Origin of the sequence: Streptomyces flavofungini (assembly GCF_030388665.1) — a bacterium.
GTDB lineage: Bacteria > Actinomycetota > Actinomycetes > Streptomycetales > Streptomycetaceae > Streptomyces > Streptomyces flavofungini_A.
The window spans coordinates 4,554,307-4,781,609 of the sequence record NZ_CP128846.1; the positions used below are offsets into that span (position 1 = coordinate 4,554,307).

Sequence of the window (227,303 nt, forward strand, 5' to 3'; positions counted from 1 at the left end):
GCGGGGAGGGGGTGTTCGTGGTGATGGGTGTCCGCGCGGCGGGGGTGTCGGGGCGGGGCTTCGGGGTGGCGCGGTGGCCGCCTGCGGCTGGGGGGCCGCCTGGACCGGCTTGGCGGGCTCCCGAGCCGGTGTGGTGGGCGCCGGAGGTGTTGGCGCGGGCGCCGGACGGAGTGGCAGGGGGGCCGGAGTCGTCTGGCCATGCCCCGGTGCCGGTGGGGTGGTCAGCGGGGGCGGGAGGCCAGCCGCCGGGTGGGGTGAGGGGGTCGTCCGTGGTGTGGGGCGGGGTGGGCTGGCCGGGGTGTGCGGGTTGGGCGGATTGCGCGGCGGGGCCGGTGCGTTGGGTTCCGGGGGTACGGGGGTTGGTGGCGGGTACGTCGGCGGGTTCCACGGTGTCCGGGTGGTCGGGGTGGACCGCGTGGGCCGCGTGGTCCGAATGACCCGAGCGGTCAGGGTGGGCCGCGTGGCGCGAGCGGTCCGGATGGTCCGGGCCGTCCGAGTGGGTCGGCTGCGCGGCGCCCGCCCCGGCCCTGGCCCGGTCCTCGTTCACCAGGGCGAGAGCCTCGTCGAACTCCGCGTCGGCCGCGTTCTGCCCGCTCATCGGGAGCCCGGCTCCGTGCCGGAGGGGGCCTGGTCGCCGGGACGGTCCTGGTCGCCGGGACGGTCCTGGTCGCCCGAGGCCGTCGGCGTACCGGAGGGCTTCGGCGTACCGGAAGCCGCCTGTGTGCCGGACGCCGCCCGTGTGCCGGAAGCCGTCGGCGTGCCCGCGCCAACCGCCCCGGACGCCGCCGTGCCGCCGGGCTCGTCCGGCTGGTCCTCGTCCGCCCACCGGACGGCGAGCGCGGCCGCCTTGCGCGCGGCCTCCGCCACGGCTTCCGGGCCGCCGCCGCCCGCTGTGGACAGGGCCGCCGCGTACCCGACGAGGAACGTGGTCAGGGGCGCCGCCGGCCGCGCCACACCGTGGGCCGCGTCGCGGGCGAGGTCGAGCAGGATGCCGGTGTCGACGTCGAGTTCGATGCCCAGTTCGTCCTTGACTGCGGAAATCCATTCATCCAACACATGCCCATGCTCCCTGATCCGCGCGCGGGCCGTGGCGATGGCGTCCCAGGTGTCGCAGTCGAACGCGGCGAGCGGGTCGGTGATGCGGACGAGGTCGAGGCGTGCGGTGAGCCGGCGCAGGGGCAGCCCGGTGAGCCCGCGCGGACTCCTGACCGCGTCGGCCGAGCGCGCACCGGGGCCGACCTGAACCCCTGCGGCACCAGCGGACCCAGCGGCCTCTGCGACCCCAACAGCCCCTGTCGCCCCATCAGCATCCGCCACCCCCACAGCCTCTGTGGTCCCATGAGTCTCCGCAACCCCAGCGCCACCTGTCGCTCCTACAGCCTGCGCGGCCCCTTCCGCACTGCTGAGCCCCGCCAGTTCCCTCCGCAACGCCCCGCTCCGGTAAGCCGCGACGAGCGGCTGGTCCCGCCCCTCGGGGTCGGTGAGCAGCACGCCGTCCGCGCCGTCGGCTGCGGCGAGGGTGGCGACGAGTCGGCGTACGGTCTCCGGCCGCAGGAACGGCAGGTCGGCGGAGAGCACCACGACCAGCTCGGCGTGCGTGCGGCGCAGCCCGGCGTCGAGGGCGGCGAGCGGGCCACCGCCCTGGGGCTCCTCGCGGGCCCACGTCACGGGCCGTCCGGTGGGCCGGGGCGCCGCGACGACGACGGTGGTCCCGGCGCCCGCGCACGCCGAGAGCACCCGGTCGAGCAGGGCCCTGCCGCCGACCCGCACGCCGGGCTTGTCCGCGCCGCCGAGCCGCGCGGCCCGCCCGCCCGCGAGCACGACGGCGTCGAACGCGGCGGTGTCCGAAGCTGTGCGCGAGGTCATCCCCCGAGTATGGGCGCACCCTCGTTCAACGCCACCCCTGCGGCCACGCCCCGGCCCTCACGACACTGCCGGTGCGCTCCAGGCCGCACCGCACTACCGGCGCCCCCGGCCCTCACCATGCTCCCCATGCGTCCCGCCCCTCACCGCACTACCGGTACATGCCGGACCTCACCGCACTTCCGCTGCGCGCCCAAGCGTGTGTCACACCGACCGCAGCAGCACCGCCGGCTGCTCCACACAGTCCGCGACGAACCGCAGGAATCCGCCCGCCGTGCCCCCGTCGCACACCCGGTGGTCGAAGGTGAGTGAGAGCTGGACGACCTGACGGACCGCCAGCTCGCCCTGGTGCACCCAGGGTTTGGGCACGATCCGGCCGACGCCGAGCATCGCGGCCTCGGGGTGGTTGATGATCGGCGTGGAGCCGTCGACCCCGAACACTCCGTAGTTGTTCAACGTGAACGTGGACCCGGTGAGTTCCCCCGGCGTCAGTGTCCCGGTCCGAGCCGCGTCCGACAGTCGGGCCAACTCCGCGCTCAGGGACTCCGTGTCGCGTGCGTGCGCGCCCTTCACGACGGGCACGACGAGCCCCCGGTCGGTCTGCGCGGCGAAGCCGAGGTGCACCTCGTCGAGCCGCACGATCTCACGGGCCTCCATGTCGACCGTGGAGTTGAGCTCCGGGTACCGGGCGAGCGCGGCCGTGCACACGCGGGCGAGGAGCGCGAGCAGGGAGACCTTCGGGCCGCCCGCCGCGTTCATCGCACGGCGCGCGGCCATCAGTTCCGTCGCGTCCGCGTCGACCCAGCACGTCGCGTCCGGTATCTCACGGCGGCTGCGCGCCAGCTTGTCGGCGACGGCGCCGCGAACGCCCCGCAGGGGAATCCGCGTACCGCCCCCGGAGGCCGCGGCCGACCGGGCACCGCCGACTGCCCCGCGCTCACCGCCGGCCGAGTGCGCACGCGCCCCCACGCCTTCGGTGACACCCGCCTCGGGGGTCCCGAAGGTGACCCCGATGCCCGACGCGGCGGCCCGTCCCGCCGCGGACGCCGACGCCGGGCCCGCGACCGGCGCGACCGCCGCCGCCGATGCCCGCATGGCGTACTCCACGTCGGCCCGCAGGATCAGCCCCTCCGGCCCGGATCCCACCAGCTCCCGCAGGTCCACGCCGTTCTCCCGGGCGAGCTTGCGGACGAGCGGGGAGATCACGGGGACCGGGCCGTCCTCACGCGCGGACGCCGCGCCGGGGCCGGACTCGGCCCTCGCCGCCGCCCCGGCCTCGACCGCGCCCGCCGTCCCCGCCGCCGCGGTCGCCGGTGAGCTCTCCGCACGGGAGGCGGCGCCAGAGCCCTCGCCCGCACCCCCGGAACCCGCGCCCGCTCCGGCGCTCGCGCCGGACGCCGGATCCGCACCGCTCGCCCCGGACTGCCCGGCACCCGGCGTGCCCCCGTGCGCGGGCCGCACCCGGCGCCGTCGCGCGGGCGCCGCCGCCGTGCCGTACCCGACGAGGACGTTCCCGGACGCCTCGTCGCCGCCCGCTTCAGGAGCGCCGTCGGCGGCCGCGCCCGACCGCGTACCGGAGTCGGCCGCACCGGCGTCCAGGTCCGCGACCGACGCGCCCACGGCGACCGTCAACAGCGGCGCGCCCACGGGCAGTTCCGTGCCTTCCTCGCCGAAGCGGGCCGTGACCACGCCCCCGTACGGACAGGGGACCTCGACCATCGCCTTGGCGGTCTCCACCTCCACGACCGGCTGGTCCACCTCGACGACGTCGCCGACCCGCACCAGCCAGCGGGTGATCTCCGCTTCCGTGAGGCCTTCGCCGAGGTCGGGCAGCTTGAACTCGAGGACCTGCGCCATCAGCTCTCCGCCTCCCACTGCAGCCGTGCCACCGCGTCCAGGATCCGGTCGACACCCGGCAGATGATGCCGCTCCAGCATGGGCGGCGGATAGGGGATGTCGAAACCGGCGACCCGGAGCACCGGCGCCTCCAGGTGGTGGAAGCAGCGCTCCGTGACGCGGGCGGCGATCTCCCCGCCGGGGCCGCCGAAGCCGCCCGACTCGTGCACGACGACCGCGCGCCCCGTGCGCCGCACGGACGCCGTCACCGTCTCGTCGTCGAACGGCACCAGGGAGCGCAGGTCGACGACTTCGAGGTCCCAGCCCTCGGCCCGCGCCGCCTCGGCGGCCTCCAGGCAGACGGGCACGGACGGGCCGTACGTGATCAGCGTGGCGCTGCGGCCCGCGCGCCGCACCACGGCCTTCCCGATGGGTTCAACGCTCGCGGGCGCGTCCGGGTTCCAGTCCGCCTTGGACCAGTAGAGCCGCTTCGGCTCCAGGAAGACGACCGGGTCGTCGGAGGCGATGGACGCGCGCAGCAGGCCGTAGGCGTCGGCGACCGTGGCGGGCGTGACGACGTGCAGCCCCGGCGTCGCCATGTAGTACGCCTCGGAGGAGTCGCTGTGGTGCTCGACGCCGCCGATCCCGCCGCCGTACGGCACCCGGATGGTGATCGGGAGCGACATGCCGCCCCGGGTGCGGTTGCGCATCCGTGCCACGTGCGAGATCAACTGCTCGAAGGCGGGGTACGCGAACGCGTCGAACTGCATCTCGACGACGGGCCGCAGCCCGTACATCGCCATGCCGACCGCCGTCCCGAGGATGCCCGCCTCGGCGAGCGGGGTGTCCGTGCAGCGGTCGTCGCCGAACTCCTTCGCGAGCCCGTCGGTGACCCGGAAGACCCCGCCGAGCGTGCCCACGTCCTCGCCGAGGACGTGCACGGACGGGTCGTCGGCCATCGCGTCGCGCAGCGCGCGCCCGAGGGCCTGGCCCATGGTGGCCGGTTTCACGGCGACAGTGGTCATCGTCCCGCTCCGTCCGGCTCGTTCTCAGCATCCAGCTCGGCTCGCAACTGGGCCGCCTGCTCCCGCAGTTGGCCGGTCTGCTCGGCGTACACGTGTGTGAACAGGTCCATGGGGTCGAGGGCCGGGTCCTCGTTCATCCGGGCCCTGAGGTCCGCGGCCATCGCCTCGGCGTCCTCGCGGACGGCGCGCCTGCGGTCGTCGTCGAGCAGGCCGCGTTCGGTGAGTTCGCGCTCCACGAGGAGGATCGGATCGTGGTCCTGCCAGGCCTCGACGTCCGCGTCCTTGCGGTAGCGGGTGGCGTCGTCGGCGTTGGTGTGCGCCTCCATCCGGTACGTGACGGCCTCGATGAGCGTGGGGCCGCCGCCCTCACGGGCGTGGCGCACCGCTTCGGAGAGGACCTCGTGCACCGCGACCGCGTCGTTGCCGTCGACCAGGCGGCCGGGCATGCCGTACCCGACGGCCTTGTGCGCCAGGGAGGGCGCGGCCGTCTGCTTGGCGAGCGGCACGGAGATCGCGAAGCCGTTGTTCTGTACGAGGAAGACCACGGGCGCCTGCCAGACCGCGGCGAAGTTCAGCGCCTCGTGGAAGTCGCCCTCGCTGGTGCCGCCGTCGCCGACCATGGCGAGCGCCACCACGTCGTCGCCCTTCAGGCGTGCCGCGTGGGCGAGGCCGACGGCGTGCGGGAGCTGGGTGGCCAAGGGGGTGCACAGGGGCGCTATGCGGTACTCCCGCGGGTCGTAACCGGTGTGCCAGTCGCCGCGCAGCAGCGTCAGCGCCGCCACGGGGTCGAGGCCGCGGGCGACCGCCGCGAGGGTGTCGCGATAGCTGGGAAACAGCCAATCCTGCTCGCGCAGGGCGAGCGCGGCGGCGATCTCGCACGCCTCCTGTCCGGTGCTCGACGGATAGACGGCGAGCCTGCCCTGCTTGGTCAGGGCCGTCGCCTGCGTGTTGTACCGCCTGCCGCGCACGAGTTCGCCATGGAGGCGGAGGAGCAGTTCCTGGTCGGCCTTGCGCGCGGCGTCCGTACCGAGGACGCGATACGGCTCGGCGTCCGGAAGCAGCGGCGCGGGGTCGGTCCTGAGCTGCCATGCGGGGGGCGGGGCGGGCCGGTAGGCGCCCCGCTGCTCCATGACCGTCATGACGGCACCTCCTGGTGGGAAGCGATCTCCTCGTGGGAGCGGCAACAGAGGCGCGACGATGTGATGCGCCTCACCTACCGATTGTTCGGTCGTCGGCACATTTTGGCTACAGGCACCTTCAGGCTGTGGACAAACGGTTCTCCACAGCCTGAGATGAACGCAGTACGTCCATGGTAGGGAGGCGGGGGGACATGGCACCTGAACGAATGGCCGACGGGAGCACCGCGGGGCGTCCGGAACCCCAGCCCCGCCCGCTCGACGCGATCGACCGCGACATCCTGCAGATCCTGCACACGGACGGTCGCGCTTCGATACGCTCCGTGGCCGAGCGGGTGCACGTCTCGCGGGCGAACGCCTACGCGCGCATCAACCGCCTCATCGAGGACGGCGTCATCCGCGGCTTCGGGGCCCGCATCAACCACGAACGGGCCGGTCAGGGCGCCTCCGCCTACATCACCCTGAAGATCGTCCAGAACACCTGGCGCACGGTGCGCGAGCAGCTGCGGACGCTACCGGGCGCCTCCCACATCGCGCTGGTCAGCGGGGACTTCGACGTACTGCTCCTGGTGCACACGCCGGACAACCGGGCGCTGCGCGAGCTGGTGCTCACGCGCCTGCAGGCCATGCCGGAGGTCCTCAGCACGCGCACGCTGCTGGTCTTCGAAGAGGACGACTTGGAGGCGGAGGGCTGACGCCGGGCGCCCGCGCGGTGCGGCCCCTGGTCGCCCTTGGCCCCGTCGCTCCCGTCAGCCGTCGGTGCGCAGGCCCGCGAAGGCCATCTGCACGACGGCGTCGGCGACTTCCTGGCCGCTCGCGGCGTTGTGGGCGTCCGGCCGGTACCACTCCACGATGGAGTTGATCATTCCGAAGAGCAGCCGGGTGGCGAGCCTCAGCTCGACGTCCGAGCGCAGGTCGCCGTCCGCGACGGCCTCCTTGAGGAGCCCGGCGACCTCGTGGTCGAACTCCCTGCGCCGCTCCAGGGCCCACCGCTCGGTGTCCGTGTTGCCGCGCACGCGCAGCAGCAGCGTCACGTAGGGCAGTTCGGCGACCAGGACCTCGACGGTGCGGCGCGTGACGTGCTCCAGGCGCTCGATGGCGCTGCCCTCGCGCGCGTGCTCCTCGGTGAGGATCCCGAAGAGCCCGTCGAGCGCCCGGCTCACCGCGCGGCGCAGCAGTTCCTCCTTGCCCGCCACGTGGTGGTAGATCGACGACTTGGAGATGCCGGCCGCCTTGGAGAGGTGCTCCATGGACGTGCCGTCGTAGCCGCGCTCGTTGAAGACCCGCACGGCGACCTCGAGAAGCGTCTCCGGGGTGTACGTGTCGCGCCGGGCCGTGGTCATGAGTGCTCCTCCCGCGCGGCCGCCTGGCGCAGCGCCTGTGAGGGGGCGTAGCGCCCCGTGGGGTACTCGCCGTGCATGTTGTCGAGGAAGTCCGCGACCCAGTACGTGCCGAGTGCGGTTCCCCAGGAGAGCGGTCCGCGCGGGTAGTTGACGCCCAGGCGCATGGCGGTGTCGACGTCGTCGGCGGCGGCCACACCCCGTGCCACGGCGTCGTGTGCGAAGTCCACGAGCAGGGCGACCGTACGGGCCACGATCAGCCCCGGGGCGGCGCCCACGACGCTGACCTCCTTGCCGAGCGCCTGGAAGAGCCCCACGGCCTCACCGAGGGCCCGCTCGCTCACGCGAGCGGCCGGGGCGAGGGCGATCCTGGTGGCCGAGGCGTAGTCGAGCGCCAGGTCGAAGTGGATGGTGGGCTCGGCGGCGGTGTCGGGGGACGAGCCGTCGGCCAGGCAGAGGCGGGCGCCGGCGGGCAGCTCGATCCAGCCGGGGAAGTCCGGGTACGTGGCGTCCTCGGACTCGACGCGGACCCCCGCGGCCTCGATGAGCGGGACCAGGGCGGCGGCCTGGAACAGCTCTCCGCACAGGGCGACGGACTCCGGCGCGGCGGCGGGCGCCGCGGTGTGCGGCGCGGTGTGCGGCGCGGTGTGCGGCGCGGTGTGCGGCGCGGCCTTCTCGGCACCGGCCCCGTACGCGAACCACCCCTGTCCCGACTTGCGTCCCAGGCGCCGTGACTCGACGAGGCGGCGCTGGGCGAGGGACGGGGTGAACTTGGGGTCCTGGAAGAACGACTCCCAGACCGAGCGGGTGACGGCTTCGTTGACGTCCTGGCCGATGAGGTCGGTGAGTTCGAAGGGGCCCATCTTGAAGCCGCCGCACTCCCGAAGGACCGCGTCGATGGTCGCGGGGTCGGCGGCCCGCTCCTCGTGGACGCGCAGTGCCTCCGCGTAGAAGGGCCTCGCGATGCGGTTCACGATGAATCCGGGGGTGTCGGCGCAGCGCACCGGCGTCTTGCCCCAGGCCTTGGCGGTGTCGTACGCGCGCGTGGCCGCCGCTTCGTCCGTGGCGTGGCCGCTGACGACCTCGACCAGGGGCAGCAGCGGGGCGGGGTTGAAGAAGTGCAGGCCGACGAAGCGTCCGGGGTGCTTCAGGGCGCCCGCGACGGCGGTCACGGACAGGGACGAGGTGTTCGTCGCGAGGAGGCAGTCCTCGGCGACGACCTCTTCCAGGTCCTGGAACAGCCGCTGCTTGACGTCCAGTTGCTCCAGGACGGCCTCGACGACGAGGTCGCAGCCCGCGAGGTCGGTGAGGTCGTCGACGGCGCTCAGGCGGCCGGTCGCGGCGTCGCGGGCGGCGGCGTCGACGCGGCCCTTCTCCACGAGCCGGTCGAGGCGGGCGGTGATCGCGGCGGCCGCCTTCTTCGCGAGGCCGGGCGCGGCGTCGTACAGCCGCACGGGATGGCCCGCCACCAGCGCGACCTGGGCGATGCCCTGGCCCATGGTGCCGGTGCCGACCACGGCGACGGGGGCGCTGAGATCGAGTGCTGTCATGCTCGCGATCCTCCCGCACGGGGGCGTTGGCCGGGAAACAGGGGTCTTGGCCAGGGTTTCGGGCCGGCCGGAGGGAGGTTTTCCACAGGTTCGACAGACCCCCTTGTACCGACCGATCGTTCGGTTACTCTAGCTCTGTCCAGCTGTTCCTGCCCACTGCCCCTGCCCAGCTCGCCAGCTCGAAGGAGAGCTGACTCGACGAGGAGTTGGTCCCTCATGGCCGCCGAACTCACCGCGCACCAGCTGATCGCCAAGCACCGGCCCACCCTCGACCAGGCGCTGGAGACGATCCGCACGCGCGCGTACTGGTCGCCGCACCCCGAACACCCCAAGGCCTACGGGGAGAACGGAAGCCTGAGCCTGCCCGAGGGCAAGGCGGCCTTCGAGGCACTCCTGAACAGCCGCTTCGACCTCGACCAGCCGGGCACCGACGACTGGACCGGCGCGGAGACCTCGCCGTTCGGCCCCGAGTTGGGCATCACGTATCCGCATCCGGACGTGGACGCCCTGCTGCCGGCCATGCGTGCCGGGATGCGCGCCTGGCGCGACGCGGGCGCCGAGACCCGCGCCATGGTCTGTCTGGAGATCCTGTCGCGCATCAGCGCCCGCACGCACGAGTTCGCGCACGCGGTCATGCACACCAGCGGCCAGGCCTTCATGATGGCGTTCCAGGCCGGCGGCCCGCACGCCCAGGACCGCGGCCTGGAAGCGGTGGCGTACGCCTTCGCGGAGCAGTCCCGCACCCCCGACAGCGCGGAGTGGACCAAGCCCCAGGGCAAGCGCGACCCGCTCGCCCTGACCAAGCGCTTCACGCCCGTCGGGCGCGGCGTCGCCCTCCTGATCGGCTGCAACACCTTCCCGACGTGGAACGGCTATCCCGGCCTGTTCGCCTCCCTGGCCACGGGCAACCCCGTCCTCGTAAAGCCGCACCCCCGCGCGGTGCTGCCCCTGGCCTTGACGGTGCGCGTCGCCCGCGAGGTCCTGACCGAGGCGGGCTTCGACCCGAACCTGGTCGCGCTCGCCGCCGAGCGGCCCGGAGAGGGCATCGCCAAGACCCTCGCCACCCGCCCCGAGATCAAGATCATCGACTACACGGGCTCGACGTCCTTCGGCGACTGGCTGGAGGCCAACGCCCGCCAGGCGCAGGTCTACACGGAGAAGGCGGGCGTCAACACGGTCGTCGTCGAGTCGACCGACAACTACAAGGGCATGCTGTCGAACCTGGCCTTCTCCCTCTCGCTGTACAGCGGCCAGATGTGCACGACTCCGCAGAACCTCCTCATCCCCCGCGAGGGCATCGCGACGGACGCGGGCGCGAAGTCCTACGACGAGGTTGTCTCGGACCTCGCGAGCGCGGTGGACGGCCTCCTCGGCGACGAGGCCCGGGCCAACGGCATCCTCGGCGCCCTGGTCAACCCGGACGTGAGGGCCCGCCTGGACGCGGCCCCCGGAATCGGTGAAGTCGCCCTCGCCTCACGGCAGATCAGCAACCCTGAGTTCCCCGACGCCGTGGTGCGCACACCGGTGATCGTCAAGCTCGACGGCGCCAAGCCGGACGCCGAGGCGGCGTACCTCAGCGAGTGCTTCGGCCCGGTCTCCTTCGCCGTGGCCGTCGACTCGGCGGCGGACGCGGTGGAGCTGCTGCGGCGCACGGTGCGCGAGAAGGGCGCGATGACGGTCGGGGCGTACACCACGTCCGCGGAGGTGTCATCGGCCGTCGAGGAGACCTGCCTGGAGGAGAGCGCCCAACTGTCGCTGAACCTCACGGGCGGCGTCTATGTGAACCAGACAGCGGCGTTCTCGGACTTCCACGGCTCCGGCGGCAACCCGGCGGCGAACGCCGCGCTGTGCGACAGCGCGTTCGTGGCCAACCGCTTCCGCGTGGTGGAGATCCGCAAGGAAGCGTGAGCCGGAGGCGCCACGGCCCCCGGGGGAGCAGGCTCAGGCCCGGTCCTTCGGGGGCGTGCCCGACGACCAGTGGAAGAGCGCCATCGCGACGCTCGTGGCGAGGTTGTAGCTCGACACCTGCGGCCGCATCGGCAGCGACACCAAGTGGTCGGTCCGGGCGCGCAGTTCGGCCGACAGGCCGCTGCGCTCGGACCCGAAGGCCAGTACGGCGTCATCCGGGATCTCGACGCCCCGGATGTCCTCGCCCTCCGCGTCGAGGGCGAACAGGGGCCCCTTGGGCAGTTCCCCGACGTCCACGCGCTCCACAGCCGTCGCGAAGTGCAGGCCCGCGCCGCCGCGCACGACGGTGGGGTGCCAGGGGTCGAGGGTGCCGGTCGTCACGACTCCCGTCGCGCCGAAGCCCGCCGCGAGCCGGATCACCGCCCCGGCGTTGCCGAGGTTGCGCGGGTCGTCGAGGACGACGACGGGCGCGGCCCTGGGGATGTGCTCCAGCGCCCGCAGGTTGGCGGCGCGTTCCGGACGTAGCGCCAAGGCGGCCACGGCTGTGGGGTGCAGCCGGGGCACGAGGGCGCGCAGCGTCGCGTCGTCGGTCTCGGCGAGCAGCGCGTCGAGCGCGTCCGACACATCCGGCGCCAGGTCCTGCGCGAGGGCGAGGACGGCTGCCTTGTCGCTGGTCAGGGCGACGGGGATGCGGGCCCCGAAGCGAAGCGCGTGCTTCAGGGCATGGAAGCCGTCGAGGAGTACGCAAGTGTCGGCGAGGCCGCGCCAGACACGCACCGGGTCAGTCGGCTGCCCGCCCGGATCGGCCGGCTGCCCGCGCCGCGGACTGCTGCCGCCCGCGCCGTCCGTACGACCACCGTTCATCGCCCCTGCCGCCCGCTACCGCCGCTCACGCTCACGCACCGAAGCCTACGCGCGCGTGCTCGGTGGCATCCCGGGTGTGCTCCGGCCCGGCCGGTTTCGGCGACGCCTCCGCGCGGGAGGGCCGCGGCACCCGTGAGAGCAGCCCCTTGCGCGCGCGGGTCACCCAGCCACCGAGGCGCCGCAGGAACGACGTCGGCAGGAACACCGCGTCGGCCGCGATCATCGCGAGCGAGAAGAACGGCAGCCCCAGGACGACGGCGATGACGGCGTGCTCGAAGATCATCACCGCGAGCAGCACGTTCTTGACGCGCCGGTTGAACAGCGTGAACGGGAAGGCGACCTGCACGGCGACCGTCCCGTACGTCACCAGCATCACCAGGACGCCGTGCGAGGTCAGCAGGTCGGCGAGCGCGGGCCAGGGCGAGAAGTAGTCGAGCTGGAGCGGGTAGTAGACGGCCGTCCCGTCCTGCCAGCGGCTGCCTTGGATCTTGTACCAGCCGGCCGTGGCGTAGATCAGGCACGCCTCGACCATGATCACCAACAGGGCGGCGTTGTGGGCGAGGTTGGCGACGACATCGAGCAGCACCCGCGCCTCGCCGTCCGGCGCGCGCCGTCCGGCGACCCACCACAGCCCGTGCGCGGCCCACAGCCCCCAGAACAGCAGCAGCCAGAACCAGCCGAGCTCCCCCATGAACGTCACGACGGACAGAGCGAGACCGAGCACCCACCACAGGGCGGGACCGACCCGGTCGCCCCCTCCCAGACGGCCTCCGCCGACCTCACGGCGGTCGTCGTCCCCAAGGCTGTCGTCGTCCCCGTAGTCGCGCCGTGCGGTACGCGCGCGTGCCGCGCGGCGCGCGTCCAGGGACCAGACCTGGCCGCACCGCGTGAACACGAGGTAGATCGCCATGAGGTGGATGACGTTGTCGCCGCCGTCCCCCATGAAGATGCTGCGGTTCTGCAGCGAAAGCACGCCGATCATGAACAGCACGGACATGGTGCGGGTGCGCCAGCCGACGAGCAGCAGGGCGCTCGCGGCGATCGCCACGAAGTAGACGATCTCGAACCACGCCCGGCCGTCGGACCACATCAGCGCCGTGAAGGCGTCGTTCGAGGAGATGAGCTGCTGGGCCATGTCCCAGCTCCAGGGGCCGTCGGGCCCGTACAGCTCACGCCGGTGCGGCAGCTCACGCAGCAGGAACAGCAGCCAGGTGGCGGCGAAGCCGATACGGACCACCGCGGTCTGGTAGGGGCCGAGGGCCTGGGCCGTGACACGCTGGACGCCCCGGGCGAGCGGGTCGAACCGGGTCACCGGACGCTCCCCTTCCGTTCCACGGCCACGTCCCCGCCTTGTTCCGCCACGCCCTGTTCCGCCACGCGCTCTTCCGCCCGGTCCTGTTCCACGGCCACGTCCCTGTGCGCACGGTCCTCACCGGCCAGCGGCAGGTCGCCGGGCGTGACCGACCACCAAGGAAGGACGCGCAGCACGGGCTTGGTGCTGATCTTCTCGTCGCTCCACTCCGGCGGCCGTACGGCCGTGGTCCGGGACCGCACCTGCACCTGGTCGAACGCCTCCCCGCGGGCGAGCGGCTCGTTCCGGTCCAGGCGCAGCAGCACGATGCGGCGGACGTACTGCTCCGACAGGTCGCCGCGCAGGCCGGTGGGACGATTCTGCGCGTCGTGCGTGGAGACGAAGAAGTCCCAGCCCCGGCGCAGTTCGTTCTGCTGCGTGTGGCTCGGCAGCAGGTTGTGGTCGATGGCGGCGCCGTCCTGGGCGGACAGGTCGAACCACCGCGTGGTCCGGCCGGCCCCGTCCGGGGTCCGGATCTGCGCGCGGGCCTGCACCGATACGTTCTGCTGCAGCGGGTTCGGCGCGAACAGCTTCCAGTTCTGCTCGAACTCCGGGTAGATCCAGTCGTCGACGGTCCGCCCGTGCTCCTTACTGACGGTGTTCGACGGCGCGACGTGCAGGAACACCATCCCGACGTGGACGCAGACGGTGGCGACGACCGCGGCGAGGACGAGGACGGCGACGACCTGCGAGCGGCGGCGGAGGGCGGCGATGCCGGTCCGGGCTGGCTGGTCTTCCGACGGCCCGGTCTCGGCGCCTGGTCCTGGCGCATCGGTGCCGGATCCAGGTGAATCGGCGCCGGATCCAGGTGGAGCGCCATCGGAGCCCGGGGGAGCGGCGTCGGAGTCCCCGGGCGCGGCATCGGACCCGGCGGATTCGCCGCCCACATCCTTGTCGTACCCGTCCATCTCGCCCCGTTCCTCGACCCCGTGACCGAACCCTGCCGCCGGAACGGTACTCAGGCCCGCCCGCCAGGCCCAGCGCCCCGGAGGTTATCCACAGGGTTGACACCTTATGGCGAGGCGCCGCACCATTGAATTACAACGAACCGAACGATCGGTCGGTCGGCGGGTTCGATGGAGTGCCGGACTGCCGGAACGCCATGCCGGAATGCTCAGCGTGAGGCACGCCGACGTGACGAAGACATGGTGAAGACGACGGCATGACGAGAGTTGCCGAGACACTGCCAGAGGTCGAGGGGGACCGAGATGGCGACAGCGCACCAGCCGCTCACCACGGCACCGCACAAGGCCGCGGACACAGCCGTGGACGGCATCGTGGACACCGCGGTGCTCGAGTCGGCCTTCGACGCGGCCGTCGCGGCGGACGAGCGCATCGAGCCGCGTGACTGGATGCCGGACGCCTATCGCGCCACGCTCGTGCGCCAGATAGCGCAGCACGCCCACTCCGAGATCATCGGCATGCAGCCCGAGGCCAACTGGATCACGCGCGCGCCGTCCCTGCGCCGCAAGGCGATCCTGATGGCCAAGGTCCAGGACGAGGCGGGCCACGGCCTGTATCTGTACAGCGCGGCGGAGACCCTCGGCGCGAGCCGCGACGACCTGCTCGACAAGCTCCACTCAGGCCGCCAGAAGTACTCCTCGATCTTCAACTACCCGACCCTGACCTGGGCCGACGTAGGCGCCATCGGATGGCTCGTGGACGGCGCGGCGATCACCAACCAGGTCCCGCTGTGCCGCTGTTCGTACGGCCCCTACGCCCGCGCGATGGTCCGCGTCTGCAAGGAGGAGTCTTTCCACCAGCGCCAGGGGTACGAGCTGCTGCTCGCTCTCAGCCGCGGCACCGAGGCGCAGCACGCGATGGCCCAGGACGCCGTGGACCGCTGGTGGTGGCCGTCGTTGATGATGTTCGGCCCGCCGGACGCGGAGTCGTCGCACTCCGAGCAGTCCATGACGTGGAAGATCAAGCGCCACTCGAACGACGAGCTGCGCCAGCGCTTCGTGGACATCTGCGTCCCCCAGGCCGAGTCGCTCGGCCTGACGCTCCCCGACCCGGACCTGAAGTGGAACGAGGAGCGGGGGCAGCACGACTTCGGCGCGATCGACTGGAGCGAGTTCTGGTCGGTCCTCAAGGGCAACGGCCCGTGCAACGACCAGCGCATCACACAGCGCAGACGAGCCCACGAAGAGGGCGCCTGGGTGCGCGAGGCAGCGGCCGCGTACGCCGCCAAGCGGAGCGAGCGCAAGGAGGCGACCGCATGACCGGCTCGACCGAATGGCCGCTGTGGGAAGTGTTCGTGCGCTCGCGCCGCGGCCTGTCCCACACGCACGCGGGCAGCCTGCACGCCCCGGACGCCGAGATGGCCCTGCGCAACGCCCGGGATCTGTACACCCGCAGGAACGAAGGCGTCTCCATCTGGGTCGTGCCGTCCGCGGAGATCACCGCCTCCTCGCCGGACGAGAAGGACTCCTTCTTCGAGCCCTCCGCCGACAAGCCCTACCGCCACCCGACGTTCTACGACATCCCGGAAGGAGTGAAGCACCTGTGACCCCCACGCCCGCGACCCCCACGCCCGCGACCCCCGCGCCGTCGTCCGCCGCGCCCCCGCCCGGCGCCTCCCCGGCCGCGGACGCCCCCGCCGTCCGCACCGCGGCCCTCGCCCTGGGCGACGACGCGCTGGTGCTCTCGCACCGCCTGGGTGAGTGGGCGGGCCACGCCCCCGTCCTGGAAGAAGAGGTGGCCCTGGCGAACATCGCCCTGGACCTGCTCGGCCAGGCCCGCGTGCTGCTCTCCCTGGTGGGCGACGAGGACGAGCTGGCGTATCTGCGCGAGGAGCGCTCCTTCCGCAACCTCCAGCTCGTCGAGCAGCCGAACGGCGACTTCGCCCACACCATCGCCCGCCAGCTGTACTTCTCCGTGTACCAGAACCTCATGTACGGCCAACTGGCGGCGGCCGACAGCCCGTTGGCGCCGCTCGCCGCGAAGGCCGTCAAGGAGGTGGCCTACCACCAGGACCACGCAGAGCAGTGGACGCTCCGGCTCGGCGACGGCACGTCCGAGAGCCACGAGCGGATGCAGCGCGGCGTGGACGCGCTCTGGCGCTTCACCGGCGAGATGTTCGCGCCCCTGGCCGGTCTCGACCTCGACCGGGAAGCGCTGCGGGAGCAGTGGACGGCCAGGGTCACCGAAGTGCTCCAGAAGGCCACGCTCACCGTGCCCGAGGACCCGCAGAGCGGGGCGTGGACGGCCGGCGCCGGACGCGAGGGACTGCACACCGAGTCGTTCGGCCGGATGCTCGCCGAGATGCAGCACCTGCACCGCAGCCACCCGGGGGCGTCATGGTGACCAGAACCCCGACGGCGCCCACCGCGACCGCCTCCCCCGCGGCCCCCGCCGCCGCACCCCCGGCGCCCACCGCACCCGCCGCCCCCACAACGGCTCCCGCGCCCACCGCCCTGGAGGCCCGGCTCCACGCCCTCGCGGGCTCCGTGCCCGACCCCGAGCTGCCCGTCCTCACCCTGGCCGAGCTGGGCGTGCTCCGCTCCGTCCGGGTCAGCGGCACCGGCCATGTGGACGTCGAGCTGACCCCGACGTACACGGGCTGCCCCGCCATCGAGGCCATGAGCGCGGACATAGAGCAGGTGCTGCGCGAGGACGGCCGGGACGACGTCACGGTGCGCACGGTGCTCTCCCCCGCCTGGTCGACGGACGACATCAGCGCCGAAGGCCGCCGCAAGCTCGCGGAGTTCGGCATCGCGCCGCCGCGCCCGCACGCCGCCGAGGGACCGGTCCCGCTCTCCCTCACGGTCCGCTGCCCGCACTGCGGCTCGACGGACACCGAACTGCTCAGCCGCTTCTCCTCCACCGCCTGCAAGGCGCTGCGTCGCTGCGTCACCTGCCGGGAGCCCTTCGACCACTTCAAGGAGCTGTGATGGCGCGCTTCCACCCGCTCCGCGTGGCGGCCGTCGAGGAGCTCACCGACGACTCCGTGACGCTGACGTTCGAAGTGCCCCCGCACCTCCGGGAGGAGTACCGGTACGCCCCCGGCCAGCACCTCGCCCTGCGCCGAGTCGTCGACGGCACGGAGATCCGGCGTACGTACTCGATCTGCTCCCCGGCCCCGCACCCCCAAGCCCTCGGTGAGCCGAGGCTGTTGCGGGTGGGCGTGCGTGTGGTGGAGGGCGGCGCCTTCTCGACGTACGCGCGCAAGGAGGTCGCCGTCGGGGACGAGCTGGACGTGATGACCCCGGCGGGCCGCTTCACGCTGGACCCGGCTCCGGGGCGGTATGCCGCGGTGGTCGGCGGCAGTGGGATCACGCCGGTGCTCTCCATCGTCACGACGCTCCTGGAGCGCGAGCCGGACGCCGAGTTCTGTCTGATACGCAGCGACCGCACGGCTGCGTCCACGATGTTCCTCGACGAGGTCGCCGACCTCAAGGACCGCTGGCCGGACCGCTTCCAGCTGGTGACGGTGCTCTCCCGCGAGGAGCAGCAGGCAGGGCTGAACTCGGGCCGCCTGGACGAGGAACGGCTTGCGCGGCTGCTGCCCGCGCTCCTGCCGGTCGAGGAGGTCGACGGCTGGTTCCTGTGCGGTCCGTACGGCCTGGTGCAGGGCGCGGAGCGGACCCTGCGGGTGCTGGGGGTGGCGCGGCGGCGCATCCACGAGGAGATATTCCACGTGGACGACGGCCTCACGGCGGCTCCGGCGGTGCCCGCCCCGGCGGACAGCACGGTCACGGTCACCCTCGACGGCCGCTCCGGCACCTGGCCGGTGCAGGCGGGGGAGTCCCTGCTCGACACGGTGCTGCGCAACCGCGCGGACGCGCCGTTCGCCTGCAAGGGCGGAGTGTGCGGCACCTGCCGGGCGTTCAAGGTGTCCGGCGAGGTCCGCATGGACCGGAACTTCGCACTGGAGCCGGAGGAGACCGAGGCCGGCTATGTGCTGGCGTGCCAGTCGCATCCGACCACGGACAAGGTGGAGTTGGACTTCGACCGCTGAGCGGCCCACCGGCGAGCGGCCCACCGGCGAGCGGCCCACCGGTGAGCACCCTCGCCGTTGAACGCCCTCGCCGTTGAACGCCCCACCGCGCGGGGCCGACGCCGGGACACCACTCACCGGACCACTCGCCACGGCTGTTCCCTTCCCATAGAACGTGTTCTATCTTGACGACCCGTCAGAACAGCGGCGGAGCCGACGAGACCGAACCCGGCCGGTGCGGAGGGACGAGCAGTGGACTTCACCTTCACCGAGGAACAGCAGGCGGCGCTCGAGGCGGCCAAGGCGGTCTTCGCCGGGGTCGCCCCGGACGGAGTGCCGAGCCCCGCCCTCACCCCCGGGGCCGTCGCCGAGGACTTCGACCGCGCGCTGTGGGCCAAGCTCGCCGAGGCCGACCTGCTGAGCCTGCTGACGGCACCCGAGTACGGCGGCTCGGGCCTGGACCCCATCGCCCTCTGCCTGGTGCTGCGCGAGTCGGCGAAGGTGCTGGCACGCGTGCCGCTGCTGGAGAGCTGTGCGGCCGCGTACGCCGTACAGACCTATGGCGGCGAGGAGTTGAAGGGTGCCGTCCTGGAGTCGGCCGCGCGCGGCGGCACCGTTCTGACCGTCGCCGCGAACGGCCGCACCGGTCACGACGGCGCCGAACTCGCCGTCAGCGCACGCCCCGACGGCGACGACTGGGTCCTGGACGGCCTCCAGACCGCCGTCCCCTGGGCCTACGACGCCGACATCACCGTCGTGCCCGCCACCACCCCCGACGGCCGCGCCGTCCTCGCCCTCGTCCCGCGCGGGCATTGCGGGCTCGCCCTCGCCGAGCAGTTCTCCACCAGCGGGGAGCGGCTCGGCGAACTGCGCCTGGACGCGGTTCGGGTCGGCGCCCGGGACGTGATCACCGCGGACGGGGCCTGGGACTTCCTCCGGGACCTGCTCGCGACCGGCACCTGCGCGCTCGCGCTCGGACTCGGTACGGGCGTGCTCGGCATGACGAGTGAATACACCGGCAAGCGCGAGCAGTTCGGGTTCCCGGTCGCCACCTTCCAGGCGGTCGCCGTGCAGGCCGCCGACCGTTACATCGACCTGCGCGCGATGGAGGTCACCCTCTGGCAGGCCGCCTGGCGCCTCAGCTCACCGGACCGTGCGGGCGCGGGCAGCGGCGGGCCGCTCCCGGCCTCCGGCGATGTGGCGGTGGCCAAGATCTGGGCGTCGGACGGCGTACGCCGGGTGGTGCAGACCGCGCAGCACCTGCACGGCGGCTTCGGCGCCGACACCGACTACCCCCTGCACCGCTACCACGCCTGGGCCAAGCACCTGGAGCTCGCGCTCGGCCCGGCCGCGGCGCACGAGGACGCCCTGGGCGACCTGCTGGCGGCGCACTCCCTGAGCTGAGCGGACGGGCCCTCGACCGGGGCGTCGGTCACACCACGCCCGAGCCGGACCGGATCGCCGTCACAGCAGCACACGCAGGACCGGATCGCCGTCACACCACGCCCACGGCGGACAGGCCCTAGATCACGGCGCCGGGCTGGCCCTTGTCGTCGACGACGGCCTTGCCCGAGGCCTCCCAGACCTGCATGCCGCCGTCGACGTTCACCGCGTCGATGCCCTGCTGCGCGAGGTACATGGTCACCTGGGCGGAACGGCCGCCGGACCGGCAGATGACGTTCACCTTGCCGTCCTGCGGCACCGCCTCCGTCAACTCCCCGAAGCGGGCCACGAAGTCACTCATCGGGATGTGCAGCGCGTCCGGCGCGTGACCTGCCTGCCATTCGTCGTCCTCACGGACGTCAAGGAGGAAGTCTCCGTCCGAGAGATCACTGACCGTGACCGTGGGCACACCAGATCCGAATTCCATGGGTCCGACGCTACCCGACCGCCACCACCCCGACGCCGCCCACCCATGGGGCGCAGCCCACCCCACAGCTCCGCACCGCCGACCCGCTCAGGCGGTCAGCCGCTCCAGCTCCGCCTCGCGCTCCGCGACCTGGGCGAGCAGTTGCTCGGCGATCTCCTCCAGGAGCCGGTCCGGGTCGTCGGGCGCCAGCTTCAGCATCGACCCGATCGCGCTCTCCTCCAGCTCCCGGGCCACGACCGAGAGCAGTTCCTTGCGCCGGGCGAGCCATTCGAGCCGAGCGTACAGCTCCTCGCTCGGCGTGGGCCGCAGCTCCTCGGGCATCGGGCCCGCGGCCCACTCGGCGAGCAGCTCCCGCAGCAGCGCCTCGTCGCCACGGCCGTACGCGGCGTTCACGCGGGTGATGAACTCGTCACGGCGTCCGCGCTCCTTCTCGTCCTGCGCGAGGTCGGGGTGGGCCTTGCGGACCAGTTCCCGGTAGAGCTTGCGGACCTCGTCGCTCGGCCGCACCCGCTGCGGCGGCCGCACCGGCTGCTCGGTGAGCATCGCGGCGGCCTCGGGGAACAGCCCGTCGCCGTCCATCCAGCCGTGGAACAGTTCCTCGACCGCCGGCATCGGAAGCACCCGCGCCCGCGCCTCGTCCGCCTTGCGCCGGTCCTCCGGGTCACCGGACCGCGCCGCCACGGCCTCCGCGATCAGGGCGTCCAGCTCGTCCAGGCGCGAGTACATCGGGCCGAGCTTCTGGTGATGCAGCCGGGAGAAGTTCTCCACCTCGACCCGGAACGTCTCCACGGCGATCTCGTACTCGATCAGCGCCTGCTCGGCGGCGCGCACCGCCTTCTCAAGCCGCTCCTCGGGCCGCGCGCCCTCGCCCGCCGGGGCGCTCCCCTCGATGCGGGCTGCGCCCTCGGGACCGTCCGCCTCAGTGCGGGCTGCGCCCTCGGGACCGCCCGCTTCGGGCCGCCCGCCCATCACGGACAGTGGCTCCTCGGGCGTCTCACGGCTCGTCGGCTCGGCTTCCGGGGTCGTCACCTGTCCAGCCTAGGCCACGGCTCCCTCCGACTCGGCCCGCAGCCGCCCTTCCCGCACCGCGGCGACGAGCAGGGCGTGGTCGGCCTCCGTGCGGTCCGCGTACGCCACCGCGAAGGCGGATATCGCCCCGTCCAGCTCGTCGTTCTTGCCGCAGTACCCGGAGATGAGGCGGGAGTCGACGCTGTGTGCGTGGGCGCGGGCGAGCAGGGCTCCGGTCATGCGGCCGTAGTCGTCGAGCTGGTCGGGGGCGAGGGCGGCCGGGTCGACGCTGCCCTTTCGGTTCCTGAACTGCCGTACCTGGAAAGGCCGTCCCGATATCGTCGTCCAGCCGAGCAGGAAGTCGCTCACCACCTGCATGCTCTTCTGGCCGAGGACCACCCGCCTGCCCTCGTGCCCGCTCGCGGGCTCCTTGAAGCCCGCCGTCGACAGGTGCGGCAGGAGCGCGGAGGGACAGGCCTCCTTGACCTGGAGGACCAGCGGCTCCCCGCGGTGGTCGAGGAGCAGCACCACATAGGAACGCAGTCCGACGCTGCCGGTGCCTACGACGCGGAAGGCGACGTCCTGGATCGAATACCGCGTGAGGAGGGGCAGACGGTCCTCCGGGAGGGTGGTTCGGTACTCACCGAGGGCGGTGGCGACCGCCGCGGCCTCCTCGTCCGGAACCCGCCGGAGCACCGGGGGCGCGTCCACGAAGCGGCGGGGCGCGGCGTGGCCGACGGGGGCCTCGGCGCCCGGCACCGGCTCGGTCGACTTGGCGGCGAAGCGGGCGCTCGTGTTCCGCCGGGCCTTCTCAGAGACGCGGTCGAGGGTGCCGAGCAGGTCCCGGGCGTCCGTGTGGGAGACCAGTTCCTCGTCGGCTATCGCGTTCCAGGCATCGAGGACGGGGAGCTTGGCGAGCAGGCGCATGGTGCGGCGGTACGCACCGACGGCGTCGTAGGCCGCTTCCCTGCACACGTCCTCCTTGGCACCCGCCTCGCGCCCCGCGAGGACCAGGGAGGTGGCGAGGCGCTTGAGGTCCCACTCCCAGGGGCCGTGAACCGTCTCGTCGAAGTCGTTCAGGTCGATGATGAGGGCGCCGCGCGCGTCCCCATAGAGCCCGAAGTTGGCCGCGTGGGCGTCGCCGCAGATCTGGGCGCCGATGCCGGTGAGCGAGGTGCGTGCGAGGTCGTGGGCCATGAGTCCGGCGGCGCCGCGCAGGAAGGAGAAGGGCGACGCGGCCATTCTGCCCACGCGCAGCGGTGTGAGCTCGGGGAGCCGCCCCCGGTTGGTCTCCTCGATGACGGAGACGGGATCAGGGCGGTCATCCGCCACCGTGAACCGCGCGTGTGCGGAGCGTGGGGTGCGGGCGCGGAGAGCCTTGCCCTCCTGCTTGGGGCCCTCCCACCGGAGGCCCTCCCTCTGGGGGCCCTCCCTCTGGGGGCCCTCCCTCTGGGGGCCCTCCCGCTGGGGCTGGGCATGCCCGGACCTCCCGTCCGCCGGCCAGTGCGCGAAGCCCTCCACGCGCGGCAGGCGAACAGTCCCCCTCCGCTCGCGGGGCCCCGGCAGGCCCGCCCCGGGCGCCTCGGCCCCCTCGGCCGCCTCGCCCCCCACGTCCCCTGCCCGGCTTCCGCTCCCACCCGAAGTGTGAGTGTTCTCAGTCACGCCCATCGCCCCCCGTCAACGGCTTTCAACTGCATCGACTGCGTCGACGGTACCTCCGCCCGCGAATCCCCGTCACAGCCTGTGGACAACTCCCCGCGAGACGAGCACACCGCCCCGGCACGGCCACCCCGCGCCGTTCGCGGGGCGCCTCGTGCGCGCAGTCACCTCGTACGCGAAGCCCACGCAGTCACCCCGTACGCGAAGCACGCGCAGTCACCACAGCCCGTCGGCCAGCGTCTTCCAGGGGTCCTTGACGGCGAGCCTGTTCACATGGCCCAGCCACGTCGTCGTCCCGGCCTCGGCCACAGCCACCCCTCGGGACGGGGCGCCGTCGCGGAGGGCGACCGATGAGAGGTGGTAGGAGCGGACGTCGAGTTCTCCGGGGACGCCCTCGAACGGTACGAAGCGGTCCAGCGGTGCCTTCTTCCGGCCGTCTTCCTGCCCTGTGGTCCCCGACCCCACCGTCCGGCGGCCCAGGATTCCTCCGTGCATGAGCTCGACGGATCCGCCGGACACCGGCGGGAGCACCCCCGGAGCGTCGGGGAAGGCGACCTCGACCCGCCCGCCCGCGGTCGTGTACGCGCCGTACGCCTTCTCCGTATGCGGCTGCGACTGCCCCAAGGCGATCAGCGCGGCGCCGAGAGCGGCGAGGGTGACCAGGCCGCGCAAGGGGTTGCGGGCGCCCGACGCGCGGTACATCCGGGCGAGCCGGTACAGCACGTAGCCGACCGTGCCCGCCAGCAGGGACAGCCAGCTCAGGGCACCCCACGCCCCGTACGCCATCAGTGAGCCGTGGGCGATGACCAGGAGGTTGAAGACAAGCACCCACGGATACAGCAGGCAGAAGGCGCCGAAGACGGCCCAGCCGTCGGGGAGCGTGCGCTCGGGGCGTGGGCCGCCGAAGACCGTCCAGTTCACGACCGCGCGGCAGTCGGCCATGCTCTTGTCCCGCAGGTTGGGGATGTTCACCCAGGCCATGAGGGCGATATAGCCGTCGAGCCGGATGAACGGCAGCAGGTTGAGGATGCCCGTGAACGCGGTCATCAGCGCGCACAGGCCCAGCAGTTCGGCGAGTTCGCCGTCGCACAGGGCCGAGCCCGCGGCGAGCAGTCCGGCGGCGGCGAGCTGGCAGATCACTCCGGCCAGGGCGACAAGGACCCGCTGGTGGCGGGTCCGCAGCCGCCACAGATCGGTCACGTCGCAGAACATGGCGGGGGCGCAGTAGAAGAGCATGGCCCCGATACGGTGGGGCCGGCCGCCGAAGCGGGCCAGGACGGCCCCGTGCGCGAGTTCGTGAACGGCGTTGACGGCGATGACGACGGCGGCGGCGATCAGCCAGTGCTGCCAGGGCATCGGATGCCAGGCGGCCTTGGCGATCTCGGCCGCGCCGAGGCTCACGGCGACGAGTCCGGCCAGGACCGCGAGCAGACAGCCCGCCGCCACCACACGGTTGGCCATCAGACGGGGCAGCAGGCGCCCCGGCGCCAGGAAGGCCGGCCGGTCGAGGACGGTGAACTGCAGGGAGGCGGGCGGCTGGAAGCGGAACCGGCTCTCTTTGACGGGCGGGGTGTCCGTTCCCACGAGCAGACCGAGCTCGGTGAACTTCCGCAGGGCTGCTTCTACTTGTTCCTGGGCGACACCCGGTCCGAGGTCATGCCTGACCTGCTGGAGGTCCCGGGTGCCGTCCAGACCGCGCAGCAGGGCGGCGGCCCCGCCGCCCAGGCGGGTGAAGCGGCGGTACCGCTCGTCCGCGATGGTCCAGGAGCGCTCGCCCTCCTCCGGCGGGAGGAACTCGATGTCCGGCCGCAGCTCGGGCCATGTGGGCACACCGCCCTCCGGTGCGCCGTCCTTCGGTACGCCGTCCTTCGGTACACCGCCCTCCGGTACGCCGCCTTCCCGTACACCAGCCGCCCCGGCGGACGTACCGACCGCCCCGGCCCCGGCGGACGTACCGACCGCCACGTCGCCAGATGTGCTGACCCTCATCTCAGAGTGCCTCCGCAGTTCTCTCCCGCCTCAGCGCGCACAGGAGCGCGACGGCGACATAGCCGAGCAGTACGGCCACGGCGGCCCATGCCTGCAGGGGCATGGTCAGTTCGGGGTCGTGCAGCAGGGACAGCTGGGCCCCACCGGGCAGGAATCGCCCGAAAGACGGGGCGGCGACGATCAGGACGGCCTCGATGCCGGACGTGTAGGCCACGATGGCGATGACGGTGGCCACTTGGTTGCGGATCAGATACCCCAGCGCCACGCCCCAGGGCCCGGCGAGGGCGCTGATCACGACGATCATCGCGTTGAGGCGGATCATGTCACCGGTGTACGTGGGCGCGTGGCCGCCGAGGACGGCGACCAGGGTGCTGGTGAGCACGGACAGGACGCCCACGGGGAGGCCCACCAGAAAGGCGACCAGGGCCTTGGCGGCGAGCACCCGCTCCCGGCGGGGGGTGATGAGATAGGTGCGGGTCCAGGTGCGGTGCCGGTATTCGCCGGTCACCAGGAGAGAGCCCGCGACGGTCGCGAAGAGCAGGCCCGCGAACCCCTGGCGGACGATCTGCTCGGCCGCGTCGGCGCCGGAGGTGCCCTGGTCGTTGACCGTCTGGATGGTTCCGTAGCCCGCCATCGCGATCAGGCCGAGGCCGATGGCCACGGTGTACAGCAGGCCGCGTCCTGCCCACAACTTGCGGAACTCGCTTGCCAGTTCGCTGCTCATACCGCTGCCGCCTCCCGGTCGAGAACGCTGTGGAACGCGTCTTCCAGGGACGCTTGGTGCTCATGGGCCATCAGTGCGCTGACGGTGCCCGCGTAACGCACGCGGTGACTGAGGACGACGACGTCGTCGGCGGTCTTCTCGATCTCGTCCAGGCTGTGGCTCGAGACCAGAACCGCGCCGCCGTCGTCGGCGAAGCCCCGCAGGAAGGCGCGCAGCCAGCGGATGCCGTCGGGGTCGAGGCCGTTGGCGGGCTCGTCGAGGACCAGGGCACCGGGGGAGCCGATGAGCGCGCAGCCGAGGGAGAGCCGCTGGCGCATGCCCAGCGACAGCGCGCTGATCTTGCGGTGTGCGGCGTCGGTGAGGTCCACCGTCTCCAGGACGTCGTCCGCCGCCGTGATCGGCATGCCCAGGGAGCGGGCGACCAGGCGGAGCTGGGCGCGGACGGTGAGGGCGGGGTGCCCGGGTACGTCGGTGGTGGCCGCGCCGACGACCCGGGCGGGCGCGGGAAGGTCCCGGTACGGGACGCCGTTGATCAATGCGGTTCCGGCGGTCGGGGCGGTGAGCCCCAGCAGCATGCGGAGGGTGGTCGATTTGCCTGAGCCGTTGCGGCCCACCAGGGCCGTGACGGAGCCGGCCGGGACTTGGAAGGACACGTCGTCGACGACTCGGCGCGAGCCGTAGACCTTGGTCAGGTCCTTGCAAACAATCGTTGGATCCACGCGGTTGACTTTCCGGTCTCGGGCATGTCAGCTCCTGCGCGCCAGGAGGCGCCAAATCGCGGCGACCTCCACCACGGCCAGTGCCCACAGGCCGATCTGCAGGGCTCCGTCGCTGTTCTTGGCGAGGGCCGCTGTGCCCAGCAGCGCGGCACTGAACAGGACGACGTAGGAATAGCGGTTATTCATGGACCAAATCCAATGGTGAGAAACGACTTGCTTCTCTTGGAGTCTATGAGGGGCGCCACTCGACGTGCGCGGCGGCCCAGCCGGCCCCGGGAGCGGAGTAGTGATACGCGCTCCCGGACGCCGACATGTGGCCGAGCTGCTCGCCGATCAGGTAATGCTGAGGCCGATGACGAACGCGGCACCACCGGCGGTCGTCACCTGGACGACGTCGTTCCAGCCGGGCGCGTCCAGAGAGTCGAGCTCCTCGACGGCGAAGTCAGTGGACTCCTGCGGCATTTCGATGGAACCGTGGTTCATCTTCCTTCTCCTTCATCAGGTATACGAGGCGATGCCTCGTGGATACGGGGTGGTACGAGGTTTTTGTCAGCGGGGGAGCAACCCGTCCGCCGCGCCAGGGGCGGGGCAGTACCCGCAGCGAGTGCGGGCGCTGCCCCAGGACCACTGGCCGACCTGGATCAGGTCAGGGCGACGGCGCCGGCGATGCCTCCGGCGATGCCCACGCCCGCGGCGAACCCGTCCATGAAGCCGGGTGCGGCCAGCTCCTCCATCTGCTCGACGGCGAAGTCACCGGCGGTGGCGAGGGGGGAGGTCAGCTGCTGCTCCATGTCGTTCTGCATGGTTGCTCCTTCGAGACGGCGGGCCGAGGCCCGCGAGGTGCGGTCCGGTTCGGAACGAGCCGGACCGGGGTGGGACGGCGGGCCGAGGCCCGTGTCCCGCGGTCCGGTTCAGAGAGAAGCAGAGTGAACCGGACCGAGTCTGTGGGTGTCTCAGGTGAGCGCGATACCGGCGGTCAGACCGCCGCCGATCGCCGCTCCGAGCCACGTCTCCTTGTCCCAGCCGAGGAAGCCCGGGGCGTCCAGCGCCTCCAGCTCCTCGACGGCGAAGTCCTGGGCGAAACCGGCGTTGCCCGGCAGGGAAAGGGATTCGGCGTGCATTTCGTTCCTCCTGGAGAACGTGGAGAGCGTTGAGAACCTTTAGAACGTTGAGAACGTCGAGAACGTTTTCGCGGTGCTGCCCACATCTTGCACACAGCGAAATCGCTCCGGGAAGCCGATTCCGCTCTCTCTGCGGCCGCAACTGCGTTGTACCGCAGGGGCCTTTACGGCTGGGTAAAGAAACCCCTACGGTCCACCGGACGGAGGCCTGCGGGCGCCGCAGTCAACCCAACTTCCGTACGCCACCGGGCTTATGGGAATTCTCTGCGGTTGTGCCCGCACTGTGGCCAGGTGTGTACTGATGAGCATCCAATTTCGTCGAGAAAGGCCGGGCCGTGGGGGACACAGCAGTAAAGGAATACGCGGAGCTCACGGAAGCCGGTGCCGCCGAGCAATTGAGCGCGTGGTTCACGGGTGAGGTCGCGGGTGCGCGTCCGGCCGCTCAATCGGTCCTGGTGCAGTCCGGGGGCGACGTCCGGGCCCTGGTGGACGGGGGCCTGCTCGCTCCCGACGCCTACGTGTTCGCGGCCCCCGCCGATCTGCCCGAGGCCGACGGCCTGCGGACCGTCGAGGTCGAGGGCGGCGTGGAGTACTCGGGTGACGAACTGGTCATGTCCGGCAACCTGTACGTACAGGTCTTCGACTACGGCTCACTGCCCTATCTGTCCGTGGCCGGACCGACGGTGGTCCGGGTGACGGGGCCGGAGGACCACCAGGCGTTCCTCGACGACGCCGACCGCGCCGTGCGCGACGGCGTCTGGTCCGAGGGGCTCGCCCATCCCTCGGTGCAGCTCGCGGACCTCGCCACCCTCGTCCGTCCGACGAAGGACACCGGCCTCGGCAGGCTCTACGTCACCACCGGCGGCCAGGTCCGCACCGGCGTGGGCGGCCAGGACCTGGGACATGTCACGGCCGGCGCCGAAGCCCTGCGAGCGGCCCTCGACGCGTGCGCGGGCGATCCGTCACTCGGCTCCGTCGTGCCGGGGGACGTGCTGCGGTCCGGTGCGGCCGAGCGGCCGTGGCTGGAGCGCTACGCGAAGGCGCTGGAGGTACGCCGCCGACTGGCACCGAAGTACGGGACGGACATACGCGTCTCGGGCTTCGGCGGCCGGTTCACCGACGAGCTCCCCGCGCATCCCGTCGAGTCCGCCCGCGAGGTGCTGCTCGTGGAGGCCCTCGGCGACTTCCTTGCGGTCCGCACGGACGACTACCGGCTCTTCAGGCTGGGCAAGGGCTCGGCCCGCCTGCTTGAGGTCTTCTGCGCGCTGGGCGCCGCGAGTTCACCGGACGCGGCCTCCCGCGCCGCGGCCACGGCCGGCCGCCTGCTCGGCATGACGGACGACCAGGCGCGCGACGCCCACGCCGCCATCACGGCCCGGCTCGACCTCACGGACGCGCCCGACGCCACGACGGGCGGTGCCTGACCATGCCCGCCACCGCGACCGGCCTACCCGTTCCGCCCGCCCCGCCCCACCTGCCCGACCCGACCGGACTCGCCGGCCAGATCGCCCAGACCCTGGGCGACTCCCTGACCGTCGCCGAGCTCTACGGCCCGCTCGGCGGCCCCGTCTACCACGAGCTCACCGCGGACGACACCCACGAGATCCGCGACGTACTGGCCCTGCTGCGCGGCGTACCGGGCCCTGTTCTCGAACTCGCCTGCGGCTCGGGCAGGTTGACGCTTCCGCTGCTGGCCGCCGGGCACCAGGTCACCGGCGTCGACACCTCCGGCAGCCTCCTCGCACAGCTGCGCGACCGGCTGTCCGAGCCCGCCGCCCAGCGCCTCGCCCGGCGGCTGACCCTGGTCGAGGCCGACATGTGCGCCCTGGATCTGCCCGAACGTTTCGGTGCCGCGCTCCTCGGCACCACCACCATCGGCCTGGTGCCGCCCGCCGCCCGACCCGACTTCTTCCGCACGGTCCGCGCACACCTCGCTCCCGGCGGCCTGTTCGTGCTCAGCGCCCACACGCCGTCCGCCGAGCACGCCGACCAGCCCACCGTCCGCCCGGTGGTCACCCCCCAGGGGGTCACCTTCGTCATCGACCAGGCCGAGCCCGGTCTCGGGCAGCGCCAGGTCGCCATCCTGCGGCTGCCCGCGCAGGGCGGTCCGCTGCTGCTGACGTCCACCGTCAACGTGCCGGACCCCGAGACCCTCGCCGAAGAACTCCGGAGCGCCGGGTTCGACCTCGCCGAGGTCCGCACGGCCCGCCCCGCCGCCGGTGTCCCCTCCGAACTGAGCATCCTGGTCGCAAGGAGCCCCCGATGAGCCCCGCAAGCTCCGCAGTCCCCACCGCCCCCACGGCCCCGGCCACCCCCGGCACCCACTACCCGCTGTGGGAGTCGCTGCTGCCCGCCGCCGAGCAGGGCCGCATCGAGCGTCGGGCGGTCGGCGCCAAGGGCTCCCGGCTGCGCTTCGCCGACGCCAGCGAGGTCCTGGACGCCACCAGCGGCCTGTGGAACGTCAACATCGGCTACGGCAACGCCGCCATCGCCGACGCCATCGCCCAGGCCTGCCGCGACGCCTCGTACCTGAACCTCTTCCGCAACTCCCACACCTACGCCCTCCAGGCCGCCCGCGACCTGGTGACCGCGGCGGGGCCCGCGGCGTATCGACGGGTGGTCTTCTCCACCTCCGGCGGCTCCGCGAACGACCTCGCCATGAAGATCGCCCGCCAGTACGCGGTGCTTCGCGCGCAGCCCGAACGGCGGCTGGTCGTCGGCCTCAAGGGCAGTTACCACGGGCTGACCTACGGCGCGCACTCGCTGACCGGTGAGGCGCTCGGCCAGCAGATGTACGGCGTCGACCTGCGCAACGTACGCCATGTGGACCCCTCCTCACCCGAGGAGCTGGAGCGGTTCATGAAGCGCCACGGTTCCCAGGTGGCCTCGCTGGTGTGCGAGCCCGTCCTCGGCTCGGGGGTGCACCCGCTGTCCGCCGACTTCGTCGACGCCGTGCTGAAGCTGCGGCGGGAGTACGGCTTCTTGCTGGTCGCCGACGAGGTGGCCACCGGATTCGGCCGTACGGGGCCGCTGTTCGCCAGCTCCGCGTGGGCCGAGTCACCGGATCTTCTGCTCACCTCCAAGGGGCTGACCAACGGCACCTGCGCCGCGTCGGCCGTCCTCGTCTCGCACCCGGTCTCCGAGGCCTTCGAGCAGCACGACGCCGTGCTGATGCACGCCGAGACGCAGGCGGGCACCCCGGCCTCCTGCGCGGCGATCACGACCACGCTGGAGCAGTTCGCCGAGCTGGACGTCCTCGCGGCGTCCGCGCGCACCGCGGAGCGCCTCGACGCGCTCCTGGCCGACCTCGCCGAGCGGATCCCGGCCGTGCACAGCACCAGCGGTCTCGGCTGCTTCCGCGCGGTGCACCTGCGCGACGCGGACGGCGACCGGTTCGACGGGCAGGCCGTACAGGACGTCATCGCGGCGGTACGCGGCCACGGCGCCCTGGTCTATCCCGGCCCCGGCTGCGTCCAGCTCGTCCCCATGCTGACCAGCAGCGAACAGGACCTCGACGATCTGGCCCACGCGCTGCTGCGGGGTCTGGCCGTGGCAGGCCGCCGATGACGACCGCCGCCGGCGCCGCGCCCGCCGCCGGGCCGCCGGCCATCTGGCAGCGGGCGACCCGGGTGCACGTGGGGCAGGGGGCGATCGTCGAGGCGCTGGCGGCGGAGCGGCCCGGCCGCGCGCTGCTCGTCGTGGACGCCCGGCAGCCCCGACTGCCGGACGTGATCGGCCGGTCGACGCGGGCCACGCACACCGAGCTGGTCAGCGTGGACCCCGCGGACTGCGACCTGGAGACCAGCGTGCGCCTGTCCGAGCGGCTCGTCGACGCCGACTGGGTGGTCGCGGCGGGGGGCGGGTCCGTGATGGACGCCGTGGCCCTGGCACGCCTGTTCACCGCGGCACCGGACACCGTGGCCCGGATCCGGCTCGGCGGCGGGCGTCCCGGTCTGGTGCGCGGACCGGCACCGAGCGAGCTGGGACCGCACCCCCGACTGATCGCCGTACCGACCACCGTGGGAACGGCCGCGGAGGTCAGCGCCGCGGCCACCGTGCTGGTCGGCGGCCACCGCAAACTGGTCATGCATCCCCAACTGGCGGCCGACGTCGCCTGCCTCGACCCGGCCGCGACCCGCACCCTGCCCCCCTCCGCCCTGCGCGAAGGCGCCCTGGAAGCGATCCTGCGCCTCTGCAACGGCTACCTGCCACGGCCGGGACAGCGGTTCCCGCCGACCGCCGACGCCGAAGCCCGCGACCTGCTGCGCGACCTGGCGCACACCACGGTGTCCGGCGGCAGCGCCCTGGATGTTGCCGTGCTCAGCGCCCGCACCGTGCTCGGCTTCGCGACCGTCGGCCGGGACTCCTTCGCGGGCAAGGTGTGGTACCTCGCCAATGAGCTGTCCACCGTGGCCGGCGTGCGCAAGATGTCGGCGACCGCGGCCCTCGTACCCGTTGTGTGGTCCCGGGTCATGCGGGGCGACACCCGCTTCGGGGACGCGGAACGGCTCCGGGCCGCCTGGGCCGCCTTGCGCGCCGGCCACCCCGAGCTGCCCCTCGACCCGGTCCAGGGTCTGCGGCACCTGAGCAGGGCCTGGGGCGTCGGCGGCCCGCTGCCCCCGGTCGACCCCGAAGCCCTGGCCGTCCGCGCGGTGCGCGCCTGGGGCGCGGGACTGCCCATGCTCGACGGCTTCAGCACCCACGACATCGCCGGCCTCTACGCCGATGCCCTCCAGGGAGCCCACCAGTGATCGACTTCTCCGCCACGCTCGCCCCCGAGAACGGCCTGGCCTCCGCGCACGCCATCCGCCCCCCGCGCCGGCCCGACGAACCCCTGTGGCAGGGCCTGGCGGAGCTGCACCGTGACCGCACCGGCGCCGGCGAACGGCAGGGCGAGGCCCTGAGCCCCACGGTGGTGGGCGCCTACGGCATCTCCCCCTCCGACACCCTGACCCGCGCGGCGGGCGAGGCCGTGGAACGGTTCGCGCTGCTTCCGGTCCCGGACCCGGGCTCCGGCCCGATCTCCGGCGAGGGCCGTCCCGCCCGCATCGAGGACCTCGGCCCCCAGGCCGCCCTCGACCCCACCGCCCCCCACGCAGGCCTCGCCGCCGCCGACACCCTGGACCGGCCGCTGCGCTGGTATCCGGCCCAGTGGCTGGACAGCGGCGCTCCCCTCCAGGTGCCTGCCGGGCTCGTCGACTATCCCGCCCGCGCCGAGGACTCCGACGGCTTCGACCCGTCGCCCTCCGGGGCGGCGTCGGGCGGCACACGGGAGCAGGCGCTGCGCTCGGCGCTGCTGGAAGTCATCGAGCGGGACGCCTTCTTGACCGCCTGGTTCCACCAACTGCCGCTGCGCCTGCTCGACGCGGACCACTTCGCGTCTCGCGCCCCTGATCCGGGCTCCCCCGGCGTGCGGCGCTTCCGGCAGGCCCTCCACGCCGCCCGCGCCCTCGGCCTGCATCCCGTCCTCGCCCGCGTCCCCACCCATGTGCCGGGCGTCGTCTGCACCGTGGGCGTCATCATCGACACCGCCGACGGCCGACCGCTGGCCGCGGTCGGGGCGAGCGCGTCCGACGACCCGGCGACCAGCGCCGTCAAGGCCCTCCAGGAAGCCCTGCAGATCCGCTCCGCCCTTCGGCTCGTACAGCGCGCGCACCCTGCCGAGCACCCGTCCCGCCGTCCTCCGGGCGACCTGGAGCGCGCGCAGTACTTCGCGTCGACCGCGGGCGTACGGGCCGTGGAGCGCTGGGTCGCCACCTTCACCCCGGCAGAAACCGCCGAGACCGCAGAGACCGCCGAGGCGATCGCGCCGGACGCGCCGGACGCCGTCACCGTGACCGATCTGCTCGACGCCCTGCACACGCAGGGAGTACGCCCCGTCGTCGTCGACCTGACCCACCGCCTGCCCGACCCGATCAGGGCCATGGGCTGGCACGCCGTCAAGGTGATCCCCGTCGGCATGCAACCTCTGCGCATGGACGACCGGCTGGAGTTCACCTGGCACCGGGAGCGTCTTGAGGCCGCGCGAGCACGGTTCGGTTGCGGTCGGCACCCCGCCGCAGCCGACCCCGAACCCCACCCGCTGATCTGAGGCCCTGGCGGCGAGCGCCGCCGTCGCCCGTCTCAGGCCGCCATGGCACTCCGCAGGGTGCGGGCCAGATCCGTACGCCCGGTGATGCCCAACTTCCGGTAGGCGTTGGTGAGATGGAACTCCACCGTCCGCTGCGTCACGTACAGCCGACCAGCGATGTCCTCGTTGCTCAGCCCCTGCACGGCGAGTTCGACGACGCGCCGCTGGCCCGCGGTCAGGGCGCGCGGGCCGACCTGGGAGTAGCGGCGCGGGCGCGCTCCGGTGGCGAGGAGCTTGTGGTACGCCTCCTGCGCCGCCCGCTGCGCCGAACCCGCCTGGGCCAGGCCGAGGGCCCGGCGCAGAACCTCCCGTGCGGACTCGGTCCGACCGGCCGCGTGCAGGGCGGTGCCCTGGGCGATCAGGGAGCGGACCAGTTCGAGCCCGCAGCCCGCGTCCTCCAGGAGGAGCACCGATTCCTCAAGGAGTTCCGGGCAGTCGGAGCGGGCATCGGCGAGGGCCGCGGCCCGCAGGCTCTTGGCGAGGGTGATCGGTGCGCCCCAGCGGCGGGCCAGGACGAGTTCCTCGTCGCTGAGGCGCTGCGCCTCCTGCGGCCGTCCTTCCTGACGGTGCAGTTGAGCGGCCTGTGACCGCCAGGCGATCCGCCCCGGATTGTCGCCCTCATATCGGGCCAAGAGGCGTCCGCACTGCTCCAGATCGTGCAGTGCGGCGTGGGGGTGGCCCTCGGCGGCGCGGAGTTGGGCCCGCGCGGCCAGGAAGTGGGGCCAGAGCCAGTTCTCGGGCACGGCGCGCCACCGCGGGTCGTCGGCGATGCGGCGCGCGTCCTGGGCCCGGCCGCTCTCGACCAGGGGCAGCATCGCGGCGGACGCCACGAGCGCCCCGTAGGGGTGCGGCTCGGGCAGCAGCCGCAGCGCCTCGTCGGCCGCCGTCAGGGCGCCGGGCAGGTCTCCCTGCTGGAAGCGGATCTGGGACTCCTGCGCGCGCAGCACCGCCCGCATGGCCGGGGGCCTGCCGCCGAGGTCGAAGGCGCTGATCGTCTCGTTCCAGCGGCTCGCGGATTCAAGCCGGTCGGCGTGGCGGAGCGCCTCGATCGCCACCACGGCGCACCACAGCGGCTCGCGCTCGGCGTCGAAGTGGTGCAGCGCTCCCTCGGCCGCGGTCATGGCCTCGGCCGCGCTCCCCATCCGCAACGAGGTGTACAGGGCGTGAGCGGCGAGCAGGGCCCGCTCACCGGGGGTCGTGCCGACCGGCACGCCGACAACCGGCACACCGTCCGACACCGCGTCCGGCACGGCGTCCGGCCGGCCGGTGAAGGGGCCGCTGCCGACGAGATCCGCCGCCGGTGCCGCCTCGTCGGCGATGCCCGCGGCGATGGCGGCGATGGCTCGCTGCCCGCGGATGCGGCGGAGCGCCTCGGCGTCGTCCGGTGCCGTCTCGGCGGCCTGTTCGTCGAGCAGTTCCATCGCGCGGTGGGCCTGCCCGCACTGGATGAGCCCGTCGGCGAGCAGCGGGATGCCGCGGGCGCGCAGGGCCGGATCCGCGGTGAGCTGTGTCCCCTCCTCCAGGTGCCGGACCGACGACATGACATCCGTACGCGACTCCAGGGCACCCAGTTCGAGCAGCAGAGAGGCCCGTTCGGGAAGGAAGGGGGTCGCCTGTGCCGCTCGGCGCAGATAGGTGATCGCCCGGTCGGTGGCCCCTCGCGCGGTCGCGTCGGTGGCCGCCGCCCTCAGGACCCCGACCTGCCAGCGTTCCTGCGTCGGCTCGCTGGTCAGGATCAGGTCTGCCACCCTTTCGTGCGGTACGCCCTGAGTGAAGAGCAGATGGGCTGCGCGGGCCTGGATGTCGGCGCGTTCGGCGAGCGAGAGGTGGCTGGACAGCGCGGCACGGACGACGGGGTGGAAGGACCGGTGCGAGCCGTCGGCGCGCAGCAGCCCGGTCCGCTCCAGGAGGGTGAGCGCGGAGGAGACGCTCCGGTGGCTCAGCCCCGTCAGCTGCTGCAGGAGGCCGACGTCGGCCTCGTCGCCGAGGAGGGCCGTCATGCCCGCCACGACGGTCAGGTCGTCGGGGTAGCGGGCCAGCCATTTCGGCACGATGACCTCCGTCACCCGGGAAGCGGCCTCGGCCGCTCTCGCGCGCTCGGCGGACAGCGGCGCGATGCCGCCGCGCGTGAACTCGCGGAGCAGGAGGGTCAGGAGTTTCGGGTTGCCCCCGCTCAGGTGCAGACACAGTCGCACGAAGTCGTCGTCGGCCGGTTCGCCCAGCGCAGCGACCGTCAGCTCCCCCACCGCCGCCGGTGGGAGCGGCCCGAGATCGATCGCGTGGCACAGCGGGCTCAGCGCGAGTTCCGCCGTCAGCTCCCGATGGGCGGCGGGCACGTCCCGGTCCGTGGCCAGGACGATGAGGACGGGCGCGTTGTGCAGACGCCGCGCCAGGAAGTCGATCCACTGGGCGGACTGGAGGTCGGCGTGGTGGAAGTCGTCCACGACCATGAGCACGGGAGCCCGCTCCGCCAGGTGCGTCATCTCCTGGAGCAGCCCTTCGAAGAGGCCGAACAGCCACTCGGTGGACGGTGGTTGACCGGTGAATCCGGCGTGGTCCACCGCCTTGAACAGCTGGCGGATCACACCGAAGGCGAAGGCCTGCTCCATGGCACCGCACTGCGCCCGCAGGACGGTCATGTCCCGGGCCCGGCCGTGCCGGGCGAGGCGCTCCAGGAGGGCGGTCCTGCCCGTTCCGGGAGCGCCCTCGATCAGCACGACCCCGGGCCTGCGCGCCTGCACGCCTTCCAGCATGAGCAGCAGCTCACCGACCTCACCGGCGCGGCCGACGAGCGCGGGGCCGGTGGCGTCGTGATCGGTGTGCGGTTCGTGTGACGCATGCGGGTACTGCGACGCATGCAGGCTCTGCGACGCAGATGGATCCTGCGAGACTCGTGAGGCGTGTGAGGCGTGTGAGGCGTCCTCGGCTCGATTCATGTTCGTCCCCCGTGTGTATTCATGCGGGCAGCGTTCCGGTGCTGCTCCGGGTCATCAGGTCGGCATCGCGTCCGGATCAGGTCCTGTTCAGGTCTGGATCAGGTCTGGATCAGGTCTGGATCAGGTCTGGATCAGGTCCGGATCAGGCCGGAATCAGATCGGGCAGGTCCCACTCACCGCCCAGTCGGCCATAGGCGTACGCCGCCGACGTCATCGTCATGTGATGGTGCCAGCCGGGATAGGACCGGCCGCCGAAGTCGGCGAGGCCGAACCCGCTCTCCAACTCCTCCAGGCTGTGCCGGGCCCGTACGGTCAGCTGTGCCAGAGCGAGGAGCCGGTCGGCGCGGGCGTGCGTCAGGTTGGTGAGCCACCACCGGGACGAGCCGCGCTCGTGCGGGAGGGCGAGGACCCGGTGGGTGCGGTGGGCGCCCCCGGCGTGGTGCGGTTCCCGCACGGTGCCGGGGACGGCGAGGAGAAAGCCGCGGCCGCACAGGTCGAGCCCGCGGGCGACGGCCGCGGTGTCGATGTCGTCCGGCAGGTCGGCGACGACCGGCAGGGTGCTGAGGCCGGTTGCCCGGACCTGGGAGTCGGCCAGGTCGAGGACCAGCTGCTCGACTGATGAGCCCGGCACATCATCGGGGATGCGGGCGCGCAGCCGGTGTGCGGGATCGCTGCCCCAGGGGCCGGGAAGCAGCAGCCGCCAGTCGACGGGAACGGCTTCCCCGGCGGTGGCGAGGAAGCCACCCAGGCCCACCTGGCAGATGGCGTGCCGTCCGGCCGAGGCGACGAAGCTGCTGTGCGCGCCGCACGAGTGCGGGCCGCGCTTGAGCAGGACGGCACGGTCGACGACGTACGCCCGCGGGCCCATCCGGTGGACGGTCCACCGGGCCAGTTCCGCCCGGACCGGGGCCCAGGCCCAGGGGCTCGCGTTGATGAACTGGTGCAGGGAGAGGAACGCGGTCGGCGAGTCCGACACGGTGGCCGCGAGTCGGCGCACCGACTTCTTCCCGGGCGTCGCCAGCACGCTCACCAGGAACGCGTGCGCCCACCGGCGCTGGTCGGCGCGGGGCAGCTCCGCGAAGACGCGTTGCGAGAACGCCGCCACTGCGGACCTGGGGCCGGCGGTGACGTGCGTGACCATGAACTCTCCACTGAGGCAGCTGAGACAGCGTGTGGACGGCGAACTCCGAAAACCATAACGAACATCTCTTTTTTTTCAAGACCCTTCCGACCGGCTCTCGCACCGCACACACCACCCGCCCTCAGTCCGGGCGCACCGACCCCCGTCGGGGCATACGCTCCCGCCCGGCCTCAGGACGGACCGAGTGGGCCATGGAAGTTTCGGATAGTCACGGAACTCTGCCGCATTTTCAGCAAGTCGGTATTGCGACACGGACCTTGGCACTGGAGACTCAGCCGTATCCCAGCAACGAGCCTGGCACGACCGGGACGTTGTGCCCCCGCCGGATGGGCTCTCCATGTCCGTCGGTGAGCCACCGTGGAGAGTGCAAGACCATGCAGGAAAGAGCGGCCCGCACTCGGGCTCTCGTCATCCGCGCCGCCGCGGAGCTCTTCGCGCGTGACGGGTACGGAGACGTCACCTACCGCCAGATCGCCGCCGCGGCGAAGGTCTCCGTGGGCTCTCTGACCTTTCACTTCGCGTCGAAGAGCGAGCTGGCGGACACCATCCAGACCGAGGGCGCGCAAGCAGCGCGGCTGGCCGTCGAACGCGTCACGGATGCGGGCGGGCCCGCCCTCGGGCAGGTCCTCGGCATCACCATCGAGCTCACACGGCTCCTTGAGGACGACGTCTGCGCGTGGGCCGCGCTGCGGCTGACGCGTGAGCGGCAGGGGGCGGGCCGGTGGTCCGAGCTGTGGCTCCCGACCGTGCGCGCGCTGCTCGTCCGGGCCCACAAGGAGGGGCAGCTGCGCGATTCGGCCCGCTCGGAAGACCTCTTGACGCTGGTGGAACACCTCGTGGGCGGGGCGGAGACATATCTGCGGGACCGGATCGGTACGCGGGAGACGTACGAGGACGCGGCGACGGGGCAGACGCACCAGGACGGGGCGACGGGGCAGACGTACGAGGACGCGGCCACGCGGGAGACGTACGAGGACGCGGCCACGCGGCTCGAACGGGTCTGGAACCTCGTCCTGGAAGGGGTCGCCCCCGTGACGGGTCCGCAGGGCGTTCCCGCTCCCCGGTGGGGGAGGTCGGCCGACGCCGTGCCGTAGCCCGGGCGGGGTCGCCCGGCACCACCTCAACGGGCGCCGTCGCCCACGTGGAGGCGGTACGTCAGGCCGTGGGGGAGGCTGAACCGGCCCCCCGATGCCCCGCGATCAGCGCGCGGTACCACCCGGCCGCCTCCCCGACGGCTTCCAGTGGACCGGGACCGGGCGCGCAGCCGGCCAGGCCCCAGATCCTGTCGCTGCGGTACCAGTGGTCGCGCGCCAGGAGCGCGAACTGCCGCTCGCTCACCCGGCCCGGCGTCGCCCGCAGCCGCTCGACGCACTCGTCCCAGGAGAGATCGCCGTCGGCCGCGGGCAGCACCCGGTGGGCGGCGAGCTCGGCCAACAGGTCCGCGCAGCGCACCGGTTCGGGGTGGCTGGCGTGGAATACGCCCGCCGGGACACCCCGGGCGCCGGGGGCGGCCAGGGCGAGGTGGGCGATCAGGCGGGCCAGGGCGGTCACGTCGACGGCGGACAGCAGGCCCCTGCCTCCGTCCCAGCGGGCGGGGACCCGGGCGCGGAGTTCGGCCAGCGCGGGCACCACCCAGCGGTCCCCCCGGCCGAGCACCAGGCCGGGCCGCAGCACGGTCGCCCCGGCCGCCAGCGCGGGCGCCTCACCGGCCAGGCGGGTGCGGCTCGCCGGTGAGACGGGAGCGGGCACGAGGTCGTGGACGTCGGCGCCCCGGTGCGGGCCGGGACCGTAGACCGCGGCGGTCGACAGATGCACGATGCGGGGCGTTCCGGCCCGGCGCGCCTGTCCCATCAGGGCCGCGGTGCCGTCCACGTTGACGACCGTGCACGTCGCGGCGTCCGGCCCCAGCGCACAGGCCAGGTGCAGCAGCACATCGGCGCCCTCGCACAGGCCGCGCAGGGTGTCGGGGCTGCCGAGGTCGGCGGTCACCCAGGTGTCGGCCGGGGTCCGGTGCGCCGGCGGGCGGCGGGCGACGGCCGTGATGTGCGGGCGGCCGTGCCCGTCGCCCGCCTCGCCGAGCAGGGCCAGTTCGCGCAGGACCGCGGACCCGATGAACCCCGTGGCGCCGGTGAGGACGACGCGCGTACCGCTCACGTGTCGGCGCCGGTGCCGGCCTCGGGCAGGCGCAGGGTCTCGCGGGCGGACGGCGTCGCGATGGCGCGCAGCAGGTAGCGCCAGAGGGTGCGGGTCCGTTCGGGCAGGTCGGCGCGCTTGCTGGCCATGGTCGAGAAGATCTGGGTGCCCGTGTACGCGGCCACCAGGACGTTCGAGAACTCCTGCTCGTCCACGTCGTCGAGGAGCTCACCACGCGCGCGGGCCGCGACGAGCTGGACGCGGAACCGCTCGGCCCACTCCTGGTACGCGGTGTCGTCGTTGCGGCCGAACTCCTCCTGCTCGACCGCGAGTCGCACGCTGGCGCGGAACAGGACGTTGTGCTGGAGCTCGTGGGTGATGTGGGCGGTGATGTCGATCAGCCGCTGCAGCCCGTCCTCGCCGGGAGGCAGCTCGATGAAGTCCTGCTGGCTGGCCATCACGGCCTCGGCCAGGCCCAGCTTGGACTTGAAGTGGAAGTACATGCCGCCCTGGGTCACCCCCGCGCGCTTCATGATCTTGCTGATGCTCGCGCCGCCGTAGCCGTACTCGTCGAACACCTCGGCGGCGGCGCGCATCACGATCTCCCGCGTCCGCACCGCCCGTTCCTGTTTCGGCTCCGCGAGCCCCGCCATGGAATCTCTCCCTGCTCTCCCTCGACAAAGAAAACGAACAACCATTATTTTACTACTGCCGCGTCAGCAGGGGAGCTGTCGCGGATTCGTTGTGCTCACACACAGGGGGGAACTCGTTGTGCTCACACACCAGGGGGAGCAGGACATGCGCGTGCAGGGGGCGGCGCGGGACACACCCGTCCCGGAGCGGCCCGTCCCCGCGCACCGGCCCCAGCGCCTGACCACCACCGTGCCCCGCGAGTACGTGCACCGGGCAGCACTGTCAGAGGTCTTCCTGACCGGCTGGGAAGCCGTCGGCGACGACACCTTCAAGGTCACCGCGCAGTGGCCGCGCTGCCACGGCTTCTACGAACTGCACGAGTCCGGGCAGGGGTCGTACGACCCGCTCATGCTCTGTGAGACCTTCCGCCAGACCTTTCCGCTGCTGAGCCACGCCGCCTACGGCGTACCGTTCGGCCACCAGCTCACCTGGCACCACCTTCGGTACACGCTCGACCCGCGGGCGATGGCCCTCGCGGCCGTGCCCGCCGAGATCGAGCTGCGCGTCCGCTGCTTCGACATCCGCTACCGGCGTGACCTGCCGATCGCGATGAGCATGTCCGTCGAAGTCCTGCGGGACGGCACTCCGTTCGCGACAGCCACCACCCGCTTCGGCGTCCTGGCGCCCGCTGTCTACCGAAGGCTGCGCGGCACGCGCGGCGACGCCCAGCGCGTCTTCGCCGCCGCCCCGCCCCCGCCGCCGCCCGTGACCCGCGCGAGCGCGGGCCGCAGCCGGCGCCAGGACATCGTCCTGGCGCACGCGCCGGGCCCCGGACGCTGGCGACTGCGCGCCGACACCACCCACCCCGTCCTGTTCGACCACGCCGTCGACCACGTGCCGGGGATGCTGCTCCTCGAAGCGGTGCGCCAAGCCGGCCACGCCCTGCGGCCCGGGGACGACAGCCGGATGCCCGTGTCCATGGAGGCGGTCTTCCACCACTACGTGGAATTCGACTCCCCCTGCTGGATCGAGGCCGAGCCGGTCCCCACCGACGCCCCCGGGGCGCGTGACGTGCGCGTCGACGCCGTCCAGCAGGGCCGGCTCATGTTCCGTGCCACCAGCACGCTGACCGGCCTCTGACGGTTCGCCGGGCGGGCCCCCGCGATCGGGGCCCGCCCGGCGCGCACCGCCTCCGCCGACCACCCGCCACGTCCGCCTGCCCACCGGCGCCGCCGTGCGCCCGCCCCGCGCTGCCCATGAAGTCGCTTTTGTACGCCTATGGAACCTCGGCCGATACGGCCTCCAGCGACCCGCCCTTAGCCGACGCGTCCTCGGCCGACGCACCGTCCGCACGGGCTCCCCCAGCGCGCGCAGCTCCCGCGGCTTCCCGCAGCAGAAACCCGAACCAGAAGAGGAGTCCCGTGATGCCTGTCCCGTCGCTCGGCGAGTTGGTGTCCTTCGCCCGAGAACGCTCGCCCTACTACCAGGAGCTGTACGCAGGCCTGCCCCGAGGAGTGGACGAGCTCACGGCCCTGCCCGTGGTGGACCACACCGCCTTCTGGGCGGCCAACACCCTGCGCGACAACCGCGTACTGACGGGGCCGCTGACCGACGCCTCGGTCTTCAAGACCGGCGGCACGACCGGAGCGCCGAAGTTCTCCTGCTACGCGCGAGCGGAGTGGCGGGAGTTCGTCACCGCGTACGGACGCGGCATGACCGCCGCGGGGCTGCGCCCGGACCACCGGGTCGTCAACGCGTTCTACGCGGGAGAGCTGTACTCCAGCTTCCTGTTCACGCACATGTCCCTGGAGCAGGCGCCGGTGAACAACGTGCGACTGCCCGTCAGCGGAAGCGCCTCGCCCGAGTACACCGCGGCGGTCGTCGAGGACTTCGGCGCCCAGGTCCTGGCCACCCTCCCGACCAAGCTGTGCCAACTGGCCGACCACCTGCTGTCCCGGGGCCGCACCCTGCCGGGCGTCGAGCTGCTGCTGTTCGCCGGCGAGGCCTTCTTCGACGACCAACGCCCGCTGCTGGCCAGGGCGTTCCCCCACGCCCGCATCCAGTCCCTCGGGTGCGCCAGCGTGGACGCGGGTCTGCTCGGCGAACCCGTCGTCGGCGACGACCCGCTGCTGCACCGCCCCTACCACCCCGAGACGCTCGTCGAGATCCTCGACGAGGACACCGACGAGCCGATCACTGAACCCGGCCGCGCGGGCCGTCTCGTCGTCACCGCCCTGACCCGCCGCCTCATGCCCGTCATCCGCTACCCGGTCGGCGACCGGGCCGCCTGGAGCGAGCGCGCGGACGGCACCTTCCGGCTCGCGGGCCGCTCCGGCGAAGGGGCCCGGGTCAGCGGCGTGACCCTGTACACCGCCGACGTGCGCCAGATCATCGCCGCCTGCGACACCGAGGGCCGGGTCACCGGAGCGCAGCTGGTCGCCCGCCGCCGCGACGGGCGCGACCTGCTGACGCTGCGCCTGGCCACGGCCCGGCACGAGCACCCCCCGGCGGCACTGGGCGAGGCCATCACCGCCGCAATCCGCGCGGACCGCCCGGAGTACGACCAGTTCGTCGCGGCCGATCAGCTGCACCCGCTGGAGGTGGAGTGGTGCGCCCACCGCGACCTCTTGGTCAACCCCCGCTCCGGCAAGCTCATCGGCGTCGTGGACGAGCGGGTGGCCTCGTGAACAACGGCCCTGTGAAGAACCGCCCTGCGAACGGCATACACACCCGCCCGAACGACGAACGCACCCGCCCGAACGACGTGCGCACCCGCCCGCTCCTGCTGCGCAACGGCGACTTCGCCAAGGTGTGGGCGGCGCAGGTCGCGGCCCAGGGCGCCTTCCGCATGCTCCAGGTCGGCCTGGTGTGGTGGATCGTCAGCCATGTGGCCGCCGAACGACGCGGTCTCGCCACCGGCCTGCTCATGGTCCTCGGCACCCTGCCGGCCGCACTGCTCGTCCCCGTCGTCGCCCGGGTCCTCGCCCGCCGCACCAGCCGCACCGTGCTGCGCGGCACCACCTGGATCGCCGCCACGGTGGCCGCCGCACTGGCCCTCTGGGCCGCGCTGGACACGGTGCCCCTGGCCGCCGTCTACCCCGTCGCGCTGGCGCTCGCCGTCTGTCAGGCCTTCTTCGACCCGTGCATCCCCACGTCGGTCACCGCGCTCGTCGAGGCCGACGACATCGAGAACGCCACGGCGGTGACCCTGGCCACCCTGTCCATGGCCGGTCTCGCCGGTGCGTTCACCGCGCCCCTCCTCGTGGAGCGCACCGGTCTGACCGGACTCGTCCTGGCCTGCGCCGCCGGCTACGCGCTCTCCGGGACCGCGGCGGGCCTGGCCCGCTTCCGACCACCGCAGGACCCGCAGGACCCACCCGCGCCCGCCTCGGCTCCCCCGAAGCGCCGACTGCGCGACATCCTGACCGGCCTGCCGCTGCTGCGCTCGATCCTGCTGTGCCTGGCCGCGGTGAACCTCTTCTCGACCGCCGTCTTCGTGATCTTCCCGCTGTACACCAAGTCGGTGCTGCACGCCGACGCCACCACCTTCGCCCTGCTTGAGGCCGGGCTCGGCGTGGGCACCCTGCTCGGCGCGCTGAGCGGCAAGTACCTGACGGGGCGCGCCACGAGCACCGGGGCGCTGTGCGTCACCGGGTTCGCGCTCGCCCTGGCCCTGCCCGGCGTGGTCGCCCACCAGCCGGTCGTCATCGGCTGCCTGGTCGTGGCCGGGTGGTGCGTCGGAGCCGTCGGGGTGCGCTTCGTGGCGCTCTTCCAGCGTGCCGTGCCCGCGGCGGACAAGCCGGGCTTCTTCGCCCTCATGCAGGCCATGATCGGCGCCACGTTCCCCGTCGCCTCCCTGGTCTTCGGACTGCTCGGCGACCACCTCTCACCCCAGACGCTCTGTCTGATCCAGGCCGTCGGCGTGCTGCCCGCCGCCTGCGCGCTGTACGCGCTGCGCGGTCGCGAGCACGCCCTGACCACGGCCCCGGCCCCGTCCACGGCCCCACCCGCCCGAACCGCGCTCCTGGAAGGCAAGGCGTGACCTCCCCCGCCCCCCTCATCACGCGTGCCACCGCTCACGACGTCGCCGAGCTGCGGCAGCTCTACTTCGCCGTCTACGGCTCCGACTACCGCATCAAGCTCGGCACCTGCCCCAAGACCATGGCCGACACCATCGCCGATCCGGCCGTGACCTGGCTGGTCGCGCGCCTGCCCGGCAGCGGCCAGGTCATCGCCTCCGCGCTGCTGCGCCGCGACCCGGCCGCCCGCATCGGCCGCCTGGAAGGGGTCGCCGTCCATCCCGACCACCGCGTCGCCGGGCTCGCCGCCCGGATGCTCGACCGGCTCTGCGCCGAGGCGCTGGGCCCCGCGGGCGAGTTGGACTCGGTCTACGCCGCGGCCCGCACCGCCACCCGCGGCCCCCAGCGGATGCTCCTGCGCACCGGTTTCCGGCCGATGGGCGTCCTGCCGAACGCGACGCTCTTCCGCCGCCGGGAACACATCGCGCTCATGGTCCGCCACCGCGACGGCGTGCTGGCCAGACGCGCGGCCCCGCCCCGGCTGAGCGCCGAGGTGCGGCCCCTGGCGCAGGCCGCCGAACGCGCCGCCGGCATCGGCGTGAGCCCCGCCGTGCCCACCGCGATGCCCGCCCCGCCGCCCGCCCCGCCGCGGGAGCGGCAGGTGGAGTTCGAGCGGATCGAGGCGGCCGATTTCGTACGCCGCCGCCACCAGGAGCTCCAGGGTGCGCGGGGGAACGTCTTCTACCCCTTCCACCAGCCGAACACGATGCTCACGCCGGTCGGCGGGGGCTTCGAGGTCTATGCCGCGCTCGACCCGGCCCTGCTCACCTGCGCGCTGGTGGACATCACCCCGGACGTACTCCTGACGGCCTCGCTCCTGGAGCAGATCGTCGAGTCGGTCGAGGCGGCCGGCGCCCGCTATGTCGAGGCGCTGCTGCCGCTGCGCGACCAGGACGCCCTGCGGGCCTTCCACGCCCAGGGGTTCGTGCCCAGCGCCCTCTACCCGGCCATGCGCCGCGTCGGCGACAGCTTCGAGGACTACGTGGTCGTCTCCCGCGCCCCGCACCACCTCGACTTCCGCACGGCGGACATCGATCCGAGCCTGCGGCCCTACATCGACCACTACTGCACCGCCTGGACCTCCACCTACCTGACCACCACGGACCGCAAGGAATCAGCGTGAATCCGCATCTGGCCCCCCTCGACGTCCCCGACGGATCCGCCCTGTCCGCCGTCCAGCGCCTGGGCGACCTCAGCGAGCCGTACCTGGCCCCCGCCGACACCGACGCCCTGTTCACCGAGGCCCTGAACGAGGCCAACGCCTGGCACGCGGAGCGCTCACCGTTCTTCGGCCGCCTGTGGCGGTCCCGGCCGCGTACGCCGCTGACGACCGCGGCCGACGCGGCGGACCTGCCCTATCTGCACGCCAACTTCCTCAAGCAGCACGAGGTGTTGTCGATCCCCCGCGAGGACGTGGTGCTGCACCTGACCTCGTCGGGCACCACGGGCCAGCGCTCACAGATGTTCTTCGACACCTGGTCGATCCGGGCCGGCCAGCGCATGGTCGCCCGCATCTTCGACCACTACGGCTGGATCACCCCCGACCAGCCGGTCAACTACCTCGTCTTCGGCTACGAACCGGCACCCGGCGCATCCCGCGGCACGGCGTTCACCACGCACTACTTCTGCGACTTCGCCCCGGCCAACAGCGTCTTCCACGCCCTGCGCCACAACGGCACCGACCACTCCTTCGACCCGTTCGGCTGCGTCGACACGCTGGTCCGCTACGCGGAAGAAGGGCTGCCGGTGCGCATGTTCGGCTTCCCCTCCTTCCTGTACTTCACCCTCAGGCAGCTCCGCGCGCGCGGCGTACCGCCCCTGCGGCTGCCCGCCGACTCCCTGGTGCTGCTCGGCGGCGGCTGGAAGGGCCACGCCGACCAGCAGATCGGCAAGCAGGAGCTGCACACGCTCGTCGAGGAGCAGTTGGGCATCCCGGCCGACCGGGTCAGGGACGGCTACGGCTCGGTCGAGCACAGTGTCCCCTACACCGAGTGCGCCCACCACCGCTTCCATGTGCCCGTCTGGTCACGGCTGCTCGTCCGCGACGTACGCACCCGGCAGGTGCTGCCGTACGGCGAGCGGGGCTATCCGCACTTCCTGGCCCCGCACATGACGTCGGCGCCGGTGCACAGCGTCCTGATGGGCGACCTGGTGTCCCTGTACCCGGGCTCGGAGTGCGGCTGCGGCGTCGACACCCCCTACTTCACCATCCACGGCCGGGCCGGCACCGGCAAGAACCGCAGCTGCGCCGTTGCCGCCGCCGAACTCATGAAGGGAGCAGCCGCGTGAGCGAGCTGAACCACCTGTGGCAGGGAACCTGGATCGACGACGCCGAGGCGGCCCGCCGCCTTCCGGATCTGCCGGACCTCGTGATCGACGCCCTGCGCCGGCCGCTCGGCACCGACGTCGTGGTCGAGGCCTGCGACCGGCTCGCCCGCGTCCTGAGCACCGCGGACCATCCGACCCGGGCCAGACTCGCCCGACTCCTCGACGCCGCGGGCAGGTCCGCCGAGGAGACGGAGGCGGCCTTCGCCGTCCTGACCTCGTTCCTGGGCCGGGAAGGCCTGGAGCGCAAACTGCGCGCCGAACTCGGCGACGTACGCCCCGACCGGCTCACCCGCCCCAACCCCCGCCGGCTCACCTTCGAGACCTGGGCGCCGGTCGGCCTGGTGGTCCACGTCGCGCCGGGCAACGCGCCCACCGTCGGCGCCCTGACCGTCGTCGAGGGCCTGCTGTCCGGCAACGTCAACGTGGTGAAGGTCCCCGGCTCGGACGGGCTGTTCACCCACGAGCTCCTTGCCGCGCTCGCCGACTGCGACCCCACCGGGCTGATCAGGACGTACTCGGTCGTGCTGCGCTTCGGCTCCGACCGCACCGACTGGCTGCGCCTGCTGTGCGGGGCGGCCGACGCGGTGGCCGTGTGGGGAGGCGAGGCCGCGGTCGAGGGGGTGGCCGCCCACGTGCCACCCGGCTGCCGCCTCGTGGAATGGGGCCACAAGATCTCCTTCGCGTATCTGACCGCCGCCGCCTGGGCGCGGCCCGACACGTTGCGGGCGCTCGCCGACGACGTGTGCCGGATGGAACAGCAGGCCTGCTCCAGCCCGCAGGTGATCTATCTCGACACCGACGACACCGACGAGGTGTTCGCCTTCGCCGACCGCTTCGCCCCCGCCCTGTCCGAGGCCTCCGCCCGCATACCCGCGCCCCACCTGGGCCTCGCCGAACAGGCCGAGATCACCAACACCGAGATCGTGGCCGAACTGGAGGAACACCTCGGCCTGACCCGGGTGACCGCCGCCCCCGACGGCTCCTGGCGGATCATCGCCGACACCCGCCCCGGACTGCGTGCCTCGCCCCTGTTCCGCAGCGTGTGGGTCAAGCCCCTGCCCCGCGAGCGCATCCCGGCCGTCCTGCGGCCCATGCGCCGCTACCTCCAGACCGTGGGCCTGGCCGCCGACCGACCCGACACCGCCGAGCTCACCAGGACGCTCTTCGGCGCGGGCGCCCTGCGCGTCACCGCCCCCGGCAGCCAGCTGGACAGCTACTCCGGCGAGCCTCACGACGGTGTGTACGCCCTGCAGCGCTACAGCCGCCGCGTCAGCCTCCAGGCGGACGAACGCTTCGCCACCGACGGCTGCCTCGACGACCTGACCGCCCCTGGCCCGCGCCTTGCCGCCCCCGAGGGGCCCCTGACGACCAAGTCCGACGCCCTCGCCGCCCTCGACTCCGTCCACCCCGACCACGCGCAGCTCCACGTCCGCAGCGGCGGCAGCACCAGCGGCCCCGCGACCTGGGTCTACACCTGGGACGACTACGACGCCCAGATGCGCGCCGCCGGTGAGGGGCTGCTCGCGGCGGGCTTCGACCCCCGCCACGACCGGGCGGCCAACCTCTTCATGCCCGGCCAGATGTACGGCAGCTTCACCAGCTTCTTCGACATCCTGGAACGCCTGGCCGCCACCCAGATCCCCTACGGGGTCCACGCCGACTTCCAGGCGGTGGCCGACGCGCTGATCCGCTACCGGGTCAACACCCTGTTCGGAGCCCCCTCCTATCTGCTCCAGCTCTTCGCCGCCGAGGGCGAGCGGCTGCGCGACCACGGCCACGTCGAGAAGGTCTTCTACGGCGGCGCCCACCTCACGGACGCCCAACGACAGGTCCTGCACGACGAATTCGGCGTCAAGGTGGTCCGCTCCGCGATCTACGGCAGCAACGACCTCGGGCCCATGGGCTACCAGTGCGACCACGCCGCCGGGGCCGTCCACCACCTCTTCACCACCCAGCTCGACCTGGAGATCCTCGACCGCACGGCGGACCGCCCCGCCCCCGCGGACGAACCGGGACGCCTGGTCTTCACCCCCAGGACCCGCCTCGGCCAGCGACTCGACCGCTACGAGACCGGCGACCTGGGCCGCTGGATCCCCGGCGACTGCGCCTGCGGCAGGCGCACGCCGCGCTTCGAACTGCTGGGCCGCTACGGCGACAGCGCGCGCGTCGGCGCCTTCTTCATCAGCCACCAGCACCTGACCCGAGTGGCCGCCGAGGCCTTCGGATACGCGGGCGAACTCCAGCTGATCCTCTCCGAGGGCCTGGAGCAGGAGCGGCTGACGATCCGCCTGGACCGCCGCCACGCACCGGACCCCGCCACCGCCCGTCGGCACTTCCTCGATCACTACGGCGAACTGCGCAACGCCGTCGAGGAGGCCCGCATGGCCGACGTCGAGGTCCACACCATCGACAGCGCCCACTTCGAACGCGGCGCCACCAGTGGAAAGCTCCGCAACATCATCGACCGCCGCCCCGCGGCGACCGGCCGCCCCGCCGAACCACAGCCGAGCCGATAGGTCCCACGCCCGCCGCTCCGGCGGCGGGCGTGCCCGCCACCCCCTGGCCGCGTGGACCTCACCGTCAACCTCACCCCAAAGTGAGAGAGACCTCACACCCCGCCACCACGCACAGCAAAACGGCCGCCATCGTGATCACGATGACGACCGTTTCGTCGTGGTGCGCGAGGGGGGAGTTGAACCCCCACGCCCTTTCGGGCACTGGAACCTGAATCCAGCGCGTCTGCCTATTCCGCCACCCGCGCATGGGTGCTGTCTTTGGGTCTCTCACTTGTTGGTGCGAGCGCCTGCCGACATCCAGAAGATTAGCACGCTGGAGAGGGTGGATTCACATCCGTATTCGGGGGGCACCCGCCCCGCCCCCGACCGGGGCGGACTCGAAAGGGACCGACCGAACCACCCGCCCGACGCAACCAACGCGGACGTCAAGTCCTCCTCCTAGGTCCACAGCCGCGTGCGGGACACTGTCGTGGGACCCCCTCTACGATCCCTGGTAAGAGGAAGTAGGAGGAGGCCCGAGCCAGGCCCGCCCCGGGAACTTGGAAGGAGCCCACAAGGAGTCCAGGAGGAGCCCAGGAGGAGCCCAGGAGGAGCGCATCAGCCCCGAGCGGAGCGCGGCACCAGGCGCGGAGCGAGCCCGGACCGGGCCGTCGGCGAAGCCTCCGACGCGGGACTCAGGACGGTTCCCGCGGGAAGCCCTGACCGATCCCCGAGGATCGGTGGAGCGAACCCGGGCGGAGCCCCGGGACACCCCTGAGGGAACCCTGAGGATCGCGGAAGACCAGTGCGGGCATGCCTTGTGAGGGGCGACACTCGTGGTCCGGGCGGACAGGGGGAACCACCTGATTTCCCGGCGCGTGGATACGATCAGTAAGCAGTACGAGGATGACAACGACGGAGGAGGTGCCCCATGGGAGTCCTGAAGAAGTTCGAGCAGCGACTCGAAGGTCTGGTCAACGGCACCTTCGCCAAGGTGTTCAAGTCCGAGGTCCAGCCCGTCGAGATCGCCGGCGCCCTGCAGCGCGAGTGCGACAACAACGCGACGATCTGGAACCGCGAGCGGACCGTCGTTCCGAACGACTTCATCGTGGAGCTCAGCGCACCCGACTTCGAGCGCCTGAGCCCGTACTCCGGACAGCTCGGCGACGAGCTCTCCGGCATGGTGCGCGAGTACGCGAAGCAGCAGCGGTACAGCTTCATGGGCCCCATCAAGGTCCACCTGGAGAAGGCGGAGGACCTGGACACGGGCCTCTACCGGGTGCGCAGCCGCACGCTCGCGTCCAGCACCTCCCAGACTCCCGACCCCGCTCCCGGCGGCCCCGCGGGCCCCGGCGGGCCCGGCGCCCCCGGCGGCGGCCCCACGAGCGCGGGCCAGGGCCCCCGCGGCGGCTACGGCTACCCACAGGGCCCCTCGGGCGCCCCTCCCATGCCCGCCGCGCCGCCTCCCGGCGCGGGTGCGGGCCGCGGCGCCGCTCCGGCGGCAGCGCGGCCGCAGGGGCCGGGCTCCGGCTCCCCGGGCGCGCAAGTGCGGCGCTGGATTGAGATCAACGGCAACCGCCATCAGATCTCCCGCCCGACGCTGGTGCTGGGTCGCAGCACCGACGCCGATGTGCGGATCGACGACCCCGGCGTCTCGCGCCGGCACTGTGAGATCCGGACCGGAACGCCCTCGACGATCCAGGATCTCGGGTCTACCAACGGCATCGTGGTAGACGGGCAGCACACCACCCGCGCTACGCTCCGCGACGGCTCGCGGATCGTCGTGGGCAGCACCACCATCATTTACCGGCAAGCCGAAGGGTGAAGCGGGGGCAATGTCAGAGCTGACCCTGACGGTCATGCGGCTGGGTTTCCTGGCCGTTCTGTGGCTGTTCGTGATCGTGGCCGTCCAGGTCATTCGCAGCGACCTGTTCGGTACGCGCGTCACCCAGCGCGGTTCGCGCCGTGAGGGCGGCCGCCAGGCGGCCCGCCAGCAGGCCGCGCCGCCGCCACAGCGCCAGCAGAGCGGCGGCCGCCAGCGTCGTGGCGCGCCCACCAAGCTGGTCGTCTCGGAGGGCACCCTGACGGGCACCACCGTCGCACTCCAGGGGCAGACGATCTCGCTGGGCCGGGCACACGATTCGACCATCGTGCTGGACGACGACTACGCCTCCAGCAGGCATGCCAGGATCTACCCGGACCGTGACGGCCAGTGGATCGTCGAGGATCTCGGGTCCACGAACGGCACGTATCTCGACCGGACCCGCCTGACCACTCCGACGCCCGTTCCGCTGGGCGCGCCGATCCGCATCGGCAAGACCGTCATCGAGCTGCGGAAGTAGTGCTACATCATGAATGAGGGCGAGCGGAGCGAGCGAGCCGACGCGGTCCAGGACTTGGACGCCAGCGCGCTCCCGACCGGAGGGTGGGCACCGTGCGGATGTACCCGGAGCCGACGGGCGAGGTGCGCATGAGTCTGTCACTGCGCTTCGCCGCCGGATCGCACAAAGGCATGATCCGGGAGGGGAACGAGGACTCCGGTTACGCCGGTCCGCGTCTCCTCGCCATCGCCGACGGCATGGGGGGCCAGGCCGCGGGCGAGGTCGCCAGCTCCGAGGTGATCTCGACGCTCGTCACGCTCGACGACGACGTCCCCGGCTCGGACATCCTGACCTCGCTCGGCACGGCCGTGCAGCGGGCCAACGACCAGCTGCGCCTCATGGTCGAGGAGGACCCGCAGCTCGAGGGCATGGGCACGACGCTCACCGCCCTGCTGTGGACGGGGCAGCGACTCGGCCTCGTGCACGTCGGCGACTCGCGCGCGTATCTGCTGCGCGACGGCGTGCTCACGCAGATCACGCAGGACCACACCTGGGTGCAGCGGCTCGTCGACGAGGGCCGCATCACCGAGGAGGAGGCGACGACGCATCCGCAGCGCTCGCTCCTGATGCGCGCGCTCGGCAGCGGCGACCACGTGGAGCCGGATCTGTCGATCCGTGAAGTCCGCGCGGGCGACCGGTACTTGATCTGCTCCGACGGCCTGTCCGGCGTCGTGTCCCACCAGACGATGGAGGACACCCTCGCCAGCTACCAGGGCCCCCAGGAGACCGTGCAGGAGCTGATCCAGCTCGCGCTGCGCGGCGGCGGCCCCGACAACATCACGGTGATCGTCGCCGACGTCCTGGACATCGACACCGGCGACACCCTCGCGGGCCAGCTCTCCGACACCCCCGTGGTGGTCGGCGCGGTCGCCGAGAACCAGCTCCAGGCGAACGACGACGGCGCCATGCAGACGCCCGCGGGCCGCGCCTCGGGCCTCGGCCGCCAGACGCCGCCCCCCTCCGGAGGCGGCTTCGGCCCGCCCGGAAGCGGCGACGGCACTCCGGGGTACGCCCCCGAGGGCGGCTCCTTCGGAGCGTACGGCGACGAGGACCTGGTGAAGCCCGGCGGCGGCCGGAAGTGGCTGAAGAGATCGCTGTACATCGCGCTGGCCCTCGCCGTCGTCGGCGGCGGCCTGTACGGCGGCTATCGCTGGACCCAGACGCAGTACTACGTCGGCACCAAGGACGAGCACGTCGCGCTCTACCGCGGCATCGACCAGGACCTCGCCTGGGTGAGCCTGTCGAAGGTCGAGAAGGACCACCCCGAGATCGAACTCAAGTACCTGCCGCCGTACCAGCGCAAGCAGGTCGAGTCGACGATCCAGGAGGGCAACCTCGACGACGCGGAGAAGAAGATCGGCGAGCTGGGCCTGCAGGCGTCGGCGTGCAAGAAGGACGCCGAGCGGCGCGCGATCGAGCGGGAGAACCGCGAGAAGGAAAAGCGCGAGCGCGAGAAGAACGACAACGCCAAGCCCGGTGAGGGCGAGGCGGGCGGCCAGGAGGGCCAGCCCGACCCGGCCGACACCTCCAAGCCGGACTTCCGCAACGCGAGCTTCCGCGCCGCGGACGACCCGAGCACCAAGGACGACCAGTCCAAGTCCACCACCGCACCGACTCCCACACCCGGCCCCAGCCTCTCCCAGCAGGAGAAGGATCTGGTCCCGCAGTGCGGTAAGCAGTAAGCAGCCGTTGGGGGCCCTTGCACGCCATGAGCAGTAGCACTACACAAACGTCGACGATCGGCGCCATCGGTGCGCCGAGCCGGCGCAACACCGAGCTCGCGCTCCTGGTGTTCGCCGTCGTCATCCCACTGTTCGCCTACATGAACGTGGGCCTCGCCATCTCCGGCGAGCTGCCCCCCGGCATGCTCGGCTACGGCCTGGGCCTCGGCCTGCTCGCGGGCGTCGCGCACCTCGTCGTGCGCAAGTTCGCGCCGTACGCGGACCCGCTGCTGCTGCCCCTCGCCACGCTGCTCAACGGCCTCGGCCTGGTGGTCATCTGGCGGCTCGACCAGTCGGAGAAGCTCCAAGCGCGGCCCACTTTCTCCGAGGCCGCGCCCAATCAGCTGCTCTACTCCGCGGTCGGCATCGCGCTGTTCGTCGGCGTACTGCTGCTGCTCAAGGACCACCGGGTCCTGCAGCGGTACACGTACATCTCCATGGTCGCCTCGATCCTGCTGCTCCTGCTGCCGCTGGTGCCCGGCCTCGGCATGAACGTCTTCGGCGCGAAGATCTGGATCCGCGTCGGCGGGTTCTCGATCCAGCCCGGCGAGTTCGCGAAGATCGTCATCGCGGTGTTCTTCGCGGGATACCTGATGGTCAAGCGGGACGCCCTCGCCCTCGCCAGCCGCCGCTTCATGGGCCTCTACCTGCCGCGCGGGCGTGACCTCGGCCCGATCCTGGCCGTGTGGGCGATGTCGATCCTGATCCTCGTCTTCGAGACCGACCTCGGTACGTCGCTGCTGTTCTTCGGCATGTTCATCGTGATGCTGTACGTGGCCACGGAGCGCACCAGCTGGATCGTCTTCGGTCTGCTGATGTCGGCCATCGGTGCCGTCACCGTGGCCTCCTTCGAGCCGCACGTCAAGGTCCGTGTGGACGCCTGGCTCGACCCGTTCAACAAGGAAGTCATCGCGTCGACCGGGACCGACCAGATCGCCCAGTCGATGATGGCGTTCGGCTCCGGCGGCACCCTCGGCACCGGCCTCGGCCAGGGCCACTCCGACCTCATCGGCTTCGCCGCCAACTCCGACTTCATCCTCGCCACGTACGGCGAGGAGCTGGGCCTGGCCGGGATCATGGCCGTCCTGCTGATCTACGGCCTGATCGTGGAGCGCGGTGTGCGCACGGCGCTCGCGGCCCGCGACCCGTTCGGCAAGCTGCTCGCGGTCGGCCTGTCCGGCGCCTTCGCCATCCAGGTCTTCGTCGTCGCGGGCGGCGTCATGGGCCTGATCCCGCTGACGGGTATGACGATGCCGTTCATCGCGTACGGCGGTTCCTCGGTGATCGCGAACTGGGCGCTGGTGGGCATCCTGCTGCGCATCAGCGACACCGCGCGCCGCCCGGCCCCGTCGCCCGCCCCGAACCCCGACGCCGAGATGACCCAGGTGGTACGGCCGTGAACAAGCCTCTGCGCCGCATCGCGATCTTCTGCGGCCTGCTCGTCCTCGCGCTGCTCGTCCGCGACAACTGGCTGCAGTACGTCAAGGCCGACCACCTCGCCGAGCACGAGATGAACCGCCGCGTGCCCATCGAGCGGTACGCCCAGCCGCGCGGCGACATCATCGTCGACGGCAAGGCCATCACCGGCTCGCAGAAGGTCGACGGCGACGACTTCAAGTACAAGCGGACCTACAAGAACGGGCCCATGTGGTCGCCCGTGACCGGCTTCGCCTCGCAGCGCATCGGCGCCACCCAGATCGAGTCCATCGAGGACCGCATCCTCACCGGCAACGACGACCGGCTCTTCTTCCGCCGCAGCCTCGACATGCTGACCGGCAAGAAGAAGGAGGGCGGCAACGTCGTCACGACGCTCAACCGGGACGCGCAGAAGGCCGCGTACAACGGCCTGAAGGGCCTCGGCAAGGGCGCGGTCGCCGCCATAGACCCCTCGACGGGCGCGATCCTCGCGCTGGCCTCGACGCCCTCGTACGACCCCTCGAAGTTCGCCGGCAACACCAACGCCGAGGCCGAGACCTTCGGGAAGCTCGACAAGGACCGCGACAAGCCGATGCTGAACCGCGCGCTGCGCGAGACCTACCCGCCCGGCTCCACCTTCAAGGTGGTCACGGCCGCGGCGGCGATGGAGCACGGCCTGTACACGGAGCCAGACGAGAAGACGAAGTCCCCGCTGCCCTGGACGATGCCGAACACCACGACCGAGCTGAAGAACGAGGGCAACATCCCCTGCAAGAACGCCACGCTGCGCGAGGCGCTGCGGGTGTCCTGCAACACGGTCTTCGGCAAGATCGGCTCGGACCTCGGCAAGGACAAGATGCTGGAGACGGCCGAGAAGTTCGGCTTCAACGAGGAGCAGTTCGTCCCGGTCCGCTCCAACGCCTCCGTCTTCCCCGAGGAGATGGACAAGCCGCAGACCGCGCTGTCCTCCATCGGCCAGTTCGAGACCGCGGCGACGCCGCTGCAGATGGCGATGGTCACCTCCGCGATCGCCAATGACGGCACCCTGATGGAGCCGTACATGGTCAAGGAGCTCCAGGCGCCGAACCTCGACGTGATCGAGAAGCACTCGCCCAAGGAGATGAGCGAGCCGCTGTCCAAGGAGAACGCGCAGAAGCTCCAGGACATGATGCAGACCGTCGTGAACGAGGGCACGGGAACCAAGGCCAAGATCCCGGGCGTCACAGTGGGCGGCAAGACCGGTACCGCGCAACACGGTCTGAACAACAGCAAGAACCCGTACGCCTGGTTCATCAGCTACGCCAAGACCGACTCGGGCTCCCCGGTCGCCGTGGCCGTGGTCGTCGAGGACAGTGCCGCCAGCCGTGGCGACATCTCCGGTGGTGGGCTCGCGGCGCCGATCGCGAGGGACGTGATGAAGGCGGTCATCGACAGCAAGAAGTGACCCCTGTCACGACCCCTCCACATCGGTGCACGTTGCGATACCGGTCCTGTATCAGGTGACGGTTGCGACCGGGTCACGTCAGGCGAGCCGGGTACGGTATGCCCGGACAGCACACCGCCGGACCGCGCAACACGGTGCGGTCGGGACCGACGGAGAGGGCTGGGAATAGCTATGGAAGAGCCGCGTCGCCTCGGCGGGCGGTATGAGCTGGGCCAGGTGCTCGGCCGCGGCGGGATGGCGGAGGTCTACCTCGCGCACGACACCCGCCTCGGCCGCACCGTGGCGGTGAAGACGCTGCGAGTCGACCTCGCCCGCGACCCGTCGTTCCAGGCCCGGTTCCGCCGTGAGGCCCAGTCGGCCGCCTCGCTCAACCATCCGGCGATCGTCGCGGTCTACGACACCGGCGAGGACTACGTCGACGGGGTCTCCATCCCGTACATCGTGATGGAGTACGTCGACGGCTCCACGCTGCGCGAGCTGCTGCACTCCGGGCGCAAGCTGCTGCCCGAGCGCGCCATGGAGATGACGATCGGCATCCTCCAGGCCCTGGAGTACTCGCACCGCAACCAGATCGTCCACCGCGACATCAAGCCCGCGAACGTCATGCTGACGCGCAACGGCCAGGTCAAGGTCATGGACTTCGGCATCGCCCGTGCGATGGGCGAGTCCGGCATGACGATGACGCAGACCGCCGCGGTCATCGGCACCGCCCAGTACCTCTCCCCCGAGCAGGCCAAGGGCGAGCAGGTCGACGCGCGCTCGGACCTGTACTCGACGGGCTGCCTCCTCTACGAGCTGCTGACCGTCCGGCCGCCCTTCGTGGGCGACTCCCCGGTCGCGGTCGCGTACCAGCACGTCCGCGAGGAGCCCCAGGCCCCCAGCGTCTTCGACAACGAGATCACGCCCGAGATGGACGCGATCGTCCTGAAGGCGCTCACCAAGGACCCGGACTACCGCTACCAGTCGGCCGACGAGATGCGCGCCGACATCGAGGCCTGCCTCGACGGCCAGCCCGTCGCGGCCACCGCCGCGATGGGCGCCGTCGGTTACGGCGGCCACCCGGACGACCAGGCCACGGCCATGCTCCGCCCGCAGCACGGCGGCCCCGGCCACGGCCAGACCTCGATGATGCCGCCGGTCAACCCGGACGACGGCTACGACGAGGGGGGACGGCGCGGCCGCGGCCAGAAGAAGAGCAACACCTCGACGATCCTCCTGGTCGCCGCGGGCGTGCTCGTCCTGGTGGGGGCGATCCTCATCGGGAAGTGGGCGTTCAGCGGCAGCAGCGGCAACAACGACACCGTCACGGTGCCGAACTTCGTCGGTACGAAGCTGTCCGACGCCCAGACCTCCGCGAAGAACGTCGACCTGACGATCAAGGTCTCCGAGCGCAAGCCCTGCGAGAAGTACCCCAAGGGGGAGATCTGCTCGCAGGACCCCGGCGCGGACTCCAAGGGCGAGAAGGGCGACACGATCAATGTGGTCGTGTCGACGGGGGCGCCGAAGGTGGCGGTTCCGAGTGTCATCGGCATGGACGTCGACGAAGCCACCGAGAAGCTGGAAGGCCCCAAGTACCGCTTCGTCGTCAAGACCAAGTCGGTGGAGTCCCCGGAGACCAAGGGCAGCGTACTCGAACAGGACCCGACGTCCGGCACGGAGCGGCAGAAGGGCAGCACGATCACGCTGAGCGTGGCCAAGGAGAAGACCCAGACCCCGGTCCCGGATGTCTCGGGTCAGACCTGGGAAGCCGCGAAGAAGCAGCTTGAGGACAACGGCCTGAATCCGGTCCGCTCGGACGTCGAGAGCGACAGCGTCGAGGAGGGCAAGGTCATCCAGACCTCCCCGGCGTCCGGCACCGAGGTCGACCCCGGCTCGACGGTGACCGTCCAGGTCGCCAAGAAGGCCAAGGAGGAGAAGCCGGAGGAGGCCACCGTCCCGACCGTCGGCGGCCAGACCCTCGAGGACGCCCGTGACGCCATCGAGGACGCCGATCTCACCGTCGGCAACATCACGGGCCCGCAGGACGACGACGCCCGTGTGGTCCTCTCCACGCCGAGCGGCGGCCAGAAGGTCCCGTCCGGCACCGCGATCAACCTGGTGACCACCGGCGGCTCCGGCGGCGACCAGGGCAACGACAACGGCGGCGGCAACGGCAACGGCGGCGGCGGCTTCATCGAGGGCGCCACCGGCTTCGGCCGGCACGGGCGGGACTGACGCCTCCGGCGGTACAGCGGACGGCGGTACAGCGGACAAGGACGAGGGCCCCGGCACCTTCTGGTGCCGGGGCCCTCGTCCGCGCTCCGGGTCGCGCCCTCGGCTGGTTCAAGCCCGTCGTCCGTGGCCGCCGGACGGGACGTCCCGGATCAGCTCAGCTCCCGCGGCGGCGTCCGCCTGTTGTCGACCTTCTCGACCCGCTCCAGCTTCCCCCACACCACATAGCGGTAGTTCGAGGTGAAGACAGGCGTGCACGTGGTGAGCGTGATGTAGCGGTCGGCCTTCTTCGCGCCCGATTCCTTCGGGATGGGGTCGAGGACGCGGACGTTGTACTTCGAGGTCTCGGGGAGGGTCTTGAAGACCTTGTAGACGTACCACTTGTCGCGGGACTCGAAGACGATCGGGTCGCCCTCGTCGATCTTGTCGATCTTGTGGAACTTCGCGCCGTGGCCGTCGCGGTGGGCGGCCAGGGTGAAGTTGCCCTTGTCGTCCTGCGGCAGGGCGGACTTGATGGGGTCCGTGTAGTAGCCGGCGACGCCGTGGTTGAGGGTCTTGGGGTTGGTGCCCTTGGTGACGAGGATTTCGCCGCCGCTCATCGAGGGCACGTGCAGGAAGCCGATGCCGTCCTTGGTGTCGATGGGGCCGGGACCCTTGGCCTCCCAGTGGTCGCGGACGCGGTTGCCCTGCTTCTTGGCCTCGCGGTCCGCTATGACGTTGGTCCACCACAGCGAGTACGCGACGAACAGGCCGAGGATCACGCCCGCGGTGATGAGGAGTTCGCCGAAGACACTGACCGCCGTCGCGATCCGGCCACGGCCGCGCTGCCGCGGCGCGGGCTTCGGCTCGGGCTGCGGCGCGGACTCCTCGGTCCGCTCCGAGGCCCGCCCCTGCTCGTCCTCTTCGGTGGTGGCTGCCACTGCGTCTGCCCCGTCCGTCTCAGCTGCTAGTCGACCAACGCGGGTGGCTTGCCCTTGTCGCGTGGCCGGTCTTCGACCATCTTGCCCCACACGATCATTCGGTACTTACTCGTGAACTCGGGGGTACAGGTGGTCAGTGTGATGTAGCGGCCCGGTTTCGTGAAGCCGGAGCCGGGCGGCACCGGATCGAGGACCGCCGTGTTGCCGGGGCTGGTCTGCGGCAGGATGCTCGCCATCTTGTAGACGTAGTACTTGTTCTGCGTCTCGACGACGATCGGATCGCCCGGTTTGAGCCGGTTGATGTACCGGAACGGCTCGCCGTGCGTATTGCGGTGACCGGCGAGCGCGAAGTTGCCGGGGTTCGCGTCCGGCATCGGGGTCTTGGTGCCGCCCTTGTTGTAGTGGCCGACCATGCCCCGGTCGAGGACCTTGTGCTTGTCGATGCCCTCGGCGACCGGCGTGACGACGTCCAGCTTCGGGATGTGCAGCAGCGCGAAGCCCTGGCCGGGCTCGAAGGCCCCCGGCTTGCCCTTGCCCTTCGCCCAGTCCTCCTGGAGCTTGCGGGCGGCCGCGTCGGCCTGCTGCTGGGCTCTTATGTTCGTCCACCACAGCTGGTACGTGACGAAGAGGAGCATCAGGACGCCGATGGTGATGAAGAGTTCGCCGATGGCGCGGCTGGCCACGGTGGCCGGGCCCGGCTTCGCGGCACGGGCGGCGCGGCGGGCCTCGACGCGGGTGAGGGGGCGCTCCGCTTCGGCGGGGGGCGTGGCCGCGGCCGACCCGGACGCGGTGGCCGGGGGCTTCGTACCCCGACGGCCCTTGTGCTTGGCGGCCTTGCGGCGGGCGGCACGTCCACCTGTGGGCGGGGCGGTACCCGAGGTTGGGGCCGCACCCGAGGGTGAGGCGGCACCCGACGCACCGACTATTCGGCGCGTGTCCGCCGTCCGCAGCCCGATGGTCTCGTCGTCGACCGGCACGGGCCCCTGCGGGGCGACCTCCACCTGCGGGACAGCCTCGGCCTGCGGAACGACCCCCACCTGCGGGTCGACCTCGGCCTGCGAGGCGCCCCCGCCCTGAGCAACCGCCTCCGCCTCCCCCGACAGCGACGCCACGCGGAACCACGGCGACGGATGCTCCCCCGCCCCGTCGGCGCCCCCGCGCGCCCCCGCGGTCACGCCGTAGCCCTGCCCACCACCGGCGCGAGCCCGCTCGACCGGGCGACGGCCCCGGTGTCCCCGCACTCCGCCAGCCAGTTGGCGAGCATGAGGTGGCCGTGTTCGGTGAGGACCGACTCGGGGTGGAACTGGACGCCCTCGACGGGCAGTTCGCGATGGCGCAGGCCCATGATGATGCCGTCGGCCGTGCGGGCGGTCACTTCCAGCTCGGCCGGGACGGTGGCGGGCTCGGCGGCAAGGGAGTGGTAGCGGGTGGCGGTGAAGGGGGACGGCAGGCCCGCGAAGACGCCCTTGCCCTCGTGCGTGACCGGCGAGGTCTTGCCGTGCAGGAGCTCCGGCGCCCGGTCCACCACACCGCCGTACGCCACCGCCATGGACTGCATGCCGAGGCAGACGCCGAAGACGGGCACGCCGGCCGCGGCGCAGTGGCGCACCATGTCGACGCAGACGCCCGCCTGCTCGGGCGTGCCGGGTCCCGGCGAGAGCAGGACGCCGTCGAAGCCGTCCTGGGCGTGCCGCAGCTCGACCTCGTCGTTGCGCAGGACCTCGCACTCGGCACCCAGCTGGTACAGGTACTGCACGAGGTTGAAGACGAAGCTGTCGTAGTTGTCGACGACGAGAATGCGGGCGTTCTTGCTGGAGCTCACTGGCCGTCCACCGTCACATCGTTGAAGGGCAGCAGCGGCTCCGCCCAGGGGAAGACGTACTGGAACAGCACATAGACGACCGCGAGGACGAGCAGCAGCGAGAGCAGCGCCTTCACCCAAGTGTTCCCGGGCAGATGCCGCCAGATCCAGCCGTACATGCCGTCCCTTCCGTCGTCCGGCGCCACAAGCCGTCGCCGTTCGGCACCAGACTAACGGCGCAGCGCCTCCGGTTTCCCGGCCTCCACGGGCTGGGTGGCGTCGAGGTGGGCCCAGGCGATCAGGCGGTGGCTGTGGCCCCACTCGGGTTCACAGGTGGTGAGGGTGAGGTAGCGGCCGGGCTCGCGGTAGCCGGATTTGCGCGGGACGGGGTCGATGACACCGATGTCGGCGGGCAGGGTGCGGTACGGCCTCTTGTCGATGCGGTACGTGAACCAGGTCGTCCCGTCGGTCAGGACGACGGCGTCGCCGGGGCGCAGCTCGGGGAAGTCCTTGAAGGGGTCGCCGTAGGTGCGGCGATGCCCCGCGACGGCGAAATTTCCCTTCTGTCCGAGCTGGGCGGTGCGCGCGTAGTGGCCGAGGCCCTTCTTGAGGGTGCCGGTGGCGGTGCCCTGGAGCACGGGCTTGTTCCACGTGAAACCGAAGCGCGGGATGTACATCACGGCGAAGGGTTTGCCGTCCCGGTACGCGGCGGGCTCCGGCGGCGCGGCGTCCGCGCCCCGGCCCGAGCCCTGGGCTGCCACCGGCTGCCGCGCCCACTGGTCCTGAAGCTGGTCGATCTGGCTGTCCATCGCGCGGTCGGCCTTCACGCCGGTCCAGAACAGGACGTACACGACGAACAGCACGATCACGGTCCCGACGGTGACGCACAGTTCGCTGAGCGTCCTGACGATCACTCGCACCGGCACGGGGTCCCCCAGGGGCTACTGCTCCACAGGCTTCGCGTAGTGGAGATCCACTGTGCCCGAGTAGCCGGGAAGAGTCACCGCCCCGTCGTCGTCGACTTTCCAGCCGAGGCCGTAGGCGTTGACGTACAGCATGTAGTTCTGGATCTCCGGGGAGGCCGCGAGGGACTTCCTGAGCTTGTCCGGGTCGCCGACGGCCGTGACCTTGTACGGCGGTGAGTAGACGCGGCCCTGGAGGATCAGGGTGTTGCCGACGCAGCGGACGGCGCTGGTGGAGATCAGGCGCTGGTCCATGACCTTGATGCCCTCGGCGCCGCCCTGCCAGAGCGCGTTCACCACGGCCTGCAGGTCCTGCTGGTGGATGACCAGGTCGTTGGGTTGCGGCTCGGGGTAGCCGGGGAGCTTGGCGGTGGCGTCCGGCGGGGCGTCGGTGAGGGTGACCGTGACGGCGTCGCCGCTGAGCTTTCGGGTGCCGGCGTTCTTCTCCAGGGCCTTCAGGCGGGCGTCATCGGCCTTGCTGCCGGGGCTGTCGCGCTGGGCCAGGGAGTCGACGTCGCCGCGCAGGGAGCCGTTGGAATCCTCCAGGTCCTTGTTCTCGCGGCTGCGTTCCTGGATGAGGTCGGAGAGCTTCAACAGGGAGGCGTCGGTACGGATGTTGGTGCCCTTGGCCGTGTTGAAGCTGGTGACGAAGATGAGGCCGGCGAGGGCGAAGACAGCGATCGTGAGGAGCCGCACCGGGCGCCACCGGCGGCCTCGACCGGTGCCTCCGGGGAAGTCGGCAGAATTGCTCAACGTACCCTTATCTCCTTCACCGCCGCGGAAGCACTACGCTAACGGACGCCCGGGGGAGGACTTCGCGCACCGTAGCGCCGAAGAACCAGCCCCGCGTCACACCCCGTTCCCTGCGCGGCCACGCAGCGCATCGACAGGAGAGACCCTCGTGCCGAAGTCACGTATCCGCAAGAAGGCAGACGACTACACGCCGCCGTCGAAGAAGGCGACGAACATCAAGCTGACCAGCCGCAGCTGGGTGGCTCCGGTGATGCTGGCCATGTTCCTGATCGGCCTGGCCTGGATCGTCGTCTTCTACGTCACGGACGGAAAGCTGCCGATCGACCCGCTGGGCAACTGGAACATCGTCGTCGGCTTCGGCTTCATCGCGGCCGGGTTCGGCGTCTCCACGCAGTGGAAGTAACGGTTCCACGCGGCTGAGGGCACGGCGGGCGGGCACATGTGTACCGCGGAAGCGGAAACGGAGCCCGTCCGCAAGCCGTGGCCTGAGTTATCCACAGCGCGAGCATCGCCATCCACAGACCTGGGGAAAGGTCTGAAGATCTGTGGATAACTCTCAGAAGGTTGACGCCGGTGTGACTGGCCCACCGCCCCGCACCGGCCCGCGCACCCCTTGCCCTGCCTGGGAAAACCCGGACCGGCGACACGCGGAACACCCGTTCCCCACTTCGTGCACAAGATCGGGCACAGACTGTGGACAACACGGGTGCGCACGCCGGTCCACGCACGTCACGCGGGGACCGGCCACCGCACATCGGGTGACCTGGGCACCTGACGCACATCGGGTGACCTGGGCCACCGCCACACCTCAGGCGCCCCTGGGCCACCGCCACACCTCAGGTCAGCTGCGCCGTCCGCAGCACCACGACCACCACGATCACCGCGAACACCACCGCGCACGTCCCCCACTGCACCAGGGCCCGCCGCTCGCGCGGGGCGTGCACCATGCCGTACGCGATGGCCACCCCCGCGATCAGACCGCCGACGTGGGCCTGCCAGGCGATGCCGCTCCAGGTGAAGGTGAAGAGCAGGTTCAGCGCGAGGAGCGCGATGACCGGGCGCATGTCGTAGTTCAGGCGCCGCATCAGGACCGCCGTCGCGCCGAGCAGGCCGAAGATCGCGCCGGAGGCGCCGAGGGAGGCCTTGCTCGCGTCCTCGAGGAGATAGGTGAGGGCGCTGCCGCCGAGGCCGGACAGCAGGTAGAGCGTCAGGTACCGGGCCCGGCCGAGGGCCGCCTCCAGGGGGCCGCCGAGCCACCACAGGCCCAGCATGTTGAACGCGATGTGCCAGATCTCCTGGTGCGTGAACATCGACGTGACCAGGCGATACGCCTGGCCGTCCGCGACGCCCTCGGTCGGCACGAACGGGTGCGGCGGCCACTCGCCGATCAGCACAAGGTCGCCGAGCAGACTGTCACCGCGCACCCGGACCGCGACGAACACCAGCAGGTTGATCGCCAGGATGATCTTCGTGAGCAGTCGGGGGTCCTGGGCGATGGTGCCCCCCGCGAGCGTGCGCGGCTGACTGGCCGCGGGCGAGTGCCCGGTGCCCGAGCCGCCCCGGACGCACTCGGGGCACTGGAAGCCGACCGAGGCGCTGATCATGCACTCGGGGCAGATCGGCCGCTCGCAGCGCGTGCAGGTGATGCCGGTCTCCCGGTCCGGATGCCGGTAGCACGTCGGCGGGCCCTGCGCGTCCCGCGGCTCCTGCGGGCTGCCTGGCGCCTGGTCCATTGCGGTCCCCTCATTCTCCGTACGAAGGCGGCGTGGCGAACGCGCCGCCCCGCCCTTCCTTTACGGATGGGCGGGGCGGTTTGGTTCCCTCACGGGTGCGCCGCGCGGGCGCGCCCGGAGCTCGCGGCGGCGCTCAGCCCTCGCGCGTCTCGATGACGACGGACTCGATCACGACGTCGTTGACCGGGCGGTCGGTGCGCGGGTTGGTCTGGGTGCCGGCGATGACGTCCACGACCTTCTTGCCGGCGTCGGTGGAGACCTCGCCGAAGATGGTGTGCTTGCGCGTCAGCCAGGCCGTCGGCGCCACCGTGACGAAGAACTGCGAGCCGTTGGTGCCCGGTCCCGCGTTGGCCATCGCGAGCAGGTAGGGCTTGTCGAAGGCCAGGTCCGGGTGGAACTCGTCCTCGAACTCGTAGCCCGGGCCACCGGTGCCGTTGCCCAGCGGGTCGCCGCCCTGGATCATGAAGCCACTGATCACGCGGTGGAAGACGGTGCCGTCGTAGAGCCTGTCCGTCGACTTCTTGCCGGTCGCGGGGTGCACCCACTCGCGCTCGCCCTGGGCGAGCTCAACAAAGTTCTTGACCGTCTTGGGCGCGTGATTCGGCAGAAGCCGGATCTCGATGTCGCCCTGGTTGGTCTTCAGGGTGGCGTAAAGCTGCTCGGCCACGATCTGCCTTCCGTTGTCCTCTGTGACCCTCCGATCCTCGCACGGACCGGATTGGGACGAGTAGCCACCGACTGGGCGCGCACCACGGGGATCCGTGGCATTGTCGTCGACAAGCTCCGCTCGTACCGAATTGGGCGCGTTCACGCCGTAGCGCACGGGTCGATTCCACAGGAGCCGCCGATGACCCGGATGCCCGCCCTCACATGCCCCGGATCCACCCGGCAGGCATGATCCCGGTAAGGGTGGAAAGGTGACATACCTATACGCCACCAAGGAGGAGGATCCCGTGACCCGCAAAGACAGCGTGCGCGCCGCGGCCGACTCGGCGAAGGAAAGCGTGCGGCACGCCGCGGACGCGGTGACCCCGTACGCGGACAAGGCGGCCGAGGCCAAGGACAAGGCCGCGCACCTGGCGCAGGAGGCCCGGGCACGGCTCGCGCCGAAGGTGTCGCACGCCGCCCACACGGCCGCCGATCAGGCCCGCGCCCAGTTCGACGCGCATGTGGCACCGCGTGTGGAGCAGGCCCGCAGCCATGTGCCGCCGAAGGTCGACCACGCGGCGCACGAGGCCGCCGTCCGCACCCGCAGGGCCGCCCGCCAGGCCGCCGACTTCTCAAAGCCCCGCGTCGAGCACGCCGTGGCCGCGGCCGGGCCCGTCCGCGAGGAAGCCGCCGCCCGCGGCGCGGCGGCGCTCGCCGCGCTGCGCGGACAGGTCTCGCCCGCGCAGATCGAGCAACTGGCCCGCCGGGGCGAACGCCGCGCCCGCGCCGGACGCCTCGCCAAGCGGCTCGCCGTCCTCGGCGCGCTCGCGGCCGGAGCCTTCGCCGTGTGGAAGTGGTGGGACAAACAGGCCAACCCGGACTGGCTGGTCGAGCCCCCCGCGGCCACGGAGGTCCCCGACCGGACACCGCTCACGTCGGTCGACGGCAGCGCCCAGGCGTCCCTCGACCCCGAGGTCCAGGCCAAGCAGGCCGAGGCCGAGGCGGAGGGGCGCGAAGAGCGGGGCTGAGCCCGGGGGCCGGCGGGTGTGTGACCGCCCTAGGGCCCGGCGGGTGCGTGACCGCCTCCGCGGCACCGCCCGCCACGGCCCACCGAGCCCGTGAACAGCCCCGTGGACACGTGAACAGCCCCGTGGCCGGCCACAGCAGCGCCGCGTGCTCAGCAAAGCCCCGTGCTCAGCGGAGGTACGGAGGAACCCCGTGCTCAGCGGTGAGCACGGAGGAACAGAACACCGGTGGTACGGAGGCGGCTCACAGGACGAGTCGCCCCTCCACCACCTCCCGCGCCACCGCGGCGAGCTTCCGCTGCCGTCCACGCGCGTGCCCGCGGAGGATCCCGAAGGCCTCGTCCATGGTCAGCGACCGCTGGGCCGCGAGCACGCCTTTGGCCTGCTCGATGATGAGGCGGCTGGTCAGGGCGTGCTCCAGCTGACCGGCCAGGGTGCGGCTGCGGCTCAGCTCCAGGTCCCGCAGCAGCACGATGGCCACGATGTCCGCGAGGGACTGGCCGAGCATCAGCGCCTCGTCGGTGAGCGGCGCGTCCTCGCTGCCGAAGAGCACCAGCGCGCCGATGACCTGATCGCGCCCGCGCAGGGGCCGCGCCGCGACCTCCGTGTAGCCGAGGGCGAGGGCCCGAGGCACATAGTGCGGCCAGCGATGGCGGACGACGGAGCCCCTCAGGTCGGTCCTGGGTACCGGAGCCCCGGTGGCCCAGCAGTGCGGGCCGGGCCCCTGGTCGCGATGGTGCGCGTCCAGGACCAGTTCCCTGGCCTCGTCCTGGGACGCGTAGACCTCCCCGGACCCGGTGCCCGCCGCGAGCAGGACACCGCAGGCACGGGCTCCGACGATTTCCCTGCTGTGCGCCGCGAGCGCGGTGAGCAGGGCTGGAGGGTCGAGCAGCACGTCAGAGTTGCCTCCGGCCAGTTCCACGAAGATGTCGGCCAGGTGTTGCTGTGGCGTGGTCATGATGGCCCTTCCGGGGTGAGCTCGAGTTCGCCGGTCACGATTCCCCGCGCGTACGTCTCCAACGGCACCCCGAGCGTGAAGGCGCGGGCCTTGATGAGCGCCAGCGCGTCCTCAACGCGCCGGCCGATGTGCACGGACACCACGCCGGCCGCCTGCTGCACGATCTCCCGGTGGTCGGTCCCGCCGTACAGCTCGGGGTCGGCGTCGGGGTCGAGGAGCACGGTGCGGGCCAGCGCCCCGACGATGTCTGTGAGCGCCTGGGTGCCCACGAGCCCGGGACGCGGGTCGAACACCGCGAGCGCGCCGAAGCAGCGCCCGGTGGTGTCGAGGGGCGCGGCGACGACCTCGTGGATCCCGAGCGTGGTGAGGGCGGGGCCGTAGCAGGGCCAGCGCTGCTCGATCGCGTCGCGCGAGGCGACGACGAGCCGGCAGTTGGCCGTGGCGTCCCGGGTGGGACCCTCACCGAGCATGAACTCCAGGTCCTGGGCGACACGCGCCGGCTCGTTGGACGCGGCGACGGCGAGCTGGCTGTGGTCGGCGTCGACCAGCGTGAGCGCCGCGCTGCTGGTGCCGCACGCCTCGGCGACGCCGGTCATGAACCGCGGCCTGGCCCCCTCTCCCTGCTGCCAGCCCGTGAGCTTGTGCGCGAAGGCCTCCTGAAGCCGTGCCGACGAGCGGTGGCAGCCTGCCGTGGAGTGCAGCATCGTGGCCATCTGCACGTACACGTCGCTCCCCGACTCCGCCGCCTTCCGTTCGTACCGCTCGGCGGCTTCCTCGGCGCTTCGTGCGCGCTCCCGCGCCCGTGCGGCACGGCTCCATGCTGCTGCCGCGTGCTCGGCGGCGCCATCGCCCGTGGTCATATCCAGCAGCGTACGCCCGGTAGTTGCCCCGGAGGAGGCGGTTTCGGGCTTCTCCACCCGATGGCTGGGACTACGCCATCGGGCCAGGGGATGCCTGGACGCCATCGGGCCAGGGGATGCGTGGCCCCGGCGGCACGCGCGCTGGCAGGAGCGCGACTACCGATCCCGTACGAGATCGCCCACGTCAGCCGGCGGAGCGGTCCGGAGCCTCCTCCATGAGGAGCACCACGCCCCCGTGATGGCCGTCGAACGGCGAGCACACCACGTTGCACACGATGGGCCGGCCGATGCGGCTCACAGCGCGGACCGCAGCCGTGTCGGTGCGCTTTCCGGTGTCGATGCACGCCTGGATGGCCGGCCTCAACTCCTCGGTGGGCAGCCCGAAGTCGAGCTTGAAGAACACCTTGTCGGCGACCTCGTCGGCGCGCAGGCCCCACAGCTCGGCGGCGCCGCGGTTCCAGCTCTTGACCCGCTTCTCCCCGTCGAGGACCACCACGCCCGCGGCGACGCTGCTCATCACGCCTTCCAGAAAGGCGCGGGCCTCGTCCAGCTCCTCGCTGCGGATGCGCATCTCCTCGTTCATCGTCTCCAGTTCCTCGTTGCCGGACTGGAGCTCTTCGTTGGTGGTCTCCAACTCCTCGTTCGTCGACTGGAGTTCCTCGTTGGTCGTCTCCAGCTCCTCGATGCTGGACTGGAGCTCCTCGTTGGTGGTCTCCAACTCCTCGTTCGTCGACTGGAGCTCCTCGTACGCCGTCTCCAGCTCCTCGCGTACGCGCTTTATCTCGGACTTGAGCTGGGTGGTGACCGTGACGTCGGTGAACGTGATGATGGTGGCCGCGGCGAGGCCGGTGGGGCCGGTGAGGGGCTGGATGAGGATGTCGAAGAACTGGACGTCCTCGCCCACGCGCCGCTCGACGCGGTTGACCCGCAGGGTCCTGCGCTCGTGCGTCGCCTGCTCGATCAGGGAGCGCAGCTCGACGGGGCGGTAGGAGATCTCCAGGTCCTGGAAGGGACGGCCCAGGTCGTTGGTGGTGAGGGCGAACTGCACCCGGGCACTGCTGTTGATCAGCGCGACGGTGCCGTCGGCGTCGACCGCGACGGCCGGGAGCGGGATGGCGTCGAGGATGAGGTCGCGCGTCTGCCGGTTGCGCGCCACCGTGCGCTGTTCCGCGCCCGCGATCGCCCTGATCTTCAGCGGCGCGGGCTGGTAGGGCGGCCCGGCCTCGCCCGGCCGGCGCCGGAAGACGCGCTGGCGCATGCTCACCACCTCGAAGCGGTCCGCGTCGTTGAGGAGCATCTCCGCCTTGCCGAGGAAGAGATGGCCGCTCTCGCGCAGCGCGAAGTGGAAGCGGTCCACGATCTGGGTCTGCGCCTCGACGTTGAAGTACATCAGCGTGTTGCGGCAGACCAGCAGGTCGAGGCGGGAGATGGGGGCGTCGCGGGTCACGTCGTGCCGCCCGAAGATGACCCGGCGGCGCAGGTCGGGCCGGAAGCTGTACTGGGCGCCGTTCTGCTCGAAGTACTTCTCGCGCAGCTCCGCGGGCAGCGCTTCGAGGGACTTGGCGCTGTAGAGGGCGGAGCGGGCGTCCCGCAGCGCCTCCTCGTCGACGTCCGTGCCGTAGATCTTGATGCGGTTGAGGCTCTCCTCGACGCCCAGCGACTCGGCGAACATGATCGCCAGGGAGTAGGCCTCCTCGCCGCTGGAGCAGCCCGCGCTCCACACCCGGATCTCTTCCTGCGGCTCCTTGTCGGCGAGGATCTCGGGGAGGATCTCGCGCTGCAGGAACGTCCACGCGTCCGGGTCGCGGAAGAGCGAGGTGACGTTGATCAGGATCGTGTTGAACAGCGCGCCGAACTCGTCCGCGCTGGTCTCCAGGCGGTCGCGGTAGTCCGAGTACGTCGCCGCATCGACGTCGGACATCCGCTTGCGGATCCGGCGGCCCAGGGAGGACCGCTTGTATCCGGTGAAGTCGAAGCCGCGGGCGTCCCGGAGAAAGCCGAGGAGTTCCTCCAGTTCCTCGTCCGTCTCCGCGTCGTGCAGGTCACCCATCATTGCCTCTTGTCCTCGACGAGCCCGCGGATGATCGCGGCGATCTCCTCCAGGGGTAGCACGAAGTCCACTGCGCCCGTACCCACGGCAGCCTCGGGCATGCCTCGGAACTCGGCCGATCCTGGATCCTGCGCGATGACGGTGCCGCCGCGCGACTTCACCGCGGTGACGCCCGTCGCCCCGTCCCGGCCCGTCCCCGTCAGGACGCAGGCGATCGCCCGGTGTCCGTACGCACCCGCCACCGATTCGAACAGCAGGTCGGCCGAAGGGCGTACGAAGTGTACGAGCGCGCTCCTCGACAGGGTGAGGGCGCCCGCCGGGTCCACCAGGAGGTGCCGGTCGGGCGGGGCGATGTACACGGTGCCCGGCAGCGCGGGCTCGTCCTGCTCCGCGAGCTTCACGTTCAGCCCGGTGCGCCGGCCGAGCACCTCGGCGATGACCGTGCGGTGGCGGGGGTCCAGGTGCTGGACGAGGAGGACGGGCACCGGGAACTCGGGGCCGAGGGCGTCGAGCACCACGGCCACACCGTGCACGCCACCGGCCGACGCGGCCATGGCCACCACCGAGAAGGAGGCCTCCGGGCCCTCGGGGTCCGCGTACGACGGCTGCTCCGCCGGCTGATGAGCCGTCACGCCGTCGAGCCTAGCGCGGGCGGTTGCCCGGAGGGCCGACACGGCTGAGAAACCCGGGTGCGGTGGCGCGAATGTGTGCGGGGCGCACCTACGCGGCGCCGCGAGCGTCCACGCACCCGGCCGTTCACCCTCCCGTGGACACCCCCGCACCCGGCACCCGGCACCCCCTCCCGGGGGCACCGCCCGCGCGCCGCCCCGCGCCCTGGGCCTCCCGCCCTTACGCCATGCGGCCCAACCGGCCGTGCGCACCCGGGCCGTCGCGCGTGTCCTTGCAGGTATGGGCTACGGCATAGACGGCCCGCGCGAAGCGGGCACCACACGACGGGACGCACTCGGACTCGCCGCGGGACTGCTGGCCGGCGGAGCGCTGTCAGGGGCGCTCGCTCCCCCGGCCGCCGCGGACGAGGGCGACGACGACTGGATGCACCAGCAGGGCGACTGGGCCTTCGGTGACGAGGCGCAGGCGGCGCAGGACGACTCGTGCGTCGCGGACCTCGACGAGAGGTTCGAGGCGGACCTCGCCGCCGCGGAGGCCCTGCTCCCCGTGGAGGACAGCCGCGGACTCGGCGCCGCCGCGGCCCCCACGGCCCGCTACACCCGGCCGCTGCGCCGCCGCTACCGCGTCACCTCGCGCTACGGCGTGCGCGGCAACTGGGCCGCGGGGCACCACACCGGCATCGACCTCGGGGTGCCGCGCGGGACCCCCGTGTACGCGGTGACCAGCGGTGTCGTCGTGCTCGCCCGCTGGTCGGGGGCGTACGGCAAGGCCGTGACGGTGCGGATGCCGGACAAGCGCTATGTGCTGTTCGCGCATCTCTCGCGGATCTCGGTGCGCCAGGGCCAGCGCATCCGCACCGGCGCCCGCATCGGCTACAGCGGCGCCACCGGACGTGCCACGGGCCCGCACCTCCACTTGGAGATACGGGCCCGGCGCGGCTACGGCTCGGACATCAACCCCGTCTCCTACCTGGCCAGGCGAGGGGTACGGCTGCTGTAGCGGCTTGTCCGGAGCGCTCGGCCGCGGGCTACTGGACGGCGGGCACCGCGTTGGTCACGGGCGCCACCAGGTCGGTGAGCTGGTGCAGTTGGTTCAGCTGGTGCAGACCGCCGAGCTGGCTCGCGACCGTGGGCACCTCGGCCCGGCGCTCGGCGGGGATGCCGGAGGTCTGCAGGTCGTCGATCGTGTCCAGGACGGAGATCTTGGACGCCGTCGACGCGTCGGGGGACGCGTGCGCGGCGGGCGCGGCCAGCGCGGCGGCACCGGCGGCGAGGGAGACGGCGGCCATGATTCGGCGTGCTGATGTCATGCCCTCACAAACGCCCGGGGGCGGTGAAGGATACGGCTCGCGGACCGCTGTCACTCAGGAAGCCCACCCCGTCCCGGACCGTTCTCCGGAATTCCTCGACCCCCCGTACGACACGAATACGCAAAGCCTCACGCGGCGTGACTTCGTGTCAACACCGTGCGTTAGAGGAACTGCGGTCGTTCCTATGCGGCCGTACTTCCCCAGTAAAAGGAGAACGTGATGTCTCGCATCGCGAAGGCAGCCGCCGTCACGCTCGGCGCCGGTGCCGTCGTACTCAGCGGTGCCGCGCTTGCCTCGGCGGACGCGGGCGCGCAGGGCAAGGCCGTCGGCTCCCCCGGTGTGCTCTCGGGCAACCTGGTCCAGGTCCCCGTCAACGTCCCGGTGAACGTCTGCGGCAACACCGTCGACCTCGTCGGCCTGCTGAACCCCGCGTTCGGCAACACCTGCGTCAACAAGGGTGAGATGCACGGCGGCTACGGCAAGTGACGCCGAAGCGAAGCCCCCGGCCGCGGCCGGGGGCTTCGCTCTGCGCGGGCCTCGCTCCGTACTGCTCGGCGTCCCGGTAGACGTGCCCCTCGGCGTGCCGGTCGGCGTGCTTCTCGGCGTCCTACTCGGCGTACCGGTAGACCGACTTGTGGCTGAGCATGTCCTGTGGCGTCGTCCGCCACGGCGGCATCGCCTCGCGGCGGGCGACGACGCGCTGGTACTGCGCGTCGCCGAGGGTGGGCGGCTGCGCCGGGAGGTAGGGGGCGGAGTCGGGGCGCAGCCGCTGCCACCGGCTCCACAGCAGGTCCACGAAGGCGTGGTTGAGCCAGAAGACGGGGTCGTTGACGGAGGCGCCGCCGAGCATGTGCCCGCCGACCCAGCGGTGCACCCGGTTGTGATTGCGCCAGCGCGCGCTGCCGTCCTCCCGCGTCCAGCCCTCCAGGCGGTTGCGGAAGCCGCGCCGTGAGGTGGAGTCCCAGGGCTCGACGTCGTACACCGTCTCCGCCATCGCCCACTCCACGTCCTGGCGGGTCGGCAGTTCCAGCGGGTCGGCGCGGCGCCCGAGGTCACGGGTGAGGAAGTCCCCGTCGGTCACGGCCTCCTTGACGACCCAGCCGTTGCCGCGGGCGAAGGGGCCCGTCATGACCCGCCGGTCGGAGCGCCGCCCGTTGCCGCCCATCAGGTCCTCGCCCCACAGGGACGCGGCCGGGCTGCGGTCCTTCGTCCAGTCCCAGTACGGCACGGTGACGCCGTCGTCCACGCGGCGCAGGGCCCGCTCGAAGTCGAGCAGGAAGCGGCGGTGCCAGGGCAGGAAGCTGGGGGTCATATGGGCGACGCGCAGCCCGTCGTCGCCGTCGGAGACGTAGTAGTCGATGTGCGTGCGGACGAACTCGTCGTACTCGCCCCGGCGTTTGACGCGCAGCACGGCGTCGACGAACCGGCGCCGCTCGGCCCGCGTGAGGTTCCTCTGGTTCTTGCGCGTGTGGACCATGGCCGTCGGTGTCCGTCCGTTCTCCGGTCCCGGTGCGGGCGGGGGGTCAGTGGAGTCGGCCGCTCAGGGCCTGGTGCGGGCCGAGTTCGTCGACCGCGCCGCGGGCGGCCGCCAGCGGGGTCGCGTACGACTGGTAGTGGTCGAGCATGCTCAGGTAGCTGCCGTCGGAGCGGCGCATCAGGCCGAGCGGCTGCCCGTCGACGGTGACGCGCCAGCCGTCGGGGCCGTGGTCGCGCTCGCCCGTCGTGGGCTCGCCCTGGATGCGCCGGCCGCGGTACGTCTCGTCGAATCCGGGCCCGCCCGGCGACCCCGGCAGCCCCTCCGGCTCGTCCTTCGCGCGCAACCCGCGGAAGGCGCCGACGGCTCCGAGGGTCGCCGCGGCCGCGACGGTGATCAGATGACGGCGTGTCAACCGGTGGACTCTGCGTTCGGACGGCACCGCGGCATTCTCCTCCCGCGCGGGAACGGTTTCGACGAAACGCGGTCAGCTCATCCAGAAATCCCACCAACGGGTGAGGATCAGCATGCCGATGACGCCCGCGTGCAACACCGGGAGGACCCAGGTGAATTCCTTCATGAACGTACGCAGCCACGCGGGCGCGGGCAGAAATCCATGGCGCACATTGTGCGAGGTCACGTACCAGAACATGAGAAGCGTGGCGGCCCACGCCAGACAGCACCAGAGGCACAGCGCGTGAATGCGGTAGAGCGACTGGAACTGCAGCCAGGTGCAGAAGGCGACGCCGAAGAGCGTGCCCGCGTTGAAGGTCAGCCAGTACCAGCGGGGGAAGCGGGCCCCGGCGGCGAGGCTCGCGCCGACGCAGAGGACGACGGCGTACGCGGCGAGACCGAGGAGCGGGTTGGGGAAGCCGAACGCGGCGGCCTGCTCGCTCTTCATGATGCTGCCGCAGGACACCACCGGGTTCATGCTGCACCCGGGGACGTAGTCCGGGTCCTTCAGGAGCTCGATCTTGTCGAGGGTGATGACCCAGGAGGCGAGCAGCCCCGCCGCCGCCGTGAGCACGAGCAGCAGGGCGAGGCCGCGCCCGCCCCCGGCCGTCCGGGAGCTCTCCGGCCGGGGGGCGGTGGCGGGCGGGGCCGCGGCGGCCTGCGCCGGTACCCGTCCCGTGGTCGCGACGGCGCGCATCAGCCGCGCAGCCTGCGCACGGGCAGCAGGCAGTGGGCCGCGTTCAGCAGGGTGTCCTCGGAGCCGGCGAAGTCGCGCAGCGCCTCCTCGGAGACCGGGCTGCCGGGCTTGCCCTCGGGCCAGGCCACGGTCGTGATCATGAAGTAGGCGTGGCCGCGCTGTTCGACGGCGGCGAGCCACTCGGGCGGGACGACGCACTGCGCTTTGACGTGGGGCATGTTCACGACGGCCTGCTCGGCCTCGACGAGGAGGCTGACGGGCAGGGAGGGGGTGCGGGCGCCGTCGAGGACGGGGCCGCCGAGGGGCAGTTGCTCGTTGCGCAGGAGCGTGCGCATGGCCTCGGCCGTGGCTTCGGGGCCGCCTTCGGCGTCGCCCAGGGAGTAGGCCAGGAGGAAGGCCATGTCCTGCTCGTCCTCCGGGTGTTCGCCGCTCCAGGCGAGGACGGCGAGGGTGCCGAGGTCGGTCACCCGGAAGGTGCGCTGTTCGTTGGAGGTTGAGGTCATGGGCTGCACGCTATAGACGCCCGGGGGCCGCCCGAATCCCTTTGTCACCTGTCTGGCGCAGCGCCGCAACGGCATCACACGATGGGGTCAGCGGGCCCTCGGGTTTGACGCGGCCGGTCCGCCGTGGCCGACATATGGGTCCACCGACGGCGGACGAGTGCGCCGGAGCGGGTCCACTGACGCCGAAGGGCCGGTTGACGCCGAAGGGCCGGTCCCGGCGGTGTGTCGCCGGGCCGGCCCTTTCGCCTCCGGGTGCGGAGGCGTCCCCGAGGGGCGTTCAGTCGTTGGTGCCCGAGTTGCCGAACGCCGGGTTCAGGGCGCCGGCCAGGTTCGCGGTGTTGCCGACCACGTTCACCGGGATGTGCACCGGGAGCTGGCCGAGGTTGCCGGAGCCGACACCCGGGGAGCCCACGGCCGCACCCTCGGCGCTGGCACCGTCGTCGCTGGCGAAGGCGCTGCCGGAGGCGGCACCCGCGGCGAGTCCTGCGGCGGCGATGACGAGAGCGGCCTTCTTGACATTCTTCATGATCAAAACCTTTCCTTGGGTTTGCGTCAGCCTATGGACATGAATGCGGAAAGCTTCGCAATAACACGCCCATGGATCCCCGCCCCTCATTCATCCGATTGGTCGGATGCTCGATTACTTGGGGAGCGGAAGTCCACCGAGCAGCTTCGCCGGACCGCCGCCCTGGTTCACGCCCTCCGCGGTGTCCTTGACGGTGTTGACGACGGAGTCCTTGTTCTCGGTGTCCAGCATGTTCGTGCTGACCGGCTTGGTGTCCAGCATCGACTGGCCGAGAACGGTCTCCAGGCCGCCGTTCAGGCTGGTGGGCGTCAGGTCGCTGGCGAACGCGGGCGCGGCGGCACCGGCGACGGCCATCGACCCGGCCAGGACAGCGGCAGCCTTGAGGGACTTCATCGTGTTCCTTTCTTCGGCGACTTCGATCGCCTGGGGGCACCGTTCGGGCGGCGATTGCCTGCCTCTTGAGTTCACTACGCCCAACGAGCGCAGGACGGTACGGAAACCCCTGAGAGGAAATTTCACCCCGGCCCGCACGGATGAATGCGGGGCCGTGATTCTCATATCAACTGGCGTATTTTTCGAGCGAGGACTTCAAACGAGGACTTCAAACGAGGACTTCAAGCGGGGACATCAAGCGGGGACGACGACGCCACCCGCCGCCCCGGGTACGGGAGCGACGGGTGGTGAGGGGTGCGGGGCCGGACTCAGACCGGCAGCGGCACCGGCAGCTTGGGCAGCGCGTCGGTCGGCAGCTTCGGCAGCGCGGGCAGGCCCGGCAGGTCCGGCACCGGCAGGCCGCCGCCGAGGACGGTGGCGACGAGGACGTTGACCAGTCCGGTGACGACGGCCGTCGCCGCCGGCAGGACGGCCGTCGGGTCGCCCGCGGTGACGGCCTTGAGGAGGGTGTCGACCGCCTTCTGCAGCGCGGCCAGGGCGTCACCCTTGACGTCCATCGGCGCCTTGGCGGCCGGTGCGCCGCCCAGGGGCAGCTGCGGGGTCGCCGGGAGCTGCGGGGTGTCCGGGAGCTGCGGGGTCGTCGGGAGCTGCGAGGTCCCCGTGGCGGGCACGGGGGCGTCGGGGACCGCGGCCGTGACCTTCGCGATCGCCTCCTTGACGGCGTCGCCGAGCTTCGCGGCGTCCGCCGCCGGAAGCTGGCCGTTGTCCGCCTTCAGGGCGGCGTCGAGCAGGTCGGTGACCGGCGTGAGCACACCGCCGAGGTCGCCGAGCGCCTTCGCCTGCGCAAGGAGCGCGTCGGCGCCGGGGACGGGTGCCTGCGGCGCGGCGGCCGCCGCCTCGCGCGCCGTGTCGTCGTGGGTCGCGGCATAGACGGGGCCCGCGGTGCCGAGCAGCAGCGCGGTGCACAGGAAGGTGGTCGCGATGCGCCGTACAGGCAGAGCTCGCATAGGTCATTCCCTTTCAGTGGTGCGTCGGATCCTGTGATCACCGTCTAAACGGCAACCACGGTCCGCAACCGAGCGACCACGCACCGCAGCGCGCCAGTCACGGCGGAAACGACATCGGCGCAGGTGAGAAGGAAGGGCGGCGGGCGTCCGCGACCTGCGCGGGCGACGGCCATCCGGGGTACCGGAGTACTCCGACCGAAAGCGCGCGCACGCGAAGCGGCGGCCGTCCCCGGACCGGGGACGACCGCCGCTGTGCCGACTCAGTGTCAGGCGCTGTGCGCCGAACGGCTGTACGTCAGTCGTTGACGCAGGTGTTGCCGAACGCCGGGTTCAGCAGACCGATGACGTTGATGCTGTTGCCGCACACGTTGACGGGAACGTGCACCGGCACCTGGACGGCGTTGCCCGAGACGACGCCGGGGGAGTGGGTGGCGGCACCCTGCGCGCCACTGTCGGCGGCGGCGACACCGGCGCCACCGGCGACGGCGGCGGCGGCGACGGCGGACAGGGCAAGGGCCTTGCTGGTACGCGACATGGAGTACTGCTCCTTGTTCTGATGCTGGTGATGCTGAACCCGTGCGTGATGCCCGGTGTGGGGATCAACTGAGTTCCCCGGCAGTCGGTTGTGCGCCCAGATGAGTGATGTATTCCTCGCGGTTCGGCCACACGCTTCACCAATCCGACACACGTCACCAAGTCATCAGAAACTCCCGCAATAAACGCTACTGTTGCGCTTCCTTCTGAGTCTATTTCCGTCATACGCGCTCAGATCCACACATTTAATGCGACTAACCGCACCGTGGAAGGCCAGTGCCGTCATGCGTCATCTTCTGGGCCCGCGTCGTGTGCTCGCCGTCCTGCTCGCCCTCACCGGGTGCCTCTCGCTGACCGGCACCGGCGCCGCCGCTCCGGGCACGCACGCCGCCGCCCCCGACGGTGAGAAGGCGCGCATCGCCTTCGCGCAGCGCTATCACGCGGTCCAGCGCGGCGGGATCGTCCGGGCCGCCAACTCGGCGATCACCTGCCGCCGTCCGGTGTCCCGCGCGGCGGCCCCGTGCGCGGACGTGCGCCGCGGCGCTCCCGGCGCGAACCACGACTTCGAGATGTTCTACACGGACATCGACCGCGACCCGAACACGTACAACTCCAGCGCGGGCGAGCTCCGGCTGCCCGCCGGGTCCCGGGTCTCGTACGCCCGGCTCTACTGGGGCGGCAACCTCCGCGTCGGGGAGCAGAAGCCGCCCAAGGACAACGGCCGGGTGCTGATCGCCGAGCCCGGCGGCAGCTACCGGGCCGTCCTCGCCGACACCCTGACCGGCCACCGGGTCGCGGGCGGCGCGGACGCGTTCCAGGCGTCCGCCGACGTCACCTCGCTGGTCCGCGGCTCCGGCTCCGGGCTCTACACCGTCGCACAGGTCAACGTCGCGATGGGGCACTCCAAGGCGGGGGCGTGGGGCGGCTGGACGCTGGTGGTGGCGTACGAGAACGCGGCGCTGCCGAAGCGGTCAATCGCGCTGTGGGACGGGTTCGACACGTTCGGAGTAACCGGGAAGCGGCACACGGTGCGGATGAAAGGCGTCCCGCTGGCTTCCGATGGGGCGCGTGGGGGCGGAGTCGTGGGGCTCGTGGCGTACGACGGCGATCGGGGCGTGCGCGGTGACACGGTGCGTGTGTCCGCCGGGCGCGGCAGGTCCGTGCCACTCTCTGACCGCGCCAACCCCGCCGACGACGTACTGAACTCGACCGTCAGCGAGCCCGGCCGCCCGGCCCGCAGGATCCCGGCGTACGCCAACACCCTCGGCTACGACTCCGACGTGCTGCGCCTGCCCGACCGGCTGCGCGGACAGCGCGGCGACCTGACGGTGCGGATGGCGGCGGGGCGCGACGCGGCCTGGACGGGTGTGCTCTTCGCCGCCGTCGACGTGCGGCGGTAGCGCGTATTCCGTCGTCCTGACCCAAGGAACTCAAGGAGTCGTGCATGCAACTGCCGTCGAACTCCTCTCCCGCGCCGCGCGTCCTGCACGTCAGCCAGCCCGTCGACGGCGGCGTCGCCCGCGTCGTCGTCGACCTGGTCAGGGCGCAGCGCGCGGCGGGCATGGACGTGCACCTGGCCTGCCCCGACGGCGGCACCCTCGCCCGCTCCGTGGGACCCGTCCCCGTGCACCCGTGGGCGGCGGCCCGCTCCCCCGGCCCCGGCCTGCGCGCCGAGGTGCGCGACCTCGCCCGGGTCGTGGACGCCGTCCGGCCCACCCTGGTGCACGCGCACAGCGCCAAGGCGGGGCTCGCGGCGCGGGTCGCCGTGCGCGGGCGCGTACCGACCGTCTTCCAGCCGCACGCCTGGTCGTTCGAGGCCGTCGACGGCAGCGTCGCGCTGCTCGCCCGCACCTGGGAGCGGCACGCGGCCCGCTGGACGGCCCGCACCCTCTGCGTCAGCGCGGCGGAACGGGACACCGGCCGCCGCGCGGGCATCGCGGGCCCCTGCACCATCGTGCCGAACGGCATCGACCCGGAGCGGTTCGTGCCGGGCGAGCGCGGGGTGGCGCGGGCGGAGCTGCTGTTCGGGGGTGGAGGGCCGCTCCCTGGGGGCGGCGGTCCGTCGGGCCCTGACGGCTCCCGGGCGGTGGACGCCCCCTGGGTGGTGTGCGTCGGGCGGCTGTGCCGGCAGAAGGGGCAGGACGTCCTGCTGCGCGCCTGGCCGACGGTGGTCGCGCGCGTGCCGGGGGCCCGGCTCGTGCTGGTCGGCGACGGGCCCGACGCGGCGGCGCTGCGGGCGGGGCTCGCCGGGGCGGTGGGCGCCGCGGACGGGGTCGGCTCGTCCGTGACGTTCGTGGGCGCCGCCGACGACACCGCGCCCTGGTACCGGGCGGCCGACGTCGTCGTCCAGCCGTCCCGCTGGGAAGGCATGGCCCTCGCGCCCCTGGAGGCCATGTCCTGCGCCCGGCCCGTCGTCCTCACCGACGTGGACGGCGCCCGCGAGAGCCTGCCGCCCGCGCACCACGCCCACGCCCTGGTCCCGCCCGAGGACCCGGACGCGCTGGCCGCCGCCCTGACGGCCCTGCTGCGCGACCCGGCCCTGCGGGAGTCCCTCGGCGCCCAGGGGCGCGCGCACGTCCTGGACCACCACGACGTGCGCCGTACGGCGACCGCGGTCGAAGCGGTGTACCGCGAACTACTGGGCCCGGCGCCCATCGAGCACAGGGAGTGCAGCACCACGTGAGCGCGGAACGTACCGTCACCTCGTCGTCCGGACACCCACGGCAGCACGAGCGGCACCGGACCGGGCCGCTCGTCGTCGCTCCCCGGGGAGCACCGGCCGGGCGCGCCGGACGCCGCGGCGGGCAGCCCGTCCACCGCGGCCGGCGGGCCCTCGCCCCGCTCACCGCCGACGCGCTCGCCGCCGTGACCGCGGCCTTGCTGCTCCCGGACCCGTACCGCTCCCCGGTCCTGCTCGCCCTGCTCCTCACCGGCGTCCTCGCCCTGAACGCCCAGGGCAGGCTGTACGAGGACACGCTCGCGCCGTCCCTCCTCGACGAACTGCCCGCGCTCGCCTGGCGGATCGCCCTCGCCTGGTGCGCCGTCGCGACCGTCACCCCCGCGCTGACCCCGGCGCTCGCCCCGGTCCTCCCCCCGATGACCTCGTTCACCCCGCTCCCCCCGGCCACCCTGCTCACCGCGGCCGCGCTGCACGGCGTGCTCGGCGCGGGCGGCCGTGCCCTCGCGCACTGGCACCGCAGGTCGGCTGCCGCGCGCAGGCCCCGCCCCGTCCTGGTGCTCGGCCACGGCGGCCAGGCGCGGAGCGTGGCGGCGGCACTGCTGCGGCGACCGCGGTGCGGGGTGCGGCCGGTGGGGGTCGTGGGGGAGGCGAGGGAGGCAGGCGAGACAGGCGAGACAAGAGGGACAGGAGGGACAGGGGGGACAGGGGACGGGGAGTACAAGGAGTACGCGGTCGCGTACGAGACCGAGCGGGGGGCGGGGGCCGACGGCGGGCACGGCGGCGGGCCCGAGCGGCACGTGGGCGTCGCGCCCGAACTCCCCCTGCTGTCCTCCGACGACGAACTGCACCGGGCCGTCATCCAGAACGACGTCCGCGCCGTGCTGCTCCTGTCCGGCCGCGCCCCCGCCGACGACGCCCGCGTCACCGCCCTGCGCGGACTCGGCTGCGAACTGTGGGAGGTCGACCCGCACGGCCCGGCCGTCCTCGCACCCCGCGACCGCGCCCGCCCCCTGTTCGTGGCCGGATTCCGCTGCCGCCCGCTGGTGGCCGCCGACCGGCCGCGCCCGAGCGCGGGCAAACGGGCGCTCGACATCGTCGTGTCCGGCACCCTGCTCCTGCTCACCGGCCCGCTACTGCTCGCCTGCGCGCTGGTCCTGCGCGCCACCGAGGGCCCGGGCGTGGTGTTCCGCCAGGAGCGCGTCGGCAAGGACGGGCGGCTGTTCACGCTCCTGAAGTTCCGCACCCACCGCCCCGCCGACCCCCAGGAGTCGGCCACCCGGTGGAGCGTCGCCGACGAGCACCGCATGAGCCCCTTCTGCCGGTTCCTGCGCGGCACCTCGCTGGACGAGCTGCCCCAGCTGTGGAACGTGCTGCGCGGCGACATGAGCCTGGTCGGCCCGCGCCCCGAACGGCCCTTCTTCGTCGACCGGTTCAGCCTGCGGCACCCGCAGTACGCGTACCGCCACCGGATGCAGACCGGCATCACCGGCCTCGCCCAGATCCACGGCCTGCGCGGGGACACCTCCATCGAGGACCGGTGCCGCTACGACAACGCGTACATCGACAGCTGGTCGCTCTGGCAGGACCTGTGCATCCTGCTGCGCACGGTCGGGTGCCTGCTGCGCCGCACGGGGAGCTGATCGCGTGGACCACGCCCTGCCGCACCCGGCCCCGGCCCCGTCCCCGCCCTCGCGCCCCCAGCCGCGCCCGCGCGCCTCGCTGCCGCCCGCCCTCCGCCACGCGGCCACCGTCCTGCCCGTCGTCGTGCTCCTGGCCCTGCTCACGCTGCCCGTCCCGGCGGGCGACGACGGCTCCGGGGGCACCCCCGCCGACGCGTTCTCCGCGCTCGTCGTCGGCTGCGCCCTCGTCCACGTCGTCCGCTCCGCGCGCCGCCCCCTGACCCGCGGCGCCGCCGTGGTGCTCGGCCTGCCCGTCGTCGGCATCGCCGCGGCCGCGTGCGCCTCCTCGTCGGCGGCGACCGGAGTCACCGGGGCCGCGCGCTACCTCCAGGTCTTCGTCCTGGTCCCCGCGGCCGTCCTCGTCCTCATCCGGGACGCCCGCCAATTCCGGTTCCTCGCCTGGGCGTTCGTCGGACTCGCGCTCTTCCAGGGCACGGTCGGGGTGCACCAGAACCTCACCGGGACCGGGGCGTCGTACATGGGCGCGGACATCCGGGCGGTGGGCACGTTCGGGCCGACGGACGTCATGGGGATGGCGACGGTGGTGTCGTACGGACTGATCGCCGCCCTCGCCCTCGCCTTCCGGCCGCACGCGCCCCGGCAGCGGGCCGCCGCGCTGACCTGCGCGGCGCTGTTGACCGTGCCGCTCGCGCTGTCGTTCAGCCGCGGCGCGTGGATCGCGACGGTGGCGGCCTGCGGGGTGGTGCTGCTGCTCGCCGGGGTGCGGCACGCGCTGCGGGCCGTGCTCGTGGCGGTCGCGGCGGGTGTCGTCCTGGTGGCCGGGCTCGGCCTCGGCTCGCAGCTGCTCCAGGACCGGCTGACCAGCATCACCGACGTCACGGACGCCCCCGACCAGTCGGTCACCGACCGGTACGCGATGTGGGCGGCGTCCGTCGACATGTGGCGGGACCACCCGGTGACCGGCGTCGGCCTCAAGGGCTTCCCCGAACACCGCGACAGCCACGCCTCCCTCGCCCTGTCCTCCGGCAGCGACACGGCGGGCGCGGGCAGCGAGTTCCGCCGCCAGCCGCTGCTCTCCCCGCACAACATGTACCTCCTCGTCCTCGGCGAGCAGGGCCTCCTCGGCCTCCTCACCCTGGCGGGCAGCTGGCTGGCGCTCCTGGTCTGCGCGGTGCGGGGGTGGGCGCGGGTCCGGCCCCGGCGCGGCCGGGCGGGGGCCGGGGGCGCGCGCCTCGACTGCGCCCTGGTGGCCTGCGGCCTGCTCGTCTGGCAGCTGGTCGACTTCATGTACGCCGACATCGGCGGCCCGTCCACGGTGCTCACGGCGGTGGCGCTCGGCGGGTGCGCGTGGTGGGCGCTGCGGGGGCGGGGGGCTGACTCGGGGGGCGGGAGCGGGAGTTCGGACGGGAGCGGGGGGCCGGACGGGGTCGGGGGATCGCACGGGGTCGGGGGATCGGAGGGGGTCGGGGGATGGGACGGGATCGGGAGTTCGTACGAGGCCGGGGGGCCGGACGAGGCGGGCGCCGCGCGGGCCGTGGCGGGGGTGCGATGACGACGTTGCCCGGCACGGAGGCGGGGGCGGAGACGGGGGCCGGGGCGGTCGAGCCGGGCCCCGAGCCTCGTACAGCCGCACCCCCCGCCGCCGACCCCGGCAACGCCTTCCTCGCCAAGGCCGCCGTCGTGACCGCCGTCCTGACCGTCGCCGGGTCCCTCCTCGGGCTGGTGCGCGATCAGGTGCTGGCGCACTTCTTCGGGGCCGGGAGCGCGACCGACGCGTTCCTGGTGGCCTGGACCGTGCCGGAGATGGCGGCGACGCTGCTCATCGAGGACGGGCTCGCGTTCTTCCTGGTGCCCGCGTTCAGCCTGGCGCTCGCGCGGCGCGCGGCGGCCGGCGGGGCCGGTCCCGGGCCCGATCCGGTACGCGCCCTGGTCGCCGCTTCCCTGCCGAGAATGACCCTGTGGTTCGTGGGCGGGTGCCTCGCGCTCATCGCCGCGGCCCCGCTCCTGGTGGCCGCGCTCGCGCCGGGCCTGCCGGACCCCGGGCTCGCCGTCGACTGCACCCGGCTGACCGCGACCTGTGCCCTGAGCTTCGGGCTCGCCGGTTACTGCAGCGCCGCCCTCCGCGCCCACCAGCGCTTCGCCGCGCCCGCCGCCGTGTACGTGGTCTACAACACCGTCATCATCGCCGCCCTGTTCCTGCTGGCCGCGCCGCTCGGCGTGCGCGCGGCCGCGACGGGGGTGGCGCTCGGCGGCGTCCTGATGGTCGTCGTACAGGCGCCTTTCCTGTGGCGGGAGTTGCGGCTGCGGGGCGGGGCTGCGGGGCGGGTCCCGCGGGGGGAGCAGGCCGTACGTCTGGAGACGGCCGTCATCTGGACCGTGCTGCTGTTCGCGCTGTGCCGTCAGTCGCAGGTGCTCATCGAGCGCTTCCTCGCGTCCTCGCTGCCCGCGGGGGCGATCTCGCACCTGAACTACGCGCAGAAGGTCGCGCAGATGCCGATGGTCCTGTCGCTGATGCTGTGCACGGTCACCTTCCCCGTGGTCGCGCGGGCCCTGGCCGCGGGCGAGACGGAGCGGGCGCGGGACCGGGTCGAGCGGGACCTGGTGCTCGCCGGGTGCGTGGTGCTCTACGGCGCCGCGGCGATCGTCGCCGTCGCGCCCGACCTGGTCCACCTCCTCTTCCAGCGCGGCGCGTTCACGGCGGCGGACACCGAGGCGACGGCCGCCGTCATGCGGGTGTACGCCCTCGGCCTGCTCGGCCACACGCTGGTGGGCGCCCTCGCCCGCGCCCACTTCTCCGTCGGCAGGGCCACCTGGGCGCCGCTGGCCGCGATGGGCATCGGCCTCCTCACGACGGCCGGGATCGGCTTCCTGACCGTGGGCACGTGGGGCGTGTACGGCATCGCGGGCGCCAACGCGGCCGGGATCTGCGTCACGGCGGTGCTCCTGCTGCACGCACTCGGCCCGCGCGCCCTCCCCCTGCGCACCCGCGCCGTCGCCGCCCAACTGGGCCGACTCACCCTCGCGGCCGCGTCCTCGGCGGCCCTGGGTGCCTGGTGCGCCCACCACGTCGGCCCGCCGGTGGCCGCGGTGGTGACGGGCGGCCTGGTGGTGGGGGTGTCGTTCCTGGCGGTCGGGTGGGGGCTCCGCGTACCGGCTCTGCGCGCCGCGACCGCGCGCCTCAGCACCCCCTGCTCCGCCACACGAAAGCGACGCCATGACAGCTGACCCCACACGCTCCGGGAGACCCGCTCACCCCACTGACCGGACGCCGTCCGGGGAGTCCACCCCACCCCCAAGGGCCCCCGCACACCGCCCGACGCGCTCCGCGCCCTGGATCGCCATGTACCACTCCGTGGCCGACTCCACCGACGACCCGTACAACATCACCGTCTCCCCCGACCGCCTCGACGCCCAGTTGGCCTGGCTGGCCCACCGCGGTCTGCGCGGCGTCTCGATGGAGCGCCTCCTGGAGGCGTGCCGCCACGGGCGGGGGCACGGCCTCGTGGGGCTCACCTTCGACGACGGCTACGCCGACTTCCTCGACCACGCCGTGCCCCTGCTGCACCGCCACGACTGCACCGCCACCGTCTTCGTCCTGCCGGGCAGGCTCGGCGGCGACAACGCCTGGGACCCGCTGGGCCCGCGCAAGCCCCTCCTCGACGCCGACGGCATCAGGGCCGCCGCGGAGCAGGGCATGGAGGTCGCCTCGCACAGCCTGACGCACGTCGACCTCACCCGGGCCGACGACCGCGCCCTGCGCCGCGAGGTCGCGGACAGCCGGTCCGTCCTGGCCGACCTGACGGGCCGCGACGTACGGGGATTCTGCTATCCGTACGGCTACGCGGACCCCCGCGTCCTGAGCGCCGTGCGCGCCGCCGGGTACGCGTACGCCTGCGCCATCGCCCCCGGCGACCTCGCCGGACCGCTCGCCCTGCCCCGCGTCCACATCGGGCAGAACGACACCGCCCTGCGGCTGCGCCTGAAGCAGGTCACCGGCGGGCCGCGCGGCCGCACCCTGCGCCCGGACCACATCCCGCTCCCGGCGGCGGTGACCACGTGAGGGTCCTGCACATCATCACCGGGCTCGGCATGGGCGGCGCCGAGCAGCAACTGCGCCTGCTGCTCCGCCACGTACCGGCCACCTGCGACGTCCTCACCCTCACCAACGCGGGCAGCGTCGCCCGCGGCATCACCGCCGACGGCACCCGCGTCACCGACCTCGCCATGGCGGGCAACCGGGACGTGGCCGCGCTGCCCCGCCTGGTCCGCCTGATCCGCGCGGGCCGCTACGACGTCGTCCACACCCACCTCTACCGCGCCTGCCTGTACGGGCGGATCGCGGCCCGGGTCGCCGGGGTGCGCGCCATCGTGGCCACCGAACACTCCCTGGGCGACTCGCAGATGGAGGGGCGCCCGCTGACGTCCGGCGTGCGCGCGCTGTACCTCGCCGGGGAGCGGCTCGGCCGGATGACCGTCGCCGTGTCCCCGGCCGTCGGCGCCCGCCTCAACCGGTGGGGCGTGCCCTGGCAGCGCATCCGGGTGGTGCCCAACGGCATCGACGCCGACCGCTTCCGCTTCGACCCGGCCGCCCGCGCGGCCGCGCGCGAGCGCCTCGGCCTGCCCGCGGACGCGTTCGTCATCGGCGGCGTCGGCCGCCTCACCGAGGGCAAGCGCTTCGACGTCCTGCTGCGGGCGGCCGCCCAACTCCCGTCCGACGTACGGGTCCTGCTCGTCGGATCCGGCCCGCAGGAAGCGGAGCTGCGCCGTCTCGCCGGGCGGCTCGGCCTCGCGGAGCGGGTGCGGTTCGCGGGCGAGACCGGGCACGAGGACAGTGGTGACGGCGGCGCGGAGCACGCGGCCACGCAACTGCCGTCGCTGCTCTCGGCCATGGACACGCTGGCGTCCCCGTCCCCGGAGGAGGCCTTCGGCCTCGCCCTCGTGGAGGGCCTGGCCAGCGGCCTTCCCGTCCTGTACGCGTCCTGCCCCGCCATCGAGGGCCTGCCCGCGCACGAGCGCACCAGCTCCGCGTACTGCGCGAGCGACCCCGACTCCTTCGCTCAGGTCCTGTACGGCCTGCGCAGGTCGGGACCACCGCCGCAGCGCACGGCTCCCGCCGCGGTGCGGCACTACGACATCACCCGCAGCGCCGGTCGCCTGATGGACGTCTACGCGTCCGTCCTGACCGGCCCGAACCAGGAGGTGAACTCTCCATGAGCGCCCCTTCGAGCGCCCCTTCGGACACGACCACGGCCCGCACCGAGTCGAGCGCCACGTCCGGCAGTACGTCCGCCAGTACGTCCGGCAACACGTCCGGCGGCACGGGCGGCACCGGTGCCGACACCCCGCCCCCGGCCGGCCTGCGCACCCGCCTCGCTCCCCTGGCCCGCCTCCCGCGCTGGTCCGTCCTGCCGGCCTGCGCGGCCCTCGGCGCCCTCGCGGGCGGCACGTACGGGCTGCTCCAGACCCCGGAGTACACCGCCACCAGCTATGTCGTCGCCGTGCCCGGCGCCAAGGCCGACCCGGCCACCGCCCTCGGCTTCGCGCAGGCCTACGGCAGGGTCGCCACCCAGCTCGCCGTCCTCGGGGACGCCCAGGTCGCCGCGGGCATCTCGCCGACCGAACTGCAGGACCGGGTCAAGGTGGCGACCTCGCCCGACGCCCCGATGATCGCGGTGTCCGCGTCGGCCGACCGGCCGGGCGACGCCGCCACCCTCGCGAACGCGGTGTCCCGCGCGCTCACCGCGAGCGCCGGCCACACCAAGGACAGCACCCGCGTCAAGCTCCTGCCGTTCTCCCGCGCCGTCGCGCCCGCCGCGCCCTCCTCGCTGTCCGCCTCGGTGACCGCCCTGGTCGGCCTGTGCGCGGGCGGCCTGCTCGGCGGCCTCGGCCTCCTGGTGCGACCCCGCGCCGCCGCCGGGGCGCTGCCCGGCGGCGCCGTGCCGGGGCCCGCGTCCGCCGAGGACCGGGGCGGCGCGTGACGACGGCGACCCGGTCCGGGCTCACCACCGGACTCTGCGTGGACGAGGCCGAGTTCGCTTCCCTGGCCGGGCCCTGGCGGCGGCTCTACGAGAAGTGCGAGGAGGCGACGCCGTTCCAGAGCCACGCGTGGCTGGCCTCGTGGTGGCAGTCGTACGGCCGTCCCGGGCGGCTGCGGGTGCTCCTGGTGCGCGACGGCGGCGAACTGGTCGCGGCGGCGCCGCTGATGCGGGTGTACCGGCCCGTCCCCGCGCTGCGGCCGCTCGGCGGCGCCATCTCGGACTTCGCGGACGTCCTGCTCGCCGCCGACTGCCGCGAGCGCGCGGCGGACGCGCTGGCCGAGGGGTTGCGCGGGCTCGCCCGCGGCGCGCTGATCGACTTCCGCGAGGCCCGGCCCGGCGCCTGTGTCGAGGGCGTGTACGAGCGCTGGCGCGGCCCACGCCGCGCGCTCACCGACTCCCCCTGCCTCGAACTGCCGCCGCTGCCCGTCGACGAGCTCCTGAAGCGGCTGCCCACGGCGACGGCCAAGCGCGCCCGCGCCAAACTGCGCAAGCTGACGGCGCTCGGCGTGCAGGCCCGGGTCGTACCCGCCGAGGAGGTGGAGACCTCCCTCGTCACCCTGCTGCGGCTGCACCAACTCCAGTGGCAGGGGCGCGGGGTGACGCCCGAACACCTCCGGCCGCGCTTCCGCGAGCACCTTCTGCGCTCCGTACCCCCCATGGTGGCGGCGGGCGACGCGGTGGTCACGGAGTTCCGCGTGGACGGGGAGGTGCTCGCCACCGACCTCACCCTGCTGTCCGCGCAGCTCGCGGGCGGCTACCTCTACGGCGTCCATCCGAGTCTGCGCGCGCGCAAGGTCGACGTGGCCACGATGATGCTCGACGCCTGCACCCGGCACACCGCTGGCGCTCACCCGCGCACCCTGTCCCTGCTGCGCGGCGACGAACCGTACAAACACCACTGGCGCCCCGACCCGGCCCCCAACCGCCGCTTCCTGCTCGCCGACGCCCGCACGGCCCCGTTCCTCGTGGCGGCCGCGGGAGAGGCGGCGGCGCGGGAGTGGGCGCGGGGCGTGCGCCGGGAGCGGAAACTGCGCCGGGAGCGACGGGAGCGGCAGCAGCGACACACGAGCGCTGAGCGGCCCGGTGGCGGAACTTCCCCGTAAAGGTTCCGCCACCGGGCCGGGCCCGGTCGCCCCCGCGCCCCGCGCGCCCCCTCAGGCGCGCGGCCGCTCCTTGCGCTCCCACCAGTCGAAGCGCAGGCACAGCTTCCCGCCGAGCCAGTACTCGACCCAGTCGCCGAGGTCCAGCGGCGCGCAGTGCGGCGGCCGCACCGGAGCGGTCGGTTCGGTCGGCTTCGGCGTCGGGTTCACCGGCAGGCCGGAGAGCGCCTCGCGGTACACCTTCGTGGACCTGGGGTTGTCCTTGCACTGCCACACACCGTGCGGGCAGTAGTCCGTGACCGTGTTGTACAGCGGCTTGTGCTCGTCCATCCACTTCAGCATCCGGCGCATGTACTCGTCGTTGTCGCCGTTGCGGAAGAGGCCCCATTCCGGATACGAGATGGGCTTCTTGTGGGCCTTCGCGAAATCCACGTGGTGCTGGAGCCCGTACTCCTCCGTCACCTGCTGGTCGAACGTCACACCGCTGGGCTGATCGTACGAATCGAGGCCGATGATGTCGACCACATCGTCACCGGGATAGCAATCGGTCCACGGAATGGCGTCCCGACCGCGATTCGGGGTGAAATCGAACTTGAATTTCTGCCCCGGCACCGAACGCATCGTGGTGACGATTCGTTTCCAGTACGTCTTCCAGGATTCCGGATCCGGACCGCAACGATGGGTGTACGTGGTGCCGTTCATCTCCCAGCCGAGCACGATCACCGTGTCCGGCACCCCGAGGTCGACGAGCCGCTTCGCGAGGACGCGGAAGTGCTCGTCGAAGAGCCCGGACGCGCCCTGGCGCAGCATCGCGCGCACCTGCCAGTCGCCGAGGCGGTCCTCGTTGCGCTCCAGCATCGGCACGTTCAGGACGAACATCCGGTCGTCCTTGGCCTTGCGCCACTGCGCCCAGCTCTCCAGGAAGCGCGGCGCGCCCTCGATGTTGCTCCACCGGTCGCCGGGCAGGTACGTGTGCCCGACCCGCAGCTCGGTCCCGTCCAGCCACTTGCTCAGCTCGGTCATGCGGTCGACGCCGAGGGGGCCGTAGTCGAGGTAGGCGCCGATGGCGGGCTGCTCGGGGGCCTCGGGCGCGGGGCTTCCGGTGGGGGTGGGGCTTCCGGTGGGGGCCGGGCTCTGCGCGGGGGCCGGGGTCTGCGCCGGGTCCTGGGCCGGGCTCTGCGCGGGCGCGGGCGTCGGTTCCGCTGCGGGCGCCTTCCCGGCGGTGTGTCCGGGCACGGCGACCACAGCCGTCGACGCGATCACTCCGGCAGCGATGAAGGCCAGCCGTTTTCCGCGCCGCCCCTGTCCCTTGCTGCGTCGGCTACGCCGTGGGTTCATGACTGCTCCTCGTGGACCGGTCACACACATATCTGACACATATCTGACGCGATGGATCGCTGCCGCTACTGACGTTCCGTCATATGTATTTCTTTTGCGCCAATCGAGTCTTTAATCCTCCGCGACCGTACATCGCCCCATTGGGCGAGCGATCAGTAAGGCCGACCTTGCATTCTCTGGACACACGCGTTCCCGCGGTCCTGCTGCGGATCGACCGGAATCCCTTTCACCACGGCACGCTGGGAGCGGTGCGCTCCCTCGGCCGCGACGGCGTGGAGGTGCACCTGGTGGCCGACGACGAGCACACCCCGGTCGCCCGCTCCCGCCACCTCCACCGCATGCACCCGCCACCGGCGCCCGCGGCCACCCCCGAGGACGTCCGCGCGGTCCTGCTGCGGGTCGCCGCCCGCGTCGGCCGCCCCGCCGTCCTGATCCCCCTGGACGACGCGGGCGCCCTCGCCGTCGACGCCGTCCGCGACGCCCTCGCCGACCGCTATCTGCTGCCCCGGCCCGCCCCCGGCCTGCCAGGACGCCTCGCCGACAAGGCCGCCCTCGCGGCCCTGTGCGCGCGCCTCGGCGTGGCGCACCCACCGACGGTCGCGCCCACGACACCCGCCGACGCGGCCGGGACGGTGACGGCCCTGGGCGCCCCGGTGGTGGCGAAGTGGAGCCGCCCCTGGCTGCTGCCCCGCGACAGCGGACTGCGCAGCGCCGTCCTGGTCCGCTCCCCGCGCGAGGCGGCGGACCTGCACGCACGCACCGCGACCGCGGGCAGCCGCCTGCTGCTCCAGGCGTACCTCCCCGGCGGCCCCGACGCCGATTGGTTCGTGCACGGGTACGTCGGCCGCGACGGCGAGGTGTTCGGCGGCGGGACGGGCCGCAAGCTCCGGGCCAGACCCCGCGCGGCCGGGCTCACGGCCGTCGGCGAGTGGGCGGACGACGCGGGCCTGTGGGCGCTGGCCCGGCGGCTGCTCGCCGGCCTCGGCTACCGGGGCGTGTTCGACCTGGACTTCCGCAGGGACGCCCGCACCGGCACGTACCACCTGCTCGACTTCAACCCGCGCCCCGGCGCCCAGTTCCGCCTCTTCGCCGACGGCTCGGGCACCGACGTGGTGCGCGCCGCCCACCTCGACCTGACGCACCGCCCGGTCCCGGCCGCCGCCCCGCTGCCGGGCCGCGCCTTCGTGGTGGAGAACTACGCGCCGCTGACGGCCCTGCGCACCCGGCTCACCCCGCGCCGCACCCCCCGGCTCCCGGAACGCAGGCCGCCCGCCCCGGAGTTCGCCTGGTCCGGCACCGACTCCGCCGACGACCCGGGCCCGGCCGCCGACCTGTGGCGCCGCTGGCGCCGCCACGTCCTGCGCCGCGCCCGCGCCCGGCTGGCGGACGGCACCCGGAACATCCTGCTGACGCTGTCCACCAGGGCACGGGAGACCACCTCCGCAGCCCTGCCCGGCACACCCCTGCCCGGCACACCGCTGTCCAGCACACCCCTGCCCGGCACACCGCTGTCCGGCACACCGCTGTCCGGCACGACGAACAGAGAGCGAGCGGTCTCCGATGCATGACCTGCTGATCGTGGGAGCGGGCCCCTACGGCCTGTCGATCGCCGCGCACGCCGCGGCGGCGGGCCTGGACGTACGCGTCTTCGGCAAGCCCATGGCTTCCTGGCGCGACCACATGCCCCGCGGCATGTTCCTGAAGTCCGAGCCCTGGGCCTCCGACCTCTCCGACCCCGGCGCCCGCTACGGCCTGGCCGCGTACTGCGCCCGCGAGGGCCTGCGCGCGGAGCACGGGGTCCCGCTGCCGGTCGAGCACTTCGCCGCGTACGGCCTGTGGTTCGCCGAGCGGGCCGCGCCACCGGTCGACGAGCGCCTGATCCGGTCGGTCCGCCCGCGCGCGGACGGCTTCGCCGTCACGACCGCCGACGGCGAGACCTGCCACGGCCGCACGGTGGCACTCGCCGTCGGCGTCATGCCGTTCGTCGAAATCCCCTCCCTGGTACGGGGCCTGGGCCCCGCCCACGTCTCGCACAGCAGCCACCACGCGGACCTGCGCCCCCTGCGCGACAAGGACGTCACGGTGCTCGGCGCGGGCCAGGCCGCCCTGGAGACGGCCGCGCTCCTCGCCGAACAGGGCACCCGCGTACGCGTCCTGGCGCGCGCCCCGCAGGTGCGCTGGAACACCTTGCCGCCCTCCCTCGACCGCCCCTGGTGGCAGTCGGCCCGCGCCCCGCACAGCGGCCTCGGCTGCGGCTGGCGCAACTGGTTCTACGCCGAACGCCCCGGCCTGTTCCGGCTGCTCCCGGAACCCACCCGCGCCCGTGTCTGCGCCACGGCCCTCGGCCCGGCGGGCGCCTGGTGGGTACGGGACCGTGTCGAGGGAGGGACGACGGCCGGGGCAGCGGGCTCAGGCACCGCGATCGAGATCGTCACCGGACACCGGCTGACCGGCGCCCGCCATCACGACGGCCAGGTGCTCCTGGACACCCAAGGACCGGAAGGCGCCGCGGTCTTCGAGACCGACCACGTCCTCGCGGCCACCGGCTTCCGCGCCCTGACCCACCGCATCGACGTGCTCGACCTGGGCGTCCGGGACACCCTGCGCCGACTCCCCGACGGATCCCCGTACGTGGACAGCGCGTTCGAGACCTCCCTGCCCGGTCTGTTCGTCGCCGGCCTGCCGACCGCGTCGAGCTTCGGCCCCGCGATGCGCTTCGTCCAGGGCGCGGGCTTCACGGCGGCACGTCTCGTCACGGGGGTCCGCCGGCGGGTGCGGCGCCTCGGCTCCGTACCGGTGGCACGCGGCGCCGAGGCCCCCGACAGGTCGCCGTACGCGAGCGGGACGCCCGGACACTGAGGGCGCCGCAACACCAAGCCGCACGCACCCAGCCGCACGCACCGAGCCGCGTACACGAAGCCATACGCACGAAGCCGCACACACGAAGCGGACGGGCCGCCGTCGACCCGTCCGCTTCAGTACCGCTGCTTTTGTGACGACCGCGTGGTTCAGGACGTGCTGCGTCCGCGCCGGTAGAGGAGCGCCCCGCCGACCAGCAGCCCGGCGCCGGCCGCGGCGGCCGCGAGGGCGTTCTGGTCCATGCCGGTCGCGGCGAGCTGGTCGACGTGCTCCGGCGCCTCGGCGCGCACGGCGGGACGCGGCGGCCGGGCGGCCGTGGAGGCCTGGAGGAACTCCGGCGCCCTGGGCACGGTGCGCGGCGCGCGCGGCGGCTCGGGCGGCGTGACCTGCTCGACGGGACGCTCGGGCTTGACCGGCGGCACGTGCGGCTCGGGCTCCGGGGGCGCCTCCTCGGGCGCCTGGCCGCACTTGTTGCCGGTGGTCCCGGAGAGCGCCGCGACGACCTCGACGGCGTTGCCGCACGCGTTGATCGGCACGTCGAACGGTGCCGAGAGGAGGTTGCCCGCCAGCACGCCGGGCGAGTGGGACGCCTCGCCGTGGGCGCCGGTGCCGCCGTCGTCCGCGGGTGCCGGGGTCTCCGGCTCGGTCGCGGGCTTCTGCGCGGGCGCGTGGGCCGGGGCCGGGGCGGAGACCGAGGCGGGCGCGGGGGCCGCGCGCTCCGGGGCGGGCGCGGGGTTGGGCGCGGGCTTCGGCACGGGCGCGGGCGCGGGCTTCGGCGCGGCCTCGCGCTGTGGCGGGGCGGCACGTTCCGGTGCCCGTTCGGCGGTCGGGGACGAGGTGTGCGCGCACGAGTTGCCCATGGCCGGGTTTCCCACGCCCACGCCGTTCACCGAGTTGCCGCAGACGTTCAGCGGCACCTCGAGCGGGGCTTGCACGTTGTTGCCCGACAAGAAGCCGGGCGAGCCCGCGGCCTGTCCGTGCGCATCGGCTGCGGCGAACGCGGACTGGCCGGGCAGGGACAGGATGCTCGTCGCGGCCGCCGCCGAGAGCACCCCTTTGGTGAGGGCCTGTCGCAATCTAATGGTCTTCCTGTGAGCGAAGGGAAGCCGGCCTTGGGGCCCGGAGGCCTGCCAAGGCCGGCGGTGACACGACCTGGAGGGCCGGGTCGCTACATCACTGCGTCAGTCGTTGACGCAGGTGTTGCCGAACGCCGGGTTCAGCAGCGCGAGGAAGTCGGCGCTGTTGCCGCACACGTTGACGGGAACGTGGACGGGAACCTGCACGAGGTTGCCGGAAAGGACACCCGGGGAGTGGGCAGCCACACCGTCGGCACCCGCGTCGGCGAATGCCGGGGCACCGAAGCTCAGTGCCAGGACAGCACCAGCGATGACGGTTGCGCTCTTCTTGAGCTTCACAGATCTTCCCTTCTGACCGGTCGCGCCTTAACGGCGGTGAGAGCCGGGCGGGCAGTATCTTCACCCGCACCGCGACCTGAGTCCTGACCAACGACCAGCCCGCGCGGAAGAAACCGCCATAGGCCCCTGAATTCCCAGGTTCACCCGACTGCTGCCGGGAAAGTCATTGCGTGACGGTATGCACGAAGCGGTACGTGAAGTCGTATGCGATGCCGGACGTGAAGGCGTACCGAAGAAGTCGGTTGCCGAATTCCCGCCCAAGCCGTCCCGAATTGCTGAGCACGGCATGAAAAAGCCGCTCGGGCCACCCCGCTCGAAGGAGTCGGGGCGGCCCGGGCGGTCGCTGCGGCGTGAACGATCAGCCGTTGTGCTCGCCGTTGCCGGAGAGGACCGGGATGTCGCTGAGGATGTGCGACAGCGGCTCGTCGCCCTTGGCCTGCGTGGAGTTCTCCGTGCACTGCTGGTTCTGCGGCGCCGACAGGATCGGGATGTCCTGGACCGCGACCGGCACGACACCGACGATGGAGCCGATGTTGCCCTTGATCGGCAGGCCGACACAGGGCTTGTTCAGGGACCCCTGGACGAGGGACAGCTGCGGGCTCATGTCGCCCTTGGTGACGGAGTTGCCGAACGCCTGCTTGGCACCGTTGCCGCTCGCCGACTGGGTGCCGCCGTCGTCGCCGATCGCCATCGCGGCGGGGGCTGCGGTGGCCGAGATTCCGACGACGGAGACTGCGACCGCAGCCGCTGCCATTGCCTTCTTGAGCATTTGCTGTTCCTTTTCTGGGCAGAAGCACAGGTTGCTGCGGGCTGCTCAACTCACCGTCGGACGTTTGGTTCCGCCCATTCACTCCATCGGATCTTTCCCGCGGACCGGTGGCGCCCGGCGCATTCACATAAATACACACCACCACGGGCGGCGCCGTACCGAACCATCGGATTATCCGCACAACGCCACCCGCACACCGACCCGAATCAGCATCGAATCCGAGCCGCCCGTGGGCCATAAGAGTGAACAGCAGCAACCCCGCATGGCTGCGGCAGTTGCTCAGGGTGCTCCACGGACGGGGTTCATATCCAGAAGGGAAATGCTGTGCTCAAGAAGGTCATGGCTACGGCCGCGGTCACGGCTTCCGTCGTCGGTGCGTCGGCTGCCACTGCTTCCACGGCGTCCGCCATCGGTGACGACAGCGGCACCCAGACGATGAGCGGCAATCACGCCTCCCAGACGTTCGGCAACTCCGCCACGTACGGGAACATGAGCCCGCAGATGGCGCTCATTCAGGGCTCCCTGAACAAGCCCTGTATCGCGCTGCCCGCCAAGGCGAATATCGGCTCCATCGTCGGCCTGGTGCCGGTCGCGGTCCAGGACATCCCGATCCTGTCGGCGCCGCAGAACCAGCAGTGCACGGAGAACTCCACGCAGGCCAAGGGCGACGAGCCGCTGTCGCACCTGCTCAACGACATCCCGGTCCTCTCCGGCAACGGCGTCAACAACCACTGACACCGGCACCAAGTCCAGCGGGCCGCCACCTCTCCTCGGCGGCCCGCTGTTTTGGGCTTCCCGGACCGCTCGTCGGCTTTCGCCGCGCCCGCCCTCTTCTCCGCTCAGCACATTAATCGGCCGACCGGGCTAATCGCCGAAACCGCGGTCTCATCGGCCAGTTGACCACCATGCGGCTCCGCAACGGAGCCTGTCTCCGAAGGGAATTCCTCACCATGAAGAAGATCTTGGCAACCGCCGCGATCGCCGCATCCGCCGCCGGCATGACGGCCGTCACCGCCCCCTCCGCCATGGCCATCGGCAATGACACGGGCACCACGTCCATCAGCGGCAACGGCGCCGAGCAGACGTTCGGCAACTCCGCCACGCACGGCAACATGAGCCCCCAGATGTCCCTGGTCCAGGGCTCCCTGAACAAGCCCTGCCTCGGCCTGCCCGCCAAGGTCAACGCCGGTTCCATCGTCGGCCTGGTGCCGGTCGCGGTCCAGGACATCAACGTCCTGTCGGCGCCGCAGAACCAGCAGTGCACGGAGAACTCCACGCAGGCCAAGGGCGACGAGCCGCTGTCGCACATCCTCAGCGACATCCCGATCCTCTCGGGCAACGGCGTCAACAACCACTGACGCACCGGGGCCCGGTACGGCCCCGACGTCCGCAGCGCCGCACCAGGTGGCCGCCACGGTCTTCCGTGGCGGCCACCGCGCGTGCGGGGCCTGCCCCCCTTTGGCCGAGGCACGCGGCCCGTCACGGAGCCCTCAGTAGCCGACGGTGAAGCGGCGCTGGACGAAGCGCGGCAGTTCCACCTCGTCGACCAGGGCGACGGCGGCGTCCTCGGCGGAGATGCGGCTGCGGCCTTCGGCGTCCAGGACGGGCTGGTCGCCGCCGACCCGTAAGCGTCCGGTGCGCTCGCCGGAGAAGATGTCCTCGGCCGGGCTGAAGTAGGTCCACAGCCGGTTGGAGGTGCGCAGGACGTTCAGGGCGTCCCGGTGGCCGCGCACCGCCGCCGCGTACTCGTGGGGCAGCCCGACCTCGTCGAGGGTGGCGGGCAGCAGCTCGTCGGAGTCGGCGCGCACCACGCCCGGCGCGACCTCCAGGCTGCCCGCGCCGCCGATCACGAGGAGCCGGGTGCGGGGGTGGCTCTCCAGGGCCTTCAGGAGGGCCCGCGCCACGGTGGCGTACACCGTGGGGTCGGCGATGGAGCGGCGCAGCGTGTCCGCCATGTCCTGCGCGGCGTTGCCGGGTTGGAACGCGCTGACCAGGACGTCGAGTCCGGGCAGCACCGCCGCTATGGACGCCGGGTCCAGGGCGTCGACCCCGGCCCGGCTGACGTTCTCCGTCCCCGGCTACCGGGCCCCCGACGGCGGCGCCGCCCCCGGCGCCCACCGCCCCACATCGCTGACGCCCCGGCGCCCACCACTCGCATCGCTGACGCCCCCGGCGCCCACCGCCCCGCCCTGGCGGGCCCCGGTGCGGCGCGCACCCCGACGCAGCCGTGGGCGGCGATGTCACCAGGCCATGGCCGTGGGGTCGTTGGCGAGGGCGGCGGCGAGGAGGGCGCGGAGGTGGTCGGCCTCCGGGAGGAGCGTGGCCTCGATCTCGTCGTCGGTGCGGCCGGCGAGGGTGAGTTCCTGGATGCGCCGGAACAGCAGCCGGTCCGCCGCAGCGATCAGGGCGGCGCCGGACAGGGGTGCGATGGCCGGGGCGGATTCGGGGGCGGCAGCGGTCAGCGCCGCGGCGAGTGCCTCCTCCCGCTGGTCGTGCAGTTCGCGCAGCCGGGCGGTGAGGGTGGGGCTGTCGGCGATCATGCGGGCGAACGCGATGCCGGTGAAGCCGACGACGGGGCTGTGGTCGAGGAGGGCGGCGCGGAAGGTCCGGCCCACGGCGGCGAGCGGCTCCTCGCCGGGCTCGCGCTCGGTGACGGCTCGGGCCAGGCCCCCGGTGAACGCCTCGTGGTGGTCGAGGGCCAGGTCCTCCTTGCGGGGGAAGTAGTTGGTCACCGTCTTCTTGGCCACGCGGGCCGCGGCGGCGATCTCGGTGATGGTGGTCTGCTCGAAGCCCTGCTCGATGAAGAGCCTGGTGGCGCAGTCGGAGATCAGCTGCCTGGTCTCCTGCTTCTTGGACTCGCGGAGCCCCATCTCAGTAGCCATGAAGGAATCTTACATCCAACGTAAAAATATGCTTGACGAACCGAGGGGCCTGACCTAAATTTACGTCCGTCGCAAAAATCTCCTCAGCGAACGGACTGCCCTTGCGCCAGCTCACGCACCTCGTCAGCACCACCATCGCCGCCGAGTTCGCGGACGCCCTTCCCACTCCGGACCGCACAGCACCCGGCCTCGTGGAATCGCTCAAGACACCCCTTCGACACGGCCCGGACGGGGCGGGGTACGGACGCCCCGCGCCCCAGCAGCCCGTACGCCCGGCGGCGGCGAACCGCCTCGCCCCGCTCACCCGCCACCAGCGCGGCCCCGGGCGTCGAGGCAACCGGTGAGGACCCCCTCGCCCGCCTGAGCCGTCCGCCCGCGGCCGCGCCGCCGGCCCCCGCCGCACCCCCACCTGCCACACCCACACCACACCTGCCAGGAGCAGCCCTGAACGTCACCGCCTCCACCGTGTCCCTGACCGTCACCGACGTCGCCGCATCGCGTGAGTTCTTCCGCACCCACCTCGGCTACCAGGTCGCCATGGCCGCCGACGGCTTCGCGTCCCTGACCCGCGGGGACGCCGCCGCCGACATCGTGCTTCTCCAGCGCGGCAGCGAGGTGCTCCCCCCTGAGCAGCGCGACCAGCAGGCCGCCGGCCTGATCTTCGCCCTCACCGTCACCGGCATCGAGGCCGAGGAGCGGCGCCTGCGCGAGGCCGGCGCCCCGATCACGATGCCGCTGCGCGAAGAGCCCTGGGGCGAGAGACTGTTCCAACTGACCGACCCGAACGGCGTGGTGGTCCAGTTCGTCGAGTGGGCCACGCGGGAAGAGCAGGAAGAGCCCGCGCAGGGCGACGAGCCCGCGCACGACGAAACGCCCGCGCCCTGAGACCAGTGACGGCCGTACCGACCCCGACGCAGCACGCACCTGCCCCCAGCCCCACCCCGCCCCTCACCCTCCATCTCTGGCTGGCCCTGGCTGGCCCTGACTGGCCCTGACTGGCCCTGACTGGCCCTGACTAACTCTGACGGAGACGACTTGCCCCTGCGCATCACCGCCCTGACCGACCCCGAAGAGACCTCCGCGGCCCGCCGTCTGGCATGGCTGGCCTCGCACCCCGACGGCAGCCCCGCCGGGTACGCCTTCCTGCGCCTGTTCACCAAGGAGGGCCAGCGCCACCTGGCCGAACTGGACGTCCAGGTCCACCCCGCCGAACGCCGCGCGGGGGCAGGCACCCTGTTGCTCGAGGCGGCCGTCGAAGCCGCCCGCCAGGACGGCCGCAGGACCGTCGTCGCCCAGGCCCCGGCCGCATCCCCCGGCGCCGCCTTCCTCACCGCCGGAGGCTTCCGCGTCGCGCTGACCCTCACCTACGCCCGGCTCCCGCTGGCCGACGCGGACCTCCCCGCGCTCACCGCCCTGGCCGAGGAGCCCCGCCCCGGCTACCGGCTGACGGCGTGGGAGGGGAGGGTGCCCGACGAACTCGCCGAAACGTACGCGGCGTCACGCCGGGCCATGGACGACATGCCCATGGGGGCGGTCGACTACGGCACGGTGGTCTGGGACGTCGACCGGGTACGGGCCGCGGCGGACGCCGTCTTCGCGCGGGGCGACATCCTCCACACCGTGGCGGCCGTCGACTCCTCGGACGGCACCATCACCGGCTTCACCGAACTGGTCGTCCCCGGCGGCGGAAGGGGCGACGCCCAGCACTACGGCACGGCCGTGCTGCCCGAACACCGCGGCCACGGCCTCGCCCGCTGGATGAAGGCCGCCTCGATCATCGCGGCCCGCGAGCGCCACCCTCACCTCAGCGGCCTGCTCACCGACACCGCCGACAACAACCCGCACATGCGCCGCGTCAACGACAGCCTCGGCTACCTGCCGACACACACGGCCCACGAGTACCAACTCGACCTGTAGCCGAGCCCGCCGGGCCCGCGTACCGAGACCTTCGGGCGGGACCTCGGTGTAGTAGGGGGCCGGGAAGGGCACTCACACAGCATGAAGATCCTTTTTCTCTTGGCGCTCGTAGGCATCGCGGTCACGCTCTGGTCCATGCGGTCCAGCAGGCGCAAGTAGCGCGGATCCACAGCGCGCGCCGCCGAGCCCGGACGACGGCGGTGCGCGCACAAGAGGCCCAAAAAAAGCCCCTCCGACATGCGTTACCGCAGGTCAGAGGGGCTTTCGGGGTGTGGAGCCTAGGGGAGTCGAACCCCTGACATCTGCCATGCAAAGACAGCGCTCTACCAACTGAGCTAAGGCCCCGCGTGCGCCGATGCCGTGGCGAAAAAATCGCGCCTCGGCGGGCGACGCAGACCAGAGTACCGGGTCACCCCCCAGATCTCGCAAAAGGATTGGGGCTCCCCGTGCGCGACCACTCTCCGTAAGATGCTCGACGTGGTTCGCGGCAGCGAACCACGTCTTAGGGGAAGCGATGGGGAGACGCAAGATGGACGCTGCACAACAAGAATCAACCGCGAGAGCACGGGAGCTCCAGCGGAATTGGTACGGGGAGCCACTGGGGGCACTGTTCCGTCGCCTCATCGACGATCTGGGCCTGAACCAGGCACGGCTCGCCGGTGTGCTCGGCCTCTCCGCACCGATGCTGTCGCAGCTGATGAGCGGCCAGCGCGCCAAGATCGGCAACCCGGCCGTGGTCCAGCGGGTGCAGCTCCTCCAGGAGCTGTCGGGGCAGGTCGCGGACGGCAGTGTGAGTGCCGCCGAGGCGACGGACCGCATGGACGAGATCAAGAAGTCCCAGGGGGGTTCTGTACTGACCAACACCACCCAGTCGACCACGAGTTCAGGCGCACCCACGGTGAAGCGCGTGGTGCGTGAGATCCAGTCGCTGCTGCGCTCCGTCGCGGCGGCGGGCGACATCATCGATGCCGCTGACACGCTCGCCCCGACCCACCCGGAACTGGCAGAGTTCCTTCGGGTATACGGAGCGGGCCGCACCGCGGACGCCGTCGCCCACTACGAAGCGCACCAGAGCTGAGCCGCCGGCCGGGCCGCTGCCGGGCGGCCCGGAAGGGGAGCGGGCACGACCATGGGTGAGGTCTTCGCCGGGCGGTACGAACTCGTCGACCCGGTCGGACGCGGGGGAGTGGGCGCCGTATGGCGTGCCTGGGACCATCGCCGCCGCAGATATGTGGCGGCCAAGGTGCTTCAGCAGCGCAACGCTCACACTCTGTTGCGCTTCGTGCGGGAGCAGGCACTGCGGATCGACCATCCGCACGTGCTCGCTCCCGCCAGCTGGGCCGCCGACGACGACCAGGTCCTGTTCACCATGGACCTGGTCACCGGCGGCTCGCTCGCCCACGTCATCGGTGACTACGGCCCCCTGCCCGCCCGCTTCACCTGCACCCTCCTCGACCAGCTCCTCTCCGGCCTCGCCGCCGTGCACGCGGAGGGCGTCGTGCACCGCGACATCAAGCCCGCCAACATCCTCCTGGAGGCCACCGGGACGGGGCGGCCGCACCTGCGCCTCTCGGACTTCGGCATCTCCATGCGCAAGGGCGAGCCACGGCTGACCGAGACGGACTACGTGGTGGGCACCCCGGGGTACTTCGCCCCCGAGCAAATGATGGGCGCCGAACCGGACTTCACCGCCGACCTCTTCGCCGTCGGCCTCGTCGCCCTGTACCTCCTGCAGGGCGCCAAGCCCGACGCCAAGGCCCTGATCGAGCACTTCGCGGCCCACGGCACCCCCGGAGCACCACAGGGCGTGCCAGAACCGCTGTGGCAGGTCATCGCCACCCTCCTGCAGCCCGACCCGCAGGCCCGGTTCCGCACCGCCACGGGTGCCCGCAAGGCGCTCGCCTCCGCCGCCGAGATGCTGCCCGAGCCCGGGCACGACGACGAGCTCATCGAGATCTTCGACCAACTCGCCCCGCTCCCCACCGGTTTCGGCCCCGACGGCCCCCTCACCCGCGCCCCTCAACCACCCCCGTCCCAGCCCCCGCCGCCACCTTCGTCCCAACCCTCGACGGGCCGATCCTCCGCGGGCCAGCCCTCCGGCCAACCCCCCACGGGCCAACCGCACATGGGGCACTCATCGCCGGGTCACCCCTCGACCGGACACCCCTCCACGAGCCAGCCGGCCACGCCGCTCCCACCTCCGGTCCACCCCTCCGTGGGCCAGCCCTCCGTGGGCCAGCCCTCCGTGAGCCAGGCCTCCGCGGGCCAGCCCTCCGCGCCCCACCACCCCGTACAGCCGCCATCGCCCCCCGCGCACCCCCCGATGTCGGAGACCGGCAGCTTCCACCTGCCCCCGCCGATCCCGCCCCGCCAAGCACCACCCCCACAACCCGCGCAACCACCCACTCCCCCCACACCGACGCCCGTCCCTACACCGGCTCCGCTCCCTACACCGAACCCCCTCCCGGCCCCGGCCCCGCTCCCGGCCGAACTCCCGGCTACTCCCCCCACACCGACGCCCACCCCGACGCCCACACCCCCTCCGAGCCCAACCCCCGCTCCCCCCACAGCCACTCCACAGCCCGCGCACGCCTCGGCCGCGTCCCTCTCCGCGCAGCGCGCTCACGCTCCTACTTCTCCATACACCGCTCAGCCCCAGCAGGTTCCCTCTCCGAGCGCACCAATTCCGGCCCCGCTCCCCGCACTTCAGTCAGGGGGACGTGCCCAGCGCCGTCACGCCGCGGCCGCCGTGCGCGCGGCGCGCCCCGGGCCGCCCGTCAAGGTGGCCCTGCCGATGCTGCTGGCCGCGCTGGCGTGCTTCGCGGTGGGCTTCTGGGCCCTCACCCGCATCTGACGGACCGTACGAGCGCCGCCTCGACCGGCCCGAGCGAGCCGACCGGCCCGAGCGAGCCGACCGGCCCGAGGGGGGCCGATGGGGCCGACCAGCCCGAGCCGGCCGACGGGGCTGAAACGACCTACGGGATCGGAGAGACCTACGGGACCGGCCGGACGGATCAGCCGAGCACCGATCAGCCGAACACCGATCAAGCAGAGACCCGGCCGAGCCTCCGTCGGGACACAGCCCGCCACACCCCCAGGACGGCGAGCAGCACCGTCCCCGTGCCGAACCCCGCGGCCGCGAGCACCTTCATGGCCGTATCGCCCTCGGAGGCGGCCGCGGAGCCGTCCGAGCCGGGCTCGCGCCGGGCGGAGCCACCGCCTCCGGCACTTCCTGCGGCGCCGTTCCGCGCCGCGTCCTCGTCGCGCTCCGTGACACCGAAGCCGTCCGCGGGGCGTGCCGCTCCGGCGTACGCGGGCGCCGGCCGACGCTGTCCTTCGACGCCCACCCGCAGGGTCAGCCCCGTCTCGGCCACGCCGAACCGTTTGCCGACGTCCGGGTCCAGGTGCACCACGAGGTAGTACCACCCCGCGAAGCGCATGCCGGAGGTCCGGTCGAAGGGCGCGTAGCGGTTCTCGTACGCGACCGGCGGCAGCGGGGCCAGGGCCATCGACTTCTGGCGGCCGTCGTACGGGATGTCGTAGTCCACGACGGGCCCGCGCACCGGGTTGAACAGCTCCATGGTCAGCGCGGACGTCACGAAGTCGCCGGTCCGGGTGCCGCTGCCGAGTTCCAGGGTGGCCGAGAGCCGCTGCCCCCAGTCGAGGGGCACCCGGTAGAACCGCGTCTGTCCGGCCCGGACGCGGTCGCCCCACACGCCCTTGCCCAGCGCCCTGGCCGTACCGAAGCTGCTGCCGCCCGCGCGGGGCATCGGGGCCCCGGCGGGAGGCTGCTGCTGCGGCGTGGAGTCGGTGTCCTGGGGCGGAGTGGTCGGCCCGGCCTTGGCGAGGGCGGGTTCGGAGGCGACGTACAGCTCCAGGTCCCAGTCCTCCGGAGAGGACGGTTTCTGCGGGGTGGACGACACCCGCGACCTGGAGTTGGTGGTCCGCTCGACCACCGCGTAGTACGTCCCGGCCGTCTGGCACTTCTTCTGGTCCGCCCCGATCTGCCGCTTCGCCGAGGCGGTGAGCGGCCGGGGGCTCTGCGCGCGGCCGATGAGCACGGAGCCCTGGTCGCAGATGAAGCCGTCGGCGTCCTGCACGGACACCCTGATGCCGTCCTCGTACACGACACGGCCGCGCGGGCCCGGCAGCGCGGTCACGGAGACGTACGCGCTGTCCTTGGCGTCGAGTTCGAGCCGGTAGTAGAGCTCGCTGCCGGTGGAGCCGGAACCACCGGAACCACCAGAACCAGTGGAAGGCCCCGAGGACCCGGCCCCGTCCTCGTCCCCGCCCCCGGGATGCCCGATGGCACTCCTGTAGGTCGCCCCCGGCACCAGCGTCCGGCTCCCGGACGTACTGGCCGCACCGTCGACCTCCTTCACGTCACGGTCGAAGGCGTACGGATCGGGGCTCTCCTCGACGGCGGTCTGCCCGGGCCGGGCGGCGGCCACGCCGCTCGCTGCCGCGCCGCCCGGCAGCGCCACCACACACAGCACAGCGCCCAAGACCACGCCGGCGGTCCCGGCACCGGACCGACCGCCACGGCCTCGCCTCATCACGCCGCTCTGCACCTCACCCTCCACCGATTTGCTCAAGCAAGGAATGAAATTGCGCAAGTGAACCAAAGGGGTGACGCCGTCGAGGTCACGCCGGGGGCAACCGGCCCGCCCGGGGCCTCATGGCCCTCGTACACGCGCGGGAGGACGCCCGCCACCCGACAGAACAAGCGGGACAAAAGGTTCCCGGGACAGCACAGGGCCCCGACCGCTCAAGCGACCGGGGCCCTGTGGCGAGACTGCTGTCGATACTCACGAACCCGTGGGCACGGAGTCAGTCGCCTCCGTCCACAGATCCTGCTCGGCGCGATCCGCCTGGATCTGGCGGTACACGAGGAGCCCGCCGATGGCGGCCAGTGCGACCAGGAGAAGCTTCTTCACCGCGCGACCTCGTCTTTCCTTGACGTAGGGGACTTCTGGCGCCCGACTATACACACCGCCCGATACCGATCGGTGACCTGGATCCGCCCCGCTCACGGCCCCAACTCCCGGCCCGATCACCGCAGTAGAAGCGGACCATCGCGCTCCATCCGCGCCCCGGCCACTGTGATTTTCGCCGCCCTTGCCCCATTTCCTGGCCTCCTCGGGCCGCTTGCGCCCATCCGGGTGGTGTTCATCAGAACATCGACGCGGCGGGGGCGTCGGTCCCGCACTTCCGGCCCGGCATACACATCATGAGGAAAGTACGCAAATCGCCCAACCTGAATGTGAGGGGCCATGACCGCCACCAAGGCCACGAAGCTGTGGACCGCACTCGTCACCGCGGTGCTCGCACTGTTCGCCACGCTGGGACTCGCCTCGACCGCCACGGCGGCCGCCCCGGCACACCAGGCCACGACGACGTGCGAAAGCGCCGTGAGCCCGACGGCGCCCTTCGCGGCCCTCTGGCAGGCGGCATACGAACGCTCCTTGCCCCCCACGATGAAGCAACGCATCCGCGCCGAGGCCCACGGCTCCACACCGAGCTGCCGCCACCTGCCGACGACGGACGCGGAGGACCAGAACGACCCGCAGACCCCGCCGGCGGACCACCTCGCCGCTGAGCCGTAGTCACGGCGGCATCGCGGCCGCAGGCACCCCGTGCAACCGAGAGGACCCCCAGCCCGCAGTGGGCTGGGGGTCTTCTCGTCGGCTGTGTTCAGCGCCTCCACCGCAGGACGAGGTAGCAGAGCAGAGCGGCGATCATCAGTGCCAGTGCCGCCGCCAGGACGAGGATCCCCCCGCCGGCGGGGACGCCGCTCGCGGGCCGTCGCGGGCTCGTTCGGCTCGGGAGTTCCCTCGGTGACCGCCGTCGGCTGACCTGCCACGTCAAGCTCTCGTTCCACCGGATCGCTCCCCCACGCGAAGAGGGCGCCTCCCGCTCGGGGAGACGCCCTCTTCGTACTGCTTCGAAACTGTGGGGCTAACAGGATTTGAACCTGTGGCCTCATCCTTATCAGCCCCGGCGTCATTTCTCGAAGATCCGCAGGTGAAGCTACACGCCCTCTGACCTGGCCCTACATCGGAGACGGTACGCCGCCAACGGTGCTGTGCGAGGACTGCGGGCGCACATGGACGGAGTCAGTCAGCCAAGCTGTCCGACGGCGCAGCAACGATCAGCTACGAAAACGCAGGTCCTCCGACCCGAGATCGCCGAGAAGTACGGGGTGAGCATCCACACTGTGACCAAGAGCCCAGAAGGTTCGTGTCCCGCCGCGTTCCCCCGTCGCGGCAGGGCCACGCCACGTCCGTGGCCGCACCCACCCCGGCCATGCCTCACATTGATCCGCAGGTTCGCCGTTGGCCAACGGCATGAGGCGCCCGGCGAACCACCGGGCGCCTCTGGTGTCCGTGTGCGCAGACCTGCTAATCCTGCTCTCCGGAATCCGTGTTATTGACCCGCGGAACAGGCTTGAACGGACCGAGCTGGGGCCGCTGTCGTTTCCACAGGTGCCGATGCCACTGCCTGACGCACCACCAGGCGAATCCGATGGGTATGAAGGACAACACCGTGGGAACCAATGGCGGCAGCCACGGCCACAACGGCATCGGCCGCACCACCGCGACGACGATCGGAGCCACGACGGTCAGGCCCAGCAAGAGCGCGCCCCATACGTCGTCAACCCGCTCCCACCACGAACGGCTTTGCAGGTATGGCTCGACCGACAACATCGCGGCTATGACGAGCGCCACGGCCGGGGCGATCAACCAGGGCGACGTGGGCACACCCCGGTTACCGAAGAGTTCGCCGATGAAGGTGGCCGGGATGTACGCGACGAGCAGGAACATGAGGGTGTAGATAACACCGCCGCCAAGGTTCCCGGGCTCGTCGTCAGTCGAGTCCTGCGCTTGGGAGTCTGGGCTCTGCTTCATCGCGGTCATCTTCCCGGCCTGGGCCTACAGACACGCGTGGGCCAGGTCGGGGAGCCCTGTGGAGTTGACAATGAGGTTCACGATGTCGTCGTCGATACCCTTCGGGTAATGGGCGTCACCAGCGCCCTCTCCATGTCCGCGTCCGTTCTCCAGACCAAGGCCCCGGACCTCACCGCGGCCGAGGACTCGCTGGCCTTCCGGCGCGCGGTTCAGCTCATCGACGGCACCACCGCGGGCAAGGCCGACCGAGTCTTCCACGACCGGCGCACACTGGCGACCTCCGTGTCGGAGGACCTGGACCTGGCCGGATTCCTCCAGGACGGGTTCGGCCAGGCGCTCACCTTCGTCCGCGTGGAGAACCTGTTCGCCGCGGCCGCCGCGGCGAACACTAACAACGTGGTCCTCGGCAACGCGGCGTCGAATGCGTGGGCGGCGCTCCTGGGCGCGGCCGGCACCGTGACCCTGCGGCCGGGCGCCTGCCTCGGCGTCATGGCGGGCGATCTGCTGAAGGTCGCCAACTCCACGGGTGGCACGGGTGTCACGTACGACGTCGTGATCGTCGGCACGTCCGCGTAAGGGGGCTTCGTGCACAGGGTCTACGCGACGCAAGCGCAGTACGAGGCGTACACCGGGCAGGCGGCTCCGGCGGACATCGTGGCCCGGCTCGGCCGTGCGTCGCGGTTCCTGGAGTCCGAGGTGTTCCGGCTTGGCTGGTACGACGCGGACGGCGACGGTTACCCCACGCACACCCGTGTGCGGGAGGCCTTCGCGGACGCAGTGTGTGCGCAGGTGCAGTGGTGGGCGGAGACCAACGACGAGTTGGGCACTGCCGGACGGTGGCAGTCCGTGAAGATCGGCACTGTCGCCCTGTCCGGGCCCGGCTCGTCCGCCAGCGCGAGGCAGGGCCGGGAGGTTGCTGACGCTGCCCCGGAGGCTCTGCGCAGTCCCGACATGACCACAGAGATCTTCCGGCTCGGGGAGGTGGTGCAGTGCTGATCCCCGACTTCCTGCTCCGCCATCAGGTCACCATGGAGGCCTGGGAGGGCGAGGGACCGTACGGGCCCGTGTACGCGGCCCCAGTGCTCATGCGGTGCTTCCTCGACGAGCAGACCCGCATGGTCCGCAGCCCGGCGGGCGAGGAAGTCACCTCCTCGTCCACTCCCTACGCCGTACCGGACGCGCGGCGCCCCGAGCACTCGCGCGTCACGCTGCCTGACGGGCGTCAATCGACCGTCATCGCCGCGCTCAAACGCGATGGCTGCGGACTACCCACTCCCGATCACCTGGAGGTGCAGCTCCAGTGACCCAGCACGTCCGCATGAACTTCCGGGACAGCGACTGTGGACGTCACGTGGCCGCCGCCATGCGAGCGAGGGTCTCTCCCACGCCCTGGAGCACTCGCTCGACGTTTCCAACTCCTGTGTTGCCCTGGACGAGGGCACGCTGGAGCGTTCCGGACGCGCCGAGGTCGACGGCCTGAACGGGGCCATCTCGTGCGACACCGTGTACGCGGTCCCCCAGCACGAGGAGCTGACCTGGCGGCACTTGCCTGGCCGCTAGGCGAAGTACTTGGAGTCGGCGATGAACGCCTCCAGGGAGGTCATGCTCCGGCTGATGGCGGTGCCGCTTCGTCGCTGGCTACGGGGGCAGTGCGCTTCGGGGCCTACGTCACCGGGGCCGGTCAGCCGGTTGCGGCGCTTCCTGATATCCGAGAGGGACAAAAACGATCAAATACTCCTCGAAAACCTGCTCATGGAAATCGTCGAACTCGCCGTCCTCAGAGTCGTCATCCTCGGCTTCCTTGTCGTCCTCAGACACATCGTCGGCCAGATACTCCTCCCACCGAGCATGCGCATCTTCACGTCCCTTGGCATACACGTGCACCGTGTAAGTCCGGCCCGGGGATAACTCCAGTCGCACCTCCGGGGTCGCCGGGCCTGTCGTACATCCGAGGACCCGCATCCCGCCGTGGTACACCGGCCGGTACTCCACTGAATCAAGGAGTGCCCATTGATCAGCAAGGGGCGGCAACCCCACGTCGGCAGATGCCCGGCAAAGAGTTACAGGCGCGTAGTGCCACTGCACCTCGCTACAAATCGTGATCTCCCCAGGTGTAACGAGCACTGGGTTCCCACTGGCGAAATCACGATCTGCCCGAGGGACGTCAAAGTCCGAATCAGGCTCCTCAATCACGTAAAACTGCCGGTAATCGATGCTGATCACACCCTGGTGCGACTCCAAATCCCTCCTCGGCCAAGACCGGATCAACCGCATAGACGCTAGTCGACGGACCGCCTCAAGTCCCCCTCTTTGAACGGCCTCTTCCCACCGAGGCAAGTGAGCTGTGCGCTACACGACCACTGTTCTGGGTGGGCTCGCTTCCCTGATCGCGGAGGCCGGGCTGGCCATGTACAGGCCCGACGGCGTGTACGCGGCGTCGGAGGTCGGTGTGCTCTTCTCCGTCGCTCCGCACGCACCGGACGGCGTCATCGCCCTAACCGCGTACCCGGTCGAGGACGCCAACGGCGATGCCGTTCCCACCAGTTACGAGCTCGACGGCAACGACATCGTTCAGACCGTAGAGACCAACGACAAGACGGCGTTTCCGGTAGTCGCGGACCCCAAGTTCACTTGGGGCATTGTCACCGGCACCGTCTACTTCAAGAAGAGCGAAACGTCGAAGATCGCGAACACTGGCGCGGCCGCGGCGTTGGTCGGCTGGGCCCTGCCCCCGGGGCTGAATGCCTACGTGAGCGCGCATGCCGCGGCCATCACCAAGGTGGCGATGCGCGCCAAGGCCAACAAGCGCTGCATCAAGATCAAGATTGCTGGTGGGCTCTTCGTGCCAGGTGATTATTCTGGCGGCTACTGCAAGTAGAAGCTGAGGTTCTAAACATGTGGGTTCTGTACAGCGCCTGTATCGCCGTCGTCGTCTCCATCACAATCCGGCTGATCGTGGGGCGGAATTCGGTCATTCCGCCGTGGCGTGATGTGACCTCGATCGCGACTGGCGTCCTCGTTGCAGCCGTCGTCTACATAACTGCGGCTGTCGCAGCGCATGTTGAGAGCCCGATCGCTTTCAGCTCGGCCGCGCTGTGGCTCACAGCCTCAATCACCGGTGTCCACGCCGTCAGGGAGTCACGACGCTCCCGCAGCTGAAGATTTGCCGCACAGCTGCCCACGCCCAACTCGTAATGAGGCGCGGGCAGCTGTGTGCATAGGGGCCGTGTACGAGGTTTGGACGATCGAGCAGATACTCAGCGTCTCCGAGAACCTGGCTTGTCTCAGGAGCTCCAGGAGATCGGTGTCGTCGTGAACTCGTTGAACTGGCGAGCGCCTTGTGCACCGCGCGCTCGTACACCGACGGCGAGAGCCGCCGCGCGACCTGCTGCTGGGAGCATCCCGTCTCCAGTTCCCGGAGGATCCGGCGCTGGAAGTCAGTGCTCGTTACCTCCCTGGCTGCGGGGTCCAGGTCCTGCCAGCGCGTGGCCCGCCACCAGAACATCTCGTACACCGACCGCGCCCAGGCGACCACGGCGCAGTCCGTGACGTGCCAGCCCGCGTCCGGCTCGCTGTGCTCGCTGCTCGGCTCGTTGTCGATGAAGAGGTGCTGCGCATCGACGATGATCATGCGCGGTACGCGGGCCGCCTTGGACGGTACACAGCTCACGCGTGGCGGTCGCCAGGACTTCGCCGATGCGGGCGTTCATCTCGCCGCGGCGGGGCAGGAACTCGCTCCCCGGGCCGCTGTACATCCGGTGGGGCTCGAAGTGGACGGCGAGGAGTTCCAGGGCCGGGAGCCGGTGGAGGCGGCGGAGGGTGCGGTCCAGGAGTTCGTGCTCGGCGCTGATGAGTCGGCGGGCGACGGCCCGCGGGTCACAGGCGATGAAGCCTGCGGGGAGGTGGGGGCGTACTGCTGCCACAGTAGGGGCGGCGTGCTGGGTTCCGCACCATCATGTTCCTGCAAGATCATCAGATGGTGCGCCCAGGAAGTGCTGCCGCTTCGGCCTCGGGGGTTCCGGACAGATTCTGGATTCTCAAGATCAACACATGTAGACGCCCGGTAGATCCTCAGGATCTACCGGGCGTCTGACCTGGCCTTAGGCCATTGTGGGGCTAACAGGATTTGAACCTGTGGCCTCATCCTTATCAGGTCGGTCATGGGCGGCCGTTGATGTCGGCTGACCTTCATCTCGTGCCTGTTGAGCAGCCGTTGGCGTTCCCGCTCGACCGCCCCTGTTCGCGCGTGTTGATGTCAGGTGCTGATGTCAGCGATCACAGGCACCCTTGACAGATCAGACGCGCTTCGCTGCGAACTATCGGCGTGCGGGTCGCTGAGGTCTCCTGGCCTGGTCGACGAGTCGCTGAGGGCCGCTGAGGACCGCCGAGGGTCGGCAGGGTTGCGGTACTTCTCTGCTGTACAGCAGTCTCGCAGTACGACGTCAGGATGCTGGCGTTCTGACGTGCCCTATGGCGAGCAGCCCTATTCCAATGACGGCGATGGTCGCAGACCAGAAAGCACCGACCACCAGCAGCAACGCACCGGCTCCCCACACTCGCGGCTGCTTGACGTGACGCTGCAGCCACATGCCGGGCAATCGGCCGAGCGCAAGCCCGTGGATGCCGAGCACCGCGCAGGCCAGCGCGAGTGTGAACAGCACGCCTGCCGCGACCAACATGATGACTCCCATGGCCCCCCTCACGGAACTCCGCCTTCGCGGTTCGGCGCCAGTGTCGCAGAGGGACAGGCGCACTCCTGCGCGAGGTCGGTGGAGCGGCTTTGGGCTGGAGCTGCTTTGGGGCGAGTGATCATGGCCCCTTACGCTCGCCGCGATTCGGGCAGTCTCGGGTCGGCGCGATCGTCCCGTGCTCCTGCCACTACCTGACCGAGGCGACCCCGCTGCACCGCCCATGCCCCGTCTGCCGCTGCGTGGGCCCTTGTCTGGACTACGCCCAGTGCGGGCGCGACTGGTGGGCCGGTACCTGGGTGGACTGCCCGACCTGTGACCACACCGGGTTCGAGCACACTCCGAATCTCACGGCCTGGTGCCGCACCTGCCGGGGCGCTCGCTGGCTGCGCGCCTCCCAGGCGGTGTCGGCATGACCACCTCCACGATCACGCTGTCCGTGGAGGCTCCGCCCACCCCGGTGCGTGCACTGTGTACGGCGGACACGCCTCTTGCCCATGCCCGGGCTGCGCGTGGCTGGTCTCAGTGCAAGGTGGTTCGCGCGCTGACGCTGCTGGCTGAGCACTGGGGTTGGGACATCGCCTGTGAGTCGTCGCTGAAGACTCAGCTCTCCATGTGGGAGAACGACGCGCGGCGCCCGGGACCGAAGTATCAGGTCCTGCTGTGCGCCCTCTACCACTCGACCCCGGATGAACTCGGCTTCACGCGCAAGGGCCGTCCGCCCACCAGGGCTGCGCTCGCCGATCGGGTGGCCACGTTGGAAGCCCTCCTGGAACGCCTCGTGGCCCAGTCCGGGGCGGTGGTCGTATGACCCGTCTGCCTGTTGCCCCGGCCGCTGTTGCTGACATGGCGGCGGCCTTCGGCACTGCCCCGGTCACCCTTGCGGACATGCTCCGGGTCGCTGCCGCTCCCGGTTTCGACAAGTGGCAAGACCAGATCCGCCGCACAGGAGGTTGCACGAGCCCGATCCGTCTGGCGGGCTGGAGCACCACCGTGGACACCCGTACCGGTGAGGTCTGGGACTACTCGACCGCCAAGGAACCGGGCGGAGTTCTCCGGGTCGCCTGCGGCAACCGCCGTGCCTCACGCTGCCCGGCCTGCGCCTGGACGTACGCGGGCGACACCTACCACCTCATCCGCTCCGGCATCACGGGCGGCAAGTCCGTCCCCACCTCGGTGCGCGCCCCCCCGAGTCTTCGCGACTCTGACCGCTCCGAGCTTCGGTCCAGTGCACAACCGGCCCACCTCCGGCCGCTGCCGCTGTGGTGCCGCACACGGTGAAAATGACCGCGCCCTCGGCACAGCCCTCGATCCTAACCGCTACGACTATGCGGGCGCCGTGCTGTGGAACAACCACGCAGGCGTGCTCTGGCAGCGCTTCACCATCTACCTGCGCCGTGAGATCGCCAAACAGGCGAGGATATCCCAACGGGCCCTCGCAGATCACTGCCGGGTGTCGTTCGGGAAGGTCGCCGAGTTCCAGAAGCGCGGCGCGGTCCACTTCCACGCGGTCGTACGCCTTGATGGTCCCGACGGGCCCGACACCGAACCGCCCCCGTGGGCCTCGTTCACGCTGCTCGATAAGGCGATCCGCTCGGCCGCTGCTCGAGTAACCCTGTCGCTGCCCCCGGCCGGCCGCTATCCGGCCCGCACCCTCAAGTGGGGCACGCAGGTGGACGTCCAGCCCATCGGCGCTCTCGCACAGGACGACCTGACCGAGGAGACGGTGGCCGCGTACGTCGCCAAGTACGCCACCAAGGCCGCCGAGACCACGGGCACCGTGGACCGCCGGATCGGGGAGCTGTGCGAGCTCGACCGCATGCCGGATCTGCCCGGCCACACCCGGCGCCTGATCGAAGCGTGCTGGGAGCTGGACGCGGCCTACCCGGATCGGCTGCTCGCGCACTGGTCGCACATGCTCGGCTTCCGCGGCCACTTCTCCACCAAGTCGCGCCGCTACTCCACCACCCTCGGAGCCTTACGGCAGGTCCGCGCCGACTACCGGGCCAAGCAAGAACGCAAGGCACGCGGCATGGAAGACCTCGACGACGCCCCGGAGGGCACCACGCTCGTCCTCGCGCACTGGGAGTACGCCGGACACGGCCACACCCCCGGCGAATCCCTCCTCGCCGAATCGATCGCCCGCGACATCCGCCTCAACCGGGAGTTCGCGCGCGAAGCACGCGCCGACCTGGGCGCCCAAGAGGCCTGGGAGGTGTGCGCATGACTGACGAGCTGCTCACGGTCCCGGACGTCATGGCGTGGCTCAAGGTCGGCCGTACGACGGTCTACGACCTGATCCGCACTCATCGCCTGCCCTCGCTCACGATCGGGCGGAGTCGCCGAATTCCTGCCGCTGGTGTGCGGGAGTACCTCGCTTCTCGGCTCGAATACGAGAGGGCGGCCTGATGACCAAGCGTCGCCCCAATGGTGGGGGAACAATCACCAAGCGCAAGGACGGCCGCTATCAGGGCGCCACGTACGTCACGAACACCGAAGGCCACCGGGTCCGGAAGTTCGTGTACGGCTTCACGCACGACGAAGCAGCCGAGAAGCTCGGCAAGCTCCAGGATCAAGAGCGGAACGGTGTCCCCGTCCCGGCGAAGACCTGGTCACTCGGTGAGTGGCTGGCCTAATGGCTTGAGCACATCGTGAAGCCCGAGCGCGAGCACAACACGTACGTGAAGTACGAGTCCAAGATCCGGCTCTACCTCGTGCCTCACCTCGGCAAGAAGCCGTTGTCCAAGCTCACCCCGGCGCAGATCCGGACGTTCATGGCCACGCTCACCCGCGAGAAGGTCGGAGCCTCAACCCGCTTCGAGGTGCTGCGCGTCCTCCGGAACGCTCTCAACCGAGCCATGCGCGAGGAGCTGCTGACGCGGAACGTCGCCCTGCTCGTGGACATGCCCAAGGTCACCAAGGGCAAGGTCAAGCCGTGGAACGCGCGTGAGGCGATCACGTTCCTTCGTACCGCTCGTGCCCATCGGCTCTATGCGGCCTGCGTCCTGGTGCTCGTCATCGGACTGCGACGGAGTGAGGTCCTGGGCCTGCGCTGGCAGGACATCGACTTCGAGGCTCGCCAGTTCGAGCCGGTCATGCAGGTACAGCGAGAGAAGGGCATCGGCCTGGTGCTCAAGAAGCTCAACACCGACTCGTCGCAAGCGACGCTGCCGCTTCCCGAGTTCTGCGCCCGTGCCCTCGAAGAGCGGCGAGAGCTCCAGGAGCTGGAACGGAAGATCGCTGGCAACCACTGGAAACAGCAGCCGGACCAAGACCTGATCTTCTCGTCCGAGCATGGCGGGATGATCGACCCCGTGGGCTTCTCCCGGACCTTCGGCCGGCTGGTGAAGCGTGCTGGCGTCCGTCGGATCACGGTCCGCCTTGCCCGGCACACCTGCGGCACCTTGCTGGCCTTCCTGAAGGTGCATCCCAAGGTCGCTCAGGCGATCCTCCGGCACAGCCAGATCAGCATGACCATGGACGTCTATACCCACGTAGTGGGCGACGGTGAGCGCGAAGCCGTGTCGATGCTCGCAGAGCTGCTCGAAGATCCGCTCATCGGCTAGGAGCATCCCGCCTGTCGCATGCCAGGATCAGCGCATGAGCGAGTACTCATGGCCGTCAGAGAACGGCTACGAAGCATCGGAGGCAACTCTTACCTGGGCCGAGATCATCCAGGCCCTGCCCATCGGCACCTTGATCACCGGTGAGGTGAGCGGAAGGCAACCCTTCGGGGTGTTCGTCGACCTGGACGGTCATTCCGTCACTGCACTGGCGCGAATAGATCGAATGCCCCCGTGTATGGAGCTACCGGCCGTCGGAGCGCGGGTTGCCGGTGAGGTGGTCTGGCACGCTGACCACAACGAGCAAGTGGGCATCACGCTCGACGAATGGGGTCGACACGTCGACCTGTTCCCGCCGTTCAGAGAGCGCGTCGGCGAGATCGTGACTGGACGCGTCGTGAAGATCGCCTCGATCGGGCTCTTCGTGCGCCTTGCCGACTGCGTCGGAGGCCTTGTGCCTCTCGATGAGTCTGCTGGAGCTCTTGCCGAGACTGCCCGGGAGGGACAGGAGATCCGAGTACGGATCATCAAGGTAGATGCAGAGCCGTCGCGAAAGATCCTGCTGGCTGTTCACCCGGCTTCGTAGCCGTTGATGTCAGCCGTAGATGTCAAAGACCCCCAGCCGTGATCGACTGGGGGTCTTTTCGCATGTGGGGCTAACAGGATTTGAACCTGTGGCCTCATCCTTATCAGGGATGCGCTCTAACCAACTGAGCTATAGCCCCGCCGCGCTCTTCGGGGTGGCCCCGCGCGCTGACCACTGAAGATTAGCGCACGTCCGGGCCAGTCCCAAAATCGATGGATGCCGAGGGGCCGAGCGCACCCCCGACGCCTCGCGCCGAGCCCCCCGAAGGACCGTAAAGCCCGCCTACTCGTCCTCGGCCAGCGTCAGCTCGATGCCGCCCACGAAGCCCGCCGACAGGTTGTAGATGAACGCGCCGAGGGTCGCGAGGGCCGTCGCGAGGACGACGTCGATGACCGCGATGATCGACGTGAAGATCAGGACGCGCGGCAGCGAGAGGAAGGCCTGGAGGTCGAAGCCGTTGGACTCGTTCGACCCCGTGGCCTCGGAGATCGTGCCGCCGACCGTGGAGAAGACGCCCATCGCGTCCATGACCATCCACAGCACGGCCGCGGCGACGATCGTGCAGATGCCGAGGGCGATGGAGAGCAGGAAGCTGACCTTCATCACCGACCAGGGGTCGGCCTTGGCCACCCGCAGCCGCGCCTTGCGCGTGCGCGGGGTGGTGCGCGCCCCCGTGCGGGGACGCCGCACCGCGCCCGCGGGTGCGGCCTGGTAGGCCTGCGGCGGGTGGTACGGCTGGTTGCTCTGCTGCGGCTGCCGCTCTCCCGGCAGCGCCCCGGACCCACTGTCCCCGGCCCGCTTGCCGGAGGCTCCGCCCCCGGAGGTCCCGTCCCCGGCGCGCCCCCCAGCAGCCCCGGGACCGGCGTCCCGACCGTCGGTGTCCGTGCCCGTCCGGCCTCGGGTGTCCGTCACAGTCCCCCCCTGGGATCCATGAGACTCATGCGAGTCGGGTGCGTCGGTGGCGGAGCCACGGGCACCTTCCGTGCCGGTTCCACTCGTCCCGGCGGATCCGGCGCCCGTGGCTCCACTCACGATGACTTCACTCCTCGCGCTACTCGGCCGGGGACTCGGTGCCCTCGTCCGTGCCGACGGCCGGCTCGCCGTCGGACGATTCGTCGACGTCACCGTCGACTTCCTCGGCCTCGCGCCCGGCCTCGGCATTACGTGCGATGCCGACCACGGCATCGCGCTTGCCCAGGTTGATCAGTTGGACGCCCATGGTGTCACGGCCCGTCTCCCTGACCTCGTTGACTCGCGTACGAATCACACCGCCGGACAGGGTGATGGCGAGGATCTCGTCGGTCTCCTCGACCACCAGTGCGCCGACGAGCTCACCGCGGTCCTCCACGATCTTGGCAGCCTTGATGCCGAGGCCACCGCGGCCCTGGACGCGGTACTCGTCGACGGCGGTCCGCTTCGCGTACCCACCATCGGTGGCGGTGAAGACGAACGTACCGGGCCTGACCACATTCATCGAGAGCAGTTGATCGCCGTCGCGGAAGCTCATTCCCTTGACGCCGGAGGTCGCGCGGCCCATCGGACGCAGTGCGTCGTCGGTCGCCGTGAAGCGGATCGACTGTGCCTTCTTGCTGATCAGAAGCAGATCGTCCTCGGCCGAAACCAGTTCGGCACCGATCAGTTCGTCGTCCGAACCGTCGTCCGTCTCGCGCAGATTGATGGCGATGACGCCGCCGGAGCGGGGCGAATCGTAATCCTTCAGAGGCGTCTTCTTGACCAGACCGGCCTTCGTGGCGAGGACCAGGTAGGGCACGGCCTCGTAGTCGCGGATCGCGAGGATCTCGGCGATCTGCTCGTCCGGCTGGAAGGCGAGCAGGTTCGCCACGTGCTGGCCGCGGGCGTCGCGTCCGGCGTCGGGCAGCTCGTAGGCCTTCGCGCGGTAGACGCGGCCCTTGTTGGTGAAGAACAGCAGCCAGTGGTGCGTCGTCGACACGAAGAAGTGGTCGACGATGTCGTCTTCCTTGAGCTTCGTGCCGCGCACGCCCTTGCCGCCGCGCTTCTGCGAGCGGTAGTCGTGCGTCTTGGTGCGCTTGACGTAGCCGCCACGGGTGATCGTGACGACGATGTCCTCCTCGGCGATCAGGTCCTCGATGGACATGTCGCCGTCGAACGGCACCAGCGCGGAGCGGCGGTCCTCGCCGAACTTGTCGACGATCGCCGCGAGTTCCTCGCTGACGATCGCCCGCTGCTTCTGGGGCGAGGCCAGGATCGCGTTGTACTCGTCGATCTTCAGCTGGAGCTCGTCGTGCTCCGCGACGATCTTCTGGCGCTCCAGGGCGGCGAGCCGGCGCAGCTGCATCTCGAGGATGGCGTTCGCCTGGATCTCGTCGATCTGCAGCAGGCCCATCAGGCCCTCGCGCGCGACGTCGACGGTGTCGCTGCGCCGGATCAGCGCGATGACCTCGTCGATGGCGTCCAGGGCCTTCAGCAGACCGCGCAGGATGTGCGCGCGCTCCTCGGCCTTGCGCAGCCGGAACTTCGTGCGCCGGACGATGACCTCGATCTGGTGGCTCACCCAGTGGCGGATGAACGCGTCCAGGGACAGCGTGCGCGGCACGCCGTCGACGAGCGCCAGCATGTTGGCGCCGAAGTTCGTCTGCAGGTCCGTGTGCTTGTAGAGGTTGTTCAGTACGACCTTGGCGACGGCGTCGCGCTTGAGCACGATGACCAGTCGCTGGCCGGTACGGGAGGACGTCTCGTCGCGGACGTCGGCGATGCCGCCGACCTTGCCGTCCTTGACCAGGTCGGCGATCTTCTGCGCGAGGTTGTCCGGGTTCGTCTGGTACGGGAGCTCGGTGACCACCAGGCACTGGCGGTTCTGGATCTCCTCGACCTCGACGACCGCGCGCATCGTGATGGAGCCACGGCCCGTGCGGTACGCCTCCTCGATGCCCTTGCGGCCCACCACGAGGGCGCCGGTCGGGAAGTCGGGGCCCTTGATGCGCTCGATGAGGGCGTCGAGCAGCTCCTCGTGGCTGGCCTCGGGGTGCTCCAGGGCCCACTGGGCGCCCGCGGCGACCTCGCGCAGGTTGTGCGGCGGGATGTTGGTCGCCATGCCGACCGCGATGCCCGCCGAGCCGTTGATCAGCAGGTTCGGGAAGCGGGACGGCAGGACGGTGGGCTCCTGGGAGCGGCCGTCGTAGTTGTCCGTGAAGTCGACGGTCTCCTCGTCGATGTCGCGGACCATCTCCATGGACAGCGGCGCCATCTTGCACTCGGTGTAGCGCATGGCGGCGGCGGGGTCGTTGCCCGGGGAGCCGAAGTTGCCGTTGGAGTCCACCAGCGGCATGCGCATCGACCACGGCTGCGCGAGGCGGACCAGCGCGTCGTAGATCGAGGAGTCGCCGTGCGGGTGGTAGTTGCCCATGACGTCGCCGACGACGCGGGCGCACTTGTAGAAGCCCTTCTCGGGCCGGTAGCCGCCGTCGTACATCGCGTACAGGACGCGGCGGTGGACGGGCTTGAGGCCGTCGCGGACGTCGGGCAGCGCGCGGGACACGATGACGGACATCGCGTAGTCCAGGTACGAGCGCTGCATCTCGGTCTCGAGCCCGACGGGCTCGATCCGCAGCGTCTGGCCCTCGTCGTCCGCGGGCGTGGTGGGGTTGTTCTCGTCGGCCATGGCCGGTCAAGATCCTTTCGGTGCGGTCAGCAGCCAGTAGTCGGCAGTCGGCGACTTCGAGTGCCTGACCGGCTCAGATGTCGAGGAAGCGGACGTCCTTGGCGTTGCGCTGGATGAACGAGCGGCGCGCCTCGACGTCCTCGCCCATGAGGACCGAGAACAGGTCGTCGGCCTGCGCGGCGTCGTCGAGCGTGACGAGGCCGAGCACGCGGTGCTCCTGGTCCATGGTCGTGATGCGCAGCTCCTCGGCGTTCATCTCACCGAGACCCTTGAAGCGCTGGACCGAGTCCTCGCGGATGCGCTTGCCGTTCTGGCGGCCGAGCTCGATGAGCGCGTCGCGCTCGCGGTCCGAGTACGCGTACTGGAAGTCGTCCCGGCTCCACTTGATCTTGTAGAGCGGCGGGCGGGACAGGTAGACGTGCCCGGCCTCGACGAGCGGCCGCATGAAGCGGAACAGGAACGTCAGGAGCAGGGTGTTGATGTGCTGGCCGTCGACATCGGCGTCCGCCATCAGGATGATCTTGTGATAGCGGAGCTTCTCGATGTCGAAGTCCTCGTGGACCCCGGTGCCGAAGGCCGAGATCAGCGCCTGGATCTCCTGGTTCTGCAGGATCTTGTCGACGCGGGCCTTCTCGACGTTCAGGATCTTGCCGCGGATGGGCAGGATGGCCTGGTACTGCGGGTTCCGGCCGGACTTGGCGGAGCCGCCGGCGGAGTCACCCTCGACGATGAAGATCTCGCACTTCGTCGGGTCGTTCGACTGGCAGTCGGAGAGCTTGCCCGGCAGGGACGCGGTCTCCAGCAGGCCCTTGCGGCGCGTGAGGTCGCGCGCCTTGCGGGCGGCAACGCGCGCGGTGGCGGCCTGGATGCCCTTGCGGATGATGTCCGCGGCCTCGTTCGGGTTGCGGTCGAACCAGTCCGTCAGGTGCTCGTGCACGACCTTCTGGACGAAGGTCTTCGCCTCGGTGTTGCCGAGCTTCGTCTTGGTCTGGCCCTCGAACTGCGGCTCGCCGAGCTTCACCGAGATGATCGCGGTCAGACCCTCGCGGATGTCCTCACCCGTGAGGTTGTCGTCCTTCTCGCGGAGCAGCTTCTTGTCGCGTGCGTACCGGTTGACGAGGCCGGTCAGCGCGGCGCGGAAGCCCTCTTCGTGGGTGCCGCCCTCGTGCGTGTGGATGGTGTTGGCGAAGGAGTAAACGCCTTCGCTGTACTGGGAGTTCCACTGCATCGCGATCTCGACCGAGAGCATGCGCTCCTTGTCCTCGGCCTCGACGTCGATGACGGTCGGGTGGACGACCTCGCCCTTGCGGGAGTTGAGGTACGTCACGAAGTCGACGATGCCGCCCTCGTAGTGGTACGTGACCGTGCGGACCTCTTCGACGGTGTCGTCGCTGGCCTCGGCGGAGTCGGCGCCCGCCGTGGCCTTCGCCGACTCGCGCTCGTCGGTCAGCTTGATCGTCAGGCCCTTGTTGAGGAAGGCCATCTCCTGGAAGCGCCGCGCGAGCGTCTCGAAGGAGTACTCGGTGGTCTCGAAGATGTCGCCGTCGGCCCAGAAGGTGACGGACGTGCCCGTCTCGTCGGTGGCCTCGTGCCGCTCGAGCGGTGCTGTCGGGGCACCGCTCTTGTAGTCCTGCGTCCAGCGGTACCCGTCGGTCTTGATCTCGACGGACAGCTTCGTGGAGAGCGCGTTCACCACGGAGACACCCACGCCGTGCAGACCACCGGAGACGGCGTACCCGCCGCCGCCGAACTTGCCGCCCGCGTGCAGCACGGTCAGGACGACCTCGACGGCCGGCTTCTTCTCCACGGGGTGGATGCCCACCGGGATGCCACGGCCGTTGTCGATCACGCGCACGCCGCCGTCGGCGAGGATCGTGACGTCGATGCTGTCGGCGTGACCGGCCAGGGCCTCGTCGACGGAGTTGTCGACGACTTCCTGCACCAGGTGATGCAGACCACGCTCACCGGTCGAGCCGATGTACATGCCGGGCCGCTTGCGGACCGCGTCCAGACCCTCGAGGACGGTGATGGCGCTGGCGTCGTACGACGAGGCGCCCTCTCCGGAAGCCGCGGCGGCTGCCTGCGACTCCGGGGGGGCCTCGTCGGCGGCGCCGACGGCAGTGGACGGGATGTTCTCGTTGGGGTTGCCGGAATCGGCCACGAAGCGCCCTTTCTGGCACAGCACAAGCCAAGCTCCCGGCGCTCGCCGGAGCGGCTGCGGCGTGTTGCGTTGGTAAGCCTGGTTCAGCTCTTGCTCAGCTTCTCCCGTCGCTCCCCACGCTTGGGGCGGGATTAGCTTCCAGTCTACCGGTAGCGCCGACAGTGATGGGGGTTTGCCGGTACCTGAGTCCGCATGTGCCGCCCTGAACCGGCATCAGCCGACTCCCCATATGCGGCCCCGGGGTCCCAGAGGCTCACAGCGGCACTCAGCGCTTCGGGAGATGAACCACCAGCTACGGTCCGGATCACGTCATCCGTAGGTGTCGCCGGGACCCGTGCTGCCGGGCGCGCGCAAGGGTCCGAAGCGGTGCGCGGGGCCCCCGGGGCCGAGGACCTTGATGATGCGCACGGTCCCGTGGCCCAGGTCCTCGTTGAGGCGCGCGACCAGCTGCGGAGCCAGCAGGCGCAGGTTCGTCGCCCAGGCCGTGGAGTCGCACTGCACGGTCAGGACCCGCTCGTTCTCGTCGTACCGCTGCGGTACGCAGTGCTTGGCCAGGTCGTCGCCGACGATCTGGGGCCAGCGGCCCATCACACCGCCCACGGCGGCCGGGGTCTCCCAGCCACGCTCGGTGATCAAGCGGTTGATCGCGGAGCCGAGGGGCAGCGGGTCGCGCCCGTCCGCCCGCGCGCCGGAGCGCAGTCCGCCGCGGCGGGCCTGCTTCTTCTGCTGCGTCGCGTCTCCCCGCGCGCGTGCCTGCTCCTTGGCGGCGCGCAGGGCGACACGGGCGAGGTCCACTCCGGAGGGCTCGGGGGTCTTGGGGGTGTCCGGGGCACCGGGCGCGTTCGCGGTCCCGCCCGTCTTCGGGGCGTCGCGCTCCGGCTGCGGCTCCTGGCCGGTCATACGCGCTCCACAGCGCCCTCGGCCACGGCATACCGCACGCCCGCCAGGACGTCCGGCACGTCGTCGTCCACAGCCGCCGTCACGAGGACCTGCTCGCCGGGCGCCACCAGCTCCGCGAGCCGCTCCCGGCGGCGCGCGTCCAGCTCGGCGAAGACGTCGTCGAGGACGAGCACCGGCTCGTTGCCCTCGGCCCGGAGCAGGTCGTACGAAGCGAGGCGCAGCGCGAGGGCGTACGACCAGGACTCTCCGTGGCTCGCGTATCCCTTCGCGGGAAGCTGGCCAAGTTTGAGCAGTAGTTCGTCGCGGTGCGGCCCGACCAGCGTGACGCCCCGCTCGATCTCCTGCTTGCGGGCCTCCACGAGGGCGGCGATCAGCTGCTCGTACAGCTCCTCGCGCGCGTGGCCGACGATGCCCGGCGAGGAGGGTTTGTAGTCGAGCGTCACGGGGCCGCCGCCGGGCGCCAGCTGTTCGTACGCCTTGTCGGCCAGCGGCTGGAGCGCGGAGATCAGGTCGAGCCGCTGGGCGAGGAGCTCGGCGCCCGCGCGGGCGAGGTGCTGGTCCCACACGTCGAGCGTGGACAGGTCCATGGAGCGGCCGCCGTGGCGGCGGGCGAGGGCGGCCGACTTCAGGAGGGTGTTGCGCTGCTTGAGGACGCGGTCGTAGTCGGAGCGGACGCCCCCCATGCGCGGGGAGCGCGCGGTGATCAGCTCGTCGAGGAACCGCCGCCGCTCCCCGGGGTCGCCCTTGACCAGCGCCAGGTCCTCGGGCGCGAACAGGACTGTGCGCACGATGCCCAGGACGTCGCGGGGCTTGACCTGCGAGGACCTGTTGATGCGGGCGCGGTTGGCCTTGCCCGGGTTCAGTTCGAGCTCGATCAGCTGCTGGCGCTCGCCCTGTCGGACGGCGGCCCGGATGACGGCGCGGTCAGCGCCCATGCGGACCAGCGGGGCGTCCGAGGAGACCCGGTGGCTGCCGAGGCTGGCGAGGTAGCCGACGGCCTCGACGAGGTTCGTCTTGCCCTGGCCGTTGGGGCCCACGAACGCGGTGACGCCCGGGTCGAGCGGGACCTCGACCCGGGCGTACGAGCGGAAGTCGGCCAGCGACAGATGCGTGACGTGCATGGTGTGCGCCGACCTCCCCCGGCCTACTTCACGTGCTTTCGGTTCCGCACCGCCCCACAGGCTGTGGACAAGGAACCGTACGGGCTGTGGATCAGTGCTCGCTCTTGGACTCCACCGCGTGGCCCCCGAACTGGTTGCGCAGCGCGGCGATCATCTTCATCTGCGGGGAGTCCTCCTGGCGCGAGGCGAACCGGGCGAACAGGGACGCGGTGATCGCGGGCAGCGGCACGGCGTTGTCGATCGCCGCCTCCACCGTCCAGCGGCCCTCTCCGGAGTCCTGCGCGAAGCCGCGCAGCTTGTCCAGGTGCTCGTCGTCGTCAAGGGCGTTGACAGCGAGGTCCAGCAGCCAGGAACGGATGACCGTGCCCTCCTGCCAGGACCGGAAGACCTCACGGACGTCGGTGACCGAGTCCACGGCTTCCAGGAGCTCCCAGCCCTCGGCGTAGGCCTGCATCATCGCGTACTCGATGCCGTTGTGGACCATCTTCGCGAAGTGGCCCGCGCCGACCTTGCCCGCGTGCACCGAGCCGAAGTCGCCCTCCGGCTTGAGCGCGTCGAAGATCGGCTGCACCTTGGCGACGTTCTCCTTGTCGCCGCCGTACATCAGCGCGTAGCCGTTCTTGAGGCCCCAGACGCCGCCGGAGACGCCGCAGTCGACGAAGCCGATGCCCTTGGCCGCCAGCTCCTCGGCGTGCTTCTCGTCGTCCGTCCAGCGCGAGTTGCCGCCGTCCACGACGACGTCGCCGGGCTGCAGGAGCTCGCCGAGCTCGTCGATGGTGGACTGCGTCGCGGCTCCGGCCGGCACCATGACCCACACGACGCGCGGGCCCTTGAGCCTGCCCACAAGCTCTTCGAGGCTGTGGACGTCCGCGACGTCCGGGTTGCGGTCGTATCCGATGACGGTGTGGCCTGCGCGGCGAATGCGCTCGCGCATGTTGCCGCCCATCTTGCCGAGACCGACGAGACCGAGCTCCATCAGTGCGTTCCTAACTAGCGATGTGGCGTGACGGTACGTCGCCGCCGCTCGTCGTCGAGCGGCACACGCACCCGCGGCACTTTCGTACCCGCGTCCGAGCCTACGCCCGGACGCGGCCACACACCTGTGGGCTCAGCCGCTCAGACGTACGGGCATGATCAGGTACTTGTACGCGTCGTCCGCCTCGGCGTCGAGCGCGGGCTTGCCGCTCAGGAGCGCGGGCTTCGTGGACGTCGTGAACGAGAGCTGGGCGACCGGGGAGTCGATCGCGCTCAGGCCGTCGAGCAGGAACGTCGGGTTGAAGGCGATCGAGATGTCGTCGCCGTCGAGCTGGGCGTCGACCCTTTCCACAGCCTGTGCGTCGTCGCTGGAGCCGGCCTCCAGGATCAGCACGCCCTGCTCGAAGCTGAGGCGCACCGGGGTGTTGCGCTCGGCGACGAGGGCCACGCGCTTGACGGCCTCCACGAAGGGGGGCGTCTCGATGACCGCGACCGAGTTGAACTCCGTCGGGAACAGCGTGCGGTACTTCGGCAGGTCGCCCTCGAGCAGACGCGTGGTCGTGCGGCGGCCCGCGCCCTCGAAGCCGATCAGGCCCTCGCCCGCGCCGGAACCGGAGAGCGCCAGGGTGACCGTGTCGCCGCTCGTGAGGGCCTTGGCGGTGTCCTGGAGGGTCTTGGCGGGCACCAGGGCGACCGCGGACGCCTCCGGGTCCTCCGGCTTCCACAGGAACTCGCGGACCGCGAAGCGGTAGCGGTCGGTGGAGGCCAGGGTGACCTTGTCGCCCTCGATCTCGATCCGCACACCCGTGAGCACCGGGAGGGTGTCGTCGCGGCCCGCGGCGATCGCCACCTGGTTCGCGGCGGCCGCGAAGACCTCACCGGGGACCGTGCCGGTCGCCGTGGGCATCTGCGGCAGTGCCGGGTACTCCTCCACAGGGAGGGTGTGGAGTGTGAATCGCGAGGAGCCGCAGACCACCGTCGCCCGTACACCGTCTGTGGAGATCTCCACCGGGCGGTTGGGCAGGGCGCGGCAGATGTCGGCGAGCAGGCGGCCGGAGACGAGGACCGTGCCCTCCTCGTCGACCTCGGCGTCCACGGAGACGCGGGCCGAGACCTCGTAGTCGAAGCTGGACAGGGAGAGAGCGCCCTCCTCGGCCTTCAGCAGCAGGCCCGCGAGGACGGGCGCTGGCGGCCGAGCCGGGAGGCTGCGTGCCGCCCACGCCACCGCCTCCGCGAGTACGTCGCGTTCCACCCGGATCTTCACTTAGCCGCCCTCCTGCTGTTGCTGGCACTGGGGACCAGTCTGACGCACCGCACTGACAGCTGGTGCCCGTCGGGGTCAAGTCGTGCCGAGAGGTCGCGGAGGGCCGAGCCGAGAGTTGTGCACAGCCCCAACTTCGAAACGGATTCCCAGGTGACTCTAGGGGGCAGTAGTAGTAGGGCCTGTGGAAACCGTGGATAACCGCGAATGCGCAGGTCAGCGCCCATTTTTTGTCCACGGGCCCTGTGGGCGGCAGCGGTGGACAACCCGGTGGATCTGTGGACGGGCGAAAGTTCTGCACACCCGATGCACAGGAGGCGGGTACTTCTCCCCAGCCCTGTCCCCAGCTTTACCCAGCTTCCCCACAGGCCAACCCGGCACCTTTGTGTGACGCCTTTCACTCGTCCCGGTGAGAGGGCGCGTCGCATTGCCGAACAGTGGACAGCCCTGTGGGGAAGCTGGGGAAAGCTGGGGACAACCGGGCCGAGCCTGTGGGCCGCCGGTGGACAACTCCGGATCGGCCCTGTGGACGCGATCTTCATCCACAGTCTGTGGAGAGTCTTCGTCCACGAATCCACAACCGCCTGACCTGGCCTGATGATCAATCAGCAGAGTCCCCTGTGGACACGATCTGGACAACTCTCCAGTCCCCAGGGTGTGGAAGGCGCAAAGGCCACAGATCTGTGGAGAACGTCCTCAGCACGAGACATATTCGAACGGAAGATGTCGGGAAGGTCGCGGCCGGGACGGGCTTTCCGTTGTGCACAGCTGTGGGTACGCGCGCGTAGGCGGGCTTCCTTCCCGTGTGCGGGCAGCCTGGGCGTGCGTGGGCGGGCAGTCTGGGCACGCGCGCGTGGACAACGAGAAGGGCGCTCCGGGATGTGCTCCGGAGCGCCCTGAGGCTGCGTAAGGCCTCGGTTGTCAGCCGTTCTTGATGCGGTTGGTCAGCTCGGTGACCTGGTTGTAGATGGAGCGGCGCTCGGCCATCAGCGCGCGGATCTTGCGGTCGGCGTGCATGACGGTCGTGTGGTCGCGGCCGCCGAACTGCGCGCCGATCTTGGGCAGCGACAGGTCGGTCAGCTCCCGGCAGAGGTACATGGCGATCTGGCGTGCCGTCACCAGGACCCGGCTGCGCGAGGATCCGCACAGGTCGTCCACCGTGAGGCCGAAGTAGTCCGCGGTCGCCGCCATGATGGCCGTCGCCGTGATCTCCGGGGCCGCGTCCTCGCCGCCGGGGATCAGGTCCTTGAGGACGATCTCGGTGAGGCCGAGGTCCACCGGCTGCCGGTTGAGCGAGGCGAACGCCGTGACCCGGATCAGCGCGCCCTCCAGCTCGCGGATGTTGCGCGAGATGCGGGACGCGATGAACTCAAGGACCTCCGGCGGGGCGTTGAGCTGCTCCTGCACCGCCTTCTTACGGAGGATCGCGATACGCGTCTCCAGCTCCGGCGGCTGGACGTCGGTGATCAGACCCCACTCGAAGCGGTTGCGCAGCCGGTCCTCCAGCGTCACCAGCTGCTTGGGCGGCCGGTCGCTGGACAGCACGATCTGCTTGTTCGCGTTGTGGAGCGTGTTGAAGGTGTGGAAGAACTCCTCCTGCGTCGACTCCTTGTCCGCGAGGAACTGGATGTCGTCGACCAGCAGGATGTCCATCTCGCGGTACCGCTTGCGAAAGCTGTCGCCCTTGCCGTCGCGGATGGAGTTGATGAACTCGTTGGTGAACTCCTCGGAGCTCACGTAGCGCACGCGCGTGCCGGGGTACAGGCTGCGGGCGTAGTGCCCGATGGCGTGCAGCAGATGCGTTTTGCCGAGCCCCGACTCCCCGTAGATGAACAGCGGGTTGTACGCCTTGGCCGGTGCCTCGGCCACCGCGACCGCGGCCGCGTGCGCGAACCGGTTCGAGGCGCCGATGACGAAGGTGTCGAAGAGGTACTTCGGGTTCAGGCGCGCGGTGGGCTCACCGGGACCCGTCGCCGGCGCGGGCTGGGCGGCCAGCGGCCCCGGCGCGCCGCTCGACGCGGGCAGCGGGGTGCCGCCGCGGCCCACGGGGCCCGCGGGACCGCCGTGCCCGCCCTGTCCCCCGTGCCGCCCCGTGCCGCCGTGCTCGCCGGAGCCCGCGCCGCCGGACGGCTCGGGCATCCCGTGCCGCTCCCTGCGGTCGTGCTGGTCGTGCCGGTCCTGCTGGGGACGGTCCGGGAGCTGCTGGTCGTAGGGCCCGCGGTCCTGCGGCGGCTGCGGGCGGTAGTCGTGCTGGGGCTGCTGGGGCGGGCTCGCGTACGGGTCGCGCTCGGGGTAGCCGAGGCGGGGCTGCTGCCAGCCGTAGTCGTCCTGGGGCTGCTGGGGCCAGGCGCCGGGGCGCTGGTAGTCCGGGTAGGCGGGGCGGGCCGTCGGCAGCTGGTCGGGGCGGCCGCCGTGCTCGTCGCCGGGGTGGCGGCCATAGCCGTCGTAGGTGTCATGCCCCTGACTGGAGGAGGTCGGCTCCTGGTCCTCGTACCGCGGCGGGCGCTCCTCGTACCGGGAGGACTGGTGGGAGGGCTGGTCCTCGTACCGGGACGGCTGCTCGTCGTACCGCGGCTGCTGCCGGGGCTGCTGCTGGACGGGGGGTGCCGGTGGGGTCGGCTCGCCCACGGAGTCGTCGACCGTGATCGCGATGCGGATCGGGCGGCCGCACTCGCGGCTCAGCGTCTCGCTGACGACCGGGGCGAGACGGCCCTCCAGGACGCCCTTGGCGAACTCGTTCGGCACCGCGAGAAGGGCGGTGTCGGCGACGAGGGCCAGCGGCTGGCACCGTTTGATCCAGTGCTCGTCCTTCGCCTCGACCCCTTGCCCCCGTCCCTCTCCGAGAAGTTGTTCCAGAACCCGTGGCCACACTGCGGCAAGATCGGCAGGTACGTCAGCCACAGGGCACGCTCTCTCACAGGTCCCACGAAGGTGTGGTTCTTGGGACGGGTAGGGACGGAAGTCGACAGGGGCGGGGGGAAGGGAACGAAACGGAGTTCAGCCACGGTAGTCAGGGCGACGGGTGCGGTTCAAGTTGTTGTCCACAGGCTGTGCACAGTGTCTCTCCATGGCGGCTGGTTTGACCGGATGGCGTAGCCCCGCGTACCGTAACCAGGTCGAGTTGTCGATGGCTGCTGCCGCCTGCCTCCGATGGGCAAAGATCACGATCTGTGATTGTGAAGCGGTGCACTCGGTGCGTATACGCGAGCTTCTCGTGGGCGCACGGTGACAGCCAGGCGATGCCCCGCCACCACACACATCATTTCTGGAGCCCCCGAGTGAGCAAGCGCACCTTCCAGCCGAACAACCGTCGTCGCGCGAAGACCCACGGCTTCCGGCTGCGGATGCGCACCCGTGCCGGCCGCGCCGTCCTGGCGTCCCGCCGTAGCAAGGGTCGCGCCCGCCTGTCCGCCTAAGCGCATTAGGTCATGACGTCGTGCTGCCTACCGAGCATCGGCTGAGGCGGCGCGAAGACTTCGCGACCGCGGTACGACGGGGTCGTCGGGCCGGACGCCCGCTTCTCGTCGTCCACCTACGCAGCGGTGCAACGGACCCGCACGTGTCGGGGGAGAGCCTTCCCCCGACACGTGCGGGTTTCGTCGTGAGCAAGGCCGTGGGTGGAGCCGTCGTCCGCACCGCGGTCAAGCGCAGACTCCGCCATCTCATGCGCGACCGACTGGCCTCGTTGCCCCCCGGTAGCCTGGTAGTCGTACGAGCGTTGCCCGGCGCGGGCGATGCCGACCATGCACAGCTGGCCCGAGACCTGGATGCCGCCCTGGAGCGGCTGCTGGGAGGGGGCGCGCGATGAAGTACCCGCTGCTGGCGCTGATCAAGCTGTACCAGTGGACGATCAGTCCGCTCCTCGGCCCAGTCTGCAAGTACTACCCGTCGTGCTCCCACTACGGCTATCTGTCCATCGATCGGCACGGCGCGATCAAGGGCACAGCGCTCACTGCCTGGCGCATCCTGCGGTGCAATCCGTGGTCGCTCGGCGGTGTCGATCATGTACCCCCGCGCAAGCGCCCGCGGTGGCACGAGATGCTGCGCGCCGCCTGGCGCGAACGCAAGGGCGGGCCCTCCGCCGCTGGCGTGCCGTCCGGAGACCTTCCCCCGGCTCCCACGAGCCCGGCCGCCGAGACCCCGTCCCATGCTCAAGGAGCTTGATTAGTGGACACGATTGCCGGTTTCTTCAGCTTCATCACGACACCCGTCTCCTGGGTCATCGTGCAGTTCCACAAGCTGTACGGTGCGATCTTCGGCCCCGATACGGGCTGGGCCTGGGGCCTGTCGATCGTGTCTCTGGTGATCCTGATCCGCATCTGCTTGATCCCGCTCTTCGTGAAGCAGATCAAGGCGACCCGGGCCATGCAGACGCTGCAGCCTGAGATGAAGAAGATCCAGGAACGCTACAAGAGCGACAAGCAGCGTCAGTCCGAAGAGATGATGAAGCTGTACAAGGAGTCGGGCACCAACCCGCTCTCCTCGTGCCTTCCCATCCTGGCGCAGTCCCCGTTCTTCTTCGCGCTGTACCACGTGCTGAACGGCATCGCGTCGAACAAGAAGGTCGGTGTCATCGACCAGCAGCTGCTCGACAGCGCTCGTGACGCCCACATCTTCGGTGCCCCGCTCGCGGTGAAGTTCACGGACAGCGCCGACAAGGTCGCCTCCCTCGGTGCCTCGCTGACCGACGTCCGCGTCGTGACCGCGCTCATGATCATCCTGATGTCGGCGTCGCAGTTCTTCACCCAGCGTCAGCTGATGACGAAGAACGTGGACACGACGGTGAAGACGCCGTTCATGCAGCAGCAGAAGATGCTGATGTACGTCTTCCCCGTCATGTTCGCCGTCTTCGGCATCAACTTCCCCGTCGGTGTCCTCGTCTACTGGCTGACCACCAACGTGTGGACCATGGGCCAGCAGATGTACGTGATCCGCCAGAACCCGACGCCGGGCTCCAAGGCCCAGGCGGCGTATCTGGAGCGCCTGCAGAAGCACGTCACGGAGGCCAAGAAGACCCGCGGCCGTGGCCAGGCCCGCGCCATCAAGGCCATCGTCGCCAAGGGGCGCGACCGCAACGAGTACGAGCGCAAGTTCATCAACGGCCTGAACAAGGCCGGCCTCGCGGCTCAGGCCGACGGCACGGTCGTGGTCAGCGACACCGTGGCCACCACCGAGGACGGCACCCCGGCCGCCGGTGGCGCGCCCAAGCGGCAGCAGCCCAAGCGCCAGAGCAAGGCCAAGCGCCAGGCCGGTCCGACCGCCGGAACCGCGAAGACGGACGCGGAGCCCAAGCCCTCGCTGACCAAGTCCGAGGACGGCTCCGCCGGCCAGGCCGCCAAGGCCGCGAACAAGTCCGGTGAACCCAAGGACGCCGCGGCCAAGGACGCGGGGAACAAGGGCAAGTCCGGCGCCTCCGGTCAGCAGCCCGGCCAGGGCACCCGCAGCAAAGCCAAGTCCGGGCAGCGCAAGGGCCAGCAGCGGCCCAAGCACCCGTCCAAGAAGTAGAAGGAGTCCATCCCGTGACGGAAGGCACCACCACCTCCGCCGCTGCTGAGGCAGGCGACACCATGACCCGCCTCGAGCAGGAGGGGGAGATCGCGGCGGACTACCTCGAGGGTCTGCTGGACATCGCCGACCTCGACGGCGACATCGACATGGACGTCGAGGCCGACCGCGCCGCCGTGTCGATCATCAGCGACACCGGCAGCCGTGACCTGCAGAAGCTGGTCGGCCGCGACGGTGAGGTCCTGGAGGCGCTCCAGGAGCTGACCCGGCTCGCGGTGCACCGCGAGACCGGCGACCGCAGCCGCCTCATGCTGGACATCGCGGGCCACCGTGCGAAGAAGCGTGAGGAGCTCTCCGAGCTCGGCGCCAAAGCCGCGGCCGACGTGAAGAGCTCCGGCGAGCCGGTGAAGCTCAAGCCGATGACGCCCTTCGAGCGCAAGGTCGTGCATGATGCGGTCAAGGCCGCCGGCCTGCGCAGCGAATCCGAGGGCGAGGAGCCCCAGCGCTTCGTCGTGGTCCTCCCCGCCTGATCACACGCGTTTTCCCCGGCCCCGTCTGTTCGCAGGCGGGGCCGGTCTTTGTCAGCCTGATAGTCAGCGAACCCAGTGCGGTACGGAAGGACGGTCCCCGTGACGGAGGCAGCGGAGCTCCCCCCGGCGCCGGAGCAGGCGCGGACAGTTTTCGGTGAGCGGTTCCCCGATGCGGTCCGTTATGCGGAGTTGCTGGCCGAGACGGGCGTGCAGCGCGGCCTGATCGGCCCCCGTGAGGTTCCCCGGCTGTGGGAGCGGCACCTGCTGAACTGCGCGGTGCTGTCCGAGGTGGTCCCCGAGGGTGTGACGGTGTGCGACGTGGGCTCCGGCGCCGGGCTCCCCGGCATCCCGCTCGCTCTGGTCCGGGAGGACCTGAAGATCACGCTGCTTGAGCCGCTGCTGCGCCGCACGAACTTCCTGACCGAGGTGGTCGAGCTGCTCGGGCTCGACCATGTGACGGTCGTCCGGGGCCGCGCCGAGGAAGTCCTCGGCAAGCTGCCGCCCGTTCATGTGGTGACGGCACGGGCCGTCGCCCCGCTGGACCGGCTCGCTGGCTGGGGTGTGCCGCTGCTGCGTCCGTACGGCGAGATGCTGGCCCTCAAGGGCGACACCGCTGAGGAAGAGGTCAAGGCAGCGGGGGCTGCCCTGAGCAAGCTCGGCGCGGAGTCTGTCTCCGTCGTGCAGGTAGGCGAGGGCGTGGTGGATCCGCTGTCCACTGTGGTGCGGGTCGAGGTCGGGGAGAGCCCGGGCGGTGTGCGCTTCGCGGCCAAACGGGCCAAGGCCGCACGGGTGGGGCGGACGCGACGCCGTCGCTGAGAGGCGACGATGCTGATGCGCCGACCACCGCGCCGTCGCTGATCCGTCCTGACGACGAGCCGTACTCCACAAAAGCTGTCAAACGTACGCATACCGGGGTGTCGCACCAGCGGCACCCCGGTCGCCGTGCATCGTGTTTCACGTGAAACGTCGCTCACTGCTGCATGGCATCATCAGCCGCGGCCGCGCTGCGGAACCCCGCGAACGTCGGCCGCTTGGTTCCCTCGACAAGGGCACGGAGTTGTCCACAGAGGGGGATTCGTCCACAGAAGACCGGGCCTCGCTGGTTCACGACCCCGAAAGCATGGGAGGCTCTGTTCATTGCGAGCCTGAAGTCGAGGAGAGTGAATCCTTGCGGTCCGACGCCAACATCGCGGGACCGATGACCGATCCGGTCCCCGGTCCCCGTACCGAGTCGGCGGGGGAGGATGTTTCACGTGAAACACCGAGCCCGATGGACGACACCCCCATTGGTCGTGCCGCCCAGCTGGCGGTGGAAGCCCTGGGCCGTGCAGGCGAGGGCCTGCCGCGACCGGATCAGACCCGAGTCATGGTGGTCGCCAACCAGAAGGGCGGGGTAGGCAAGACGACGACAACCGTCAACCTTGCCGCTTCGCTCGCTCTGCACGGCGCGCGCGTGCTGGTGATCGACCTCGATCCACAGGGCAATGCGTCCACGGCTCTCGGTGTCGACCACCACGCCGAAGTCCCCTCCATCTACGACGTGTTGGTCGAGAGCAAGCCTCTCTCCGAGATCGTCCAGCCGGTCCCTGATGTCGAGGGCCTCTTCTGCGCCCCGGCGACCATCGATCTCGCGGGTGCGGAGATCGAGCTGGTGTCCCTGGTGGCACGGGAGAGCCGTTTGCAGCGAGCGATCCAGGCCTACGAGCAGCCGTTGGATTACATCCTCATCGACTGCCCGCCGTCGCTGGGGTTGTTGACGGTCAACGCTCTGGTGGCCGGTGCGGAGGTACTGATCCCGATCCAGTGCGAGTACTACGCACTGGAGGGCCTGGGGCAGCTCCTGCGCAACGTCGACCTGGTGCGCGGGCACCTCAACCCGCTGCTGCATGTGTCGACGATCCTGCTCACCATGTACGACGGCCGGACCCGACTGGCCTCGCAGGTGGCGGACGAGGTGCGCAACCACTTCGGCGACGAGGTGCTACGCACGAGCATCCCGCGCTCCGTGCGTATCTCCGAGGCGCCCAGCTACGGCCAGACCGTGCTGACTTATGATCCGGGCTCCAGTGGTGCCCTGTCGTACTTCGAGGCAGCGCGCGAGATCGCCCTGCGCGGAGTCGGCGTGCGCTACGACGTGCAGCACGCCCATGTGGGCAACCAGAACGAACAGCAGAACATGACGGAGGGGATGCAGTGAGCGAGCGACGGAGAGGGCTGGGCCGTGGTCTCGGCGCTCTGATCCCTGCGGCTCCTACGGAGAAGTCGGCACCCCCGGCCGCGGGTGGAGGTTCCACCTCGCCCTCGTCCGTGCCGGTGCTCACGGCTGAACGAGGCGTGGCGGCCGCCAAGGTGGCCTCGCTTCCGCAGCACCCGGTTTCCCAGGAACCGGACGAGCCCACGAACGGCACCGTGACCGAGGAGCCGATGCGCCCGGCCGGAGCGCACTTCGCGGAGCTTCCCCTTGACTCCATCAAGCCCAACCCGCGGCAGCCGCGTGAGGTGTTCGACGAGGACGCCCTCGCGGAGCTCGTGACCTCCATCAAGGAAGTCGGTCTCCTCCAGCCCGTCGTCGTACGGCAGTTGGGCCCCGCGCGCTACGAGCTCATCATGGGTGAGCGGCGCTGGCGAGCTTGCCGTGAGGCGGGTCTGGAGCGCATCCCGGCGATCGTCCGGGCAACGGAGGACGACAAGCTCCTCCTGGACGCGCTCCTGGAGAACCTGCACCGCGCCCAGCTGAACCCGCTGGAAGAGGCTGCGGCCTACGACCAGCTACTCAAGGACTTCAACTGCACGCACGACCAGCTGGCCGACCGGATCGGGCGGTCGCGTCCGCAGGTCTCCAACACGCTGCGACTGCTCAAGCTCTCGGCGACCGTGCAGCGCCGGGTCGCCGCCGGTGTCCTCTCCGCGGGCCATGCGCGGGCACTGCTCGCTGTGGAGGACCCGGAGGAGCAGGACCGACTCGCACACCGCATCGTGGCCGAGGGGCTCTCGGTGCGTGCAGTGGAGGAGATCGTGACCCTGATGGGGTCGCGGCCGCAGAGCAAGCCCAAGGCGAAGGGCCCCCGCGCCGGCGGAATCGTCTCCCCTGCCCTGACCGGCCTGGCCTCACGCCTCTCCGACCGGTTCGAGACCCGGGTGCGCGTCGATCTGGGCCAGAAGAAGGGCAAGATCGTCGTCGACTTCGCCTCTCTGGAAGACCTGGAGCGGATCCTCGCCACGCTCGCCCCGGAAGAGGGCCCGGTGCTCAGGAACGGACTCGCCGAGGCAGAAGCCGAGGCCGGGAAAACCTCGGAGGACGAGCGGGGCTGAGGCCCATGAGGCCACGGGAGAGGCCCTGGGGCGAAGCGCCCTGAACCCTCAGAGAGCAGGCCGTGTCCGGTGTGTGCCGGAACACGGCCTGCTCTTTCCTTTCTTACGGTTTCGGCGCAATCGCATCGTGGATACGATGCGATCGGGTACGGCGCATTCACCTGACGGCACCTCTTAGGGGAGGCAGGGGCCATGCGATCGGTGAGCCGCACAGGACTGATGACCGCCGGGCTCGGGCTTGGAGCGGTCGGTGGTTTCGTCGGCAGCCTGCTCCGGGAACGGAGCGCACTGACAGCCGCTCGTGGCGCCGCGAGCGAAGGAAGTGAGGAACCGCCTTCATGGGGCGACGGCTCGTACCGCTCACGCTGGACAACCTTCCGGACCTTCCCAAGCGTTGTCGCACGTGTGTCTTCTGGGAGCTGGACCCGGTCAGCGGCCAGGCCGCAGTAAAGGCCGGTACACCGGAGCTGGAGAAGGAGGCGTGGATCTCCGCCGTCCTGCTGGAGTGGGGGTCCTGCGGCCGAGTGGTCTACGTCGACGACGTGCCCGTCGGCTTCGTGCTGTACGCGCCGCCCGCGTATGTGCCGCGCTCGACAGCCTTCCCCACGAGCCCCGTCTCACCGGACGCCGTGCAGCTGATGACCGCCTGGATCATGCCGGGCTACCAGGGGCAGGGACTCGGCCGCGTCATCGTGCAGACCGTCGCGAAGGATCTCCTGCGCCGGGGGTTCAAGGCCATTGAGGCGTTCGGTGACGCGCGCTGGGAGAAGCCCGCCTGTGTACTGCCTGCGGACCATCTGCTGGCCGTGGGCTTCAAGACGGTTCGCCCACACCCCTCCTACCCTCGACTGCGGCTTGAGTTGCGGACGACGCTGTCATGGAAGGAAGACGTAGAGCTGGCACTGGACCGGCTCCTCGGGGCGGTCCAGAAGGAGCCTGCGCTGCGGCCGCTGTAGTCCGAATGCGCGCGCTGGGGGCTTCAGGGCGGGCGACATACGGCGAAGGGGCCAACCTCGTGAGGTTGGCCCCTTCGTGTTTCACGTGAAACATTGCCTGCCGCCGTGCGCGGCTGGCTCTGCGACTAGTCGGCGATGAACTCGGTCAGATCGCGCTCCAGAGCCGCCTTCGGCTTGGCGCCGACGATCGTCTTGACGACCTCGCCACCCTTGTAGACGTTCAGGGTCGGGATCGACATGACGCCGTACTTGGCGGCCGTCCCGGGGTTCTGGTCGATGTTGAGCTTGACGATCTCGATCTTGTCGCCGTGCTCGGCGGCGATGGCCTCAAGAGACGGCGCGATCTGGCGGCACGGGCCGCACCACTCGGCCCAGAAGTCGACCAGTACGGGCTTGTCGCTCTTGATCACGTCCTCCTCGAAGGAGGCGTCGGTCACGTGCTTCAGGGTTCCGGCCACGAGGGGCTCCTAACTTGGTGCTGCGGTGGGGCTGGGGGCAGTCGGGTCAGACAGTCGCGGCGGCAGCGTTCTCGCTGTCCACGGCGGCGGCGAGGAAGCGCTCGGCGTCCAGAGCGGCGGAGCAGCCGGTGCCCGCCGCCGTGATCGCCTGGCGGTACGTGTGGTCGACGACGTCACCGGCACCGAAGACGCCGGAGAGGTTCGTCCGGGTCGACGGCGCGTCGACCTTCAGGTAGCCCTCGTCGTCCAGCTCCAGCTGGCCCTTGAAGAGCTCGGTGCGCGGGTCGTGGCCGATAGCGATGAACAGACCAGTCACCGGCAGCTCGGAGGTCTCGCCCGTCTTGAGGTTGCGCAGGGAGAGACCGGAGAGCTTCTGGTCGCCGTGGATCTCGGCGACCTCGCTGTCCCAGATGAACTTGATCTTCGGGTCGGCGAAGGCACGCTCCTGCATGGCCTTGGAGGCGCGGAGGGCGTCGCGGCGGTGGACCACGGTCACGGACTTGGCGAACCGGGAGAGGAAGGTGGCCTCCTCCATCGCCGTGTCACCGCCACCGATCACCGCGATGTCCTGGTCCTTGAAGAAGAACCCGTCGCAGGTCGCGCACCAGGAGACGCCACGTCCGGAGAGGGCGTCCTCCCGCGGCAGGCCCAGCTTGCGGTGCTGCGAGCCCGTCGTGACGATGACGCTCTTCGCGCGGTGCACCGTGCCCGCCGTGTCCGTGACCGTCTTGATCTCGCCCGACAGGTCGACGGCGACCACGTCGTCGGGGACGAGCTCGGCACCGAAGCGCTCGGCCTGAGCCCGCATGTTGTCCATGAGGTCGGGGCCCATGATGCCGTCCCGGAAGCCCGGGAAGTTCTCCACATCGGTGGTGTTCATCAGCGCACCGCCCGCGGTGACGGCACCTTCGAACACCAGGGGCTTCAGCGAGGCGCGCGCGGTGTAGAGCGCCGCCGTGTAGCCGGCGGGCCCGGAGCCGATGATGATCACGTTACGGACGTCGGTCACGGCTTGATTCCTCGTCTCTGGGGACTACTGCGTACTGCCGGGGGCCTGTCTCAGGTCTCTCACCCCACCCAACGGATCCTACGGGGCGAGCATTCCCCACGTGTCCGAGCACACGGAAGGAACGCGTGCCGGGGCACGAGAAGAGGGCCCGGCACCGTAGATCGGTAAGCACTGGGAAGGGGGTCAGGAGGGGGCCTGAGTGTCTCAGGGGCGTGCGTAGGACTCCGTGAGCAGGACCTTGCCCGTGGCGTCGGCCGACGCGGACGCGCTCGCACAGGCAGCGTCCACGACATACGCGGAGACCTTCGCTCCGTCGGTGTCGTGCGGCACGACGACGAGGTAGGCGTTCGTTCCCTCGTACGTGCCCTTGCTGACGGCCAGGGGCGTACGTCCGCCGAGGCCCTTTTCGATGCAGGCGGGCACCTCGACGTACTCCTCGCGCATCGTGGACCCCTTCTGCGGGGTACCTTCGGGGCTGGACCGGGTGTCGAAGGAGGGCTTCTTTCCCCCTGTGTCCGTGCCCGAGATCTTCTGCTCCTCGGAGAGGAGATCGGAGATCTGAGCTTCGAGCTTGCCTTTCGAGAAGGTGTCCTTGCTCGTAGAGGAGGCGCTGGGGGGCTCGGTCGAGTCGTCGCTCCACGGCTGGATCAGCAGGGCACCCAGGCCGAGTGCAGCGGCGGTGAATACGGCGCCGATCATTGTCGTACGGCGTCGGCGGCTTCGCGGACGTCCGCCGCGACCCGGGCCGGTGGCCGCGCGCGGGTGTCCGGCGGGGCCGTGCACCGAGGAGCCGCTCGCGGATGCACCGGGCGGGGCGCCCGCGCCGGACCCGGCGGTCGGCTTGAACGCGTCCGCAGGCGATGTTTCACGTGAAACATGCACGGTGGGCTCGGCAAGAGTTTCACGGTCGGCGTCGGAGGCGATGTCGCGGTCGGAGCCGTCGAGGCCCGCTCCCTCAACTTCGGTGACGGTCGCCGTGGCAGTCGCGTCGAGCAGTGCTTCCGCTGCCAGGGCCGCGTCGATGCGCTCCGCGACATCGGTGGGCATGCGGGGCGGCCCAGGCAGCGAACCGAGCATGCCGCGGATCTCTTCGAGGGAGGCGTAGACGTCGGCGCAGAGCGGGCAGTCGTCCAGGTGCCGACGCACGTCCAAGGTGCGCGACGGGGACAGCAGGCCTTCGGTGAGGTCGGAGATCTCGGCGACGTCCGGGTGCCCAGCTGAGTCTGTCGTCGTGGTCACGCTCGCCCACCTCCACCCTTCACTGCCGCTGAGTCGCTGGGTCCCGCATCCGAAGGGGGCCCCGCGTCCTGAGGTTCCGCTGCCGGTGGGACGGTTGTCCCCTCGGTCCGGTTCCGTCCCGGGGCGTTCTTTCTGGGGGCGTCCTTCTCTCCGCTGCCCGTGTCGTTCTCACGTCGGGACGGTGCTTCCGTCCGAAGATGCGTGAGAAGCGGCAGGAGCCGGGCTCTGCCGCGCGCACAGCGGCTCTTCACCGTGCCGGTCGGGACGTCGAGGACCCGGGCCGCCTCGGCCACGGGATAGCCCTGCATGTCCACCAGGACGAGGCAGGCGCGCTGATCGGGCGGCAGGGTACCGAGCGCCTCCAGGAGCTCCCGGTGCAGATCGCCGCGCTCGACGGGCGCCGCAGCCGACTCGTGCGGTTCGAGGAGCTGGTCCAGGCGCTCGGCGTCGTCGACGGGAGAGGTCTTCCGGGACGCCGCCTTGCGGGCCCGGTCGAGGCAGGCGTTCACGGTGATGCGGTGCAGCCAGGTCGTCACGGCGGACTGGCCGCGGAACGTGTGCGCGGCGCGGTAGGCGGAGACGAGGGCGTCCTGGACAGCGTCCGCGGCCTCCTCACGGTCCCCCAGCGTGCGCAGAGCCACGGCCCACAGCCGGTCGCGGTGGCGGCGGACGATCTCACCGAAGGCGTCCTCGTCACCGTCGACATGGCGGGCAAGGAGCTCCTGGTCGCCCAGCTCACCGAGCTCGGTGCTGTCCAATCTGGAACCCCTCCCCTCACCCCTCAGCGTTGGCCGGACGGTCAGCCCTTGAACTTCACGTCCGTGATGCCTTGCTTGTAACCCGCGCTGTAGTAGCCGTCCGTGCCGGACCTCGGCACGTGCGTCACCCAGAGAAGCACGTACTGCGTCTTGACCGGCTTGTCGGCCTTGATGTTCAGGCTCGTGCCCGTGGTCGTGCCGTCACCGATCTTCTTCATCGAGTCGACGGACCCGGTCGGCGACAGCGAGTCGGCCGCGTACAGCGCCGCCGTGGTCTTGTGGCCCGGGTACTTCAGGCCGAGCGACGCAGCCGTGACGCTCTTCGCGGAGCCGAGATCGTAGACGATTCCGACGCCTGCGCGGTACGGGGCCAGCCGAGGGCCGTCCACGTACGACTTGGTGCGCCAGAGCGTGGAGGTGTCTCCGTCGTACGTCTTCGAGACGTTCTCGGGGTCCTGCAGTTTGCCGCCGAGCGCGGACTCCTGCGCGTTCTGGATCGCGATCGGCTTCGGCGGCTTCGGCTGCTTCTTGTCGTCGCCGTCCGTCGTCTTCGTCGTACCGGAGTCGCCGCCCTTGTTCTGGTCCATGAGCGCGTCCGCGAGCTGCCAACTGCCCAGGCCCAGCGCGGCGATGAGCAGCGCGGAGACGGCCCACTTGAGAGCCTTGCCGGTGCGGCTCTGCAGCGGGGGCGGCGGGGCGGGGACGGCCTGGGTGGTGCCGGGGGGCTGGGCGCCGCGGCCGTAGTTGCCCTGCTGGTACGTCGTGCGCTGGTACTCCGGAGGGGCCGTGAAGGCGGGCTCCGGGGGCCGGATGCGGGGCAACTCGGCGATGGCCTTGACCAGGTCGTCCGGCGTGGGGCACGCGGGCTCCTGGCGGGACGCTGTCGCGCCGTCGTTGGCGAGCGCGCGCATGGCGAGCTCTGACAGGCCGCGGTGCACCCCGGCGCGGACCTGGTCCGGCGGGAGCAGGCCGACGTCCTTGGGGAGGCCGGAGAGGCCGTAGGCGTCGCTGTCGTACGGCCAGCGCTGGGTGAGCGCGGCGTACAGCAGGGCGCCGATCGCTTCGGTGTCCGTGCGCTGCGGGGTCTCGGAGCTGATGCCGCGCAGCGCGGCGTTCACGGCGAGGCCGCGGATGCGGTACTGGCCCGATGAGGTGCGCAGGACGGCGCTCGGCGTCAGTCGCAGATGCGCGAGGCCCTCGCGGTGGGCGGCGGCCATCGCCTGGGTGACTTGGCTGACGAGTTGGTAGGCGTCGTGGGCGTCGAGGGGCCCTGCCGCGAGCAGTGCGGTCAGTTCCGTGGCGTCGGGCAGCCACTCGTGCACGACGTAGACGAGGTCGTTCTCCTCGACCGCGTCCAGGACCTGCACGAAGCGGGGGTCACCGAGCAGCGCCGCGGAGCGGGCCGCGGCGAGCACCGAGCGGGCCCGGGGATGGTCGGCGGGCAGCAGGTGCACACCCACGGCCCGGCGCAGTTTCTCGTCGACCGCACGCCAGCTGCTGAAACCGTCCAGACGGGTGACGCACTCTTCGAGGCGATAGCGTCTGGCGAGCTTGTGACCGCTGTGCAGTTCCGGGGGAGTTGTCACCCCGGGCGCGTTGGTGGGCTCGTTCGTGTTGGCTGTTCCGTCGTCTGCCGTGTCCCGCTCCCGGGTCTGGGCCACCCCGTCGGCCGTGGACTGCTCCGCCTGCGCGGTCAGCGGCTTGTCGCCGCTGTTGTCTGCCACGTCGACGGCAGCCGTGCTCCGTTCCGCCACCGTCGCTCCTGCCTCCCCATCCGTTGCGCTTCGTCAGACGCCAAAGCCAATTGTGCCCACAGTCCGGCGCTATGCACGACACGCGGTGGGCGACGATGGTTGTGCGGACTCCTTCACATCAGCGCCCCAGTCGTCCGCGCACCATACCGACCAGCGAGTTCAGCTCCTGGATCCGCATGCGCCGCGCGGCCACGAAGAAGACCCCGAAGAGCACGGCCAGACCGACGATCAGCGCGGCCAGGGAGCCGAAGAGCCCCTGCCCGAGCGCCTTCGTGATCGCGTACCCGGCTCCGGCGCCGAGAATCGCCCCCGGCACGGAGGCCAGCGCGAGCCGGGCATAGGTACGGATCACGTTCGCCCCGTCCAGATCGCCGCCCAGGCGCTTGCGCAGCCGCTGCCAGGCGACGCCCACACCGATCGCGTACGCGGCGCCGTAGGACAGTGCCATGCCCGCCACGGCCCAGCGGGCGGGCAGCACCAGGTAGCAGACCCCGGAGGCGGCGGCGTTGAAGGCGGCCACGATGACCGTGTTGTAGAAGGGGGTGCGGGTGTCCTCGTACGCGTAGAAGGCGCGCAGGACGACGTACTGCACGGAGTACGGGATCAGGCCGAGGCCGAAGGCCATCAGCATGTAGCCCATGCGAGTGGCGCCGTTGACGCCGGACGAGCCGAAGATGAGCGTGCACATCGGGATGCCGAGTGCGAGGAAGCTGAAGGCGATCGGCACGATCGCGACGGCCGAGGTGCGCAGGCCCTGCGAGATGTCGTCCCGCACGGCCCCGGTGTCGCCCTCGTGGGCCGAGCGCGACAGCCTCGGCAGCAGGGCGGCCATCAAGGAGACCGTGATGATGGCTTGCGGGAGTCCCCAGATGAGCTGGGCGTTGGCATAGGCGGAGAAGCCGGTGCCGTCCATACCGGAGTGCTTGACCGCCGCGGTGCCGAGCTGGGTCACGACGATCGCGCCCGCCTGGTTGGCGAGGACGAAGAGCATCGTCCACTTGGCGAGCATGGCGGCCTTGCCGAGGCCCTGGCCCTTCCAGTCGAAGCGCAGCCGCAGCTTGAAGCCGGTCTCGCGCAGGTAGGGGAACATCGCGAGCGACTGCACGACGAGACCGAGCAGGACGCCGACACCGAGGAGCCGCACGCCGTCGTCGGGGATCGACGTGACGCGCATGCCCGACTTCTCGGATGTGCCGTACACCCAGAGGAACATGCCGAGCGTCGCGATGATGACGATGTTGTTGAGGACCGGGGTCCACATCATCGCGCCGAACTTCCCGCGGGCGTTGAGAATCTGTCCCATCACGACATGGATGCCCATGAAGAAGATCGACGGCAGGAAGTAGCGGACGAAGGTGATGGCGACCTCGTTGGCCGCCGGGTCGCTGGCGACCGGGGTGGAGAGGGCGTGGACCAGCAGCGGCGCGGCGATCCAGCCGAGCACCGTGAGCACGCCGAGCGCCACCATGACGAGCGTCAGGAGCCGGTTGGCGTACGCCTGGCCGCCGTCCGCGTCGTTCTTCTGGGCGCGCACGAGCTGCGGCACGAAGACCGAGTTGAGGCCGCCGCCGACGGTGAGGATGTAGATCATCGTCGGCAGCTGGTAGGCGACCTGGAAGGTGTCGCCGAGCAGGCCGATGCCGAGCGCCGAGACGATCATCGCCGAGCGGACGAAGCCGGTGAGGCGGGACACCATCGTGCCCGCGGCCATCACGGCGCTGGACTTCAGCAGGCTGGACGCGCGGCCCCCGGACTTCACCGCGGGCGCTGCCGGAGCCGACGAGGGCGCCTTGGCGGGCGGCGGGACGGCCGGGGACGCCGGCGCCTCCTGCCCCGCGGGCGGGCGCGTGCCGGCGTGCTGGGGCTCCTGGTGGTAGCCGCCCTGGTCCGGGTACTGGCCGGGGTCCGGGTACTGGTTCGGGTCCTGGTAGTAGCCACCGGCCTGCTGGTTGGCGTACGGAGCGCCCTGCTGCGCGTACGGGGCGCCCTGCTGCTCGCCGTACGCGGGGTCGCTCTGCGGGTACGCGTACGGCGTGCCGTGCTGCTGGTCAGCGTAGGCGCCCTGCTGGTGGGCATAGCCGGCACCATGCTGCTGCTGGTCCGGGTAGGCGGCCTGGCCGGGCTGCTGCTGGTAGGGGTAGGCGGCGCCCTGCTGGTCCTGGTATCCGGCGGGCTGTCCCTGGTATCCGGCACCGGGCTGGCCCTGGTAGCCGCCCGCCTGCGGGTCCTGGTACCCGGCGCTCTGGGCGGGCTGCTGGCCCTGGTATCCCCCGCCGTGGGCGCCCTGCTGCCCCTGGTACGGGGCGTTCTGCTGGCCGTCGTAGCCCTGCTGGGCTCGCGGATCGGCGGCCTGGGGGTCGCCGTAGCCCGCCCGCGGGTCGCGGTGTCCGCTGCCCTGCTGGTCCCGGAAGAGGTGGGCGAAGGCGTCCGGCTGGTGCCGCTCCTCGCCCGCCTGCGTGACGAGGTCGTCCACGCCCACGTACTGGGTGGTGCGCGGGTCGTCGCCGTAGGGGAGGTGACGGGTGGTGCCGTCCGGCTCCGGCGGCGGGGTCTGGGCCCAGACGCGGGGGTCCGGCTGGTACTGGGCCGACGGCGGCTGGGCGTAGAGCTGCTGCGGGTCGGGGTAGCTCCCGGGCGGCGGCGGGGGGTGGGCCGCGCGGTCGTAGAGCGCCTCGGCCACCGGGTCCTGGGCCGAGAGGTCCTGGGCCCGATAGGGGTCCTGGGCGTACGCGTCCTGGAGGTAGGCGTCAGGCGCGTGCTGCGGCGGCACCTGACCGTCCTCGTGAGGGCCGGGAGGCGGGTCCCCGGCCGCACCGGAGCTGCCCGCGCCCTGGCCGCGCTCACCGTCGTACGGCGCGTTCATGGTTTACCCCACCTCATGGTCCGCGGGCCCACCGGCCACGACATCGCTCAACGGTCCACTCTCTCACCCGTGTGCGAAGGCTCGGTGCTTTCCACAGCGGTGTCCGGTGTCGGGTCACTCGGCTGCTCGGGATCGGCCGAACCGGGGTCGGTGCCGGGAGAGGTGTCGGGGGCGGCGTCGGAATCACCGTCGGGGCCGCCGTCCGGGCCTGCCTCCGCCTGCCGCCGCGCCGCGCGCTTGCGCTGGGTGTACATGCGGAATCCGGCGAGGACGAGGAGCAGCACACCGCCGCCGATGACCAGCATCACCGTCGCGGTGAACTCGGTGACGTTGACGTCGAAGCGGACGGGCTCGCCGTAGGGCTCGTTGTCCTCGGTGTACAGCTGGGCGTAGACCGTGACCGGGCCGTTGGCGTTGGCGGTGGTGGTGAACTTCACGGACTGGGTGTGGCCGCCGCCCGTGATCCTGACGGGCTGCTCCTCGTAGAGTCCGTCGCCGACCTTCAGGCGGGTGGGGTTGGTCGACGTCAGGCGCAGCACGAGGTGGTCGACGCCCTGCACCAGGTTGTTCTGCACCGTGACCGGGATGGTCGCGCTGCGGCCCGACAGCTTCACGTCGGACTTGTTGATCAGCTTCACCTGCTGGATGAGGCTCGTCAGATATCCCTGCACGCCCTTGCGGAAGTTCTGGGCGTCGGTCGGGCGGCCGCGCCACGACGTGGACATCTCACGGTCCATCGCCCGCCCGAAGGGGGTGATGACGCGGTCCGGCTCGGAGAGGATCTGCTTGAAGCGGTCGAGCTTGCCCTGGGTGTTCTGGACCTCCTCGAACGCGGAGCGGGGCAGCTCCTGCTTGCGCAGCGTCGACGGGTAGGACCGGGCCGAGGGGACCTGGGTGGTGGCGTCCGGGTCCGGCTCGGCCTTCGCGGCCGCCGTCAGGGACTGCGGCTGCGACCAGCGCTTGTCGTCGAGGGCGGCGAGCGCCCGCGCCATGGTCTGGGCCTGGCTGGCCGAGGGCATGCGCTGCGGGGCGACCACGATGCTTCGCTGCTTGTCCGGATCCTGCAGGGTGATCATGAGACTTTGGGCCAGGAACTCCTGGGTGGCGAGGGTGGAGTCCTCGGCCCTCGTCATGTCGCCGCGGAAGGCGGTCGAGAGGCGCGCGTCGGCGACCACGGCGGTCGTCCCGCCGCCGATGGGCCGCGCGGCGCTCGGGGTGTACAGCAGCCCGCCCGTCTCCCGCAGACTGTCGCTGCGGGCGATCACCGAGTGGGCACCCGCCGAGGTGGCGACATCCACGACCGACGGGTCGACAGCGCCCTCGGCGGGCCAGGCGAAGTCCGAGGTCGGCTTGACGTTGAGGATGTCCTCCACGGCCTGGGCGCCGACCTCGGTGGCTTCCTTGAGGTGGCCGAGCGAGCCCTTGACGGCCCTGCCGTTGTGGGCGAGCGAGGCGAGATCGGGGTCGGCGAAGGGCAGCGCGACGACCTTCTTGCCCTTGACGGCCTTGTGGAGCTGGTTGAGCCACTGCTTCGCGAGGGCCTGGTGCTTGCCGGCGACGGTCGTGCCGTCCGGTCCCTCGACGTCATAGCTCGTCGTCATCGCGTCGACGGAGACCAGCAGGTCCGGGTCGATGACCCAGGCGACGTCGAGCTGGCTGCCGAGCGTCAGGAGCTGCTGCAGCCGCCCGCCGGTCTGGAGCTCCTTGGCCAGGCTCTCGTCCTTGAAGAGCGGCGTCTGCTCCTCGTCGGAGCGTGTCCTCGACGTGAGGTGCGTGGTGGACATGAGCGGCCACAGGTACGTCGTCTTGGTCTTCGTGTCGGCTGCCCCGTCCTGCCACGGCAGGAAGGTCCGCTCGATGCCGAGCACCTGCGGGTAGGGCTGCGCGGCGGTCTGGCCGGTCAGCGTCACGCCGAGCTGGTAGACGCCGTCCATGCCGAGGTGCAGGGCGCTCACAGGCACGGAGATGCTGAAGTCGTACGGGACGCCCGGGGCGAGCCGGGAGAACTTCTCGACGTACTTCCCGCCGACCTCGGAGCCGTCGAGCCCCGGCTGGTACGTGGTGCGCTTCGCGGCGCTGTCGATGTCCGTGCGGCCGCCCAGGGCGCTGCCCACACGGAGGCCCACGTGGGCGTCGGTGATCGCCTGGCGTCCCTCGTTGGTGATCTTTCCGGAGACCACGACGGTGTCACCCTTGCGCGGCGCGCTGGGCGTGAGGGAGTCCAGGGAGACGTCGACGGTACGGGAGCCGGTGGGGGCGGTCTTCGTGCCCGTGGCGGCCTTGCGCGCGCTCGCGGCGACACCCGTGGTACTCGACGTGCCCGCCGACCCGGTCGCGGTGTTTGCCCTCACGTCCGTTCCGGCAGCGTGCGCGGAGGGGCTCACGGGCACCTGGAGCAGCCCGGCCAGCAGTGGTGCCCCGGCCAGCAGTGTCGCTGCCCGCCGGAACCACCGGCGGGCAGGTGAGGGGCTGGTCCCCGGGAAATCTGCCGCCTCGGCCACGCGTTGCCCGTCCCTCGTCGTCGTCAGCTGTGTCGGTGGTTGTCGTTCGCTGCGTCCACGCATGGTAACGAGGTGCGCCGGGGCTAAGTGCCGCGGACTGGACCACAAGATCGGAAGAGCTGGCGGCGATGTCCACAAGGCCGGTGGTGAGCGCCGTGCGCGGCCCTGACGAGGCCCGTGGAAATCAAGGCGGCCCCGGGCGCCCGGGCCACGTACCCTTTTCTGTTGTGCCGAACGCCAACGAAGACAATCCCCGTGCCCTGAGCCAGGCGCAGGACCGCGCCGTGAGCGAGCTGCTGCGCGTCTCCCCCGTCGCGGACGACCTCGCCCGCCGTTTCCAGGAGGCCGGGTTCTCGCTCGCCCTGGTGGGCGGCTCGGTCCGGGACGCGCTCCTGGGCCGGCTCGGCAACGATCTGGACTTCACGACGGACGCCCGCCCCGAGGACGTGCTGAAGATCGTCCGGCCATGGGCCGACGCGGTCTGGGAGGTCGGAATCGCCTTCGGGACGGTGGGCTGCCAGAAGGACGCCCGCGTGGACGGCGCCGAGCAGCGCTTCCAGGTCGAAGTGACGACATATCGATCGGAGGCGTACGACCGGACCTCGCGCAAGCCCGAGGTGTCGTACGGCGACTCCATCGAGGAGGACCTCATCCGACGTGACTTCACCGTGAACGCGATGGCCGTCGCGCTCCCGGAGAAGACGTTCATCGACCCGCACGGCGGCCTCGGCGACCTGGCCGAGCGCGTCCTGCGGACCCCCGGCACCCCCGAGGACTCCTTCTCGGACGACCCGCTGCGGATGATGCGGGCCGCGCGCTTCGCCGCGCAGCTGGACTTCGAGGTGGCCCCCGAGGTCGTCGTGGCGATGAAGGCGATGGCCGGGCGTATCGAGATCGTCTCCGCCGAGCGGGTCCGGGACGAGCTGAACAAGCTCATCCTGTCCGCGCACCCGGCCAAGGGCCTCGCCCTGCTCGTGGACACCGGACTCGCCGATTACGTCCTGCCGGAGCTTCCCGCCCTGCGCCTCGAGCGTGACGAGCACCACCGGCACAAGGACGTCTACGACCACACGCTGATCGTCCTTGAACAGGCGATGGCGCTGGAGACCGAGGGCCCGGACCTGACGCTGCGGCTCGCCGCGCTGCTGCACGACATCGGCAAGCCGAAGACGCGCCGCTTCGAGTCGGACGGGCGGGTCTCGTTCCACCACCACGAGGTGGTCGGGGCGAAGATGACCAAGAAGCGCATGACCGCCCTGAAGTACTCGAATGAGCTCATCAAGGACGTCTCGCGGCTCGTGGAGCTGCACCTGCGCTTCCACGGCTACGGCGAGGGTGAGTGGACGGACTCCGCGGTCCGCCGCTACGTCCGCGACGCGGGCCCGCTCCTCACCCGCCTGCACAAGCTAACCCGATCCGACTGCACCACCCGCAACAAGCGCAAGGCCAACGCCCTGTCGCGCGCGTACGACGGCCTGGAGGAGCGCATCGCCCGCCTCCAGGAGCAGGAGGAGCTGGACTCCATCCGCCCCGACCTCGACGGCAACGAGATCATGGAGATCCTGGGCGTCCGCCCGGGCCCGGCCGTCGGCCAGGCGTACAAGTTCCTGCTGGAGCTGCGCCTGGAGAACGGGCCGATGGAGCGGGGCGCGGCGGTGGCGGCGCTCAAGGAGTGGTGGGCCGCGCAGGAGCAGTAGGGCCGGGCATGCGAGAGGGCGCTGTGTTTCACGTGAAACACAGCGCCCTCTCGATGTGCGCGGAGAGGCGATGTTTCACGTGAAACATCGCCTCTCCGCGCGCGCAGGCTTGCTTACTTCTTCAGCTTCGACAGGCAGAGGGTGAAGTCGTCACCACGACCGCTCTCCCGGTACGTGGCGTACTTCGTGATGTCGCAGGTCCCGCTGTCCTTCTTCTCCGCGACCTTGTACGCGGCCTTGCTGTCGCCGCAGTCCACGATCTTCAAGTCCGGGTCGGTGGAGCTCGTCGGGTTGCCGACGCTCATGCAGTCGCCAACCTCGGCTGCGGCTGCCTCGTCCTTCCCGGCCAGGACCACGCCACCCGCGATGAGGGCGACGACGGCGACGCCCACGATGGAGAATTTGAGCTTCTTCTTGCTCTTGCGCGGGGCCTGCGGGTCCGGACCACCCTGGTAGAACGGCACGCTCGGCTGCTGCGGAGCGCCTGGCTGTGAGGGGTACGGAGTGCCGGGAGCCTGGCCGTAAGGGGCGCCCTCACCCTGAGGCTGGCCGTACGGCGCACCACCTTGCGGCGGCTGGCTGTAGGGCTGCTGGCCCTGGGCGAACGGGTTCTGGCCCTGGGCGGCGGAGTGGACACGGGGATCCCCCTATGAAAGAGCGCAAGGCGTGTGGCTGGGATGCGCGACGGCGCGAAATGACCCCGTTACCGAGATCCCGAGCGTGGATTGAAGCCCAGCGGGCCTCTGTGACACTTACTGGTCGTCAAAACTGGCCATAGCCACAGCAATCGCCGAGTAAATCACGGCCACCGTGACAACCAAGAGGGTCGATTTTCCGTCCGGGGGCAGCATCAGGGCGGCCACGCCTGCCGCGCCGACGAAGGAGATGTTGAAGAGGACGTCGTAGAGGGAGAAGATCCGGCCTCGGAAACCGTCGTCCACAGCGGCCTGGACGACCGTGTCCGTGGCGATCTTCGCGCCCTGGGTGGTCAGCCCCAGGACGAAGGCGGCGACGAACATCGGAACCGGGGCGAAGGCCAGGCCGAGCGCGGGCTCCAGGACGGCCGCAGCGGCGGCGCAGAGCACCAGCCAGCCGCGCGGCCCGAACCGGCCCGCGGCCCACGGCGTCACCAGGGCCGCCGCGAAGAACCCCGCACCGGAGATCCCCACGGCGACCCCGAGCAGCGCGAGCCCTTCGTCCTCCGTCGACCCCCACGCGTACCGGCACAGCATCAGCACCATGACCGTGAGCGCGCCGAAGCAGAACCGCATCAGCGTCATCGACACCAGAGCGTGCGCGGCAGGACGGCGCTCGGCGAGATGGCGTACGCCTGCGAGAAGACCGCGTGCGGTGCCGGCGAGCGCCGTGCGCAGGTGCGGCTGCACCAACTCCGGATCGGGACCGAGGAGTTCGCGGGAGATCCGCAGGGAGGCGAGCGCGGCGCACAGATAGAGCGCGGCGCCCAGAAGGACCACGGCCGCGTCCGAGTCCGCGGCCACGATGCGTACCGCGAAGGCGAGACCGCCGCCCGCGGTGGCCGCGAGCGTGCCGGCGGTCGGGGAGAGGGAGTTGGCCATGACCAGCCGGTCGGCGTCCACCACGCGTGGCAGCGCCGCCGAGAGCCCGGCCAGGACGAAGCGGTTGACGGCCGTGACGCAGAGGGCGGAGGCGTAGAACAGCCAGTCCGGGGTGTCACTGAGGATCAGTACGGCGGTGACGCAAGCGAGGGCGGCGCGCAGCAGATTGCCGTACAGCAGGACCTGGCGTCGTCGCCAGCGGTCGAGCAGGACGCCCGCGAACGGGCCGACGAGGGAGTACGGCAGGAGGAGCACCGCCATCGCGGAGGCGATCGCCGCGGCGGAGGTCTCCTTCTCCGGCGAGAAGACCACGTACGCGGCGAGCGCGACCTGGAAGACGCCGTCCGCGCCCTGGGAGACGAGCCGCACGGCCAGCAGACGGCGGAAATCCCGCAGCCGCAGGAGAACGCGCAGGTCACCGACGACAGCCATGGGGCACAGCCTCACATACGAGCGGGGTCCCCGGCACATACGACCCGGGGACCCCGACTGGCTACCGAAGCGGCCGACTCAGCAGTCGGCCCAGCGGTCGGCCTGGCGCTCGACTCAGCGCTCGACCTCGCCCTTGATGAACTTCTCGACGTTCTCGAAGGCCTCGTCGTCGAAGTACTGCACCGGCGGGGACTTCATGAAGTACGAGGACGCCGACAGGATCGGGCCGCCGATGCCGCGGTCCTTGGCGATCTTCGCGGCGCGCAGGGCGTCGATGATGACACCCGCGGAGTTCGGGGAGTCCCAGACCTCGAGCTTGTACTCCAGGTTCAGCGGGACGTCGCCGAAGGCGCGGCCCTCGAGGCGGACGTACGCCCACTTGCGGTCGTCGAGCCACGCGACGTAGTCCGACGGGCCGATGTGGACGTTCTTCTCGCCCAGCTCACGGTCGGGGATCTGCGAGGTGACGGCCTGCGTCTTCGAGATCTTCTTGGACTCGAGGCGGTCGCGCTCCAGCATGTTCTTGAAGTCCATGTTGCCGCCGACGTTGAGCTGCATGGTGCGCTCAAGACGGACACCGCGGTCCTCGAACAGCTTTGCCATGACGCGGTGCGTGATGGTGGCGCCGACCTGCGACTTGATGTCGTCGCCGACGATCGGGACGCCCGCCTCGGTGAACTTGTCCGCCCACTCCTTGGTGCCGGCGATGAAGACCGGGAGGGCGTTGACGAAGGCGACCTTGGCGTCGATGGCGCACTGGGCGTAGAACTTCGCCGCGTCCTCGGAACCGACCGGCAGGTAGCAGACCAGGACGTCGACCTTGCGGTCCTTCAGGATCTGGACGACGTCGACCGGGGCCTCGGCGGACTCCTCGATGGTCTGGCGGTAGTACTTGCCCAGGCCGTCGTAGGTGTGGCCGCGCTGGACCTGGACGCCGGAGTTCGGCACGTCGCAGATCTTGATGGTGTTGTTCTCGCTGGCACCGATGGCGTCCGCGAGGTCGAGGCCGACCTTCTTCGCGTCGACGTCGAAGGCGGCGACGAACTCGACGTCGCCGACGTGGTAGTCGCCGAACTGGACGTGCATCAGGCCCGGGACCTTGGTGTCCGGGTCTGCGTCCTTGTAGTACTCGACGCCCTGGACCAGCGAGGCGGCGCAGTTGCCCACGCCGACGATGGCTACGCGAACCGAACCCATTCCGGTTGCTCCCTGTGTGATCTCGGTATTCCGGATGAGACTCCGCGGAATGCGGAGGCTCACTTGGTGGTGTCGTCGGACGCATCCGGCGGCGGGGTGCTGCCCCGCCGCCGGGGCAGGACGCCCGACTCCCCAGATGTGCTGTTCTGCTGAGCGGAGCCGTCGGAGGCGGACCGTTGCTGGTCGCGTCCCGCGCGCTCGCTCTCGATGAGCTCGTTCAGCCAGCGCACTTCGCGCTCCACGGACTCCATCCCGTGCCGCTGCAGCTCAAGCGTGTAGTCGTCGAGGCGCTCCCGGGTGCGGGCCAAGGAGGCGCGCATCTTCTCCAGGCGCTCCTCCAGGCGGCTGCGGCGGCCCTCGAGCACCCGCATCCGCACGTCCCGCGAGGTCTGGCCGAAGAAGGCGAAGCGGGCAGCGAAGTGCTCGTCCTCGTACGCATCGGGGCCGGTCTGCGAGAGCAGTTCCTCGAAGTGTTCCTTACCTTCAGCCGTCAGCCGATAGACGATCTTGGCGCGGCGCCCCGCGAGGGGAGCCAGGGCCTCTCCGGCAGCACCCGATTCCTCGATCAACCAGCCGTTCGTGACCAGAGTCTTGAGGCATGGGTAGAGCGACCCGTAGCTGAAGGCGCGGAACACACCCAGTGAGGTGTTGAGCCGCTTGCGCAGCTCATAGCCGTGCATCGGGGACTCGCGGAGCAGGCCGAGCACGGCGAACTCGAGGATGCCGGAGCGTCTGCTCAACGTCGCCTCCCGTCTGTCCCGGTCTGCCGCACACGGCCCTTTATGCCGAGCTGATGTATCGGCTCGATACATCACGACGATAGAACGAGGTGCCGCCTGCGACAAGAGGGGGCACGGTGAACGGCATCACATCACCGATTCGTAGGAAGTAACTTGCCTGTTTTGGGGTGAACTTCGGTCCTAAGAGGGTTTTGACGGTGCGTAGTCTGTGCGCCATGCATACCGCCGGGAACCAAGTGACGCGAGGTGACGTCGCAGGCCCCGGTGCAGTGCGGATGAGTGCCGGAACGGACGCATCCGTACATCGGGGGGACCGGAAACCAGCCGCCGTTTCCAGGCGCGGACACCCGCGCCTGCCCGAGGAGTAGTCGTTCGATGAGCGAGCACCGTCGCAAACCGCCGCAGCCGCAGGGCGGCGGACGCGCCGCGGCCAGGCGTGGCGCATCCGGCGCGCCCGGAGGGCCGTCGGGCCGTCGTGCAGCACCGCGAGGCGCCACTGGGGCGCCGTCGTCGCCGTCGGCGTACGGACCGGGGGCCCACGAGGGCGAGGAGCGACCCTACGGTGGTCGCGCCGAGGCCCGGCGCGCGGCCCGCAACGGTTCCGTCGGGGGTGGTGGCGGCCGTCGCAGGGCCGCTGAGAACGTCGGCCGGGGGCGGGGCAGAGGGCGCGGCCAGGAGCCCGTCAAGAAGCGCTTCATCGACTACCCGCGCGCGGGCAAGTTCGGGGCGCGGCGCTGGCTGCCGTCGTGGCGGCTCGTCACCGGCCTGTTCATCGGGTTCCTCGGCAGCATGCTGGCGGTCATCGGCATCGCGTATGCCCTCGTCGAGGTCCCCGAGGTCGCCAAGGCGGCGCGGGCCCAGAACAACGTCTACTACTGGGCCGACGGTTCGCAGATGGTCGCGACCGGTGGCGAGACCAACCGCCAGATCATCAAGTACGCGGACATCCCGCGGGCGATGCGCAACGCCGTCATCTCGGCGGAGAACAAGACCTTCAACAAGGACAAGGGCGTCGACCCCATGGGCATCGCCCGGGCCGTCGTCAACATGGCCAAGGGCGGTCAGACCCAGGGCGGCTCGACCATCACGCAGCAGTACGTGAAGAACGCCCGCCTCGACGACCAGTCGCAGACGTTCACGCGGAAGTTCAAGGAGCTGTTCATCTCCATAAAGGTCGGCCGGGAGGTGAGCAAGGAAGACATCATGGCGGGCTATCTGAACACCGCCTACTACGGCCGCAACGCCTACGGCATCCAGGCCGCCGCCCGCGCCTACTTCGGCGAGGACGCCGAGGACCTGGACCCGAGCCAGTGCGCCCTCCTCGCGACCGTGCTCAAGGGCGCCACGTACTACGACCCGGCCGGCTACCCCGAGATCGACCCCGCGGCCAATCCCAAGGCCAACCGGGAGCGGGCAGAGAAGCGCTGGAAGTGGATCCTCGACGAGGAGGTCAAGGACGGCCGCCTCAGCGCCGAGGTGCGGAACAAGTACACGAAGTTCCCGAAGCTGGAGAGCCCGCGCTCGAACGTCAAGCTGAGCGGCCAGATCGGCTACCTGGTCTCGCTCGCCAAGGCGTACGTCATCAACAACAGCGATGTCACCGCCGGGCAGCTCGAACAGGGCGGCTACGAGATCCACACGACCTTCGACAAGAAGAAGGTCGATCAGCTCGAGGACGCGGTGGAGAAGGTCCGCAAGGCCAAGATCAAGCCGAAGCTGCGCCCGGACAAGGACACGCACGTCCAGTTCGGTGGCGCGTCGGTCAACCCCAAGACCGGGGAGATCGAAGCCATCTACGGCGGTGAGGACGCGACGAAGCACTTCACCAACAACGCGGATACGACCGGTGCTCAGGTCGGCTCGACGTACAAGCCCTTCGTGCTGGCGGCGGCCTTCAAGAACGGCGTCCGGGACAAGGACGGTGGGGAGCTCCAGAGCGACAACGAGCGCACCATCGTCAACCCGAAGAGCAAGTACAGCGGCAAGAACAAGCTCAAGATCAAGAACTACAACGGTACGGTCTGGCAGGACAAGGACGGCAAGGAGTGGCTGCAGACCAACGACGGTCAGCAGTCGTACAACCCGCCGAGCTACATGATCGACCTCCGCGAAGCCATGCGGGAGTCGGTCAACTCCGCCTACGTTCAGCTCGGCATGGACGTCGGGCTCGACAAGGTGAAGGCCGCGGCCATGGACGCCGGCCTCAAGGACGACAAGTCCATGGCGGGCGCCACCTACCCGTCCTTCTCTCTCGGTACCTCGTCACCGAGCGCGATCCGCATGGCCGGGGCGTACGCCACGTTCGCCGACCGCGGCAAGCAGCGTGATCCGTTCTCGGTCAAGGAGGTCAAGAAGGAGGGCGATACGGTCTATCAGCACAAGACCATCACCAAGAGCCCCTTCACCCCTGAGGTGGCGAACAACGTCACCGACGTGCTGCGGACCGTTGTCGAGAAGGGCACCGGCACCTCGGCCAAGCTGCCCGGGCGTCAGGTGGCGGGCAAGACCGGTACGACCGACGGCAACAAGTCCGCCTGGTTCGTCGGCTACACCCCGCAGCTGTCGACAGCGATCAGCATGTACCGCCTCGACGACGACGAGAACAACAGCAAGCGCGAGTTCCTGGAGATGTTCGGGACCGGCGGCGAGAAGAAGATCCACGGCGCCTCCTTCCCCGCGCAGATCTGGCAGGACTACATGGCGGAGGCCCTCAAGGGGAAGCGCGCTATCCCGTTCCCGGAGCCGGGCCCGATCGGCGAGATCGTCGGAGACATCCCGCCGCCTTCTCCGACGGCGACCGAGGAGCCCGAGCCGAGCGATTCCCCGTCGCCGACCCCGACTCCGACCGAGACCAAGTCGTCCGATCCCCCCGAGCCGACCAAGTCCCCCGACCCGACCGAGTCCTGCAAGCCCTGGGACCCCAGGTGTGAGGACGACGGTGGCGTGACGGACGGCGGCGGCAATGGCGGTCCCGGCGGTGAGTCACCACCGCCGACCGGCCAGCCGAACGGCGGCAATGGCAATGGCGGGAACAACGGCAACGACAATGAAGGAACGCTCTTCGCCGGTCCGACCGGCTGAGCCGAGCATCGCGTACGTTTCACGTGAAACGGCGTGATCCACGGAAACGGCATGTTTCACGTGAAACAAGGCCGCCGCATCCGATGAGGGTGCGGCGGCCTTGTCGCGCGGACGTGGCGTCGTGCGGGCTGAAGGGCTGAGCGGTCTGTGGGGTCGTGCGGTCGGCATCGTGCCGGGAGCCCAGGGGCTTTCAGTCGTCTGTCGGCGGTGCGGAGGGTTCTCGGGCACGTACAGCGGGAGTTCTCAGAGCTGTACGGCAGGATGTGCGCCATGCCCAGCGCAGAAAAGACGCCCCCCACACGCGCGCATCAGTCCGTACCCGAGCAGGGGCCGCAGCCTGTGCTCCCGACGAAGCAGGACGAGGTCGCCGCTGCCGGCAGCGAGCTGATCGGCGGACCGATCGGTCGCAGAGCCATCCTGGCGGCGGCCTGGCTGACCCCGGTACGCGTCATCGCACTGGTCGCGATCGGCATGTTCGCACTCGGCATGGTGCAGAAGATGCCCTGCTACAACGGTGCCTGGTTCGTCGGCGCGAGCTCCCAGTACACGCATGCCTGCTACTCCGACATCCCCCACCTCTACCAGGGCCGAGGCTTCGCCGATGAGTTGGTGCCCTACTTCGACAAGCTGCCTGCCGACGTCGGCATGGAGTACCTCGAGTACCCGGTGCTGACCGGCTTGTTCATGCAGGTGGCCGCCTGGCTGACGCCCGGCAGCGGGTCCATCCAGCACCAGGAGAAGGTCTACTGGATGGTCAACGCCGGGATGCTGATGGTCTGCACCGTCATCATCGCTGTCTGCGTGACCCGCATCCACCGGCGTCGCCCCTGGGACGCCCTGCTCGTCGCCCTCGCCCCTGCTTTCGCCCTGACGGCCACCATCAACTGGGACCTGTTCGCGGTCGCTCTGACGGCCCTGGCGATGCTGATGTGGTCGCGTGGCCGGGCCGTGCCCGCAGGGATCCTCATCGGCCTCGCGGCGGCCGCCAAGCTCTATCCGGCGCTGCTGCTCGGGCCACTGCTCGTGCTGTGCTGGCGGGCCGGGCGCTGGCGGGCCTTCTGGCTGGCGGCGGGGAGCGCGGTGGGTGCATGGCTCGCGGTGAACCTGCCGGTCATGATCAGTCACGATTCGGCGGGCTTCCACATCCGCGAGGGCTGGGCGAAGTTCTACACCTTCAGCCAGGAGCGCGGGGTCGACTTCGGGTCGTTCTGGCTGATCCTTTCCCAGCGCATGGACGACCCGCTGACCACGGACACGGTGAACAAGCTGGCGGCTGCCCTGATGCTGCTCTGCTGCCTGGGAGTTGCCGCCCTGGGCCTGGCGGCGCCCCGCCGTCCACGGCTGGCACAGCTGGCCTTCCTCGTGGTCGCCGCCTTCATCCTCACCAACAAGGTCTACTCGCCGCAGTACGTCCTGTGGCTGATCCCGCTCGCTGCGCTGGCCCGCCCCCGCTGGCGCGACTTCCTCATCTGGCAGGCGTGCGAGGTCGCGTACTTCCTGGGGATCTGGGGATATCTCGCGTTCACGACGAGCGGGGACGCCCACAAGGGGTTGCCCACCGAGGGCTACCAACTGGCCATTGCGGTCCATCTGCTGGGGACGCTGTACCTGTGCGCCGTAGTCGTGCGCGACATCCTCATGCCGGAGCGGGACGTGGTGCGGCGGACCGGGGAGGACGATCCCTCCGGAGGCGTCCTCGACGGCGCTCCGGACGTCTTCGTGCTCGGCCCGGCGGCGCATCCACCACGGCAGAACGCCCCGGACGGGGCGGGGGCATGCGTGCAGTGGGGGACAGGAAGCGACCGTTCGCCCTGAGCGAACAGATCTGGGGGCGGGCCGGACACGGGCCTGACCCGTTGAGCAAGCCGAAGGGCCGGTACGCGGGATGCGTACCGGCCCTTCGGCTGTGCCCCTGGGGCAGCTCAGCGGTCGACGATCCGGTCGAACTGCGTGGTCGTGTGCCGCAGGTGGGCCACCAGCTCCTCGCCCACCTTCGGCTCCGGCGCGTCCGACGGCACGAAGAGCAGTGACACCTGCATGTGGGGCGGCTCGGCGAACCAGCGCTGCTTGTCGCCCCAGACGAACGGCGACAGGTTGCGGTTGACGGTCGCGAGGCCCGCGCGGGCCACGCCCTTCGCCCGCGGCATCATGCCGTGCAGTGCCTTCGGGGCCTCCAGGCCGACCCCGTGCGAGGTGCCGCCCGCGACGACGACCAGCCAGCCGTCGGAGGCGACCTTCTGCTGGCGGTAGCCGAAACGGTCACCCTTCACGACGCGCGTGACGTCCAGGATGGCTCCCCGGTACTCGGTCGCGTGGTGGTCGCCGAGCCACAGCTGCGTACCGATGCGCGCGCGGAAGCGCGTCTGCGGGAACTGCTGCTGGAGGCGGGCCAGCTCCCCGGCCTTCAGGTGGCTGACAAACATCGTGTGCAGCGGCAGGCGGGCGGCGCGCAGCCGGTCCATCCACGCGATGACCTCCTCAACGGCGTCCGAGCCGTCGGTGCGGTCGAGCGGCAGGTGGATCGCGAAGCCCTCCAGGCGCACGTCCTCGATGGCCGCGTGCAGCAGCGGCAGGTCCTGCTCGCTGACGCCGTGCCGCTTCATCGAAGACATGACCTCGATGACGACACGGGCGCCCACGAGGCCGTGCACGCCGTCGATCGACGACACGGAGCGGATGACGCGGTCGGGCAGTGGCACAGGCTCTTCGCCCCGGCGGAACGGCGTCAGGACCAGCAGGTCACCGCCGAACCAGTCCTTGATCCGGGCGGCCTCGTAGGTCGTGCCGACGGCGAGCACGTCCGAGCCGAATCGCGTGGCCTCTTCCGCGAGCCGCTCGTGACCGAAGCCGTAGCCGTTGCCCTTGCAGACCGGGACGATGCCCGGGAACTGCTCCAGCATGTGCTTCTGGTGTGCCCGCCAGCGCGCGGTGTCGACATAGAGCGTGAGCGCCATGGCTGGTCCCGGAACCTTTCTGGTGTCTGCGGTGTAACAGAGGTATGGAAGGAAATGCGGAAGGAAGCGGTGCGGGATCAGCGACGCGACATGTAGATGTCGAGGGCCTTGTGCAGCAGCTTGTTCAGCGGGAAGTCCCACTCACCGACGTACTCCACGGCCTCGCCGCCGGTGCCGACCTTGAACTGGATCAGGCCGAAGAGGTGGTCCGTCTCGTCCAGCGAGTCGGAGATGCCGCGCAGGTCGTAGACGGAGGCGCCGAGCGCGTAGGCGTCGCGCAGCATCCGCCACTGCATCGCGTTCGAGGGCCTGACCTCACGTCCGATGTTGTCGGAGGCGCCGTAGGAGTACCAGACGTGTCCGCCCACGACGAGCATCGTCGCCGCCGAAAGGTTCACGCCGTTGTGCCGCGCGAAGTACAGCCGCATGCGGTTGGGATCCTCGGTGTTGAGGGCCTGCCACATCTGCTGGAAGTACCCCAGCGGCCGCGGGCGGAACTTGTCGCGGATCGCGGTGATCTCGTAGAGGCGCTGCCATTCGGCGAGGTCCTGATAGCCGCCCTGGACGACCTCGACACCGGCCTTCTCGGCCTTCTTGATGTTGCGGCGCCACAGCTGGTTGAAGTTCTTGAGGACGTCCTCGAGCGCGCGGTTGGCCAGCGGCACCTGGAACACATAACGGGGCTGCACGTCACCGAAGCCGGCGCCGCCGTCCTCGCCCTGCTGCCAGCCCATGCGGCGGAGCTTGTCCGAGACCTCGAAGGCACGCGGCTCGATGGTCGTCGGCTCCACGTCGCGCAGCCGCTTCACGTCCGGGTTCTGGATGCCGGACTTGATGGCGGGGGCGTCCCAGCGGCGGATGACGACCGGCGGGCCCATCTTCACGGAGAAGGCGCCCTGCTTCTTCAAGTGCGCCAGCATCGGCTGGAGCCACTCGTCCAGATTCGGGGCGTACCAGTTGATGACCGGACCCTCGGGCAGATACGCGAGATAGCGCTTGACCTTGGGCAACTGGCGGTACAGGACAAGGCCCACGCCGACGAGCTGGCCGGTCCTGTCGTCGAACCAGCCCAGGTTCTCCGAGCGCCATTCGCTCTTCACATCTGCCCATGCGGGGACCTGGCAATGGCTTGCCGACGGCAGGCTCTGGATGTACGCCAGATGCTGCTCTCGGCTGATGGTCCTCAGGGTCAGGCTCATTCGCGGCGCTCCTCGGGCTGGTGTGTCCCCATGGGTACAGGGGCTCCGGCTCTCGCGCCGAAGCCTACTGCGCCCTGCGAGCGCCCCGTCTGGGCGTATGGAACCTTCGTCCCCGGCCGTGCTCCGACCAGGGGCGGTGCGGGTCCCTCAGCGGCAGGTCCGCTGTCGGTTCACCGGAGTTCCCCGGCTACCAGAGTCCACCGAAGAGTCCGCCGTGCGCCATGCCCAGGAAGAAGCCGACTGCCGAGGCGCCGAGCCCGACGATCAGGAAGAACCGCTCGCGGGTCGTCACCGAGATGAACTGCCCGTAGGCCCCCGTGAAGATCCCGATCAGGCCGGTCCAGGAACTGAGCAGGTGCAGGTTGTGGAACATCGCCGTCACGAAGGCGATGGCCCCGAGCACCAGCGTCACACCGAGCAGCGTGTCCTGGAGCGGATGGGGCTTGCCGTCGGTGGCGAAGAGAGAGCCCGCGGTGTCACGTCGCATTGCCTGTGCCATGGAGGCACCTCCTGCGGAAGGCGGCGCATCGTAGCGCCATACACACCCGATGTGTACAGATTCTGCCCGCCCACCGCCGGATTTCAACCGGAAGGCAAGGTGCAGGTAGTCTGTACCGTCTGCACCGGTGTCTGCCCAGGCCACAGCACGCGCCCCCGTCCGCGGGGGCTGATTGTCAGTGGCGGCCGATACCGTTGCGTACGCATCACGACCCTCCTGCCACGGAACGACCGTGGCCGCTGAGTCCAAAGGAGGTGGGTTCCACATGCGTCACTACGAGGTGATGGTCATCCTCGACCCCGATCTCGAGGAGCGCGCTGTCTCCCCGCTGATCGAGAACTTCCTCTCCGTCGTCCGTGAGGGCAACGGAAAGGTCGAGAAGGTCGACACCTGGGGCCGTCGTCGTCTCTCGTACGAGATCAAGAAGAAGCCCGAGGGCATCTACTCGGTCATCGACCTGCAGGCCGAGCCTGCGGTCGTCAAGGAGCTCGACCGCCAGATGAACCTGAACGAGTCGGTCCTCCGGACCAAGGTCCTCCGCCCCGAGATGCACTGAGCCCTCTGGCTCAGGACCGTTGAGCCCTGGGCTCGACGGCACTCGGGATCCGAGTAGCAGCAGTAAAAGCAGCCAGCAGCAAACCCGCCGAGAGGTTCCCCCAATGGCAGGCGAGACCGTCATCACGGTTGTCGGCAATCTTGTCGACGACCCCGAGCTGCGCTTCACCCCGTCCGGTGCGGCGGTCGCGAAGTTCCGTGTCGCGTCCACCCCCCGCACCTTCGACCGGCAGACCAATGAGTGGAAGGACGGCGAGAGCCTGTTCCTGACCTGCTCGGTCTGGCGTCAGGCGGCCGAGAACGTCGCCGAGTCGCTCCAGCGAGGCATGCGCGTCATCGTGCAGGGCCGGCTGAAGCAGCGGTCCTACGAGGACCGTGAGGGCATCAAGCGCACGGTCTACGAGCTGGACGTCGAGGAAGTCGGCGCCAGCCTCAAGAACGCCACGGCCAAGGTCACCAAGACCACCGGTCGCGGCGGCCAGGGTGGATACGGCGGCGGTGGCGGCGGCCAGCAGGGCGGCGGCTGGGGCGGTGGCTCCGGCGGCGGTCAGCAGCAGGGTGGCGGCGGTGCTCCCGCCGACGACCCCTGGGCGACCGGTGCTCCGGCCGGCGGCGGCCAGCAGCAGGGCGGCGGCGGTGGCGGCTGGGGTGGAAACTCCGGCGGCTCCGGTGGCGGCTACTCGGACGAGCCCCCCTTCTAAGCCTCGGGCCGCAGGGCCTCAGGGCGAGAAGGCGGGTCGTACCCACACTTCTTGATCACACAGGAGAAACACCATGGCGAAGCCGCCTGTGCGCAAGCCTAAGAAGAAGGTCTGCGCTTTCTGCAAGGACAAGGTCCAGTACGTGGACTACAAGGACACGAACATGCTGCGGAAGTTCATTTCCGACCGCGGCAAGATCCGTGCCCGCCGCGTGACCGGCAACTGCACGCAGCACCAGCGTGACGTCGCCACGGCCGTGAAGAACAGCCGTGAGATGGCGCTGCTGCCCTACACGTCCACCGCGCGATAAGGGAAGGGTGACCGACACATGAAGATCATCCTCACCCACGAGGTCTCCGGCCTCGGCGCCGCCGGCGAGGTCGTTGACGTCAAGGACGGCTACGCCCGCAACTACCTGATCCCGCGGAAGTTCGCTATCCGCTGGACCAAGGGTGGCGAGAAGGACGTCGAGCAGATTCGTCGTGCTCGCAAGATCCACGAGATCGCGACCATCGAGCAGGCCAACGAGGTCAAGGCCCAGCTCGAGGCCGTCAAGGTCCGCCTGGCCGTTCGCTCCGGCGACGCCGGTCGTCTCTTCGGCTCCGTCACCCCGGCCGACGTCGCTTCGGCGATCGAGGCTGCTGGTGGCCCGAAGATCGACAAGCGTCGTGTCGAGCTGGGCGCGCCGATCAAGACCCTGGGCGCCCACGCGACGTCCGTGCGTCTGCACCCCGAGGTGGCCGCGAAGGTCAACGTCGAGGTCGTCTCTGCCTGAGTCGCAGCAATGCGCTCGCAGGACTGAGTGAAGGGGCCGCACCTACGGGTGCGGCCCCTTTGCCGTGTTCCACGTGAAACACGGCGTAGTTTCACGTGAAACGGGGTTCCAGGAACTCTCGTGCAACACGACGCCGGGACCCTCGCGCAGCACGGCGTCCGGAACGTCAGCGCGTGGCGCCCGTGACGACCCAGCGCCCGGAGCGCGACCGCAGCCACAGGGTCAGCGCCCGCACGGTCATCATGAGCGTCATCGCGGCCCACAGAGCCGTCAGGCCGCCGCCAAGGGTGGGGACGAGGAGCGCCACGGGGGCGAAGACCGCCAGGGTGGCCAGCATGGCCCACGCCAGGTACGGCCCGTCCCCCGCGCCCATCAGGACGCCGTCGAGGACGTAGACGATGCCGCAGATGGGCTGAGCGAGGGCTATCACCATCAGTGCGGGCAGAGCCGTGTCCTGGACGGCGGCATCGCCGGAGAACAGCGGAACGAACACGGGGCGGGCCGCGACGACCAGCAGGCCCAGGGCGGCGCCCGAGACGACGCCCCACTGGATCATGCGGCGGCAGACGTCGCGGGCGCCTTGTGGATCGTCGGCGCCCAGGTACCGGGCGATGATGGCCTGCCCGGCGATCGCGATGGCGTCGAGGGCGAAGGAGAGCAGGCTCCACAGGGACAGGACGATCTGGTGAGCCGCCACTTCGGCGTCGCCGAGGCGCGCGGCCACGGCTGTCGCGATGAGTGCGATGGCGCGCAGTGCGAGGGTGCGGGCCAGGAGGGGGACTCCGGCCTGGGCGCAGGCCCTGACTCCGGCCGCGTCGGGGCGCAGGGAAGCACCGTGGCGCTTGGCGCCGCGGACGACGACGTAGAGGTAGATGGCCGCCATACCGCACTGGGCGAGGACGGTGCCCCAGGCGGATCCGGCGATGCCGAAGCCGAAGCCGTAGACGAGGAGCACGTTCAGGGCGCCGTTGGCGAGGAAGCCGCCGACAGCGACGTACAGCGGTGTCTTGGTGTCCTGGAGGCCGCGGAGCACGCCGGTGGCGGCGAGGACGACGAGCATCGCCGGTATGCCGAGGATGGAGATGCGCAGGTATGTGACCGCGTGCGGGGTCGCTGACTCGGAGGCGCCGAAGAGGTCGACGAGTGCGGGCGCGGCCGGTAGGGAGACGGCGATGACGGCGATGCCGAGGAGCAGAGCGAGCCAGATCCCGTCCATGCCCTGGCGGATCGCGGCCGGCAGATCTCCGGCGCCGACGCGGCGGGCGACGGCGGCCGTGGTGGCGTAGGCGAGGAAGACGAAGACGCTGACGGCCGTCCCGAGGAGAGCCGAGGCGATGCCGAGACCGGCGAGCTGGGCGGTGCCGAGATGACCGACGATGGCGCTGTCGGCCATCAGGAAGAGGGGCTCGGCCACGAGCGCGCCGAAGGCGGGGACGGCGAGGGCGACGATCTCTCGGTCGTGCTGTCGCCGGGCAGCCTTGGGCGCTGCGGGAGCCTGTGTCATGAGCACCAATCTAATCTTCCACAGGTAAGAGATGCAACTGCCTTAGGACCCTTACTTGGCTCGGGTGTGCGCATCGGACGGCGCGTGGTTCGTCAAGATCTTGGGCCGACTGGGGAAGTTTTTCTTCTGCACAGCCGGTGGATGGTAAAAGTGCAGGTCGGAGCGGGTGTGGAAAAGGTCCTGAGGGCTTGTTCACAGGGCTGTCCACCGGGCCGTGCACAGGTTTTGCGGGGTTCTCCACAGCATCGCGCCCGTCATCCACACCGCCTGTGGATAACCAGATTGGCTGACGGTGCCGACAGGCCTACCGTGGTCCGGCGCCCGCCTCGTCCTGCCATCGCGGAAACCCCGCAAATCCGACGCGTCAGAACCGGAGTTGGGCCCCCTTATTTGTCAGTGTCGTGCCGTAGGAAAGAGGGGCACGGCGAGGTCCGCGTGGGCGGACGGGAGGAGGTGGCCCGGTGAGTATCTCCGAGCCCTTGGACGACCCGTGGGCCGACAGCGGCCCGGGGGACCGTCTGCCCGTCTCCCGCCCGCGCCGCGACGGCGGACGCGGCCAGGAGCAGCACGAACGGGGCAGAGAGGGCGGCTGGGACGGCGGCGGCACGTCCTTCGAGCGCGTCCCGCCACAGGACCTCGACGCGGAACAGTCCGTGCTCGGCGGCATGCTGCTGTCGAAGGACGCCATCGCGGACGTCGTCGAGGTGCTCAAGGGCCACGACTTCTACCGCCCGGCGCACGAGACGATCTTCATCGCGATCCTCGACCTGTACGCCAAGGGCGAGCCCGCCGACCCCATCACCGTCGCCGCCGAGCTCACCAAGCGCGGAGAGATCACCAAGGTCGGGGGCGCCTCGTACCTCCACTCGCTCGTCCAGACGGTCCCAACGGCGGCGAACGCCGAGTACTACGCGGAGATCGTCCACGAGCGCGCGGTCCTGCGCCGCCTGGTCGAGGCCGGCACACGCATCACGCAGATGGGGTACGCGGCCGACGGCGATGTGGACGAGATCGTCAACAGCGCCCAGGCCGAGATCTACGCCGTCACCGAGCAGCGCACCAGCGAGGACTATCTGCCGCTCGGCGACATCATGGAAGGCGCGCTCGACGAGATCGAGGCGATCGGTTCGCGCAGCGGTGAGATGACGGGTGTGCCGACGGGCTTCACCGACTTCGACTCGCTCACCAATGGTCTGCACCCGGGCCAGATGGTCGTCATCGCGGCCCGTCCCGCCATGGGTAAGTCCACGCTGGCGCTCGACTTCGCGCGGGCCGCGTCCATCAAGCACAACCTGCCCAGCGTCATCTTCTCCCTGGAAATGGGGCGCAACGAAATCGCGATGCGTCTGCTGTCCGCGGAGGCACGCGTGGCGCTGCACCACATGCGTTCCGGCACCATGACGGATGAGGACTGGACCCGTTTGGCCCGCCGGATGCCCGAGGTGTCCGCCGCTCCGCTCTACATCGACGACTCCCCGAACCTGTCGATGATGGAGATCCGCGCCAAGTGCCGCCGCCTCAAGCAGCGGGCCGACATCAAGCTCGTGATCATCGACTATCTGCAGCTGATGCAGTCCGGCGGCTCCAAGCGTGCCGAGAGCCGACAGCAGGAAGTCTCGGACATGTCGCGAAACCTGAAGCTCCTCGCCAAGGAGCTCGAGGTGCCGGTCATCGCCCTCTCGCAGCTGAACCGTGGTCCCGAGCAGCGCACCGACAAGAAGCCCCAGGTCTCCGACCTGCGAGAATCCGGTTCCATCGAGCAGGACGCGGACATGGTGATCCTGCTGCACCGCGAGGACGCGTACGAGAAGGAGTCACCCCGCGCGGGTGAGGCCGACATCATCGTGGGCAAGCACCGTAATGGTCCGACCGCGACGATCACGGTCGCCTTCCAGGGCCACTACTCGCGCTTCGTGGACATGGCACAGACGTAGGGCTCAGTCCTCCGCGCGGAGGGCTTTCACCCCATCGTCTGATGCCGCCTGGCTCAAACCAGTTCCGCTTGAGTTTCCGGTTTCCGTTGCCTGACCACTGTGGCCTTCGGCTCCCACACTTTGGTGGTCCGGACGTATCCGTAGATCACTGAAGCCATTGCCATCAGCAGCAGCGGCCCGAAGATCCACGGGTTCCTGGCCATCTCCACCGGCAGAAAGCGATACGAGAGCAAAAGCGCGGCGAATACCGTCGCGCCATAAGCGGTGAAGCGGATTCCGGAGCGGTCCCAGCCGCGGTCGAGCGTGCGCAGTCCCGCCTCGATGGTGAGCGTGAAGACCACGCCGGCGATGATATCGACGCCGTAGTGGTAACCGAATCCCAGCGTCGCGCCAAGTGTGGCGACAAGCCAGAATGTGCCCGCGTACCGCAGAATTCGCGGCCCCTTTCGGGAATGGATGAAGATCGCCGTGGCCCATGCCGTGTGCAGGCTGGGCATGCAGTTGCGCGGGGTGATCTCGTCGAAGGGGAACGCCTGCGGGGTGCTGATCGACGGCGGTGTGTCCGGCCACAGGTCGGCCACCGCCCACTGTGCGGTGGGGGGCGTGCTCGGCCACAGGTCGGGGTTGGTCCAGTGCTCGCTTCCGGCGCCGTAGGCGAAGATCGGGCCGACCACCGGGAAGATCATGTAGATGCCGGGCCCGAGCAGGCCGATGACCAGGAACGTGCGCACCAGATGGTGCCGTGGGAAGCGGCGCTCCACGGACACGCGGCGCAGTTGGTACAGCGCGACCACGACTGCGGCGACCGCGAGCTGGACGTAGACGAAGTCGAGCAGACGGATGCCCGTCGGGCCGGTGGCCGCGACCAATCGGCCCACCAACCAGGACGGGTTGCCCAGCGCGTGGTCGGCCGTCGCCACGTACTGGTCGAGCACCGTCGGGCGGGTCTTCGCCGTGATCAGCAGCCAGGCGTCACCGGTCTTGCGGCCTGCCACGAGCAGCAGGCCGAGGCCGACGCCCTTCAGCAGGAGGGTGCGTTCCTTGCCGGTACGGCGCGTGAACGCGATGACCACGCAGCCCAGCATCACCCACAGCGCGCCGTTGCCGAAGGTCAGCTTGGAGTCGACCGCCCAGCGCCCCAGGAAGAAGGGGATGTCGATGGAGACCGCGACGCCGAGCGCGATGAAGCGCTGCCGCCAGGTGAGGACCACCATCATCAACGCCATGCCGGCGTACAACAGCGGACCCGAACTGGGCGCGAAAATTGCCTCTTTCGCCTGGTTCGTGATCGGCCCCGGCAGGCCGTAATGCCGCGCGGCGATCTCAAGTGCGATGAGGAACCCGAGGGCCACCACAGTTGCTGCGGCCCATAGCATCGGCCGTGGTTGGCGCCACGCGGTGAAATTAATTCTGCCTTTTATTCGCGAGAACGCCCGCGACGAGTGAGGTATCAATTGTTTGGCCGATGTGTGAGAAGCTAGCTAATGGGTAACTCTTCGTGCTCGCTGACGTGCATTTCGGTGAACGCGGGCGATCAGGGCGATCGTCGTGAGTCGGATCATGTTAGCGGAGCGGCGCGGGTGGGTTTCGCTCGTCGAGGACGGTGCGAAGGTCATACGAGGGCCTGTCGATCCTGTGCTCGATGATCGGGTGTCTCAGAGGGATCATGAAACTCCCGTCGCCGCCGGGTATGGAGAGCGTCGTGTTGCATGGCGGCTGCAAAGCGTGTGCACAACGGCGTGAACTGGTTCCTTGAACGGGGGCGGCCACGGGGGAGGCCGCCGGAGGGGGCGGCATGGACGAACCCGCGCGGCACAGCGTGGACATCGAGGGTCGTCAGCTGTCGTGCCTCGACTTCGGAGGGAGCGGGCAGCCGCTCCTCGCGCTGCACGGCCATTTCGCGGACGGGCGGACCTTCGCCGCGCTCGCACGTGCACTCGGGCCGCGCTGGCGGCTGATCGCGCCGGATCAGCGGGGCCACGGCTGGTCGGAGCGGGCGGCGGAGGTCTCTCGGGACGGTTACGTCGGGGACGCCGTGGCCGTTCTCGAGCACTTCGGCCTGACGGACGTCGTGGTGCTCGGCCACTCCCTCGGTGGTGTCAACGCCTATCAGCTCGCGGCGCGGCATCCGCGTCTCGTCCAGGCTCTCGTCATCGAGGACATCGGCGCGGAGGTCGACGGTGACCTGTCCTTCTGCCTGTCGTGGCCGCACCGTGTCCCCACGCGAGCGGCGCTGATCGAAACGCTCGGCGACTCGGCCCAGTATGTCGAGGACGCCGTCCGGGAGTACCCGGACGGGTGGGGGCTGGTCTTCGAGGCGAGGGACATGGTTCTGTCCCAGGAACTCCTCAATGGCGACCACTGGGGTGACTGGCTTGCCAGTGTGTGCCCCGCGCTCCTGGTCCACGGCCGCCACAGCACTGTCCTCAGCGGTCGTCATGCCAAGGACATGGCCGCGCGCCGCCCCCGTACGCAACTCGTCGAGCTGGCGACCGGGCACACCGTGCGGGAGAGCGACTCGATGGGGTTCGCCGCCGCGGTCCGGGGCTTTCTGGATGGTTTGTGAGGAGGGGGACGCCGATGGGCATTGGTAGGGGTGCACAGCGGCGTTTCACGTGAAACATGTCTTGCCAGGTCAGGCGGCGGTGTTGGAAATGACTCGACGTGCGCCAACCGCACGTATGGACTGGCTCCATGACTCATGAAGAGCTCCTTCCGAGCACCCGCCGGTCTCTGATCCATCGCATCGCCACCGCTCAGGCGGAGGGGCGGGCCCCTTCGCTGGTCGCCGCGATCGCCCGGAACGGTGAGTTGGTGTGGACCGGGGCCCGCACCTCGGTGGCGAGCCACGCACCGGACGAGAACGTTCAGTACCGCATCGGATCGATCACCAAGACGTTCACCGCTGTCCTCGTGATGCGGCTGCGTGACGAGGGCGTGCTCGACCTCTCTGACCCGTTGGAGAAGCATCTGCCGGGCACCGGGGCGGGCGAGGTGACGATCGCGGAACTGCTCGCACACACAGGTGGGTTGGGAGCTGAGACACCGGGTGTCTGGTGGGAGCGCAGTTCGGCCTCGCTGCGCCCCGAGCTGAGTGACGTGCTCGGCGAACAGCCCTTCAAACATCCCGTCGGGCGTCGTCATCACTACTCCAACCCCGGCTACACGCTGCTCGGTTCGCTGGTGGAGGCGTTGCGTGGTGAGCCGTGGGAGGACGTCCTGCGGCGAGAGGTTTTGGAGCCGCTCGGCCTGACCCGTACTAGCGGCCACCCCCAGGCACCCCACGCCGATGGCTGGGCCGTACACCCGTGGGCGGACGTGCTGCTGCCCGAACCCACCGAGGACCTGGGGCTGATGGCACCGGCCGGACAGCTGTGGTCCACCACTGCCGACCTCGCGCGGTTCGGCGTCTTCCTGATGCAGGGCGACGACCGGGTGCTCGGTGCGGATTCCGTCCGCGAGATGAGGACGCCGGCGGCGCCCGCGGAGACCGGGAACTGGGAGCGGACGTACGGCCTTGGCGTGGATCTGGTCGGCGGAAAGGGATACACGCTGGCCGGTCACTCGGGTTCGCTTCCCGGGTTCATCGCGTCGCTGTGGACGAGTGAGAAGGACGGGCTGGCGGCGGTGGTCCTTGCCAACTGCACCTCCGGGCCGCCGGTGGCCCTCGTGGCTGCGGAACTCCTGCAGATCGTGGCGGAGGCCGAGCCGCGCATTCCCGAGCCGTGGCAGCCGCTGCCGGAGGTCGATCCGGCGGTCCTTGAGCTGGCCGGGCCCTGGTATTGGGGGACCAACGCGTCCGTGCTGCGCCTCGCGGCCGACGGCGCGGTCGAGGTGGGGCCGCTGTCGGGTGTGGGGCGTGCGTCCCGGTTCCGGCCCAACGGGGACGGTACGTGGACGGGGCTCGACGGCTACTTCGCGGGTGAGCGGCTTGAGGCTGTGCGGCGGGCGGACGGCTCGGTGAGCCATCTCGACCTCGCGTCGTTCGTCTTCACGCGCGAGCCGTACGAGGCGGGGGCGCCGGTGCCGGGCGGGGTGGACCCGGAGGGGTGGCGCGGCCTCGCGTAAGTCGTCCGAAGACCGGAAGGGCCGCGCGGGCTCACCTGAGCCATCCAAGGAGGGCCCGGAGGAGGTCAGGCTCGCGTAAGTCGTCGGGGTTGTCCTGTTTCACGTGAAACAGGACAACCCCGACGCGCGTCGTTCCGGCCGGAGGCCGTCCACCGCTCACGCGCTTAGAGCTGAAGCTTGAAGCCCACGTGCGAGGCCGTGAAGCCCAGACGCTCGTAGAAGCGGTGCGCGTCGGTGCGCTTGGCGTCCGAGGTCAGCTGCACCAGCTGGCAGCCCTGCCGCCGGGACTCGTCCACGGCCCACTCGATGAAGCGGGTGCCGAGCCCGCTGCCCCGCTCGTTGGCGTGCACGCGGACCGCCTCGATGATCGAGCGGACCGCGCCCTTGCGGGAGAGGCCCGGCACGATGGTGAGCTGCAGCGTGCCCACCACGCGGTCTTCGCGCACGGCGACGACCAGGTTCTGGTTCGGATCCTCGGCGAGACGCTCGAACGCCGCCAGATACGGCGTGAGGTCGTCCGGGGACTCGCGCTGGGCACCCAAGGGGTCGTCGGCGAGCATCGCCACGATCGCGGGGATGTCATCGGGCACGGCGGGTCGTATCTCAAGATCTCCCATTGCCGCAGCCTATGCGGGCGCCGATCGGGCGGGCGGAGCCAGGGGGTGCGCGGGCCAGGAACAGGGCCTGGCCTAGGCAGGTGCGCGGACCGCCTCGACCGCCTGGACCAGCGGCGCCAGCTCGGGGTTCTTGGCGGCCTCGTCCAGGGCCTCGCGCAGCGCCGCGTCATTGGTGGGGCGGGCCTCCCTGAGGAGCGCGGCCCCGCTCTCGCTGACGTCGGTGTAGATGCCGCGCCGGTCGGTGGGGCACAGGTAGCGCGAGAGGAGTCCGCGCTCTTCCAGGCGGGTGACCAGGCGTGTGGTGGCGCTCTGGCTGAGGACGACGGCGTCGGCGACCTGCTTCATCTGCAGATGGCCGCCCTCGCCGTCGTGCTGGCGGTTCAGGACGTCGAGCAGGCTGTACTCCCGCACGCTCAGGCCGTGCTTGGCCTGCAAGGCCCGCTCGACATGGGCCTCGATCTTGCCGTGGAGCAGGGAGAGAGCGCACCAGCCCTGGGCGAGGGCGGTGAGTGCGGGGTCTGTCGCTGTCATGACTGTTCCTCCGTCTTCCTGCGCTTCCTGCGTCCTGGACGCCTTCCTGCGGCTCGGACGGGCCTCGTGGTGCAGCTGCTCTCCCATGCCGGCCCGTGCCCGGCCGCGCCCGCGTCCTTGAGCGGTTGCGTCCAGGATAGTCCACCGCTGCAATATCCAGCGCTTGCAAGTAACCCGCGTATGCAACTATTGTGTACGCACGTTAAGCGCACTTGCAACCGTCTGGAAGGTAGTTCCATGCCTCTCGCGCTTCTGGCCCTCGCGATCGGGGCCTTCGGAATCGGCACCACGGAGTTCGTGATCATGGGATTGCTGCCCGAGGTCGCAGGTGACTTCGACGTCTCCATCCCGACCGCCGGTCTGCTCGTCACCGGATACGCCCTCGGTGTCGTCGCCGGAGCCCCGCTCATGACCGTCCTCGGCCAGCGGATCTCCCGCAAACGAATGCTGATGCTCCTGATGGGCCTCTTCATCGCGGGCAATCTGCTCTCCGCCATCGCCCCCAGCTTCGGCGTGATGCTCGCGGGCCGTGTCGTCGCCTCGCTCGCCCACGGTGCCTTCTTCGGGATCGGTTCGGTCGTCGCGGCCGAGCTCGTCGCTCCGGAGAAGAAGGCGGGTGCGATCGCCATGATGTTCACGGGTCTGACCGTGGCCAACGTGGTCGGTGTGCCGCTCGGCACGTTCGTCGGCCAGGTCGTCGGCTGGCGCGTCACCTTCGTCATCGTCGCCGCCCTCGGCGTCCTCGGCCTCGCCGGTATCGCCAAGCTCGTGCCGGACCTGCCCAAGCCCGAGGGTGTACGGCTCCGCGACGAGGTGGGCGCCTTCCGCAACGTACAGGTGCTCCTCGCCATGGCGATGACCGTCCTCGGCTTCGGCGGCGTCTTCGCGGCCATCACCTACATCACGCCGATGATGACGGACGTCGCGGGATACGCGGACTCCTCCGTGACCTGGCTCCTGGTCCTCTTCGGCCTCGGCATGGTCGGCGGCAACCTGATCGGCGGCAAGTTCGCCGACCGCGCGCTGATGCCGATGCTGTACATCTCGCTCGGCGCCCTCGCCGTCGTGCTCGCCCTGTTCACGGTCACCGCGCACAACAAGGTCGCCGCAGCCGTCTCCGTCGCGCTGATCGGTGCCCTCGGCTTCGCCACCGTGCCGCCGCTGCAGAAGCGGGTCCTCGACCAGGCCGCCGCCGCGCCGACGCTCGCCTCCGCCGCCAACATCGGCGCCTTCAACCTCGGCAACGCCCTCGCGGCCTGGCTCGGCGGCTTCGTGATCTCCGCAGGCTTCGGCTACACGGCCCCGAACTGGGTGGGCGCCGCACTCGCCGCCTCCGCCCTCGGCCTGGCCGTCCTCTCAGCCGTCCTGGAGCGCCGGTCCACCTCCCCCGGCAAGGTCGTCGCCGGCGCTGTCCCCCTGACCGAGGCCCCGACGCCCGTCCACCACTGACCACACCCCGCACGACCCCGCTGCGGGTCCCCCGGGATCCCACATGCCTCCGGTGATGCGGGTCCCCCGAGACCCCACATGACCCCCGATCCGGGCCCATCCGGGATCCCGCACCACACACCGGATCCCCCGCCCCGGGGAACCCCTCCCCGGCAGAACCCCCAAGGAGAAACCCTTCATGAGCACCACCACCACCACCGTCGCCCCGCTGACCACCAGTGACGCCGAGATCCTCGTGACCGCCGCCCGCCGCGCCGCCGAGGCCGCGGACGTCACGGTCAGCGTCACCGTCCTCGACGCCGGTGGTCACCTCCTGGCCTTCCGGCGCGACGACCGGGCCGTGCTGATCTCCGGCGAGACCAGCACCCGCAAGGCGTTCACCGCCCTCCAGCTCAACGCCCCGACCGCCGACCTCGTCGACGCGGTGCAGCCCGGCGCGCCGTTCCACACCCTGCCGACCGCCCTCGACCGGCCGCTGCTGTTCATCGCGGGTGGGGTACCCGTCCACCGCGACGGCCGCCTGATCGGCGCGATCGGTGTCGGCGGCGGCGCGCCCGAGCAGGACCACGAGTTCGCGACGACGGCCGTACGGACCCTCGCGTAGGACGCGTACGGGCCGCGACGAAGCCCGCCCCCGAGTGCCGGAATCAGCTGGCACCCGGGGGCGGGCTTCGACGTGCTCGCTCGGCGGCGGCCTGTGGGCGTCAGCCCGCGGCGACCGTCAGCGGGGCGAACCGGCGCGTCCAGTCACCGGGCAGCTCCGGGACGCCGTACGTCATCACGGCGTTGAACGCGACGGACTCCAGGCCGCGTGCCTTGACCCAGGTGAGCAGTTCCTCGTGGCGCACGTCGATGTCGGTGCGCAGCGGCCGGTCGGTGTGGGCGCCGAGGGAGGTGATGAGCGCCTTGGCCGTCTCCGTGTCGCGGGCGATCAGCGGGCCGACGACATGGGTCTGCATGTTCGGCCACGCGCCCGCGTAACCGATGATCTCGCCGTCGGCCTCCGCGACTCTCAGTTGGTCGGTGAACGCCGGGAGGCGGGTGAGCACATGGGTGCGGTCGAGGCCGAAGACCTCTGTGTCGAGCCTGACGAGGGTGGGCAGGTCCTCCGCGGTCGCCGCCCGGGTGGTGACGCCCGGCGCCTGATCGTCCGAGGCGGCGGGCGTGAAGTGGCCGCGAACCATTTCGGCGCGGCCGGTCGTCTTGAAGCCGAGCTGTTCGTAGAGGGGACGGCCGTTCGGGGTCGCGTGCAGGGTGAGCGGGGTGGTGCCCGCGGCTTCGAGGACGTTGCGCATCAGGTGGCGGCCGATGCCCTTGCGGGCATGACGCTCGGCGACCAGCACCATGCCGATCGCCGAGAGTCCGGGGTTCCCATGAGGTCCGTACTGGGTGACGACGCACGCGGCGATCAGGCCGGGGCCGTCGGGGTCGTCGATGCCGTAGCCCGTTCCGGCCGAGAGCAACAGGCCCCATTTGTGTTCCTCGCGGGGCCAGCCGCGGTCCTCGGACAGATCGGCGCAGGCCGTGAGATCACGGGGAGTAAGCCTGCGGATGGGCAGAGCGGGGAGGGTAGGTGTCGACACGCGGGTCAGGCTGTCTGACGCATGACCTCGGCGTCCACCTTTTTGTGGGTAGAAGCACGCTGCTTTTGGCCAAGTTGCTTTTGGCCGGTGCGGTCGGGGGCGCGCAGGCGTCGGCCGCGTCGGGTCAGGCCCCAGGGCTTGAGGACCGAGATGACCGTCATGAACAGATATGCGCTCATCGAGACGATCGGCCCGGCGATGAGGTCCGTCGAACTGGCCAGCTGTTCCCCGGCGGACACGGTCGCGGCCGCCTCGTTGACGCCCGGCCGCAGCGCGAAGGTCGACGCGGTCACGGTGGCCAGGGTCAGCCAGAACTTCGTATAGACCCAGCGGTGTCGTGCGAGGCCCCAGGGCGTACCCAGGGAGAGCAGGACTCCGCTCAGCAGTGTGAGGAAGGCCAGCGGGAGTACGAGCCAGTCGGTGAAGACCTTCATCGAGCGGACGGAGGCCTCGATGGTCGGGGCGGAGTCGGTGGTGATCGCAGCCGCGGCGAGCGCGACGAGGCCGAGCGTGAGCCCGAGCCAGCCGGCGGAGGCGGCGACGTGGACGACGAGGGTGGCCCGGCGTGCGGGGCGGCGTAGTTTCACGTGAAACACGGTGCCGGGATCAGTGCGCCGGGGCGTCTGACAGCGGGAGTAACCGCGGGTACTAGCCTCGGCGTACATGGCACGCCTACACCTCTTCGACCTGGACGGCACGCTGCTGTACGGCACCGCCGCGCCCGTGGAGATCTCCCGTCAGCTCGGCCTGGAGCGCGAGATCGCGGAGCTGGAGCGGGACTTCGTCGCCGGGCGTATCGACTCGCCCCAGTACGCGGTGCGCGTGCACGCGTTGTGGGTGGGCCTCACCGACGCCCATGTGACGGCCGCCTTCGAGGGGGCACCGTGGCTGGGCGGCATCCGGGACACCTGGGCCGAGATTCGCGCGAACGGCGACTATTGCGCTGTTGTCTCGCTCTCGCCGTCGTTCTTCGTGGAGCGCCTTCTGGAGTGGGGTGCCCATGCCGCGTACGGCTCGCGGTTTCCGGCCGTGCCGTTCACCGAGCCCGTGAATCCCACGGGCATCCTCGACCCGGCGGCCAAGGTGAAGATCGCGAACCGGCTCTGTGAAGAGTTCGGGGTGAGCCAGGCTGATTGCGTTGCGTACGGAGACTCACTGTCCGACCTGGCCCTGTTCGCCGCGATGCCCGTTTCGGTGGCGGTCAACGCCGACCCCCGGTTGATCGACCTGGCCACACACACGTATGTCGGACGCGATTTGAGGAAGGCGTACGAATTGGTGCGCACGCCGGTAATCGAGGCAATTGATGGAGGTGGAGCCTTGAATTCCGAGTGAAGGAAGGGGACTTGTGCGCTGAGCGGCGGCCGGTATGGTCGACTCCGGTTCAAGCCAGGGGCGGAGGACGGTTCGAGCCAGCGGCGTGGGAGGCGCAGCCGAGGGGGCGCGGACGCAGATCAACAAAGTTTAACGGGGCAGAGAGATCGAGAACCCGTACTTCCGGCTTTGCGCTCCGCACCATGGACGCGACTGCGATGCTGCGGATGAGGCGACTGCGGCCAATGTCACATTCCCTCCCTACTTGTCCGTAGATCTTGGGGTGCCGGGTTCAATGTGATCGACATGGGCCGGCGAGACAGATCGAGGGAAGCACGCACCTTCCGCTGAGTAAGTGCACGACCGACCGAGAGATGTTCGAGGCGAGGCACAGCATGGACGCTCCGACCACCACGTCGGCGGGCAACGGCTCTTCCGGGGACAGCGGCGGTTCTGGCGGCTGGTTCACGCCACGCAGGACACCGACGCCTCAGGAGGGCACGCAGGCACCGCAGACGGCGGAGCAGGACGCGTCGGCGCCCGAACCCGACGAGGGGCCCAGGGAGGCGCCCTCGGGGCGGCGGGTGTCGGCGATACGCCCCCTCGGCAGACCGGCGGCCACCGACACGACGGAGCCGACTGCGGGCCGAATATCCACCAGGGTGTCCCCGGCGCAGGTGATGCACGCGGACGAGGACGTCGCGCACACGGTGGCCGACGAAGACGCGACCGCAGATGCGGACGCCCACCCCGACACCCCCACCCGGCCCGAAGCCGCCGAGGCCCCCGCCGAAGCAGCTCCGCCCCCCGCCGCCCCCGCCCCAAGCCAGTCGAGCGCCTCCCCCGACGCCGCCCTCGTCCAGCGCACGATGGCCGAGATCGCCCCCGTCTCCGACAAGGTCACCTCGTACTTCTACGCGCTCCTGTTCACCCGCCACCCCGACCTGCGCGGTCTGTTCCCGGCCGCGATGGACACCCAGCGCGACCGGCTCCTCAAGGCGCTCCTCACGGCCGCGGAGAACATCGACCGCACCGACGTACTCGTCTCGTACCTGCGCAACCTCGGCCGCGGACACCGCAAGTACGGCACCCAGCCCGAGCACTACCCGGCCGTCGGGGAGTGCCTGCTCGGCGCGCTGAGCCGGTACGCGAGCACCAGTTGGGACGAGGAGACCGAGGCCGCCTGGATCCGGGCGTACACGAGGATCTCCCAGGTCATGATCGACGCCGCCGCCGAGGACGAGCTGCGGGCACCCGCCTGGTGGTACGCGGAGGTCGTCTCGCACGACCTCAGGACACCGGACATCGCTGTCATCACCGTCCGCCCCGACCAGCCCTACCCGTTCCTCGCGGGCCAGTACACAAGCCTGGAAACCCCCTGGTGGCCGCGCATATGGCGGCACTACTCCTTCGCTTCGGCGCCCCGCTCCGACGGGTTGCTCTCCTTCCATGTGAAGGCCGTCCCCGCGGGCTGGGTGTCCAACGCCCTGGTGCACCGCGCCCGCCCCGGCGACGTGGTCAGGCTCGGACCGCCGTCCGGTTCGATGACCGTGGACCACTCGACCGACAGCGGGCTGCTGTGCCTGGGCGGGGGGACCGGCATAGCGCCCATCAAGGCGCTCGTGGAGGACGTCGCGGAGCACGGCAGGCGGCGCCCGGTCGAGGTCTTCTATGGCGCGCGCACCGACCACGACCTGTACGACATCGACACGATGCTGCGCCTCCAGCAGACCCACCCGTGGCTGGCCGTGCGACCGGTCGTCGACAACCGGGCCCAACTGCCCGACGCGGTGCGTGAGTACGGGCCGTGGAACGAGTACGACGCCTATCTCTCGGGCCCGCCCGGGATGATCCGCAGCGGAGTGGACGCGCTGCGGGACGTGGGCATCCCGGTCGGCCGCATCCGGCACGACTCGGTGGAGGAACTGGTCGCGGCGAGCGACTGACCCGCGCGCGGTCGGCCGGGCGGGTCCTCAGCCGAGGTTCGGGCGATCAGCCCAGGTCGGGGGCGTGCATCGCCCGTACACCCTCGATGTTCCCGTCGAGATAGTGCCGCAGCGACAGCGGCACCAGGTGCACCGAGGCGATCCCGACGCGGGTGAACGGCACCCGCACGATCTCGTACTCACCGGCGGGTTCGTCGATCTCGGGACCGTGCCGCTGGGCGAGGTCCATGGACTCCAGGCGGCAGACGAAGAAGTGCTGCACCTTCACACCGGTCGCGCCGCCGTCCGCGCCGATGTGCTCGACGGTGTCCACGAAGCAGGGCACCACGTCGACGATCTTGGCGCCCAGTTCCTCGTGCACTTCCCGGTGGAGCGCGTCGATGACGGTCGCGTCGTCCTCCTCCACGCCGCCGCCCGGGGTGAGCCAGTACGGATCCACGCCGGGCTTGGTCCTCTTGATGAGGATCAGGTCGTCCCCGTCGAGGAGGACGGCACGTGCGGTGCGCTTGACCACGGGTCGGACGGTCATGGGAGAAATGTGGCCCGGACTGTTCCACGTGAAACATCGCGATCCGGCCGGACCGCCCTCATGTCCACTCGGCGGCAGCGCGCAGCAGCCATTCGTGCGCCCGCGCGATGTGCGGCATGGCGAGTGTGCCGGTGCGTACGACGAGGAAGTAGGTCCGCAGGGGCGGGACCGCCGGTTCGAGCAGTGCCACGACCTCGCCGTTCTTGAGGGCGGTGGCGCACAGGTAGCGCGGCAGCACGGCGAGCCCGGCGCCCGTGGTCACACAGGCGAGCACGGCCCGTAGATCCGGCACGATCACGGTGCCCGATGCGGCGGGGCGGGAGTCGAAGACGGCGGCCCAGTAGCGCGAGACGAACGGCAACGACTCGTGCACCTCGACCAACGGCAGGTTCTCCACCGTGCTCGCCCCTCTGCGGCGCAGCTTGCCGGGGCCGATCCGGGCGGACCAGTGCGGTGCGGCGACCAGGACATGTTCCTCGTCGCACAGGGGGGTCGCGGTGAGCAGTGCGCCACGCGGACGGGCTGTGGTGATCGCCAGGTCGTGGTGCCCGGCGGCGAGCCCTTCCAGTACCTCCTCCGCGTTGCCGAACGAGGCGCGCAGCGCAAGGCCCTGGCCGTCTTCGCCGGTCAGCGCGGTGAGGGCGGGCAGGGCGCGTTCGGCGGTGAACTCCGGTGGCCCGGCGAGGTGGAGTGTGCGGACGGACGAGTCCTTGTCGATCCCGGTCTCGGCGATCTCGACGAGCGCGTCGAGGTGCGGCGCGGCCTTGTGGGCGAGCTCGTCGCCCGTGGTCGTGGGGGTCACGCCGCGGGCCTGGCGCAGGAAGAGCGGGCGGCCGACCTGCCGCTCCAGAGTGCGGATCTGGGAGGTCACCGCGGGCTGGGAGAGACCGAGGAGGGCCGCGGCCCGGGTGAAGGACCCTGCCCGGTGCACGGTCACGAAGGTCCGCAACAGGGCCAGATCCATGTCGCCACCTACTCCTTCAACTCCCCCTGTCGGCCCCCGGCGCCCGCCCAACTATAAATTTGTCGATAGGTTGCTGTCGCTACTGTGATTGGACACTGACACAGGGTCAACTAGCCTTGTTCGCGCGGTTCTTCGCGCGCGGAACCGGGGCAGTCCGAGCCACGAGGGGGGAGGCTCGGACTGTCCGTTGTACGTAGCCGGAACGGTTCGCCCGGGGGCTCCGTCAGGCCTTCGCCTCGTCCAGCGCCCGCAGCACATCCGCCACCAGGTCGTCGGCGTCCTCGGCGCCCGCAGAGAAGCGGATGAAGCCCTCCGCAACGGCGTCCCCGCCCCAGCGGCCGCGCCGCTCGGCGGTGGACCGTACGCCGCCGAAACTCGTCGCGTCGTCCACGAGCCGCAGCGCGTCGAGAAAGCGCTCGCTGTGCGCGCGTGAGGGCAGCTCGAAGGACACCACGCACCCGAAGCGCCGCATCTGCCGTGTGGCGAGCGTGTACGAGGGGTCGCCCGGCAGGCCGGGATAGCGCAGTCCGGTCACGTCCGCGCGGTCGCGCAGGGCCTCGGCCAGGGCCAGGGCGTTCGCGTTCTGCCGGTCGACCCGCAGGTGGAGCGTCGCGAGCGAGCGGTGGGCGAGCCAGGCTTCCATGGGTCCTGGGATGGCCCCGACGATCTTGCGCCAGCGCCGGACGGCGGCCGTGAGCTCGGCGTCGCGGCAGGCCACGTACCCGAGCAGGAGATCGCCGTGCCCGGAGAGCTGCTTGGTGCCGCTGGCCACGGAGAAGTCGGCGCCGAGGTCCAGGGGGCGCTGGCCGAGCGGAGTGGCGAGGGTGTTGTCGACGGCCACCAGGGCGCCGCGCGCGTGGGCGGCGTCGGCGAGACGTCGCACGTCGCACACGTCGAGGCCGGGGTTGGAGGGCGTCTCGAGCCACAGGAGGCGGGCGCCGTCGAGCACGTCGAGCTGCGCGTCGCCGCCGGTGGGCGCGGTGCGCACCTCGATGCCGTACGCCGTGAGCTGCTCACGCACCAGCGGCAGCGCCTGATAGCCGTCGTCCGGCAGCACCACGGCGTCGCCCGCGCGGAGCTGGGAGAAGAGCACTGACGAGATCGCGGCCATGCCGGACGCGAAGACCAAGGTCTCCACGGAGTCGTCCGCGGGGGATTCGAGTTCCCCGATGGCGCGCTCCAGGTGGGTCCAGGTCGGGTTCTCGTCGCGGCCGTAGGTGTACGGTCCGGTCGGTTCGCCGGGGAGGTGGAAGTGCGCGGCGAACACGGGGCCCGGCAGGGTCGGCTCGTACTTCGCCGGTTCGGGGAGGCCGGCACGCACCGCCCGGGTGCCGTCGCCGGCCGGGGGCGCTCCGGTGCTTCGGTCGGCGTGCGCGGAGGTGGCGGCGTGCCCCGGTATCCGCTCGTCGTCCCTCATGCCGCCCGTCCCTCCACCACGTCCCGTACCGCGTCGAGCAGGCCCTCGCTCGCCGCCTCCACCATGGTCAGGCACTCGGCGAAGCCGTCGGCGTCGCCGTAATAGGGGTCGGGAACATCCGGGTCGCCGTCGGCTTCGGGGTCGTACGAGCGCAGCAGGCGCACCTTGTCCGCGTCCGCGGGGGTGGGCGCGAGGCGGCGCAGGGTGCGCTGGTGGCCGCGGTCCAGGGCGATGACCAGGTCGCGCCCGGCGAACCAGTCCGCCTGGAACTGGTGGGCCACGTGGCCGGTCTCGTAGCCCGCGGACTTCAGTACGGCGTCGGTGCGGGGGTCGGCGGGGTCGCCCTCGTGCCAGCCGTCGGTGCCCGCGCTGTCCACCACGACGAGGCCGTCCAGGCCCGCGTCACGGACGAGCGCGCGGAAGACCGACGCGGCCATGGGCGAGCGGCAGATGTTGCCGGTGCAGACGAAGCACACGGCGTACGGCGCGGGGACGGTGCCGGTGGACGGCGCGGGCACGGAGGCGTCGGGCATGGGGTGAGGTCAGTCCTTGTGGTCGGGGAGGGCGACGTTCATCGCCCAGGACACGATTGAAATGATCAGGCCACCCAGTACGGCGGTCCAGAACCCCTCGACGTGGAAGCTGACGTCGAGCTTGTCGGCCAGCCACGAGGTGAGCAGCAGCATCAGGGCGTTGACCACCAGTGTGATCAGGCCGAGGGTCAGGATGAACAGGGGGAAGGTCAGGACCTGCACCACGGGCTTGACCACGAAGTTCACCAGGCCGAACAGCAGGGCGACGACGAGCAGAGTGAGGGTCTTCTCGCCCGTGCTGTCGCCGGTGAGCGTGATCTTGTCGAGCAGCCACACAGCCACGGCCAGGGCTGCCGCGTTGGCGATCGTCTTGACTACGAAATTCTTCATGTGTCTGATCGTGGCAGACGTGAGGAAACAGTGGTCGGTCCACGACCTGGGGCAAGGGGCGCAGAAGAGCGATGAAGGCATTCCGACTGGACGAGCTGGAAGCGGAGCGAGCCGCGAACGACGGGGCGTATCTGCAGTTCCTGCGGGAGCGGAACATGTCGGTCGGGCTCTACGCGCTCGACGCGGGCGACAGCGACCCGCAGCAGCCGCACCGACAGGATGAGGTGTACATGGTTGTGAGCGGCCGTGCGTCGATCACGGTCGGGATGGAGACGACGGAGGTCGCGCGCGGCAGCGTCGTGTACGTGCCGGCCGGGGTGCCCCACAAGTTCCACCACATCAGCGAGGACCTGCGGGTTCTCGTGGTGTTCTCGCCGCCGGAGCGGTGAGGCCCACGGGCCGTGGGCTCCAGGTCTCGGGCTCAAGGTCTCGGGCTCAAGGCCCCGGTTCGGGCGCCCGGTTCGGCCCCCGGTCTCAGGGCCCTGGCCTCAGGGTTCCCTAGGGGACGGGTCAGGGGAGGACAAGGGATCGCACGGCCCCGAACTGGCTCTTTCCGACCTAGCATCGAATGCGTGAAGTGGGAAATCTGCACAGGAGCGGAGTTTCCCGGCGGTCGCGGAGATCCCGCGGCACCGCGACAGCTGTCGTAGCGCGATCGGAGCGCGGGGCGGTATCGGAATCTGCGGAGAAAGGTAAGGACGAGGGCAATGCGAGAGATCTTCGCGGGTATGCCGTGGTGGGTGAAGTGGATCGCGGTGCCGGTCATCGCGCTGGTGGTCTTCGGCGGGCTGATAGCGAGCGTCGTCGGCTTCGTCTTCGGCCTGCTCTTCAAGCTGCTGCTGTTCGTGGCCCTGGTGGGCGGACTCGTCTACGTCGTACGGAAGTTCATATCCAGCTCGTCCTCGTCCCGAAGCGACTGGTGAAGTTCTGCAGCGACCTGTGAAAGGGAAAGCAAGGGTTCCCTCCCCAGGGGGAAGTTTTCTGTCAGGGCGTCCCTCACCGGTGGCCAAGGGTTAGAGTCCGAAAACCGACGCGGGGGGCGATCCCCGTAGGCGGGCCCACTACCCCCACTCGTCTGCCTCCGGGCACGGGTGGTCCCCCCTGTGCTTCGGGAGTGACCCATGGCCTCGGTTGACGACGCGCCCCCGGACGGAGCGTCCTCCGACACCGCCGACGCGGGCGCGGGCCCCACCCTCATCGGCTCCGTGCAGCGAGCCATGCGTCTGCTGGAGGCGGCCGCCACGCACCCCGGCGGAGCCCCCGCCAAGCAGCTCGCCCGCGAGGCGGGCCTGGCCCTGCCGACCGCGTACCACCTGCTGCGGACCCTGAGCCACGAGGGCTATCTGCGCCGGGAGAAGGGCGTGTTCGTGCTCGGCGACGCGGCGGAGCGGCTGAGCGCGGGAGCGGCGGAGCAGAACCGCCGAGCCATGATCGGCGAAACCCTGGAGCACTGGCGCGACGCCATCGGCGTGCCCGTGTACTTCGCCCTCTACCGCGACGGGGAGATCGAGATCGTGTCCGTCGCAGACACCTCGGGCAATCCGGCCGTCGAGGAGTGGGCCGACTTCCGTGAGACCGGCCACGCCCACGCGATCGGACAGTGCCTCCTCGCCCAACTCGACGACGCGGCACGGCGGGACCACCTCGCCCGTCACCCGGTCCGCTCCCTCACCCCGAACACGGTGCGTGACGACCGGGCGTTTCTGAGGCGGCTGGAAGCGGTGGGGCGGATGACGCCGGTGACGGAGTATCAGGAGTACGCGCTCGGAACGGTCTGCGCCGCGATCCCGGTCACGGTGGGCACCACCGCGGCCACGGTGGCGATCTCCGTGCCGTCGTCGCAGGCGGGCCGTCTGGCGCCGGCGACACGGCTGTTGCAGGAGGAGCTCGGAAAGCTACTACGAACACTCGCCTTCTCTATCAGTATCTGAAAACTCACTCCTTGTGATCTGGTGTGCACGTTAAGCAAGATGCCATGAGTGTCAGGGAGTTGGTTCCTGCCACCACCAGGCTAATGACGGGGTAGGCGGCGATGCGCGAGTCGGTCCAGGCAGAGGTCATGATGAGCTTCCTTGTGTCGGAGGAGCTGTCGTTCCGCATCCCGGTGGAGCTGCGGTACGAGACGCGCGATCCCTATGCCGTGCGGCTGACCTTCCACCTCCCCGGCGATGTCCCGGTGACCTGGGCGTTCGGGCGGGAGCTCCTGGCCGAAGGAGTGGGCAGGGCGTGCGGGGACGGGGACGTGCGGATCGCGCCGTTCGACCCCGAGCACGCGGACGAGGTGTTGATCCGCCTTCAAGTGGGCCAGGACCAGGCGCTGTTCAGGGTGGGCATCCCGCCGCTGCTCGCCTTCCTCGACCGGACGGACAAGCTGGTGCCGTTGGGGCAGGAGCGCACACTCATCGACTTCGAGACGCATCTCGACGAGGCCCTGGACCGGATCCTCGCGGAGGAACAGAGCGCGGGCTGAGGGCCGGTCGGATCCTCAGAGGGCCCTGATGGTTGGCAGATCAGGGCATTTCATGGCATCGCTGAAGCGTGGCGTCACGGATCCCGGTTCAGGCGTCACGGATTCCTGGTTCAGCGGTCGATCGGTGCCCGGATTCCTGGTTCAGCGGTCGATCCGCGCCCGGCGTCACGTCTTGCGGCGGCGGCCCTTTCCGGCGAGGGAGGGGCGGCGGGGCATCGGCCGGGGAGAAGGGGCGGTGGGTGTGCTGGGCGTGGGGCCGGACGGTGGGGCCGTGGGGGCCTCCGCCGGGACGGTGCCGGGGTTCGAGCGGTCGGCGGAGACGACCAGGGCCGCGAGGGCGGTGGTGACGGGGACGGAGGCGACGAGGCCGATGGAGCCGATGAGGGTGCGGACGATCTCCTCGGCGACGAGTTCGCTGTTGGCGACGGTGCCCACGCTGCTCTGGGCGATGGAGAAGAGCAGCAGGAGGGGGAGGGCGGCGCCGGCATAGGCGAGGACGAGGGTATTGACGACCGAGGCGATGTGGTCGCGGCCGATACGGATGCCCGCGCGGTAGAGGCCGCGCCAGCCCATCGACGGGTTGGCCTGGTGCAGCTCCCAGACCGCGGAGGTCTGGGTGACGGTGACGTCGTCGAGGACGCCGAGCGAGCCGATGATGACGCCCGCGAGCAGCAGGCCGCTCATGTCGATGCCGGGATAGAGACCGTGGATCAGACCGGTGTTGTCGTCCGTGTTGCCGGTCAGGGAGGCCCAGCCGATGAACAGCGAGCCGAGGAGCCCGATGAGCAGGAGGGAGATCAGGGTGCCGAGCACGGCGACCGAGGTGCGCGCCGTCAGGCCGTGGCACAGGTAGAGCGCGCACAGCATGATGGCGCTCGCGCCGATCACGGCGACGACCAGGGGGTTCGAGCCCTGCAGGATCGCGGGGAGGATGAAGAAGGTCAGGACCAGGAAGCTCACCGCGAGGGCGACCAGGGCCATGACGCCGCGCAGCCGTCCCACCACGACGACGGCCAGGGCGAAGATGCCGGCGAGCAGGGCCATCGGGAGCTTGCGGTTCACGTCGGTGACCGAGTACTGGAGATCCTTGGGGGCCTTGGGCTCGTAGGCGACCACCACGTCCTGGCCCGCGCGCAGTTGCCGGGGCGAGTCCGGCTGGACGATCTCCGTGAAGGTGCGGCCCTTGTCCGGGCCGCTGGTGACCTTGACCGTGGCGCGGCCGCAGGTGCCCTCCGCGCGGGACTGCGCGGACTGGCCCTCGGCGGTGGAGGTGTCGCCGTTGGGCGGGGTCTGCGAGGCGTTGAGGTCCTTGCAGGGGAGCTTCTCCAGCTTGGTCACGGTGGCCGACTGGGTCTGCCGGTCGAAGCCGACACCGGTGCGTTCGTGGGCCGGGGCCCCGCCGGGCCACAGCACCACGAGGCCGACGAGGACCGCGGTGGCGAAGGGGATCAGGACGGCGGCGATGACCTTGCGCAGGTGCTGGGACACGGGGGCGGCGGGGCCGTGGTTGTGGGAGTGGCCGTGCGGCTCCGGGGCGGGGGGTCGGGTGGGCGGCGGTGTGGTGGTCACGGCCCGATCATCGCAAGAACGGTGGGGGCCCTCTGTTCACCGCGCCCGACAGGACGCTAGCGTGGAGGCACCTTTGCAATCGCGGGAGCTCGGAGCACCGGGCTGAGAGGGCGCTGACCTCCGTACGAACGGCCACGAACCGGTTCGTACCGTACGGAAGCCGCTGCGTCGACCGCCGAACCTGTTACCGGGTAATGCCGGCGTAGGGAGTAGGTCTCATGACCAACAAGGACGCACGCACGCCTGCCTCCAGCACGCCTGAGGGCGCGGAGGCCGGGAAGTCCATCGGCTGGCACAAGGGTTATGTGACGGGCCCGGAGGGCTCGCGCTCCGACCTGCGGGTGCCGGTCCGCCAGGTGCACCTCACCAACGGCAAGTCCGTGACGCTGTACGACACGTCGGGCCCGTACACCGACCCGAACATCGAGACCGACGTCCGCAGGGGCCTCGCGCCGCTCCGGGAGAACTGGATCATCGCCCGCGGCGACACCGAGGAGTACGCGGGCCGCCCGGTCCGCCCCGAGGACGACGGCATCAAGCACACCTCGCCCCGTGGTGGCCTGCGCAACCTCGACGCGGTCTTCCCCGGCCGCCCGCGCCAGCCGCGCCGGGGCCGGGCGGGGCAGGCGGTGACGCAGCTCGCGTACGCGCGGCGCGGGGAGATCACGCCGGAGATGGAGTACGTGGCCATCCGGGAGAGCATGGCGCCCGAGGTCGTACGGGACGAGATCGCCGCGGGCCGGGCGGTGCTGCCCGCGAACGTGAACCACCCGGAGATCGAGCCGATGATCATCGGCAAGAAGTTCCTGGTGAAGGTCAACGCCAACATCGGGAACTCCGCGGTCACGTCCTCCATCGAGGAGGAGGTGGACAAGATGACGTGGGCGACCCAGTGGGGCGCCGACACGGTCATGGACCTGTCCACCGGCCGAAACATCCACACGACCCGCGAGTGGGTCCTGCGCAACTCCCCCGTGCCCATCGGCACCGTGCCGCTCTACCAGGCCCTGGAGAAGGTCGACGGCAAGGCCGAGGAGCTGAGCTGGGAGATCTACAAGGACACGGTCATCGAGCAGGCCGAGCAGGGCGTGGACTACATGACGGTGCACGCGGGCGTGCGCCTTCCGTACGTCCCGCTGACCGCCAACCGCAAGACGGGCATCGTCTCGCGCGGCGGCTCGATCATGGCGGCGTGGTGCCTCGCGCACCACAAGGAGAGCTTCCTGTACGAGCACTTCGAGGAGCTGTGCGAGATCCTCGCGGCGTACGACGTGACGTACTCGCTCGGCGACGGTCTGCGCCCCGGGTCGATCGCGGACGCCAACGACGAGGCGCAGTTCGCGGAGCTCAGGACCCTCGGTGAGCTCAACACCATCGCCAAGCGGAACAACGTACAGACGATGATCGAGGGCCCGGGCCACGTCCCGATGCACAAGATCAAGGAGAACATCGACCTTCAGCAGGAGATCTGCGAGGAGGCGCCGTTCTACACCCTCGGCCCGCTCACCACGGACATCGCGCCCGCCTACGACCACATCACCTCCGGCATCGGCGCCGCGATGATCGGCTGGTGGGGCACGGCGATGCTCTGCTACGTCACGCCCAAGGAGCACCTCGGCCTGCCCAACCGCGACGACGTGAAGACCGGCGTCATCACGTACAAGATCGCGGCCCACGCGGCGGACCTGGCCAAGGGGCACCCGGGCGCCCAGGACTGGGACGACGCCCTGTCCGACGCGCGCTTCGAATTCCGCTGGGAGGACCAGTTCAATCTGGCCCTCGACCCCGTCACGGCACGGGAGTTCCACGACGAGACCCTGCCCGCCGAGCCCGCGAAGACGGCGCACTTCTGCTCGATGTGCGGGCCGAAGTTCTGCTCCATGAAGATCTCGCAGGACATCCGGCGCGAGCACGGCACGACGAAGTCGGAGATCGAGGAGGGCATGGAACAGAAGTCGAAGGAGTTCGCAGCGGCCGGGAACCGGGTGTATCTGCCGCTGGCCGACTGAGTTCGGCGCAAGGCCGTCGGCCGACGGGGGACGGCCGACGGGGGACGGCCGGCAGGAGACGGCCGGCAGGAGACTCCTGGCGGGGGTGACCGGCGGGAGCGACCGGCGGGGGACGGCCAGGGTTTGGTGGAAGGCGGTGTCCCTGGCTCGGGGAGATCGGCAGACTGGGGGCATGACTGTCAGTTCCTTGAGCAAGGGCGCCAATCTTCCCGTCGGGGCGTCGGCGGTGCGTGTGGAGCTTGCCTGGGGGGAGGGGGTGGGCGGGCCCACCGCCGATGCCTCGGCGCTGTTGCTCAGTGCGACCGGGCGCGTGCGGGACGACGCTGACTTCGTCTTCTACAACCAGCCGCGGCACGCCTCCGGCGCCGTGCGGCACCTGGGGAAGCAGAGTGCCGACGGCGTCACCACGGACACGGTCGAGGTGGATCTGCGGTCCCTGGAGCCCGCCGTCGAGCGGGTGTTGCTGTGCGCCTCGGCCGACGGCGGGACGTTCGGGCAGCTCACTGGGCTGGTGTTGCGGTTGCTCGACGCCTCTACAGGGGGTGAGGTGGCCCGGTTCGAGATGACCGCCACGTCGGAGACGGCTTTCATAGGTGGTGAGTTGTATCTGCGGGGCGGGCAGTGGAAGTTCCGCGCGGTGGGGCAGGGGTACGACTCCGGGCTCGCCGGGCTCGCCACGGACTTCGGGATCACGGTGGACGAGGAGGAGCCGGTTGCTCAGGAGGGCCGGCAGCCGCCGTCCTCCGGGGCGTCGGCTCAGCCTGTCGTTCCGGCGCAGTCCGCTGCCCTCGCCCGACCCGTCGCCCCCGCCCCGCCCGTGCCCGTCCCGCCCCCCGCGCCCCCCGCGCCCGCCTCCGCCCCCCGCCTCACCAAGGGCGAGGAGCAGCTCCCCGTCGACATGCGCAAGCGGCTCTCCCTGCGCAAGGAGCAGGTGGCCGTCAGTCTGCGCAAGCACGGGGCGGAAGGGGTCACGGCGCGCGTCATTCTCGTACTCGATGCCTCCGGGTCCATGTCGTTCCTGTACTCCAAGGGCATCGTGGCCGACGTGGTGGAGCGGATGGCCGCCGTGGCCGCGCAGTTGGACGACGACGGGGAGATGCAGGCCTGGACGTTCGCGTCGCATCCCGCGCGGTTGCCGGATCTGCGGCTCGGGGAGCTCCCGGACTGGCTGAAGTTCCACGTCCGCGTCGGTGAGGTGAGCATCTTCCGGCGGGGCAAGCGGAAGAAGGGCCTGCGGGACGATCAGGTCGACATGCGCGACGTGGGCATCCAGAACGAGGAGCAGCGGGTGATCGCCCAAGTCCGGGCGTACGTACGGGAGAACCCGGCCGCCGCGCCCACGCTGGTGCTGTTCTTCTCCGACGGGGGTGTCTACCGCAACAACGAGATCGAGCGTGAGCTCCGGGACGCCGTGGAGGAGCCGATCTTCTGGCAGTTCGTGGGGCTCGGCAAGTCCAACTACGGGGTGCTCGAACGATTCGACACGCTGCCGGGCCGCCGCGTGGACAACGTCGGCTTCTTCGCGGTGGACGACATCAGCACGGTGCCGGATCCGGAGCTGTACGACCGGCTGCTGTCCGAGTTCCCGGACTGGATCAAGGCCGCGAAGCGGGAGGGGATCCTCTGAGTCTCAGCGCGCAGGGCGCACGAGGGCGCGGTGAGGGCAGGCCTTCGCGCCGCCGCCAGGAGGCAGGCCTTCGCGCCGCCGTCCGCCGACAGCGGCGCACCGAAGCCCCACCACGGGGGCTTCCGGCCCGTGTGCGACCGGCCGACCGCCGTCGCCGGCCGTCCTCTCCGGTGCCGGTCCCTGACTGACCGGCGTCCGGTTCATGTCCCCCGGCGACCGGCCTGATCCAGTCGCCGGGCGGCCTCGCGGAGGGTCCGCGGGGGCCGGGCTACTCCGGTGGATGCTCCGGGCCGCCGTAGTCCGGACTTGAGAAGTCCGGGCTGCTGTAGCTCGGGCGGGTCCCGGTTGTCGAGCCGCCGTCCGGGCTGCTGAATCCCGGCCTGTGATAGCCGAGTTGGGGCATGCGCCCGGCCGGTCCCGCCGAGGACGCGCGGGCCGCGGACGCCGTCTTGGTGTCCGGGGCCGTGAGCGCCTCGCGCAGGAAGGGCAGGATGCCACGCTCCAGGAGCGCCTGGCACCAGGCTTCCCTGGCCCGGTCCACTTCCTCGTTCCGCTCAAGGTGCGAGCCTGCCTGGAGGGAGGTGGAGCCGTTGCGCAGGGCGGTGAGCAGCAAGCCCACCGCGGCGACCAGGATGGCGCCCGCCGTGAGCGCGCCGAACACCCACCCTGCGGTGAGCAGGGTGTCAGCGAAGGCGGGCTCGGGGTCGAGCATCTTCAGGATGTAGCCGACGAGCAGGAAGATCGCGGCGGCCGTCCCGGCGAGGACGGGCGCGAGCACCGCGATCACGGCGACCAGTCCGGCACCCGCGGTCTCGGTGACCTCGCCCATGGTGGTGGCGAGGCTGACGCCGCCGGAGCCCGACTCGGTCGAGCTGGAATTGGATCCGTTCCCTTCACGGACCGACGTGGAGGATGAGGGTCCGGGGTCGCGCAGTTCCTCACGGACCTTCACGTAGTGGTGATACTCGGCCGCGGCGGCGGCCGTGATCAGTGCGGTGGCGTTGAGAGCCATCGTGCGCAGCTGCTCGGGGTTGAGTCGCTGGCCCACCGCGGCCAGCTCCGGGCGGTTCGGTGCGGTGCGCAGCGCCTCATCGAGGACCCGCTCGTACTGGGGGCGGTCCTCATTGAGCAGGTGTGGAGCGCTGTTCATGTGCATCCCCCGATGCTCCGTAGGGCTTGGGGCTCGCATGGCTACGAGCCGTCGGGCAGAAACGGAGGGGAGCCTGCTACGGATAAGGCGATGGTAGAGCGGTGACGGCACGCGGTGACAGGGGTTATCCAGAATTGGCCCGCTGGCCAGCGAAATCCTGCTAACGCGGCACGTGCCGGGTGAACGTTCAGGCGCCCGGGACCGGACGGAAGCGTTCAGGCGTGAACGCTCAGCTCTCCAGCGGGAGTCGGCAGACCAGCAGCTTTCCGGCCATGGTCACGCCACCGTCCATGGCGATGGCCAGGCCGTCGGCGTACACGTGCGGGCCCTCGATGACCGGGCGGCCGTCGTCGTCGCCGTCGTACTCGGAGCCGACCTCGCCGAGAAGGTACGGGATGGGGCTGTGGCCGTGGACGATGCGGGCGCCGCCGTACATGTCGAGGAGTTCGCGCACGGCCGCGGGGCCGGAGTCGTCGCGGAAGGCGAAGCGTTTGGTGAACTTGCGGAACAGGTCCCAGTATTCGTCCGCGTCGTTGCGCGTGAGCGCCTCGTGGATGGTGTCGTTGACCTCTTCGATGGAGTCGCCGTAGTCGAGGTAGGCGGTGGTGTCGGAGTGCACGAGCAGATGCCCGTCCTCCTCCTCGATGGCGTCGAGGCGTGCCATCCACTGCAGGTGGTGGTCCTCCAGGCGCTCCATGTCGGTCTTCTGGCCGCCGTTGAGGAGCCAGGCGGCCTGGAACGTGGCGGTGCCCGCGCCGGAGTTGACGGGGGTGTCGCCGAACTTCTTGGCGCCGATGAGCAGCAGTTCGTGGTTGCCCATGAGGGCCTTGCAGTAGCCGCCGGCGGCGGCGGCCTCGGCGGACAGGCGCATCACGAGGTCGATGACGCCGATGCCGTCGGGCCCGCGGTCGGTGAAGTCACCGAGGAACCAGAGCCGGGTGTTGCCCGCGGACCAGCGTCCGTCCGCGTCGATGATGCCTTCGTCGGCGAGGGCGGCGACCAGCTCGTCCAGATAGCCGTGCACGTCGCCGACGACGTACAGCGGGCCCATGCCCTCCGCGTCGGGCGCGGGCGGCGGCTCGGGCATCTCGCGCACCTCGACCTGCACGGTGTCGCCGCGGTTGATGATCGGCAGATCGCGTTCGGTGGGCGTGTAGCCCTCGGGGGTCTCACCGGCGGAGCCGGGGTGCGCGGGCGCGTTCTGCGCCGTGGGGCGCGTGGGGGCGGCGTGCGCCACGGTGTGCGCCGGGTCCCGGTGTGCCACGGGACGGGGGGCCGAAGACTGCGTCTGTACGGGGGCGGGGGCGGCGGCGCCGAGCCGCTCCACCGGACCGGCCTGTGCGGGTACGTGAGCGGAGAGGCGGGCGGGCGCCTGGGGGGCGGTGTGCCCGGGGGCGGGGGGCTGGCCTGCGGCGGCGGGGGCCAGCCCGGCGTGGGGCGCGGCGGGCGGGGCCTGCCCGGCGTGGGGCGCCTGCCCCTGCCCGGCGGCCGGAAGCGGAGCCTGCCCGCCCACGGCACCCTGCCCCTGCTCAGCCACCTGCTCGGCCACGGGCTCCTGGGCCTCGACGCCCTCCGCGGCATCCCGGCCGGTCTCACGGACGCCTTCATAGACGTACGCGGGCACGCGGAAGTCGCGCAGCGTCGCCGTCCGCACCTCGGGTCCCTGACCGGCCCCCTGAGTCATCGACCCCTCCACCACCATCGCGCCGCATCTGCACCGGGATCGGACTGCCTGGTCGCAGTGGCCCGCGGTGTCGTCCGCCCATCATAGGAATGCGGCTGTCCTTGTGTGGTGCACCAGGGGTGGTGAATCGGTGCCGAGCCCCAGTTCACCGTGGTTTTCTCCCGAATTGGCCCGAGGTTTCCCCCACTTTTCCCGCAGGTCGCGGGCCTCGGGCCGGTCGTCGGGGAGGTCAGCCCTGGCCGGGCGAACGCGGCGGGCTGACCGTCGTACGTGGCGGACGTCGCTCGGACGAGGTGCGCACGATCAGTTCGGTCGGTATCACCTGCTCGATGGGCCGGCCCGCGTCGAGGCCCTCGATGGCGTCGATGAGGAGCTGGACGACGGCGGTGCCGATCCGTCGGGGCTTCAGGGAGAGCGTGGTGATGGGCGGCTCGGTGGTGGCGTACACGGTCGACTCGCTGCAGCACACCAGCAGCAGGTCGTCCGGTACGCGCAGGCCGTAGCGGCGGGCCGCGGCGAGCAGGTCGGTGCCGTTGGGGTCGAACAGGCCGTACACGGCGTCGGGCCGGTCGGGCCTGGCGAGCAGTCGGTCGGCGGCGACGGCGCCCGCGCACGGGTCGTGCGCCGGGTAGGACTCGTACACCGGATCCTGACCCACGCGCTCGCACCAGCGCAGATAGGCGGTGGTGGAGAGGTGGGTGTAGGTGTCCGTGGTGGTGCCGGTGAGGAGGCCGATGCGGCGTGCCCCGGCGGCCGCGAGGTGTTCGAGGATCTCCAGGACCGCGGCCTCGTGGTCGTTGTCGACCCAGGCCGTGACCGGCAGCGACCCGGCGGGCCGCCCGTCGGAGACCACCGGGAGCCCCTGTCGCACCAGCTCGCTGACCACCGGGTCGTGGTCGGAGGGGTCGACGACGACGGTGCCGTCGAGGGCGACGTTCGACCACACGTCGACCGGGCTGCGGCGCGAGGTGGCGGGGAGGATGACCAGGGCGTAGCCCCGGGCGAGCGCGGCCGAGGTCGCGGCTCTCGCCATCTCCGCGAAGTACGCGAATTCCGTGAAGGTGAAAGGTTCATCCCCGTACGTCGTCACGGTGAGGCCGATGAGGCCCGACTTCCCGGTACGGAGTGTTCGGGCCGCGGCCGACGGGCGGTAGCCCAGGCGGTCGGCGACCTCGCGGACATGGCGTCGCGTGGCGTCGGGCAGCCGCCCCTTGCCGTTGAGCGCGTCGGAGACAGTCGTGATCGAGACACCGGCTGCGGCGGCGACGTCTCTGATGCCTGCTCGGCTCTGCCGGTTGCCCCGGCGGGCGGTCTCCGCTCGGCTCACCTGGTGCTTCCCTGCTGCTGTCATGGCGAGCCGATAGTAGGGCTCATGAGGGTGGGTAGTGCGGACGCATATGCACCCGTTGACAGGCACGTTTCTGCATGGCGGAAAACGCTCAATGACCTTCGAAACAAAGGGAGTTGGGCGTTGAGGGAGGTATCGCTCCCTTGTCGTCGCGCGGGGGCCTGCCAAATGGCCGAGGTCTCGAAGAGGTCTCAACTCACCTTCACGGGTGATGCGCGCCACGGAGTGAGCCACCGGCGCGCGCCGCCGTGGGCAGCGCTCCCCCTGTTTCAGGCGCTGGCGCCCCCGGAGGGACGGCTTGCGGTGTACGTCCCCGGCGGCCGATGCGTACGGTGGCAGTGGGCCCCGCGCTGCCGCGGCTCAAACCTGTCGCCGCCCGGCCCGGAGGCGTCCTGCCCAGCCGGGAGCCGTCACCCCATTCGCAGGGGCGCCGAATCCTCATAGGGTGAGAATCATTGAAGACCGGATGATCATGAGGAGGACAGCGGTGAGCGAGACGAGCCCCAGGCTGCGCGCCGAGCTGGAGGGTATCCCCGCCTACAAGCCGGGCAGGAACGCCGAGACCGGCGAGGGCGGCGGCCCCGTCGTGTACAAGCTGTCCTCCAACGAGAACCCCTATCCGCCGCTTCCCGGCGTCATGGAGCGCGCGATCGCCGCGGCCGGCTCCTTCAACCGTTACCCGGACTACGGCTGCGACCGCCTCCTGAACGAGATCGCCGACCGCTTCGGGGTGCCCGTCTCGCACGTCGCCACCGGCGTCGGCTCGGTCGGCCTCTCGCAGCAGCTGGTCACGGCGACGGTCACGCCGGGCGACGAAGTGGTGTACGCCTGGCGGTCCTTCGAGGGGTACCCGGTCGTCACCACGGTCGGCGGCGGCAAGTCCGTGATGGTGCCGCTGGCGCCGGGGGAGGTCCACGACCTCGACGCGATGGCCGACGCGATCACCGACCGCACCCGCCTGATCTTCGTCTGCAACCCGAACAACCCCACCGGCACGGTCGTGAAGAAGGCCGACCTGGTGCGGTTCCTGGACCGGGTGCCGAAGAACATCCTGGTCGTGATCGACGAGGCGTACGTGGAGTTCGTCCGCGACCCCGAGACGCCCAACGGCCTCGATCTGTACCGGGACCGGCCGAACGTCTGCGTCCTGCGCACCTTCTCCAAGGCGTACGGCCTCGCCGGTCTGCGGGTCGGCTTCGCGATCGCCCACGAGCCGGTGGCCGCGGCGCTGCGCAAGACCGCGGTGCCGTTCGGTGTGAACCAGCTCGCGCAGGACGCGGCCGTGGAGTCGCTGCGCTCCGAGGACGAGCTGCTCGGCCGCGTGGGCGCGCTGCTCGGGGAGCGGACGCGGGTGCAGGACGCGCTGCGGGGGCAGGGCTGGACGGTGCCCGAGACCCAGGCGAACTTCGTCTGGCTGCGTCTTGGCGACCGGACGATGGATTTCGCGGCCAGCTGTGAGACGGCCGGCGTGATCGTGCGGCCGTACCCGGGCGAGGGGGTCCGGGTCACGATCGGCGAGACCGAGGGCAACGACATCTTCCTGAAGACGGCGGAGGCGTTCCGCAAGGAGCTGTAGCCCTCCCGGTCGGGAGAGGGAGCTGTAGCCCTCCCGGCCAGGGAGAGGACGAGTGAACGCGCGAGGTGGCCGACCGCCACCTCGCGCGTTCTGTCGTGCGGGCCCTCGCGGCCGCGCGGTGGCCGGTCCCGCCCCTCCTGGCCTGTTCCCGCCAGTAAGGGGGACCCCCCTGACTGGCGTCGACCGTACGTGCGACATAATGCTTGTGAATGTGAACGCGTTCACAAGCGTGTCCCAGTTGCTCCAGGGATGTCTATGACATAAGGGGCACACTGCCGCGTAGACCACGGCACGTAAGGAGAAGTCGACGTGGACCTGGCTCTGGCGCCGGAAACACTGGCGCGATGGCAGTTCGGCATCACCACCGTCTACCACTTCCTCTTCGTCCCCCTGACGATCTCCCTGGCCGCCCTCACGGCGATCCTTGAGACGGCGTGGGTGCGGACGGGCAAGGAGCACTACCTCAGAGCGACCAAGTTCTGGGGCAAGCTGTTCCTGATCAACATCGCGATGGGCGTCGTCACCGGCATCGTGCAGGAGTTCCAGTTCGGCATGAACTGGTCCGACTACTCCCGCTTCGTCGGCGACGTCTTCGGCGCCCCGCTGGCCTTCGAGGCCCTGATCGCCTTCTTCTTCGAGTCGACCTTCATCGGGCTGTGGATCTTCGGCTGGGACAAGCTGCCGAAGAAGCTGCACTGCGCCACGATCTGGATGGTGTCGATCGGCACGATCCTGTCGGCGTACTTCATCATCGCGGCGAACGCCTTCATGCAGCACCCGGTCGGCTACAGGATCACCGAGCGGGACGGCACGAAGCGCGCCGAGCTGACCGACTTCGCGCAGGTGCTCTTCCAGGAGACGACGCTCGTCAACTTCTTCCACGTGATCGCGGCGACCATCCTGGTCGGCGGCGCCTTCGTGACCGGCATCGCGATCTTCCACCTGCGCAAGAAGCAGCACATCCGCACCATGCGGATGTCGCTGCGGCTCGGCCTGGTCACCGCGTTCGTCGGCACCCTGCTCACCGTGATCAGCGCGGACACGCTCGGCAAGGTCATGTACGAGCAGCAGCCGATGAAGATGTCGGCCGCCGAGGCCCTGTGGGAGTCCGAGAAGCCGGCACCGTTCTCGCTCTTCGCGTACGGCGATGTCGCCAAGGGCCACAACGAGGTCGCCATAGAGATCCCCGGGGTCCTCTCCTTCCTCGCCAAGAACAACTTCAGCGCGGAGATCCCCGGCATCAACGACCTCAACAAGGAAGCCCAGGAGAAGTTCGGCCCCGGCGACTACCGGCCCAACATCCCCACCGCGTACTGGTCCTACCGCTGGATGATCGGCTTCGGCGGCGTCTCGATGGCCCTGTGCACCGCCGGACTCTGGCTCACCAGGCGGAAGTTCTGGCTCGCCCCGGAGCACCACACCGACGCGGACGACGTGCCGAAGCTGATGCTCACCAAGAACAAGGAGCTGGCGCCGAAGCTCGGGATCTGGTGGTGGCGGCTCTCGCAGTGGACGCTGATCTTCCCCCTCATCGGCACCGCCTGGGGCTGGATCTTCACCGAGACGGGCCGTCAGCCCTGGGTCGTCTACGGCGTCCTGAAGACCGAGGACGCGGTCTCCCCCGGTGTCTCGCAGGGTGAGGTCCTCACCTCGCTGATCGTCTTCACGCTGATCTACGCGATCCTCGCCGTCATCGAGGTCAGGCTGCTGCTCAAGTACGTCAGGAAGGGCCCGCCCGAGCTGACCGAGGCCGACCTCAACCCGCCCACCAAGATCGGCGGCCCGCCCGGCGGGGCGAGCGCGGACAGCGACTCCGACGCCGATGCCGACCGGCCCATGGCCTTCTCGTACTAAGGAGCTGGGCGCACATGGAACTGCACGACGTCTGGTTCGTCCTGATCGCCGTCCTGTGGATCGGCTACTTCTTCCTCGAAGGCTTCGACTTCGGGGTGGGCGTCCTCACCAAGCTGCTCGCCAGGAACCGGACCGAGAAGCGTGTCCTGATCAACACCATCGGCCCGGTCTGGGACGGCAACGAGGTGTGGCTGCTCTCGGCGGGCGGCGCGACCTTCGCTGCCTTCCCCGAGTGGTACGCGACGCTGTTCTCCGGCTTCTATCTGCCGCTGCTGCTCATCCTGATCTGCCTGATCGTGCGCGGAGTCGCCTTCGAGTACCGGGCGAAGCGGCCCGAGGAGCGCTGGCAGACCAACTGGGAACACGCGATCTTCTGGACCTCGCTGCTCCCGGCCCTGCTGTGGGGCGTGGCCTTCGGCAACATCGTGCGCGGCGTGAAGATCGACGCGCAGAAGGAGTACGTGGGCGACTTCTGGGACCTGCTCAACCCGTACTCGATCCTGGGCGGCCTGGTCACCCTCGCCCTGTTCACCTTCCACGGCGCGGTGTTCACGGCGCTGAAGACGGTGGGCGACATCCGGATGCGGGCCCGGAAGCTGGCGCTCGCCCTGGGACTGATCACGGCGGTGCTCGCGCTCGGCTTCCTCGGCTGGACCCAGGTCGACAACGGTGACGGCAAGAGCCTGGCCGCGATGATCGTGGCGGTGGTGGCCCTGGTGGCGGCCGTCGTCGCGATCCAACTCGGGCGTGAGGGCTGGTCATTCGCCTTCTCGGGGCTGACGGTCGTCGCCGCCGTGGCGATGCTCTTCCTGACGCTCTTCCCGAACGTCATGCCGTCGTCGCTGAACGAGGACTGGAGCCTCACGGTCACCAACGCCTCGTCGACGCCCTACACCTTGAAGATCATGACGTGGTGCGCGGGCATCGCGACTCCGGTCGTGCTGCTCTACCAGTCGTGGACCTACTGGGTGTTCCGCAAGCGGATCGGTACGCAGCACATCGCGCCGGACGTTCCGGTCGACGCCGCGCACTGAGCCAACTCTCCGTACGCCCACGCTCCTTGGGAGGGTGTGTTTCACGTGAAACCGATCGACCCGCGTCTGCTCCGGTACGCCCGCTCCAGCCGTGGCTTCCTGGCCGCGGTGGTGGTCCTCGGTCTGGCCGGGGCGGGGCTCGTCGTCGCCCAGGCCATGCTGATCGCCGAGATCGTGGTGGGCGGCTTCCAGCACGGGTACGGCGTCGGTGACGTGGGGACACCGCTGGCCCTGCTCGTGGCCGTGGCCGTGGGCCGGGCGGCGGTGTCGTGGCTGACCGAACTCGCCGCGCACCGGGCGAGCGCGGCGGTCAAGTCGGAGCTGCGCGGGCGGCTCCTGGAACGGGCGGGGGAGCTGGGGCCGGGGTGGCTGACCGGTCAGCGCACGGGGTCCCTGATCACCCTGGCCACGCGCGGCGTGGACGCGCTCGACGACTACTTCTCGCGCTATCTGCCGCAGTTGGGGCTCGCGGTGGTGGTCCCGGCGGCCGTGCTGCTCCGAGTGGTCACCGAAGACTGGGTCTCGGCGGCGATCATCGTGGGCACGCTGCCGCTCATCCCGGTGTTCATGATGCTCATCGGCTGGGCGACGCAGGCCCGGATGGACCGGCAGTGGCAGCTGCTCTCCCGGCTGTCCGGGCACTTCCTGGACGTGGTCGCGGGGCTGCCCACGCTGAAGGTGTTCGGCCGGGCCAAGGCACAGGCCGAGTCCATCCGGAAGATCACCGGGGAGTACCGGCGGGCGACGATGCGGACGCTGCGCATCGCGTTCCTGTCGTCGTTCGCCCTCGAACTGCTCGCCACGATCTCCGTGGCGCTGGTCGCCGTCACCATCGGCATGCGGCTCGTCCACGGGGACATGGAGCTGTACGACGGCCTGGTGATCCTGATTCTCGCGCCCGAGGCGTATCTGCCGCTGCGACAGGTGGGGGCGCGGTATCACGCGGCGGTCGAGGGCGTGGCCGCGGCGGAGGAGATCTTCGCGGTGCTCGAGACGCCGGTTCCGGCCGGGGGCACGGGAGTTGTGCCCTCAGGTGGTGCGGCGGGTGCGGTCGGCGTGGCTGTGGACGGGGTGACGGTCCGGTACCCGGGCCGGGATGCCGACGCAGTCCACGGGGTGTCGTTCGCGGTGGCGCCCGGGGAGACGGTGGCCCTGGTGGGGCCCAGCGGGTCGGGCAAGTCGACTCTTCTGAACGTGCTGTTGGGCTTTGTGCCGCCCACCGAGGGGCGCGTCCTCGTCGGGGGCGCGGACCTGGCCGATGTGTCCCTCGAAGGCTGGCGGGAGCGGATCGCCTGGGTGCCGCAGCGGCCGCACCTGTTCGCCGGGACCATCGCCGAGAACGTGCGCCTTGCCCGCCCCGGGGCGGCGGACGCGGAGGTCGTGGAGGCGCTGCGGGCCGCGGGCGCCTGGGAGTTCGTGGCCGGGCTTCCCGGGGGGACCGAGACCGCCCTGGGGGAGGACGGGGCCGGGCTCTCCGCCGGGCAGCGGCAGCGGGTCGCGCTGGCCCGGGCGTTCCTGGCCGACCGGCCCGTGGTGCTCCTGGACGAGCCGACCGCCGCGCTGGACGGGGAGACCGAGGCGGGCATCGTCGAGGCGGTGCGGAGGCTGGCCGTGGGCCGGACCGTGGTGATGGTGGTCCACCGGCCCGCGCTGCTGGGGGTCGCGGACCGGGTGGTCCGGGTGGACGGCGGGGCCCGCGGTGCCGCGGTGGGCGGTGTGGACGTGAGCGGTGCCGCGGTGAGCGGTGGGGACATGAGCGGTGCGTCGGTGAGTGGCACCGCGGGTCGGGGGCCGTACCCGCCCCTGCCCGGGTCCTCGGCCGACCGTGGCGGGGTGGAACCCGCCGCCGTGGGGAGCGACTCGCACGGTGAGCCCGCTTCTCCCGGTGAACGGGCGGGCGCCGAGGAGGGTTCCCGTGGGCAGGGCGGGGATCTGGCCCGGGTGCGGGCGGCGGCGCGGCAGCGCAAGGGGAGGCTGGCGCTGGCCCTGCTGCTCGGGAGCCTCGCGGTCGGGAGTGCCGTCGGGCTCATGGCCACGTCCGGGTGGCTGATCTCGCGGGCCTCCGAACAGCCCCCGGTGATGTACCTGATGATCGCCGTCACGGCGACCCGCGCCTTCGGCATCGGACGAGCCTGCTTCCGGTACGCCGAGCGCCTGGTGTCGCACGACGCGGTGCTGCGGATGCTGGCCGACACCAGGGTCGCGGTGTTCCGGCGCCTGGAACGCCTCGCCCCCGCGGGCCTGCGGACGACCCGGCGCGGCGACCTGCTGTCCCGCCTCGTCGCTGACGTGGACGCCCTCCAGGACTACTGGCTGCGCTGGCTGCTGCCCGTGGGCGCAGCGACCGCCGTCGGCCTGGGATCCGTCGGCTTCACCGCGTGGCTGCTCCCGGAGGCCGGCGCCGTCCTCGCCGTCGGCCTGCTGGCCGCAGGCGTCGGCGTGCCCCTGGTGAGCGGTGCCGTCGCCCGCCGCGCGGAGCGGAAGCTGGCCCCCGCGCGCGGGGTGCTCGCCACGAGGGTCGCCGACCTGCTCACGGGGACGGCTGAGCTGACGGTCGCGGGCGCCCTGCGCCGCCGTACCGACCGGGCGAAGGAGGCCGACGCCGAGCTGACCCGGATCGCCTCCCGGACGGCGGCCGCCACCGCGCTCGGCGACGGGCTCACCGCGCTGGCCACCGGCCTCACCGTGGCCGCGGCGGCCCTCGTCGGCGTCCAGGGCCTGCACGACGGACGGCTCAGCGGCGTCGCGCTCGCCGTGGTCGTCCTCACCCCGCTCGCCGCGTTCGAGGCCGTCCTCGGGCTGCCGCTCGCCGCGCAGTACCGCCAGCGCGTCCGCAAGAGCGCCGAGCGGGTCCACGAGGTCCTCGACGCCCCCGAACCCGTCGAGGACCCCGCCGAGCCCGCACAGGCCCCGCAGACGCCCTTCCCGCTGCGCCTCGACGCGCTGCGGGCCCGCCACGACGGGCAGGAGCGGGACGCGCTCGCGGACGTCTCCCTGACCCTGGAGCGCGGCCGCCGCGTCGCCGTCGTCGGCCCGTCCGGATCGGGCAAGACCACGCTCGCCCAGGTCCTGCTGCGCTTCCTGGACACCGCGGAGGGGACGTACACGCTGGGCGGCACGGACGCGGCGGCGCTCGACGGCGACACCGTGCGCCGCTTCGTCGGCCTGTGTGCCCAGGACGCCCACGTCTTCGACAGCTCCGTGCGCGAGAACCTCCTGCTCGCCCGCAGGGACGCGAGCGACGGCGAACTGTACGGGGCGCTCGGGCGGGCCCGGCTCGACGGCTGGGTGGCCTCCCTGCCCGACGGGCTCGACACGCTCGTGGGGGAACACGGGGCACGCCTCTCCGGAGGCCAGCGGCAGCGCCTCGCGCTGGCCCGCGCCCTGCTCGCCGACTTCCCCGTCCTCGTACTCGACGAGCCCGCCGAACACCTCGACCTGCCGACCGCCGACGCCCTCACCGCCGACCTGCTCGCGGCCACGGAGGGCCGGACGACGCTGCTCATCACGCACCGGCTCGCCGGGCTCGACGCGGTGGACGAGGTGCTCGTCCTGGACGAAGGGCGGATCGCGCAGCGCGGGGCGTACGCGGAGCTCGTGGCCGTGGACGGGCCGCTGCGGCGGATGCGGGAGCGGGAGTCGGCGGGGGACGCCCTGGCCGGAGCCGGAGCCGGAGCCGGAGCCGGAGCCGGAGCCGGAGTCGGCGTCGGCGTCGAGGTCGTGGTCGGGGGCTGACGGTGAGTGTGACGGCCTCGGTGGGCGGGTGACGCCGATGGCCGCCGTCCGCCGGGGCCAGGGGCCGGTGAAGGTTCGACTTTCCACGGCAAATCGGACTAACTACGCTCAAGGCATGTCCGTCCCCCCGGCCCCCGCCCCCACCCCGCCTCCCGGAGGCAGCCCGGACCCGGCGGAGGTCGCGGCCCAGGCGACCCGCAGCCTCCAGGGGCTGTCCACCGAGCTGACCGCGCGCGTACCGCAGCTCCTGGAGGCGATGCGTTCCGTCGGCACCGGCCTGGAGCTGCACACCACCCTGGACCGCATCTGCGAGACCGCGGCCGAGCTCACGGACGCGCGCTACGCGGCGATCGGCGTCGTCTCCGAAGACGGCGACGGGCTCGCCGACTTCGTCTACCACGGCATCGACGAGGAGGCCGCCGCCCGCATCGGCCGCCTCCCCGACGGACACCGCGGGCTCCTCGGCGCGCTCATCCACCAGCCGGAGACGCTGCGCCTCGCCGACCTGGCCGCCGACCCGCGCTCCTGCGGCTTCCCCGCCCACCACCCGCCGATGCGCGGCTTCTTGGGGGTGCCGATCCGCGTCCAGGGCGAGATCTTCGGCAACCTCTACCTCACGGAGAAGCGCGACGGCGGCGAGTTCAACGACTACGACGTGCACATGGTGCGGGTCCTCGCCACGGAGGCGGGCATCGCGATCGGCAACGCGCGCCTGTACGAGGCCGCCAAGCAGCGCGAGCGGTGGATCGACGGCTCCGTGGCGGTCACCACGGCGCTGTTGTCCGGCTCCGACGCGGAGGACGCCCTCGCGGTGGTCGCGGAGCAGGCGCGCCATCTGGCCGACTCGGCCGCCGGCATCGTGCTGCTGCCCGACGAGGAGGGCGGCATGGAGATCGTCGCCGTGTCCTCGGACCGGCCCAGCGGGGCGCTCGGCGTGGTGGTGCCTCCGGAGAGCCGCATCATCGCCGATCTGCTCGACGGCCGGCCCGTGTTCATCGACGACGCGGCCACCGACCCGCGCATCATGACCGACCTCGCGCGCGCCTACGGGCCCGCCATGCTGCTGCCCCTGCAGAGCGACGGCCGGGTCCTGGGAACGCTCGTCACGCCCCGCGAGCGCGGGGCGCGGCCCTTCACCGAGGCCGAGCGGACCCTCGCCACCCAGTTCGCCTCGCAGGCCGCGCTCGCCCTGATGATGGCCGAGGCGCAGCGCGACCGGGAGCGCCTCGCCGTCTACGAGGACCGCGACCGCATCGCCCGCGATCTGCACGACCTCGTCATCCAGCGACTCTTCGCCACCGGGATGATGCTGGAGAGCGCCCAGCGGCGGTCCGTCGTGCCGGAGGTGCGGCAGGGCGTCGGCAAGGCCGTCGACGAGCTGGACGTGACGATCCAGGAGATCCGCACGGCCATCTTCGCGCTCCAGCAGGGGCCCGCGGAGGCGCCCGCGGGGCTGCGCACCCGCGTCCTGCGCGAGATCAACATGGCGGCCGTGCCGCTCGGCTTCAAGCCGTCCCACCACTTCGTGGGCCCCGTCGACACGGTCGTCGGGGAACTCACCGGCAAGAACCTCATCGCGGCGCTCCGCGAGGCCCTGTCGAACGCCTTCCGGCACGCGGGGGCCACCCGCATCGACGTCGTCGTCGACGCCACCGTCGTCCTGCCGGAGGGGGAGCGGGGCGTACGCCTGACCGTCGCGGACGACGGCGTCGGCATCACGGAGGGCGGCCGCCGCAGCGGTCTGAAGAACCTCAAGCGGCGCGCGGAGTCCCTGGGGGGCGCCAGTTGGTACGGGCCGGGCATCGGGGAGGACGAGGGCGGGACGACGGTGGTGTGGCAGGCACCGTACTGACATGCGGTGGCGGGGGCCTCGGGGCCCGCGCGGAGGGCTTTGAGCCGCCCGTCGGCGGGCCCGGCGCGCACCGGCGCCGTGCGCCCCTGTTCGGCGGAACCGTGTGCCCCGTACGGGTCACCGGGTCCCCCGCGCGTACGCACTCCGCAGGCGTTGCCCGCTCGTGCGGGCAACGATCCGGGACATGCGTTCCCTGTCCTGCCGCCCGCTCCTCGCACCGCTCCTGCCGGTCCTGTTGTGCGCGCTCGTGGCGCTCGGCGTGCCCGGGACGGCGATCGCGGACGGCCGTGACGGAAGCGACGGGCACGGCGGGCCGAGCACCAGTGCGGAGGTGGCACGCCTCTACGTAGAGGCCCAGTCGGCCACCTCGCGCTACGAGGAGGGGCGCCGGGCGGCCGGGGTGCAGCGGGCCCGCGTCAAGCACCTGGAGCGGCTGCTCGCCAAGGAGCGGTACGACGTCGCCGTGCTGCGCGAGGACCTGGGCCGGATGGCCACCGCGCAGTACCGCACCGGGGGCGGCCTGCCGCTCACCGCGCGGCTGCTGCTCGCGGACGACCCCGACGAACTGCTGCGCGGCAGGCGCGTCGTGGGGCAGGCGGACCTCGCCGTCACCAACACCGTCGCCCGGACCCAGCGGGCCGCGGCAAGGCTCGCCACGGCCCAGCGCTCCGCCACCCGCGCCCGCGAGGTGCTCGACCGGCGGGAGGCGCGCCTGGCCCGCCTGAAGCGGGGCATCGAGGCGAAGCTGGAGACGGCGCGGTGGACGCTGCAGCAGCAGGCCGACGCGTCGGCGGCCGCGGGCCGGTGCCGGGGCGCCGTCCGGCTCGCGCAGCCGCAATCGTCACCTACGCGCGCGTGGGTGACGCCCGTGGAGACGTACGAGCTGTCCGCGGGCTTCGACAGCGCGGGCGCGCGCTGGGCGGCCCGGCACACCGGGCAGGACTTCGCCGTCGGCATCGGCGCTCCGGTGCGCTCGGTGGGCGCCGGGCGGGTGGTGCGGGTGGCCTGCGGCGGCGGCTTCGGCATGGAGGTCGTGGTGCGGCACGAGGACGGTTCGTACACGCAGTACGCGCACTTGGCGTCCGTCGCCGTCGACCAGGGGGAGCGGGTGGGCACCGGCCAGTGGGTCGGCCAGGCGGGCACCACCGGCAACTCGACCGGCCCGCACCTGCACTTCGAGGCACGGCTGACGCCGGACCTCGGTTCGGGGGTGGACCCCGTGGGGTGGCTCGCGGAGCGCGGGGTGGGGCTCTGAGGCCCGTCGGCCCCGGGGCGTGCGCGCCAGGTCTACCGCTCGGCCAGTATTCGTTCGATGACCACGGCCACGCCGTCCTCGTTGTTGGCGACCGTGCGGGCGGACGCCGCCGCGATCACGTCCGCGTGGGCGTTGCCCATGGCGTACGAGACACCGGCCCAGGTGAGCATCTCGATGTCGTTCGGCATGTCTCCGAAGGCGACGACTTCCTCATGGCTGATGCCGCGCTCGGCGCAGCACAGCGCGAGGGTGCTGGCCTTGGAGACGCCGGGGCCGCTGATCTCCAGGAGCGCGGTCGGGCTGGAGCGGGTGATCTCCACGCGGTCGCCCGCGGCCACCCGGGCCAGCCTCAGGAACGCGTCCGGGGACAGCTCGGGATGGTGGGCGAGGACCTTGAGGACGGGCTGGTCGGCGCTGCCGGACTCGGCCCTGAGGAGCTTCTCGGCGGGCGCGACGCTGACGGCGGGGTCCAGGTGCAGCGGCGGGTAGGCCGGTTCGTGGTGCACCCCGCCGGTGCGCTCGATCGCGAAGGACGTGCCGGGCGCCGCCGCCCGCAGGATGCCGACCACCTCCAGGGCGACGGAGGGCTCCAGCTCCCGCACCATCACGAAGCGGTGGCTGCCCGGGCCGCCGTGCAGGTCGACCACCGCGGCGCCGTTCCCGCAGATGGCCAGGCCGTGGCCGTGCACATGGTCGCTGACGACGTCCATCCAGCGGGCCGGGCGCCCGGTCACGAAGAAGACCTCGATGCCGGCGGCCTCGGCGGCCGCGAGCGCGGCGACGGTGCGCTGCGAGACGGACTTGTCGTCGCGCAGCAGCGTGCCGTCCAGGTCCGTGGCGATCAGCCGGGGCGGAACGGTGGGGGCCGGGACGTGGGGCCGTGGGGTGGTTGAGGTCACGTACGCGATTGTCCCGCATATGCGCGCACGGCTGTGTGGCGGGGCGCACATCTGAGTACGTCTCACCCCCGTGCGCCCCTGCCGCACCTCCGGTCCGCCGGGCGGTCGGGCGGTCGGGCGGTCGGAGCGAGCCGCGTGCTCGCGTCAGAGCTGGGCGAGCGCCTCCGTCGCGATGCGCTCGAAGACCTTCTCGTCCGCGCCGAAGTCCGTGCCGGGCAGCGGCCAGTGCAGGACGATCTCGTCGATGCCGAGCGCCGCGTGCTTCCCCGCGAAGTCGACGAAGGCGTCGAAGGAGTCCAGCGGCCGGTCCGGCGTGAAGCCGCTGAGCAGCACCTTGTCCAGCTCCTCGGCGTCCCGGCCGACGTCCGCGCAGGCCTTGCCGAGCTTGTCGAGCTGGCCGCGGACGGCCTCCAGGGACTGCTCCGGGGTGCCCGTCGCGGAGATCTTCGGGTCGCCCGTCGTCACCCACGCCTGCCCGTGCCGCGCGGCGAGCCGCAGGCCGCGGGGACCGGTGGCGGCCACGGCGAACGGCAGCCGGGGGCGCTGTACACAGCCGGGGATGTTCCGCGCCTCGTGGGCCGCGTACCGCTCGCCCTCGTACGTCACCGAGTCCTCGGTGAGCAGCCGGTCGAGCAGCGGCAGGAACTCCCCGAAGTGGTCCGCGCGCTCCCGGGGCGTCCAGGGCTCCTCGTCGGCGCGGCGGAGCGTGGTGGCGTCGAAGCCGTTGCCGCCCGCGCCGATGCCGAGCGTGATCCGGCCGTTCGACACGTCGTCGAGGGTGATCAGCTCCTTGGCGAGCGTCACCGGGTGCCGGAAGTTCGGCGAGGTCACGAGCGTGCCCAGGCGGATCCGCTCGGTCACGGCCGCGGCGGCCGTCAGCGTCGGCAGCGCGCCGAACCAGGGCCCGTCACGGAAGGTCCGCCAGGAGAGGTGGTCATAGGTGTACGCGGTGTGGAAACCGAGGTCCTCCGCGCGCTGCCAGCGCTCCCTGCCCCCCTCGTGCCAGCGGCGGACGGGCAGGATGACGGTGCTCAGACGCAGACTCATGCCCTTGAGCGTACGACTGTCCGGAGCCTCGCCTTCCCTTTGTGGCCGGGTGCCCGCAGGTTGTGGCCGGGTGCCCGCACGGTCCCGGCGGGCCCGGCGGTGGCCGCGCCCTCGCTCCTGCCGGGTCTTTCGCCCGGCGGTCGGGTGCCCGGCGGCGTGCTCAGCGGACCCGGGCGTTCAGCCACGGCGTGAGCGAGATCATGGGGATCAGTTCTTTGTACGTCTCGTCGCCGGGCAGCGGTACGACCAGCCAGTAGCCGGGCGGGAAGCGGCGCCCCTTGACGTACGCGAGGCCGCCGAGGACCGACCGCACGAACGCGGGCACCGAGTCGCGCGGGATGTCGGGGCACTCGACTCCCTCGACCTCGATCAGCGCGTCGTCGTCGGGGTAGAGGCGTACGGAGAGCCGCGGGGAGCCGCCGAACTCCACGAACGCCTCGTGCGGCAGCGAGCCGTCCGGGTCCGTCGTCACCCCGAAGCCCGCGGCGGTGCGGCGGGAGGTCCGGTCGGCTCCGATCTCGTGTGTGACCTCGATCTCCCGCTCGTGCTCACGCGCGGTCGCGCGCAGCGCGCGGACGGCGGCCTCGGTGCTGTGCAGGTGTTCCATGTCTCCCGATCATGCCTGGTCGACGGCGCGGTCGCGTTTGCTCGTCCTCCGCGCTCGGGCGTCCTCCGCGCTCGCTCGTTCTCTGCGCTCGGGCGTTCTCCCCGCTTGCTCGTTCTCCCCGCTTGCTCGTCCTCCGCGCGTCGGTGCGTTTTCCGCCGGCTCGATTTCTCGCCACCGACTTTTCATCGATGAATTCCGACCCACAGGTTTGATCCACAACCAAGTCCGGTTATCCACAGGCTCGTTGACGATTCTGTGGACAACTCTCAGGCCCGTGGCGGCTTTTGGGTAACTGATGCCTCTTTGGGGTCAATTGGGGCAAGTCTGTCCAATGTCCGGCTGTGGACTTCCCGTTCGGCCGCCGCCGCGATGAACGCCGCGGCGTTCTCCCGCCCAACAAGGTCCTGAACGGCGCGCATTGTGTCGGCGGGCAGGCCCACGTACTCGGGCTCGTCGCCCCTGCGGAGCGGTTCCTCGGCGACGAGGTGGCGGCGCAGGTTCCGGGTGGCCAACAAGCGCATCGCGCGCGCCAGTTCGGCGTCGACCGACTTCTGCGCGAGCGGGCGGAGGCGGCGGATGAGCGAGGCGGCCTCGGCCGCGTCGGCCTCCGTGGGCTGGTGATCGCCGAGATAGCGCGCGAAGACGTACTCGTTGGTGAACTCAAGGAAACGGGCCGCGATGTGCTCGACCTGCCCCCTCAACTCCCGCAGATGGCTGGAGATCGCCGACAGCGGCACGCCAGCCGCGTGCAACTCCGCGGCCACCGCGAGCTCTTGGGGACTCGGCACCAGGAACTCGTCGTCGTTCCCCGGCAGCGGCTCAAGGACCCCGAGCGCGACCGCGTCCGCCACCGCCGCCGGGTCGGGGACACCGCCGAACGCCTCGATCAGCTCCGCCCGCGTGATCCGGTCGGCCTTCTCGTCCGTCCACGGCCCGTCGACCTCGGCGACCAGGCCGAGCACGCCGCCGAGGCCCCGGCCCGCGTCCCAGGCCTCCAGGAGCTCCTTGATGGAGGCGAGGGTGTACCCCCGGTCGAGCAGGTCGGCGATCTGGCGAAGGCGGGCCAGGTGCGCGTCCCCGTACACGTTGGACCGGCCGCGCCGCTCGGGCCGGGGCAGCAGGCCGCGGTCCTGATAGGCGCGGATCGTGCGCACCGTGGCCCCGCTGTGGTGGGCGAGGTCCTCTATGCGGTACTCCACGCGAGGCTCACCCGGGACAGGCGCCGAGACCTGGTGCGCGCCCGGGTCGGACACCGACGCCCGGGGCGCGCCCGCCGCGTCCGCGGTGCCTTCCTCGGACCACTCCTCCGCACGCGGCCCCGTGGCCGACTCCGTACGCGGCCCCGTGGCCGACCCGTCCTCCACCACGCCTGTGCCCCTCCCGACTGCCGACGCTCCGTGCTAGGCGATGGCCGCGCGGCCCGCCACCGCCGCCGCGGTGCGTGCCGCGGGCGACTGCGCCAGATAGTCGACGGCCTTGCGCAGCGAGCCCTCCTGCGACGGATGGTACGACCGCCGCAGATAGCGGGGCACGGCCGCGCCGAGCTGCCGCATGGAGGGCAGCAGGCCCTTGTCGACCGCCCTGTTGTACGCCCGGGGGGTCAGCCGGGGCCGCCTCGCCGCCCCCGTCGCCGCCGCCCTCGCGAGCCGTGGGTCGTGGCGGATCAGATACGCGCTGCCCCAGATCCACAGGTAGAGCATCACGGGTGCCGTGACCGCCATGGCCGCCACCCGCCGCGCGTACCGGGGCGCGCCCGTGCCGCCGCAGTGCTGGTACATGTCGAACGCGACCGCGCGGTGCTCCACCTCCTCCGCGCCGTGCCAGCGCAGCAGGTCCAGCATGACCTCGTCCGCCCCGGCCCGGTCGAGCCCGTCGGCGTCGAGCACCCAGTCGCCGAGCACCGCGGTGAACTGCTCGATGGCGGCCACCACCGCGAGCCGGAACCGCAGCCACTCCTGCGTCGACACCAGCGGCCCGAGCGGCGTCCGGTCCCCGAGGAGCCGTTCGAAGAGGAAGTCGACGTACTTCGTGAAGTCGGCCGTGTCCAGGCGCCGCGCCGCCAGGTGGTCGAGCACGTGCGCGTGCTGCACGCTGTGCGTCGCCTCCTGCCCCATGAAGCCCTTGACGTCCTTGAGGAGCACGGGGTCGGTGACCAGCGGCAGGCCCTCCTTGAAGACCTTCACGAACCACCGCTCCCCCGCCGGGAGCAGCAGGTGCAGGACGTTGATGACGTGCGTGGCGACGGGCTCGTCCGGGATCCAGTCCAGCGGGGTCTCGTCCCAGTCGAACGAGACCCGGCGCGGCACGATCGCGTAGTGCTCCTCCCGGTGCTCTCCCTTGCGTTCTACGCCGCGTTCTTCGCCGCGTTCTTCGCCGCGTTCTTCCGGTGTCTCCGTGCTCACAGCGGTGGCTCCAATCGGGCTATCGCGCGCAGGGCCTTGGGCGTGAAGCGGGACATGAGGTGGGCGCCGCGGGCCTCCGGGGTGACGGGGACGACGGCCTGATTGCGCACGACGGCGCGCAGGACGGCGTCGGCGACCTTCTCCGGGGGGTAGTTCCGCAGGCCGTAGAGGCGGGCGGACTTCTTCTGGCGGCGCTTCTCCTCGTCGGCGGAGACCCCGGCGAAGCGGGCGGTCGAGGTGATGTTCGTGTTCACGAAGCCCGGGCAGATCGCCGAGACCCCGATGCCCTGCCCGGCCAGCTCCGCGCGCAGGCACTCGCTGAGCATCAGGACGGCGGCCTTCGACGTGCTGTACGCCGGGAGGGCCTTGGAGGGCTGATAGGCGGCCGCCGAAGCGGTGTTGACGATGTGTCCGCCCTGGCCGCGCTCGGCCATCTGCCTGCCGAAGAGACGGCACCCGTGGATCACGCCCCACAGGTTGACGTCGAGGACCTTCTTCCAGTCCTCGGAGCTGGTGTCGAGGAAGGATCCTGACAGGCCGATGCCGGCGTTGTTGACCAGGACGTCCACCACGCCGTACTCCGTGGCGACCTTCTCGGCCAGCTTCTCCATGGCCTGTTCGTCGCTGACGTCGACCGTCTCCGCCCAGGCCGCCGGTGCGCCCACGAGGCGGGACAGCTCCGCCGTGCGCGCCGCGCCCTCCGCGTCCCGGTCGACGGCGATCACCCGCGCGCCCGCCTCCGCGAACGCGAACGCCGTGGCCCGCCCGATGCCGCTGCCCGCGCCCGTGACCAGGACGAGCTGGCCCGCGAACCGCTCGGCGTGCTTGCCGGGCGCCGGGGCCGCCGCGCTCGCCAGGGCCGACGGACCGCCGCCTTCGTGGGCCGAGACGAACTCCGTGATCCACGCCGTGAGCTGGTCCGGGCGGGTGCGCGGCACCCAGTGCTTGGCGGGGAGGGTGCGCCGGGTCAACTGCGGTGCCCACGACTCCAGGTCGTCGTACAGCTTCTCGGAGAGGAAGATGTCGCCGGAGGGGACGATGAGCTGCACCGGTGCGTGGGCGTAGGCGTCCGCGCGGGGCCTGCGCAGCCGGGCGCGGACGTTGTCGCGGTAGAGCCAGGCGCCGTGCGCGGCGTCCGACGGCAGCGACAGCGTGGGATAGCCGTCGGCGGGGACCTTCTCCAGGCGCCGCAGAATTTTCGGCCAGCGCTTGCCGAGCGGGCCGCGCCAGGCCAGCTCGGGCAGGACGGGGGTGTGCAGCATGTACACGTACCAGGACTTGGCGCCCTGGGAGACGAGTTGGGCGGCGCGGCGCGGGGTCGGCCGCGTCATGCGCTTCTTGATCCAGTGCCCGAAGTGGTCGAGGGACGGCCCTGACAGCGACGTGAACGACGCGATCCGCCCCTGCGTGCGCTCGACCGTCACGAACTCCCAGGACTGCACCGAGCCCCAGTCGTGGCCCACCAGGTGCACCGGCTCGTCCGGGCTGACCGCGTCCGCGACGGCGAGGAAGTCGTCGGTGAGCTTCTCCAGGGTGAAACCGCCGCGCAGCGGCTTCGGTGCCGTCGACCTGCCGTGCCCGCGCACGTCGTAGAGCACCACGTGGAAGCGGTCCGCGAGGCGCGCGGCCACCTCGGACCACACCTCCTTGGAGTCCGGATAGCCGTGCACGAGCAGCACCGTGGGCCGCGCCGCGTCACCCAGCTCGGCGACGCACAGCTCCACGCCGCCCGTGCGCACCCAGCGCTCCCGCGCGCCCAAGAGATCGACGGTGGTCATGCGGCAGCCCTCTCCTCGGCCCAGCGCCGCACGTGCGGCAGATCGTCGTCCAGCCAGAAGGCGCTCTGCTCGGGGTCCTTGGAGTCGGTGACGACCAGGATCTCCTCGAACTTCGCGCCCGTGCCGCGGAAGCCCAGATGCGGCTCGACCGCCCACAGACCCGGCTGCGGCGGGTGGTCGGAGAACTTGTACGGCGACCACAGGGGCGACCAGCCGTCCCGGTGGCCGTGCAGCGCGTCGCTGGCGAGGCCCTTCAGGGACTGCGTGCCGAACCCGAAGACGTGCGGCGAGAACCGGCGCTCCTTGACCCGGTCGACCTTGTGCGCGATGACGCCGAAGGGATACGCGCGATGGCGGTTGGCGTACCCCTGGCGGACCATGAGCCGGTCCACGTCCTCGTAGATCTCGCGCAGCGAGCGGCGCTCGCGGACCTCGCGCAGGATCAGCTCGCGGTGCGCCTCCAGGTCCGCGAGGAGCTTGTCGTGCACCGGGTTCAGGCCCAGGCAGCCGGAGTAGCCGATGTCGGCCGTGCAGCCCTGGAACACCGGGGCCATGTCGAGGATGAAGGGCATCCCCGGCTCCAGCCTGCGGTTGGTCGGGAAGAACTGCAGGGGTATGCGGAAGTTCGTGAACGCCGTGCGGTCCCCGAACCAGGCGAACGGCAGGTGGAACCAGTCCCGCACCCCCCGCTCGCGCAGCCAGTCCCGCTGCATCCGCGCCGCCTCGCGCTCCGTCACCCCCGGCTTCAGCTGGGCGGCGACGGCCTCCGCGCACGCGTACGCGAGGGCCTGCACCTGCCGGAACCCCCGCAGATCCGCGGGGAGTTCACCCTTCGATGCCGAAGTCACTGCCGAGATCCCTGCCGAGGTCATGGCTGAGGTCATGCCACCGTCCGTCCGTCGTGTCCGCACGCGCCGTGTCGCTCGCGCGCCGTGTCCGCGCACGCGCCGTCCCGCTCGCGCCCGCGCTCCGTCGTCTCCGTACGCGCTCGTAACTTGACACTGATGAATGTGACAATGGCTGACGGCTGCGTCAATAGTTCTGCCCAACCCCGCGGGACAGGTCCGGAAGTTCCCCGACGCCGTACCCGGGGGAACCTGTAGGGGGCGACTTACGGACGACCCTTACGGGCCCGTAATACTCGAGAGTGACGGTCGATCGAGCCTCAGGGCTGACGCCTTCGTGTGGCCCACGCCACTACGTTCGAACCGTGACTGTGATCGCGACCGAAAGCCTGAGCATGCGGTTCCCCCGGGTGACCGCGCTTGACCGGCTCTCCATGGACATCGGACCCGGTGTGACCGGACTCGTCGGGGCCAACGGAGCCGGCAAGTCCACATTGATCAAGATCCTGCTGGGTCTGTCCCCCGCCACGGAGGGCCGCGCCGCCGTGCTCGGACTCGACGTCGCCACCGAGGGCGGCCGGATTCGTGAGCGCGTCGGCTACATGCCCGAGCACGACTGCCTGCCGCCCGACGTCTCGGCCACCGAGTTCGTCGTCCACATGGCACGCATGTCGGGCCTGCCGCCGGCCGCCGCGCGCGAACGCACCGCGGACACCCTGCGCCATGTCGGGCTCTACGAAGAGCGCTACCGCCCCATCGGCGGCTACTCGACCGGCATGAAGCAGCGCGTGAAGCTCGCCCAGGCGCTGGTGCACGACCCGCAGCTGGTCTTCCTCGACGAGCCGACCAACGGCCTCGACCCGGTCGGCCGCGACGAGATGCTCGCCCTGATCCGCCGCGTGCACACCGACTTCGGCATCTCGGTCCTCGTCACCTCGCACCTCCTGGGCGAACTGGAGCGCACCTGCGACCACGTCGTCGTCATCGACGGCGGCAAGCTCCTGCGCTCCAGCTCCACCACGGACTTCACCCAGAGCACGACGACCCTCGCCATCGAGGTCACCGACAGCGACGAGCACCCGGACGGCACCGCCGCCCTGCGCGCGGCCCTCCAGGGCCGCGGCGTCGCCACCCAGGACGACAACGGCGGCCTCCCCGGCGCCGGGCACACCGTGCTCCTGGAGGCGGCGGACGAGGACACCTACGACCTCGTCCGGGACGTCGTCGCCGACCTCGGCCTCGGCCTGGTCCGCATGGAACAGCGCAGGCACCAGATCGCGGAGGTCTTCCGCACCGACGAGTCCGGCCGGTCCGGCAAGCCCGACGAGAGCGACCAGGCGTCCGCGCGCGCCGTCGCCTGGGCGGCCGCAGCCGCCGAGCAGACGCAGACGGGAGGCGGCCGCGATGCCCGCTGACTCCACCCAGATCCACAACATCGGCTACCGCCACTACGACGGCCAGCGCCTCGGCCGCGCGTACGCCACCCGCTCGCTGTTCTCGCAGAGCCTGCGCGGCGCCTACGGCCTCGGCCGCTCCGCCAAGTCCAAGGTCCTGCCGATGATCCTCTTCGGGGTCATGTGCGCCCCCGCGTTGATCATGGTCGCGGTCGCGGTGGCCACCAAGGCCAACGACCTCCCCGTCGACTACACGCGCTACGCGATCCTGCTCCAGGCCGTCATCGGCCTCTACCTGGCCGCGCAGGCGCCGCAGACGGTCTCCAGGGACCTGCGGTTCAAGACCGTGCCCCTGTACTTCTCGCGCCCCATCGAACGCGTCGACTACGTACGCGCCAAGTTCGCGGCACTCGCGAGCGCCCTGTTCATCCTCACGGCCTTCCCGCTGGTCGTGCTCTACGTAGGCGCGCTGCTCGCCAAGCTCGACTTCGCCGACCAGACGAAGGGCTTCGCCCAGGGGCTCGTCTCCGTGGCGCTGCTGTCCGTGCTGTTCTCCGGGATCGCACTGGTCATCTCCGCGGTGACCCCGCGCCGCGGCTTCGGCATCGCCGCCGTCATCGCCGTCCTGACCATCTCCTACGGAGCGGTCTCCACCGTCCAGGCCATCGCCCACGAACAGGGCAGCTCCGGAGCCATCAGCTGGCTCGGCCTGTTCTCGCCGATCACCCTCATCGACGGCGTGCAGACCGCCTTCCTGGGAGCCACGTCCGCCTTCCCCGGGGAGCAGGGCCCCTCGGCCGGTACGGGCGTCGTGTACGTCCTCGTCGTCCTCGCCCTCATCGCAGGCAGCTACGCCGGCCTGATGCGCCGCTACCGAAAGGCCGGGCTCTAGCCATGTCCCTCCCGTCTCCCACCACCCTCCCAAGGAATGGGCTGCGCCCATGAGCTCTCTGCGCATCGACCACGTCTCCCGCTGGTTCGGCAACGTGGTGGCGGTCAACGACATCACGATGACCATCAGCCCCGGAGTCACCGGCCTGCTCGGCCCGAACGGCGCCGGGAAGTCCACCCTCATCAGCATGATGGGCGGTTTCCTCGCCCCCTCCACGGGCAGCGTCACCCTCGACGAGCGGCCCACCTGGCGCAACGAGGAGATCTACAAGCACCTGGGCATCGTCCCCGAGCGCGAGGGGATGTACGACTTCCTCACCGGCCGCGAATTCGTCGTCGCCAACGCCGAGTTGCACGGCCTCGGCAAGAAGGCCGCCCAGCGCGCCCTCGCCACGGTCGAGATGGAGTACGCGCAGGACCGCAAGATCTCCACGTACTCCAAGGGCATGCGGCAGCGCGTGAAGATGGCCTCCGCGCTCGTCCACGAGCCGTCCGTGCTGCTGCTCGACGAGCCCTTCAACGGCATGGACCCGCGCCAGCGCATGCAACTCATGGAGCTGCTGCGCACGATGGGCGACGAGGGCCGCACCGTCCTGTTCTCCTCGCACATCCTCGAAGAGGTCGAACAGCTCGCCTCGCACATCGAGGTGATCGTCGCCGGACGCCACGCGGCCAGCGGCGACTTCCGCAAGATCCGCCGCCTGATGACGGACCGGCCGCACCGCTACCTGGTGCGCTCCAGCGACGACCGCACGCTCGCCGCCGCACTCATCGCCGACCCGTCCACCGCGGGCATCGAAGTCGACCTCGACGAGGGCGCGCTGCGCATCCAGGCCGTCGACTTCGGGCGCTTCACCACCCTGTTGCCACGCATCGCCCGCGAACACGGCATCCGGCTCCTGACCGTCTCGCCCTCGGACGAGTCGCTCGAGTCGGTCTTCTCCTACCTCGTCGCGGCCTGAAGGGAGCCACCGTGTACGACCCCACTGTCGCCCGGCTCACCTACCGGGCCCTCCTCGGCCGCCGCCGAGCGCTCATCCTGTTCGCCCTGCCGCTGCTGCTCATCGTCATCTCCGTGGCGGTACGCGCCCTCAGCGGCGCCGACGACCAGGTCGCCTCCGACCTGCTCGGCGGGTTCGCGCTCGCCACGATGGTGCCGATCATCGGCGTCATCGCGGGCACCGGCGCGATCGGCCCCGAGATCGACGACGGCTCCGTGCTCTACCTGCTGTCCAAGCCGGTCAAACGGCCCACGATCATCGTCACCAAGCTCACCGTCGCCATCGCCGTCACCATGGCGTTCTCGGCGCTCCCGACGTTCATCGCGGGCACGATCCTCAACGGCAACGGCCAGCAGATCGCCGTCGCCTACACCATCGCCGCCCTCGTCTCCTCCATCGCGTACGCGGCGATCTTCCTGCTGCTCGGCACGGTCACCCGGCACGCGGTGGTCTTCGGCCTCGTGTACGCCCTGGTGTGGGAGGCGCTGTTCGGATCCCTGGTCTCCGGGGCGCGCACGCTCAGCGTGCAGCAGTGGTCCCTCGCCGTCGCCCACAAGGCCGCGGACGGCGGTGACCTGGTCACCTCCGACGTGGGCCTGCCCGCCGGGGTGATCCTGCTGATCGTGGTCACGGCCGGGGCCACGTGGTTCGCCGGGCAGAAGCTGCGGACGCTGACGCTGGCCGGCGACGAGTAGGTGCTCGAAGTCGGGCGCTCGAAGTCGGGCGCTCGAAGTCGGGCGCTTGAAGCCGGGCGCCTGAAGCCGGGTCGCCTGGAGTCAGGTGCTTGAAGTCTTGACGTCGTCTTCACCCTCCCACCCGGACACTGGTGGGAGGGGGATGCTTCAGCTGTTGCCAGGAGGTGCCGCGATGGCATCGGACAAGGGACGGGACGAAGAGGCCGGGGAAGCCGGGGCCACCGGCGGGACCGGTGGCCCCGGGAGCGCCGGGGACGAGCAGTGGGACGACGTGGTCCTCGACGACGACTTCGTCCGGTCCGCGGCGGCCGCCGAGCCGTCGGCCCGCGCCCGGATGCTCTCCGCCCGGTGGCGGGACCGGGCGCCCGAGCCGCAGCCCTGGCGGTCCGACGAGCCGCCCGCCGGGTGGTTCTTCAGCCGGCGGCGCAAGAAGCGGCGCCGGAAGTAGAGCTCCAGCCGGCCGCTTCTGCGGCGGGAAAAATCGGTGGCGGGGCAGGGTCGCGGTCGGCAGAGTAGGGGATGTCACCGCGTCGGGGCCTCGCCCCGGTGCTCACCTTCTGGGAGAGGAGCCGACGATGTTCAACCACCCGTCGTCGTGCTCCCGGCAGGGCGGTCCGAGGCAGGCTCCGGAGTAGTCACTGCACTCCGTCCGAGCCCGCGCCACGGGGGATCGCCCGGGGCGGCCGCTTCGAGCGCGCACGTTTCGCTGCGCGGGCCGCCCACCCAACGTCGCACTGGCCGGGCCTGGGGTCACGGGAACTTCCCGTGCCCCGGGTCCGGCCTTCTGCACGTCCACGTCGCAGTGGCTGTCGGCCGGGGCTGTACGCGGAGCCGCCTTACGGCAGCAACCGCTCCAGGACCACCGCGATGCCGTCCTCCTCGTTCGAGGCCGTGACCTCGTTCGCCACTGCCTTGAGGTCCTCGTGGGCGTTGGCCATGGCTACGCCGTGGGCGGACCAGGCGAACATCGGAATGTCGTTGGGCATGTCGCCGAAGGCGATCGTGTCCGCGGCCTTCACGCCGAGGCGCCGGGCGGCGAGGGACAGGCCCGTCGCCTTCGTCAGGCCGAGCGGCAGGAGTTCCACTATGCCCGCGCCCGCCATCGTGACGCCGACCAGATCGCCCGCGGCCTGCTGCGCCACGGCCGCCAACTCGTCGTCGGTCAGCCGGGGATGCTGGACGTACACCTTGTTGAGCGGTGCCGACCACAGCTCCGCGACGTCGGTGAACGGGACGGCGGGGAGCGGGCCCTCCTGGACCACGTACCCGGGGCCGACCAGGACCTCGCCCTCCAGGCCGTCGCGGCTCGCGGCGAGCGCCAGCGGGCCGACCTCCGCCTCGATCTTGGCGAGGGCCAGGCCCGCGAGCTGGCGGTCCAGGGTCACGGAGGTCAGCAGCCGGTGCTCGCCCGCGTGGTAGACCTGCGCGCCCTGGCCGCACACGGCGATGCCCTCGTAGCCGAGGTCGTCGAGGACGTGCCGGGTCCAGGCGACGGAGCGGCCGGTGACGATGATGTGGGCCGCGCCCGCCGCGGTGGCCGCCGTGAGCGCGTCCCGGGTGCGCGCCGAGACCGTGTCGTCGGGGGACAGGAGCGTCCCGTCGAGGTCGGTCGCGACGAGCGGGTACGGAAAGGACGGGCCGGAGCCGCCCGTGGGCTCGGTGCTCACTTGGCGAGGGGCTCCAGGATCTCCCGGCCCCCCAGATACGGCCGCAGGACCTCGGGGACGCGCACGGAACCGTCGGGCAGCTGGTGGTTTTCCAGGAGCGCCACGATCGTGCGGGGCACCGCGCACAGCGTGCCGTTCAGCGTCGCGAGCGGCTGGACCGCCTTCTTGCCGTCCTGCTCCGCGCGCATGCGCACGGAGAGGCGGCGGGCCTGGAAGCTGTCGCAGTTCGACGCGGACGTCAGCTCGCGGTACTTGCCCTGGGTGGGGATCCACGCCTCGCAGTCGAACTTGCGCGAGGCCGAGGCGCCCAGGTCGGCGGAGGCGACGTCGATGACCTGGAAGGGCAGCTCCAGGCCGGTCAGCCACTGCTTCTCCCAGTCCAGGAGCCGCTTGTGCTCGTTCTCGGCGTCCTCGGGCGCGACGTACGAGAACATCTCGACCTTGTCGAACTGGTGCACCCGGAAGATGCCGCGGGTGTCCTTGCCGTACGTCCCGGCCTCGCGGCGGAAGCAGGGCGAGAACCCGGCGTACCGCAGGGGGAGCTTGTCGGCGTCGATGATCTCGTCCATGTGGTACGCCGCGAGCGGGACCTCGGAGGTGCCGACCAGGTAGTAGTCGTCCTTCTCCAGGTGGTACACGTTCTCGGCGGCCTGGCCGAGGAAGCCGGTGCCCTCCATGGCGCGCGGGCGGACCAGGGCGGGGGTCAGCATCGGCGTGAACCCGGCCTCGGTGGCCTGGGCGATGGCCGCGTTGACGAGCGCGAGCTCCAGGAGCGCGCCGACGCCCGTCAGGTAGTAGAAGCGGGAGCCGGAGACCTTCGCGCCGCGCTCGACGTCGATGGCGCCGAGCGCCTCGCCGAGCTCCAGGTGGTCCTTGGGCTCGAAGCCCTCGGCGGCGAAGTCGCGGATCGTGCCGTGCGTCTCCAGGACGACGAAGTCCTCCTCGCCGCCCACCGGCACGTCCTCGTGCACGAGGTTGCCGAGCTGGAGGAGGAGGCGCTTGGCGTCCTCGTCGGCCGTGTCCTGCTCGGCGTTCGCGGCCTTCACCGCGGCGGCGAGCTCGCCGGCCTTCTTCAGGAGCTCGGCCTTCTCGTCGCCGGAGGCCTTGGGGATGAGCTTGCCAAGCGCCTTCTGCTCGGAGCGCAGCTCGTCGAAGCGGAGCCCGGAGGACCTGCGCCGCTCGTCGGCGGAGAGCAGGGCGTCGACGAGGCCGACGTCCTCTCCACGGGCGCGCTGAGAAGCGCGAACACGGTCGGGGTCCTCACGGAGCAGGCGAAGGTCAATCACCCCTCAAGGCTACCGTCGCGCGGTTCCGGCCCACGACTTGATATTCACTTCCGGGGCGATATGACCGTTTTGCCGGAATGGGAATTCCCGGGAGTGACGTACGGGTGGCGTGCCGGTGGCCGGAGATCGCCGCGCGATCCGGGGGGTCAATAAACCGGACACGAATCCCCGAAACGGGGCAGATGTCTGCCGACGCCTTGACTCGATCCCCTTGTGGGGAACGGGACTTGGGGCGGCGGTTGTCCACAGGAATGGGGACGTCCGGAAAGTTATCCACAGGCTGTGCGAAAGATCTGTGGACACCGGAACGAGTCGCTCCGAATGCCGCCTCCGTGTCGGTGGATTCCTGCCCCAAACCCCCTCTGGACCAACTTTCGAGTGGAAATGGTTAACTCCAAAGAGTTGATCAATGGAAAAGAATGGACGAGGGGTGATGTGCGGGGCTGTGGACGCAACTGGGGGCTGAGGATCGCTTTGTCGACGATGTCGTAGTTCGTTGTCGACTTGTCCCCAGATCGAGAAGGGCACCTGTGGATAACTTCTGTGGACAACGTAAATCTGCAGGTAGTACTGCGTTTTCAGCCAAGACCACGGCCGCCGGAAGGTCATGACGAAGCACCGGGGAACGTCAGGCGACGGCGCGGCGAACGCTCGGAAGAGGCCGCTCTGGCGCGGCGTCACTCGGAAGCGGCCGTCCTGGCTGCTGCGTCGCTCAGAAACGGCCGTCCTGGCATTGCGTCAGCCAGTCCGACGCCGCCAGGAATTCCCCGTCGGACGTGCCGGGCCGCAGCGGCCGCACGTCCTCCACCGCCACGCCCGCGCGCGGATACGACCCGAGGAAGCGCACCTTCGGGCAGATCCGCTTCAGGCCCATCAGCGCCTCGCCCACCCGGCGGTCGGTGATGTGACCCTCGGCGTCCACGCTGAAGCAGTAGTTGCCGATGCCCTGTCCCGTCGGCCGGGACTCGATCCGCATCAGGTTGACGCCGCGCACCGCGAACTCCTGGAGCAGTTCGAGCAGCGCGCCCGGGTGGTCGTCGCCGAGCCAGATGACCAGGGAGGTCTTGTCCGCGCCGGTGGGCGCGGCGGGCCGCCCCGGACGGCCGACCAGGACGAACCGGGTCGCCGCGTTGGCCGCGTCGTGGATCTCGGTGACCAGCGCCTCCAGGCCGTACGTCGCCGCGGCGAACTCGCCCGCGAACGCCGCGTCGAACCGGCCCTCCTGCACCAGGCGGGCGCCGTCCGCGTTCGACGCCGCCGACTCCCACAGCGCGTCCGGCAGGTGCTCGCCGAGCCAGTTGCGCACCTGCGGCTGGGCGACCGGGTGGCCGGTCACCGTCTTGATGTCCTTGAGCTTCGTGCCGGGGCGGACCAGGAGCGCGAAGGCGATCGGCAGGACCACCTCGCGGTAGATCATCAGGGGTGTGCCCTTGGCGAGCTCGTCGACGGTCGTGGTGACGCCGCCCTCCACCGAGTTCTCGATCGGCACCAGCGCCGCCGCGGCCTCGCCGCCGCGCACCGCGTCCAGGGTGGCCGGGACGGACACCATCGGGACGAGCTCCCGGGTGGCCGCCTCCGGCAGGGTGCGCAGGGCCGCTTCGGTGAAGGTGCCTTCAGGGCCGAGGTAGGTGTAGCGCGTCGCCGACATGCCGTCACCCTAATGGCGCGTCGTGAGGCGCGTCTCATCCGGCCCTGGCGAACGAAGGGCGCATACAATGTGACCCGCGTCACATCTCAAGCAGATGCTGCCCCACGTACTCCCCGGCCCCAGCGCCCCCCGGCACCGCGAAGAGACCGCTCGCCTCGTGCCGGATGAACTCCGAGAGCGCGTCCCCCCGGTCGAGCTTGCGCTGCACCGGCACGAAGCCCTTCAGCGGATCCGCCTGCCAGCAGATGAAGAGCAGCCCGGCGTCCGGCTCGCCCTTGGCGTCGAATCCGTCGTGGTACGAGAAGGGGCGTCGCAGCATCGCGGCGCCGCCGTTCTGGTCGGGCCGGGTGATGCGGGCGTGGGCGTTGAGGGGGACCACGAGCTTGCCGTCGGCGCCGGTCTTCTCCAGCTTCATCTCGGTGGTCTCGGTGCCGCCTGTCAGCGGCGCCCCGTCGGCCTTGCGGCGCCCGATGACCTCCTCCTGGGCCTTGGTGGCCAGCTTCTCCCAGTCGTCGAGGAGCATGCGGATGCGGCGCACGACGGCGTAGGAGCCCCCGGCCATCCAGGCGGGGTCCGTGCCGTCCGGCTTCTCGGGCACGAAGATCCGCTTGTTGAAGTCGTCGTCGGACGGCTTCGGGTTGTTCGTGCCGTCGATCTGGCCCATCAGGTTGCGGGCCGTCATCGGGCGGGCGGTGGCGCCGGGCGAGCGGTTGAAGCCGTTCATCTGCCAGCGCACCTTCGCCGCCGCACCGGCCTGCCGCTGCAGGGCGCGCAGCGCGTGGAAGGCGACGAGCGGGTCGTTCGCGCCGATCTGCACCCACAGGTCGCCGCCGCTGCGGGACTTGTCGAGGCGGTCGGAGGAGAAGTCCGGCAGCGGGTCGAGGGCGGCCGGGCGCTGCTTCTCCAGGCCGGTGCGGCGGAAGAAGCCGTGGCCGAAGCCGAAGGTGACGGTGAGCGCGGCGGGGCCCGCGTCCAGGGCGACGCCGGTGTCGGGGCCGCCGCCGTCCACCGGCTCCCCCGCCATCAACTGCTTGGCGGTGGCCGACCAGCGGCGCAGCAGCGCCGCCGCCTCCTTGCGCCCGGCGCCCGGCGCCAGGTCGAAGGCGATCAGATGGCCGCGGGACTGCACGGGCGTGGTGATCCCGGGCTGGTGTTTCCCGTGAAACATCACCTCGTCCGTGCCGAGCGAGGTCAGGGCCGTCGACGACTCGCCCCCGGAGTCGGACGCGTCCGAGGTCGCCGCGGCGTACCCGGCGGTGGCGCCCGCGGCGCCGAGCGCGAGGCCGGTGGCGCCCGCCGTACCGAGCAGGCGCCGTCGCGAAATGGTGTGGTCCGCCATGGTGGGTCAGCCGATCTGCACGTTCTTGTCGAGGGTCACTTGGTCGATGTCGGAGGTGCGCACGGTCAGTTTGACCTGCCACTTGCCGGTCATCGGGATCTGCACTCCGCTCGCGCTCCAGTGTCCGGTCGCGATGCGGTCGGGGGCCACGGGCAGCGGGCCGACGTCCTTGGCCTTGAGGGTGAAGGACACCTTGACCTCGGGGAGGTCGAAGGCGCTGCCGTTGGGGCGGGTCGCGTAGACGTGCAGGTCGTTGCTGCCGGTGCGGCCCGGGGTCAGCTCCATGCGGACGTCCCCCTTGCCGTCCTTGCCGCCGGTGTCGAAGGGGAAGTCGACCTTGACCGGGCCCGCCGACTGCTGCGCCGACGTGGCCGAGGCGTTCTTGGCCTCCTCCTCGGTGCGGCCCGGTTCGGTGCTGGTCAGGATCGTGGTGACGGCGAGCACGACCACGGCGACGCCCGCCTCGACGAACACCGAGCGGCGCAGGCCCGAGCGGTGCGGGTCGGCGTCGCGGATGCGCTTCTGGCGCGCGGTGTCCATGGCGGCCTGCTGCCGGGCGAGCTGGGCGGCACGCTTGTCCTGGCCGGTGGCCTTGGCGCCGGATCCCTTGCCGCTGTCGGCCTTGGCGGCACCGTTCGTGCCGCCGCCCTTGCCGTTGTCGGCCTTGGCGCCCCCGCTCGTGCCGCCGCCCTTGCCGCCGTCGGCCGTGTCGACGGTCGCCGAGACGCCCGTCTTGGAGCTGTGCGCCACGGCGACGGGCTTCTTCTTCTTGGTCGAGTTCTTGGGCGAGGCCCGCTGTTCGACCACCGTCGCGGCCGCGGCCTCGGGCGCCATCCCCCCGGCCTCCCCCGCGATCCGCCCGGTCCACCGCCGCGACACCGAGGCGACGCCGACGAGGACGGCGACGAGGCCGATCTTGACGAGCAGCAACTGCCCGTACCCGGTCTCGACGAGCGCGGTCCACGAGCCGACCTGCCGCCACGACTGGTAGAGGCCGGTCGCCGCGAGCGCCACGACGCTGACGAAGGCGACGCGCGAGAAGCGGCTCACCGCCGCCGCGTCGATGTCGGGCGCGCGGTACAGGCAGAGCAGCAGCGCCGCGAGCCCGCCGAGCCAGGCCGCGACGGCGAGCAGGTGCAGGACGTCGACGGGCATCGCGATCCCGGCCTGGATGCCGGTCGAGGCGTGCTCGGCGAGCGCCCAGGTGGCCGCGATGCCGACGGCGACGACGCTGCCGCCGATGGCCAGGCCGAAGGCGAGGTCCCGCTTCTCCTTGGCGTCCTCGCGCCGCTCGTACGCCCCGAAGAGGACGGCGATGAACAGCGCGGCGGCCGCGAGGAGCAGCAGCCGGGAGACCAGGGCGGCGCCGGTCTTGGTCTGCAGTACGTCGCCGAGCTTCGCCAGGTCGAAGGCGTCGCCGAGCTTTCCTGAGCCCGTGTAGGGAGCCCGCAGGAGCAGGGTCACCAGGGTGGCGCCGGTGAGGGCGAGCCAGCCGCCGACCACCAGGCGCTGCAGCGGCCGGACGCCCGCGCCGCGCTGCCAGCAGCCGAGGACGAAGGCGGCACCGCCGACGACGACGGTGAACCCGGCGTAGGCGACGTAGCGCGCGATGTCGTAGAGGGTGCCGACGAGCCCGTCGCCGACGTTCTGGTCGGGCAGCGAGACCTTGGTGGCGGAGGGCGCGCCGATGGAGAAGGTGAAGGCCCCGGCGATGGGGTGGCTGTCGGCGGAGACGACCTGGTAGGCGACGGTGAAGGTGCCGTCGGGCAGGCCCGGCTTCAGCTTCACGCCGTAGGAGTGCGAGCCGAGGTCGGTGGTCCTGCCGGTGTCGACGCGCTTGCCCGCGGGGTCCAGGACCCGGACGGAGCCGTCGGACATGGCGACCTTCTCGGAGAAGGACAGTGACACCTGCTCGGGTGCCTTGTCGACCACCGCTCCCTGCTTGGGGTCGCTGCCGGTGAGCGCGGCGTGCGCGCCGGCCGGCGCCGCGGCGGCCAGGACGGAGCCGAGGACGGCGACGATCAGGGCGACGGCGACGAGCAGCAGTCGTCCGTAGCCGTTCAGGGCGGCCGGCCCCGGGCGGGGAGCGGTGGTCCGCATCAACTCTTCAGTCCCCTCAGTGCGACGCGTGCATGTCGGTCGACCCGTCGGTCGACGCGTGCTTGTCGGTGGTGGAGTGGGTCTTCGCGTTGCTCGGGTCGTGCTCGGTGCTGTTCGAGGAGCTCGCCGGGTTGTACGTGGCGGGCTTCACCGGCATGGCGACGGTGATCGGCTTCGACTTCTCGAAGCGGAGGGTGACCTCCACCTTGTCGCCCTGCTTCGGCTTGTGCTTGAGCTTCTCGAACATGATGTGGTTGCCGCCGCGGGAGAAGTCGAGGGTGCCCTTCGCGGGCACGGTGAACGACTTCCGCTCCTTCATCGTGGAGCCGACGGTGGCGTGCAGGGTGACGCTGCCCGCGAGCGGGCTGGAGGCGGAGACGAGCTTGTCGGCCGCGCCCTTGTTGGTGAGGGTGAAGAAGCCGCCGGCCATGTCGTCCATCGCCGGTACGGGGATGTAGGCGCCGCCGACGGAGAGGTCGGGCTTCGCGGCCGCGCTGTCGGCCGCTTCCTTCTTGCCGTTCCCGCTGGACTTGTCGGAGTCGCCGCAGCCCGCGAGGACCAGGCTCGCGGTCAGGGCGAGGGCTCCGCCGGTGAGGAGACGACGGCGGGGGGTGGTGCGGTGGTTCACGGGTTCTGTCCCTTGAGGATCTTGGGGAGGTCCTGCTCGTAGTCCTTGGCCGTGGCGTCCTTGCCGTTGTAGACGGCATAGCCCGCGTCGGTCTTGGGCGAGAAGGCGATGACCTGCGTGCCGTGCATCGACTCGATCTTGCCGTTCTTGAGCTTCTTGGACGGCTCGACGTTGATGCCGACGGTGCGGCCGCTGGCCTGGATGGTCGGGAAGTCACCGGTCAGACCGATGAACTCGGGGTCCTGGGCCTTGAGCCACTTGCCGAGTTCCTTCGAGGTGTCCCGCTCGGGGTCGGTGGTCACGAAGACGACCTGGAGCTTGTCGAGCTCGGCCTTGGTGACGGTCTTCTTCTGCAGCAAGGTCTTCTTGGCGACGGCGATGTTGCTCATCGTCAGCGGGCAGACGTCGGGGCAGTTGGTGTAGCCGTAGTAGAGGAGCACCGGCTTGCCCTTGGTCTGCTCGCGCAGGTCGTACTTCTTGCCGTGGGTGTCCTTGAGGACCAGGTCCGGCTTCTTGAACGGCCGGTCGAGGACCGTCGCGGCCTTGTCCTTGCCGGACTCCATCGACACCTCGGCGACCGGCTTCTTGCCGTCGCCCCCGCCGCACGCGCTCAGGGTGAGGGCGGCCGCGGTCAGGACGGCGGCGGCGGACAGCGTCTTCGTGGTCTGCTTGGTCAACTTGCGCATACGAAAATGTCCCAGATGTGAGGGGGCCGGGACGCGCCGGGGCCGGGGCCCTCGGCGCGTCCCGCGGTTGGCTCAGCTGCTGCGGCGGCGACCGGCGAGCACACCGAAGGCCACGCCCGCGGCGCCGACGACGATGCCGACGATGCCGAGGGTGCGGGCGGTGGTGTCGCTGCTGTCGCTGTCGGCGGCCTTCTCTTCCTTGCCCTCGGACTTCGCGTCGGCCTTGGCCGCGGCCTTGTCGTCGGACGCGTCGCCGCCGTGGTGGTCGTCGGACGCGGCGCTCAGCGCGAGGGCGGGCGCCGGGAAGTCGGGCTCCTCCTGGCCCTTCTGCTGCGGCTCGATCCAGCGGACGACTTCCTTGTTGCTGTACGTCTGCAGCGCCTTGAACACCATCTGATCGGCGTCCTCGGGCAGCTGGCCGAGGGACAGCGGGAACTTCTGGAAGGTGCCCGGCTCGATGCCCTTGCCGTCGGCGGACCAGGTGACCTTGGAGACGGCCTCGTCGATCTTCTCGCCGTGGATCTCGATCGGCTTCTTCAGCTTGGTCTTGGTGACCTTGGCCTTCCAGCCGGGCACGGGCTGCGTCATGACGGACGCGAGCGGCTGGTCGGCGGGGAAGGTGACCTCCAGCTTGGTGGTGGAGGCGTCGTCGCGCTCGTTGGGGACCTTGAAGTTGACGGTCGCGTAGCCGCCCTTGGCCGCTACGCCCTCGGGGCTGACGCTCACGTGCGCGAAGGCGGGGACGGCGGAGAGCAGCAGGACGGCGGAGGCGGCGGTGCCGGCGACGACGGAGACGCGGGTCAGGGACTTCATGGCGGAATGCTCCAGTTTCGGCAGGTGGTCACGGCGGTCGTGCCCGTGGTGAACGGTGAATACGGCCGTACGCACTGTGATGTTCGGAAGGGGACGCGGTGCGCGGGGCCGTGCTGCGGCCACGCGCGGGTGCGCCGAGCGGCACCGCTTCCGATGAATCGCCGGGATGAATTGCCGGGAGGAGCGGTCCGCGTCAGGCGGCGAGCGTGAGTGCGGCCGTCGCGGGCGGGCCGCGCCGGATCACCGTGTCCTTGAGCGCGGCGGCCCGCGGCCGCGGCGGCGGCGGGGAGTGCGGGGCGCACACAGGACCCGTCAGGGGCGCGCCGGGGAGCCCGGCGCGCAGGACTCGTACCAGCGCGAGGGCGGCACGCAGCGAACGTACGAGCGCCGCCTCGGCGACTCCGTGCGCCCCCTGGGCGGACAGCCGTACGAGACGGGCGAGCGCGAGGTCGCCGCGGCGCAGGAGCCAGCCCGCGGCGAGGGCCGCGAGGACGTGGGCGAGCAGCATCGGCAGGGACGGGAGGAGCGCGGCGACCGACGACGAGCCCATCGAGGGCATCGGCGTCGTCGATGTCGTCGAGGCCACCGCGCCCGTCGCCTGCGCGGCCGCGTCGGCCCCGGCGTGGGCGTGGGCGCTGTGGGCGCCGCCCGACGGTTCCAGGCCCGCGCTCCGCAGGATCTGCCGGGCCTGGACGGGCGTGATGGTCGCCGCGCTCGCGCCGCACGCGATGCGGGCCGCCCGTTCGACGAGCGAAGCGGCGCCCGAGCCGCCGCCCGTCCCGGCCGTGGCCATCGCCATGCTGTGCTGCTGGCCGAGGCCGAACAGCGCGTGCAGCGCGAGCTGGCCGACGGCGAGCGCCCCCGCGATGCCCGGCAGCGACCGCTCGCGCCCGGCGAGGGGCACGGCGACGGCGAGCACCACGACGAAGGCGGCGATCAGCGTCCACAGCGGGACGGCGGCGCAGGACGCGAGCACGTGGCCCCCGGCGGACAGCACGACGCAGACCGCGGCGAAGGTCGCGGCCCGCAGGAGCCGGACATCGGCTCCGGCGCGTGTCTGACGCGGGTGGGGGGCAGTCATGGCCGGGCCATCATCGCACCAGGTTCACCCGTCTCCTACGGCAGGTCCGCGGGCGGCGGCGCATTCCCGGGGCGGCCGGGCTACACCGGACGGGGTGCCGGGCGCGTCCGCCGTATGGGCGGCATCACGTCAAGTGGGCGCTTATTCGCGGTGACGCGCGGCAATACGTATCGGTATGTCGAGCCGCAGCCAGGAGGCTGGAGCATGAGCATCTGGTGGTCACTCCATTTGCGGCGCGAAGCTGCGAGCGTTCCGCTCGCCCGGCGCCTGCTGATGGGCACGATGGAGAGCGCGGGGGTGCACCCCGACGTCTCGTACGAGCTGTCGCTGGCACTCACGGAGGCCTGCGCGAACGCGGTGGAGCACGGCGGGGCCGTGGCACCCGGGGCGAGCGGGGGCGCGTACCGGGTCACGGCGTATCTGGACGGCGAGACCTGTCGCATCGAGGTCGCCGACTCCGGCCCTGGCTTCCCGCCGGGCCGTATCCGCATGTCCGCACGGCGCAGGGGCCGCCGCCGCACCCGGCGCCCGTCCCGCGCCCCCAAGTCCGTCGCGCCCGCCGAGCCCGCCGAGAGCGGCCGGGGCCTGTGTCTGATCCGGGAGCTCGCCGACCATGTGGACTTCGGCAACAAGCC

209 protein-coding genes, 3 tRNA genes and 2 pseudogenes (2 of these 214 only partly in view) are annotated in these 227,303 nt (G+C 71.0%); 101 read left to right on the top strand and 113 right to left on the bottom strand.

The window, feature by feature from the left end; genetic code table 11:
- The 5 genes from QUY26_RS18965 to pdhA all read right to left on the bottom strand — a co-directional run.
- Positions 1-598, bottom strand: the 5' portion of a protein-coding gene (locus tag QUY26_RS18965) for a molybdopterin molybdotransferase MoeA (protein WP_289948254.1). It extends 1,466 nt beyond the left edge of the window; only the first 598 of its 2,064 coding nucleotides appear in the window; the start codon lies at positions 596-598; its stop codon lies off the left edge, out of view.
- Positions 595-1,866: an NTP transferase domain-containing protein gene (locus tag QUY26_RS18970; RefSeq protein ID WP_289948259.1), complete on the bottom strand. Its 1,272-nt coding sequence runs from the start codon at positions 1,864-1,866 to the stop codon at positions 595-597. The genes QUY26_RS18965 and QUY26_RS18970 overlap by 4 nt, the downstream gene beginning before the upstream one ends.
- 201 nt (positions 1,867-2,067) lie before the next feature.
- Positions 2,068-3,720, bottom strand: coding sequence for a dihydrolipoamide acetyltransferase family protein (locus tag QUY26_RS18975; RefSeq protein ID WP_289948261.1), 1,653 nt, complete (start codon positions 3,718-3,720; stop codon positions 2,068-2,070).
- A complete protein-coding gene (locus QUY26_RS18980; RefSeq protein ID WP_289948263.1) occupies positions 3,720-4,724 on the bottom strand; it encodes an alpha-ketoacid dehydrogenase subunit beta in 1,005 nt (334 codons plus the stop codon). The genes QUY26_RS18975 and QUY26_RS18980 overlap by 1 nt, the downstream gene beginning before the upstream one ends.
- Positions 4,721-5,863, bottom strand: a complete 1,143-nt coding sequence (gene pdhA, locus QUY26_RS18985) for a pyruvate dehydrogenase (acetyl-transferring) E1 component subunit alpha (protein WP_289948265.1) — start codon at positions 5,861-5,863, stop codon at positions 4,721-4,723. The genes QUY26_RS18980 and pdhA overlap by 4 nt, the downstream gene beginning before the upstream one ends.
- A 191-nt stretch (positions 5,864-6,054) precedes the next feature.
- Between pdhA and QUY26_RS18990 the strand changes: the two genes are divergently transcribed.
- On the top strand, positions 6,055-6,555 hold the full coding sequence (locus QUY26_RS18990; protein ID WP_289948267.1) for an Lrp/AsnC family transcriptional regulator: 501 nt from the start codon (positions 6,055-6,057) through the stop codon (positions 6,553-6,555).
- A 54-nt stretch (positions 6,556-6,609) separates the two neighbouring features.
- Here QUY26_RS18990 and QUY26_RS18995 read toward each other — a convergent pair whose 3' ends face one another.
- A complete protein-coding gene (locus QUY26_RS18995; protein ID WP_289948269.1) occupies positions 6,610-7,203 on the bottom strand; it encodes a TetR/AcrR family transcriptional regulator in 594 nt (197 codons plus the stop codon).
- Complete coding sequence (locus QUY26_RS19000) at positions 7,200-8,750, bottom strand: 3-hydroxyacyl-CoA dehydrogenase (protein ID WP_289948270.1); 1,551 nt, start codon at positions 8,748-8,750, stop codon at positions 7,200-7,202. The genes QUY26_RS18995 and QUY26_RS19000 overlap by 4 nt, the downstream gene beginning before the upstream one ends.
- Positions 8,751-8,966: 216 nt before the next feature.
- Here QUY26_RS19000 and paaN point away from each other — a divergent pair, with 216 nt between their 5' ends.
- Positions 8,967-10,658 carry a phenylacetic acid degradation protein PaaN gene (gene paaN, locus QUY26_RS19005; RefSeq protein ID WP_289948273.1) on the top strand — a complete coding sequence of 564 codons (1,692 nt, stop codon included), beginning with the start codon at positions 8,967-8,969 and terminating at the stop codon, positions 10,656-10,658.
- 33 nt (positions 10,659-10,691) lie between these two features.
- On the opposite strand, the gene QUY26_RS19010 is transcribed toward paaN, so the two are convergent.
- Genes QUY26_RS19010 through QUY26_RS19020 form a run of 3 tightly spaced genes read right to left on the bottom strand, consistent with a single transcriptional unit; the run spans position 10,692 to position 13,502 of the window.
- Complete coding sequence (locus QUY26_RS19010) at positions 10,692-11,522, bottom strand: TrmH family RNA methyltransferase (RefSeq protein WP_436840359.1); 831 nt, start codon at positions 11,520-11,522, stop codon at positions 10,692-10,694.
- Positions 11,523-11,553: 31 nt separating this feature from the next.
- Positions 11,554-12,834: an HTTM domain-containing protein gene (locus tag QUY26_RS19015; protein ID WP_289948278.1), complete on the bottom strand. Its 1,281-nt coding sequence runs from the start codon at positions 12,832-12,834 to the stop codon at positions 11,554-11,556.
- The gene (locus QUY26_RS19020; protein WP_436840360.1) at positions 12,831-13,502 is read right to left on the bottom strand and encodes a DUF5819 family protein; all 672 of its coding nucleotides are present in this window, start codon (positions 13,500-13,502) and stop codon (positions 12,831-12,833) included. Before QUY26_RS19020 ends, QUY26_RS19015 begins: the two co-directional genes overlap by 4 nt.
- 6 nt (positions 13,503-13,508) lie before the next feature.
- Between QUY26_RS19020 and QUY26_RS41185 the strand changes: the two genes are divergently transcribed.
- The 7 genes from QUY26_RS41185 (at position 13,509) to QUY26_RS19050 (ending at position 19,216) form a co-directional block, all read left to right on the top strand.
- Positions 13,509-13,664, top strand: coding sequence for a hypothetical protein (locus QUY26_RS41185; RefSeq protein ID WP_436840361.1), 156 nt, complete (start codon positions 13,509-13,511; stop codon positions 13,662-13,664).
- Between the two features lie 417 nt (positions 13,665-14,081).
- Positions 14,082-15,095, top strand: coding sequence for a 1,2-phenylacetyl-CoA epoxidase subunit PaaA (gene paaA, locus QUY26_RS19025; protein ID WP_289948283.1), 1,014 nt, complete (start codon positions 14,082-14,084; stop codon positions 15,093-15,095).
- Complete coding sequence (gene paaB / locus QUY26_RS19030) at positions 15,092-15,382, top strand: 1,2-phenylacetyl-CoA epoxidase subunit PaaB (RefSeq protein WP_030360620.1); 291 nt, start codon at positions 15,092-15,094, stop codon at positions 15,380-15,382. Before paaA ends, paaB begins: the two co-directional genes overlap by 4 nt.
- A 113-nt stretch (positions 15,383-15,495) precedes the next feature.
- Positions 15,496-16,179, top strand: a complete 684-nt coding sequence (gene paaC / locus QUY26_RS19035) for a 1,2-phenylacetyl-CoA epoxidase subunit PaaC (protein ID WP_289955828.1) — start codon at positions 15,496-15,498, stop codon at positions 16,177-16,179.
- Complete coding sequence (gene paaD, locus QUY26_RS19040; protein ID WP_289948286.1) at positions 16,173-16,766, top strand: 1,2-phenylacetyl-CoA epoxidase subunit PaaD; 594 nt, start codon at positions 16,173-16,175, stop codon at positions 16,764-16,766. Before paaC ends, paaD begins: the two co-directional genes overlap by 7 nt.
- Positions 16,766-17,833, top strand: a complete 1,068-nt coding sequence (paaE, locus tag QUY26_RS19045) for a 1,2-phenylacetyl-CoA epoxidase subunit PaaE (RefSeq protein WP_289948287.1) — start codon at positions 16,766-16,768, stop codon at positions 17,831-17,833. Before paaD ends, paaE begins: the two co-directional genes overlap by 1 nt.
- 231 nt (positions 17,834-18,064) lie before the next feature.
- Positions 18,065-19,216, top strand: a complete 1,152-nt coding sequence (locus QUY26_RS19050; protein ID WP_289948290.1) for an acyl-CoA dehydrogenase family protein — start codon at positions 18,065-18,067, stop codon at positions 19,214-19,216.
- Positions 19,217-19,334: 118 nt separating this feature from the next.
- Here QUY26_RS19050 and QUY26_RS19055 read toward each other — a convergent pair whose 3' ends face one another.
- The 10 genes from QUY26_RS19055 to QUY26_RS19100 form a co-directional block, all read right to left on the bottom strand.
- Positions 19,335-19,664: a rhodanese-like domain-containing protein gene (locus tag QUY26_RS19055; protein WP_289955830.1), complete on the bottom strand. Its 330-nt coding sequence runs from the start codon at positions 19,662-19,664 to the stop codon at positions 19,335-19,337.
- Positions 19,665-19,769: 105 nt separating this feature from the next.
- A complete protein-coding gene (locus QUY26_RS19060; RefSeq protein ID WP_289948292.1) occupies positions 19,770-20,711 on the bottom strand; it encodes a J domain-containing protein in 942 nt (313 codons plus the stop codon).
- Between the two features lie 9 nt (positions 20,712-20,720).
- Positions 20,721-22,358: a DUF2252 domain-containing protein gene (locus QUY26_RS19065; protein ID WP_436840362.1), complete on the bottom strand. Its 1,638-nt coding sequence runs from the start codon at positions 22,356-22,358 to the stop codon at positions 20,721-20,723.
- 207 nt (positions 22,359-22,565) lie between these two features.
- Positions 22,566-24,338 (bottom strand): daptide biosynthesis intramembrane metalloprotease, encoded by a 1,773-nt coding sequence (mpaP, locus tag QUY26_RS19070; RefSeq protein WP_289948294.1) that lies wholly within the window; start codon positions 24,336-24,338, stop codon positions 22,566-22,568.
- 1 nt (position 24,339) lies between these two features.
- Positions 24,340-25,062 (bottom strand): ABC transporter permease, encoded by a 723-nt coding sequence (locus QUY26_RS19075; protein WP_289948295.1) that lies wholly within the window; start codon positions 25,060-25,062, stop codon positions 24,340-24,342.
- Entirely contained in the window at positions 25,059-25,781 is a 723-nt protein-coding gene (locus QUY26_RS19080; RefSeq protein WP_289948296.1) for an ABC transporter ATP-binding protein, read from the bottom strand. The genes QUY26_RS19075 and QUY26_RS19080 overlap by 4 nt, the downstream gene beginning before the upstream one ends.
- A gap of 27 nt (positions 25,782-25,808) precedes the next feature.
- Positions 25,809-25,967 carry a hypothetical protein gene (locus QUY26_RS19085; RefSeq protein ID WP_289948297.1) on the bottom strand — a complete coding sequence of 53 codons (159 nt, stop codon included), beginning with the start codon at positions 25,965-25,967 and terminating at the stop codon, positions 25,809-25,811.
- A 147-nt stretch (positions 25,968-26,114) separates the two neighbouring features.
- Positions 26,115-26,264, bottom strand: coding sequence for a hypothetical protein (locus QUY26_RS19090; RefSeq protein ID WP_289948298.1), 150 nt, complete (start codon positions 26,262-26,264; stop codon positions 26,115-26,117).
- A 158-nt stretch (positions 26,265-26,422) separates the two neighbouring features.
- Entirely contained in the window at positions 26,423-26,584 is a 162-nt protein-coding gene (locus tag QUY26_RS19095) for a hypothetical protein (RefSeq protein WP_289948299.1), read from the bottom strand.
- A gap of 150 nt (positions 26,585-26,734) precedes the next feature.
- Positions 26,735-26,902, bottom strand: coding sequence for a hypothetical protein (locus tag QUY26_RS19100; protein ID WP_289948301.1), 168 nt, complete (start codon positions 26,900-26,902; stop codon positions 26,735-26,737).
- 335 nt (positions 26,903-27,237) lie between these two features.
- Here QUY26_RS19100 and mpaB point away from each other — a divergent pair, with 335 nt between their 5' ends.
- Genes mpaB through QUY26_RS19125 form a run of 5 tightly spaced genes read left to right on the top strand, consistent with a single transcriptional unit; the run spans position 27,238 to position 32,993 of the window.
- Positions 27,238-28,326, top strand: a complete 1,089-nt coding sequence (mpaB, locus tag QUY26_RS19105) for a daptide biosynthesis RiPP recognition protein (RefSeq protein WP_289948303.1) — start codon at positions 27,238-27,240, stop codon at positions 28,324-28,326.
- Positions 28,327-28,328: 2 nt separating this feature from the next.
- Positions 28,329-29,168 carry a daptide-type RiPP biosynthesis methyltransferase gene (gene mpaM / locus QUY26_RS19110; RefSeq protein WP_289948306.1) on the top strand — a complete coding sequence of 280 codons (840 nt, stop codon included), beginning with the start codon at positions 28,329-28,331 and terminating at the stop codon, positions 29,166-29,168.
- Positions 29,165-30,469: a daptide-type RiPP biosynthesis aminotransferase gene (mpaD, locus tag QUY26_RS19115; protein WP_289948308.1), complete on the top strand. Its 1,305-nt coding sequence runs from the start codon at positions 29,165-29,167 to the stop codon at positions 30,467-30,469. The genes mpaM and mpaD overlap by 4 nt, the downstream gene beginning before the upstream one ends.
- On the top strand, positions 30,466-31,653 hold the full coding sequence (locus tag QUY26_RS19120) for an iron-containing alcohol dehydrogenase (protein ID WP_289948311.1): 1,188 nt from the start codon (positions 30,466-30,468) through the stop codon (positions 31,651-31,653). Before mpaD ends, QUY26_RS19120 begins: the two co-directional genes overlap by 4 nt.
- Entirely contained in the window at positions 31,650-32,993 is a 1,344-nt protein-coding gene (locus tag QUY26_RS19125) for a YcaO-like family protein (protein WP_289948312.1), read from the top strand. The genes QUY26_RS19120 and QUY26_RS19125 overlap by 4 nt, the downstream gene beginning before the upstream one ends.
- A 32-nt stretch (positions 32,994-33,025) precedes the next feature.
- On the opposite strand, the gene QUY26_RS19130 is transcribed toward QUY26_RS19125, so the two are convergent.
- Together QUY26_RS19130 and QUY26_RS19135 are read right to left on the bottom strand one after the other, a co-directional pair.
- Entirely contained in the window at positions 33,026-35,968 is a 2,943-nt protein-coding gene (locus tag QUY26_RS19130; RefSeq protein ID WP_289948314.1) for a helix-turn-helix transcriptional regulator, read from the bottom strand.
- Positions 35,969-36,110: 142 nt separating this feature from the next.
- Positions 36,111-37,109, bottom strand: coding sequence for an IS701 family transposase (locus QUY26_RS19135; RefSeq protein WP_289948315.1), 999 nt, complete (start codon positions 37,107-37,109; stop codon positions 36,111-36,113).
- 374 nt (positions 37,110-37,483) lie between these two features.
- Between QUY26_RS19135 and QUY26_RS19140 the strand changes: the two genes are divergently transcribed.
- Positions 37,484-38,203: a TetR/AcrR family transcriptional regulator gene (locus QUY26_RS19140; RefSeq protein WP_289948317.1), complete on the top strand. Its 720-nt coding sequence runs from the start codon at positions 37,484-37,486 to the stop codon at positions 38,201-38,203.
- Positions 38,204-38,264: 61 nt separating this feature from the next.
- On the opposite strand, the gene QUY26_RS19145 is transcribed toward QUY26_RS19140, so the two are convergent.
- Together QUY26_RS19145 and QUY26_RS19150 are read right to left on the bottom strand one after the other, a co-directional pair.
- Complete coding sequence (locus tag QUY26_RS19145; RefSeq protein WP_289948318.1) at positions 38,265-39,263, bottom strand: NAD-dependent epimerase/dehydratase family protein; 999 nt, start codon at positions 39,261-39,263, stop codon at positions 38,265-38,267.
- On the bottom strand, positions 39,260-39,895 hold the full coding sequence (locus tag QUY26_RS19150; protein WP_289948320.1) for a ScbR family autoregulator-binding transcription factor: 636 nt from the start codon (positions 39,893-39,895) through the stop codon (positions 39,260-39,262). Before QUY26_RS19150 ends, QUY26_RS19145 begins: the two co-directional genes overlap by 4 nt.
- Before the next feature lie 145 nt (positions 39,896-40,040).
- On the opposite strand from QUY26_RS19150, the gene QUY26_RS19155 reads away from it, so the two are divergent.
- The 6 genes from QUY26_RS19155 (at position 40,041) to QUY26_RS19180 (ending at position 48,798) form a co-directional block, all read left to right on the top strand.
- Entirely contained in the window at positions 40,041-41,015 is a 975-nt protein-coding gene (locus QUY26_RS19155; RefSeq protein ID WP_289948323.1) for a ScbA/BarX family gamma-butyrolactone biosynthesis protein, read from the top strand.
- 284 nt (positions 41,016-41,299) lie between these two features.
- Complete coding sequence (locus QUY26_RS19160) at positions 41,300-42,562, top strand: phenylacetate--CoA ligase family protein (RefSeq protein WP_289948324.1); 1,263 nt, start codon at positions 41,300-41,302, stop codon at positions 42,560-42,562.
- A gap of 11 nt (positions 42,563-42,573) precedes the next feature.
- Positions 42,574-43,917: an MFS transporter gene (locus QUY26_RS19165; RefSeq protein WP_289948326.1), complete on the top strand. Its 1,344-nt coding sequence runs from the start codon at positions 42,574-42,576 to the stop codon at positions 43,915-43,917.
- Positions 43,914-45,077, top strand: a complete 1,164-nt coding sequence (locus QUY26_RS19170) for a GNAT family N-acetyltransferase (protein ID WP_289948328.1) — start codon at positions 43,914-43,916, stop codon at positions 45,075-45,077. The genes QUY26_RS19165 and QUY26_RS19170 overlap by 4 nt, the downstream gene beginning before the upstream one ends.
- Complete coding sequence (locus tag QUY26_RS19175) at positions 45,074-46,243, top strand: acyl-protein synthase (protein WP_289948329.1); 1,170 nt, start codon at positions 45,074-45,076, stop codon at positions 46,241-46,243. The genes QUY26_RS19170 and QUY26_RS19175 overlap by 4 nt, the downstream gene beginning before the upstream one ends.
- Positions 46,240-48,798 (top strand): acyl-CoA reductase, encoded by a 2,559-nt coding sequence (locus QUY26_RS19180; protein ID WP_289948331.1) that lies wholly within the window; start codon positions 46,240-46,242, stop codon positions 48,796-48,798. Before QUY26_RS19175 ends, QUY26_RS19180 begins: the two co-directional genes overlap by 4 nt.
- A 158-nt stretch (positions 48,799-48,956) precedes the next feature.
- On the opposite strand, the gene QUY26_RS19185 is transcribed toward QUY26_RS19180, so the two are convergent.
- A tRNA-Leu gene (locus QUY26_RS19185) sits at positions 48,957-49,043 on the bottom strand.
- Positions 49,044-49,708: 665 nt separating this feature from the next.
- Between QUY26_RS19185 and QUY26_RS19190 the strand changes: the two genes are divergently transcribed.
- From QUY26_RS19190 to pknB, 6 genes are all read left to right on the top strand, one after another.
- Complete coding sequence (locus QUY26_RS19190; RefSeq protein WP_289948333.1) at positions 49,709-50,602, top strand: FhaA domain-containing protein; 894 nt, start codon at positions 49,709-49,711, stop codon at positions 50,600-50,602.
- A 10-nt stretch (positions 50,603-50,612) separates the two neighbouring features.
- Positions 50,613-51,119: an FHA domain-containing protein FhaB/FipA gene (locus QUY26_RS19195; protein WP_030360578.1), complete on the top strand. Its 507-nt coding sequence runs from the start codon at positions 50,613-50,615 to the stop codon at positions 51,117-51,119.
- A 128-nt stretch (positions 51,120-51,247) separates the two neighbouring features.
- A complete protein-coding gene (locus tag QUY26_RS19200) occupies positions 51,248-52,840 on the top strand; it encodes a Stp1/IreP family PP2C-type Ser/Thr phosphatase (protein WP_436840363.1) in 1,593 nt (530 codons plus the stop codon).
- A gap of 26 nt (positions 52,841-52,866) precedes the next feature.
- On the top strand, positions 52,867-54,279 hold the full coding sequence (locus tag QUY26_RS19205) for an FtsW/RodA/SpoVE family cell cycle protein (RefSeq protein ID WP_087884992.1): 1,413 nt from the start codon (positions 52,867-52,869) through the stop codon (positions 54,277-54,279).
- Complete coding sequence (locus QUY26_RS19210) at positions 54,276-55,739, top strand: peptidoglycan D,D-transpeptidase FtsI family protein (protein WP_289948342.1); 1,464 nt, start codon at positions 54,276-54,278, stop codon at positions 55,737-55,739. Before QUY26_RS19205 ends, QUY26_RS19210 begins: the two co-directional genes overlap by 4 nt.
- Positions 55,740-55,910: 171 nt before the next feature.
- Positions 55,911-57,953: a Stk1 family PASTA domain-containing Ser/Thr kinase gene (gene pknB, locus QUY26_RS19215; RefSeq protein ID WP_289948345.1), complete on the top strand. Its 2,043-nt coding sequence runs from the start codon at positions 55,911-55,913 to the stop codon at positions 57,951-57,953.
- A gap of 149 nt (positions 57,954-58,102) precedes the next feature.
- Here pknB and QUY26_RS19220 read toward each other — a convergent pair whose 3' ends face one another.
- From QUY26_RS19220 to QUY26_RS19245, 6 genes are read right to left on the bottom strand one after another with little or no spacing between them, the layout of a single operon-like run.
- Positions 58,103-58,870 carry a class E sortase gene (locus tag QUY26_RS19220; protein ID WP_289948347.1) on the bottom strand — a complete coding sequence of 256 codons (768 nt, stop codon included), beginning with the start codon at positions 58,868-58,870 and terminating at the stop codon, positions 58,103-58,105.
- 26 nt (positions 58,871-58,896) lie between these two features.
- Positions 58,897-60,111: a class E sortase gene (locus tag QUY26_RS19225; RefSeq protein WP_289948349.1), complete on the bottom strand. Its 1,215-nt coding sequence runs from the start codon at positions 60,109-60,111 to the stop codon at positions 58,897-58,899.
- Positions 60,042-60,692 (bottom strand): aminodeoxychorismate/anthranilate synthase component II, encoded by a 651-nt coding sequence (locus QUY26_RS19230; protein WP_289948350.1) that lies wholly within the window; start codon positions 60,690-60,692, stop codon positions 60,042-60,044. The genes QUY26_RS19225 and QUY26_RS19230 overlap by 70 nt, the downstream gene beginning before the upstream one ends.
- On the bottom strand, positions 60,689-60,850 hold the full coding sequence (locus tag QUY26_RS19235; RefSeq protein WP_289948351.1) for a hypothetical protein: 162 nt from the start codon (positions 60,848-60,850) through the stop codon (positions 60,689-60,691). Before QUY26_RS19235 ends, QUY26_RS19230 begins: the two co-directional genes overlap by 4 nt.
- A 51-nt stretch (positions 60,851-60,901) precedes the next feature.
- Positions 60,902-61,591, bottom strand: a complete 690-nt coding sequence (locus tag QUY26_RS19240; RefSeq protein ID WP_289948352.1) for a class E sortase — start codon at positions 61,589-61,591, stop codon at positions 60,902-60,904.
- Positions 61,592-61,612: 21 nt separating this feature from the next.
- A complete protein-coding gene (locus QUY26_RS19245) occupies positions 61,613-62,386 on the bottom strand; it encodes a DUF881 domain-containing protein (RefSeq protein ID WP_289948353.1) in 774 nt (257 codons plus the stop codon).
- Positions 62,387-62,534: 148 nt separating this feature from the next.
- Between QUY26_RS19245 and crgA the strand changes: the two genes are divergently transcribed.
- Positions 62,535-62,789 carry a cell division protein CrgA gene (gene crgA / locus QUY26_RS19250; RefSeq protein ID WP_289948354.1) on the top strand — a complete coding sequence of 85 codons (255 nt, stop codon included), beginning with the start codon at positions 62,535-62,537 and terminating at the stop codon, positions 62,787-62,789.
- 433 nt (positions 62,790-63,222) lie between these two features.
- Here the strand turns inward: crgA and QUY26_RS19255 are convergent, their stop codons facing one another.
- Positions 63,223-64,119, bottom strand: coding sequence for a rhomboid family intramembrane serine protease (locus tag QUY26_RS19255; RefSeq protein WP_289948357.1), 897 nt, complete (start codon positions 64,117-64,119; stop codon positions 63,223-63,225).
- Positions 64,120-64,252: 133 nt separating this feature from the next.
- Entirely contained in the window at positions 64,253-64,786 is a 534-nt protein-coding gene (locus tag QUY26_RS19260; protein ID WP_289948358.1) for a peptidylprolyl isomerase, read from the bottom strand.
- Positions 64,787-65,072: 286 nt separating this feature from the next.
- On the opposite strand from QUY26_RS19260, the gene QUY26_RS19265 reads away from it, so the two are divergent.
- The gene (locus tag QUY26_RS19265) at positions 65,073-65,795 is read left to right on the top strand and encodes a DUF5324 family protein (RefSeq protein ID WP_289948359.1); all 723 of its coding nucleotides are present in this window, start codon (positions 65,073-65,075) and stop codon (positions 65,793-65,795) included.
- Positions 65,796-66,036: 241 nt separating this feature from the next.
- On the opposite strand, the gene QUY26_RS19270 is transcribed toward QUY26_RS19265, so the two are convergent.
- The 4 genes from QUY26_RS19270 to QUY26_RS19285 all read right to left on the bottom strand — a co-directional run bounded on the left by QUY26_RS19270 (position 66,037) and on the right by QUY26_RS19285 (position 70,292).
- On the bottom strand, positions 66,037-66,750 hold the full coding sequence (locus tag QUY26_RS19270; RefSeq protein ID WP_289948361.1) for a GAF and ANTAR domain-containing protein: 714 nt from the start codon (positions 66,748-66,750) through the stop codon (positions 66,037-66,039).
- Positions 66,747-67,610: a GAF domain-containing protein gene (locus tag QUY26_RS19275; RefSeq protein ID WP_289948362.1), complete on the bottom strand. Its 864-nt coding sequence runs from the start codon at positions 67,608-67,610 to the stop codon at positions 66,747-66,749. Before QUY26_RS19275 ends, QUY26_RS19270 begins: the two co-directional genes overlap by 4 nt.
- Before the next feature lie 184 nt (positions 67,611-67,794).
- A complete protein-coding gene (locus QUY26_RS19280) occupies positions 67,795-69,663 on the bottom strand; it encodes a CheR family methyltransferase (protein WP_289948364.1) in 1,869 nt (622 codons plus the stop codon).
- Positions 69,660-70,292 (bottom strand): chemotaxis protein CheB, encoded by a 633-nt coding sequence (locus QUY26_RS19285; RefSeq protein WP_289948368.1) that lies wholly within the window; start codon positions 70,290-70,292, stop codon positions 69,660-69,662. Before QUY26_RS19285 ends, QUY26_RS19280 begins: the two co-directional genes overlap by 4 nt.
- Positions 70,293-70,569: 277 nt before the next feature.
- Between QUY26_RS19285 and QUY26_RS19290 the strand changes: the two genes are divergently transcribed.
- The gene (locus QUY26_RS19290; RefSeq protein WP_289948371.1) at positions 70,570-71,289 is read left to right on the top strand and encodes a M23 family metallopeptidase; all 720 of its coding nucleotides are present in this window, start codon (positions 70,570-70,572) and stop codon (positions 71,287-71,289) included.
- A gap of 28 nt (positions 71,290-71,317) precedes the next feature.
- On the opposite strand, the gene QUY26_RS19295 is transcribed toward QUY26_RS19290, so the two are convergent.
- Positions 71,318-71,599: a hypothetical protein gene (locus QUY26_RS19295; protein WP_289948374.1), complete on the bottom strand. Its 282-nt coding sequence runs from the start codon at positions 71,597-71,599 to the stop codon at positions 71,318-71,320.
- Positions 71,600-71,818: 219 nt separating this feature from the next.
- Here QUY26_RS19295 and QUY26_RS19300 point away from each other — a divergent pair, with 219 nt between their 5' ends.
- Complete coding sequence (locus QUY26_RS19300) at positions 71,819-72,085, top strand: chaplin (protein WP_289948376.1); 267 nt, start codon at positions 71,819-71,821, stop codon at positions 72,083-72,085.
- Positions 72,086-72,206: 121 nt separating this feature from the next.
- Here QUY26_RS19300 and QUY26_RS19305 read toward each other — a convergent pair whose 3' ends face one another.
- From QUY26_RS19305 to QUY26_RS19340, 8 genes are all read right to left on the bottom strand, one after another.
- Positions 72,207-73,076, bottom strand: a complete 870-nt coding sequence (locus tag QUY26_RS19305) for a tyrosinase family protein (protein WP_289948378.1) — start codon at positions 73,074-73,076, stop codon at positions 72,207-72,209.
- A 46-nt stretch (positions 73,077-73,122) separates the two neighbouring features.
- Positions 73,123-73,488 carry a tyrosinase family oxidase copper chaperone gene (locus QUY26_RS19310; protein ID WP_436840364.1) on the bottom strand — a complete coding sequence of 122 codons (366 nt, stop codon included), beginning with the start codon at positions 73,486-73,488 and terminating at the stop codon, positions 73,123-73,125.
- 72 nt (positions 73,489-73,560) lie between these two features.
- Positions 73,561-74,223 (bottom strand): vitamin K epoxide reductase family protein, encoded by a 663-nt coding sequence (locus tag QUY26_RS19315; protein WP_289948381.1) that lies wholly within the window; start codon positions 74,221-74,223, stop codon positions 73,561-73,563.
- Positions 74,223-74,726 carry a DUF5949 family protein gene (locus tag QUY26_RS19320; protein WP_289948382.1) on the bottom strand — a complete coding sequence of 168 codons (504 nt, stop codon included), beginning with the start codon at positions 74,724-74,726 and terminating at the stop codon, positions 74,223-74,225. Before QUY26_RS19320 ends, QUY26_RS19315 begins: the two co-directional genes overlap by 1 nt.
- Positions 74,727-75,003: 277 nt before the next feature.
- Positions 75,004-75,252, bottom strand: a complete 249-nt coding sequence (locus QUY26_RS19325) for a chaplin (protein WP_289948384.1) — start codon at positions 75,250-75,252, stop codon at positions 75,004-75,006.
- A 114-nt stretch (positions 75,253-75,366) separates the two neighbouring features.
- Positions 75,367-75,645: a hypothetical protein gene (locus tag QUY26_RS19330; protein ID WP_289948387.1), complete on the bottom strand. Its 279-nt coding sequence runs from the start codon at positions 75,643-75,645 to the stop codon at positions 75,367-75,369.
- Positions 75,646-75,953: 308 nt separating this feature from the next.
- Complete coding sequence (locus tag QUY26_RS19335; RefSeq protein ID WP_289948389.1) at positions 75,954-76,652, bottom strand: hypothetical protein; 699 nt, start codon at positions 76,650-76,652, stop codon at positions 75,954-75,956.
- Between the two features lie 295 nt (positions 76,653-76,947).
- Entirely contained in the window at positions 76,948-77,187 is a 240-nt protein-coding gene (locus tag QUY26_RS19340) for a chaplin (protein ID WP_289948390.1), read from the bottom strand.
- A gap of 283 nt (positions 77,188-77,470) precedes the next feature.
- On the opposite strand from QUY26_RS19340, the gene QUY26_RS19345 reads away from it, so the two are divergent.
- From QUY26_RS19345 to QUY26_RS19385, 9 genes are all read left to right on the top strand, one after another.
- Entirely contained in the window at positions 77,471-78,586 is a 1,116-nt protein-coding gene (locus QUY26_RS19345; protein ID WP_289948392.1) for a DUF3344 domain-containing protein, read from the top strand.
- A 44-nt stretch (positions 78,587-78,630) separates the two neighbouring features.
- Positions 78,631-79,869, top strand: a complete 1,239-nt coding sequence (locus tag QUY26_RS19350) for a glycosyltransferase (protein ID WP_289948394.1) — start codon at positions 78,631-78,633, stop codon at positions 79,867-79,869.
- A complete protein-coding gene (locus QUY26_RS19355) occupies positions 79,866-81,506 on the top strand; it encodes a sugar transferase (RefSeq protein ID WP_289948396.1) in 1,641 nt (546 codons plus the stop codon). The genes QUY26_RS19350 and QUY26_RS19355 overlap by 4 nt, the downstream gene beginning before the upstream one ends.
- A gap of 4 nt (positions 81,507-81,510) precedes the next feature.
- Entirely contained in the window at positions 81,511-83,058 is a 1,548-nt protein-coding gene (locus QUY26_RS19360; protein ID WP_436840365.1) for an O-antigen ligase family protein, read from the top strand.
- Complete coding sequence (gene murJ, locus QUY26_RS19365) at positions 83,055-84,731, top strand: murein biosynthesis integral membrane protein MurJ (RefSeq protein WP_289948397.1); 1,677 nt, start codon at positions 83,055-83,057, stop codon at positions 84,729-84,731. Before QUY26_RS19360 ends, murJ (QUY26_RS19365) begins: the two co-directional genes overlap by 4 nt.
- A 115-nt stretch (positions 84,732-84,846) precedes the next feature.
- A complete protein-coding gene (locus QUY26_RS19370) occupies positions 84,847-85,566 on the top strand; it encodes a polysaccharide deacetylase family protein (RefSeq protein WP_289948399.1) in 720 nt (239 codons plus the stop codon).
- Positions 85,563-86,720, top strand: coding sequence for a glycosyltransferase (locus QUY26_RS19375; protein ID WP_289948401.1), 1,158 nt, complete (start codon positions 85,563-85,565; stop codon positions 86,718-86,720). The genes QUY26_RS19370 and QUY26_RS19375 overlap by 4 nt, the downstream gene beginning before the upstream one ends.
- Positions 86,717-87,484: a lipopolysaccharide biosynthesis protein gene (locus tag QUY26_RS19380; RefSeq protein ID WP_289948403.1), complete on the top strand. Its 768-nt coding sequence runs from the start codon at positions 86,717-86,719 to the stop codon at positions 87,482-87,484. The genes QUY26_RS19375 and QUY26_RS19380 overlap by 4 nt, the downstream gene beginning before the upstream one ends.
- Positions 87,481-88,647: a GNAT family N-acetyltransferase gene (locus QUY26_RS19385; protein ID WP_289948406.1), complete on the top strand. Its 1,167-nt coding sequence runs from the start codon at positions 87,481-87,483 to the stop codon at positions 88,645-88,647. The genes QUY26_RS19380 and QUY26_RS19385 overlap by 4 nt, the downstream gene beginning before the upstream one ends.
- 51 nt (positions 88,648-88,698) lie before the next feature.
- On the opposite strand, the gene QUY26_RS19390 is transcribed toward QUY26_RS19385, so the two are convergent.
- Complete coding sequence (locus QUY26_RS19390; protein WP_289948408.1) at positions 88,699-89,982, bottom strand: glycoside hydrolase family 26 protein; 1,284 nt, start codon at positions 89,980-89,982, stop codon at positions 88,699-88,701.
- Between the two features lie 167 nt (positions 89,983-90,149).
- On the opposite strand from QUY26_RS19390, the gene QUY26_RS19395 reads away from it, so the two are divergent.
- Positions 90,150-91,550 carry a carboxylate--amine ligase gene (locus tag QUY26_RS19395; RefSeq protein ID WP_289948410.1) on the top strand — a complete coding sequence of 467 codons (1,401 nt, stop codon included), beginning with the start codon at positions 90,150-90,152 and terminating at the stop codon, positions 91,548-91,550.
- Positions 91,543-92,841, top strand: a complete 1,299-nt coding sequence (locus tag QUY26_RS19400) for an NAD(P)-binding domain-containing protein (protein WP_289948413.1) — start codon at positions 91,543-91,545, stop codon at positions 92,839-92,841. Before QUY26_RS19395 ends, QUY26_RS19400 begins: the two co-directional genes overlap by 8 nt.
- 149 nt (positions 92,842-92,990) lie before the next feature.
- Here QUY26_RS19400 and QUY26_RS19405 read toward each other — a convergent pair whose 3' ends face one another.
- From QUY26_RS19405 to QUY26_RS19415, 3 genes are all read right to left on the bottom strand, one after another.
- Entirely contained in the window at positions 92,991-93,917 is a 927-nt protein-coding gene (locus QUY26_RS19405) for a chaplin (RefSeq protein WP_289948415.1), read from the bottom strand.
- Positions 93,918-94,022: 105 nt separating this feature from the next.
- Positions 94,023-94,256 carry a chaplin gene (locus tag QUY26_RS19410; protein ID WP_289948416.1) on the bottom strand — a complete coding sequence of 78 codons (234 nt, stop codon included), beginning with the start codon at positions 94,254-94,256 and terminating at the stop codon, positions 94,023-94,025.
- A gap of 358 nt (positions 94,257-94,614) precedes the next feature.
- Positions 94,615-95,025, bottom strand: a complete 411-nt coding sequence (locus QUY26_RS19415) for a rodlin (protein ID WP_289948418.1) — start codon at positions 95,023-95,025, stop codon at positions 94,615-94,617.
- Positions 95,026-95,349: 324 nt separating this feature from the next.
- On the opposite strand from QUY26_RS19415, the gene QUY26_RS19420 reads away from it, so the two are divergent.
- Together QUY26_RS19420 and QUY26_RS19425 are read left to right on the top strand one after the other, a co-directional pair.
- Complete coding sequence (locus QUY26_RS19420; protein WP_289948420.1) at positions 95,350-95,760, top strand: rodlin; 411 nt, start codon at positions 95,350-95,352, stop codon at positions 95,758-95,760.
- 215 nt (positions 95,761-95,975) lie between these two features.
- Positions 95,976-96,383, top strand: coding sequence for a rodlin (locus tag QUY26_RS19425; protein ID WP_289948422.1), 408 nt, complete (start codon positions 95,976-95,978; stop codon positions 96,381-96,383).
- A 132-nt stretch (positions 96,384-96,515) separates the two neighbouring features.
- On the opposite strand, the pseudogene QUY26_RS19430 reads toward QUY26_RS19425, so the two are convergent.
- A pseudogene (locus QUY26_RS19430) lies at positions 96,516-97,079 on the bottom strand (NAD(P)-dependent oxidoreductase); the annotation flags it as partial.
- 186 nt (positions 97,080-97,265) lie between these two features.
- Positions 97,266-97,895: a TetR/AcrR family transcriptional regulator gene (locus QUY26_RS19435; RefSeq protein ID WP_289955834.1), complete on the bottom strand. Its 630-nt coding sequence runs from the start codon at positions 97,893-97,895 to the stop codon at positions 97,266-97,268.
- 113 nt (positions 97,896-98,008) lie between these two features.
- Here QUY26_RS19435 and QUY26_RS19440 point away from each other — a divergent pair, with 113 nt between their 5' ends.
- The 3 genes from QUY26_RS19440 to QUY26_RS19450 all read left to right on the top strand — a co-directional run bounded on the left by QUY26_RS19440 (position 98,009) and on the right by QUY26_RS19450 (position 99,824).
- Positions 98,009-98,251, top strand: a complete 243-nt coding sequence (locus QUY26_RS19440) for a hypothetical protein (protein ID WP_289948424.1) — start codon at positions 98,009-98,011, stop codon at positions 98,249-98,251.
- A 100-nt stretch (positions 98,252-98,351) separates the two neighbouring features.
- Entirely contained in the window at positions 98,352-98,792 is a 441-nt protein-coding gene (locus QUY26_RS19445; protein WP_289955837.1) for a VOC family protein, read from the top strand.
- A 150-nt stretch (positions 98,793-98,942) separates the two neighbouring features.
- A complete protein-coding gene (locus tag QUY26_RS19450) occupies positions 98,943-99,824 on the top strand; it encodes a GNAT family N-acetyltransferase (RefSeq protein ID WP_289948427.1) in 882 nt (293 codons plus the stop codon).
- A gap of 272 nt (positions 99,825-100,096) precedes the next feature.
- Here QUY26_RS19450 and QUY26_RS19455 read toward each other — a convergent pair.
- A tRNA-Ala gene (locus QUY26_RS19455) sits at positions 100,097-100,169 on the bottom strand.
- A 184-nt stretch (positions 100,170-100,353) separates the two neighbouring features.
- Between QUY26_RS19455 and QUY26_RS19460 the strand changes: the two genes are divergently transcribed.
- Together QUY26_RS19460 and QUY26_RS19465 are read left to right on the top strand one after the other, a co-directional pair.
- Entirely contained in the window at positions 100,354-100,902 is a 549-nt protein-coding gene (locus QUY26_RS19460; RefSeq protein ID WP_030357748.1) for a helix-turn-helix domain-containing protein, read from the top strand.
- A gap of 51 nt (positions 100,903-100,953) precedes the next feature.
- Positions 100,954-102,678 (top strand): serine/threonine-protein kinase, encoded by a 1,725-nt coding sequence (locus QUY26_RS19465; RefSeq protein WP_289948431.1) that lies wholly within the window; start codon positions 100,954-100,956, stop codon positions 102,676-102,678.
- A gap of 190 nt (positions 102,679-102,868) precedes the next feature.
- Here QUY26_RS19465 and QUY26_RS19470 read toward each other — a convergent pair whose 3' ends face one another.
- Both QUY26_RS19470 and QUY26_RS19475 read right to left on the bottom strand, forming a co-directional pair.
- On the bottom strand, positions 102,869-104,335 hold the full coding sequence (locus QUY26_RS19470) for a hypothetical protein (RefSeq protein ID WP_289948432.1): 1,467 nt from the start codon (positions 104,333-104,335) through the stop codon (positions 102,869-102,871).
- A gap of 297 nt (positions 104,336-104,632) precedes the next feature.
- A complete protein-coding gene (locus QUY26_RS19475) occupies positions 104,633-104,761 on the bottom strand; it encodes a DLW-39 family protein (protein ID WP_003999697.1) in 129 nt (42 codons plus the stop codon).
- Positions 104,762-105,097: 336 nt separating this feature from the next.
- Between QUY26_RS19475 and QUY26_RS19480 the strand changes: the two genes are divergently transcribed.
- Positions 105,098-105,430, top strand: a complete 333-nt coding sequence (locus tag QUY26_RS19480) for a DUF6344 domain-containing protein (protein WP_289948433.1) — start codon at positions 105,098-105,100, stop codon at positions 105,428-105,430.
- Between the two features lie 795 nt (positions 105,431-106,225).
- Here the strand turns inward: QUY26_RS19480 and QUY26_RS19485 are convergent.
- Positions 106,226-106,741 (bottom strand): hypothetical protein, encoded by a 516-nt coding sequence (locus QUY26_RS19485; RefSeq protein ID WP_289948434.1) that lies wholly within the window; start codon positions 106,739-106,741, stop codon positions 106,226-106,228.
- Positions 106,742-106,840: 99 nt separating this feature from the next.
- Between QUY26_RS19485 and QUY26_RS19490 the strand changes: the two genes are divergently transcribed.
- The 3 genes from QUY26_RS19490 to QUY26_RS19500 are packed head-to-tail and all read left to right on the top strand — an operon-like array spanning position 106,841 to position 108,036.
- Positions 106,841-107,308 carry a hypothetical protein gene (locus tag QUY26_RS19490; protein ID WP_289948435.1) on the top strand — a complete coding sequence of 156 codons (468 nt, stop codon included), beginning with the start codon at positions 106,841-106,843 and terminating at the stop codon, positions 107,306-107,308.
- Positions 107,309-107,317: 9 nt separating this feature from the next.
- Positions 107,318-107,728, top strand: a complete 411-nt coding sequence (locus QUY26_RS19495; RefSeq protein WP_289948437.1) for a hypothetical protein — start codon at positions 107,318-107,320, stop codon at positions 107,726-107,728.
- Positions 107,722-108,036 (top strand): hypothetical protein, encoded by a 315-nt coding sequence (locus QUY26_RS19500; RefSeq protein WP_289948439.1) that lies wholly within the window; start codon positions 107,722-107,724, stop codon positions 108,034-108,036. Before QUY26_RS19495 ends, QUY26_RS19500 begins: the two co-directional genes overlap by 7 nt.
- Positions 108,037-108,400: 364 nt before the next feature.
- Here QUY26_RS19500 and QUY26_RS19505 read toward each other — a convergent pair whose 3' ends face one another.
- Positions 108,401-108,955, bottom strand: a complete 555-nt coding sequence (locus QUY26_RS19505) for a hypothetical protein (RefSeq protein WP_289948442.1) — start codon at positions 108,953-108,955, stop codon at positions 108,401-108,403.
- Positions 108,956-109,076: 121 nt separating this feature from the next.
- Between QUY26_RS19505 and QUY26_RS19510 the strand changes: the two genes are divergently transcribed.
- Positions 109,077-109,610 (top strand): hypothetical protein, encoded by a 534-nt coding sequence (locus tag QUY26_RS19510; RefSeq protein ID WP_289948444.1) that lies wholly within the window; start codon positions 109,077-109,079, stop codon positions 109,608-109,610.
- Positions 109,611-109,862: 252 nt separating this feature from the next.
- Here QUY26_RS19510 and QUY26_RS19515 read toward each other — a convergent pair whose 3' ends face one another.
- On the bottom strand, positions 109,863-110,363 hold the full coding sequence (locus tag QUY26_RS19515; RefSeq protein WP_289948447.1) for a hypothetical protein: 501 nt from the start codon (positions 110,361-110,363) through the stop codon (positions 109,863-109,865).
- 811 nt (positions 110,364-111,174) lie between these two features.
- Positions 111,175-111,423, bottom strand: a complete 249-nt coding sequence (locus QUY26_RS19520; protein WP_289948449.1) for a hypothetical protein — start codon at positions 111,421-111,423, stop codon at positions 111,175-111,177.
- Positions 111,424-111,832: 409 nt separating this feature from the next.
- Here QUY26_RS19520 and QUY26_RS19525 point away from each other — a divergent pair, with 409 nt between their 5' ends.
- The 6 genes and pseudogenes from QUY26_RS19525 to QUY26_RS19550 all read left to right on the top strand — a co-directional run bounded on the left by QUY26_RS19525 (position 111,833) and on the right by QUY26_RS19550 (position 115,569).
- Positions 111,833-112,231: an XRE family transcriptional regulator gene (locus QUY26_RS19525; RefSeq protein ID WP_289948451.1), complete on the top strand. Its 399-nt coding sequence runs from the start codon at positions 111,833-111,835 to the stop codon at positions 112,229-112,231.
- A 35-nt stretch (positions 112,232-112,266) separates the two neighbouring features.
- Positions 112,267-113,647 (top strand): annotated as a pseudogene (gene repSA, locus QUY26_RS19530) (replication initiator protein RepSA).
- Positions 113,644-113,829, top strand: coding sequence for a helix-turn-helix domain-containing protein (locus QUY26_RS19535; protein WP_289948454.1), 186 nt, complete (start codon positions 113,644-113,646; stop codon positions 113,827-113,829). Before repSA ends, QUY26_RS19535 begins: the two are co-directional and overlap by 4 nt.
- Positions 113,829-114,056: a hypothetical protein gene (locus tag QUY26_RS19540; protein ID WP_289948455.1), complete on the top strand. Its 228-nt coding sequence runs from the start codon at positions 113,829-113,831 to the stop codon at positions 114,054-114,056. The genes QUY26_RS19535 and QUY26_RS19540 overlap by 1 nt, the downstream gene beginning before the upstream one ends.
- A gap of 12 nt (positions 114,057-114,068) precedes the next feature.
- Positions 114,069-114,986 carry a tyrosine-type recombinase/integrase gene (locus tag QUY26_RS19545; protein WP_289955839.1) on the top strand — a complete coding sequence of 306 codons (918 nt, stop codon included), beginning with the start codon at positions 114,069-114,071 and terminating at the stop codon, positions 114,984-114,986.
- Between the two features lie 34 nt (positions 114,987-115,020).
- Positions 115,021-115,569: a S1 RNA-binding domain-containing protein gene (locus QUY26_RS19550; RefSeq protein ID WP_289948457.1), complete on the top strand. Its 549-nt coding sequence runs from the start codon at positions 115,021-115,023 to the stop codon at positions 115,567-115,569.
- 65 nt (positions 115,570-115,634) lie between these two features.
- Here the strand turns inward: QUY26_RS19550 and QUY26_RS19555 are convergent.
- The 9 genes from QUY26_RS19555 to dnaA all read right to left on the bottom strand — a co-directional run bounded on the left by QUY26_RS19555 (position 115,635) and on the right by dnaA (position 128,528).
- A tRNA-Ile gene (locus QUY26_RS19555) sits at positions 115,635-115,708 on the bottom strand.
- A 143-nt stretch (positions 115,709-115,851) separates the two neighbouring features.
- Positions 115,852-116,601 (bottom strand): DUF3566 domain-containing protein, encoded by a 750-nt coding sequence (locus QUY26_RS19560; RefSeq protein WP_289948458.1) that lies wholly within the window; start codon positions 116,599-116,601, stop codon positions 115,852-115,854.
- Positions 116,602-116,620: 19 nt separating this feature from the next.
- On the bottom strand, positions 116,621-119,209 hold the full coding sequence (gene gyrA / locus QUY26_RS19565; protein WP_289948459.1) for a DNA gyrase subunit A: 2,589 nt from the start codon (positions 119,207-119,209) through the stop codon (positions 116,621-116,623).
- A gap of 73 nt (positions 119,210-119,282) precedes the next feature.
- The gene (gyrB, locus tag QUY26_RS19570; protein WP_289948460.1) at positions 119,283-121,394 is read right to left on the bottom strand and encodes a DNA topoisomerase (ATP-hydrolyzing) subunit B; all 2,112 of its coding nucleotides are present in this window, start codon (positions 121,392-121,394) and stop codon (positions 119,283-119,285) included.
- Positions 121,395-121,679: 285 nt separating this feature from the next.
- Complete coding sequence (locus tag QUY26_RS19575; protein WP_289948463.1) at positions 121,680-122,270, bottom strand: DUF721 domain-containing protein; 591 nt, start codon at positions 122,268-122,270, stop codon at positions 121,680-121,682.
- Positions 122,267-123,391 carry a DNA replication/repair protein RecF gene (gene recF, locus QUY26_RS19580; protein ID WP_289948466.1) on the bottom strand — a complete coding sequence of 375 codons (1,125 nt, stop codon included), beginning with the start codon at positions 123,389-123,391 and terminating at the stop codon, positions 122,267-122,269. Before recF ends, QUY26_RS19575 begins: the two co-directional genes overlap by 4 nt.
- A 91-nt stretch (positions 123,392-123,482) precedes the next feature.
- Complete coding sequence (gnd, locus tag QUY26_RS19585) at positions 123,483-124,487, bottom strand: phosphogluconate dehydrogenase (NAD(+)-dependent, decarboxylating) (RefSeq protein WP_436840366.1); 1,005 nt, start codon at positions 124,485-124,487, stop codon at positions 123,483-123,485.
- A gap of 12 nt (positions 124,488-124,499) precedes the next feature.
- Positions 124,500-125,630, bottom strand: a complete 1,131-nt coding sequence (dnaN, locus tag QUY26_RS19590; protein WP_030357760.1) for a DNA polymerase III subunit beta — start codon at positions 125,628-125,630, stop codon at positions 124,500-124,502.
- 918 nt (positions 125,631-126,548) lie between these two features.
- Positions 126,549-128,528 carry a chromosomal replication initiator protein DnaA gene (dnaA, locus tag QUY26_RS19595; RefSeq protein ID WP_289948473.1) on the bottom strand — a complete coding sequence of 660 codons (1,980 nt, stop codon included), beginning with the start codon at positions 128,526-128,528 and terminating at the stop codon, positions 126,549-126,551.
- Between the two features lie 377 nt (positions 128,529-128,905).
- Between dnaA and rpmH the strand changes: the two genes are divergently transcribed.
- From rpmH to QUY26_RS19640, 9 genes are all read left to right on the top strand, one after another.
- Entirely contained in the window at positions 128,906-129,043 is a 138-nt protein-coding gene (gene rpmH, locus QUY26_RS19600; RefSeq protein ID WP_016644655.1) for a 50S ribosomal protein L34, read from the top strand.
- A gap of 20 nt (positions 129,044-129,063) precedes the next feature.
- Positions 129,064-129,435 carry a ribonuclease P protein component gene (rnpA, locus tag QUY26_RS19605; protein ID WP_078619017.1) on the top strand — a complete coding sequence of 124 codons (372 nt, stop codon included), beginning with the start codon at positions 129,064-129,066 and terminating at the stop codon, positions 129,433-129,435.
- A complete protein-coding gene (gene yidD, locus QUY26_RS19610) occupies positions 129,432-129,791 on the top strand; it encodes a membrane protein insertion efficiency factor YidD (protein WP_030357762.1) in 360 nt (119 codons plus the stop codon). The genes rnpA and yidD overlap by 4 nt, the downstream gene beginning before the upstream one ends.
- A gap of 3 nt (positions 129,792-129,794) precedes the next feature.
- Positions 129,795-131,132, top strand: a complete 1,338-nt coding sequence (gene yidC / locus QUY26_RS19615) for a membrane protein insertase YidC (RefSeq protein WP_289948482.1) — start codon at positions 129,795-129,797, stop codon at positions 131,130-131,132.
- A 14-nt stretch (positions 131,133-131,146) separates the two neighbouring features.
- Positions 131,147-131,662 (top strand): protein jag, encoded by a 516-nt coding sequence (locus tag QUY26_RS19620; protein WP_289948483.1) that lies wholly within the window; start codon positions 131,147-131,149, stop codon positions 131,660-131,662.
- A 99-nt stretch (positions 131,663-131,761) separates the two neighbouring features.
- On the top strand, positions 131,762-132,478 hold the full coding sequence (gene rsmG / locus QUY26_RS19625; RefSeq protein WP_289948484.1) for a 16S rRNA (guanine(527)-N(7))-methyltransferase RsmG: 717 nt from the start codon (positions 131,762-131,764) through the stop codon (positions 132,476-132,478).
- Between the two features lie 304 nt (positions 132,479-132,782).
- On the top strand, positions 132,783-133,859 hold the full coding sequence (locus tag QUY26_RS19630) for a ParA family protein (protein WP_289955842.1): 1,077 nt from the start codon (positions 132,783-132,785) through the stop codon (positions 133,857-133,859).
- Positions 133,856-134,974, top strand: coding sequence for a ParB/RepB/Spo0J family partition protein (locus QUY26_RS19635; RefSeq protein WP_289948485.1), 1,119 nt, complete (start codon positions 133,856-133,858; stop codon positions 134,972-134,974). Before QUY26_RS19630 ends, QUY26_RS19635 begins: the two co-directional genes overlap by 4 nt.
- Positions 134,975-135,312: 338 nt before the next feature.
- The gene (locus QUY26_RS19640; protein WP_190118539.1) at positions 135,313-135,930 is read left to right on the top strand and encodes a GNAT family N-acetyltransferase; all 618 of its coding nucleotides are present in this window, start codon (positions 135,313-135,315) and stop codon (positions 135,928-135,930) included.
- Positions 135,931-136,055: 125 nt separating this feature from the next.
- Here QUY26_RS19640 and trxA read toward each other — a convergent pair whose 3' ends face one another.
- The 7 genes from trxA to QUY26_RS19675 all read right to left on the bottom strand — a co-directional run bounded on the left by trxA (position 136,056) and on the right by QUY26_RS19675 (position 146,512).
- Positions 136,056-136,388 (bottom strand): thioredoxin, encoded by a 333-nt coding sequence (gene trxA / locus QUY26_RS19645; RefSeq protein WP_289948488.1) that lies wholly within the window; start codon positions 136,386-136,388, stop codon positions 136,056-136,058.
- Positions 136,389-136,434: 46 nt separating this feature from the next.
- Complete coding sequence (trxB, locus tag QUY26_RS19650) at positions 136,435-137,397, bottom strand: thioredoxin-disulfide reductase (RefSeq protein WP_289948489.1); 963 nt, start codon at positions 137,395-137,397, stop codon at positions 136,435-136,437.
- A gap of 204 nt (positions 137,398-137,601) precedes the next feature.
- Positions 137,602-138,636, bottom strand: a complete 1,035-nt coding sequence (locus QUY26_RS19655) for an anti-sigma factor family protein (protein ID WP_289948490.1) — start codon at positions 138,634-138,636, stop codon at positions 137,602-137,604.
- A complete protein-coding gene (gene sigM / locus QUY26_RS19660; RefSeq protein WP_289948492.1) occupies positions 138,633-139,394 on the bottom strand; it encodes an RNA polymerase sigma factor SigM in 762 nt (253 codons plus the stop codon). The genes QUY26_RS19655 and sigM overlap by 4 nt, the downstream gene beginning before the upstream one ends.
- A gap of 41 nt (positions 139,395-139,435) precedes the next feature.
- The gene (locus tag QUY26_RS19665; protein WP_289948493.1) at positions 139,436-141,148 is read right to left on the bottom strand and encodes a protein kinase family protein; all 1,713 of its coding nucleotides are present in this window, start codon (positions 141,146-141,148) and stop codon (positions 139,436-139,438) included.
- Positions 141,149-141,266: 118 nt separating this feature from the next.
- Positions 141,267-143,627, bottom strand: coding sequence for a murein biosynthesis integral membrane protein MurJ (murJ, locus tag QUY26_RS19670; protein WP_436840516.1), 2,361 nt, complete (start codon positions 143,625-143,627; stop codon positions 141,267-141,269).
- A 431-nt stretch (positions 143,628-144,058) separates the two neighbouring features.
- Positions 144,059-146,512 (bottom strand): DUF6049 family protein, encoded by a 2,454-nt coding sequence (locus QUY26_RS19675; protein ID WP_289955843.1) that lies wholly within the window; start codon positions 146,510-146,512, stop codon positions 144,059-144,061.
- A 227-nt stretch (positions 146,513-146,739) separates the two neighbouring features.
- Here QUY26_RS19675 and QUY26_RS19680 point away from each other — a divergent pair, with 227 nt between their 5' ends.
- Positions 146,740-148,209, top strand: coding sequence for a CCA tRNA nucleotidyltransferase (locus QUY26_RS19680; RefSeq protein ID WP_289948495.1), 1,470 nt, complete (start codon positions 146,740-146,742; stop codon positions 148,207-148,209).
- Between the two features lie 113 nt (positions 148,210-148,322).
- On the opposite strand, the gene QUY26_RS19685 is transcribed toward QUY26_RS19680, so the two are convergent.
- From QUY26_RS19685 to QUY26_RS19700, 4 genes are all read right to left on the bottom strand, one after another.
- Entirely contained in the window at positions 148,323-148,673 is a 351-nt protein-coding gene (locus tag QUY26_RS19685) for an LppU/SCO3897 family protein (protein WP_289948496.1), read from the bottom strand.
- A 288-nt stretch (positions 148,674-148,961) separates the two neighbouring features.
- Positions 148,962-150,218, bottom strand: a complete 1,257-nt coding sequence (locus QUY26_RS19690) for an MFS transporter (RefSeq protein ID WP_289948497.1) — start codon at positions 150,216-150,218, stop codon at positions 148,962-148,964.
- Positions 150,219-150,332: 114 nt separating this feature from the next.
- Positions 150,333-151,415 carry an inositol-3-phosphate synthase gene (locus QUY26_RS19695; protein ID WP_289948498.1) on the bottom strand — a complete coding sequence of 361 codons (1,083 nt, stop codon included), beginning with the start codon at positions 151,413-151,415 and terminating at the stop codon, positions 150,333-150,335.
- A 59-nt stretch (positions 151,416-151,474) separates the two neighbouring features.
- A complete protein-coding gene (locus tag QUY26_RS19700) occupies positions 151,475-152,155 on the bottom strand; it encodes a PadR family transcriptional regulator (protein ID WP_289948499.1) in 681 nt (226 codons plus the stop codon).
- A gap of 375 nt (positions 152,156-152,530) precedes the next feature.
- Here QUY26_RS19700 and QUY26_RS19705 point away from each other — a divergent pair, with 375 nt between their 5' ends.
- Together QUY26_RS19705 and QUY26_RS19710 are read left to right on the top strand one after the other, a co-directional pair.
- Positions 152,531-155,236, top strand: coding sequence for a transglycosylase domain-containing protein (locus QUY26_RS19705; protein ID WP_289948500.1), 2,706 nt, complete (start codon positions 152,531-152,533; stop codon positions 155,234-155,236).
- A gap of 261 nt (positions 155,237-155,497) precedes the next feature.
- The gene (locus tag QUY26_RS19710) at positions 155,498-157,051 is read left to right on the top strand and encodes a glycosyltransferase family 87 protein (protein ID WP_289955844.1); all 1,554 of its coding nucleotides are present in this window, start codon (positions 155,498-155,500) and stop codon (positions 157,049-157,051) included.
- Between the two features lie 107 nt (positions 157,052-157,158).
- Here the strand turns inward: QUY26_RS19710 and QUY26_RS19715 are convergent, their stop codons facing one another.
- The 3 genes from QUY26_RS19715 to QUY26_RS19725 form a co-directional block, all read right to left on the bottom strand.
- Positions 157,159-158,190, bottom strand: a complete 1,032-nt coding sequence (locus QUY26_RS19715) for an alanine racemase (RefSeq protein ID WP_289948502.1) — start codon at positions 158,188-158,190, stop codon at positions 157,159-157,161.
- Between the two features lie 77 nt (positions 158,191-158,267).
- Positions 158,268-159,389 carry a lipid II:glycine glycyltransferase FemX gene (locus QUY26_RS19720; protein ID WP_289948503.1) on the bottom strand — a complete coding sequence of 374 codons (1,122 nt, stop codon included), beginning with the start codon at positions 159,387-159,389 and terminating at the stop codon, positions 158,268-158,270.
- A gap of 187 nt (positions 159,390-159,576) precedes the next feature.
- Entirely contained in the window at positions 159,577-159,888 is a 312-nt protein-coding gene (locus tag QUY26_RS19725) for a hypothetical protein (protein ID WP_289948505.1), read from the bottom strand.
- A gap of 265 nt (positions 159,889-160,153) precedes the next feature.
- Here QUY26_RS19725 and rpsF point away from each other — a divergent pair, with 265 nt between their 5' ends.
- The 4 genes from rpsF (at position 160,154) to rplI (ending at position 161,919) form a co-directional block, all read left to right on the top strand.
- Complete coding sequence (rpsF, locus tag QUY26_RS19730; protein WP_016644628.1) at positions 160,154-160,444, top strand: 30S ribosomal protein S6; 291 nt, start codon at positions 160,154-160,156, stop codon at positions 160,442-160,444.
- A gap of 103 nt (positions 160,445-160,547) precedes the next feature.
- A complete protein-coding gene (locus tag QUY26_RS19735) occupies positions 160,548-161,144 on the top strand; it encodes a single-stranded DNA-binding protein (RefSeq protein ID WP_289948506.1) in 597 nt (198 codons plus the stop codon).
- Positions 161,145-161,217: 73 nt separating this feature from the next.
- On the top strand, positions 161,218-161,454 hold the full coding sequence (gene rpsR / locus QUY26_RS19740) for a 30S ribosomal protein S18 (protein ID WP_006381652.1): 237 nt from the start codon (positions 161,218-161,220) through the stop codon (positions 161,452-161,454).
- Positions 161,455-161,472: 18 nt separating this feature from the next.
- On the top strand, positions 161,473-161,919 hold the full coding sequence (gene rplI / locus QUY26_RS19745; protein ID WP_289948513.1) for a 50S ribosomal protein L9: 447 nt from the start codon (positions 161,473-161,475) through the stop codon (positions 161,917-161,919).
- Between the two features lie 166 nt (positions 161,920-162,085).
- On the opposite strand, the gene QUY26_RS19750 is transcribed toward rplI, so the two are convergent.
- Entirely contained in the window at positions 162,086-163,423 is a 1,338-nt protein-coding gene (locus tag QUY26_RS19750; protein WP_289948514.1) for an MATE family efflux transporter, read from the bottom strand.
- 461 nt (positions 163,424-163,884) lie between these two features.
- On the opposite strand from QUY26_RS19750, the gene dnaB reads away from it, so the two are divergent.
- Positions 163,885-165,357, top strand: coding sequence for a replicative DNA helicase (gene dnaB / locus QUY26_RS19755; RefSeq protein WP_289948515.1), 1,473 nt, complete (start codon positions 163,885-163,887; stop codon positions 165,355-165,357).
- Between the two features lie 53 nt (positions 165,358-165,410).
- Here the strand turns inward: dnaB and QUY26_RS19760 are convergent, their stop codons facing one another.
- On the bottom strand, positions 165,411-166,733 hold the full coding sequence (locus QUY26_RS19760) for a DUF5933 domain-containing protein (protein ID WP_289948517.1): 1,323 nt from the start codon (positions 166,731-166,733) through the stop codon (positions 165,411-165,413).
- Positions 166,734-167,152: 419 nt separating this feature from the next.
- Between QUY26_RS19760 and QUY26_RS19765 the strand changes: the two genes are divergently transcribed.
- Entirely contained in the window at positions 167,153-167,923 is a 771-nt protein-coding gene (locus tag QUY26_RS19765) for an alpha/beta fold hydrolase (protein ID WP_289948519.1), read from the top strand.
- 128 nt (positions 167,924-168,051) lie between these two features.
- Positions 168,052-169,425 carry a serine hydrolase domain-containing protein gene (locus QUY26_RS19770; RefSeq protein ID WP_289948521.1) on the top strand — a complete coding sequence of 458 codons (1,374 nt, stop codon included), beginning with the start codon at positions 168,052-168,054 and terminating at the stop codon, positions 169,423-169,425.
- A gap of 164 nt (positions 169,426-169,589) precedes the next feature.
- Here the strand turns inward: QUY26_RS19770 and QUY26_RS19775 are convergent, their stop codons facing one another.
- Both QUY26_RS19775 and QUY26_RS19780 read right to left on the bottom strand, forming a co-directional pair.
- Positions 169,590-170,042 (bottom strand): GNAT family N-acetyltransferase, encoded by a 453-nt coding sequence (locus QUY26_RS19775; RefSeq protein WP_289948523.1) that lies wholly within the window; start codon positions 170,040-170,042, stop codon positions 169,590-169,592.
- A 72-nt stretch (positions 170,043-170,114) separates the two neighbouring features.
- Positions 170,115-170,573 (bottom strand): MarR family winged helix-turn-helix transcriptional regulator, encoded by a 459-nt coding sequence (locus tag QUY26_RS19780; protein WP_289948524.1) that lies wholly within the window; start codon positions 170,571-170,573, stop codon positions 170,115-170,117.
- Positions 170,574-170,810: 237 nt separating this feature from the next.
- Here QUY26_RS19780 and QUY26_RS19785 point away from each other — a divergent pair, with 237 nt between their 5' ends.
- Positions 170,811-172,022: an MFS transporter gene (locus QUY26_RS19785; RefSeq protein WP_289948525.1), complete on the top strand. Its 1,212-nt coding sequence runs from the start codon at positions 170,811-170,813 to the stop codon at positions 172,020-172,022.
- A 178-nt stretch (positions 172,023-172,200) separates the two neighbouring features.
- The gene (locus tag QUY26_RS19790; RefSeq protein ID WP_289948528.1) at positions 172,201-172,626 is read left to right on the top strand and encodes a GlcG/HbpS family heme-binding protein; all 426 of its coding nucleotides are present in this window, start codon (positions 172,201-172,203) and stop codon (positions 172,624-172,626) included.
- A gap of 100 nt (positions 172,627-172,726) precedes the next feature.
- Here the strand turns inward: QUY26_RS19790 and QUY26_RS19795 are convergent, their stop codons facing one another.
- Both QUY26_RS19795 and QUY26_RS19800 read right to left on the bottom strand, forming a co-directional pair.
- Positions 172,727-173,605 carry a GNAT family N-acetyltransferase gene (locus QUY26_RS19795; RefSeq protein WP_289948529.1) on the bottom strand — a complete coding sequence of 293 codons (879 nt, stop codon included), beginning with the start codon at positions 173,603-173,605 and terminating at the stop codon, positions 172,727-172,729.
- 5 nt (positions 173,606-173,610) lie between these two features.
- Entirely contained in the window at positions 173,611-174,192 is a 582-nt protein-coding gene (locus tag QUY26_RS19800; RefSeq protein ID WP_289948531.1) for a DUF2269 domain-containing protein, read from the bottom strand.
- 76 nt (positions 174,193-174,268) lie between these two features.
- Here QUY26_RS19800 and QUY26_RS19805 point away from each other — a divergent pair, with 76 nt between their 5' ends.
- Positions 174,269-174,940, top strand: coding sequence for an HAD family hydrolase (locus QUY26_RS19805; RefSeq protein ID WP_289948532.1), 672 nt, complete (start codon positions 174,269-174,271; stop codon positions 174,938-174,940).
- Positions 174,941-175,314: 374 nt separating this feature from the next.
- Positions 175,315-176,865: a globin domain-containing protein gene (locus QUY26_RS19810; protein WP_289948533.1), complete on the top strand. Its 1,551-nt coding sequence runs from the start codon at positions 175,315-175,317 to the stop codon at positions 176,863-176,865.
- Between the two features lie 46 nt (positions 176,866-176,911).
- On the opposite strand, the gene QUY26_RS19815 is transcribed toward QUY26_RS19810, so the two are convergent.
- From QUY26_RS19815 to QUY26_RS19835, 5 genes are all read right to left on the bottom strand, one after another.
- Entirely contained in the window at positions 176,912-177,394 is a 483-nt protein-coding gene (locus QUY26_RS19815) for an NUDIX domain-containing protein (protein ID WP_289948534.1), read from the bottom strand.
- A 58-nt stretch (positions 177,395-177,452) separates the two neighbouring features.
- On the bottom strand, positions 177,453-178,358 hold the full coding sequence (locus QUY26_RS19820) for a LysR family transcriptional regulator (protein ID WP_289948535.1): 906 nt from the start codon (positions 178,356-178,358) through the stop codon (positions 177,453-177,455).
- A gap of 223 nt (positions 178,359-178,581) precedes the next feature.
- Positions 178,582-179,775 carry a cystathionine gamma-lyase gene (locus tag QUY26_RS19825; RefSeq protein ID WP_289948536.1) on the bottom strand — a complete coding sequence of 398 codons (1,194 nt, stop codon included), beginning with the start codon at positions 179,773-179,775 and terminating at the stop codon, positions 178,582-178,584.
- Positions 179,772-180,308: a low molecular weight protein-tyrosine-phosphatase gene (locus tag QUY26_RS19830; protein WP_289948538.1), complete on the bottom strand. Its 537-nt coding sequence runs from the start codon at positions 180,306-180,308 to the stop codon at positions 179,772-179,774. Before QUY26_RS19830 ends, QUY26_RS19825 begins: the two co-directional genes overlap by 4 nt.
- A 9-nt stretch (positions 180,309-180,317) precedes the next feature.
- The gene (locus tag QUY26_RS19835) at positions 180,318-180,698 is read right to left on the bottom strand and encodes a phage holin family protein (protein WP_289948541.1); all 381 of its coding nucleotides are present in this window, start codon (positions 180,696-180,698) and stop codon (positions 180,318-180,320) included.
- 71 nt (positions 180,699-180,769) lie between these two features.
- Between QUY26_RS19835 and QUY26_RS19840 the strand changes: the two genes are divergently transcribed.
- From QUY26_RS19840 to QUY26_RS19855, 4 genes are all read left to right on the top strand, one after another.
- Positions 180,770-181,087, top strand: a complete 318-nt coding sequence (locus QUY26_RS19840) for a cupin domain-containing protein (protein ID WP_030357805.1) — start codon at positions 180,770-180,772, stop codon at positions 181,085-181,087.
- A 318-nt stretch (positions 181,088-181,405) separates the two neighbouring features.
- A complete protein-coding gene (locus QUY26_RS19845) occupies positions 181,406-181,621 on the top strand; it encodes a DUF5326 family protein (RefSeq protein WP_289948543.1) in 216 nt (71 codons plus the stop codon).
- A 198-nt stretch (positions 181,622-181,819) separates the two neighbouring features.
- Positions 181,820-182,629: an IclR family transcriptional regulator gene (locus QUY26_RS19850; RefSeq protein ID WP_289948545.1), complete on the top strand. Its 810-nt coding sequence runs from the start codon at positions 181,820-181,822 to the stop codon at positions 182,627-182,629.
- A 101-nt stretch (positions 182,630-182,730) separates the two neighbouring features.
- Complete coding sequence (locus tag QUY26_RS19855) at positions 182,731-183,168, top strand: SsgA family sporulation/cell division regulator (RefSeq protein WP_289948548.1); 438 nt, start codon at positions 182,731-182,733, stop codon at positions 183,166-183,168.
- Positions 183,169-183,333: 165 nt separating this feature from the next.
- Here QUY26_RS19855 and QUY26_RS19860 read toward each other — a convergent pair whose 3' ends face one another.
- A complete protein-coding gene (locus QUY26_RS19860; protein WP_289948549.1) occupies positions 183,334-184,737 on the bottom strand; it encodes a YibE/F family protein in 1,404 nt (467 codons plus the stop codon).
- A 218-nt stretch (positions 184,738-184,955) separates the two neighbouring features.
- Here QUY26_RS19860 and thiC point away from each other — a divergent pair, with 218 nt between their 5' ends.
- Both thiC and QUY26_RS19870 read left to right on the top strand, forming a co-directional pair.
- Positions 184,956-186,746 (top strand): phosphomethylpyrimidine synthase ThiC, encoded by a 1,791-nt coding sequence (gene thiC / locus QUY26_RS19865; protein WP_289948550.1) that lies wholly within the window; start codon positions 184,956-184,958, stop codon positions 186,744-186,746.
- Positions 186,747-186,918: 172 nt separating this feature from the next.
- On the top strand, positions 186,919-188,373 hold the full coding sequence (locus QUY26_RS19870) for a VWA domain-containing protein (protein ID WP_289948552.1): 1,455 nt from the start codon (positions 186,919-186,921) through the stop codon (positions 188,371-188,373).
- A gap of 268 nt (positions 188,374-188,641) precedes the next feature.
- Here the strand turns inward: QUY26_RS19870 and QUY26_RS19875 are convergent, their stop codons facing one another.
- From QUY26_RS19875 to QUY26_RS19885, 3 genes are all read right to left on the bottom strand, one after another.
- Positions 188,642-189,529 (bottom strand): hypothetical protein, encoded by an 888-nt coding sequence (locus QUY26_RS19875; protein ID WP_289948555.1) that lies wholly within the window; start codon positions 189,527-189,529, stop codon positions 188,642-188,644.
- Between the two features lie 223 nt (positions 189,530-189,752).
- Complete coding sequence (locus QUY26_RS19880) at positions 189,753-191,207, bottom strand: metallophosphoesterase (protein ID WP_436840367.1); 1,455 nt, start codon at positions 191,205-191,207, stop codon at positions 189,753-189,755.
- Between the two features lie 229 nt (positions 191,208-191,436).
- A complete protein-coding gene (locus tag QUY26_RS19885; RefSeq protein ID WP_030357814.1) occupies positions 191,437-192,558 on the bottom strand; it encodes a LacI family DNA-binding transcriptional regulator in 1,122 nt (373 codons plus the stop codon).
- A 484-nt stretch (positions 192,559-193,042) separates the two neighbouring features.
- Between QUY26_RS19885 and hisC the strand changes: the two genes are divergently transcribed.
- The 6 genes from hisC (at position 193,043) to QUY26_RS19915 (ending at position 203,861) form a co-directional block, all read left to right on the top strand.
- Complete coding sequence (gene hisC / locus QUY26_RS19890) at positions 193,043-194,131, top strand: histidinol-phosphate transaminase (protein ID WP_289948562.1); 1,089 nt, start codon at positions 193,043-193,045, stop codon at positions 194,129-194,131.
- Between the two features lie 309 nt (positions 194,132-194,440).
- Positions 194,441-195,985, top strand: coding sequence for a cytochrome ubiquinol oxidase subunit I (locus tag QUY26_RS19895; RefSeq protein ID WP_289948565.1), 1,545 nt, complete (start codon positions 194,441-194,443; stop codon positions 195,983-195,985).
- A 14-nt stretch (positions 195,986-195,999) separates the two neighbouring features.
- Entirely contained in the window at positions 196,000-197,019 is a 1,020-nt protein-coding gene (gene cydB, locus QUY26_RS19900) for a cytochrome d ubiquinol oxidase subunit II (RefSeq protein WP_289948567.1), read from the top strand.
- 45 nt (positions 197,020-197,064) lie between these two features.
- Positions 197,065-200,754, top strand: a complete 3,690-nt coding sequence (cydD, locus tag QUY26_RS19905) for a thiol reductant ABC exporter subunit CydD (RefSeq protein ID WP_289948569.1) — start codon at positions 197,065-197,067, stop codon at positions 200,752-200,754.
- 115 nt (positions 200,755-200,869) lie between these two features.
- Positions 200,870-202,606, top strand: a complete 1,737-nt coding sequence (locus QUY26_RS19910; protein ID WP_289948571.1) for a GAF domain-containing sensor histidine kinase — start codon at positions 200,870-200,872, stop codon at positions 202,604-202,606.
- A 184-nt stretch (positions 202,607-202,790) separates the two neighbouring features.
- Positions 202,791-203,861: a M23 family metallopeptidase gene (locus QUY26_RS19915; RefSeq protein WP_289948572.1), complete on the top strand. Its 1,071-nt coding sequence runs from the start codon at positions 202,791-202,793 to the stop codon at positions 203,859-203,861.
- A gap of 32 nt (positions 203,862-203,893) precedes the next feature.
- Here QUY26_RS19915 and QUY26_RS19920 read toward each other — a convergent pair whose 3' ends face one another.
- The 7 genes from QUY26_RS19920 to QUY26_RS19950 form a co-directional block, all read right to left on the bottom strand.
- Entirely contained in the window at positions 203,894-204,760 is an 867-nt protein-coding gene (locus QUY26_RS19920; RefSeq protein WP_289948575.1) for a Cof-type HAD-IIB family hydrolase, read from the bottom strand.
- 144 nt (positions 204,761-204,904) lie between these two features.
- Positions 204,905-205,807, bottom strand: a complete 903-nt coding sequence (locus QUY26_RS19925) for an LLM class flavin-dependent oxidoreductase (protein WP_289948576.1) — start codon at positions 205,805-205,807, stop codon at positions 204,905-204,907.
- A gap of 160 nt (positions 205,808-205,967) precedes the next feature.
- Positions 205,968-206,414, bottom strand: coding sequence for a hypothetical protein (locus tag QUY26_RS19930; protein ID WP_289948580.1), 447 nt, complete (start codon positions 206,412-206,414; stop codon positions 205,968-205,970).
- Positions 206,415-206,680: 266 nt separating this feature from the next.
- Positions 206,681-207,613: a MerR family transcriptional regulator gene (locus tag QUY26_RS19935; protein WP_289955846.1), complete on the bottom strand. Its 933-nt coding sequence runs from the start codon at positions 207,611-207,613 to the stop codon at positions 206,681-206,683.
- Positions 207,614-207,814: 201 nt separating this feature from the next.
- Positions 207,815-208,723 (bottom strand): metal-dependent hydrolase, encoded by a 909-nt coding sequence (locus tag QUY26_RS19940; protein ID WP_289955847.1) that lies wholly within the window; start codon positions 208,721-208,723, stop codon positions 207,815-207,817.
- 89 nt (positions 208,724-208,812) lie between these two features.
- Positions 208,813-210,594 carry an SDR family oxidoreductase gene (locus tag QUY26_RS19945; RefSeq protein WP_289948581.1) on the bottom strand — a complete coding sequence of 594 codons (1,782 nt, stop codon included), beginning with the start codon at positions 210,592-210,594 and terminating at the stop codon, positions 208,813-208,815.
- Positions 210,591-211,442 carry a M24 family metallopeptidase gene (locus QUY26_RS19950; protein WP_436840368.1) on the bottom strand — a complete coding sequence of 284 codons (852 nt, stop codon included), beginning with the start codon at positions 211,440-211,442 and terminating at the stop codon, positions 210,591-210,593. Before QUY26_RS19950 ends, QUY26_RS19945 begins: the two co-directional genes overlap by 4 nt.
- 392 nt (positions 211,443-211,834) lie before the next feature.
- Between QUY26_RS19950 and QUY26_RS19955 the strand changes: the two genes are divergently transcribed.
- The 5 genes from QUY26_RS19955 (at position 211,835) to QUY26_RS19975 (ending at position 215,868) form a co-directional block, all read left to right on the top strand.
- Entirely contained in the window at positions 211,835-212,854 is a 1,020-nt protein-coding gene (locus QUY26_RS19955; protein WP_289955849.1) for an ABC transporter ATP-binding protein, read from the top strand.
- Complete coding sequence (locus QUY26_RS19960) at positions 212,844-213,725, top strand: ABC transporter permease (protein ID WP_289948583.1); 882 nt, start codon at positions 212,844-212,846, stop codon at positions 213,723-213,725. Before QUY26_RS19955 ends, QUY26_RS19960 begins: the two co-directional genes overlap by 11 nt.
- 49 nt (positions 213,726-213,774) lie before the next feature.
- Positions 213,775-214,686 carry an ABC transporter ATP-binding protein gene (locus tag QUY26_RS19965; RefSeq protein ID WP_289948587.1) on the top strand — a complete coding sequence of 304 codons (912 nt, stop codon included), beginning with the start codon at positions 213,775-213,777 and terminating at the stop codon, positions 214,684-214,686.
- A gap of 11 nt (positions 214,687-214,697) precedes the next feature.
- Positions 214,698-215,420: an ABC transporter permease gene (locus QUY26_RS19970; protein WP_289948590.1), complete on the top strand. Its 723-nt coding sequence runs from the start codon at positions 214,698-214,700 to the stop codon at positions 215,418-215,420.
- A 172-nt stretch (positions 215,421-215,592) separates the two neighbouring features.
- Positions 215,593-215,868, top strand: coding sequence for a hypothetical protein (locus tag QUY26_RS19975; protein ID WP_289948595.1), 276 nt, complete (start codon positions 215,593-215,595; stop codon positions 215,866-215,868).
- Positions 215,869-216,256: 388 nt separating this feature from the next.
- Here the strand turns inward: QUY26_RS19975 and QUY26_RS19980 are convergent, their stop codons facing one another.
- The 9 genes from QUY26_RS19980 to QUY26_RS20020 form a co-directional block, all read right to left on the bottom strand.
- Positions 216,257-217,087: an HAD family hydrolase gene (locus QUY26_RS19980; RefSeq protein WP_289948597.1), complete on the bottom strand. Its 831-nt coding sequence runs from the start codon at positions 217,085-217,087 to the stop codon at positions 216,257-216,259.
- Complete coding sequence (gene serS, locus QUY26_RS19985) at positions 217,084-218,373, bottom strand: serine--tRNA ligase (protein ID WP_289948598.1); 1,290 nt, start codon at positions 218,371-218,373, stop codon at positions 217,084-217,086. The genes QUY26_RS19980 and serS overlap by 4 nt, the downstream gene beginning before the upstream one ends.
- A gap of 712 nt (positions 218,374-219,085) precedes the next feature.
- Entirely contained in the window at positions 219,086-220,021 is a 936-nt protein-coding gene (gene pheA, locus QUY26_RS19990; RefSeq protein ID WP_289948599.1) for a prephenate dehydratase, read from the bottom strand.
- 79 nt (positions 220,022-220,100) lie between these two features.
- Complete coding sequence (efeB, locus tag QUY26_RS19995; protein WP_289948601.1) at positions 220,101-221,360, bottom strand: iron uptake transporter deferrochelatase/peroxidase subunit; 1,260 nt, start codon at positions 221,358-221,360, stop codon at positions 220,101-220,103.
- A 6-nt stretch (positions 221,361-221,366) separates the two neighbouring features.
- Complete coding sequence (locus QUY26_RS20000) at positions 221,367-223,460, bottom strand: copper resistance CopC/CopD family protein (protein ID WP_289948602.1); 2,094 nt, start codon at positions 223,458-223,460, stop codon at positions 221,367-221,369.
- Positions 223,461-223,476: 16 nt separating this feature from the next.
- Positions 223,477-224,088, bottom strand: coding sequence for a copper chaperone PCu(A)C (locus tag QUY26_RS20005; protein WP_289948605.1), 612 nt, complete (start codon positions 224,086-224,088; stop codon positions 223,477-223,479).
- Positions 224,085-224,774 carry an SCO family protein gene (locus tag QUY26_RS20010; RefSeq protein ID WP_289948608.1) on the bottom strand — a complete coding sequence of 230 codons (690 nt, stop codon included), beginning with the start codon at positions 224,772-224,774 and terminating at the stop codon, positions 224,085-224,087. Before QUY26_RS20010 ends, QUY26_RS20005 begins: the two co-directional genes overlap by 4 nt.
- A gap of 72 nt (positions 224,775-224,846) precedes the next feature.
- Positions 224,847-225,587, bottom strand: coding sequence for a YcnI family copper-binding membrane protein (locus QUY26_RS20015; RefSeq protein WP_289948612.1), 741 nt, complete (start codon positions 225,585-225,587; stop codon positions 224,847-224,849).
- A 193-nt stretch (positions 225,588-225,780) separates the two neighbouring features.
- Positions 225,781-226,668 (bottom strand): hypothetical protein, encoded by an 888-nt coding sequence (locus tag QUY26_RS20020; protein ID WP_289948614.1) that lies wholly within the window; start codon positions 226,666-226,668, stop codon positions 225,781-225,783.
- A gap of 204 nt (positions 226,669-226,872) precedes the next feature.
- Between QUY26_RS20020 and QUY26_RS20025 the strand changes: the two genes are divergently transcribed.
- On the top strand, positions 226,873-227,303 hold the 5' portion of the coding sequence (locus QUY26_RS20025; RefSeq protein WP_289948617.1) for an ATP-binding protein. Its footprint extends 76 nt past the window's final position; the window shows 431 of its 507 coding nt (coding positions 1-431); the start codon lies at positions 226,873-226,875; its stop codon lies off the right edge, out of view.

Bases quoted from the DNA above. Each gene is read 5' to 3' on its own strand.
- QUY26_RS18970 (WP_289948259.1), bottom strand. From the start codon at position 1,866: ATGACCTCGCGCACAGCTTCGGACACCGCCGCGTTCGACGCCGTCGTG.
- QUY26_RS18975 (WP_289948261.1), bottom strand. From the start codon at position 3,720: ATGGCGCAGGTCCTCGAGTTCAAGCTGCCCGACCTCGGCGAAGGCCTC.
- QUY26_RS18980 (WP_289948263.1), bottom strand. From the start codon at position 4,724: ATGACCACTGTCGCCGTGAAACCGGCCACCATGGGCCAGGCCCTCGGG.
- pdhA (WP_289948265.1), bottom strand. From the start codon at position 5,863: ATGACGGTCATGGAGCAGCGGGGCGCCTACCGGCCCGCCCCGCCCCCC.
- QUY26_RS18990 (WP_289948267.1), top strand. From the start codon at position 6,055: ATGGCACCTGAACGAATGGCCGACGGGAGCACCGCGGGGCGTCCGGAA.
- QUY26_RS18995 (WP_289948269.1), bottom strand. From the start codon at position 7,203: ATGACCACGGCCCGGCGCGACACGTACACCCCGGAGACGCTTCTCGAG.
- QUY26_RS19000 (WP_289948270.1), bottom strand. From the start codon at position 8,750: ATGACAGCACTCGATCTCAGCGCCCCCGTCGCCGTGGTCGGCACCGGC.
- paaN (WP_289948273.1), top strand. From the start codon at position 8,967: ATGGCCGCCGAACTCACCGCGCACCAGCTGATCGCCAAGCACCGGCCC.
- QUY26_RS19010 (WP_436840359.1), bottom strand. From the start codon at position 11,522: ATGAACGGTGGTCGTACGGACGGCGCGGGCGGCAGCAGTCCGCGGCGC.
- QUY26_RS19020 (WP_436840360.1), bottom strand. From the start codon at position 13,502: ATGGTGTTCCTGCACGTCGCGCCGTCGAACACCGTCAGTAAGGAGCAC.
- paaA (WP_289948283.1), top strand. From the start codon at position 14,082: ATGGCGACAGCGCACCAGCCGCTCACCACGGCACCGCACAAGGCCGCG.
- paaB (WP_030360620.1), top strand. From the start codon at position 15,092: ATGACCGGCTCGACCGAATGGCCGCTGTGGGAAGTGTTCGTGCGCTCG.
- paaD (WP_289948286.1), top strand. From the start codon at position 16,173: ATGGTGACCAGAACCCCGACGGCGCCCACCGCGACCGCCTCCCCCGCG.
- paaE (WP_289948287.1), top strand. From the start codon at position 16,766: ATGGCGCGCTTCCACCCGCTCCGCGTGGCGGCCGTCGAGGAGCTCACC.
- QUY26_RS19065 (WP_436840362.1), bottom strand. From the start codon at position 22,358: ATGGGCGTGACTGAGAACACTCACACTTCGGGTGGGAGCGGAAGCCGG.
- mpaP (WP_289948294.1), bottom strand. From the start codon at position 24,338: ATGAGGGTCAGCACATCTGGCGACGTGGCGGTCGGTACGTCCGCCGGG.
- QUY26_RS19075 (WP_289948295.1), bottom strand. From the start codon at position 25,062: ATGAGCAGCGAACTGGCAAGCGAGTTCCGCAAGTTGTGGGCAGGACGC.
- QUY26_RS19085 (WP_289948297.1), bottom strand. From the start codon at position 25,967: ATGAATAACCGCTATTCCTACGTCGTCCTGTTCAGTGCCGCGCTGCTG.
- QUY26_RS19090 (WP_289948298.1), bottom strand. From the start codon at position 26,264: ATGAACCACGGTTCCATCGAAATGCCGCAGGAGTCCACTGACTTCGCC.
- QUY26_RS19095 (WP_289948299.1), bottom strand. From the start codon at position 26,584: ATGCAGAACGACATGGAGCAGCAGCTGACCTCCCCCCTCGCCACCGCC.
- QUY26_RS19100 (WP_289948301.1), bottom strand. From the start codon at position 26,902: ATGCACGCCGAATCCCTTTCCCTGCCGGGCAACGCCGGTTTCGCCCAG.
- mpaM (WP_289948306.1), top strand. From the start codon at position 28,329: ATGCCCGCCACCGCGACCGGCCTACCCGTTCCGCCCGCCCCGCCCCAC.
- mpaD (WP_289948308.1), top strand. From the start codon at position 29,165: ATGAGCCCCGCAAGCTCCGCAGTCCCCACCGCCCCCACGGCCCCGGCC.
- QUY26_RS19120 (WP_289948311.1), top strand. From the start codon at position 30,466: ATGACGACCGCCGCCGGCGCCGCGCCCGCCGCCGGGCCGCCGGCCATC.
- QUY26_RS19130 (WP_289948314.1), bottom strand. From the start codon at position 35,968: ATGAATCGAGCCGAGGACGCCTCACACGCCTCACACGCCTCACGAGTC.
- QUY26_RS19135 (WP_289948315.1), bottom strand. From the start codon at position 37,109: ATGGTCACGCACGTCACCGCCGGCCCCAGGTCCGCAGTGGCGGCGTTC.
- QUY26_RS19140 (WP_289948317.1), top strand. From the start codon at position 37,484: ATGCAGGAAAGAGCGGCCCGCACTCGGGCTCTCGTCATCCGCGCCGCC.
- QUY26_RS19150 (WP_289948320.1), bottom strand. From the start codon at position 39,895: ATGGCGGGGCTCGCGGAGCCGAAACAGGAACGGGCGGTGCGGACGCGG.
- QUY26_RS19155 (WP_289948323.1), top strand. From the start codon at position 40,041: ATGCGCGTGCAGGGGGCGGCGCGGGACACACCCGTCCCGGAGCGGCCC.
- QUY26_RS19160 (WP_289948324.1), top strand. From the start codon at position 41,300: ATGCCTGTCCCGTCGCTCGGCGAGTTGGTGTCCTTCGCCCGAGAACGC.
- QUY26_RS19190 (WP_289948333.1), top strand. From the start codon at position 49,709: ATGGGAGTCCTGAAGAAGTTCGAGCAGCGACTCGAAGGTCTGGTCAAC.
- QUY26_RS19195 (WP_030360578.1), top strand. From the start codon at position 50,613: ATGTCAGAGCTGACCCTGACGGTCATGCGGCTGGGTTTCCTGGCCGTT.
- QUY26_RS19200 (WP_436840363.1), top strand. From the start codon at position 51,248: ATGAGTCTGTCACTGCGCTTCGCCGCCGGATCGCACAAAGGCATGATC.
- QUY26_RS19205 (WP_087884992.1), top strand. From the start codon at position 52,867: ATGAGCAGTAGCACTACACAAACGTCGACGATCGGCGCCATCGGTGCG.
- pknB (WP_289948345.1), top strand. From the start codon at position 55,911: ATGGAAGAGCCGCGTCGCCTCGGCGGGCGGTATGAGCTGGGCCAGGTG.
- QUY26_RS19235 (WP_289948351.1), bottom strand. From the start codon at position 60,850: ATGTACGGCTGGATCTGGCGGCATCTGCCCGGGAACACTTGGGTGAAG.
- QUY26_RS19255 (WP_289948357.1), bottom strand. From the start codon at position 64,119: ATGGACCAGGCGCCAGGCAGCCCGCAGGAGCCGCGGGACGCGCAGGGC.
- QUY26_RS19270 (WP_289948361.1), bottom strand. From the start codon at position 66,750: ATGACCACGCCACAGCAACACCTGGCCGACATCTTCGTGGAACTGGCC.
- QUY26_RS19275 (WP_289948362.1), bottom strand. From the start codon at position 67,610: ATGACCACGGGCGATGGCGCCGCCGAGCACGCGGCAGCAGCATGGAGC.
- QUY26_RS19280 (WP_289948364.1), bottom strand. From the start codon at position 69,663: ATGATGGGTGACCTGCACGACGCGGAGACGGACGAGGAACTGGAGGAA.
- QUY26_RS19290 (WP_289948371.1), top strand. From the start codon at position 70,570: ATGGGCTACGGCATAGACGGCCCGCGCGAAGCGGGCACCACACGACGG.
- QUY26_RS19295 (WP_289948374.1), bottom strand. From the start codon at position 71,599: ATGACATCAGCACGCCGAATCATGGCCGCCGTCTCCCTCGCCGCCGGT.
- QUY26_RS19300 (WP_289948376.1), top strand. From the start codon at position 71,819: ATGTCTCGCATCGCGAAGGCAGCCGCCGTCACGCTCGGCGCCGGTGCC.
- QUY26_RS19305 (WP_289948378.1), bottom strand. From the start codon at position 73,076: ATGGTCCACACGCGCAAGAACCAGAGGAACCTCACGCGGGCCGAGCGG.
- QUY26_RS19315 (WP_289948381.1), bottom strand. From the start codon at position 74,223: ATGCGCGCCGTCGCGACCACGGGACGGGTACCGGCGCAGGCCGCCGCG.
- QUY26_RS19320 (WP_289948382.1), bottom strand. From the start codon at position 74,726: ATGACCTCAACCTCCAACGAACAGCGCACCTTCCGGGTGACCGACCTC.
- QUY26_RS19325 (WP_289948384.1), bottom strand. From the start codon at position 75,252: ATGAAGAATGTCAAGAAGGCCGCTCTCGTCATCGCCGCCGCAGGACTC.
- QUY26_RS19330 (WP_289948387.1), bottom strand. From the start codon at position 75,645: ATGAAGTCCCTCAAGGCTGCCGCTGTCCTGGCCGGGTCGATGGCCGTC.
- QUY26_RS19335 (WP_289948389.1), bottom strand. From the start codon at position 76,652: ATGCGAGCTCTGCCTGTACGGCGCATCGCGACCACCTTCCTGTGCACC.
- QUY26_RS19340 (WP_289948390.1), bottom strand. From the start codon at position 77,187: ATGTCGCGTACCAGCAAGGCCCTTGCCCTGTCCGCCGTCGCCGCCGCC.
- QUY26_RS19345 (WP_289948392.1), top strand. From the start codon at position 77,471: ATGCGTCATCTTCTGGGCCCGCGTCGTGTGCTCGCCGTCCTGCTCGCC.
- QUY26_RS19350 (WP_289948394.1), top strand. From the start codon at position 78,631: ATGCAACTGCCGTCGAACTCCTCTCCCGCGCCGCGCGTCCTGCACGTC.
- murJ (WP_289948397.1), top strand. From the start codon at position 83,055: ATGACGACGTTGCCCGGCACGGAGGCGGGGGCGGAGACGGGGGCCGGG.
- QUY26_RS19370 (WP_289948399.1), top strand. From the start codon at position 84,847: ATGTACCACTCCGTGGCCGACTCCACCGACGACCCGTACAACATCACC.
- QUY26_RS19380 (WP_289948403.1), top strand. From the start codon at position 86,717: ATGAGCGCCCCTTCGAGCGCCCCTTCGGACACGACCACGGCCCGCACC.
- QUY26_RS19390 (WP_289948408.1), bottom strand. From the start codon at position 89,982: ATGAACCCACGGCGTAGCCGACGCAGCAAGGGACAGGGGCGGCGCGGA.
- QUY26_RS19400 (WP_289948413.1), top strand. From the start codon at position 91,543: ATGCATGACCTGCTGATCGTGGGAGCGGGCCCCTACGGCCTGTCGATC.
- QUY26_RS19415 (WP_289948418.1), bottom strand. From the start codon at position 95,025: ATGCTCAAGAAGGCAATGGCAGCGGCTGCGGTCGCAGTCTCCGTCGTC.
- QUY26_RS19425 (WP_289948422.1), top strand. From the start codon at position 95,976: ATGAAGAAGATCTTGGCAACCGCCGCGATCGCCGCATCCGCCGCCGGC.
- QUY26_RS19435 (WP_289955834.1), bottom strand. From the start codon at position 97,895: ATGGGGCTCCGCGAGTCCAAGAAGCAGGAGACCAGGCAGCTGATCTCC.
- QUY26_RS19460 (WP_030357748.1), top strand. From the start codon at position 100,354: ATGGACGCTGCACAACAAGAATCAACCGCGAGAGCACGGGAGCTCCAG.
- QUY26_RS19465 (WP_289948431.1), top strand. From the start codon at position 100,954: ATGGGTGAGGTCTTCGCCGGGCGGTACGAACTCGTCGACCCGGTCGGA.
- QUY26_RS19480 (WP_289948433.1), top strand. From the start codon at position 105,098: ATGACCGCCACCAAGGCCACGAAGCTGTGGACCGCACTCGTCACCGCG.
- QUY26_RS19485 (WP_289948434.1), bottom strand. From the start codon at position 106,741: ATGACCGCGATGAAGCAGAGCCCAGACTCCCAAGCGCAGGACTCGACT.
- QUY26_RS19490 (WP_289948435.1), top strand. From the start codon at position 106,841: ATGGGCGTCACCAGCGCCCTCTCCATGTCCGCGTCCGTTCTCCAGACC.
- QUY26_RS19515 (WP_289948447.1), bottom strand. From the start codon at position 110,363: ATGATCATCGTCGATGCGCAGCACCTCTTCATCGACAACGAGCCGAGC.
- QUY26_RS19520 (WP_289948449.1), bottom strand. From the start codon at position 111,423: ATGGGAGTCATCATGTTGGTCGCGGCAGGCGTGCTGTTCACACTCGCG.
- QUY26_RS19525 (WP_289948451.1), top strand. From the start codon at position 111,833: ATGACCACCTCCACGATCACGCTGTCCGTGGAGGCTCCGCCCACCCCG.
- QUY26_RS19535 (WP_289948454.1), top strand. From the start codon at position 113,644: ATGACTGACGAGCTGCTCACGGTCCCGGACGTCATGGCGTGGCTCAAG.
- QUY26_RS19540 (WP_289948455.1), top strand. From the start codon at position 113,829: ATGACCAAGCGTCGCCCCAATGGTGGGGGAACAATCACCAAGCGCAAG.
- QUY26_RS19550 (WP_289948457.1), top strand. From the start codon at position 115,021: ATGAGCGAGTACTCATGGCCGTCAGAGAACGGCTACGAAGCATCGGAG.
- gyrA (WP_289948459.1), bottom strand. From the start codon at position 119,209: ATGGCCGACGAGAACAACCCCACCACGCCCGCGGACGACGAGGGCCAG.
- QUY26_RS19575 (WP_289948463.1), bottom strand. From the start codon at position 122,270: ATGACCGGCCAGGAGCCGCAGCCGGAGCGCGACGCCCCGAAGACGGGC.
- recF (WP_289948466.1), bottom strand. From the start codon at position 123,391: ATGCACGTCACGCATCTGTCGCTGGCCGACTTCCGCTCGTACGCCCGG.
- yidD (WP_030357762.1), top strand. From the start codon at position 129,432: ATGAAGTACCCGCTGCTGGCGCTGATCAAGCTGTACCAGTGGACGATC.
- QUY26_RS19630 (WP_289955842.1), top strand. From the start codon at position 132,783: ATGGGAGGCTCTGTTCATTGCGAGCCTGAAGTCGAGGAGAGTGAATCC.
- QUY26_RS19640 (WP_190118539.1), top strand. From the start codon at position 135,313: ATGGGGCGACGGCTCGTACCGCTCACGCTGGACAACCTTCCGGACCTT.
- QUY26_RS19690 (WP_289948497.1), bottom strand. From the start codon at position 150,218: ATGGCTGTCGTCGGTGACCTGCGCGTTCTCCTGCGGCTGCGGGATTTC.
- QUY26_RS19695 (WP_289948498.1), bottom strand. From the start codon at position 151,415: ATGGGTTCGGTTCGCGTAGCCATCGTCGGCGTGGGCAACTGCGCCGCC.
- QUY26_RS19705 (WP_289948500.1), top strand. From the start codon at position 152,531: ATGAGCGAGCACCGTCGCAAACCGCCGCAGCCGCAGGGCGGCGGACGC.
- QUY26_RS19710 (WP_289955844.1), top strand. From the start codon at position 155,498: ATGTGCGCCATGCCCAGCGCAGAAAAGACGCCCCCCACACGCGCGCAT.
- QUY26_RS19715 (WP_289948502.1), bottom strand. From the start codon at position 158,190: ATGGCGCTCACGCTCTATGTCGACACCGCGCGCTGGCGGGCACACCAG.
- QUY26_RS19720 (WP_289948503.1), bottom strand. From the start codon at position 159,389: ATGAGCCTGACCCTGAGGACCATCAGCCGAGAGCAGCATCTGGCGTAC.
- QUY26_RS19725 (WP_289948505.1), bottom strand. From the start codon at position 159,888: ATGGCACAGGCAATGCGACGTGACACCGCGGGCTCTCTCTTCGCCACC.
- rpsF (WP_016644628.1), top strand. From the start codon at position 160,154: ATGCGTCACTACGAGGTGATGGTCATCCTCGACCCCGATCTCGAGGAG.
- QUY26_RS19735 (WP_289948506.1), top strand. From the start codon at position 160,548: ATGGCAGGCGAGACCGTCATCACGGTTGTCGGCAATCTTGTCGACGAC.
- rpsR (WP_006381652.1), top strand. From the start codon at position 161,218: ATGGCGAAGCCGCCTGTGCGCAAGCCTAAGAAGAAGGTCTGCGCTTTC.
- rplI (WP_289948513.1), top strand. From the start codon at position 161,473: ATGAAGATCATCCTCACCCACGAGGTCTCCGGCCTCGGCGCCGCCGGC.
- QUY26_RS19750 (WP_289948514.1), bottom strand. From the start codon at position 163,423: ATGACACAGGCTCCCGCAGCGCCCAAGGCTGCCCGGCGACAGCACGAC.
- QUY26_RS19760 (WP_289948517.1), bottom strand. From the start codon at position 166,733: ATGCTATGGGCCGCAGCAACTGTGGTGGCCCTCGGGTTCCTCATCGCA.
- QUY26_RS19765 (WP_289948519.1), top strand. From the start codon at position 167,153: ATGGACGAACCCGCGCGGCACAGCGTGGACATCGAGGGTCGTCAGCTG.
- QUY26_RS19770 (WP_289948521.1), top strand. From the start codon at position 168,052: ATGACTCATGAAGAGCTCCTTCCGAGCACCCGCCGGTCTCTGATCCAT.
- QUY26_RS19775 (WP_289948523.1), bottom strand. From the start codon at position 170,042: ATGGGAGATCTTGAGATACGACCCGCCGTGCCCGATGACATCCCCGCG.
- QUY26_RS19780 (WP_289948524.1), bottom strand. From the start codon at position 170,573: ATGACAGCGACAGACCCCGCACTCACCGCCCTCGCCCAGGGCTGGTGC.
- QUY26_RS19785 (WP_289948525.1), top strand. From the start codon at position 170,811: ATGCCTCTCGCGCTTCTGGCCCTCGCGATCGGGGCCTTCGGAATCGGC.
- QUY26_RS19790 (WP_289948528.1), top strand. From the start codon at position 172,201: ATGAGCACCACCACCACCACCGTCGCCCCGCTGACCACCAGTGACGCC.
- QUY26_RS19805 (WP_289948532.1), top strand. From the start codon at position 174,269: ATGGCACGCCTACACCTCTTCGACCTGGACGGCACGCTGCTGTACGGC.
- QUY26_RS19810 (WP_289948533.1), top strand. From the start codon at position 175,315: ATGGACGCTCCGACCACCACGTCGGCGGGCAACGGCTCTTCCGGGGAC.
- QUY26_RS19815 (WP_289948534.1), bottom strand. From the start codon at position 177,394: ATGACCGTCCGACCCGTGGTCAAGCGCACCGCACGTGCCGTCCTCCTC.
- QUY26_RS19820 (WP_289948535.1), bottom strand. From the start codon at position 178,358: ATGGATCTGGCCCTGTTGCGGACCTTCGTGACCGTGCACCGGGCAGGG.
- QUY26_RS19825 (WP_289948536.1), bottom strand. From the start codon at position 179,775: ATGAGGGACGACGAGCGGATACCGGGGCACGCCGCCACCTCCGCGCAC.
- QUY26_RS19830 (WP_289948538.1), bottom strand. From the start codon at position 180,308: ATGCCCGACGCCTCCGTGCCCGCGCCGTCCACCGGCACCGTCCCCGCG.
- QUY26_RS19835 (WP_289948541.1), bottom strand. From the start codon at position 180,698: ATGAAGAATTTCGTAGTCAAGACGATCGCCAACGCGGCAGCCCTGGCC.
- QUY26_RS19840 (WP_030357805.1), top strand. From the start codon at position 180,770: ATGAAGGCATTCCGACTGGACGAGCTGGAAGCGGAGCGAGCCGCGAAC.
- QUY26_RS19845 (WP_289948543.1), top strand. From the start codon at position 181,406: ATGCGAGAGATCTTCGCGGGTATGCCGTGGTGGGTGAAGTGGATCGCG.
- QUY26_RS19850 (WP_289948545.1), top strand. From the start codon at position 181,820: ATGGCCTCGGTTGACGACGCGCCCCCGGACGGAGCGTCCTCCGACACC.
- QUY26_RS19855 (WP_289948548.1), top strand. From the start codon at position 182,731: ATGCGCGAGTCGGTCCAGGCAGAGGTCATGATGAGCTTCCTTGTGTCG.
- thiC (WP_289948550.1), top strand. From the start codon at position 184,956: ATGACCAACAAGGACGCACGCACGCCTGCCTCCAGCACGCCTGAGGGC.
- QUY26_RS19870 (WP_289948552.1), top strand. From the start codon at position 186,919: ATGACTGTCAGTTCCTTGAGCAAGGGCGCCAATCTTCCCGTCGGGGCG.
- QUY26_RS19875 (WP_289948555.1), bottom strand. From the start codon at position 189,529: ATGCACATGAACAGCGCTCCACACCTGCTCAATGAGGACCGCCCCCAG.
- QUY26_RS19880 (WP_436840367.1), bottom strand. From the start codon at position 191,207: ATGACTCAGGGGGCCGGTCAGGGACCCGAGGTGCGGACGGCGACGCTG.
- QUY26_RS19885 (WP_030357814.1), bottom strand. From the start codon at position 192,558: ATGACAGCAGCAGGGAAGCACCAGGTGAGCCGAGCGGAGACCGCCCGC.
- cydB (WP_289948567.1), top strand. From the start codon at position 196,000: ATGGAACTGCACGACGTCTGGTTCGTCCTGATCGCCGTCCTGTGGATC.
- QUY26_RS19910 (WP_289948571.1), top strand. From the start codon at position 200,870: ATGTCCGTCCCCCCGGCCCCCGCCCCCACCCCGCCTCCCGGAGGCAGC.
- QUY26_RS19915 (WP_289948572.1), top strand. From the start codon at position 202,791: ATGCGTTCCCTGTCCTGCCGCCCGCTCCTCGCACCGCTCCTGCCGGTC.
- QUY26_RS19925 (WP_289948576.1), bottom strand. From the start codon at position 205,807: ATGAGTCTGCGTCTGAGCACCGTCATCCTGCCCGTCCGCCGCTGGCAC.
- QUY26_RS19930 (WP_289948580.1), bottom strand. From the start codon at position 206,414: ATGGAACACCTGCACAGCACCGAGGCCGCCGTCCGCGCGCTGCGCGCG.
- QUY26_RS19945 (WP_289948581.1), bottom strand. From the start codon at position 210,594: ATGACCACCGTCGATCTCTTGGGCGCGCGGGAGCGCTGGGTGCGCACG.
- QUY26_RS19955 (WP_289955849.1), top strand. From the start codon at position 211,835: ATGCGGTTCCCCCGGGTGACCGCGCTTGACCGGCTCTCCATGGACATC.
- QUY26_RS19960 (WP_289948583.1), top strand. From the start codon at position 212,844: ATGCCCGCTGACTCCACCCAGATCCACAACATCGGCTACCGCCACTAC.
- QUY26_RS19965 (WP_289948587.1), top strand. From the start codon at position 213,775: ATGAGCTCTCTGCGCATCGACCACGTCTCCCGCTGGTTCGGCAACGTG.
- QUY26_RS19975 (WP_289948595.1), top strand. From the start codon at position 215,593: ATGGCATCGGACAAGGGACGGGACGAAGAGGCCGGGGAAGCCGGGGCC.
- pheA (WP_289948599.1), bottom strand. From the start codon at position 220,021: ATGTCGGCGACGCGCTACACCTACCTCGGCCCTGAAGGCACCTTCACC.
- efeB (WP_289948601.1), bottom strand. From the start codon at position 221,360: ATGGCGGACCACACCATTTCGCGACGGCGCCTGCTCGGTACGGCGGGC.
- QUY26_RS20000 (WP_289948602.1), bottom strand. From the start codon at position 223,460: ATGCGGACCACCGCTCCCCGCCCGGGGCCGGCCGCCCTGAACGGCTAC.
- QUY26_RS20010 (WP_289948608.1), bottom strand. From the start codon at position 224,774: ATGCGCAAGTTGACCAAGCAGACCACGAAGACGCTGTCCGCCGCCGCC.
- QUY26_RS20015 (WP_289948612.1), bottom strand. From the start codon at position 225,587: ATGAAGTCCCTGACCCGCGTCTCCGTCGTCGCCGGCACCGCCGCCTCC.
- QUY26_RS20020 (WP_289948614.1), bottom strand. From the start codon at position 226,668: ATGACTGCCCCCCACCCGCGTCAGACACGCGCCGGAGCCGATGTCCGG.